The 224,956-nt window shown below is 72.1% G+C and carries 231 protein-coding genes, 8 tRNA genes, 1 other RNA gene and 1 pseudogene (2 of these 241 cut by a window edge); 130 read left to right on the top strand and 111 right to left on the bottom strand.

What is annotated here, in order from left to right:
* Positions 1–525, top strand: the 3' portion of a protein-coding gene (gene proC, locus EDF18_RS05540) for a pyrroline-5-carboxylate reductase (protein ID WP_123546733.1). It extends 327 nt beyond the left edge of the window; only the last 525 of its 852 coding nucleotides appear in the window; its start codon lies off the left edge, out of view; the stop codon is at positions 523–525.
* A 33-nt stretch (positions 526–558) separates the two neighbouring features.
* On the opposite strand, the gene EDF18_RS05535 is transcribed toward proC, so the two are convergent.
* Positions 559–1,230, bottom strand: a complete 672-nt coding sequence (locus EDF18_RS05535; RefSeq protein WP_123546732.1) for a TrkA family potassium uptake protein — start codon at positions 1,228–1,230, stop codon at positions 559–561.
* Positions 1,223–2,680 carry a TrkH family potassium uptake protein gene (locus tag EDF18_RS05530; protein ID WP_123546731.1) on the bottom strand — a complete coding sequence of 486 codons (1,458 nt, stop codon included), beginning with the start codon at positions 2,678–2,680 and terminating at the stop codon, positions 1,223–1,225. Before EDF18_RS05530 ends, EDF18_RS05535 begins: the two co-directional genes overlap by 8 nt.
* A gap of 34 nt (positions 2,681–2,714) precedes the next feature.
* Between EDF18_RS05530 and EDF18_RS05525 the strand changes: the two genes are divergently transcribed.
* The 5 genes from EDF18_RS05525 to EDF18_RS05505 all read left to right on the top strand — a co-directional run bounded on the left by EDF18_RS05525 (position 2,715) and on the right by EDF18_RS05505 (position 4,473).
* On the top strand, positions 2,715–3,233 hold the full coding sequence (locus tag EDF18_RS05525; protein WP_123546730.1) for a helix-turn-helix transcriptional regulator: 519 nt from the start codon (positions 2,715–2,717) through the stop codon (positions 3,231–3,233).
* A 184-nt stretch (positions 3,234–3,417) separates the two neighbouring features.
* A complete protein-coding gene (locus tag EDF18_RS05520) occupies positions 3,418–3,612 on the top strand; it encodes a helix-turn-helix domain-containing protein (RefSeq protein WP_123546729.1) in 195 nt (64 codons plus the stop codon).
* Between the two features lie 106 nt (positions 3,613–3,718).
* On the top strand, positions 3,719–3,817 hold the full coding sequence (locus EDF18_RS05515; protein WP_003792170.1) for a 30S ribosomal protein bS22: 99 nt from the start codon (positions 3,719–3,721) through the stop codon (positions 3,815–3,817).
* A 90-nt stretch (positions 3,818–3,907) separates the two neighbouring features.
* Positions 3,908–4,174, top strand: coding sequence for a glutaredoxin family protein (locus tag EDF18_RS05510; protein WP_233568987.1), 267 nt, complete (start codon positions 3,908–3,910; stop codon positions 4,172–4,174).
* Entirely contained in the window at positions 4,171–4,473 is a 303-nt protein-coding gene (locus tag EDF18_RS05505) for a Dabb family protein (RefSeq protein ID WP_123546727.1), read from the top strand. Before EDF18_RS05510 ends, EDF18_RS05505 begins: the two co-directional genes overlap by 4 nt.
* Before the next feature lie 81 nt (positions 4,474–4,554).
* Here the strand turns inward: EDF18_RS05505 and aspS are convergent, their stop codons facing one another.
* Complete coding sequence (aspS, locus tag EDF18_RS05500; protein WP_123546726.1) at positions 4,555–5,889, bottom strand: aspartate--tRNA(Asn) ligase; 1,335 nt, start codon at positions 5,887–5,889, stop codon at positions 4,555–4,557.
* Between the two features lie 82 nt (positions 5,890–5,971).
* Between aspS and EDF18_RS05495 the strand changes: the two genes are divergently transcribed.
* Genes EDF18_RS05495 through ccsB form a run of 5 tightly spaced genes read left to right on the top strand, consistent with a single transcriptional unit; the run spans position 5,972 to position 10,964 of the window.
* Positions 5,972–6,619, top strand: a complete 648-nt coding sequence (locus tag EDF18_RS05495; RefSeq protein WP_123546725.1) for a histidine phosphatase family protein — start codon at positions 5,972–5,974, stop codon at positions 6,617–6,619.
* On the top strand, positions 6,619–7,227 hold the full coding sequence (locus EDF18_RS05490) for a TlpA disulfide reductase family protein (RefSeq protein ID WP_123546724.1): 609 nt from the start codon (positions 6,619–6,621) through the stop codon (positions 7,225–7,227). The genes EDF18_RS05495 and EDF18_RS05490 overlap by 1 nt, the downstream gene beginning before the upstream one ends.
* A gap of 2 nt (positions 7,228–7,229) precedes the next feature.
* On the top strand, positions 7,230–8,021 hold the full coding sequence (locus tag EDF18_RS05485; protein ID WP_123546723.1) for a cytochrome c biogenesis CcdA family protein: 792 nt from the start codon (positions 7,230–7,232) through the stop codon (positions 8,019–8,021).
* The gene (locus EDF18_RS05480; RefSeq protein WP_123546722.1) at positions 8,005–9,888 is read left to right on the top strand and encodes a cytochrome c biogenesis protein ResB; all 1,884 of its coding nucleotides are present in this window, start codon (positions 8,005–8,007) and stop codon (positions 9,886–9,888) included. Before EDF18_RS05485 ends, EDF18_RS05480 begins: the two co-directional genes overlap by 17 nt.
* Positions 9,885–10,964, top strand: a complete 1,080-nt coding sequence (ccsB, locus tag EDF18_RS05475) for a c-type cytochrome biogenesis protein CcsB (protein WP_233568986.1) — start codon at positions 9,885–9,887, stop codon at positions 10,962–10,964. The genes EDF18_RS05480 and ccsB overlap by 4 nt, the downstream gene beginning before the upstream one ends.
* 139 nt (positions 10,965–11,103) lie before the next feature.
* Here ccsB and EDF18_RS05470 read toward each other — a convergent pair whose 3' ends face one another.
* Complete coding sequence (locus EDF18_RS05470) at positions 11,104–12,138, bottom strand: o-succinylbenzoate synthase (RefSeq protein WP_233568985.1); 1,035 nt, start codon at positions 12,136–12,138, stop codon at positions 11,104–11,106.
* A gap of 39 nt (positions 12,139–12,177) precedes the next feature.
* Between EDF18_RS05470 and EDF18_RS05465 the strand changes: the two genes are divergently transcribed.
* From EDF18_RS05465 to EDF18_RS05450, 4 genes are all read left to right on the top strand, one after another.
* Positions 12,178–12,651 carry a hypothetical protein gene (locus EDF18_RS05465; protein ID WP_123546721.1) on the top strand — a complete coding sequence of 158 codons (474 nt, stop codon included), beginning with the start codon at positions 12,178–12,180 and terminating at the stop codon, positions 12,649–12,651.
* A 205-nt stretch (positions 12,652–12,856) separates the two neighbouring features.
* The gene (locus tag EDF18_RS05460; RefSeq protein ID WP_123547316.1) at positions 12,857–13,765 is read left to right on the top strand and encodes a 1,4-dihydroxy-2-naphthoyl-CoA synthase; all 909 of its coding nucleotides are present in this window, start codon (positions 12,857–12,859) and stop codon (positions 13,763–13,765) included.
* 58 nt (positions 13,766–13,823) lie between these two features.
* Positions 13,824–15,011 (top strand): AMP-binding protein, encoded by a 1,188-nt coding sequence (locus EDF18_RS05455; protein ID WP_199732330.1) that lies wholly within the window; start codon positions 13,824–13,826, stop codon positions 15,009–15,011.
* Between the two features lie 10 nt (positions 15,012–15,021).
* The gene (locus EDF18_RS05450) at positions 15,022–15,969 is read left to right on the top strand and encodes a 1,4-dihydroxy-2-naphthoate polyprenyltransferase (protein ID WP_233568984.1); all 948 of its coding nucleotides are present in this window, start codon (positions 15,022–15,024) and stop codon (positions 15,967–15,969) included.
* A 1-nt stretch (position 15,970) separates the two neighbouring features.
* Here EDF18_RS05450 and EDF18_RS05445 read toward each other — a convergent pair whose 3' ends face one another.
* A complete protein-coding gene (locus tag EDF18_RS05445) occupies positions 15,971–16,276 on the bottom strand; it encodes a DUF4229 domain-containing protein (RefSeq protein ID WP_123546720.1) in 306 nt (101 codons plus the stop codon).
* A gap of 99 nt (positions 16,277–16,375) precedes the next feature.
* On the opposite strand from EDF18_RS05445, the gene EDF18_RS05440 reads away from it, so the two are divergent.
* The 3 genes from EDF18_RS05440 to EDF18_RS05430 are packed head-to-tail and all read left to right on the top strand — an operon-like array spanning position 16,376 to position 19,492.
* Complete coding sequence (locus EDF18_RS05440) at positions 16,376–16,741, top strand: PLD nuclease N-terminal domain-containing protein (protein WP_123546719.1); 366 nt, start codon at positions 16,376–16,378, stop codon at positions 16,739–16,741.
* 10 nt (positions 16,742–16,751) lie between these two features.
* Positions 16,752–18,602, top strand: coding sequence for a 2-succinyl-5-enolpyruvyl-6-hydroxy-3-cyclohexene-1-carboxylic-acid synthase (gene menD / locus EDF18_RS05435; protein WP_369878147.1), 1,851 nt, complete (start codon positions 16,752–16,754; stop codon positions 18,600–18,602).
* A gap of 38 nt (positions 18,603–18,640) precedes the next feature.
* Entirely contained in the window at positions 18,641–19,492 is an 852-nt protein-coding gene (locus EDF18_RS05430; protein WP_123546718.1) for a PPK2 family polyphosphate kinase, read from the top strand.
* Here EDF18_RS05430 and EDF18_RS05425 read toward each other — a convergent pair.
* Together EDF18_RS05425 and EDF18_RS05420 are read right to left on the bottom strand one after the other, a co-directional pair.
* Positions 19,489–20,925, bottom strand: coding sequence for an MFS transporter (locus EDF18_RS05425; protein ID WP_233568983.1), 1,437 nt, complete (start codon positions 20,923–20,925; stop codon positions 19,489–19,491). The two genes, EDF18_RS05430 and EDF18_RS05425, sit on opposite strands and share 4 nt — an antisense overlap.
* Positions 20,922–22,154, bottom strand: a complete 1,233-nt coding sequence (locus tag EDF18_RS05420) for an isochorismate synthase MenF (protein ID WP_123546717.1) — start codon at positions 22,152–22,154, stop codon at positions 20,922–20,924. The genes EDF18_RS05425 and EDF18_RS05420 overlap by 4 nt, the downstream gene beginning before the upstream one ends.
* 52 nt (positions 22,155–22,206) lie before the next feature.
* Between EDF18_RS05420 and EDF18_RS05415 the strand changes: the two genes are divergently transcribed.
* The 4 genes from EDF18_RS05415 to EDF18_RS05400 all read left to right on the top strand — a co-directional run bounded on the left by EDF18_RS05415 (position 22,207) and on the right by EDF18_RS05400 (position 26,260).
* Positions 22,207–22,938, top strand: a complete 732-nt coding sequence (locus tag EDF18_RS05415; RefSeq protein WP_199732328.1) for a demethylmenaquinone methyltransferase — start codon at positions 22,207–22,209, stop codon at positions 22,936–22,938.
* 45 nt (positions 22,939–22,983) lie between these two features.
* Entirely contained in the window at positions 22,984–24,075 is a 1,092-nt protein-coding gene (locus EDF18_RS05410; RefSeq protein WP_123546715.1) for a polyprenyl synthetase family protein, read from the top strand.
* 119 nt (positions 24,076–24,194) lie between these two features.
* Positions 24,195–25,628 (top strand): FAD-dependent oxidoreductase, encoded by a 1,434-nt coding sequence (locus EDF18_RS05405; RefSeq protein ID WP_233568982.1) that lies wholly within the window; start codon positions 24,195–24,197, stop codon positions 25,626–25,628.
* A 143-nt stretch (positions 25,629–25,771) separates the two neighbouring features.
* On the top strand, positions 25,772–26,260 hold the full coding sequence (locus tag EDF18_RS05400; RefSeq protein ID WP_123546714.1) for a YajQ family cyclic di-GMP-binding protein: 489 nt from the start codon (positions 25,772–25,774) through the stop codon (positions 26,258–26,260).
* Between the two features lie 179 nt (positions 26,261–26,439).
* Here EDF18_RS05400 and EDF18_RS05395 read toward each other — a convergent pair whose 3' ends face one another.
* Positions 26,440–27,351, bottom strand: coding sequence for a type IV toxin-antitoxin system AbiEi family antitoxin domain-containing protein (locus EDF18_RS05395; RefSeq protein ID WP_123546713.1), 912 nt, complete (start codon positions 27,349–27,351; stop codon positions 26,440–26,442).
* A 320-nt stretch (positions 27,352–27,671) separates the two neighbouring features.
* Between EDF18_RS05395 and EDF18_RS05390 the strand changes: the two genes are divergently transcribed.
* The 3 genes from EDF18_RS05390 to EDF18_RS05380 all read left to right on the top strand — a co-directional run bounded on the left by EDF18_RS05390 (position 27,672) and on the right by EDF18_RS05380 (position 30,126).
* A tRNA-Tyr gene (locus tag EDF18_RS05390) sits at positions 27,672–27,753 on the top strand.
* 105 nt (positions 27,754–27,858) lie between these two features.
* Positions 27,859–28,731 (top strand): inositol monophosphatase family protein, encoded by an 873-nt coding sequence (locus EDF18_RS05385; RefSeq protein WP_123546712.1) that lies wholly within the window; start codon positions 27,859–27,861, stop codon positions 28,729–28,731.
* A gap of 216 nt (positions 28,732–28,947) precedes the next feature.
* Positions 28,948–30,126, top strand: coding sequence for a M23 family metallopeptidase (locus EDF18_RS05380; RefSeq protein WP_123546711.1), 1,179 nt, complete (start codon positions 28,948–28,950; stop codon positions 30,124–30,126).
* A 156-nt stretch (positions 30,127–30,282) separates the two neighbouring features.
* On the opposite strand, the gene EDF18_RS05375 is transcribed toward EDF18_RS05380, so the two are convergent.
* Positions 30,283–32,040 carry a glycoside hydrolase family 13 protein gene (locus tag EDF18_RS05375; protein WP_123546710.1) on the bottom strand — a complete coding sequence of 586 codons (1,758 nt, stop codon included), beginning with the start codon at positions 32,038–32,040 and terminating at the stop codon, positions 30,283–30,285.
* Between the two features lie 63 nt (positions 32,041–32,103).
* Between EDF18_RS05375 and EDF18_RS05370 the strand changes: the two genes are divergently transcribed.
* Complete coding sequence (locus EDF18_RS05370) at positions 32,104–33,084, top strand: aldo/keto reductase (RefSeq protein ID WP_123546709.1); 981 nt, start codon at positions 32,104–32,106, stop codon at positions 33,082–33,084.
* A gap of 48 nt (positions 33,085–33,132) precedes the next feature.
* On the opposite strand, the gene EDF18_RS05365 is transcribed toward EDF18_RS05370, so the two are convergent.
* Positions 33,133–33,699 (bottom strand): 2'-5' RNA ligase family protein, encoded by a 567-nt coding sequence (locus tag EDF18_RS05365; protein WP_123546708.1) that lies wholly within the window; start codon positions 33,697–33,699, stop codon positions 33,133–33,135.
* Between the two features lie 120 nt (positions 33,700–33,819).
* Between EDF18_RS05365 and EDF18_RS05360 the strand changes: the two genes are divergently transcribed.
* The 5 genes from EDF18_RS05360 (at position 33,820) to EDF18_RS05340 (ending at position 37,318) form a co-directional block, all read left to right on the top strand.
* Positions 33,820–33,891, top strand: a tRNA-Thr gene (locus EDF18_RS05360).
* Positions 33,892–33,927: 36 nt separating this feature from the next.
* Positions 33,928–34,001 (top strand) — tRNA-Met (locus EDF18_RS05355).
* Positions 34,002–34,161: 160 nt separating this feature from the next.
* A complete protein-coding gene (locus EDF18_RS05350; RefSeq protein WP_123546707.1) occupies positions 34,162–35,331 on the top strand; it encodes a type III polyketide synthase in 1,170 nt (389 codons plus the stop codon).
* A gap of 2 nt (positions 35,332–35,333) precedes the next feature.
* The gene (locus EDF18_RS05345; protein WP_255416174.1) at positions 35,334–36,137 is read left to right on the top strand and encodes a class I SAM-dependent methyltransferase; all 804 of its coding nucleotides are present in this window, start codon (positions 35,334–35,336) and stop codon (positions 36,135–36,137) included.
* Positions 36,134–37,318, top strand: coding sequence for an NAD(P)/FAD-dependent oxidoreductase (locus EDF18_RS05340; protein WP_233568981.1), 1,185 nt, complete (start codon positions 36,134–36,136; stop codon positions 37,316–37,318). The genes EDF18_RS05345 and EDF18_RS05340 overlap by 4 nt, the downstream gene beginning before the upstream one ends.
* 42 nt (positions 37,319–37,360) lie before the next feature.
* Here the strand turns inward: EDF18_RS05340 and EDF18_RS05335 are convergent, their stop codons facing one another.
* Both EDF18_RS05335 and EDF18_RS16580 read right to left on the bottom strand, forming a co-directional pair.
* Positions 37,361–38,314, bottom strand: coding sequence for a UbiA family prenyltransferase (locus EDF18_RS05335; RefSeq protein ID WP_123546706.1), 954 nt, complete (start codon positions 38,312–38,314; stop codon positions 37,361–37,363).
* 204 nt (positions 38,315–38,518) lie between these two features.
* Positions 38,519–38,728 carry a DUF3072 domain-containing protein gene (locus EDF18_RS16580; RefSeq protein WP_223269422.1) on the bottom strand — a complete coding sequence of 70 codons (210 nt, stop codon included), beginning with the start codon at positions 38,726–38,728 and terminating at the stop codon, positions 38,519–38,521.
* 172 nt (positions 38,729–38,900) lie between these two features.
* On the opposite strand from EDF18_RS16580, the gene EDF18_RS05325 reads away from it, so the two are divergent.
* From EDF18_RS05325 to EDF18_RS05315, 3 genes are read left to right on the top strand one after another with little or no spacing between them, the layout of a single operon-like run.
* Positions 38,901–39,350: a MaoC family dehydratase N-terminal domain-containing protein gene (locus EDF18_RS05325; protein WP_123546704.1), complete on the top strand. Its 450-nt coding sequence runs from the start codon at positions 38,901–38,903 to the stop codon at positions 39,348–39,350.
* On the top strand, positions 39,347–39,778 hold the full coding sequence (locus EDF18_RS05320; protein ID WP_123546703.1) for a MaoC/PaaZ C-terminal domain-containing protein: 432 nt from the start codon (positions 39,347–39,349) through the stop codon (positions 39,776–39,778). The genes EDF18_RS05325 and EDF18_RS05320 overlap by 4 nt, the downstream gene beginning before the upstream one ends.
* Positions 39,775–40,866, top strand: a complete 1,092-nt coding sequence (locus tag EDF18_RS05315; RefSeq protein ID WP_255416173.1) for a UDP-N-acetylmuramate dehydrogenase — start codon at positions 39,775–39,777, stop codon at positions 40,864–40,866. Before EDF18_RS05320 ends, EDF18_RS05315 begins: the two co-directional genes overlap by 4 nt.
* A gap of 7 nt (positions 40,867–40,873) precedes the next feature.
* Here EDF18_RS05315 and EDF18_RS05310 read toward each other — a convergent pair whose 3' ends face one another.
* The 5 genes from EDF18_RS05310 to EDF18_RS05290 form a co-directional block, all read right to left on the bottom strand.
* Positions 40,874–41,545 carry a response regulator transcription factor gene (locus tag EDF18_RS05310; RefSeq protein WP_123547308.1) on the bottom strand — a complete coding sequence of 224 codons (672 nt, stop codon included), beginning with the start codon at positions 41,543–41,545 and terminating at the stop codon, positions 40,874–40,876.
* A gap of 35 nt (positions 41,546–41,580) precedes the next feature.
* A complete protein-coding gene (locus EDF18_RS05305) occupies positions 41,581–42,867 on the bottom strand; it encodes a sensor histidine kinase (RefSeq protein WP_148050048.1) in 1,287 nt (428 codons plus the stop codon).
* Positions 42,868–42,899: 32 nt separating this feature from the next.
* Positions 42,900–43,703 (bottom strand): ABC transporter permease, encoded by an 804-nt coding sequence (locus tag EDF18_RS05300; protein WP_123547307.1) that lies wholly within the window; start codon positions 43,701–43,703, stop codon positions 42,900–42,902.
* A gap of 89 nt (positions 43,704–43,792) precedes the next feature.
* On the bottom strand, positions 43,793–44,644 hold the full coding sequence (locus tag EDF18_RS05295) for an ABC transporter ATP-binding protein (protein WP_123546701.1): 852 nt from the start codon (positions 44,642–44,644) through the stop codon (positions 43,793–43,795).
* 151 nt (positions 44,645–44,795) lie between these two features.
* A complete protein-coding gene (locus tag EDF18_RS05290) occupies positions 44,796–45,998 on the bottom strand; it encodes a pyridoxal phosphate-dependent aminotransferase (protein ID WP_123547306.1) in 1,203 nt (400 codons plus the stop codon).
* A gap of 173 nt (positions 45,999–46,171) precedes the next feature.
* On the opposite strand from EDF18_RS05290, the gene EDF18_RS05285 reads away from it, so the two are divergent.
* From EDF18_RS05285 to EDF18_RS05260, 6 genes are all read left to right on the top strand, one after another.
* Positions 46,172–46,244, top strand: a tRNA-Trp gene (locus EDF18_RS05285).
* A 100-nt stretch (positions 46,245–46,344) separates the two neighbouring features.
* Positions 46,345–46,626, top strand: coding sequence for a preprotein translocase subunit SecE (gene secE, locus EDF18_RS05280; protein ID WP_123546700.1), 282 nt, complete (start codon positions 46,345–46,347; stop codon positions 46,624–46,626).
* A 130-nt stretch (positions 46,627–46,756) separates the two neighbouring features.
* Positions 46,757–47,875, top strand: coding sequence for a transcription termination/antitermination protein NusG (nusG, locus tag EDF18_RS05275; protein WP_123546699.1), 1,119 nt, complete (start codon positions 46,757–46,759; stop codon positions 47,873–47,875).
* A gap of 114 nt (positions 47,876–47,989) precedes the next feature.
* Positions 47,990–48,421: a 50S ribosomal protein L11 gene (gene rplK / locus EDF18_RS05270; RefSeq protein ID WP_123546698.1), complete on the top strand. Its 432-nt coding sequence runs from the start codon at positions 47,990–47,992 to the stop codon at positions 48,419–48,421.
* 99 nt (positions 48,422–48,520) lie between these two features.
* Positions 48,521–49,210 carry a 50S ribosomal protein L1 gene (gene rplA / locus EDF18_RS05265; RefSeq protein ID WP_123546697.1) on the top strand — a complete coding sequence of 230 codons (690 nt, stop codon included), beginning with the start codon at positions 48,521–48,523 and terminating at the stop codon, positions 49,208–49,210.
* A 140-nt stretch (positions 49,211–49,350) separates the two neighbouring features.
* On the top strand, positions 49,351–49,911 hold the full coding sequence (locus EDF18_RS05260; RefSeq protein ID WP_123546696.1) for a GNAT family N-acetyltransferase: 561 nt from the start codon (positions 49,351–49,353) through the stop codon (positions 49,909–49,911).
* A gap of 34 nt (positions 49,912–49,945) precedes the next feature.
* Here the strand turns inward: EDF18_RS05260 and EDF18_RS05255 are convergent, their stop codons facing one another.
* Positions 49,946–50,911: an NADP-dependent oxidoreductase gene (locus tag EDF18_RS05255; RefSeq protein WP_233568980.1), complete on the bottom strand. Its 966-nt coding sequence runs from the start codon at positions 50,909–50,911 to the stop codon at positions 49,946–49,948.
* Between the two features lie 122 nt (positions 50,912–51,033).
* On the opposite strand from EDF18_RS05255, the gene EDF18_RS05250 reads away from it, so the two are divergent.
* On the top strand, positions 51,034–51,711 hold the full coding sequence (locus EDF18_RS05250) for a Pr6Pr family membrane protein (RefSeq protein ID WP_199732326.1): 678 nt from the start codon (positions 51,034–51,036) through the stop codon (positions 51,709–51,711).
* On the opposite strand, the gene EDF18_RS05245 is transcribed toward EDF18_RS05250, so the two are convergent.
* A complete protein-coding gene (locus EDF18_RS05245; protein ID WP_233568979.1) occupies positions 51,693–52,406 on the bottom strand; it encodes a YqaJ viral recombinase family protein in 714 nt (237 codons plus the stop codon). The genes EDF18_RS05250 and EDF18_RS05245 overlap by 19 nt on opposite strands.
* Positions 52,407–52,519: 113 nt before the next feature.
* Positions 52,520–53,710 carry an ROK family transcriptional regulator gene (locus EDF18_RS05240; protein WP_123546695.1) on the bottom strand — a complete coding sequence of 397 codons (1,191 nt, stop codon included), beginning with the start codon at positions 53,708–53,710 and terminating at the stop codon, positions 52,520–52,522.
* A gap of 175 nt (positions 53,711–53,885) precedes the next feature.
* Between EDF18_RS05240 and EDF18_RS05235 the strand changes: the two genes are divergently transcribed.
* The 8 genes from EDF18_RS05235 (at position 53,886) to EDF18_RS05200 (ending at position 62,456) form a co-directional block, all read left to right on the top strand.
* Positions 53,886–54,623: a sugar phosphate isomerase/epimerase gene (locus EDF18_RS05235; protein WP_123546694.1), complete on the top strand. Its 738-nt coding sequence runs from the start codon at positions 53,886–53,888 to the stop codon at positions 54,621–54,623.
* The gene (locus EDF18_RS05230; RefSeq protein ID WP_123546693.1) at positions 54,620–55,768 is read left to right on the top strand and encodes a Gfo/Idh/MocA family protein; all 1,149 of its coding nucleotides are present in this window, start codon (positions 54,620–54,622) and stop codon (positions 55,766–55,768) included. The genes EDF18_RS05235 and EDF18_RS05230 overlap by 4 nt, the downstream gene beginning before the upstream one ends.
* A 180-nt stretch (positions 55,769–55,948) precedes the next feature.
* A complete protein-coding gene (locus tag EDF18_RS05225; RefSeq protein WP_123546692.1) occupies positions 55,949–57,277 on the top strand; it encodes a sugar ABC transporter substrate-binding protein in 1,329 nt (442 codons plus the stop codon).
* A gap of 89 nt (positions 57,278–57,366) precedes the next feature.
* Entirely contained in the window at positions 57,367–58,365 is a 999-nt protein-coding gene (locus EDF18_RS05220) for a carbohydrate ABC transporter permease (RefSeq protein ID WP_123546691.1), read from the top strand.
* Positions 58,358–59,197 carry a carbohydrate ABC transporter permease gene (locus tag EDF18_RS05215; RefSeq protein WP_123546690.1) on the top strand — a complete coding sequence of 280 codons (840 nt, stop codon included), beginning with the start codon at positions 58,358–58,360 and terminating at the stop codon, positions 59,195–59,197. The genes EDF18_RS05220 and EDF18_RS05215 overlap by 8 nt, the downstream gene beginning before the upstream one ends.
* Before the next feature lie 33 nt (positions 59,198–59,230).
* A complete protein-coding gene (locus tag EDF18_RS05210) occupies positions 59,231–60,379 on the top strand; it encodes a Gfo/Idh/MocA family protein (RefSeq protein ID WP_369878140.1) in 1,149 nt (382 codons plus the stop codon).
* 68 nt (positions 60,380–60,447) lie between these two features.
* Positions 60,448–61,461 carry a sugar phosphate isomerase/epimerase gene (locus EDF18_RS05205; protein ID WP_123546689.1) on the top strand — a complete coding sequence of 338 codons (1,014 nt, stop codon included), beginning with the start codon at positions 60,448–60,450 and terminating at the stop codon, positions 61,459–61,461.
* A gap of 29 nt (positions 61,462–61,490) precedes the next feature.
* A complete protein-coding gene (locus tag EDF18_RS05200; RefSeq protein ID WP_123546688.1) occupies positions 61,491–62,456 on the top strand; it encodes a PD40 domain-containing protein in 966 nt (321 codons plus the stop codon).
* Positions 62,457–62,525: 69 nt separating this feature from the next.
* On the opposite strand, the gene EDF18_RS05195 is transcribed toward EDF18_RS05200, so the two are convergent.
* Positions 62,526–63,206 (bottom strand): ABC transporter ATP-binding protein, encoded by a 681-nt coding sequence (locus EDF18_RS05195; protein WP_123547302.1) that lies wholly within the window; start codon positions 63,204–63,206, stop codon positions 62,526–62,528.
* Positions 63,207–63,310: 104 nt separating this feature from the next.
* Positions 63,311–64,885 (bottom strand): ABC transporter permease, encoded by a 1,575-nt coding sequence (locus EDF18_RS05190; RefSeq protein ID WP_123546687.1) that lies wholly within the window; start codon positions 64,883–64,885, stop codon positions 63,311–63,313.
* Between the two features lie 172 nt (positions 64,886–65,057).
* On the opposite strand from EDF18_RS05190, the gene EDF18_RS05185 reads away from it, so the two are divergent.
* The 4 genes from EDF18_RS05185 (at position 65,058) to rplL (ending at position 68,621) form a co-directional block, all read left to right on the top strand.
* A complete protein-coding gene (locus EDF18_RS05185) occupies positions 65,058–65,804 on the top strand; it encodes a response regulator transcription factor (protein WP_123546686.1) in 747 nt (248 codons plus the stop codon).
* 47 nt (positions 65,805–65,851) lie between these two features.
* Positions 65,852–67,363: a HAMP domain-containing sensor histidine kinase gene (locus EDF18_RS05180; RefSeq protein ID WP_123547301.1), complete on the top strand. Its 1,512-nt coding sequence runs from the start codon at positions 65,852–65,854 to the stop codon at positions 67,361–67,363.
* Positions 67,364–67,670: 307 nt separating this feature from the next.
* Positions 67,671–68,186 (top strand): 50S ribosomal protein L10, encoded by a 516-nt coding sequence (gene rplJ, locus EDF18_RS05175; RefSeq protein ID WP_123546685.1) that lies wholly within the window; start codon positions 67,671–67,673, stop codon positions 68,184–68,186.
* 51 nt (positions 68,187–68,237) lie between these two features.
* Positions 68,238–68,621 carry a 50S ribosomal protein L7/L12 gene (rplL, locus tag EDF18_RS05170; RefSeq protein WP_123546684.1) on the top strand — a complete coding sequence of 128 codons (384 nt, stop codon included), beginning with the start codon at positions 68,238–68,240 and terminating at the stop codon, positions 68,619–68,621.
* A gap of 224 nt (positions 68,622–68,845) precedes the next feature.
* Here rplL and EDF18_RS05165 read toward each other — a convergent pair whose 3' ends face one another.
* Positions 68,846–70,315 carry an APC family permease gene (locus EDF18_RS05165; RefSeq protein WP_233568978.1) on the bottom strand — a complete coding sequence of 490 codons (1,470 nt, stop codon included), beginning with the start codon at positions 70,313–70,315 and terminating at the stop codon, positions 68,846–68,848.
* Positions 70,316–70,337: 22 nt separating this feature from the next.
* Positions 70,338–71,936, bottom strand: a complete 1,599-nt coding sequence (locus EDF18_RS05160) for a LuxR C-terminal-related transcriptional regulator (RefSeq protein WP_123546683.1) — start codon at positions 71,934–71,936, stop codon at positions 70,338–70,340.
* Positions 71,937–72,109: 173 nt separating this feature from the next.
* Between EDF18_RS05160 and EDF18_RS05155 the strand changes: the two genes are divergently transcribed.
* The 3 genes from EDF18_RS05155 to EDF18_RS05145 all read left to right on the top strand — a co-directional run bounded on the left by EDF18_RS05155 (position 72,110) and on the right by EDF18_RS05145 (position 77,877).
* A complete protein-coding gene (locus EDF18_RS05155) occupies positions 72,110–74,068 on the top strand; it encodes an ABC transporter ATP-binding protein (RefSeq protein WP_369878137.1) in 1,959 nt (652 codons plus the stop codon).
* Positions 74,069–74,242: 174 nt separating this feature from the next.
* Positions 74,243–76,438: an adenylate/guanylate cyclase domain-containing protein gene (locus tag EDF18_RS05150; protein WP_123546681.1), complete on the top strand. Its 2,196-nt coding sequence runs from the start codon at positions 74,243–74,245 to the stop codon at positions 76,436–76,438.
* Positions 76,438–77,877 carry a mechanosensitive ion channel domain-containing protein gene (locus EDF18_RS05145; protein WP_123546680.1) on the top strand — a complete coding sequence of 480 codons (1,440 nt, stop codon included), beginning with the start codon at positions 76,438–76,440 and terminating at the stop codon, positions 77,875–77,877. Before EDF18_RS05150 ends, EDF18_RS05145 begins: the two co-directional genes overlap by 1 nt.
* A 114-nt stretch (positions 77,878–77,991) precedes the next feature.
* Here the strand turns inward: EDF18_RS05145 and EDF18_RS05140 are convergent, their stop codons facing one another.
* Together EDF18_RS05140 and EDF18_RS05135 are read right to left on the bottom strand one after the other, a co-directional pair.
* Positions 77,992–78,747 (bottom strand): DUF305 domain-containing protein, encoded by a 756-nt coding sequence (locus tag EDF18_RS05140; protein ID WP_233568977.1) that lies wholly within the window; start codon positions 78,745–78,747, stop codon positions 77,992–77,994.
* The gene (locus tag EDF18_RS05135) at positions 78,744–79,433 is read right to left on the bottom strand and encodes a DUF3105 domain-containing protein (RefSeq protein WP_197980398.1); all 690 of its coding nucleotides are present in this window, start codon (positions 79,431–79,433) and stop codon (positions 78,744–78,746) included. Before EDF18_RS05135 ends, EDF18_RS05140 begins: the two co-directional genes overlap by 4 nt.
* Before the next feature lie 320 nt (positions 79,434–79,753).
* On the opposite strand from EDF18_RS05135, the gene EDF18_RS05130 reads away from it, so the two are divergent.
* The 8 genes from EDF18_RS05130 (at position 79,754) to EDF18_RS05095 (ending at position 90,044) form a co-directional block, all read left to right on the top strand.
* Entirely contained in the window at positions 79,754–81,118 is a 1,365-nt protein-coding gene (locus EDF18_RS05130) for a cystathionine beta-synthase (RefSeq protein ID WP_123546679.1), read from the top strand.
* A gap of 89 nt (positions 81,119–81,207) precedes the next feature.
* The gene (locus EDF18_RS05125; RefSeq protein WP_123546678.1) at positions 81,208–82,371 is read left to right on the top strand and encodes a cystathionine gamma-synthase; all 1,164 of its coding nucleotides are present in this window, start codon (positions 81,208–81,210) and stop codon (positions 82,369–82,371) included.
* Between the two features lie 72 nt (positions 82,372–82,443).
* Positions 82,444–83,826 carry an MFS transporter gene (locus EDF18_RS05120; protein ID WP_123546677.1) on the top strand — a complete coding sequence of 461 codons (1,383 nt, stop codon included), beginning with the start codon at positions 82,444–82,446 and terminating at the stop codon, positions 83,824–83,826.
* 104 nt (positions 83,827–83,930) lie between these two features.
* On the top strand, positions 83,931–84,950 hold the full coding sequence (locus tag EDF18_RS05115; protein ID WP_123547297.1) for a LacI family DNA-binding transcriptional regulator: 1,020 nt from the start codon (positions 83,931–83,933) through the stop codon (positions 84,948–84,950).
* A gap of 330 nt (positions 84,951–85,280) precedes the next feature.
* Complete coding sequence (mmsA, locus tag EDF18_RS05110; RefSeq protein WP_123547296.1) at positions 85,281–86,801, top strand: multiple monosaccharide ABC transporter ATP-binding protein; 1,521 nt, start codon at positions 85,281–85,283, stop codon at positions 86,799–86,801.
* Between the two features lie 5 nt (positions 86,802–86,806).
* Positions 86,807–88,180: a multiple monosaccharide ABC transporter permease gene (gene mmsB, locus EDF18_RS05105; protein ID WP_199732383.1), complete on the top strand. Its 1,374-nt coding sequence runs from the start codon at positions 86,807–86,809 to the stop codon at positions 88,178–88,180.
* Positions 88,181–88,281: 101 nt separating this feature from the next.
* Entirely contained in the window at positions 88,282–89,379 is a 1,098-nt protein-coding gene (locus EDF18_RS05100) for a sugar-binding protein (protein WP_123546675.1), read from the top strand.
* Between the two features lie 92 nt (positions 89,380–89,471).
* Positions 89,472–90,044 carry an MOSC domain-containing protein gene (locus tag EDF18_RS05095; RefSeq protein ID WP_199732324.1) on the top strand — a complete coding sequence of 191 codons (573 nt, stop codon included), beginning with the start codon at positions 89,472–89,474 and terminating at the stop codon, positions 90,042–90,044.
* A gap of 19 nt (positions 90,045–90,063) precedes the next feature.
* On the opposite strand, the gene EDF18_RS05090 is transcribed toward EDF18_RS05095, so the two are convergent.
* Positions 90,064–90,633 (bottom strand): TetR/AcrR family transcriptional regulator, encoded by a 570-nt coding sequence (locus EDF18_RS05090; RefSeq protein ID WP_123546674.1) that lies wholly within the window; start codon positions 90,631–90,633, stop codon positions 90,064–90,066.
* Positions 90,634–90,945: 312 nt separating this feature from the next.
* Between EDF18_RS05090 and EDF18_RS05085 the strand changes: the two genes are divergently transcribed.
* From EDF18_RS05085 to EDF18_RS05075, 3 genes are all read left to right on the top strand, one after another.
* On the top strand, positions 90,946–92,175 hold the full coding sequence (locus EDF18_RS05085; protein WP_123546673.1) for a multidrug effflux MFS transporter: 1,230 nt from the start codon (positions 90,946–90,948) through the stop codon (positions 92,173–92,175).
* A gap of 88 nt (positions 92,176–92,263) precedes the next feature.
* Positions 92,264–92,983: a phosphatase PAP2 family protein gene (locus EDF18_RS05080; RefSeq protein ID WP_123546672.1), complete on the top strand. Its 720-nt coding sequence runs from the start codon at positions 92,264–92,266 to the stop codon at positions 92,981–92,983.
* A gap of 9 nt (positions 92,984–92,992) precedes the next feature.
* On the top strand, positions 92,993–94,975 hold the full coding sequence (locus EDF18_RS05075; protein ID WP_123546671.1) for a helicase HerA-like domain-containing protein: 1,983 nt from the start codon (positions 92,993–92,995) through the stop codon (positions 94,973–94,975).
* A gap of 66 nt (positions 94,976–95,041) precedes the next feature.
* On the opposite strand, the gene EDF18_RS05070 is transcribed toward EDF18_RS05075, so the two are convergent.
* On the bottom strand, positions 95,042–95,665 hold the full coding sequence (locus tag EDF18_RS05070) for a hypothetical protein (RefSeq protein WP_123546670.1): 624 nt from the start codon (positions 95,663–95,665) through the stop codon (positions 95,042–95,044).
* 180 nt (positions 95,666–95,845) lie between these two features.
* A complete protein-coding gene (locus EDF18_RS05065) occupies positions 95,846–96,217 on the bottom strand; it encodes an RNA-binding S4 domain-containing protein (RefSeq protein ID WP_123546669.1) in 372 nt (123 codons plus the stop codon).
* 127 nt (positions 96,218–96,344) lie between these two features.
* Here EDF18_RS05065 and EDF18_RS05060 point away from each other — a divergent pair.
* A tRNA-Ser gene (locus EDF18_RS05060) sits at positions 96,345–96,429 on the top strand.
* 135 nt (positions 96,430–96,564) lie between these two features.
* On the opposite strand, the gene EDF18_RS05055 is transcribed toward EDF18_RS05060, so the two are convergent.
* Positions 96,565–97,071 carry a GNAT family N-acetyltransferase gene (locus EDF18_RS05055; RefSeq protein ID WP_123546668.1) on the bottom strand — a complete coding sequence of 169 codons (507 nt, stop codon included), beginning with the start codon at positions 97,069–97,071 and terminating at the stop codon, positions 96,565–96,567.
* Between the two features lie 115 nt (positions 97,072–97,186).
* Here EDF18_RS05055 and EDF18_RS05050 point away from each other — a divergent pair, with 115 nt between their 5' ends.
* The 4 genes from EDF18_RS05050 (at position 97,187) to EDF18_RS05035 (ending at position 102,353) form a co-directional block, all read left to right on the top strand.
* Positions 97,187–97,405, top strand: a complete 219-nt coding sequence (locus EDF18_RS05050; RefSeq protein WP_123546667.1) for a hypothetical protein — start codon at positions 97,187–97,189, stop codon at positions 97,403–97,405.
* Positions 97,406–97,532: 127 nt separating this feature from the next.
* Positions 97,533–98,972, top strand: a complete 1,440-nt coding sequence (locus EDF18_RS05045; protein ID WP_123546666.1) for an amino acid permease — start codon at positions 97,533–97,535, stop codon at positions 98,970–98,972.
* A 43-nt stretch (positions 98,973–99,015) separates the two neighbouring features.
* Positions 99,016–101,163 (top strand): phosphate acetyltransferase, encoded by a 2,148-nt coding sequence (pta, locus tag EDF18_RS05040; RefSeq protein ID WP_123546665.1) that lies wholly within the window; start codon positions 99,016–99,018, stop codon positions 101,161–101,163.
* The gene (locus tag EDF18_RS05035; RefSeq protein ID WP_123546664.1) at positions 101,160–102,353 is read left to right on the top strand and encodes an acetate/propionate family kinase; all 1,194 of its coding nucleotides are present in this window, start codon (positions 101,160–101,162) and stop codon (positions 102,351–102,353) included. The genes pta and EDF18_RS05035 overlap by 4 nt, the downstream gene beginning before the upstream one ends.
* 105 nt (positions 102,354–102,458) lie before the next feature.
* On the opposite strand, the gene EDF18_RS05030 is transcribed toward EDF18_RS05035, so the two are convergent.
* Positions 102,459–103,139 carry an SDR family oxidoreductase gene (locus tag EDF18_RS05030; RefSeq protein ID WP_123546663.1) on the bottom strand — a complete coding sequence of 227 codons (681 nt, stop codon included), beginning with the start codon at positions 103,137–103,139 and terminating at the stop codon, positions 102,459–102,461.
* A gap of 54 nt (positions 103,140–103,193) precedes the next feature.
* Between EDF18_RS05030 and ffs the strand changes: the two genes are divergently transcribed.
* Positions 103,194–103,290: signal recognition particle sRNA small type (ffs, locus tag EDF18_RS05025), an RNA gene on the top strand.
* A 69-nt stretch (positions 103,291–103,359) separates the two neighbouring features.
* On the opposite strand, the gene EDF18_RS05020 is transcribed toward ffs, so the two are convergent.
* Together EDF18_RS05020 and EDF18_RS05015 are read right to left on the bottom strand one after the other, a co-directional pair.
* Positions 103,360–104,475 (bottom strand): signal peptidase I, encoded by a 1,116-nt coding sequence (locus EDF18_RS05020; RefSeq protein ID WP_123546662.1) that lies wholly within the window; start codon positions 104,473–104,475, stop codon positions 103,360–103,362.
* Positions 104,476–104,647: 172 nt separating this feature from the next.
* A complete protein-coding gene (locus EDF18_RS05015) occupies positions 104,648–105,268 on the bottom strand; it encodes a TasA family protein (protein ID WP_123546661.1) in 621 nt (206 codons plus the stop codon).
* Between the two features lie 226 nt (positions 105,269–105,494).
* On the opposite strand from EDF18_RS05015, the gene EDF18_RS05010 reads away from it, so the two are divergent.
* Together EDF18_RS05010 and recR are read left to right on the top strand one after the other, a co-directional pair.
* Positions 105,495–107,966, top strand: a complete 2,472-nt coding sequence (locus EDF18_RS05010; RefSeq protein WP_123546660.1) for a DNA polymerase III subunit gamma and tau — start codon at positions 105,495–105,497, stop codon at positions 107,964–107,966.
* A gap of 3 nt (positions 107,967–107,969) precedes the next feature.
* Positions 107,970–108,569, top strand: coding sequence for a recombination mediator RecR (gene recR, locus EDF18_RS05005; protein WP_123546659.1), 600 nt, complete (start codon positions 107,970–107,972; stop codon positions 108,567–108,569).
* Positions 108,570–108,638: 69 nt separating this feature from the next.
* On the opposite strand, the gene EDF18_RS05000 is transcribed toward recR, so the two are convergent.
* Complete coding sequence (locus EDF18_RS05000; RefSeq protein WP_123546658.1) at positions 108,639–109,448, bottom strand: DUF1206 domain-containing protein; 810 nt, start codon at positions 109,446–109,448, stop codon at positions 108,639–108,641.
* 185 nt (positions 109,449–109,633) lie between these two features.
* On the opposite strand from EDF18_RS05000, the gene EDF18_RS04995 reads away from it, so the two are divergent.
* The 9 genes from EDF18_RS04995 (at position 109,634) to EDF18_RS04955 (ending at position 119,485) form a co-directional block, all read left to right on the top strand.
* Positions 109,634–110,899, top strand: a complete 1,266-nt coding sequence (locus EDF18_RS04995) for an aspartate kinase (RefSeq protein ID WP_123546657.1) — start codon at positions 109,634–109,636, stop codon at positions 110,897–110,899.
* Between the two features lie 67 nt (positions 110,900–110,966).
* Complete coding sequence (locus EDF18_RS04990) at positions 110,967–112,022, top strand: aspartate-semialdehyde dehydrogenase (RefSeq protein ID WP_123546656.1); 1,056 nt, start codon at positions 110,967–110,969, stop codon at positions 112,020–112,022.
* Positions 112,023–112,066: 44 nt separating this feature from the next.
* Positions 112,067–112,747, top strand: coding sequence for an SGNH/GDSL hydrolase family protein (locus EDF18_RS04985; protein WP_123546655.1), 681 nt, complete (start codon positions 112,067–112,069; stop codon positions 112,745–112,747).
* Between the two features lie 88 nt (positions 112,748–112,835).
* A complete protein-coding gene (locus EDF18_RS04980) occupies positions 112,836–114,326 on the top strand; it encodes a malate:quinone oxidoreductase (RefSeq protein ID WP_123546654.1) in 1,491 nt (496 codons plus the stop codon).
* A 95-nt stretch (positions 114,327–114,421) separates the two neighbouring features.
* Positions 114,422–115,534 carry an Rv2578c family radical SAM protein gene (locus tag EDF18_RS04975; protein WP_123546653.1) on the top strand — a complete coding sequence of 371 codons (1,113 nt, stop codon included), beginning with the start codon at positions 114,422–114,424 and terminating at the stop codon, positions 115,532–115,534.
* 160 nt (positions 115,535–115,694) lie between these two features.
* The gene (locus EDF18_RS04970) at positions 115,695–116,999 is read left to right on the top strand and encodes a sensor histidine kinase (RefSeq protein ID WP_123546652.1); all 1,305 of its coding nucleotides are present in this window, start codon (positions 115,695–115,697) and stop codon (positions 116,997–116,999) included.
* Positions 116,996–118,144 carry a hypothetical protein gene (locus tag EDF18_RS04965; RefSeq protein WP_148050047.1) on the top strand — a complete coding sequence of 383 codons (1,149 nt, stop codon included), beginning with the start codon at positions 116,996–116,998 and terminating at the stop codon, positions 118,142–118,144. The genes EDF18_RS04970 and EDF18_RS04965 overlap by 4 nt, the downstream gene beginning before the upstream one ends.
* Positions 118,131–118,880: a response regulator gene (locus EDF18_RS04960; protein ID WP_123546650.1), complete on the top strand. Its 750-nt coding sequence runs from the start codon at positions 118,131–118,133 to the stop codon at positions 118,878–118,880. The genes EDF18_RS04965 and EDF18_RS04960 overlap by 14 nt, the downstream gene beginning before the upstream one ends.
* On the top strand, positions 118,880–119,485 hold the full coding sequence (locus EDF18_RS04955) for a thymidine kinase (protein ID WP_123546649.1): 606 nt from the start codon (positions 118,880–118,882) through the stop codon (positions 119,483–119,485). The genes EDF18_RS04960 and EDF18_RS04955 overlap by 1 nt, the downstream gene beginning before the upstream one ends.
* Before the next feature lie 320 nt (positions 119,486–119,805).
* On the opposite strand, the gene EDF18_RS04950 is transcribed toward EDF18_RS04955, so the two are convergent.
* From EDF18_RS04950 to EDF18_RS04940, 3 genes are all read right to left on the bottom strand, one after another.
* Positions 119,806–119,879, bottom strand: a tRNA-Pro gene (locus EDF18_RS04950).
* A gap of 93 nt (positions 119,880–119,972) precedes the next feature.
* The gene (locus EDF18_RS04945; protein WP_123546648.1) at positions 119,973–120,923 is read right to left on the bottom strand and encodes a metallophosphoesterase; all 951 of its coding nucleotides are present in this window, start codon (positions 120,921–120,923) and stop codon (positions 119,973–119,975) included.
* Positions 120,920–123,472, bottom strand: coding sequence for a transglycosylase domain-containing protein (locus EDF18_RS04940; protein ID WP_123546647.1), 2,553 nt, complete (start codon positions 123,470–123,472; stop codon positions 120,920–120,922). The genes EDF18_RS04945 and EDF18_RS04940 overlap by 4 nt, the downstream gene beginning before the upstream one ends.
* Before the next feature lie 50 nt (positions 123,473–123,522).
* Between EDF18_RS04940 and EDF18_RS16455 the strand changes: the two genes are divergently transcribed.
* Positions 123,523–123,681, top strand: coding sequence for a hypothetical protein (locus tag EDF18_RS16455; protein WP_166644750.1), 159 nt, complete (start codon positions 123,523–123,525; stop codon positions 123,679–123,681).
* Positions 123,681–124,160, top strand: coding sequence for a RidA family protein (locus EDF18_RS04935; RefSeq protein ID WP_123546646.1), 480 nt, complete (start codon positions 123,681–123,683; stop codon positions 124,158–124,160). The genes EDF18_RS16455 and EDF18_RS04935 overlap by 1 nt, the downstream gene beginning before the upstream one ends.
* A 65-nt stretch (positions 124,161–124,225) precedes the next feature.
* On the opposite strand, the gene acs is transcribed toward EDF18_RS04935, so the two are convergent.
* Positions 124,226–126,211 carry an acetate--CoA ligase gene (gene acs / locus EDF18_RS04930; RefSeq protein ID WP_123546645.1) on the bottom strand — a complete coding sequence of 662 codons (1,986 nt, stop codon included), beginning with the start codon at positions 126,209–126,211 and terminating at the stop codon, positions 124,226–124,228.
* Positions 126,212–126,598: 387 nt separating this feature from the next.
* Between acs and EDF18_RS04925 the strand changes: the two genes are divergently transcribed.
* From EDF18_RS04925 to EDF18_RS04880, 10 genes are all read left to right on the top strand, one after another.
* A complete protein-coding gene (locus EDF18_RS04925) occupies positions 126,599–127,714 on the top strand; it encodes a TadA family conjugal transfer-associated ATPase (RefSeq protein WP_123546644.1) in 1,116 nt (371 codons plus the stop codon).
* The gene (locus EDF18_RS04920) at positions 127,711–128,673 is read left to right on the top strand and encodes a type II secretion system F family protein (protein ID WP_123546643.1); all 963 of its coding nucleotides are present in this window, start codon (positions 127,711–127,713) and stop codon (positions 128,671–128,673) included. Before EDF18_RS04925 ends, EDF18_RS04920 begins: the two co-directional genes overlap by 4 nt.
* Positions 128,674–128,909: 236 nt before the next feature.
* Positions 128,910–129,059 carry a DUF4244 domain-containing protein gene (locus EDF18_RS16775; RefSeq protein ID WP_228506558.1) on the top strand — a complete coding sequence of 50 codons (150 nt, stop codon included), beginning with the start codon at positions 128,910–128,912 and terminating at the stop codon, positions 129,057–129,059.
* Between the two features lie 6 nt (positions 129,060–129,065).
* Positions 129,066–129,407 carry a TadE family type IV pilus minor pilin gene (locus EDF18_RS04910; protein WP_123546642.1) on the top strand — a complete coding sequence of 114 codons (342 nt, stop codon included), beginning with the start codon at positions 129,066–129,068 and terminating at the stop codon, positions 129,405–129,407.
* 38 nt (positions 129,408–129,445) lie between these two features.
* Positions 129,446–129,835: an Rv3654c family TadE-like protein gene (locus EDF18_RS04905; RefSeq protein ID WP_233568976.1), complete on the top strand. Its 390-nt coding sequence runs from the start codon at positions 129,446–129,448 to the stop codon at positions 129,833–129,835.
* 152 nt (positions 129,836–129,987) lie between these two features.
* Positions 129,988–132,948 (top strand): type I DNA topoisomerase, encoded by a 2,961-nt coding sequence (gene topA, locus EDF18_RS04900; RefSeq protein ID WP_123546640.1) that lies wholly within the window; start codon positions 129,988–129,990, stop codon positions 132,946–132,948.
* Entirely contained in the window at positions 132,948–133,574 is a 627-nt protein-coding gene (gene tmk, locus EDF18_RS04895) for a dTMP kinase (RefSeq protein ID WP_123546639.1), read from the top strand. Before topA ends, tmk begins: the two co-directional genes overlap by 1 nt.
* A 10-nt stretch (positions 133,575–133,584) precedes the next feature.
* A complete protein-coding gene (locus EDF18_RS04890; RefSeq protein ID WP_123546638.1) occupies positions 133,585–134,730 on the top strand; it encodes a DNA polymerase III subunit delta' in 1,146 nt (381 codons plus the stop codon).
* 14 nt (positions 134,731–134,744) lie between these two features.
* Positions 134,745–135,404, top strand: a complete 660-nt coding sequence (locus tag EDF18_RS04885) for a TetR/AcrR family transcriptional regulator (protein WP_123546637.1) — start codon at positions 134,745–134,747, stop codon at positions 135,402–135,404.
* A gap of 60 nt (positions 135,405–135,464) precedes the next feature.
* Positions 135,465–135,537 (top strand) — tRNA-Thr (locus EDF18_RS04880).
* An 86-nt stretch (positions 135,538–135,623) separates the two neighbouring features.
* On the opposite strand, the gene EDF18_RS04875 is transcribed toward EDF18_RS04880, so the two are convergent.
* Entirely contained in the window at positions 135,624–135,857 is a 234-nt protein-coding gene (locus EDF18_RS04875; protein WP_123546636.1) for a DUF3263 domain-containing protein, read from the bottom strand.
* An 87-nt stretch (positions 135,858–135,944) separates the two neighbouring features.
* Here EDF18_RS04875 and EDF18_RS04870 point away from each other — a divergent pair, with 87 nt between their 5' ends.
* On the top strand, positions 135,945–136,622 hold the full coding sequence (locus tag EDF18_RS04870; protein WP_123546635.1) for a DUF2510 domain-containing protein: 678 nt from the start codon (positions 135,945–135,947) through the stop codon (positions 136,620–136,622).
* A gap of 102 nt (positions 136,623–136,724) precedes the next feature.
* On the top strand, positions 136,725–137,015 hold the full coding sequence (locus tag EDF18_RS04865) for a hypothetical protein (RefSeq protein ID WP_148050046.1): 291 nt from the start codon (positions 136,725–136,727) through the stop codon (positions 137,013–137,015).
* Positions 137,016–137,147: 132 nt separating this feature from the next.
* On the opposite strand, the gene EDF18_RS04860 is transcribed toward EDF18_RS04865, so the two are convergent.
* The 28 genes from EDF18_RS04860 to EDF18_RS04735 all read right to left on the bottom strand — a co-directional run bounded on the left by EDF18_RS04860 (position 137,148) and on the right by EDF18_RS04735 (position 157,682).
* Positions 137,148–137,489: a hypothetical protein gene (locus EDF18_RS04860; protein WP_123546633.1), complete on the bottom strand. Its 342-nt coding sequence runs from the start codon at positions 137,487–137,489 to the stop codon at positions 137,148–137,150.
* A 10-nt stretch (positions 137,490–137,499) separates the two neighbouring features.
* Complete coding sequence (locus EDF18_RS04855) at positions 137,500–137,808, bottom strand: hypothetical protein (RefSeq protein ID WP_123546632.1); 309 nt, start codon at positions 137,806–137,808, stop codon at positions 137,500–137,502.
* Between the two features lie 8 nt (positions 137,809–137,816).
* On the bottom strand, positions 137,817–138,305 hold the full coding sequence (locus tag EDF18_RS04850; RefSeq protein ID WP_123546631.1) for a hypothetical protein: 489 nt from the start codon (positions 138,303–138,305) through the stop codon (positions 137,817–137,819).
* Positions 138,306–138,309: 4 nt separating this feature from the next.
* A complete protein-coding gene (locus tag EDF18_RS04845) occupies positions 138,310–138,963 on the bottom strand; it encodes a hypothetical protein (RefSeq protein WP_123546630.1) in 654 nt (217 codons plus the stop codon).
* A gap of 3 nt (positions 138,964–138,966) precedes the next feature.
* Entirely contained in the window at positions 138,967–139,125 is a 159-nt protein-coding gene (locus tag EDF18_RS16260) for a hypothetical protein (RefSeq protein WP_158614618.1), read from the bottom strand.
* A gap of 16 nt (positions 139,126–139,141) precedes the next feature.
* A complete protein-coding gene (locus EDF18_RS04840) occupies positions 139,142–139,978 on the bottom strand; it encodes a tail fiber domain-containing protein (protein WP_123546629.1) in 837 nt (278 codons plus the stop codon).
* On the bottom strand, positions 139,971–141,098 hold the full coding sequence (locus EDF18_RS04835) for a hypothetical protein (protein WP_123546628.1): 1,128 nt from the start codon (positions 141,096–141,098) through the stop codon (positions 139,971–139,973). The genes EDF18_RS04840 and EDF18_RS04835 overlap by 8 nt, the downstream gene beginning before the upstream one ends.
* Positions 141,099–141,109: 11 nt before the next feature.
* Positions 141,110–142,168: a hypothetical protein gene (locus EDF18_RS04830; protein WP_123546627.1), complete on the bottom strand. Its 1,059-nt coding sequence runs from the start codon at positions 142,166–142,168 to the stop codon at positions 141,110–141,112.
* A 9-nt stretch (positions 142,169–142,177) separates the two neighbouring features.
* Positions 142,178–143,062 (bottom strand): hypothetical protein, encoded by an 885-nt coding sequence (locus EDF18_RS04825; protein WP_123546626.1) that lies wholly within the window; start codon positions 143,060–143,062, stop codon positions 142,178–142,180.
* Positions 143,059–145,458 (bottom strand): hypothetical protein, encoded by a 2,400-nt coding sequence (locus EDF18_RS04820; RefSeq protein ID WP_123546625.1) that lies wholly within the window; start codon positions 145,456–145,458, stop codon positions 143,059–143,061. Before EDF18_RS04820 ends, EDF18_RS04825 begins: the two co-directional genes overlap by 4 nt.
* Before the next feature lie 15 nt (positions 145,459–145,473).
* Positions 145,474–145,731, bottom strand: coding sequence for a hypothetical protein (locus EDF18_RS04815; protein WP_123546624.1), 258 nt, complete (start codon positions 145,729–145,731; stop codon positions 145,474–145,476).
* A 101-nt stretch (positions 145,732–145,832) separates the two neighbouring features.
* Positions 145,833–146,135 carry a hypothetical protein gene (locus tag EDF18_RS04810; protein ID WP_123546623.1) on the bottom strand — a complete coding sequence of 101 codons (303 nt, stop codon included), beginning with the start codon at positions 146,133–146,135 and terminating at the stop codon, positions 145,833–145,835.
* Positions 146,136–146,230: 95 nt separating this feature from the next.
* Positions 146,231–146,815 carry a hypothetical protein gene (locus tag EDF18_RS04805; protein ID WP_123546622.1) on the bottom strand — a complete coding sequence of 195 codons (585 nt, stop codon included), beginning with the start codon at positions 146,813–146,815 and terminating at the stop codon, positions 146,231–146,233.
* Positions 146,816–146,878: 63 nt separating this feature from the next.
* The gene (locus EDF18_RS04800; RefSeq protein ID WP_148050045.1) at positions 146,879–147,298 is read right to left on the bottom strand and encodes a hypothetical protein; all 420 of its coding nucleotides are present in this window, start codon (positions 147,296–147,298) and stop codon (positions 146,879–146,881) included.
* Positions 147,291–147,551 (bottom strand): hypothetical protein, encoded by a 261-nt coding sequence (locus EDF18_RS04795; protein WP_123546620.1) that lies wholly within the window; start codon positions 147,549–147,551, stop codon positions 147,291–147,293. Before EDF18_RS04795 ends, EDF18_RS04800 begins: the two co-directional genes overlap by 8 nt.
* Positions 147,551–147,889 carry a hypothetical protein gene (locus EDF18_RS04790; RefSeq protein ID WP_148050044.1) on the bottom strand — a complete coding sequence of 113 codons (339 nt, stop codon included), beginning with the start codon at positions 147,887–147,889 and terminating at the stop codon, positions 147,551–147,553. The genes EDF18_RS04795 and EDF18_RS04790 overlap by 1 nt, the downstream gene beginning before the upstream one ends.
* A complete protein-coding gene (locus EDF18_RS04785; RefSeq protein ID WP_123546618.1) occupies positions 147,886–148,440 on the bottom strand; it encodes a hypothetical protein in 555 nt (184 codons plus the stop codon). Before EDF18_RS04785 ends, EDF18_RS04790 begins: the two co-directional genes overlap by 4 nt.
* Before the next feature lie 9 nt (positions 148,441–148,449).
* Positions 148,450–148,743: a hypothetical protein gene (locus EDF18_RS04780; protein ID WP_123546617.1), complete on the bottom strand. Its 294-nt coding sequence runs from the start codon at positions 148,741–148,743 to the stop codon at positions 148,450–148,452.
* Positions 148,744–148,805: 62 nt separating this feature from the next.
* Positions 148,806–150,014, bottom strand: coding sequence for a phage major capsid protein (locus tag EDF18_RS04775; protein WP_123546616.1), 1,209 nt, complete (start codon positions 150,012–150,014; stop codon positions 148,806–148,808).
* 13 nt (positions 150,015–150,027) lie between these two features.
* Positions 150,028–150,804: an HK97 family phage prohead protease gene (locus EDF18_RS04770; RefSeq protein WP_123546615.1), complete on the bottom strand. Its 777-nt coding sequence runs from the start codon at positions 150,802–150,804 to the stop codon at positions 150,028–150,030.
* A gap of 9 nt (positions 150,805–150,813) precedes the next feature.
* The gene (locus tag EDF18_RS04765; protein WP_199732322.1) at positions 150,814–152,769 is read right to left on the bottom strand and encodes a phage portal protein; all 1,956 of its coding nucleotides are present in this window, start codon (positions 152,767–152,769) and stop codon (positions 150,814–150,816) included.
* A gap of 16 nt (positions 152,770–152,785) precedes the next feature.
* Positions 152,786–154,297 (bottom strand): terminase, encoded by a 1,512-nt coding sequence (locus EDF18_RS04760; RefSeq protein ID WP_148050043.1) that lies wholly within the window; start codon positions 154,295–154,297, stop codon positions 152,786–152,788.
* Positions 154,298–154,397: 100 nt separating this feature from the next.
* Positions 154,398–154,862 (bottom strand): hypothetical protein, encoded by a 465-nt coding sequence (locus tag EDF18_RS04755; RefSeq protein WP_123546613.1) that lies wholly within the window; start codon positions 154,860–154,862, stop codon positions 154,398–154,400.
* Between the two features lie 117 nt (positions 154,863–154,979).
* The gene (locus EDF18_RS16255; protein WP_158614617.1) at positions 154,980–155,309 is read right to left on the bottom strand and encodes a DUF4145 domain-containing protein; all 330 of its coding nucleotides are present in this window, start codon (positions 155,307–155,309) and stop codon (positions 154,980–154,982) included.
* A gap of 341 nt (positions 155,310–155,650) precedes the next feature.
* Positions 155,651–155,938 (bottom strand): HNH endonuclease, encoded by a 288-nt coding sequence (locus EDF18_RS04745; RefSeq protein WP_148050041.1) that lies wholly within the window; start codon positions 155,936–155,938, stop codon positions 155,651–155,653.
* A 148-nt stretch (positions 155,939–156,086) separates the two neighbouring features.
* Positions 156,087–156,156, bottom strand: a tRNA-OTHER gene (locus EDF18_RS16250).
* Between the two features lie 21 nt (positions 156,157–156,177).
* Positions 156,178–156,912: a M23 family metallopeptidase gene (locus EDF18_RS16245; protein WP_158614616.1), complete on the bottom strand. Its 735-nt coding sequence runs from the start codon at positions 156,910–156,912 to the stop codon at positions 156,178–156,180.
* A 131-nt stretch (positions 156,913–157,043) separates the two neighbouring features.
* Positions 157,044–157,682: a D-alanyl-D-alanine carboxypeptidase family protein gene (locus EDF18_RS04735; RefSeq protein ID WP_158614615.1), complete on the bottom strand. Its 639-nt coding sequence runs from the start codon at positions 157,680–157,682 to the stop codon at positions 157,044–157,046.
* Positions 157,683–157,873: 191 nt separating this feature from the next.
* Between EDF18_RS04735 and EDF18_RS04730 the strand changes: the two genes are divergently transcribed.
* Positions 157,874–158,287, top strand: a complete 414-nt coding sequence (locus tag EDF18_RS04730) for a hypothetical protein (RefSeq protein WP_148050040.1) — start codon at positions 157,874–157,876, stop codon at positions 158,285–158,287.
* Between the two features lie 236 nt (positions 158,288–158,523).
* Here EDF18_RS04730 and EDF18_RS04725 read toward each other — a convergent pair whose 3' ends face one another.
* The 11 genes from EDF18_RS04725 to EDF18_RS16695 are packed head-to-tail and all read right to left on the bottom strand — an operon-like array spanning position 158,524 to position 165,503.
* Positions 158,524–159,429, bottom strand: coding sequence for a helix-turn-helix domain-containing protein (locus EDF18_RS04725; protein WP_123546607.1), 906 nt, complete (start codon positions 159,427–159,429; stop codon positions 158,524–158,526).
* Positions 159,426–159,662 carry a hypothetical protein gene (locus EDF18_RS04720; RefSeq protein ID WP_123546606.1) on the bottom strand — a complete coding sequence of 79 codons (237 nt, stop codon included), beginning with the start codon at positions 159,660–159,662 and terminating at the stop codon, positions 159,426–159,428. The genes EDF18_RS04725 and EDF18_RS04720 overlap by 4 nt, the downstream gene beginning before the upstream one ends.
* Positions 159,662–160,144 carry a single-stranded DNA-binding protein gene (locus EDF18_RS04715; protein ID WP_123546605.1) on the bottom strand — a complete coding sequence of 161 codons (483 nt, stop codon included), beginning with the start codon at positions 160,142–160,144 and terminating at the stop codon, positions 159,662–159,664. The genes EDF18_RS04720 and EDF18_RS04715 overlap by 1 nt, the downstream gene beginning before the upstream one ends.
* 18 nt (positions 160,145–160,162) lie before the next feature.
* Positions 160,163–160,378: a hypothetical protein gene (locus tag EDF18_RS16120; RefSeq protein WP_148050039.1), complete on the bottom strand. Its 216-nt coding sequence runs from the start codon at positions 160,376–160,378 to the stop codon at positions 160,163–160,165.
* A gap of 10 nt (positions 160,379–160,388) precedes the next feature.
* Positions 160,389–161,705: a replicative DNA helicase gene (locus EDF18_RS04710; RefSeq protein WP_123546604.1), complete on the bottom strand. Its 1,317-nt coding sequence runs from the start codon at positions 161,703–161,705 to the stop codon at positions 160,389–160,391.
* Positions 161,698–162,048, bottom strand: coding sequence for a hypothetical protein (locus EDF18_RS04705; protein WP_123546603.1), 351 nt, complete (start codon positions 162,046–162,048; stop codon positions 161,698–161,700). The genes EDF18_RS04710 and EDF18_RS04705 overlap by 8 nt, the downstream gene beginning before the upstream one ends.
* Positions 161,999–162,853 (bottom strand): helix-turn-helix domain-containing protein, encoded by an 855-nt coding sequence (locus EDF18_RS04700; RefSeq protein WP_158614614.1) that lies wholly within the window; start codon positions 162,851–162,853, stop codon positions 161,999–162,001. The genes EDF18_RS04705 and EDF18_RS04700 overlap by 50 nt, the downstream gene beginning before the upstream one ends.
* Complete coding sequence (locus EDF18_RS16240; RefSeq protein WP_158614613.1) at positions 162,844–163,200, bottom strand: hypothetical protein; 357 nt, start codon at positions 163,198–163,200, stop codon at positions 162,844–162,846. The genes EDF18_RS04700 and EDF18_RS16240 overlap by 10 nt, the downstream gene beginning before the upstream one ends.
* Positions 163,197–164,570, bottom strand: a complete 1,374-nt coding sequence (locus EDF18_RS04695; RefSeq protein WP_123546601.1) for a ParB/RepB/Spo0J family partition protein — start codon at positions 164,568–164,570, stop codon at positions 163,197–163,199. The genes EDF18_RS16240 and EDF18_RS04695 overlap by 4 nt, the downstream gene beginning before the upstream one ends.
* On the bottom strand, positions 164,563–165,375 hold the full coding sequence (locus tag EDF18_RS04690; RefSeq protein ID WP_148050038.1) for a hypothetical protein: 813 nt from the start codon (positions 165,373–165,375) through the stop codon (positions 164,563–164,565). The genes EDF18_RS04695 and EDF18_RS04690 overlap by 8 nt, the downstream gene beginning before the upstream one ends.
* The gene (locus EDF18_RS16695; protein WP_255416171.1) at positions 165,372–165,503 is read right to left on the bottom strand and encodes a hypothetical protein; all 132 of its coding nucleotides are present in this window, start codon (positions 165,501–165,503) and stop codon (positions 165,372–165,374) included. The genes EDF18_RS04690 and EDF18_RS16695 overlap by 4 nt, the downstream gene beginning before the upstream one ends.
* A gap of 27 nt (positions 165,504–165,530) precedes the next feature.
* On the opposite strand from EDF18_RS16695, the gene EDF18_RS04685 reads away from it, so the two are divergent.
* Positions 165,531–166,154 (top strand): hypothetical protein, encoded by a 624-nt coding sequence (locus tag EDF18_RS04685; RefSeq protein WP_148050037.1) that lies wholly within the window; start codon positions 165,531–165,533, stop codon positions 166,152–166,154.
* Positions 166,155–166,175: 21 nt separating this feature from the next.
* Here EDF18_RS04685 and EDF18_RS04680 read toward each other — a convergent pair whose 3' ends face one another.
* The 12 genes from EDF18_RS04680 to EDF18_RS16220 all read right to left on the bottom strand — a co-directional run bounded on the left by EDF18_RS04680 (position 166,176) and on the right by EDF18_RS16220 (position 171,250).
* Entirely contained in the window at positions 166,176–166,691 is a 516-nt protein-coding gene (locus tag EDF18_RS04680) for a hypothetical protein (RefSeq protein WP_123546598.1), read from the bottom strand.
* A complete protein-coding gene (locus EDF18_RS04675; protein WP_123547292.1) occupies positions 166,688–167,068 on the bottom strand; it encodes a hypothetical protein in 381 nt (126 codons plus the stop codon). The genes EDF18_RS04680 and EDF18_RS04675 overlap by 4 nt, the downstream gene beginning before the upstream one ends.
* Positions 167,061–168,026 carry a phage recombination protein Bet gene (bet, locus tag EDF18_RS04670; RefSeq protein WP_123546597.1) on the bottom strand — a complete coding sequence of 322 codons (966 nt, stop codon included), beginning with the start codon at positions 168,024–168,026 and terminating at the stop codon, positions 167,061–167,063. The genes EDF18_RS04675 and bet overlap by 8 nt, the downstream gene beginning before the upstream one ends.
* Positions 168,023–169,126 (bottom strand): YqaJ viral recombinase family protein, encoded by a 1,104-nt coding sequence (locus EDF18_RS04665; protein ID WP_123546596.1) that lies wholly within the window; start codon positions 169,124–169,126, stop codon positions 168,023–168,025. The genes bet and EDF18_RS04665 overlap by 4 nt, the downstream gene beginning before the upstream one ends.
* Positions 169,123–169,440: a hypothetical protein gene (locus EDF18_RS04660; RefSeq protein WP_123546595.1), complete on the bottom strand. Its 318-nt coding sequence runs from the start codon at positions 169,438–169,440 to the stop codon at positions 169,123–169,125. Before EDF18_RS04660 ends, EDF18_RS04665 begins: the two co-directional genes overlap by 4 nt.
* Entirely contained in the window at positions 169,437–169,976 is a 540-nt protein-coding gene (locus EDF18_RS04655; RefSeq protein ID WP_123546594.1) for a hypothetical protein, read from the bottom strand. Before EDF18_RS04655 ends, EDF18_RS04660 begins: the two co-directional genes overlap by 4 nt.
* Positions 169,973–170,254, bottom strand: a complete 282-nt coding sequence (locus EDF18_RS04650) for a hypothetical protein (protein ID WP_123546593.1) — start codon at positions 170,252–170,254, stop codon at positions 169,973–169,975. The genes EDF18_RS04655 and EDF18_RS04650 overlap by 4 nt, the downstream gene beginning before the upstream one ends.
* Positions 170,251–170,397 (bottom strand): hypothetical protein, encoded by a 147-nt coding sequence (locus EDF18_RS16235; RefSeq protein WP_158614611.1) that lies wholly within the window; start codon positions 170,395–170,397, stop codon positions 170,251–170,253. The genes EDF18_RS04650 and EDF18_RS16235 overlap by 4 nt, the downstream gene beginning before the upstream one ends.
* Positions 170,394–170,585 (bottom strand): hypothetical protein, encoded by a 192-nt coding sequence (locus EDF18_RS04645; RefSeq protein WP_123546592.1) that lies wholly within the window; start codon positions 170,583–170,585, stop codon positions 170,394–170,396. Before EDF18_RS04645 ends, EDF18_RS16235 begins: the two co-directional genes overlap by 4 nt.
* The gene (locus tag EDF18_RS16230; RefSeq protein ID WP_158614610.1) at positions 170,582–170,731 is read right to left on the bottom strand and encodes a hypothetical protein; all 150 of its coding nucleotides are present in this window, start codon (positions 170,729–170,731) and stop codon (positions 170,582–170,584) included. Before EDF18_RS16230 ends, EDF18_RS04645 begins: the two co-directional genes overlap by 4 nt.
* 79 nt (positions 170,732–170,810) lie before the next feature.
* Entirely contained in the window at positions 170,811–171,038 is a 228-nt protein-coding gene (locus EDF18_RS16225) for a helix-turn-helix domain-containing protein (protein WP_158614609.1), read from the bottom strand.
* Positions 171,035–171,250, bottom strand: coding sequence for a transcriptional regulator (locus tag EDF18_RS16220; RefSeq protein WP_158614608.1), 216 nt, complete (start codon positions 171,248–171,250; stop codon positions 171,035–171,037). The genes EDF18_RS16225 and EDF18_RS16220 overlap by 4 nt, the downstream gene beginning before the upstream one ends.
* Positions 171,251–171,454: 204 nt before the next feature.
* Between EDF18_RS16220 and EDF18_RS04635 the strand changes: the two genes are divergently transcribed.
* The 8 genes from EDF18_RS04635 to EDF18_RS04600 all read left to right on the top strand — a co-directional run bounded on the left by EDF18_RS04635 (position 171,455) and on the right by EDF18_RS04600 (position 179,502).
* Positions 171,455–171,907 (top strand): helix-turn-helix transcriptional regulator, encoded by a 453-nt coding sequence (locus EDF18_RS04635; RefSeq protein ID WP_148050036.1) that lies wholly within the window; start codon positions 171,455–171,457, stop codon positions 171,905–171,907.
* On the top strand, positions 171,904–172,302 hold the full coding sequence (locus EDF18_RS04630; protein ID WP_123546589.1) for an ImmA/IrrE family metallo-endopeptidase: 399 nt from the start codon (positions 171,904–171,906) through the stop codon (positions 172,300–172,302). The genes EDF18_RS04635 and EDF18_RS04630 overlap by 4 nt, the downstream gene beginning before the upstream one ends.
* Positions 172,302–173,441 carry a site-specific integrase gene (locus tag EDF18_RS04625; protein WP_123546588.1) on the top strand — a complete coding sequence of 380 codons (1,140 nt, stop codon included), beginning with the start codon at positions 172,302–172,304 and terminating at the stop codon, positions 173,439–173,441. Before EDF18_RS04630 ends, EDF18_RS04625 begins: the two co-directional genes overlap by 1 nt.
* Before the next feature lie 225 nt (positions 173,442–173,666).
* Positions 173,667–174,647, top strand: coding sequence for a Gfo/Idh/MocA family protein (locus tag EDF18_RS04620; RefSeq protein WP_123546587.1), 981 nt, complete (start codon positions 173,667–173,669; stop codon positions 174,645–174,647).
* A 105-nt stretch (positions 174,648–174,752) separates the two neighbouring features.
* The gene (dacB, locus tag EDF18_RS04615) at positions 174,753–176,342 is read left to right on the top strand and encodes a D-alanyl-D-alanine carboxypeptidase/D-alanyl-D-alanine-endopeptidase (protein ID WP_123547291.1); all 1,590 of its coding nucleotides are present in this window, start codon (positions 174,753–174,755) and stop codon (positions 176,340–176,342) included.
* Positions 176,343–176,384: 42 nt separating this feature from the next.
* Positions 176,385–176,957, top strand: coding sequence for an isochorismatase family protein (locus EDF18_RS04610; RefSeq protein ID WP_123546586.1), 573 nt, complete (start codon positions 176,385–176,387; stop codon positions 176,955–176,957).
* Positions 176,954–178,429: an NAD-dependent succinate-semialdehyde dehydrogenase gene (locus tag EDF18_RS04605; protein WP_123546585.1), complete on the top strand. Its 1,476-nt coding sequence runs from the start codon at positions 176,954–176,956 to the stop codon at positions 178,427–178,429. The genes EDF18_RS04610 and EDF18_RS04605 overlap by 4 nt, the downstream gene beginning before the upstream one ends.
* Positions 178,426–179,502: a Gfo/Idh/MocA family oxidoreductase gene (locus EDF18_RS04600; protein WP_123546584.1), complete on the top strand. Its 1,077-nt coding sequence runs from the start codon at positions 178,426–178,428 to the stop codon at positions 179,500–179,502. The genes EDF18_RS04605 and EDF18_RS04600 overlap by 4 nt, the downstream gene beginning before the upstream one ends.
* Positions 179,503–179,562: 60 nt before the next feature.
* Here EDF18_RS04600 and EDF18_RS04595 read toward each other — a convergent pair whose 3' ends face one another.
* The 9 genes and pseudogenes from EDF18_RS04595 to EDF18_RS04555 form a co-directional block, all read right to left on the bottom strand.
* Positions 179,563–180,612 (bottom strand): 3-hydroxyisobutyryl-CoA hydrolase, encoded by a 1,050-nt coding sequence (locus EDF18_RS04595; protein ID WP_123546583.1) that lies wholly within the window; start codon positions 180,610–180,612, stop codon positions 179,563–179,565.
* A gap of 118 nt (positions 180,613–180,730) precedes the next feature.
* The gene (locus EDF18_RS04590; protein WP_123546582.1) at positions 180,731–182,644 is read right to left on the bottom strand and encodes an ABC transporter ATP-binding protein; all 1,914 of its coding nucleotides are present in this window, start codon (positions 182,642–182,644) and stop codon (positions 180,731–180,733) included.
* Positions 182,645–182,768: 124 nt separating this feature from the next.
* Positions 182,769–184,115 (bottom strand): MFS transporter, encoded by a 1,347-nt coding sequence (locus EDF18_RS04585; RefSeq protein WP_123546581.1) that lies wholly within the window; start codon positions 184,113–184,115, stop codon positions 182,769–182,771.
* A gap of 256 nt (positions 184,116–184,371) precedes the next feature.
* Positions 184,372–184,998, bottom strand: a pseudogene (gene ribA / locus EDF18_RS04580) (GTP cyclohydrolase II); the annotation flags it as partial.
* A gap of 23 nt (positions 184,999–185,021) precedes the next feature.
* Positions 185,022–186,023 carry a bifunctional diaminohydroxyphosphoribosylaminopyrimidine deaminase/5-amino-6-(5-phosphoribosylamino)uracil reductase RibD gene (ribD, locus tag EDF18_RS04575; protein WP_123547290.1) on the bottom strand — a complete coding sequence of 334 codons (1,002 nt, stop codon included), beginning with the start codon at positions 186,021–186,023 and terminating at the stop codon, positions 185,022–185,024.
* A 41-nt stretch (positions 186,024–186,064) separates the two neighbouring features.
* Positions 186,065–186,724 (bottom strand): GNAT family N-acetyltransferase, encoded by a 660-nt coding sequence (locus EDF18_RS04570; RefSeq protein WP_158614607.1) that lies wholly within the window; start codon positions 186,722–186,724, stop codon positions 186,065–186,067.
* Between the two features lie 2 nt (positions 186,725–186,726).
* A complete protein-coding gene (trpS, locus tag EDF18_RS04565) occupies positions 186,727–187,755 on the bottom strand; it encodes a tryptophan--tRNA ligase (protein WP_123546578.1) in 1,029 nt (342 codons plus the stop codon).
* Positions 187,756–187,808: 53 nt separating this feature from the next.
* A complete protein-coding gene (locus EDF18_RS04560; RefSeq protein ID WP_123546577.1) occupies positions 187,809–188,654 on the bottom strand; it encodes an exodeoxyribonuclease III in 846 nt (281 codons plus the stop codon).
* 10 nt (positions 188,655–188,664) lie between these two features.
* Entirely contained in the window at positions 188,665–189,852 is a 1,188-nt protein-coding gene (locus tag EDF18_RS04555) for a YihY/virulence factor BrkB family protein (protein ID WP_123546576.1), read from the bottom strand.
* Positions 189,853–189,974: 122 nt separating this feature from the next.
* On the opposite strand from EDF18_RS04555, the gene ptsP reads away from it, so the two are divergent.
* On the top strand, positions 189,975–191,627 hold the full coding sequence (gene ptsP / locus EDF18_RS04550; protein WP_123546575.1) for a phosphoenolpyruvate--protein phosphotransferase: 1,653 nt from the start codon (positions 189,975–189,977) through the stop codon (positions 191,625–191,627).
* Between the two features lie 85 nt (positions 191,628–191,712).
* Here the strand turns inward: ptsP and EDF18_RS04545 are convergent, their stop codons facing one another.
* Complete coding sequence (locus tag EDF18_RS04545) at positions 191,713–192,633, bottom strand: hypothetical protein (protein WP_123546574.1); 921 nt, start codon at positions 192,631–192,633, stop codon at positions 191,713–191,715.
* A gap of 163 nt (positions 192,634–192,796) precedes the next feature.
* Between EDF18_RS04545 and EDF18_RS04540 the strand changes: the two genes are divergently transcribed.
* Positions 192,797–193,972, top strand: coding sequence for a DUF6177 family protein (locus EDF18_RS04540; protein WP_148050035.1), 1,176 nt, complete (start codon positions 192,797–192,799; stop codon positions 193,970–193,972).
* Entirely contained in the window at positions 193,962–194,309 is a 348-nt protein-coding gene (locus EDF18_RS04535; RefSeq protein ID WP_123546572.1) for a hypothetical protein, read from the top strand. The genes EDF18_RS04540 and EDF18_RS04535 overlap by 11 nt, the downstream gene beginning before the upstream one ends.
* A gap of 109 nt (positions 194,310–194,418) precedes the next feature.
* On the opposite strand, the gene EDF18_RS04530 is transcribed toward EDF18_RS04535, so the two are convergent.
* The 5 genes from EDF18_RS04530 to EDF18_RS04510 form a co-directional block, all read right to left on the bottom strand.
* A complete protein-coding gene (locus tag EDF18_RS04530) occupies positions 194,419–195,186 on the bottom strand; it encodes a succinate dehydrogenase iron-sulfur subunit (RefSeq protein ID WP_123546571.1) in 768 nt (255 codons plus the stop codon).
* A 2-nt stretch (positions 195,187–195,188) separates the two neighbouring features.
* Positions 195,189–197,006, bottom strand: a complete 1,818-nt coding sequence (gene sdhA, locus EDF18_RS04525; protein ID WP_123546570.1) for a succinate dehydrogenase flavoprotein subunit — start codon at positions 197,004–197,006, stop codon at positions 195,189–195,191.
* Positions 197,007–197,078: 72 nt separating this feature from the next.
* Positions 197,079–197,525 (bottom strand): succinate dehydrogenase, hydrophobic membrane anchor protein, encoded by a 447-nt coding sequence (sdhD, locus tag EDF18_RS04520; RefSeq protein ID WP_123546569.1) that lies wholly within the window; start codon positions 197,523–197,525, stop codon positions 197,079–197,081.
* Between the two features lie 4 nt (positions 197,526–197,529).
* On the bottom strand, positions 197,530–197,988 hold the full coding sequence (gene sdhC / locus EDF18_RS04515; protein WP_123546568.1) for a succinate dehydrogenase, cytochrome b556 subunit: 459 nt from the start codon (positions 197,986–197,988) through the stop codon (positions 197,530–197,532).
* A gap of 142 nt (positions 197,989–198,130) precedes the next feature.
* A complete protein-coding gene (locus EDF18_RS04510; RefSeq protein ID WP_123546567.1) occupies positions 198,131–199,306 on the bottom strand; it encodes a glycosyltransferase family 1 protein in 1,176 nt (391 codons plus the stop codon).
* Between the two features lie 137 nt (positions 199,307–199,443).
* Between EDF18_RS04510 and EDF18_RS04505 the strand changes: the two genes are divergently transcribed.
* From EDF18_RS04505 to EDF18_RS04460, 10 genes are all read left to right on the top strand, one after another.
* Complete coding sequence (locus EDF18_RS04505; protein WP_123547289.1) at positions 199,444–200,562, top strand: mannose-1-phosphate guanylyltransferase; 1,119 nt, start codon at positions 199,444–199,446, stop codon at positions 200,560–200,562.
* A gap of 155 nt (positions 200,563–200,717) precedes the next feature.
* Positions 200,718–201,806 carry a BMP family protein gene (locus tag EDF18_RS04500; RefSeq protein ID WP_123546566.1) on the top strand — a complete coding sequence of 363 codons (1,089 nt, stop codon included), beginning with the start codon at positions 200,718–200,720 and terminating at the stop codon, positions 201,804–201,806.
* 118 nt (positions 201,807–201,924) lie between these two features.
* Positions 201,925–203,445: an ABC transporter ATP-binding protein gene (locus tag EDF18_RS04495; RefSeq protein WP_123546565.1), complete on the top strand. Its 1,521-nt coding sequence runs from the start codon at positions 201,925–201,927 to the stop codon at positions 203,443–203,445.
* Positions 203,442–204,719 (top strand): ABC transporter permease, encoded by a 1,278-nt coding sequence (locus tag EDF18_RS04490; protein WP_123546564.1) that lies wholly within the window; start codon positions 203,442–203,444, stop codon positions 204,717–204,719. The genes EDF18_RS04495 and EDF18_RS04490 overlap by 4 nt, the downstream gene beginning before the upstream one ends.
* Entirely contained in the window at positions 204,716–206,005 is a 1,290-nt protein-coding gene (locus EDF18_RS04485; protein WP_123546563.1) for an ABC transporter permease, read from the top strand. The genes EDF18_RS04490 and EDF18_RS04485 overlap by 4 nt, the downstream gene beginning before the upstream one ends.
* A complete protein-coding gene (locus EDF18_RS04480; RefSeq protein WP_123546562.1) occupies positions 206,002–206,421 on the top strand; it encodes a cytidine deaminase in 420 nt (139 codons plus the stop codon). The genes EDF18_RS04485 and EDF18_RS04480 overlap by 4 nt, the downstream gene beginning before the upstream one ends.
* 14 nt (positions 206,422–206,435) lie before the next feature.
* On the top strand, positions 206,436–207,758 hold the full coding sequence (locus EDF18_RS04475; RefSeq protein ID WP_123546561.1) for a thymidine phosphorylase: 1,323 nt from the start codon (positions 206,436–206,438) through the stop codon (positions 207,756–207,758).
* A 54-nt stretch (positions 207,759–207,812) separates the two neighbouring features.
* On the top strand, positions 207,813–208,937 hold the full coding sequence (locus EDF18_RS04470; RefSeq protein WP_123546560.1) for an adenosine deaminase: 1,125 nt from the start codon (positions 207,813–207,815) through the stop codon (positions 208,935–208,937).
* A 2-nt stretch (positions 208,938–208,939) separates the two neighbouring features.
* Complete coding sequence (locus tag EDF18_RS04465) at positions 208,940–209,386, top strand: PTS sugar transporter subunit IIA (RefSeq protein ID WP_123546559.1); 447 nt, start codon at positions 208,940–208,942, stop codon at positions 209,384–209,386.
* On the top strand, positions 209,383–209,655 hold the full coding sequence (locus EDF18_RS04460) for a PTS sugar transporter subunit IIB (protein ID WP_123546558.1): 273 nt from the start codon (positions 209,383–209,385) through the stop codon (positions 209,653–209,655). Before EDF18_RS04465 ends, EDF18_RS04460 begins: the two co-directional genes overlap by 4 nt.
* A gap of 102 nt (positions 209,656–209,757) precedes the next feature.
* On the opposite strand, the gene EDF18_RS04455 is transcribed toward EDF18_RS04460, so the two are convergent.
* From EDF18_RS04455 to EDF18_RS04440, 4 genes are all read right to left on the bottom strand, one after another.
* Entirely contained in the window at positions 209,758–211,446 is a 1,689-nt protein-coding gene (locus EDF18_RS04455; protein WP_123546557.1) for a phospho-sugar mutase, read from the bottom strand.
* Positions 211,443–212,273, bottom strand: a complete 831-nt coding sequence (locus tag EDF18_RS04450) for a purine-nucleoside phosphorylase (protein ID WP_123546556.1) — start codon at positions 212,271–212,273, stop codon at positions 211,443–211,445. The genes EDF18_RS04455 and EDF18_RS04450 overlap by 4 nt, the downstream gene beginning before the upstream one ends.
* Positions 212,274–212,351: 78 nt before the next feature.
* Positions 212,352–214,109: a biotin carboxylase N-terminal domain-containing protein gene (locus EDF18_RS04445; RefSeq protein WP_123546555.1), complete on the bottom strand. Its 1,758-nt coding sequence runs from the start codon at positions 214,107–214,109 to the stop codon at positions 212,352–212,354.
* 79 nt (positions 214,110–214,188) lie between these two features.
* Positions 214,189–214,878 carry a nucleoside triphosphate pyrophosphatase gene (locus EDF18_RS04440; RefSeq protein ID WP_123546554.1) on the bottom strand — a complete coding sequence of 230 codons (690 nt, stop codon included), beginning with the start codon at positions 214,876–214,878 and terminating at the stop codon, positions 214,189–214,191.
* A gap of 26 nt (positions 214,879–214,904) precedes the next feature.
* Here EDF18_RS04440 and EDF18_RS04435 point away from each other — a divergent pair, with 26 nt between their 5' ends.
* The 4 genes from EDF18_RS04435 to EDF18_RS04420 all read left to right on the top strand — a co-directional run bounded on the left by EDF18_RS04435 (position 214,905) and on the right by EDF18_RS04420 (position 219,279).
* Positions 214,905–216,146, top strand: coding sequence for a class I SAM-dependent RNA methyltransferase (locus EDF18_RS04435; RefSeq protein ID WP_123546553.1), 1,242 nt, complete (start codon positions 214,905–214,907; stop codon positions 216,144–216,146).
* A 76-nt stretch (positions 216,147–216,222) separates the two neighbouring features.
* Positions 216,223–216,921, top strand: a complete 699-nt coding sequence (locus EDF18_RS04430; RefSeq protein ID WP_223269329.1) for a response regulator transcription factor — start codon at positions 216,223–216,225, stop codon at positions 216,919–216,921.
* Positions 216,911–218,164 carry a sensor histidine kinase gene (locus tag EDF18_RS04425; protein ID WP_123546552.1) on the top strand — a complete coding sequence of 418 codons (1,254 nt, stop codon included), beginning with the start codon at positions 216,911–216,913 and terminating at the stop codon, positions 218,162–218,164. Before EDF18_RS04430 ends, EDF18_RS04425 begins: the two co-directional genes overlap by 11 nt.
* Positions 218,161–219,279 carry a hypothetical protein gene (locus EDF18_RS04420; RefSeq protein WP_123546551.1) on the top strand — a complete coding sequence of 373 codons (1,119 nt, stop codon included), beginning with the start codon at positions 218,161–218,163 and terminating at the stop codon, positions 219,277–219,279. Before EDF18_RS04425 ends, EDF18_RS04420 begins: the two co-directional genes overlap by 4 nt.
* 414 nt (positions 219,280–219,693) lie before the next feature.
* Here EDF18_RS04420 and EDF18_RS04415 read toward each other — a convergent pair whose 3' ends face one another.
* Together EDF18_RS04415 and EDF18_RS04410 are read right to left on the bottom strand one after the other, a co-directional pair.
* Complete coding sequence (locus EDF18_RS04415; protein ID WP_123546550.1) at positions 219,694–219,960, bottom strand: acyl-CoA carboxylase subunit epsilon; 267 nt, start codon at positions 219,958–219,960, stop codon at positions 219,694–219,696.
* Positions 219,957–221,573: an acyl-CoA carboxylase subunit beta gene (locus EDF18_RS04410; protein ID WP_123546549.1), complete on the bottom strand. Its 1,617-nt coding sequence runs from the start codon at positions 221,571–221,573 to the stop codon at positions 219,957–219,959. The genes EDF18_RS04415 and EDF18_RS04410 overlap by 4 nt, the downstream gene beginning before the upstream one ends.
* Before the next feature lie 100 nt (positions 221,574–221,673).
* Between EDF18_RS04410 and EDF18_RS04405 the strand changes: the two genes are divergently transcribed.
* From EDF18_RS04405 to EDF18_RS04385, 5 genes are all read left to right on the top strand, one after another.
* Positions 221,674–222,468 (top strand): biotin--[acetyl-CoA-carboxylase] ligase, encoded by a 795-nt coding sequence (locus EDF18_RS04405; RefSeq protein WP_199732321.1) that lies wholly within the window; start codon positions 221,674–221,676, stop codon positions 222,466–222,468.
* Positions 222,469–222,472: 4 nt separating this feature from the next.
* The gene (locus EDF18_RS04400; protein WP_233568974.1) at positions 222,473–223,006 is read left to right on the top strand and encodes a PH domain-containing protein; all 534 of its coding nucleotides are present in this window, start codon (positions 222,473–222,475) and stop codon (positions 223,004–223,006) included.
* Between the two features lie 14 nt (positions 223,007–223,020).
* A complete protein-coding gene (locus tag EDF18_RS04395) occupies positions 223,021–224,328 on the top strand; it encodes a UDP-glucose/GDP-mannose dehydrogenase family protein (RefSeq protein WP_123546547.1) in 1,308 nt (435 codons plus the stop codon).
* A gap of 94 nt (positions 224,329–224,422) precedes the next feature.
* Positions 224,423–224,884, top strand: a complete 462-nt coding sequence (locus tag EDF18_RS04390; protein WP_123546546.1) for a hypothetical protein — start codon at positions 224,423–224,425, stop codon at positions 224,882–224,884.
* A 25-nt stretch (positions 224,885–224,909) separates the two neighbouring features.
* Positions 224,910–224,956 carry the beginning of a 5-(carboxyamino)imidazole ribonucleotide synthase gene (locus tag EDF18_RS04385; protein WP_123546545.1) on the top strand. The gene runs 1,090 nt beyond the window's last position, so the window shows 47 of its 1,137 coding nt (coding positions 1–47); its start codon is at positions 224,910–224,912; the stop codon falls past the right edge of the window.

Raw genomic sequence — 224,956 nt, 5'->3', positions numbered from 1 at the left:
ACGGCCACGATGGAGGCGGCGCTGCCCGCGTCCGTCGCCGTCGTCCGCTCCATGCCCAACACCCCGTCGCACGTCGGCCTCGGCGTCACGGGCCTGAGCGCCGGCTCGCGCTCGTCCGACGACGACCTCGCGCTCGCGAGGCGGCTCTTCGAGGTGGTCGGCGACGTCGTCGTCGTGCCCGAGTCGCAGATCGACGCCCTGAGCACGATCTCGGGCTCCGGTCCCGCCTACGTCTACCTGCTGGTCGAGGCCCTGCAGGAGGCGGCGGTCGGCCTGGGCTTCACGCCCGCCCAGGCCGCGACGATGGTCCAGGGCACCTTCCGGGGAGCGAGCGAGCTGCTCGCCGCGAGCGACCTGACACCCGCCGAGGAGGCACCCGCAGAGCTCCGCAGGCGAGTCACCAGCCCCGGCGGCACCACCGAGCGCGCCGTCGCCGTGCTCGAGCAGGGCGGACTCGCCGACCTCTTCGGCCGAGCCGCGCAGGCCGCGCTCGCCCGCAACCGCGAGATCGCCGAGGGCCGCTGAGGCCGCCCGACCGCGTCGCCCCCCCTGAGGGCGTCAGCCCTCGAGCGCCGCGAACTTCTCGATGGTGCGGCTGTCGCCCGACACGATGATGAGGTCGTGGTTGCTGATGACCGTCTCGGGCGTCGCCTCCTTGAAGGCGCCTCCCGGGCTCTTCACCCCGACGACCGTGACGCCGTACTTCGTGCGGATGTTCGAGGCGGCCAGGGAGGCGCCCCGCACCGGCTTCGGCGGGTACATCTTGACGATCGCGAAGGCGTCGTCGAACTCGATGTAGTCGAGCATGCGTCCCGAGACGAGGTGCGCGACGCGCTCGCCGGCCTCGCGCTCCGGGTAGATGACGTGGTTCGCGCCGATCCGGGCGAGGATCTTGCCGTGCGACTGGCTGATCGCCTTCGCCCAGATCTGAGGCACCTTGAGGTCGACGAGGTTGGCCGTGATGAGCACGCTGGCCTCGATGGACGAGCCCACCGCGACGACCGCGATGGAGAAGTCCTGCGCGCCGATCTGCTTGAGCGCGTCGATGCTGCGGGCGTCGGCCTGGACGGCGTGCGTGACCCGGTCGGCCCACTTCTGCACGAGCCCGGCGTCGGTGTCGACGGCGAGAACGTCGCGGTCCTGCCGCTCGAGCTGGCCTGCGGTCGCGGCGCCGAAGCGGCCGAGGCCGATGACGAGCACCGGCGCGTCGTGCTTGATCCTGTCAACCAACGATCGGTCGCTCCTCGGCTCTCGTGAACAGCTGGCGTCGCTGGCTGGCGGCCAGGGCGACGGAGAGCGTCACTGTACCAACGCGCCCCATCCACATGGTGACCGCGAGGATGTACTTCGCGGAGTCGGGCAGCCGGTCCGTGAGCCCCGTGCTGAGGCCGGAGGTCGCGAAGGCGGAGATGCACTCGAAGAGCACGTGGTCGAGCGGCTCCTTCGTGATGTGCATGATGAGGATGCTCGAGACGGCCACGATCGTCGCGCCCCAGAGCACGACGCTGACCGCGAGGCGCAGCACGTCGCTGGGGATGCGACGGCCGAACGCCTCCATCGAGCGCTGGCCGCGGGCCTCGGCGAAGGCGGCGAGGAACAGCACGGCCAGGGTCGTGACCTTGATGCCGCCGGCCGTCGACGCCGAGCCTCCGCCGATGAACATGAGCATGTCCGTCACGAGCAGCGACGAGCCGTTGAGGTCCGAGATCTGGATCGTCGAGAAGCCGCCCGACCTCGTCATCATGCTGAGGAACAGGGACTGGAACACGGTCGGACCGGCCTCGATGCCGCCGAACGTCTTCGGGTTGTCGAACTCGAGCACGATGTAGAGCACCATGCCGAAGACGATCAGGACGGCCGTCGTCAGCAGGGTCAGCTTGACGTGCACCGACCAGCGGCGGGGGTTCCGCGGGTTGCGGGCCAGGGCGTAGATCACGGGGAACCCGATGCTGCCGAGGAACACCCCGACCATGATCAGGCTGAGGAACCAGTAGTCGTTCTCGAAGGCGGCCAGGCCCTCGGCGTTGGGCGTGAAGCCGGTGTTCGTGAAGGCCATCGCCGAGTAGTAGAAGCTGTCGAGCACGGCGTCGCCGAGGGCGATCCCGTCGATGACCATCCGGGGGATCATCAGCAGCGCGATCACGAGCTGGATCACGAACGAGCTGAGGGCGACGGTCGTCAGCAGGCCGCCGATCTCGCCGAGGCGGACCGCCTGGCCCTCCGGCACCGGGCCCGCGTGGGCGCGGAGCGGGTTGCTGTCCCCGGCGGCCATCAGCCGCGCCCGGAGGCCGAGCTTCCGCGAGACGACGAGGCCCATGATCGAGGCGAGGGTCAGCACCCCGATGGCGCCGATCTGCACGCCGACGAAGATCACGACGTGGCCGAAGAGCGACCAGTGGGTCGCCATGTCGACGGTGGCCAGGCCCGTCACGCAGATCACGGACACCGCGGTGAAGAGCGAGTCGGCCAGCGGGGTCACCGTGCGGTCCGCGGACGAGACGGGCAGCGAGAAGACGACCGTGAAGACGAGGATCAGCCCGGTGAAGATGAGGATCGCGAAGCGCGCGGGCGACTTGCGGCCGATGTCGTCGACCCAGTCGGACAGGCGGTGGAACACGCCCCGGGGGCCGGGGGAGGGTCCGCGCCGCGGCGCGACGGAGGCGCGCGTCACAGCCGTCATGGTACATCCGGCCCGTCGTCGTTACTGTGGCTGCATGCCCGACATCTTCGCCGTGATCGCCGACGGCACGCGCCGGGACATCCTCACGGTCCTGCTCGACGCCCACGTCTCCGCCGACTCGCGCACCGGCGACGTCAGCGTCGGCGAGATGGTGACGGCGCTCGGGCTGAGCCAGCCGACCGTCTCCAAGCACCTCCGGGTCCTCCGCGACGCGGGGCTCGTGCACGTGCGCGAGGACGGGCAGCACCGCTACTACGGCATCGAGACCGGGCCGCTCGAGGCGGTCGACGACTGGCTCGTGCCGTTCCTCGGGGCGGACCTCGCCGGTGGCCTCGACGCCGCGTCGGGGGCCTTCGCCGCCTGGGCCGGCGCGAGCGTGCCGGCACCGATCCGGCGGGCCGCCGAGTCGCTGCCGGACGCGACCGACGTCGCGAGCGGGCTGGGACGGGCCGTGGCCGATGCGCAGCACCGCGCCTCCTCGGCGCTGCACGACGCCCAGAGCGCCCTGGACGAGCGCGTGATCGACCCGGTCCGCAAGCGCCTCGGGCGCTGAGCCCCGCGCCCCGACCCGTCCCGGCGGGAGGCCTGCCGCCGCGTCGTCCCCCGGCGGTGCCCGCGACCGTTGCACCCGCGGCACACGCGCCCCTAGAGTGACCACGAGTCACAGGAACACCTCCTGTCGCTCCTGCACCGGCGTCGTCGTCGGGCTCTGCCGACCACCAGCCCCAGGAGGCGACGTGACCCACGATCTCTCGGACGTGAGGTTCCTCACCGTCGCCGAGGTGGCCGGCATGATGCGCGTCTCGAAGATGACCGTCTACCGGATGGTGCACTCGGGCGAGCTCCCCGCGATCCGCTTCGGCCGGTCGTTCCGCGTGCCCGAGTCGGCCGTCGCGGCGGTCCTGCAGAACGGCGTCGCCGACGTCGGCTGACGCGCTTTCGACAATCACGGGTCGCCCTAGTACACTGACCCGAGGCATTTTTCCGCGGTTCTGTTTCGGACCCGGTCGTCCGATCCATGAATCAGTGAGGTCCTCTATGGGTTCTGTCATCAAGAAGCGTCGCAAGCGCATGGCGAAGAAGAAGCACCGCAAGCTGCTTCGCAAGACTCGTCACCAGCGTCGCAACAAGAAGTAGACGATGCGCGAAGTGTGCCCTCGACCGTTCGGTCGGGGGCCACTTCTCGTTGAGGGCAGGTCGTCGAGGCCAGCCGCTAGGGTCGAGGGCGTGCCCGTTCCCCGCATCTCCCTGCTGACGAAGCCCGGCTGCCACCTCTGCGACGAGGCGCGCGCCGCCCTCGACGCCGTGCTGGCCGAGCCCGAGTTCGCGGCGGCCGAGCTCGGCTACGCCGAGACCGACATCCTCGGCGACGAGGCCCTGCGCGCCGAGTACGCAGAAGAGATCCCGGTCGTCCTGCTCGACGACCGCGTGCACACCATCTGGCGCGTCGAGCCCGAGCGCCTCCGAACCGCCCTCCGGAAGGCCCTCGCATGACCGTCAAGCACGTCGTCATCTGGAACCTCGTCGCCACCGACGACGCGTCGCGCGAGCACGCCGCCGCGCGCATCGACGAGCTGCTCACCGGCCTGGTCGGCACGGTCGAGTCGATCCGCTCGCTCGAGGTCGTCCGCAACGTCGCCTACCCCGACACGAACGGCGACGTCGCGGTCGTCGCCGAGTTCGACGACGCAGCGGGTCTGGACGCGTACGTCGTCCACCCGGCACACCAGGAGGCGGCGGCCGAGATCCGCACGCTCGTCACCGGACGCGGCGCCATCGACTACGAGGCCTGACCAGGCAGGACGAAGGAGGCGCGGTGCAGGTCATCCCTGCACCGCGCCTCCTTCGACGTCGGGCCCTCGGGCCCTCGTTCCCTACGGCGTGAGGCGGGTCGGTCCGCGGAACAGGAACGTCACCTCGCGGAGGTTCGGCTGGTGCAGCATGAGCATCAGCACGCGGGCCAGGCCCATGCCGAAGCCGCCGTGCGAGGGGGCCCCGTAGCGGAAGAAGTCGAGGTAGCCGCCGAGCTCCTCGGGCTTCATGCCCTTCTCGCGGATCTGGGCCTCGAGCACGTCGACGCGGTGCTCGCGCTGGGCGCCCGTGGTGATCTCGGTGCCGTTGTAGATGAGGTCGTAGCTCTTCGTGAGCTGGGGGTCGTCCTCGTGGCGCATGTGGTAGAACGGCCGGATCGACGCGTCGTAGTCCGTGAGGAACACGAAGTCGTGGTCGAACGTCTCCTTGACGTAGGCCGCGATCTGGCGCTCGCCCTCGGGGTCCATGTCGGCGTCCGCGCGGGGCACGACGTAGCCGCGGTCGGCGACGATCTGCTTCGCCTCGGCGAGGGGGATGCGGGGGAACGGGGTCGTCGGCACCGCCAGGTCGACGTCGAACAGCTCCTTGATCGCCGCACCGTGCTTCTCGACGACGGCGGTGAACGCGGCGACGAGCAGCTCCTCCTGCATCTGCATGACGTCTTCGTGGCTGTCCACGTAGCTGATCTCGGCGTCGACGCTCGTGTACTCCGTCGCGTGGCGCGAGGTGAACGAGGGGTCGGCACGGAAGACCGGGGCGATCTCGAAGATCTTGCCGAAGCCGGCCGACTGGGCCATCTGCTTGAAGAACTGCGGGCTCTGCGCGAGGAACGCGCTGCCCTCGAAGTACTCGACCTTGAACAGCTCGGCGTTCGACTCGCTCGCCGACGCCATGATCTTGGGGGTGTGCACCTCGACGTAGCCGCGCTCGACCCAGTAGGTGCGCATCGCGTGCTCGAAGGTGGTCTGGACACGGAAGATCAGGGCGTTGCGAGGGACGCGCAGGTCGAGGAACCGCCAGTCCATCCGCTTGTCGATCCCGCTGTCGGCGGCGATCGGCGTCTCGGGGTCGGCGAGGCTGTCGACGACGAGGCCGTCGATCTTCACCTCGATGCCGCCGAGCTTGACGCGCTCGTCGTGCTTGAGCTGGCCCGTGACCGTCACGAAGCTGCCCTGCGAGAGGCCCGAGATCGCGTCGGCGATCTCGTCGGTCTCGCCTGCCTCGGCGAGCACGTCGGCGGCCGTGCGGGGACGGACGAGCTGGACGGCGCCGGACTCGTCGCGGAGGACGACGAACTGCACCTTCTTCTGGTCACGGACCGTGTCGACCCAACCGGACACCGTCACGGGGCCGTCGGGGAGGGGCGAGAGGTCGCTGATGAGGGTGCGTTCGATCACGGGGCCAGAGTTTACCGCGACGTCGAGCTTTCGGCCTCCCGTGAGGGAGGTGGGAGTGCAGGCCCGATCTAGACTGGTGGCCATGCCCGCCCAGCAGATCCACCTCGTGCGCCACGGCGAGGTGCACAATCCCGACCACGTGCTCTACGGCCGACTCCAGGGCTTCGGGCTCAGCGAGCTCGGCCACCGGATGGCCGCCTCCTCGGCCGCGATGCTGCAGGCGCAGGGCGCCCCCGTCGCCGCCGTCGTCGCGAGCCCGCTGCAGCGCACCCGCGAGAGCGCCGCGCCCTGGGCTGCCGCGTTCGACCTCGACGTGCAGGTCGACGAGCGCCTGATCGAGCCGACGAACAAGTACGAGGGCCGCCGTTCCGACTTCACCGTCGCGAAGCAGCTCGCCGTGCCAGCCGAGTGGCCGTGGATCGTCAACCCGCTCAAGCCCAGCTGGGGCGAGGCCTACGTCAGCATCGCGGCGCGCATGCTCGCGGCCGTCGACGAGGCCTGGTCGAGCGTCGACTCGGGCGACGTCGTGCTGGTCAGCCACCAGCTGCCGATCTGGATGGTGCACCGCAGCGTGACGGGCGCCCGCCTCTTCCACGACCCTCGTCGTCGTCGCTGCTCCCTCTCGAGCATCACGACGCTCGAGCGGCACGGCGGGCGGTTCGTCGAGGTCGGCTACCAGGACCCCGCGGCGGACCTGCTCGAGCGTGCCGTCGACCTCGGGGCCGTCTGATGCGCCGCCCCTCCTTCGCCGTGGGCGTCGTCGCGGCGGCCTCGGCCCTCGCCCTCGTGCTCACCGGCTGCACCTCGCAGTCGGACCCCCTGGCCGAGCAGTACCGTGCGGGCGGCACCGAGAACTACATCAGCGGCGCCGGCACGGTCACCGAGGTGCCCGAGGCCGACCGTGACGACCCGGTCGAGTTCACCGGCACGACCGACGAGGGCGACGACTTCTCGCGGGCCGACCACGACGGCGAGGTCGTCGTCCTCAATTTCTGGTACGCCAGCTGCCCGCCCTGCCGCAAGGAGGCGCCCGACCTGCAGCAGCTCAGCACCGACTTCGCCGACGACGGGGTCCAGTTCGTCGGCGTCAACGTGCGCGACCAGGCCGACACCGCCCGCGCCTTCGCCGAGAAGTTCGACATCACCTACCCGTCGATCGTCGACACGAACGACGGCGCGGTCCAGCTCGCCCTCGCCGGGACCATCGCGCCCAACGCGGTGCCGACGACGATCGTCCTCGACAAGCAGGGCCGCATCGCGGCGCGCGTGCTCGGCGGCCTCGACGGCCCCAGCACGCTGAAGACCCTGATCAGCGACGCCGTCGCCGAGCAGGCCTAGAGGTGTACCAGGGCAACCCCTTCTTCGAGGCGGTCGCGGGCGGCCAGCTCGCGGTCGCCCTGCCGGTGGCGTTGCTCGCGGGCCTGATCTCGTTCCTCTCGCCCTGCGTCCTGCCGCTCGTGCCGGGCTACCTCGGCTACGTCGGGGGCCTCGCCGGAGGCGGTCGTCGCGCCGCCGGGACGCCCACGACCACCGCCTCCTCGACCGCCTCCCGCGACCGTCGACGGATGGTGATCGGCGTCCTCCTCTTCATCGGCGGCTTCTCGCTCGTCTTCGTCGGCGGCAGCCTCGCGTTCTCGGCCGCGGGCTTCTGGCTGATCCAGTGGCGCGACCTGATCGTCCGCCTGATGGGCCTCGTCGTGATCGCGCTCGGCCTCGTCTTCGTCGGCCAGTTCACGTTCCTGCAGCGCACGATCAAGCCCGGGTTCGCCCCGGCGACCGGCTTGGCCGGCGCCCCCTTGCTCGGCATCGTGTTCGGCATCGGGTGGACGCCGTGCATCGGCCCCACCCTCACCGCGATCTACGCCCTGTCGTTCACGAGCGGCTCGGCCACGTCGAGCGTGCTGCTCGGGCTCGCCTACTGCGTCGGCCTGGGCGTTCCCTTCCTGCTCGTCGCCCTCGGCTTCGGCTGGGCGACGCGCTCCGTCTCGTTCGTCAAGCGCCACATGCGCGCCGTCAACATCGTCGGAGGCTCGATCCTGATCGCCATCGGTCTGCTCATGGTCACCGGGCTCTGGTCCTCCCTCATGTCGCACCTCGGGGCGGTGATCGCGAGCTATGGCACGATCGTCTGACCCCGAGCGCCGCACGTCGGTCGACCAGGGGGACGGGCCCGACCAGGCCGACGTGACCGACGTCTCGTCCGACCCGCTCCGCCCGAGCGACCACTACGACTCCGCTCCCGCCCGCACGCCGGGCGACCAGGGCGCGGGCTCCGCCGACATCGTCCAGCCGCGCCTGGGGCTCGTCGGCTACCTGCGCTTCTTCTGGCGGCAGCTGACGAGCATGAAGACGGCGCTGTTCCTCCTCATGCTGCTCGCCGTCGCGGCGATCCCCGGCTCGCTCGTGCCGCAGCGCACCTCCGACCCCAACGGCGTCGTCCAGTACCGCGCTGAGCACCCCGACCTGTTCCCGGTGCTCGACAAGCTCGGCGTCTTCGACACCTACTCGTCGCCGTGGTTCTCCGCCGTCTACCTGCTGCTCTTCATCTCGCTGATCGGCTGCATCGTGCCGCGCACGAAGCACCACTTCGAGGCCCTGCGCTCGAAGCCGCCGAAGACGCCCGCGAGGCTCTCGCGGCTGGCTGGCTACCGCTCCGTGACGCTGCAGACCGCAGGAGGCGCGGCGGACGCGGCGCTCGCCCCCGCCTCCGTCGTCGAGCAGGCCCGCGCGCAGCTGAGGCGCGCGGGGTACCGCGCGCAGGTCTTCGGCGACTCGGTCAGCGCCGAGCGCGGCTACCTGCGCGAGACCGGCAACCTCGTCTTCCACACGGCGCTCGTCGGCGTGCTGCTCACGGTCGGGATCGGCGGCGGCTTCGGCTACACCGGTCAGCGCGTGGTCGTCGAGGGCCAGACCTTCACGAACGCCCTCGTCTCGTACGACTCGTTCAACCCCGGCCGCTGGTTCAGCGACTCCCAGCTCTCGCCGTACAACATCACGCTCGACAAGTTCACGACGACCTACGAGGAGTCGAACGCGGACGCTCTCGGACAGCCGCTCGACTACACGGCCGACGTGACCACGACGACCCAGTCGGGCGAGACGAGCGAGCACGAGATCAAGGTCAACAGCCCGCTCTCGATCGGCGGCTCGAACGTCTACCTGCTCGGCAACGGCTACGCGGTCGACGTCACGGTGAAGGCGCCGGACGGCTCGGTCGCCTTCCGCGACACCATCCCGTTCCTCCCGCAGGACGCGAACCTCACCTCGCAGGGCGTCGTCAAGGTGCCGGACGGATTGTCGGACCAGATCGGCATGATCGGCTTCTTCTACCCTTCGGCCGTCGAGACCGGCGACGGGTCGGGCATCCTCGCCTCGAGCTACCCCGACCTGCTGAACCCGGTGCTGAGCCTCAACGTCTACCAGGGCGACCTCGGCCTCGACGCGGGCGTGCCGCAGTCGGTCTACTCCCTCGACACCGACGGCATGACCGAGATCGCGGGCGCCGCCGCCGACCAGTCGGCGCTGCAGCTCTCGCCCGGCACCACGGCCGACCTGCCCGACGGCCTCGGAACGGTGACCCTCTCCGACGTCAAGCGCTTCGCCTCGCTCGACGTGCACCACGACCCGTCGCAGCTCTGGGTGCTGCTCTTCGCCGGGCTCGTCTTCGCCGGCCTGCTCACGGCGCTGTTCGTGCCGCGCCGCCGTGTCTGGGTCAAGGCCACCACGACCGACGGGGGAGTCCTGCTCGAGTACGCCGGCCTCGCCCGCGGCGAGGACCCGACGCTCGCCCGCGCCGTCCGGGACATCGCTCGGACGCACCTCGCCGGTCTCGGCGTGCCCGCCGACGCGGCGCGTGCCGCGACGAGCGACGACGACCGCAGCGACGACCAGAGCGACGACCCGAGCGCGGCCGCTGCGTCTCCGTCCGGCTCGACCTCGAACGACCCTGCCCGCTCGACCGAGGCGCCCAGCCGCGCCGGACGTAGGATGCGACCGTGACCGAAGACCTCGCCAACTTCTCGCTCGTCGCCGTGTACTCGGCGATGGCGATCTACACGATCTCGTTCGTGGCCTTCGCCCTCGACCTCGCCAAGCGCTCGGGCGAAGACCAGCAGGCGCCCGCCTCGAGCGCCGCCGCGACCGCGGGGCCCGGCGCGGGCTCGGCCCGCGGGGCAGGTCGCGGCTCGGCCCGCGCCGCCGTGTCGGGCGGCAGCACGATCGTGCTCGACCGCGAGGCCGCGACCGCCGTGTCGACGGGCGACGGCCGGGGCGACGGCCCTGGCGGCCCCGACGGCACCTCCGGTCCCGGCTCGACCCGACGCCGTCGCGGCTCCAGCTTCGAGCGCGTCGCCACGGCGATGATGGTGCTCGGGCTGCTCGTGCACGTCTCGAGCGTCGTGACCCGAGGCCTCGCCGCGGACCGCGTGCCGTGGGCCAACATGTTCGAGTTCTCGCTCACGGGCACGGCGATCATCGTCGCGGTCTACCTGGTCGCCGGTCGCTTCGTCGACCTGTCGTTCCTCGGTGCCTACGTGATGGGCCTGAACCTGGTGCTGCTCGCGATCGGCAGCGTCAACTACTACGTCGAGGTCGTCCCGCTCCAGCCGGCGCTCCAGTCGGCCTGGCTCGTGATCCACGTGCTCGTGGCGATCCTCGGCACCGGCTTCTTCGCGATCGCGGCCGGCCTCTCGATCGCCCAGCTGATCCAGACGAAGCGCGAGCAGGCGCGGCTCTCCGGCCTCCGCTTCATGGACACCCTGCCCGCCGCGGACCGCCTCGAGGACCTCGCCTACCGCGTCGCCCTCGTCGGCTTCGTGCTGTGGACCTTCACGCTCATCGCAGGCGCCGTCTGGGCCGAGCGCGCCTGGGGCCGCTACTGGGGCTGGGACACCAAGGAGGTCTGGACGTTCATCATCTGGGTCCTCTACGCCGGCTACATCCACGCCCGTGCGACCCGCGGCTGGCGCGGCGCCCGGTCGTCGTGGCTGTCGATCATCGGCTTCGCCGCGGTGCTGTTCAACTTCGGCGTCGTCAACGTCTTCTTCAAGGGCCTGCACGCCTACTCGGGCCTCTGACCTGCCTCCTCATTCAGGAAGATCTGTCCTGATCCCCGCACCGGGGTGACCATTCGTCCTGATCCGTGCACGAATCAGGAAGTCTGCGGCCGCAGCTCCTGAGTTGTGGTTCGGGAGCGGCAGGCGCTCCGCTCGGGCCTCAGCGCGCGAGCAGCCCGTAGGAGGCGCGCACCCGTCCCAGCCACCACTCCCGTCGGGCGTCGGGCGCGGCGTGCTCCCGCAGCAGGTCCACGTCGACGTCGATCCGCCGTACGTCGACGGAGCCGTCCACGGGCACGAGCGGCTCGCCCGTGACGTCGGCGGCCAGCAGGGCCGCGGTGCCGAGGCCGCAGTCGTAGGGCAGGTCGGGCAGCGCGGCGGCCAGGTACGCCCCCATGCTCAGGCCGACCGAGGTGTCGAGGGCGCTCGAGACGACCACGGGCAGCCCGGCCTCCGACACGATCCGGAGGGCCGCGCGGATCCCGCCGAGCGGCTGTGCCTTGACGACGAGGAGGTCGGCCGCACCGGCGCGGGCGACGGCCAGCGGGTCGGCGGCCTTTCGGACGCTCTCGTCCGCGGCGACGGGCACCCCGAGGTCGGCCGTGCGGCGTCGCAGCTCCGCGAGCTCGGGCACCGAGGCGCAGGGCTGCTCCGCGTACTCGAGACCGAGCGGGGCCAGGGCTCGCAGCGCCTCCTCGGCCTGATCGACGGTCCAGCCGCCGTTGGCGTCGACGCGCACGCGACCCTCGGGCCCGACGTGCTCGCGCGCCGCCGCGACCCGGGCGACGTCGTCGGCCAGGGCCTGGCCGCGCTCGGCGACCTTGACCTTGACGGTGCGGCAGCCGGGGAACCGGGCCAGCACGCCCGCGACCTCGTCGGGCCCGACCGCGGGCAGCGTTGCGTTGACGGCCACGCGGGAGGTGCGGGGCGAGGGGGCAGGACCCCAGCCGAACTCGACGGCCGCCGCCAGCCAGGCCGCCGCCTCCTCGGGCCCGTACTCGACGAAGGGGCTGAACTCGGTCCAGCCGCGGGGCCCCTGGACGAGGAGCGCCTCGCGCACCTCGATGCCGCGGAACCTCGTTCGGAGCGGCAGCTGCACCACGTGCGCACCGGACAGCAGGTCGTCGAGCGGCGGCAGCTCGGTGCGGGGGAGGAGGGCTGCGGTCGGCGGGGCTGGCTCGGCGGGCGTCGTCACCTCGCCAGTCTCGCACCGCGCCCGCTAGGGTCGATCACCATGGCCGCGCCCGATCTGACCCCGTCCGACGACGCCGTGTCGCCCGCCGCCGGGCGCGCCGAGCGTATCGAGCGCGCCGAGCGTGCCGACGCTGCCTGGCCTGCCGCCGAGCGGGCCGAGCGCACCGAGCCCGACTCCGAGGGGCTGGCGATCTTCGACGACCAGACGCACGACGACGACTCCGCCGCCCCGGCCCGCAGCTCGCGGCTGGGCGTCGTCCTGCTCGTGCTCGCCGTGGTCCTGCTCGCCCTCGACGGGCTCGCGATCGCCCTGCTCGCGGGCGACGCCGTGACAGCTGCGGCGTCGATCGCCCTCGTCACGATGCTCGCCTCGATCGGGGTGGGCGTCGTCGCGCTCGTCGCGGTCGCCACGCGGCGGGGTCGCTGGCCGGCGGTCGCCGCGGTGCTGCTCAGCGTCCTCGCGAACCCGTTCGTGTTCGTCTGGCTGCTGGGCGCCCTCGTCCCCTCGCTCTGACGCGCCGCCTCCTCGGCCCGCCGGCCCGCCGGCCCGCCAGCCCGTCTGCCGCGGCCGAGCTACACCCCGGATGCCGCAATACACCCCGGGAAAAGAGGGTGTGGCGCCGATTCCGAGGTGTAGCTCGAGCCCAGCCTTGCCCGGCCCGGCCGAACGCGGCCAGGCCCGGCCCGGCCGAGCGCGGCCCGGTCGTAGGCTGGTGGGCATGTCCGCAGCCGTCTCCGACCTGTTCGATCCCGCTGAGTGGCGAGAGGTGCCGGGCTTCGACGGCCTGACCGACGTCTCGTACCACCTCGACGTCGAGGGCCGGGTGGCCCGCGTCGCGATCGACCGGCCCGAGGTCCGCAACGCGTTCCGGCCGCGCACCGTCGACGAGCTGTACCGCGTGCTCGACCACGCGCGGCAGCAGAGCCGCGTGGGCGTCGTCCTGCTCACCGGCAACGGCCCCAGCCCCAAGGACGGCGGCTGGGCCTTCTGCAGCGGCGGCGACCAGCGCATCCGCGGCCGTGACGGCTACAAGGCCGAGGGCGCCGAGGCGAACGTGGCCGACCCTGCCTCGGCGGGTCGCCTCCACATCCTCGAGGTGCAGCGGCTGATCCGGTTCATGCCCAAGGTCGTCATCGCGGTCGTGCCGGGCTGGGCGGCGGGCGGCGGCCATTCGCTGCACGTCGTCTGCGACCTCACGATCGCCAGCCGTGAGCACGGCAAGTTCAAGCAGACGGACGCCGACGTGGGCTCGTTCGACGCCGGCTACGGCAGCGCCTACTTCGCGAAGCAGATCGGCCAGAAGCTCGCCCGCGAGGTGTTCTTCCTCGCCGAGGAGTACAGCGCCGACCGCGCCCACGAGATGGGCGCCGTCAACCGCGTCGTCGCGCACGCCGACCTCGAGCAGGAGGCGCTGGCCATGGCCCGCGTCGTCCTCACCAAGTCGCCCACCGCGATCCGCATGCTCAAGTTCGCGTTCAACGCCACCGACGACGGCATCGTGGGCCAGCAGGTCTTCGCGGGCGAGGCGACCCGCCTCGCCTACGGCACCGACGAGGCCGTCGAGGGGCGCGACTCGTTCCTCGAGAAGCGCGAGCCCGACTGGTCGCCGTTCCCGTGGCAGTACTGACGCCGACGCCGACGCCGACGGCGCAGGCGGCAGGAGACGACACGAGGAGGCGCGGCGCGTGACCCGCCCCCTCCTCCCCGTCGACGCGCGTCGCCCGCTCGACGTGCTCGAGGCGCTCCGCGAGGCCCTCGCAGGCGGTCCGGCCGTCGCCCCGCGGACCGACGACCACGTCCCCGCCGACCTTCCCGCCACCGTGCCGCAGCCCGTGGCGCTCGTCGTCGAGACGAGCGGGTCGAGCGGCGTGCCCAAGCGCGTGATGCTGCCCGCCGACGCCGTGCTCGCCGGCGCGGCCGCCGCCGACGGCGCGCTGAGCGGCCCCGGGCAGTGGGTGCTGGCGCTGCCGGCGCACTACGTCGCGGGCACCAACGTCCTCGTCCGGAGCATCGCCGCCGGCACCGAGCCCGAGGTCCTCGCGCCGGGGCACTTCGACCCGGTCGCGTTCGCCGAGGCAGCGAGTCGCCTCGAGCACCCCGTGCGCTACGCGTCGCTGGTGCCTGCCCAGCTCGCCGCGGTGCTCGACGCCGCCGAGCACGACGCCGACGTGGCCGACGCGGCGCGGAGCTTCGCCGCGGTGCTGGTGGGCGGGCAGGCGACGCCCGCGTCCCTCGTCGACCGGGCCCGCGCCTCAGGCGTGGCGGTCGTCCGCACCTACGGCTCGAGCGAGACGAGCGGGGGCTGCGTCTACGACGGGGTGCCCGTCGGCCGCACCCGGGTGGCCGTCGTCGACGGGCAGGTGGAGCTCGCCGGTCCGTCGCTCGCCCTCGGCTACCTGGGCGACGACGACCGCACCGAGGCGGCCTTCGTCGTCCGCGACGGAGAGCGCTGGTACCGCACCGGCGACGCCGGCAGCGTGTCCGACGACGGCGTGCTCACCGTGAGCGGGCGTCTCGACGACGTCGTGGTCTCGGGCGGCGAGAAGGTGTCGCTCGGGCTGGTCGAGCGGCTCATCCGCGAGCAGCCCGGTCTCGCCGGCGCCGTGGTCGTGCGGGCGCCGCATGAGCGGTGGGGCGAGGTGCCGGTCGTGGTCGTGGGTGAGGGGGGAAGCCCTGCGCCGCACCTGCTGCACGCGACGCCCCGCCTCCCGGAGCTGCCCGAGCTGCGTGCGGTCGTCAGCGCAGCCCTCGGCCGCGCCGCGGCGCCCGACCGGCTCGTCCTGCTCCCCGAGCTGCCCCTCCTCGCGAGCGGCAAGCCCGACCGCCGCGCCCTGGAGGCCCTCGTCGCAGGCGAGGACCCCGCCCGGAACTAGGATCGGTCCCGTGGCACGAGCGACGACATCCCAGAAGAAGAAGCGCGGCGGCCGACCGGGAGGCCGGCCGGGCGCCCAGCGCGCCCGCCGCGTCACGCCCGGCGACTGGATCGGCGGCGCCCGCCTCCGCACCCTGCCGCTCGGCGTCGCGCCCGTCGCACTCGGCACGGGAGTCGCGCGGGCGAACGGCAGCTGGGACCTCCCGCTGGCCCTGCTCTGCCTCGCGATCGCCGTGTTCCTCCAGATCGGCGTCAACTACGCGAACGACTACTCGGACGGCATCCGCGGCACCGACGCGCACCGGGTCGGCCCGGCACGTCTGACGGGTTCGGGCAGCGTCCGGCCCAGGACCGTCCTGCGCGTCGCCCTCGTCTTCTTCGGCCTCGCCGCGCTCGCCGGCCTCGTCGTCGTCGTGACGACCGGTTACTGGTGGATGCTCGCGGTCGGGGCCGCCGCCGTCGTCGCCGCCTGGTACTACACGGGCGGCAAGCGCCCCTACGGCTACAACGCCCTCGGCGAGGTCTTCGTCTTCGTGTTCTTCGGGCTGGTCGCCACCGTCGGCACCGCCTTCGTGCAGGTGCACAGGTTCCCCGCCGACGCGTGGGTCGCCGGCATCGCCGCCGGGCTGTTCGCCTGCGCCGTGCTGATGGTGAACAACATCCGCGACATCCCGCAGGACGCGGCGGCGGGCAAGCGCACCCTCGCGGTCGTCGTCGGCGACACCGTGGCACGGGCGCTCTACGCCCTGTTCCTGCTGCTGCCGTTCCTGCTGCTCGTCTACTTCGGCTTCCTGTACTTCAACGCGCCGTACGTCTACTTCGTGCTCATCACGGCGGTGCCGGCAGCGGTCATCGGCGTGACCGGCAAGACGCCGCGCGAGCTGATCCTCGCCCTGCAGCTGTCGTCGTTGACGGCGCTGCTGTTCGGCCTCGGCCTCGGGGCCGCGCTCTTCTTCTAGATCAGGAGGCGCGTCCCGCGTTGCGCTCGTCGCGTGCGGCCTCATCGTCGCGGGCGTCGCGCTCGGCCAGCTCGGCGTCCTCGGCGAGGCTGTCGCCGTCGAGCGGCTCCGGCTTCGAGCGGCGCTCCGCGAGCTCCAACGCGACCTGGCGACGCAGCGGCGCGAAGAACAGGTACGAGACGCAGAACGCCACGACTGCAGCGATGAGCGTCGCGAGGTACGGGTTCGGCAGCAGGAGCACGAGCACGACCAGCGCGACGAGGAACACGCCGAGGCGGACGATCGTGTACTTGACCCAGGGTTTCACGCGGCGAGTCTACGCGCGCCACCTGCGCCTCCTCGTCCCTGAGCGCACCTCCCTGCCCACCATCAGGCGACGCCCTGCCGGCCCGCCTATGCTCGGTCCATGGTGAAGTTCTTGGTCGTGGCGATCGTCGCAGCGTCAGCGTTCATCATCTATGCCCTGATCGACTGCCTCTTCGCCGAGTCGTCGAGGTTCCGGGCCCTCAACAAGCCTCTCTGGGCTCTCGTGATCGTGGTGCTGCCGGTCATCGGCGCCGTCCTCTGGTTCTTGATCGGCCGTGCGCGCAAGTCCGGCCAGTCCGAGACGCGACGCTTCGTCGCCCCCGACGACGACCCCGAGTTCTCGGGTCGTTCGAGCTCGACGGTCAGCGACCTCGACCGCGAGACGACCGACGAGCGCATCCGCCGCCTCGAAGAAGAACTGGCCGAGCTCGACGGTGACGACAAGAACGACAAGAACAACGCCTGAGGCCGACTCCGTGACACGTCTCGAGGACGACCGGCCCGACGTCGCTGAGTCGGAACTGCCGGGGAGCACCGGTCAGACAGGTGCGGACCAGGTCGGTGCCGGCCGAGCTGACGCCTCGCCGTCGACCTCGGGCAGCGTCGCCACCGACTACGCCGTGGCCCTGCTCGCCGGCCTCGTCGACGCCGGGGTCCGCGAGCTGGTCCTCAGCCCCGGTTCCCGATCGCAGGCGATCGCCCTCGCCGCCGCCGAGTTCGAACGTGCTGGCCGACTGCGACTGCGGGTGCGGATCGACGAGCGCTCGGCGGGCTTCCTCGCGCTCGGCCTCGCCGTCGAGTCCGGCGTCCCGGCCGTCGTGGTGACCACCTCCGGCACGGCGGTCGCCAACCTGCACCCGGCGGTGCTCGAGGCCCACCACTCCGGGGTCCCGATGATCGTGTTGACGGCCGACCGTCCCGTCGAGCTCCGGGGCATCGGCACCAACCAGACCACGCAGCAGCCCGGCATGTTCGGCGTCGCCACCCGCGCCGGACACGACCTCGAGGCTCCCCGGTCGGGCCCGGTCGACCCGGCGGCCGTGCGCTCGGTCGCGCGTGCCGCCGTCGCGACGGCCCTCGGCGCCCCCGACGCCGACCGGGCCGTGGGAGCCCCGGCCGTCCCGGGTCCCGTGCACCTCGACGTCGCGTTCCGAGAGCCGCTGTCGGCGGCGCTCGACTCCCTCCCCGCGGCCCGTCCCGAGCCGGTCGACGCCGCCTCCTGGTCCGACGCCGCCCGTGTCGCCGCCGTGCGCGTCGACGTCGACGTCGAGCCGGGCACGGTGGTCGTCGCCGGCGACGGGGCCGGTCCCGAGGCGGAGTCGCTCGCCCGTGCCCTCGGCGCACCGCTCGTGGCCGAGGTCTCGAGCGGAGCCCACTTCGGCCCGAACCTCGCCCTCGGCTTCCGCACGCTGCTCGGCGACGCCGAGCTCGGCGGCGCCGTGCGTCGGGTCGTCGTGCTCGGACACCCGACCCTGACCCGCCAGGTCCCTGCCCTCCTCACGCGCGCGGGCGTCGAGGTCGTCGTCGTGCGCGGGGCGACCGCCGACGCGTACGACCCGGGCCGATCGGCCACGGTCGTCGACGCCGTCGACGTGGTCGAGACCGCAGGAGGCGCGCCCGACGACCGTGCCCACCGCGCCTGGGTGGGTCGCTGGGTGCACTCCGGTCGCCGCGTCGTCGGCGACGACGAGGCCGCGCCCGACCTCGAGGCCGCGACGAGCGACGACGGCTCGGCACGGGCCGAGTTCCTCCGGGGTGAGGTCGCCCTGCTGCGGCGTCCCGTGACCCGGCGCGCCCTGGCCCAGACCCTCTGGCGCGTGACGTGGCCGCACGACCGGCTCGTCCTCGGCGCCTCCCGCCTCATCCGCGAGGTCGACGAGGTCGTGCCCGGCAAGAAGATCCGCGTCCACGCCAACCGCGGTCTCGCCGGCATCGACGGCACGGTGGCGACGGCCACCGGCATCGCCCTCGCCAGCCAGGCCGACGACCGGGCACGCGGCGTCACCCGCGTGCTGCTGGGCGACCTGACCCTGCTGCACGACGTCGGCTCGCTCCTGTTCGGCGACGGCGAGGTGCGGCCCCGGCTGCAGGTCGTGGTCGGCAACGACGGAGGCGGGACGATCTTCGACGGCCTCGAGGTCGCGGCCACGGCCCCGGCCGACGCGATGCGCCGCGTGCAGTTCACGCCGCACTCCGTCCGGCTCGCGGGGCTGGCCGCCGCGTACGGCTGGCACCACGTGCTCGCCTCGACCCGGGCCGAGCTCGACCAGGCGCTCGCGAGGGCCTGGGACGGCCCCGTGCTGATCGAGGTGCCGCTCGCACGCTGACCGAGCGGCGATCAGGACCCGGCCGTAGGCTCGGGCCCATGGCCAAGACCTGGACGACCCAGCCCACCGAGATCCTCCGTGCCGGCCCCGAGCTGAGACTCGCCGAGATCGATCCTGCCTCGACCCCCGGCTTCTCCGGCGACAAGCGCTACGCCGCCCAGGTGCTCGAGTCGGGCCGCGACACGCTCGGCGAGCTGCAGGAGAAGCTCTTCGCCGGCAGCCGCACCGGGGGGTCGCAGGGGAACGTCCTGCTCGTGCTCCAGGGCACGGACACCGCGGGCAAGGGCGGGATCGTGCGCCACGTCGTCGGCGCCGTCGACCCGCAGGGCGTCGCGCACCACGCCTTCAAGGCCCCCACCGAGGAGGAGCTGGCCCACGACTTCCTCTGGCGCGTGCGTCGCGAGCTGCCCGGGCCCGGCATGATCGGGGTCTTCGACCGGTCGCACTACGAGGACGTCCTGATCGGCAAGGTCCGACGGCTGGCCCCGCCGGAGGAGATCGAGCGCCGCTACGACGAGATCGTCGAGTTCGAGCGCGAGCTCGTCGACGCCGGCACGACGATCGTGAAGGTGATGTTGCACCTGTCGCGCGACGAGCAGAAGGAGCGTCTCACCGAGCGGCTCGACCGCCCGGACAAGCACTGGAAGTTCAACCCCGGGGACATCGAGGAGCGCCTGGTGTGGGACGACTACCAGGACGCGTACGAGACCGCCCTGCGTCGGACGTCGACGGACGCGGCGCCGTGGTTCGTCGTGCCCGCGGACCGCAAGTGGTACGCCCGCGTGGCCGTGCAGCGCCTCCTCGTCGACGCCCTCGAGGCCCGGGGGCTTTGCTGGCCGCCCGCCGGCTTCGACGTCGAGCTCGAGCGGACCCGGCTCGCCTCGACCTAGTCCCGGCTCCGCAGGGAGTCGCCCGCGCCCCTCGGCAGCCGCAGCCCCTCCGGCAGGCTCAGCAGGGCCAGCGCGGCGAGCACGACGAGCGCGACCTGGTAGCCGGTGGCGGCGCCTCCGACGCCCTCGGCCGTGGCGACCGTGTCGGCCACCCGGACCGTGAGGGCGGTCAGCGCGACTCCGAGCCCGACGGCGAGCTGTCCCGTGATCGACGCGATGGCGTTCGCCGGGGCGATCTGGGCGGCGGGCACGTCGGCGAACTGGAGGGTGTTGTAGGCCGTGAACCCCACCGAGCGGAAGACGCCGCTGACGAGCAGGATCGCCGCGACGAGCACGGGCGACGTGTCCGGCCCGACGAGCGCCGCGGCGACGAAGGTCGCGGCCAGGCCCACGGTGGCGACGACGATGATCGGCACGATCCGGAACCGGTGCATCAGGGGAGTGGTGAAGGGCTTGACGCCGAGGTTGCCGACGAAGACCCACATCAGCATCAGGCCGGCCTCGACGGGCGACCAGCCGAAGCCGTCCTGCAGCAGCAGCGGGACGACGAAGGGCACCCCGTTGACGACGGCCCGGTAGAGCGAGCCGCTGAGGTTCGTGACCCGGAACGTCGCGACGCGGAACGGCTCGAGATCGAGGAGGGGGTGCCTGGCTCGACGGAACCACCGGCCGGCCGCGAGCCCGAGGCCCACCGCCAGGACAGCGAGCACGACGCCCGCCAGCACGGTCGCCTGGTCGCCGAGCAGCTCGAACGCGACCACCAGGGCCACGATCGCGCCGACGACGAGCAGCAGCCCCGGCCAGTCGAGCGGGTGCCGGTCGCCGACCTCGGGCGACGGCACGACCCGCCAGGCCGCGACGAGCAACAGGGCGCCGATCGGCACGTTGACGAGGAACACCCACTCCCAGCCGAGGTGCTCGGTGAGGAGGCCGCCGATCAGGGGCGCCACGACGGGCGCCGCGAGGGCCGGCCAGGTCAGGTAGGCGATCGCCTTGATCAGCTCGGACTTCTCGGTGCTGCGCAGCACGATGAGACGCCCGATCGGCACCATCATCGCGCCCGCTGCGCCCTGCACGACCCGAGCCGTCGTCAGCGCGACGAGGTCGGGGCTGAGGGCGCACGCGAGCGACGCCAGCGTGAACAGCACCACGGCGGCGAGGAAGACCCGCCGAGCGCCCCACCTCTCAGCGAGCCAGGCGCCCAGCGGGATGAACGCGGCCACGGCGACCAGGTAGCCGGTGACCGCGATCCCCAGCTGAGCGGGCTGCACCCCGAAGTCGCGAGCCACGGAGGCGGTGGCCGTCGACAGGATCGTGGCGTCGAGGTTCTCCATGAAGAAGGCCGCCGCGACCACCAGCGCCACCGGTCGCGACCAGCGCGGCGCGGCCGCCGCCTCCTCGGCTCCGGGCCCCGGCGCGGGGGTCGACGTCACAGCGAGAACGCCCCGACGACGGGCTGGAACTTCATCGTCGTCTCGGCGACCTCGCGCTCGGAGACGGACTCGGCGACGACGCCGGCACCGGCGAACGCCCGGACGGTGCCGTCGGGGTGCACCTGCGCGCAGCGGAGCGCGATCGCCCACTCGCCGTCGCCGTCGGCGCCCACCCAGCCGACGGGCCCGGCGTAGCGGCCGCGGTCGAACGGCTCGAGGCGGCGGATCAGGTCCAGCGCCCGCGGCGTCGGGGTGCCCGCGACGGCGGCGGTCGGGTGCAGCGCGGCGATCAGGTCGAGCGACGACGACCCGTCGGTGAGCCGCCCGCGCACGTCGCTGGCGAGGTGCCACAGGTTCGGGAGCTTCAGCGTGAACGGCTGCTCGCCGGTCACGACGTCGTCCGCGTGCGGGCCGAGCGAGAGGAGCAGGCTGCGCAGGGCGAACGCGTGCTCGTCGAGGTCCTTGGTCGAGGTGGCGAGGGCGTGGGCGGCCTGCTCGTCGGTGACGGCGTCGACGCCTCGCGCGCTGCTGCCCGCGAGGACGCGCGCGCTGACCTCGCCGCGCTCGGTGCGGACGAGGGTCTCGGGACTGGCCCCGATCAGGCCGTCCACGGCGAACGCGTAGCAGTCGGGATAGGCCGTGAGCAGGGTGGCGGCGACGAGCCGCAGGTCGGCCTCGGCGGGCAGCCTGCCCACGAGGTCGCGCGCGAGCACGACCTTGCTCACCTCGCCGTGCCGGATCGCCTGCACGGCCTGCGCGACGGCCGCGCCGTAGCCGGGCCCGGACAGCTCGCCGTCGACCAGCCGGAGCTTCGCGGCCGCGCCCACGGGCGACGCCGGGGGCAGCTCGGCCCCGTCGAGCCTCGTGATCCAGGCGACCCCGTCACGTCGCCCGAGCACGATGCGCGGCACGATCAGGACGCTCGTGTCGGCCGACTCGTCGTCGAACGCGAACGAGCCGAACGCCATCAGGCCCGTCCCCGGCACGCCGACCTCGTCGACGACGGAGGCGCGGCTCGCGACCGCGCGCCAGGCGTCGGCGGCGTCGCGCATCCGGTCGGGCCCGGTGAACTCGAGCCGCAGCGCCTCGCCGATGCCGGCCATGCCCGCGCCGCCGCGGACGAAGACGAGCGGGCTGCGCGGGTCGACGACGTCGAGGAGGGGGCTGATGTGGTCGATCTGCGTGGTGCGGACGGACAAGGAGGGGACGTGCAGCGACGAAGGGACCACGTCTCGACCCTACTCGGGCCACGCACGGGGCATGCCGGTAGGATCGACCATCGTGACCAAGGCCGATATGAACAAGCAACCCGACGAGGTCGCGTCCATGTTCGACGGCGTCGCCCGCCACTACGACCGCACGAACGACGTGCTCTCCGCGGGCAACGCCGTCCTGTGGCGCGTCGCGACCGTCAAGGCGATCGGCGCGGGCCCGGCAGACCGGGTCCTCGACATCGCCGCGGGCACCGGCACCAGCTCGGCGGCCATCGCCGCGCGGGGCGCCGAGGTCGTCGCGCTCGACTTCTCGCACGGCATGGTCGAGGTCGGCCGCGAGCGCCACCCCGAGATCGAGTTCGTCGAGGGCGACGCCGAGCAGCTCCCGTTCGACGACGCGACGTTCGACGCCGTCACCATCTCGTTCGGCCTGCGCAACGTCAACCGGCCGAAGCAGGCGCTCGCCGAGATGTACCGGGTGCTCAAGCCCGGCGGCCGTCTCGTCGTCTGCGAGTTCTCGACGCCGCCGTTCGGCCCCCTCCGCGCCGCCTACGGCACCTATCTTCGGCACGTCATGCCGGTCGTGGCCCGGGCCGTGAGCAGCAACACGCCCGCCTACTCGTACCTCGCCGACTCGATCGACGCGTGGCCCGAGCAGCAGGTGCTGAGCCAGTGGCTGCGCGGCGCGGGGTTCACCCGGGTGGCGCACCGCAACCTGACGCTGGGCATCGTCGCCCTGCACCGGGGCCGCAAGCCGGCCGACCCGTCGACCCGCGCCTCCGCGGCGAAGAAGAAGTAGCCGCCGCCCCCGGGCGGTCGACCAGACCAGACGAAGGTGACCCCTGTGAACCCGAGTGTGCCGCTCACCCGCCGCAGCAGCTCCCTGAGCTCGTCGCTCGGCCTGGGCGAGAAGCTCTTCGCCTCGCCCGCCGACCGGCGCTTCGTGCAGTCGGTCGACGACGGCCTCGAGCTCGTCGAGCAGGGCCTGCTCCGCGAGATCGCGTTCGCCGACGAGATCGCCGACGCGACGACGCGCTACCTGCTCGCCGCCGGCGGCAAGCGCGTGCGCCCGACCCTGACCCTCCTCATCGCGCAGCTCGGCGACGGCGCCACCCCGGGCATCGTCGCGTCCGCGCAGGCGACCGAGATCACGCACCTCGCGTCGCTGTACCACGACGACGTCATGGACGAGGCGCAGATGCGTCGAGGGGTGCCCAGCGCCCAGACCGTGTGGGGCAACAACGTCGCGATCCTCGCCGGCGACCTCCTCTTCGCCCGGGCGAGCACCATCGTGTCCGGCCTCGGACAGGAGGCGATCCTGCTGCAGGCCGAGACCTTCGAGCGGCTCTGCCTCGGCCAGCTGCACGAGACCGTCGGGCCGCGCGAGGGCGACGACCCCATCGCGCACTACATCGACGTGCTCGGCGACAAGACGGGCTCGCTCATCTCGACCGCGGCCCGTGCCGGCGTCATGTTCTCGGGGGCGCCCCGCGAGTACCTCGCCCCCGTCGCCGAGTTCGGCGAGAAGATCGGCATCGCGTTCCAGCTGATCGACGACGTGATCGACCTCTCCGACCAGGCCGAGGAGACGGGCAAGCGCGCCGGCACCGACCTGCGCGCAGGCGTCGTCACCCTCCCGCTGCTCTACCTCCGTCAGGAGGCGCAGACCGACATGGAGACGGCGGCCCTGCTGGGCGTCATCGACCAGGTCGTCGACGCCACCCGTGCGGCGGAAGACGGCGCAGACCCGGTCGACGAGGCCGAGTTCGCCGAGATCGTCCGTCGGCTCCGCGAGCACGAGGTCACCGACCGCACGCGCCGCGAGGCGCACCGGTGGGCGTCGGAGGCGCTGGCCGCCCTCGAGGCACTGCCGGCGGGCCCCGTCAAGAAGGCCCTCACCCGGTTCGCCGACCGCGTCGTCGAGCGGTCCGCCTGACCGGCGACGCACCTCCTCGGAACCGACTGCACCGCTGCACCGCACCTGATCACCACAGACACCGCACCGTCCGCACGGCCGGCACCGCCGAGCCGTACACCAGCAGAGAGAGACAACTCGTGACCACCCTTCGACTGGCCATCGTCGGAGCCGGCCCCGCCGGCATCTACGCCGCCGACATCCTGCTCAAGGCCGAGAAGGCCTTCGACGTGTCGATCGACCTGTTCGAGCAGCTGCCTGCCCCCTACGGCCTGGTCCGCTACGGCGTCGCCCCCGACCACCCGCGCATCAAGGGCATCGTCAACGCCCTGCGCGACGTGCTCGACAGCGGCGACATCCGGGTCTTCGGCAACGTCCGCTACGGCGAGGACATCACCCTCGACGACCTCAAGCAGCACTACAACGCGGTCATCTTCTCGACCGGCGCCATCAAGGACGCCGACCTCGACGTCCCCGGCATCGAGCTCGAGGGCAGCTACGGCGCCGCCGACTTCGTCAGCTGGTTCGACGGCCACCCCGACTTCCCGCGGACCTGGCCGCTCGACGCGCAGTCCGTGGCCGTGGTCGGCGTCGGCAACGTCGCCCTCGACGTCTCGCGCATCCTCGCGAAGCACGCCGACGACCTGCTGCCGACCGAGATCCCGGACAACGTCTACGCCGGGCTCAAGCAGTCGTCGATCACCGACGTGCACGTCTTCGGCCGTCGCGGACCTGCCCAGGTCAAGTTCACGCCGCTCGAGCTGCGCGAGCTCGGCGAGGTGCGCGACGTCGACATGGTCGTCCACGACGAGGACTTCGACCACGACGAGGCCTCGAAGACCGCGATCGCGACGAACAAGCAGGTCTTCGTGATCGACAAGGTGCTGAACCAGTGGCGTCAGCGCGAGGTCGGCACGGCGTCGCGTCGGCTGCACCTTCACTTCTACGCGAAGCCGCTCGAGGTCGTCGGCGACGACGACGGCCGTGTCGCGGCGTTCCGGTACGAGCGCACCCGGCCCGACGGCCAGGGCGGCGTCGAGGGCACCGGCGAGGTCCGCGAGGTCCCGGTGCAGGCGATCTACCGCGCCGTCGGCTACTTCGGCTCGCCCCTCGACGGCATCCCCTTCGACGAGCGTCGCGGCGTGATCCCGAACCACGAGGGCCAGGTCATGGACGACGACAACCAGATCATGCCCGGCGTCTACGCCACCGGCTGGATCAAGCGAGGGCCCGTCGGCCTGATCGGCCACACGAAGTCCGACGCCATGGAGACCGTCAAGCACGTCATCAACGACCAGGCGAGCTGGTGGCAGCCCGCCGACACGTCCGAGGAGGCGATCCCCGCCCTGCTCGAGCAGCGCGGCGTCGAGTACACCGACCTCGAGGGCTGGCACCGCCTCGACGAGCACGAGCAGTCGCTCGGCGCCCAGCACGAGCACGAGCGCGTGCGCGTCAAGGTCGTGCCCCGCGACGAGATGGTCCGTGTGTCGCGGTCCGGCTCCGGCTCCGGCTCCGGCTCCGGTGCAGGCCCGGACACGGGCTCCGACTCCGACGCGGCGGTCGTCTCCGTCTGACCTGCCGTCGCCTCCTCTCGGAGGCGACCCGCGCCTCCTGCGCCCTGCCCTCGGGCGGACCGCAGGAGGCGCGTCGTCGTCTCCGGGGCGCGCTCCCGGCGCTGGCGTCACCGGCCCCGGCGCTCGTGGCTAAGCTGGTCGACATGGCAGACAGCTCTTTCGACGTGGTCAGCAAGGTCGACAAGATGGAGGCGGACAACGCCCTCCACCAGGCGCAGAAGGAGATCGAGCAGCGCTACGACTTCAAGGGCGTGGGCGCGTCGGTCGACTGGAGCGGCGAGAAGCTGCTCCTCAAGGCGTCGACGGAGGAGCGGGTCAAGGCCGTCCTCGACGTCCTGGAGTCGAAGTTCATCAAGCGCAGCATCAGCCTCAAGCACCTCGACGCGGGAGAGCCCTTCGCCAGCGGCAAGGAGTACCGCATCGAGGCCGCCCTCAAGGAGGGCATCGAGCAGGACGCGGCGAAGAAGATCGGCAAGATCATCCGCGACGAGGGCCCCAAGAGCGTCAAGAGCCAGATCCAGGGCGACGAGCTGCGCGTGCAGTCGAAGAGCCGTGACGACCTGCAGGCCACCATGGCCCTGCTCAAGAAGGCCGACCTCGACGTCGACCTCCAGTTCGTCAACTTCCGCTGACAGCCGGCCCGGCCCGGCCCGGCCCGCACGCACCCGCCGCCTCTGCCCGGCCCGGCCCGCACGCACCGGCCGCCTCTGCCCGCGCCGGCCGCCTCTGCCCGTGGGCCGCTGCCGCCTGGTGTGGCACCGTCGGCCCGAAATTTGAGAGGTATCCGAGCGCGAGTCGCTGTTGGTGCCGTTCATCTCAGTGCGCGGAGGCGAGGAATGTCTCCCTTTGAGATGCCCAGCGTCCACATTCCCGCTTCGACCGTGGCGAGGACACCTGGCCAGGCGAACATGACGTCCGGGTAAGGGCACTCGAGCACCGTGTAGCCGAGGACGACCATCTCGGAGATGCGTCGTCGGTCGGAGTTGTACGACGCGGCCGAGGAGTGGTGGTCGACGCTGACGCACTCGACGATGAGCCGGTCGCCGATGAGCAGATCCGGCCGGATCGACTCGGTGAGTTCCGGTTGCACGAGTGTCTTGATCCCCGCGTCCGCGAGTCGAACGCGCGCGATCGACTCCGTCCCCGACTCCGCCCGGGGGTCTGCGAGATCGACCGCGGCGCGCAGGCGAGCAGGCAGCCGTCGGCGGACCAGCTCGACGTCGACGGGATCGACGACGTGTCCCGCTCGTTGGACCGAGTCGAGCACGGCCACCGCCTCCCACACGGGGAGGTGCAGCAGGGACTGGGCCACTGCAGGGACGGGCGAGACGACCAGCCTGTCGGCCAGCGGGTCGAGGTGGTGCGCGTCGCGGAGGACGACGACCGACTCGTCTCGTCGGGTGAGGCGGCGGCCCGCGTCGTCGGGGTGACGGAGTCGGTGGTCGTTCGAGCGGACGCTGACGAACAACGGCGCACCGTGCGGTTGCCATCCGCCGATGAGCGCCGTCGAAGACGGGCCGGCCAGCGCGCCGCCTACGCGGGCGGACCGGATGATCTCCGGCGCGAGATCCGGCGCCGCGTAGAGGCCGTGGCGGACGCGGAGCAGGTGACCAGCGCGCCACGCTCGGTCCAGCATCTCCTGCGAGGCGCCGTCCTCCAGGAGCTGACGGCGTGAAGCGAGGCCACCGTGACGAGCCAGCGGCTCGGAGAGAAGAGCGTCCATCAGCTGAGGGTGCTGAATCGGCTGCGGTCTCTCCCGCCGCGCAGAGCGTGCTGTGGACAAGACGAGGTGTCCAGGGGCCGGGGGAGGGCTCGACCGTGTCGATCAAGTCGAACATGCAAACGGAGACAGATTTGCGCTCTGGCGACGGCAGCGCGTGATGATCGGCGGCAGGAGGGCGCGGATCGCTCTCAAATTACGGAAGAAGAGGCGGAAGGGCGGAAGGGAGGGAGGGGGTGGGGCGGGGTGGTCAGCGGGAGGCCCCGGAGGCTGTATATTTGTCTGGCGCCTCCGGTCGGTGATTACATGGGCCGGGCGTGCATGGCAAGTTACCCAAGCGGCCAAAGGGATCTGACTGTAAATCAGCTGGCGTAGCCTTCGGGGGTTCGAATCCCTCACTTGCCACAGTTCCATCGCTCCTCTCGGAGCGGGCGACACCACGACGGACTCGAGAGATCGGGTCCGTTCGTCGTTTCCGCGGTCGATCGAGCACGACCGCCAGGAGACCTCATGGACGACACCAGCACCGGCCCCAGCACCAGTACCGGCCCCAGCACCAGCCCCAGTGCCGACAGCAGCCCCCGGGGCATCGCCGCGCTCCTCGCCGTCGCCGTCGACGTCACCACGGCCGCAGCCCGGCTGGCGGCCGCGCGGCGCGCCGAGGGGGTCGAGGTCGCCGAGACGAAGAGCAGCCTCGTGGACGTGGTCACGCACGCCGACCGCGAGGTGGAGTCGTTCCTCCGTGCCCGTCTCGCCGAGCTGCGTCCCGGCGACGGCTTCCTCGGCGAGGAGGGCGACCCCGACGACTCCTCCACGGGCCTCACGTGGGTCGTCGACCCGATCGACGGCACCGTCAACTTCCTCTACGGGATCCCGCAGTGGGCGGTGAGCGTCGCCGTCGTCGAGGGCGGCCCCGATCCGCTCACCTGGTCGGCCCTCGCCGCCTGCGTCGTGAACCCGCTCTCGGGCGAGGTGTTCACGGCGAGCCGAGGAGGCGGCGCCTGGCTGGGCGAGGACCGTCTCGTCCCGTCCGCCCCCGCCTCGCTCGCGGAGTCGCTCTTCGCGACGGGGTTCTCGTACGAGGCCGGCCGGCGGGTCGAGCAGGCCGCCGTGGTCGGCCGCCTGATCGGGCAGGTGCGCGATCTTCGTCGCCTGGGAGCCGCCTCCCTCGACCTCTGCGCCGTCGCGGCCGGTCGTCTCGACGTGTACGCCGAACGTGGCCTCAAGCCGTGGGACCACGCCGCCGGCGTGCTCGTCGCGCAGGAGGCGGGCGCGGTGGTGCGCGGCGAGAACGGCCAGGCGCCGAGCGGCAGGCTCGTGGTCGCGTCGGCACCGAGCGTCGCCCGGGCGGCCGATGCTCTCCTCGAGGATGCAGGGTTCTGACCTGCGTCTCGCGAAAAGGTCTCTGATCAGGCCTTCCTGCGAGAAGTCCGGCGTCTGCACCACCGTGACACCCGAAGGCGGGTAGCCATCTGGTGAACGAGCGGCTACCCTTGACGAGTTCGTTACTTCTCCGTGACCTTCGTCCGGAGTCGTCTCGTCCTCGACCTCGAGAGCCGATGAGCCCTCTCCCGCCCGAACCCCGAGGATCCATCACCCGTGTCGAAGTCCCACCCCATCGCCGAGCCCGAAGGCGACCAGCAGTCGCGTCGTGCACCCGTCGATCAGCGGGATGACGCGACCGGAGCCCCGGTGCAGCAGGTCTTCACGACCCGCCGCGAGGCCCGTGAGGCCGAGCGTCGCGCCGCAGCTTCCGTGTCCGTCCCCGTCGCGTCCCCTGCTCCCGACGTGTCCGGTCCCGTCGCTCCCGTGCCTGCTCCCGCCGTGACCGCTCCTGTCGCGTCGACCGCCGCCGAGACCGCCCCGGCCCACGCCACGAGGGCCGAGCGCCGCGCCGCCGAGGCCGAGGCTGCTCGCCGTCGAGGCCGTCGCCCGGCCGTCGCCGAGGCTGTGTCCGCCCCTGAGACGAACCGCGCGACCGCGCGTGCCGCGCAGCGCCCCGTGGCCCCGCGAGCTGCCGCCGCCCCGCGAGCCGCTGCCGCCACGACGGCTCGGGCTGCGGCCCCCCGTCAGCGCAGCGCGTTCCGCAGCGCGGGCAAGCGCGTCACGGTCGTCGGCGCCATGGTCTTCGCCGGCGCGATGCTCGTCTCCACCTCCGTCCCCGCAAACGCCTTCTTCGTCGACACCGCCGAGCGGACCGTGGCCAAGAAGGCCACCGCGAGCCAGACCTTCGTGGCCGGCGCCGCCGCCGACGACGCCGCGTCCCGCGACGGCTACTCCGTCACCGAGATGAAGGTCGCGCCCGTCAGCGAGTACGCCTCGACGAGCTCGAGCACCTTCTCCAACGACGTGGCCGGCACCGTCCAGTGGCCCTTCGCCACAGGGGTGCCGATCAGCAGCGGCTTCGGCGCTCGTCACGTCTCGAACTGCGGTTTCTGCAGCACCTTCCACAACGGCCTGGACTTCGTGCCGGGTGCGGGCTCGCCCATCCAGGCGATCGCCGACGGCACCGTCAGCGCGGTCACCGGTCCGGGCGGCGCCTTCGGCAACCACGTCGAGATCGAGCACGTCATCGACGGCCAGAAGGTCACGTCCACGTACTCGCACATGCAGACCGGCTCCGTCCAGGTCTCCGTCGGCGAGAAGGTCACCGTGGGGCAGCTCGTCGGCAAGGTCGGCAGCACCGGCAACAGCACCGGCGCCCACCTGCACTTCGAGATCCACCTCGGCGGCGTGCCCGTCGACCCGTACCCCTGGCTCACCGCCAACACGAACTGACCCGTCGGAGGTGCCCACGGGCCCGAGCGGGTCGGTGACCGGCCCGGTGCGGCCAGTGACCAGCCCGCGCACGAGCTGCGGGGCTCGCCCCCGACACGACGAAGCCCCCGACCTCGGTCGGGGGCTTCGTCGTGCGGGACGGCAGGGGCGCGGCGCTCAGCCCACGTCGTCGACCGAGGCGAGCCACACGGCGGCGTTGGGCGGCAGCGCCGGCCCGTCGAGCGCCATCGTCGACAGCAGCACGTCGCCGACCGGCAGCTCCACCGCCACTTCGCCCGTGTTGGCCACCACAGTGACGCCGCCGCTGCGGAAGGCCACGACGCTCGCGTCGTAGCCCTCGACCCAGGTGAGGTGGGCGGCTCCGAGCTCGTGCTCCGCGCGCAGGGCGAGGGCCGAGCGGTAGAGCTCCAGCGTCGACCCGGCGACGCCCTGCTGCTCGTCACGGGCGTAGGTCGACCAGTCCTCGGGCTGCGGAAGCCAGGAGGCGCCGGTCGCGCTGAAGCCGAAGGCCGGCGCACCCGACTCCCACGGGATGGGCACGCGGCAGCCGTCGCGCCCGTAGCGCTCGCCCTCGGTGCGGAACCACGTCGGGTCCTGGCGGCTCTCGTCGGGCAGGTCGACCGCCTCCGGCAGTCCGAGCTCCTCGCCCTGGTAGAGGTAGGCGCTGCCGGGCAGCGCGAGCATGACGGCGGAGGCCGCCCGGGCACGGGCCAGGCCGAGCTCGGCGATCGGCAGGCCGGCGCTCTTCGGGCCGATGCCGTGGCCCTGCGGGTTCTCGGCCGTGAGGGCCAGGCGGCTGGCGTGGCGCACGACGTCGTGGTTGCTCAGGACCCAGGTGCTCGGGGCGCCGACGCTCGAGAACGTCTCGATCGACTGGTCGACGACCCGGCGGATCGCCGTGGCGGACCAGCCCGTCTCGAGGTAGGCGAAGTTGAAGGCCTGCTGCATCTCGTCGGGACGCACCCACTTCGCGAGCTTCGACAGGGGCTCGACCCACGCCTCCGCGACCATGACCCGGTCGCCGGGGTACTCGGCCAGCACCTGGTGCCACTCGCGGTAGATCTCGTGCACGCCGTCCTGCGCCCAGTAGGGCGGGGTGGCGTCGGCGGTCTCGCCGCCGCCCATGCTGCCGGCGTCGGCGGGCGGCGTGTAGTCCGGCAGGCCGTCGGCCTTGATCATGCCGTGGGCGACGTCGACGCGGAACCCGTCGACGCCCCGGTCGAGCCAGAACCGCAGCACGTCGACGAAGTCGGAGCGCACGAGCGGGTTCGTCCAGTCGAGGTCGGGCTGGGAGGTGTCGAAGAGGTGCAGGTACCACTGCCCCGGTCGGCCGTCGGGCTCGACGAGGCGCGTCCAGGCCGGTCCGCCGAAGACGGACTGCCAGTTGTTCGGCGGCAGGTCGCCGTCGGGCCCCGTGCCGTCGCGGAACATGTAGCGCGCACGCTCGGCCGAGCCGGGGGCCGCGGCCACGGCGGCGCGGAACCACGCGTGCTCGGAGGACGTGTGGTTGGGCACGAGGTCGACGATCAGCCGGAGGCCGAGCTCGGTCGCCCGGGCGCGCAGGGCGTCGAAGTCGTCGAGCGTGCCGAAGAGCGGGTCGACGTCGACGTAGTCGGCGACGTCGTAGCCCGCGTCGTGCTGGGGCGACGTGTAGAACGGCGAGAGCCAGACCGCGTCGACGCCGAGGTCGGCGAGGGCGTCGAGCCGCGAGGTGATGCCCGGCAGGTCGCCGACGCCGTCGCCGTCCGCGTCGGCGAACGAGCGCGGGTACACCTGGTAGATGACGGCCGTGCGCCACCACTCGCCGCCGCGCTCGGCGCCGGACGACGGGGTCGACTCGATGTCGGGGGCGGTCGTGGTGTCGGTCTCGGCGGGGGAGTCGAGCGTGTCGCCCGTGGTCTCGTGTGAGGACATCCCGCCACGATACGGCAGCGGCAGGGCGGCTCCGCCCGGTAGCGTGGGGCTCCCACGACACGGATGGGCGGACCTCTGGACTCCTTCATCGACCTCGCGAACGGCGACTGGTCCGACGACCCCCGCCCGTTCCCCCTGGCCCTCGGCACGAACGTCTTCGGCTGGACGGTCGGTGCCCCGACGGCGCTCGAGCTGCTCGACCTGTTCGTCGGCGACGGGGGCCGCGTCGTCGACACGGCCGACGTGTACTCGGCATGGCTGCCCGGCAACTCGGGCGGCGAGTCCGAGGCGATCATCGGCCGCTGGCTGGCCCGCCCGGGCAACCGCGACCGCGTGCTCGTGAGCACGAAGTGCGGCCAGCACCCCGCCGCGCCCGGCCTGTCGCGGGCGAGCATCCGCAGCGCCGTCGAGGCCTCGCTGACCCGACTCCGGACCGACCGCATCGACCTGTACTCGGCGCACTTCGACGACGACGAGACGCCGCTCCGCGAGACGGTGACCGCGCTGAGCGAGCTCGTCGACGAGGGGAAGATCCGCTTCGCCGGGGCCTCCAACTACTCCGCCGGGCGGCTGCGCCAGGCCCTGGCCATCGCCGACAGCGACGGCCTGCACCCGTTCGTCGCCGTGCAGCACCCCTACAACTTGGTGAGGAGGGGCGAGTACGAGACCGAGACCGCCCCGGTCGTCGACCACTTCGGCCTCGCCGTCCTCCCGCACTCGTCGCTCGCCAGCGGCCTCCTGACCGGCAAGTACCGGGGCGGCGACGCTCCCCGGTCGTCGCCGCGCGAGGGCCGTGCGGCGAGCTACGCGACCCCGCAGGCCCTCGGGGTCGTCGAGGTCGTGGCCGAGGTCGCGGAACGGCACGGGGTCGCGCCTGCCGCCGTCGCCGTCGCCTGGCTCGCGTCGAGGCCCGGCGTCGTGGGCGCACTGGCCAGCGCCCGCACCGTCGAGCAGCTGGACGACCTGTTGGGCTCGGCGTCGGTCGAGCTCGACGACCGCGACCTGGCGGCCCTCGACGCGGCGTCCGCACCGCCGGCCTCGTAGGAGGAAGAGGCGCCTCGCTGGCGGCGTCGATTCCCGGCAGGCGCCCCGTCAGCGCCCGAGGACGACGATCGTGCGGACGCTCGGGTCCCACCGCCGACCCTCGACGAGGCTCGGGGTCGTGGCGGGCGCCGGGGCGCCGGCGCCCTCAGGGGCCTCGCGCGCCTCCTCGTCCTCGAACGCCTCGACCGCGGCGAGGGCCCGGCCGACCGCCTCGGCGTCGAGCCGGCTCGCCAGCGTGACGTGCGGCACCCAGAGACCGGGGGAGGAGTGGGTCACGTCGTCCTCGCCGCCCACGATCGCGTGCACCTCGGCCTGGAGCTCGAGCAGGGCACGCGTCGCGACGATGGAGCGCACGAGCACGTGCCCCCGGCCGTGCCCGAAGACCAGGGGCGCGCCGAGCACGACCGGCAGCGGGAGCAGGCGGTCGAGCAGCTCGGTCAGCGCCGGGTCGGCCGCGCCGTCGATGCCCCGCCGCGCCAGCAACGTCACGTGCGGGGAGTTGGAGCTGCTCGCGTGGTCGGCCTGCGAGGGCAGACCGGCGTCGGAGAGCGCAGCCCACTGGGCACGGATCCGGGCGTCGGCGGGCCCGTCGAGCAGGAGTTCGATGCTGTGCACCCGTCGATGATGGCCTCGAGGAGGAGGCGCGCGCCCGGTGTCCTCAGAGGGCTCGCGGCTCTGCTACCCTTGTCTGGTGCCGATCGGCAGTCGCCCTCCTGGGCGACTGAGCGAGGTCACGCCCCGATAGCTCAGTGGTAGAGCACTTCCATGGTAAGGAAGGGGTCGTCAGTTCAAACCTGACTCGGGGCTCCGGCTGGTCACGGTCACACCGTGCAGACAGCTTGCGGCGGGGTAGCTCAGTTGGTTAGAGCACACGGCTCATAATCGTGGTGTCGCGGGTTCGAGTCCCGCCCTCGCTACCGCAAGGCCCTGAACGTGCATCCGCACGAGCGGGGCCTTTCTCCTTCTTCGGGCTGTTCGTGTTCGGGCTGTGCCTCCTGAGGTTGTGCATCCTCGGGCTGTCCCCCTCCGGCCTCCGTTCCTGATCACCGTGCGCCGCCGGTCGCCTACGCTCGAGGGATGTCCCCGAGCATCCACAGCATCGGCACGGCCGTTCCCTCGACGATCATCGGGCAGGACCACATCCGTGACGTGTTCCGCAGCCAGCCGGGGCTCGGCCGCCTCGCACCGCGGCTGATCGGGGCCGTCTTCGACGGTGCCCAGATCGACACCCGCCACACGGTGATCGACGAGCTCGGCGCCGAGCAGCCCGGCCAGCCCGAGCAGCCCGGCCAGCCCGACGCCGCCCCTGTCTTCTTCGACCGTGCCGAGGGCCGCATCCTGCGCCCCGGCACCGGAGCCCGCAACGACGTCTACGTCGAGCGGAGCCCCGACCTCTTCGTCCGGGCAGCCGAGGAGGCGCTGGCCGGCGTCCCGGGGATGACGGCCGCCGACGTCACCCACGTCGTCACCGTCTCGTGCACCGGCTTCTTCGCGCCGGGCCCCGACTACCTCCTGGTGCGCCGGCTCGGCCTCGCGCCCTCGACCCGTCGGCTGCACATCGGGTTCATGGGCTGCTACGGCGCCTTCCCCGCTCTGCGGGCGGCCCGCGACACGTGCCTCGCGGAGCCGGACGCCGTCGTGCTCGTGGTGTGCGTCGAGCTCTGCACCCTGCACCTGCGCAGCTCGGACGACACCGACGCGATCGTCGCCTCCTCGGTCTTCGCGGACGGCGCCGCGGCGGCCGTCGTGTCGTCCCGGCCTGCGGCGGCCGGTGCGCCGGTGCTCGACCTCGACGTGCTCGAGACCGTGCTCACGCCCGTCGGCGAGGACGACATGGCGTGGAGCATCGGCGACCAGGGCTTCGACATGGTGCTGAGCAGCTACGTGCCGCACATCGTCGAGGAGCACGTCGACTCCGCGCTCGCCCCGCTGCTCGAGGCCGGCGGCGTGGCCGTCGACGAGATCGACGGCTGGGCCGTGCACCCCGGCGGCCGCAGCATCCTCGACCGCGTCGAGTCGCAGGTCGGCCTCAGCGAGGCGCAGATGGCGCCGTCGCGCCGGGTGCTGCGCGACTACGGCAACATGTCGAGCGCGACGGTCCTGTTCATCCTCCGTGAGCACCTCGAGGGCCGTGGAGGCGCGGACGACTCACCGGCACCTCCCGCCGTCCGCAGGGTGTGCGCCATGGCCTTCGGGCCCGGCCTCACCGTCGAGAGCGCCTTGCTCACCCGCCGGGTCGGCGGCTGACCGTGGTCGTCTCCGAGACGAGGAGGTCGCGGGATCCCCGCGGCCCCCTCGTCGACGTGGGGCAGCGCGACACCGGGCTCCGTGAGCTGATGGACGACCCTGCCTGCGACCTGGGCCAGCTGATGCGGACCTACGCCGTCTTCCCGCTCGTCAACGGGCTGGTGGCCGGCTGGCGACGCGCGTACCGGGAGCGGATCCGGCCGCTCCTGTCGGCCGACCGGGCGACCACCCTGCTCGACCTCGGATCGGGCGGTGGCGACCTCGCGCGCTCGCTCGCCCAGTGGGCCCGCCGCGACGGGCTGCGCCTGGCGGTGACGGCCGTCGATCCCGACCGGCGTGCCCACGACTTCGCGAGCGCCCGTCCGGCCGACGGCGTCGTCCACCGGTGCGCGTCGAGCAGCGACCTCGTCGACGCCGGCGAGCAGTTCGACGTCGTGGTCTCCAACCACGTGCTGCACCACCTCGACGACTCGTCCCGGGCCGCCGTCCTGGCCGACAGCCGGGCACTCGCACGCCGGCTCGTGCTGCACAGCGACATCCGGCGGTCGCGCGCTGCCTACGCCGGGTACTGGGTGGGGACCCTGCCTCTCGCTCGCACCTCCTTCGTCCGGGTGGACGGGCTGCGCTCGATCCGCCGCAGCTGGACCGAAATTGAGCTGGCCCGCGAACTGCCTGCCGGCTGGAGGGCCGTCCGCCGACCGCCCTTCCGCGTCTGGGCCGTGCTCGACCTCGCCGCCGCCGACGCCGCTCCGGGCTCAGGCGAGGCGCGACGCGCAGACGACGTCGAGCCCGGGCCGCGCTCGTGATCACGCACGACGTCGTCGTCGTCGGCGGGGGACCGGTCGGCGTGCTGGCCGCGGCCCTGCTGTCGGTGCGCGGCCTCGACGTCGCGGTCTGGGAGCGCCGTGCCGAGGCGCCGACGCTCTCGCGTGCCATCGGGGTCCACCCGCCGTCCCTCGACGTGCTCGACCGGGTGGGCGCGGCCGAGCCGCTCGTCGCCGACGCGGTGCCCGTGCGTCGCGGGGTCGCCCGCAGCGGCGGGCGCACCCTCGGCACGGTCAGCTTCGACCGGGCGCACCCCCGGTGGCCGTTCGTCGCCGCCCTGCCGCAGCACCGCACGGAGCAGCTGCTGCGCGACAGGCTGGCGTCGCTCGCGCCCGGCTCGCTCCGGCGCGGTCTCTCGCTCGACGGGCTCGAACAGGAGCCGGACCGGGTGCTGCTCCGCGGCACGGCCGACGACGGACCGGTGGAGGCGGCCGCCCGCTTCGTCCTCGCGGCCGACGGTGCCCGCAGCCCGTTGCGAGACGCCCTCGGCATCGACGCGCCCCTGCGCCGCTACCCCGACCGCTACGTGATGTGCGACGTGGCCGACAGCACCGGTCTCGGCGCCGACGCGGTCGTGCACCTCGAGCGTCGGGGCGTCGTCGAGTCGTTCCCGTTGCCGGGCGGGGTGCGGCGCTTCGTGGTGCTGCTCGATCCTCACGCCGCCGACACCGGGACCGCGGCCGAGGCAGGCGCCGCGCCCGACGCCGAGCTGGTCGCGGGCCTCGTCGCCGAGCGCACCGGCCTCGACATCGACCCCGGCACGGCGACCATGACGAGCGCCTTCGGGGTGCAGCGCCGGCTGGCGCGGCGCACCGTCGCCGGGCGGGTCGTCCTGATCGGCGACGCCGCCCACGAGATCAGCCCGATCGGCGGCCAGGGGATGAACCTCGGCTGGCTCGACGCGGACGCCGTCGCCCCCGTCCTCGCGCGGGCCCTGCGCTCGGCGGGCGGGCGCCGCCTCGACCCGGCCCTGTTCCGGGCGTACGAGGAGGCGCGTCGCCGGTCGGTCGCCCGCTCGGCCCGGCAGGCGGAGGTCAACATGGCCCTCGGCCGTCCCGTCGGGCCCGTGGTCGGCGCGCTCCGGCAGGTCGGCCTGTCGGCGGCGCTGCACCTTCCGACCCGACGGCTCCTCGGGTCGCTGTACTCGATGCGCTTCGTCTGACCCGGAGCTGCGCGCCGGGGCGGAGGGGACGTCTCGTGCCGGTCAGGCGACGAGGGCCGTGCCCGCCAGCGCGAGGGAGGCGACCAGCACGAGAGCCGCCGCGATGACCAGCCTGAACAGCCCCCGAGTCGCGCCGCCCCGACGGACGAGCCTCGCCCCGACCACGGACAGCACGAACGCGGCGACGGACCCGACGAGGCCCGCGCCGGTGCGGACCGGCGTCAGGGAGCCGTCGAGGAGGAGCCCCCCAGCCGTCACGACCGCCGCCGTCCCCAGGGCGGCGAACGCCACGAGCCCCGCCCGCAGGCGTCCGAGCCGGTGGGGCAGCCCGACGACGCCGGTCCGGGCGTCGTCGTCGAGGTCGGGCAGCACGTTGGTGAAGTGGATCGCGACGCCGAAGGCAGCGCCCACGACCAGGGCCCAGGCCGCCGGTGCGGCCGGAGGCGCAGCAGCGAGGGTGACCACGGCGGGCAGGGCCCCGAAGCCGACGACGAAGGGAACGGCCGACCACGCCGTGCGCTTGAGCCCCAGGTTGTAGGCCCAGCCGGAGGCGAGGAAGACGAGGTGGGCGACGCCGGCGGCCCAGCCGAGGACGAACGTGAGGCCGACGGCGAGGACGGTCACGACGGTGACGGCGGCCACCGCGGTGCTCGTCGAGACGAGTCCGAGCGCCAGGGGCTTGTCGCGCCGACCGACCTGGCGGTCGCGCGCGGCGTCGACGAGGTCGTTCGAGAGCCCGATCGAGAGCTGGCCAGCCAGTACGGCGGCACCGAGCAGCAGGGTGCGGCCGACGCCGAGGCCGACCGCCGCCGCGAGGACGACCGAGAGCACGGTCACGGCCACGGTCGGACCGGGGTGTGTGGAACGCGCGAGGGCGACGACGCTCGAGCCGTTCGATCCCGTCACGGTCGCGGCCTGGCCCGACGAGGACGCGCCCGAGCGCTGGTCCGAGGCGAAGCCCTGGAGCAGATGCGGGCTGAGTCGACGCGGGACCATCCACGGAGGTGAGATCGAGTGAGCACGCCCGGGCCGGGGGAGACCCGGACGTGCTCGTCAGCCGCTCGCAACCTTCGGTGGGACACGTGGATCAGGACCTGTCCCTGGCTGTCGATCGAGGGCTCGCGTCGAGTTACCATCCCAGACGTGGGGGAAGTGTACGACGCGAGCCCTCGCAGCGGTAGAGCCATCGAGCAGACTCGGCTACTGGCCGCGACCGGTCTTCTCCTGCAGGCGGTCGATGTGCTCGCTCGCCTTGGCCTTGCTGAGGTCGGCGGGCAGCTCTTCGCCTGCCTCGCGGGCGAGCGTGTCGAGGTAGCTCTTCTGCGGGCCGGTCATCGGCTCGTCGCCGGTCACCCAGTCCTCAGGGTCCTTCGAGGCGGTGGTGGAGGGGTCGGGACGTTCGCCGCCCAGGGTCTCGCCGCTGCCTTCGTCGGCGCTGCCCGCGTCGGCGCCGGAGGCAGGTGCCCCGCCGCCCTCGGGTGCTGCGGGGTCGACGGGCGTGATGTCAGGGTCGATGTTCGAGTCGCTCATGGGGAGAACGTACGCCGCGCCCCCGACATCGGCCCCGGTTAGACTCGACGCCGTGCCTGTGAACCCCGATCTGCAAGGGCGGGTCCTCCCGCCGGCCCCCGCCTACCTCGTCGGCCGGGAGAAGGTGCGCGAGTTCGCCCGTGCCACCGGCTCGACCAGCGCCCTGTCGCTCGACCCCGAGGCCGCGCGCGCCGCCGGCCACGCCGACGTCGTCGCCCCGCCGACCTTCCCCGTCGTGGTGCAGGAGGCGACCCTCGCGCAGCTCCTCGCCGAGACCGACGCGGGCATCGACTTCTCCCGGGTGGTGCACGGCGAGCAGCGCTTCCGCTACAGCCGCCCCGTGGTGGCGGGAGACGAGCTCACGGCCACGCTCACGGTGACCAGCGTCAAGTCCCTCGGCGGCAACTCCATGGTGACCGCCTCCTCCGACATGGTCGACCAGGCCGGGGCGCACGTCGTCACCGCCGTGTCCACCCTCGTCGTGCGGGGGGACGACGCGTGAGCGCCCTCGAGGTCGGCCAGGTCGTGGCCCACAAGACCTACCCGCTGACGCGCGACTCGCTCGTCCGCTACGCCGGCGCGTCCGGCGACTTCAACCCGATCCACTACCGCGACGACGTCGCCGAGTCCGTCGGCCTGCCGGGCGTGCTCGCCCACGGCATGCTGACCATGGGCACGGCGGTGCAGCCCGTCGTCGAGTGGCTCGACGGGTCGGGCGACGACGCCGGCGTGATCGGCTGGGTCTCCGACTACCAGGTCCGCTTCACGCGTCCGGTGGTCGTGCACCCGGCCGACGGCGCCGAGCTGTCCATCACCGCGAAGGTCGCGGCGCTCGACGACGAGGCCGGCACGGCGCGGGTCGACCTCACCGTGACGGTCGACGAGAAGACCGTGCTGGGCAAGGCCCAGGTCGTGGTGACCCTGGCGTGACCTCCTTCTCCGAGCTGACGACGATGCGGGTCGGAGGCGAGCCCGCGCGGTTCGTCACGGCCGACGCCACGGACGAGCTGATCGACGCCGTCCGCGCGGTCTGGGCCGACGACGAGCCCTGGTTCGTCCTCGGCGGCGGCTCGAACACGGTCGCCTCCGACGAGTCGTTCGACGGCACCGTCGTCCACGTCCGCACGCGCGGCGTCGAGCGGCTCGACGACGTCGACGGCCGGGTCCGCCTGCGGGTCGCCGCGGGCGAGCCCTGGGACGACCTCGTGGCACGCACGGTCGACGAGGGCTGGTCCGGCCTCGAGGCGCTGAGCGGCATCCCCGGCTCGACGGGCGCCTCCCCGATCCAGAACATCGGCGCGTACGGACAAGAGGTGTCCTCGACGGTCGTCTCGGTCGACTTCCTCGACGCCGACACCGGGGAGTTCGTCCGCGTGCCCGCCGCCAACCTCGGCCTCGGCTACCGCACGAGCGTGTTCAAGCAGGGCCGGGCGGGCGTGGTGACCGCGGTCGAGTTCGCGCTCCGCGACGCAGGAGGCGCGAGCGAGCAGGTCTCGTACCCGCAGCTCGCCGGGGCCCTCGGCGTCGACCTCGGGGCCCGGGTCTCGGTCGCCGACGTGCGGTCGAGCGTGCTGGCCCTCCGCGCCTCCAAGGGCATGGTGCTCGACGCCGACGACCGCGACACGTGGTCGAGCGGCTCGTTCTTCACGAATCCCGTGGTGTCCCGTCAGGGGGCCTCGGAGCTGCCCTCGGACGCCCCGCGCTGGCCCATCGACCCGGAGCCCGAAGATCAGGTGGTGCCGCTCGGCGAGGCTCCGGCACCGCCGCCTCCGCCGACGAGCGGAGCCGTCAAGCTCAGCGCTGCCTGGCTGATCGAGCACGCGGGCGTCGCGCGCGGCTTCCGTCTGCCGGGCTCGGGGGCCGCGATCTCGACGAAGCACACGCTGGCCCTCACCAACCGGGGCAGCGCCTCAGCCGACGACGTGGTCGAGCTCGCCCGCTTCGTGCAGCAGCGGGTGCTGGCCGAGTTCGGCGTCCTGCTCCGCCCCGAGCCGGTGCTGCTCGGCCTCGACCTCTGACCTGACGTCAGGCGCGTGTCGAGGGCAGCCAGCCCCGCTCCATCGCGAGGGTGACCGCGCGCGTGCGGTCGCCCACGCCGAGCTTCTCGAAGACGTGCTGTAGGTGGGTCTTCACCGTGGCCTCGCCGACGAAGAGGCGCAGTCCGATCTCGCGGTTCGAGCAGCCCTCGGCGACCAGCACGAGCACCTGGGTCTCGCGGGGGCTCAGCGGCGTCGGCGTCGAGCCCGAGGAGCCGTCCGCGGCAGCAGCAGCTCCGCCTGCGCCCTCTGATCCCGAGGCGTCCGCCTGCGACGCCGTCCGGCGAGCACGCCCCACGAGCAGCGCGGCCATCGACGGCGCGAGCGCGACCTGCCCGGCGACGACCGAGCGGAGCCCCGCGAGCAGCTCCTCCTCGGGCGCCGCCTTGAGGAGGTACCCGCTGGCCCCCGCCTCGACGGCGCCGAGGATGGCGTCGTCCGACTCGTAGGTGGTCAGCACGACGACGCGGGCGGTCGGCACGTCCCGCAGCACCGCCTCCGTCGCGGCGACGCCGTCGAGCCTCGGCATGCGCAGGTCCATGAGCACGAGGTCCGGTCGCAGCTCGGTCGCGAGCTCCACCGCCTCGACGCCGTCGGAGGCCTGGCCGACCACCTCGAAGTCGGGCGTCGCCGTGAGCATCGCGGTCAGCCCCTGCCGCATGATCGGGTGGTCGTCGACGACCAGGGTGCGCACGCTCACGACTGCTCGCCGCCGGGCAGGTGCGCCGTCACGGTCGTGCCGCCGGGCGCGCCCGCGTCGCAGGTGCAGCTCACGATCTCGAGCCGGCCGCCGGCCAGCCGCAGCCGCTCGTCGAGGCCGTCGAGCCCGAAGCCGTCGCGGGACGCAGCAGGATCGAAACCGCGGCCCTCGTCTCGCACCGAGAGGACGACGTCCTCGGCGATACCGGCCCCGCGGGCGAGCGCGACGTGCGCCGAGCGCGACCCGCTGTGCTTGCGGACGTTGGCCAGCGCCTCCTGCGCCGCCCGGATCACCACGACCTGGTGGTCGCGCGGCAGGACGAGCCCCGGCTCGACGTCGACGCTCACGGCCACGCCGCTCTCGCGCGAGAACCGCCCGGCGAGTCGGCGCAGGGCGTCGGCGAGGTCGCCGCTGTCGAGCCCCGAGGAGGCGGTGGCCGCGACGAGCGTGCGGGCGTCGGTCAGTGCGTCCCTGGCCGACGACTCGATGAGCTCGAGCTGGGCGAGGCCGGCGGCGGCGTCCCCGGCGGCGACCGACGACCGGGCCTGCTGGCTGAGCATCACGAGCCCGGTGAGGCTCTGCGCGACCGTGTCGTGGATCTCGCGGGCGAGGCGCTCCCGCTCGGCCACGGTTCCGGCCTCGCGGTGTCGGACGGCCAGCTCGTCCTGGGCGGCGCGCAGCTCGTCGAGCAGCCGACCGCGCTCGACGCCGGTGTGGGCGATCGACGTGATCCAGAAGCCGAGGGCGATGCTGAAGAGCAACGAGAGCCCCTCGCTCGTGGCGGCGGTCGCGAGCGTGTCCGCCGACCAGCCGAGGCTGACGACGAAGCCGGCCGAGATCGCGAGGCACAGGGCGACATTGGCGACGATCGCCGAGCGGGGCGTCGGCAGCACGGTCCAGAGCAGGGGCATCAGGAACGCCTGCACCACCGCGAGCTGCGGGGCGCCCGCGACGGCGAGCCCGCCGACGACCACCACCGCCGCGACCACCACGACCTCTGCCGCGCCCATCTGGTCGTCGTCCCTCCGCACCACGGGCCGCGCGAGCAGCAGCCAGGTCAGGACGAACAGCCCGGACGCGGCCAGGGCGAGTGGGCGGCTGCCGACGGCGCTGCCGCCGTCGCCGCCGGACTCGCCCGCGAGGGCGAGCACGACGAGCACCACGGCGGTCGCCCCGGCCCCGACGTCCCACCAGCGCATCGCGCCGCGGCTCGTGCCGCGGCTCACGCCAGGCCCCGCGCCGCGGTCGGCGGTGCGGGCGCCCTCGGCTGCCGTGGCGGTCATGTCCGTCACCGTACCGTCCCGCGCGCTCGCGGTCAGGCGTCCCTCCTGCCCCAGCGGAACGTCAGCCGGGCAGCGACCGCACCGGCCACGAGCCAGACGGCCAGCCAGAGGGCCACGCCCGCCAGGTCCCAGGTGCCGCCGACCTCGGCCGCCGCCGACGACTCGGGCAGGAACACGCTCCGCATGCCCTGGGCGAGCCACTTCAGCGGGAACGCCGAGGCGACCTGCTGCAGCCACGTCGGCAGCTGCGCGAACGGCAGGTAGACACCGGACACGAACTGCAGCACGAGCGTGATCGGCACGATGACGGCGGAGGCGCTGCGCCCGGTGCGAGGGACCCGGGACAGGCCGATCCCGATCAGCGCCGAGCCGGCGAGGCCGAGCAGCCACACCCAGCCGAACGTCGCCCACGACGACGCCTCGGTCGGCAGCGGCACCCCGAACAGCACCCGGGCCACGGCGAGGAGGAGCGCCACCTGCAGCAGGTTCGTCACGACCACCTGCCCCAGCTTCCCGACGAACCACGAGGCGACGGGCAACGGCGTGCCCGCGAGCCGCTTGAGGGTGCCGTCCGAGCGCTCGACGGCGATGTCGATCCCGAGGGCCTGGACGCCCGAGAGCAGGATGCCGGCGGCCATCATCCCCGGCAGGTAGTACGCGGCGGCGTCGACGACCGAGCCGTCGGGCCTCACCCCGAACGAGCCGGACGCGCTGAAGGCCGTCGAGAAGATCGCCAGCATCACGACTGGGAAGAGGAACGTGAAGAACACCGTGTCGCCGGCGCGGAAGTAGGTCCGCACCTCGTGGCGCACCTGGACGCCGGCGAGGGCGAGCACGCGGCGGAGGCCGGCCGTCGAGGAGGCGCCGGTCCGGTCCGAGGGACCACGGGACGAGCGCGTCGCGGTCGCGGTCCGCGGAGCCCCGGTCACGACGCCGCCGCCTCGGCGACGAGCTCGAGGTAGACGTCCTCGAGCGACGGGCGCACGACCTCGAGGTCGCGCAGCTCTGCTCCCGCGCCGTGCAGGCGCGCGACGAGGCCGCCGGGGTCGGCGGTCCGCTCTTCGTGACTGCCCGCGGCGTCCGACCACCGCACCAGCGGGGTCCGGGCCGCGACGCTGCCGATCTCGTCGGGGCGTCCCTCGGCGACGACCCGCCCCTCCGTGATGACCGCGACCCGGTCGCTCAGCTGGGCGGCCTCGTCGAGGTAGTGGGTGGTGAGCAGGATGCTCGTGCCGTCGTCGGACAGCGACCGGATCAGCCCCCAGAACTGCCGCCGCGCCTCCGGGTCGAAGCCCGTCGTCGGCTCGTCGAGGAACAGCAGCTCGGGGTCGCCGACGATGCCGAGAGCGACGTCGACGCGGCGCCGTTGGCCGCCCGAGAGCGCCCGGACGCGGCTGCCCGCCTGCGCCTCGAGCCCGACGGCGGCGACGACCTCGTCCACGTCGCGCGACCGCGGGTAGAGAGCGGCCATGTGGGCGACTTGCTCGCGCACGGTCGAGGTGCCCTGCTCGGCCGAGGTCTGCAGCACGATGCCGATGCGCGCCTTCCAGTCGAGCCCGCCGTGTCGCGGGTCGGTGCCGAGCACGAGGGCCTCGCCGCCGGTGCGGTCGCGGTGCCCCTCGAGGATCTCGATCGTCGTCGACTTGCCGGCGCCGTTCGGGCCGAGCAGGCCGAGCGTCTCGCCGGCCCGGAGGTCGAACGAGACGCCGTGCAGGGCGGTGGCGTGCCCGTAGGTCTTGGTGAGGTCGCGCACTCGCACGACGGGCTGTGGGGTCATGCTCCGAGCCTCGGGGAGGAGGCGCGGGCGCGGCACCCCGGACCGGGCTACCCGCATCCCCCGACCGGTGGATGCAGCCGGGGGACCGCCTCGCCGGAAGGCGCTGGAGGCCGCGACGGCGAGCCGGTCCGGCCGACCCGGCCCGCGCCTCCTACGAGAAGAGGCGCTGGAGGCGCTGCACGCCCTCGAGCAGCTGGTCGTCGCCGAGGGCGTACGACAGGCGCAGGTAGCCGCTCGGCCCGAAGGCCTCGCCGGGCACCGTCGCGACGTCGGCCTGGTCGAGGACCACGTCGGCGAGCTCGAGGGAGGTGGTGGGCGTGACGCCGCCCCACTCGCGGCCCAGCAGGCCGCTGACGTCGGGGTAGACGTAGAACGCGCCCTCGGGGGTCGGGGCGACGACGCCGTCGATGGCGTTCAGCTCGTCGACGATGCGGCGACGACGGACGTCGAAGGCCCGTCGCATCGACTCGACCTCGTCCTGCGGGCCGGTGAGGGCCGCGAGAGCGGCGCGTTGCGAGACGTTCGACACGTTCGACGTGAGGTGCGACTGCAGGTTGGAGGCGCCGGCGATCACGTCGGCCGGGCCCACCATCCAGCCCACGCGCCAGCCGGTCATCGCGTAGGTCTTGGCGACGCCGTTGACGAGGATCGTCTGCTCGGCGAGCTCGGGCACGGCCTCGGTGATCGAGACGGCGCGCACGCCGTCGTAGACGAGGCTCTGGTAGATCTCGTCGCTGATCACCCAGGTGCCGGTCTCGAGCGCCCAGCGGCCGATGGCCTCGACCTCGGCGGGGGAGTAGACGGCGCCCGTCGGGTTGGAGGGCGAGCAGAACAGCAGCACCTTCGTGCGGGGGGTGCGAGCGGCCTCGAGCTGCTCGACGGTGACCTTGTAGCCCTGGTCGGCGCCGGCGAAGACCTCGACCGAGACGCCGCCGGCGAGCGAGATCGCCTCGGGGTAGGTGGTCCAGTACGGCGCCGGCAGCAGGACCTCGTCGCCCTCGTCGATCAGCGCCTGGAACGCCTGGTAGACCGCCTGCTTGCCGCCGTTGGTCACGACCACCTGCGTCGACCGCACCGTGGTGCCGCTGTCGCGCAGGGTCTTCTCGGCGATCGCCTCGCGCAGCTCGGGCAGGCCCGCGCCGGCCGAGTAGCGGTGGTTACGCGGGTCGCGGGCCGCCGCGACAGCCGCCTCGACGATGTGGTCGGGCGTGGGGAAGTCGGGCTCGCCCGGGCCGTAGCTGATGATCGGCCGGCCCTCGGCCAGGAGCGACTTGGCCTTGGCGTCCACCTTGAGGGTGGCCGACTCGGCGATGGAGGCGATGCGGGACGAGAGGCGGCGTGTCGGCTGGGTCACGACGGCCACCCTATCCGGCGGTCCGCGGCCCCGACAGGGCGCTCCGGCGCGCCCCGGCTTTGCAACACCGCAGGCCCTCGCCTACACTTGACGAGGCGGTCGGACACCGCGGAGTCGGCGCGCGCCTCAGGGCGAGCACGAGTCGCAGTCCGGCCCGGGGGCTCCGGCCCCATAGGGCGGTGGCTCAATTGGTAGAGCAGCGGTCTCCAAAACCGCAGGTTGCAGGTTCGAGTCCTGTCCGCCCTGCAGCCCGGCCGGGTCGCCCCGACTGGTCCACCAGAGACCAGCGGTGCGGCCCGGATCACGGACCAGGCCCTCGGGTCGACCCTCGGAAGGTAGTACGACAGTGGCGAGAAAAGACCTCGACGTCCCCAGTGAGGACGTCGTCGACAAGGCGAAGTCGGACAGCGCAGCGCGTCGCAGCCCCTTCGCCCGCATCGCCTTGTTCATCCGCCAGGTGATCGCCGAGCTCAAGAAGGTCGTCACCCCGACCCGCAAAGAGCTGCTGAGCTACACCGGCGTCGTGCTGGTCTTCGTCGTCATCATGATGGCGCTGGTCACCGGCCTCGACTCCCTCTTCGGCCTCGTCGTCGGCTACGTCTTCGGCAACGGCCCCACCGGCAGCTGACGCTGCCCGCCGGCTGACGGGCCACCTGGTCCGCGCCGTGCCCCTCGACCCCGTGGGATCGGCGAGGGCGACCCGGTCCGCCGGCTCCCTCTCCACACGGCCCCACTCTTCAAACGGAAGTTGAAATCCAGTGCCTGACAACGAGCGCGACGACATCGATCTCGCCCCCGCCGCCGAGCAGTCCTCCGAGGTCGCCGAGACGCAGGAGGGCGACGTCGCCGACGTCGACTCTGACGGCGACCAGGGCTCGGCCGAGGAGTCCGCGATCACCGTCGTCGACGAGGGCGACGAGGGCACCACCGACACGGACGACCTCGACGGCCTGCTCGACACGCTCGCCGAGGCCAGCGACCCCGAGGCCGACGCCGTCGTCGACGACGCGCTCGACATCGACGACGCCGCCGAGGCAGAGGCCGCCGTCGAGGCGACCGACGACGAGGCCGACACCGAGGCCGAAGAGCTCGCGAACGAGGGCGACGCCGTCGGCGCGAACGCCGTCATCGCCGAGGCCGAGCAGTCCGTGCAGGACGCCGACGCGCAGGTCGCCCAGAACGACGTCGACCTCGACGTCGTCAGCGAGCAGGCCGACGCGGTCGCGACCGACGCCGAGGACGAGGCCGAGGCCGAGGTCGACCCCTACGAGGCCTTCCGCTACGACCTCCGCGGCAAGCCCGGCAAGTGGTACGTCATCCACAGCTACGCGGGCTTCGAGCGACGCGTCAAGCAGAACATCGAGAACCGCATGGTCTCCCTGACCATGGAGGACTACATCTACCAGGTCGAGGTCCCCATGGAGGACGTCGTCGAGATCAAGAACGGGCAGCGCAAGCTGGTCACCCGCGTGCGGATCCCCGGCTACGTGCTCGTCCGCATGGACCTCAACGAAGACTCCTGGTCGGTCGTCCGCCACACCCCCGGCGTCACCGGCTTCGTGGGCAACGCCCACAACCCGACTCCCCTCCGCTTCGAGGAGGCCTTCCAGATGCTGAAGAGCCTCGTCCAGGTGCAGGAGGCGGCACCCGCCGCCAAGGGCTCGGCCAAGGGCGGCAAGCAGGCCCAGCGGGTCATCCCCGCCGAGGTCGACTTCGAGATCGGCGAGACGATCACCATCAAGGAGGGCTCGTTCGCCGGTCTTCCCGGTACGATCAACGAGATCAAGCCCGAGAGCGGCAAGCTCACGGTGCTGGTCTCCCTGTTCGAGCGCGAGACTCCCGTCGAGCTCAGCTTCGACCAGGTCACCAAGCTCTAGTCCTCAGGACGACAGCCCCACAGCTCCCCTAGATCACCGGAGTCCGCACCGCGGACCACCGGGAGAGCGGACCGCGACCGCGGCCAGCTCGAACCCCACGAGAAGGAAAAGAACATGGCACCGAAAAAGAAGGTCACGGGTCTGATCAAGCTTCAGATCAACGCCGGCGCCGCGAACCCGGCCCCGCCCATCGGCCCGGCCCTGGGTCAGCACGGCGTGAACATCATGGAGTTCTGCAAGGCGTACAACGCCGCGACCGAGTCGCAGCGCGGCAACGTCGTCCCCGTCGAGATCACCGTCTACGAGGACCGCTCGTTCACGTTCGTGCTCAAGACCCCGCCCGCCGCGGAGCTCATCAAGAAGGCCGCCGGCGTCGCCAAGGGCTCGTCGACCCCGCACACCGACAAGGTCGGCAAGCTCACGATGGACCAGGTCCGTGAGATCGCCACCACCAAGCAGGCCGACCTCAACGCCAACGACATCGACGCCGCGGCGAAGATCATCGCCGGCACCGCCCGTTCCATGGGCATCACGGTCGACGCCTAGCCACACCCCCTCGTGCAGGCGACCCGCCTGCACGCACCAGACACCAGTGGGAGAGCCGGCCAGGCTCGCTACCACGTCCCCAGTACGAAGAGGTCCAACATGGCTCAGAAGTCCAAGGCGTACCGCGCCGCCGCCGAGAAGATCGAAGCCGGCAAGTTCTACAGCACCAGCGAGGCCGTCGCCGTCGCTCGTGAGACCGGCTCCAAGAAGTTCGACTCCACCGTCGAGGTCGCGCTGAAGCTCGGCGTCGACCCCCGCAAGGCGGACCAGATGGTGCGCGGCACCGTCATCCTCCCGCACGGCACGGGCAAGACCGCCCGCGTCATCGTCTTCGCCACGGGCGCTGCGGCCGAGGCCGCCATCGCCGCCGGTGCCGACGAGGTCGGCGGCGACGAGCTCATCGAGAAGGTCGCGGGCGGCTACACGTCGTTCGACTCGGCCGTCTCGACGCCCGAGCTCATGGGCAAGGTCGGCCGCCTCGGAAAGGTCCTCGGACCCCGCGGCCTCATGCCCAACCCCAAGACGGGCACCGTGACCCCCAACGTCGCGCAGGCCGTCAACGACATCAAGGGCGGAAAGATCGAGTTCCGTGTCGACAAGCACGCCAACGTGCACTTCGTCATCGGCAAGGCCGGCTTCTCGGAAGAGCAGCTGAACACCAACCTCGATGCCGCCCTCGACGAGGTCGTCCGTCTGAAGCCGTCCTCCTCCAAGGGCCGCTACATCACCAAGGGCACGCTGTCTACGACCTTCGGTCCCGGCATCCCCCTCGACATCAACGTCTTCTAGGCCGCAGCTGCTCAGGCAGCGCACCTCGATCACCTGATCGTCACGACAGGCCGTCCCGCTCTCGAGCGGGGCGGCCTTCGTCGTCCCCGGCACACGGGCGCGGCGAGCACGAGGAGGTGCGGGTGCGGCACCATGGAGGCGTGACCGTCACCGCCCGCCCCGCCACCGCCTCCGACGCCCCTGCCCTCGCCTCCGTGGCGGCCCTCACGTTCCCCCTGGCCTGCCCGCCCGGCACCGCCCTGGCCGACATGGCTCGCTTCGTCACCACGGTGCTGAGCGAGCAGCGCTTCGACGAGTACCTCGCCGACCCGACTCGGCACGTGCTCGCCCTGCAGGACGACGCGGCCGCCCCGGGCACCCCGCTGCTCGGGGCCCCGCTCCTCGGGTACGCGATGCTCGTCACGGGCGACCCCGCCGACGCCGACGTGGCCGCCGTGGTCGAGGCGCGACCTGCCGTCGAGCTGAGCAAGCTCTACGTGGCGCCCGACGCCCACGGGCAGGGCGCGGCGCGGGTGCTCATGGAGGCGGCGCTGGCGACGGCCACGGCGACCGGCGCCTCCTCGATCTGGCTGGGCGTCAACCAGCAGAACGCCCGCGCCCAGGCCTTCTACGCCAAGCACGGGTTCGAGCGGGCCGGCACGAAGCAGTTCACGGTGGGCACGGAGACGCACGACGACTTCGTCCTCGTGCGCGCGCTCTAGGCCGCGACCCGGACCCGACGCCAGCGCGGCGACGTCACTCGTCGGCGACCCTCAGGACGAGCTTGCCCCGCGTGTGGCTCTGCTCGAGCCTGCTGTGCGCGTCGGCGGCGTCGGCGAGGTCGTAGATGTCGTCGACGTGCACGCGGAGGTCGCCGGAGTCGATCAGGCGCGAGAGGACCGCGAGGGTCGACGCGTCGGGGCAGACGGCGAACCCGGTCGAGCGGATGCCCCTCGCCTCGGCCTTCTCGGTGAAAGCGCGCCACGAGCGGAGCGGGGCGTGGACCGCGAGGCCGCCCGGGCGCAGCACGGCCAGCGACTGCTCGGCGACGTCGTCGTCGTCGACCAGCCCGATGACGACGTCGACGTCGCGAACGCTCCGGGCCAGCTCGGCCGAGCCGTAGTCGACGACCTCGTCCGCGCCGAGGTCGCGGAGCCAGCCGCTGTTGCGTTGCGACCCGGTGGCGACGACGTGCGCGCCGAAGTACGACGCGAGCTGCACGGCGAAGTGCCCGACGCCTCCTGCACCGGCCTGGACGAGCACACGCTGGCCCTCGTGCGCCTTGGCGACCTCGACGACCATGCCCCAGGCAGTGAGCGCGGCGAGCGGGACGCCCGCGGCCTCGACGTGCGAGAGCGTCGCGGGCTTCCGGGCGAGGGAGGTGGCGGGCACGCTGATGTACTCGGCGTACGTCCCGCTCGTGTGCGGGAACGCGGCCATGCCGAAGACCTCGTCGCCGGGGCGGAGCGGGTGTGCGGCGTAGGGGGCCTCGACGACGACGCCGCTGAAGTCGTGGCCGAGCACCGCGGGCCAGGCACGGACGCCTCCGCTGTCGGCGCGGCCGGCGCGGGCCTCGGCGTCGACCCGGTTCACGCCCGCGGCGTGCACCTTGACCAGCACGTCGGAGCCGACGCGGCACGGCCACGGCACGTCCGCGGCGATCAGCTCCTCGGGTCCGCCGGTCTTCTCGATCACCATGGCACGCATCGTCGTGTGCGTCATCGGGCTCCCCTGTCCGTCCGCGGCACCCGACAGGGGCGCCCGTCACCCCAGTGTCGACAGCAGATGAGTCGGTCGTGTTTCGCGGGTGTCACCGTCTGGCGAAACCTCGCTACGGTGACGGGATGAGACCGTCGACGACCACCGTGCCCGCCGTCGTGCCCGCCGCGCTCCGCCTTCTCGCGGCCCTGGCCGTCGTCGCGGCGGTCGTCGGTCAGTGGGTGCGCAGCGTCGAGAGCCCCGTGTACCAGTTCGCCAACTTCTTCGGCTACTTCACGATCCAGTCGAACCTGATCGCGGCCGTGGCGTTCGTCGTCGGGGCGGTGTTCCTGCTGCGCCGCCGGGCCGTGCCGGAGTGGAGCGTCGTGCTGCGCGGCGCCGCCGCGACCTACATGGTCACGACCGGCATCGTCTACAACGTGCTGCTGACGAACGTCGCCCTCGACAACTCGTTCAACGTGCAGTGGTCGAACGACGTCCTGCACAAGTGGATCCCGTTGTTCGCGCTGCTCGACTGGGTGCTGGTGGGCGACCGGGGGCGCATCGCCTGGCGGCGGCTCGGGGTGTTCCTGGTCTACCCGCTGGTCTGGCTCGTCGTGGTGCTGCTGCGCGGGCAGTCGTTCGTGCCGTACCCGTTCCTCGACGTGGAGCGCCTCGGCGCGGGCGGGGTCGCGGTCTGGTGCCTGGTCATCGCCGTGGTCATCGCCGGGCTGAGCGCGGTCGTGATCGGGCTGAGCCGGGTGCGGGTCCTCGGGGTCGACCACGAGGCAGCGCGCCGCGGGGCTCAGCGCAGCGGATCGTAGGGCGGCGGTTCGTAGGCCCGGACGCCGGGGGCGAACGGGTCGACGGGAGCCTGGCGGGCCAGCGTGTCGAGCACGGTGTCGGCGAGGCCCACGAGGCGGTGGATCTCGTCGTCGTCGCGGTCGACCCACCGGCACTGCGGCACGGAGTCGACGGGGACGAAGTCGAGGTGCTGCTCCCACACGACCAGGGTGCGCTCGGCCCCGAGCACGTACTGCTGCCAGAACACCTGCCGCAGGTACGACCGCGGGATGCTCGTCCAGGCCTTCTTCGTGGTCTTGATCTCGCAGAGCTCGACGGTGCCGTCGTCGCGCACGGCCACGCCGTCGGGCGTGGCGAGGTGGCGCTGCTGCTCGTGGGCGTGGAACAGCTTCGAGCTCGGCGCGATGCGGTGCTCGGACAGCACCCAGCGGGCGATCTCGGGCTCGCGGGCGCGCCCGTGGTCGGTGTAGGCGTTGCCGCCGAAGCCGTTGCCGTACAGCTTGTCGAGCACGACGGCCTGCACGGCCCGCGGGCTCGAGAGGCGCGCCACGTCGGTGGCGGTGATGCCCCGGCTGCGGGCCCGCAGCCACGCGATGCGGTCGGTCGAGTCGGCGAGCACCCGGAGCTCGTGCGCCGGACGGCGCGGAGCCGGGGGAGGCGCGGCGAGGGTCTGGTCGTCGTCCCAGAGCGAGAGCATGGGCTGGACGACGGACATGCCTCCATTGTCGCTCGTGACCGGGGCAGGTCGCGACAGGGCGCCTCCTCGTGTCGGCCGCAGCGGAGGCGAGACGGAGGCGAGAGGGAGCCGCGGTCGGCGGCGGCCGGGCGTCAGACGGCGGCGGCGAGCTCGTCGATGGCCGCGGGGGAGAGGGCGTGGTGGATCGCGAGCATGCTCGCGCCGATCACGGCCGCCTTCTCGCCCGACCGCGACTGGACGATGCTGAGGTGCTCGGTGGCGAGCGGCATCGAGCGGGAGTAGACGACCTCCCGCACCCCGGCGATGAGGTGCTCGCCGGCCTGGGCCATCGAGCCGCCGATCGCGATCGTCGACGGGTTGATCATGTTCACGCAGGCCGTGAGCACCTCGCCGATGTCGCGTCCGGCCTGGCGGACGGCCTGGATGGCGTCGATGTCGCCGGCGCGCACCAGGTCGATCACCTCGGCGCCGCCGGCGACGTCGTGGCCCTCGCGGCGCAGGGCGGCCGCGATCGCCGGGCCGGAGGCGACGGCCTCGAGGCAGCCGACGTTGCCGCAGTGGCAGGCGATGCCGGCGCCGCGCGGCACCTGCACGTGGCCGATGTCGCCCGCGATGCCCTGGGCGCCGCGCTGCAGCCGGCCGCCCGAGATGATGCCGGAGCCGATGCCGGTGGCCACCTTGACGAACAGGAAGTGGTCGACGCCCGGCCAGGCGAAGCTCCGCTCGCCGAGGGCCATGATGTTGACGTCGTTGTCGACGAGGACCGGCACGTCGAGGTGCCCGCGCACCCAGCTGGGCACGTCGAAGCCGTCCCAGCCGGGCATGATCGGCGGGTTCACGGGCCGACCGGTGCTGAACTGCACGGGGCCGGGGAGCCCGATGCCGACCCCGATCAGGTCGCGGCGGGTACGCCCCAGCTCGGCGAGCAGGGCGTCGGCCTCGGCGACCATCGTCGCGAGCACGCGCTCGGGACCGTCGGCGATGTCGAGCAGCGAGCGTCGCCCGATGAGGGTCTCGCCGACGAGGTCGGTGAGCACGAGGTTGAGGTGGCCGGCGCCGAAGTCGGCCCCGAGCACGACCCGGGCCGACGGCACGAGGGCGACGCGGGAGGGCGGGCGACCGCCCGTCGAGACGGCGTCGGCGAAGGGCCCGACGAGCCCGAGCTCGACGAGGGCGTCGAGCCGCAGCCCGACGGTCGACCGGGCGAGGCCGGTCATCGCGGCGAGCTCGGCACGGGTGCGCGGGCGACCGTCGCGGAGCAGCTGGAAGAGCTCGCTGGCACCGGTGCTGCCGAGCGCGGACGACCGCGTCGTGTCGGACATGCTGAGCAGTAAAGCACAGGGCGAGGCGACTGCCGAGACAAGGGCGCCGATCGATGACGACTTTTGCTTGCGCTCCGACAGAAGTGGTCCTATGGTCGGTCTCGATCAGCGGTGATCGACTCCCCACGAGGGGCAGCGGCGCCGTACTCGCCCCACTCGAAGAGGAGTCCCCCTGGTGACATCACCGATCTCGGTCCAGCTCTACACGGTCAGGGACGCCATCGCGGCCGACCTGCCCGGCACCCTCCAGCGCCTCGCCGACATCGGCTACACGCAGGTCGAGCCGTGGGGCTTCGTCGAGCGCGTCGAGGAGTACGCCGAGGCGCTGCCCGCCGCCGGCCTCACCGCGCCGAGCGCCCACTCCAAGCTCGTCGGCCAGGACCTCGAGCCGATCTTCGCCGCGGCCGTCCGGCTCGGCGTCGGCACCGTCATCGACCCGCACATCGACGAGACGCGCTGGGTCACCCGCGAGGACGTCGAGGCGATCGCCGCCGAGTTCGTCGCGATCTCCGACGCCGCAGCGGCCCACGGCCTCTCGGTCGGCTACCACAACCACGAGTTCGAGCTCGAGTCCGTCATCGACGGCACGCCCGCCCTCGAGATCTTCGCCGCGGCCCTGCCGGCCGGCGTCGTGCTCGAGGTGGACACCTACTGGGTCGAGGTCGGCGGCGTCGACGCGGCCGAGCTGCTGGCCCGTCTCGGCGACCAGGTGCAGTTCCTGCACGTCAAGGACGGCCCGAAGAGCAAGGACGACTCCGAGCAGGTCGCCGTCGGCAAGGGCGTCATGCCCGTCCGCGACATCCTCCGGGCCGCCCCGCAGGCCCTCGCCGTCGTCGAGCTCGACGACACCCGCGGCGACGTGTTCACCGCCCTGACCGACAGCTACGAGTTCCTGCAGGGAGTCCGCGCATGACCGACACCGCCACGACCGCCGACACCGTCGCCGCCCGCGACGCCCGCACCGGCCCCGTCGGGGTCGGCGTGATCGGCGCCGGAGTGATCAGCGACCAGTACCTCGGCAACCTGACGAAGTTCCCCGACCTCGAGGTGCTCTTCGTCGCCGACATCGACGAGCCCCGCGCCGCGGCCCAGGCCGAGAAGTGGGGCGTGCCCGGGAGCGGCTCGGTCGACGAGCTGCTCGCCCACGACGGCGTCGAGATCGTCGTCAACCTCACGATCCCCGCCGCCCACGTCGAGGTCGCGCTCAAGGCCGTCGCGGCCGGCAAGCACGTCTGGGGCGAGAAGCCCTACGCCCTCGACCGCGAGAGCGGCGCCCGTCTGCTGCAGGCCGCGAAGGAGGCGGGGGTGCGGGTCGCCGTCGCTCCCGACACGTTCCTCGGGTCGGGCATCCAGACCGGGCTCCGCGTCGTCCGCCGCGGCGACATCGGCACGCCCCTCACCGGCCTGACGCTGTTCCAGGTGCCCGGCCCCGAGTCGTGGCACCCGAGCCCCGAGTTCCTGTTCGCCTACGGTGCGGGCCCCATGTTCGACGTCGGCCCGTACTACCTCACGACCCTCGTGCAGGTCTTCGGCCCGGTCGCGAAGGTCACCGCCACCTCTTCGAAGGCCCGCGAGACGCGCGTCATCGGCTCCGGCCCCAAGGCGGGCACCGAGTTCCCCGTCGAGGTGCCCACGCACATCAGCGCCCTGCTGCAGTTCGAGAACGGCGCGAGCGCGCAGGCCGTCTTCAGCTTCGACTCGAAGCTGGCCCGAGCCGGGTTCGTCGAGATCGCGGGCACCGAGGGCACGGCCGTGTTCCCCGACCCGAACGAGTTCGAGGGCGACACCGTCGTGCACACCGGCGGCGAGGAGCCGACCGTCGTGCCCGCGTCCGGCTCGACGTTCACCCGCGGCACCGGCGTGGCCGAGCTCGCCCAGGCGATCCGCGAGGGCCGTCGCGAGCGCGTCCCCGGCGAGCTGGCGTTCCACGTGCTCGACGTCATGGTCTCGCTGGCCGAGTCGGCCGAGCGCGGCGAGGGCGTCGTCGTCGAGTCGTCGCTCGAGCCCACGCCCGAGCTGCCCGAGGACTGGGACCCGTCGGTCCCGACGCTCGGCTGAGCCGTCGGCGGGCCGGCCTCGACGACGAGGCCGGCCCGCCACCGGGACACCGTCCCCCCTCCACTTCCCCTCCCACAGCACCACAGCACCACAGCGTCGAAGCACCACCGCACCACAGCCACACAGCACTTCCCCCGCTCGATGAAGAGACCTCTCGAAGATGAGAAACCAGGAGAAGACATGAACACGAAGAAGTTCCGCTGGGTCGCCGCCCTCGCCGTCGGCGTCGTCGCGGCAGGCTCGATGACCGCCTGCTCCGCCTCCGGCGGCAGCGGCGACAGCGACACGATCACCTACTGGGCCAGCAACCAGGCCCCGACGGTCGAGCGCGACGCCGAGATCCTGCAGGAGTCGATCGACCGGTACACCGAGGAGACCGGGGTGGAAGTCGACCTCGAGGTCATCCCGTGGTCCGACCTCTACAACCGCATCCTCACCGCCGTCTCGAGCGGCGAGGGCCCCGACGTGCTCAACATCGGCAACACCTGGGCGGTGTCGCTGCAGTCGAGCGGCGCGTTCGTGCCCTGGGAGGGCGAGGCCCTCGACGAGATCGGCGGCCAGGACCGCTTCGTCCAGTCGAGCTTCGCCACCGGCGGCGCCGAGGGCCAGGCCCCGACCTCCGTGCCGATCTACGGCCTGTCGTACTCGCTGTACTACAACACGGCCATGTTCGAGGCGGCCGGCATCACCACGCCGCCCGCCACGTGGGACGAGTTCGTCGAGGACGCCAAGAAGCTGACGATCGACACCGACGGGGACGGCCAGATCGACCAGTGGGGCGTCACGATGGCCGGCTCGAGCATCACGAACAACGCCCATCAGGCGTTCGTCCGCGGCCTGCAGAACGGCGGCTCGCTCTACGACGACGACGGCAACCCCGACTTCGGCAACGACGGCGTCGTGACCGGCGTCAAGGAGTGGGTCGACCTGATGGCCGTCGACAAGGTCGTCTCGCCGTCCGACGCCGAGAGCGTCAACGGCTCCGACATGGCCGCCACCTTCGCCGACGGCCAGGCCGCGATGTTCTTCGACCAGGCCCCCGGCGACAACCTGAAGTCGCGTGACTTCACCGACTACGCCGCGGCCCCCGTGCCGATGGAGACCGCCGACGCCACCGGCCTCGAGGGCACCCAGAGCCACGTCGCCGGCATCAACGTCAGCGTCTTCGAGAACTCGGGCAACAAGGAGGCGGCGATCGACTTCGTCAAGCACCTCACGAGCGACGACGAGCAGAAGTACCTCAACGAGTCGTTCGGCTCGCTGCCCGTGGTCACCACCGCGTACGACGACCCGGCGTTCCAGACGGACGTCATCAAGCTGAAGCAGACGATCCTCGCGGACCACGCCCAGCCCATGCCCCTCTACCCCTCCGAGGGACAGATGGAGACCCTGGTCGGCACCGCGATCAAGGACCTCCTCGCCACCGCGGCCCAGGGCGGCTCCGTCAGCGAGGCCGACGTCAAGTCGGCCCTCGAGGACGCGAACAGCCAGATGACCACGGGTCAGTAGCCCCGTCCCACCGTGCGGGGACCCGTCCGGTCGGCAGCGCCACCGCTGCCGGCCGGGCGGGCCCCCCTGCCCCGCCCGAGAGGACCGTCATGACCGTCAACGTTCTGCCCCCCGCCACCGCCGAGGAAGAGTCGGCCCCCGATCCGCACCAGCTGGCTCCGATCGAGCCCGCGAAGCGCAAGAAGCACCGCTCGCCGCTCGCCTACTTCCTGGTCGCCCCCGCGGCCCTGGCCGAGCTCCTCGTCCACATCGTCCCCATGGTGCTGGGCATCTGGATCGCGTTCATCACGCTGAACCAGCTCAGCATCGCCAACTGGGTCAACGCGCCCTTCGTCGGCCTGCAGAACTTCGTCACGGCCCTCGACCCCAGCTCGCCGATCGCCGGCCAGCTCTACGGGGCCCTCGGCCGCACCCTGCTCTTCACCGTGATCGTCGTCGCGATCGCGTGGAGCATGGGCATGCTCGGCGCCGTGCTGCTGACCAGCTCGTTCAAGGGACGGGGCCTGCTCCGCACCCTGTTCCTCGTGCCCTACGCGCTGCCCTCGTACGTCGGCACCATCGCCTGGGCCTTCATGTTCAACCAGCGCGACGGGGCCATCAACCGGTTCCTGGTCGACGACCTCGGGATCCTGCAGGACCGGCCCTTCTGGCTCCTCGGCGGGAACTCGTTCTGGGCGATCGTCATCGTGACCGCGTGGCAGTTCTGGCCCTTCGCGTTCCTGATGCTGCTCGCGGCGCTGCAGAACATCCCCGGCGACGTCTACGAGGCCGCCAGCCTCGACGGCGCCAGCCTGTGGAAGCAGTTCACGAACATCACGCTGCCGATGGTCAAGCCGGCCAACGCCGTGCTGCTGCTCATCATGAGCCTCTGGATCTTCAACCAGTTCAACGTGCCCTACGTGCTCTTCGGCCCGGCCTCGCCCGAGCAGGCGACGCTCATCTCGCCGCTGATCTACCAGCAGAGCTTCAACAACTGGAACTTCGGCCTCGGTGGTGCCATGAGCGTCATGCTCCTGGTCGTGCTGCTGATCGCGTCGGCGTTCTACATCCGGATGGTCCTCCCGAAGGGGCAGAACGACAATGATTGAGACCCGCGGCTTCAAGATCTTCCGTTTCTTCGGGCTGGCGTTCCTGTCGCTGGTCGTGATCATCCCGCTCTACGTGGTGCTCACGACCTCGATCAAGCCGCTGGCCGACGTCCAGGGCCTCTTCACCTGGATCCCCTCGCGCGTCACCCTCGAGCCGTACGTGCAGATCTGGCAGACGGTGCCCCTGGCGTCGTACTTCAAGAACAGCCTGATCGTGACCATCTCGGCGACGATCCTGTCGGTGGCGATGGCCGTGCTGGCCGCCTACGCGCTGGCTCGCCTGCGCTTCCGCGGCCAGCGCAGCTTCAGCCTCGTGGTGCTGTCGACGCAGATGTTCCCCGGCATCCTGTTCCTCCTGCCCCTGTTCCTGATCTTCGTGCAGATCCAGCGCACGGTCGGCGTGCAGCTGACGGGCAGCTACCTCGGCCTGATCATCACCTACATGACGTTCAGCCTGCCGTTCTCTATCTGGATGCTGACGGGCTACTTCGCCTCCATCCCGAAGGAGCTCGAGGAGGCCTCGATGATCGACGGCACGGGTCGCCTCGGCGCCCTGTTCCGCGTCATCATCCCCGTCGCGAAGCCCGGCATCATCGCCGTCGCGGTCTACGCCTTCATCACGGCCTGGGGCGAGGTGCTCTTCGCCTCGGTGCTCACGAGCAAGGACACCCGCACCCTGTCGATCGGCCTGCGGGCGTACGCCTCGCAGCAGGACGTCTACTGGAACCAGCTGATGGCGGCCTCGGTCGTCGTCTCGCTGCCCGTGCTGATCGGCTTCATGCTCGTGCAGAAGCACCTCATCACCGGTCTGTCCTCCGGTGCCGTCAAGTGACGCCGACCGGCCGGGCCTGACGGGGGCGGAGCGGTGACCGACGTGGGGGAGGCGGCGCCTCCACTCGCGGACGTCGCCCCGACCCGGCGGGCCGCGGCCTCGGTCGCGCCCCTCCGGGTCGGGGTCGTGGGCGGCGGGTTCATGGGGCGGGTGCACACGGCCGCCGCCAGGGCGGCCGGCGCGCAGGTGGTCGCGGTCGCGTCCTCGAGCCCGGCCAGCGCCTCCTTCGCGGCCGCCGCCCTGGGCGTCCCGACCGCCCACGACAGCGTGCAGGACCTCCTCGACGACCCCGGCGTCGACGTCGTCCACCTCTGCACGCCGAACGCCCTGCACGCAGGGCTCGCCCTCGCCGCGCTCTCGGCCGGCAAGCACGTGGTCTGCGAGAAGCCCCTCGCGACCTCGACGGCGGAGGCCGACGAGCTCGTGCGGGCGGCCCGGGCGGCCGGCAGGACCGCCGCGGTCCCGTTCGTCTACCGGTACCACCCGATGGTGCGGGAGGCACGGGCCAGGGTGGCCTCCGGCGTCACGGGACGCGTGCTCAGCGTCCGCGGGAGCTACCTGCAGGACTGGCTGCTCGACCGCGACGACGTCGACTGGCGGGTCGAGTCGGCCTCGGGCGGCCCCTCGCGCGCCTTCGCCGACATCGGCAGCCACCTCGTCGACCTGGTCGAGTTCGTCCTCGGCGACCGCGTCGCAGCCCTCTCGGCCGTCCTCGACCGGGCCCACGCCGAGCGCGGCGGCCGCCCGGTCGACACCGAGGACGAGGCAGCGCTCGTCTTCGAGACGGCCGCCGGGGTCATCGGCACCCTCTTCGTGTCACAGGTGGCGCCGGGGCGGAAGAACCGCCTCCTCGTCGACGTCGCCGGCACGGCGGAGAGCCTGGAGTTCTCGCAGGAGGAGCCCGACCGGCTCTGGATCGGGCGTCGCGCCGCGTCCGAGGTCGTGTCGCGCGACGCGGCCCGGCTCGTGCCGGACGCGGCCCGCCTCTCGACGCTCCCGGCCGGGCACCCGATGGGCTACCACGACGCCTTCGCCGCGTTCGTCCGCGACGTGCACGACGCCGTGCGCGGCGGGCGGCCGGAGGGACTGCCGACCTTCGAGGACGGCCGCCGCGCCGTCGTCGTCACCGAGAGCGTCCTGCTCGCCGCCGCCGAGCGGCGCTGGGTGGACGTCCCCTCGTGAACCATCGCCCCGTGGACCAGGATGGAGCTGCGCCGGGCGCCGACGCACCGACGACGAGAGAGGCCGACATGGGCGAGAGCTCGCACCCCGTCACGCTGTTCACCGGCCAGTGGGCCGACCTGCCGCTCGAGGAGGTGGCGGCCCTCGCCGCGGGCTGGGGCTACGACGGCCTCGAGATCGCCGCGTCGGGCGACCACCTCGACCTCGAGCGCGCCGACGAGGACGACGCCTACCTCCGCGGCCGGCTCGACGTGCTCGAGCGGCACGGCCTCGGCGTCTGGGCCATCTCGAACCACCTCACGGGGCAGGCCGTCTGCGACGACCCGATCGACTTCCGGCACCAGGCGATCGTGCGGCCGAGCACGTGGGGCGACGGCGAGCCCGAGGGCGTCCGCCAGCGCGCGGCCGAGGACATGAAGCGGGCGGCCAGGGTCGCCCGGCGGATGGGTGTCGACACGGTCGTCGGGTTCACCGGCTCGTCGATCTGGCAGTACGTCGCGATGTTCCCGCCCGTGCCCGAGAGCGTCATCGACGCCGGCTACGAGGACTTCGCCGCCCGCTGGAACCCCATCCTCGACGTCTTCGACGGCGAGGGCGTGCGGTTCGCCCACGAGGTGCACCCGTCCGAGATCGCCTACGACCACTGGACGAGCGTCCGCGCCCTCGACGCGATCGAGCACCGCGATGCCTTCGGCTTCAACTGGGACCCGTCGCACATGCTCTGGCAGGGCGTCGACACGATCGGGTTCATCGTCGACTTCGCCGACCGGATCTACCACGTCGACTGCAAGGACACGCGCGTCCGGCCGAGCAGCGGCCGCGCCGGGGTGCTCGGCTCGCACCTGCCCTGGGGCGACCCTCGTCGCGGCTGGGACTTCGTCTCGACCGGGCACGGCGACGTCGACTGGGAGTCGGCCTTCCGCACCCTCGACGCCGTCGGCTACGCCGGGCCGATCTCGATCGAGTGGGAGGACGCCGGCATGGACCGGCTGCACGGGGCGCCCGAGGCGCTGGCCCACGTGCGCTCGCTGCTCTGGCCGCGGCCCACCGCCTCCTTCGACGCGGCCTTCTCGAACCAGTAGCCGCTCCGCCCACGAACAGGGAGAACCCCGTGCCCCGCACCCTCCAGCCCGGACAGTCGAGCCGCGTGCTCGTCGTCGACCCCGCGACCGGCGAGGTCGAGGTCGCCCTCGAGAGCTCGAGCGTCCTCGTCGAGGCGCCCAACTGGAGCCCCGACGGCCGCTGGCTCGTCGTCAACGCCGACGGGCTGCTCTGGCGGCTGCCCGCTGAGGCGCGCGGCGCCGACGAGACGGCCCTGGTGCCCGTGCCCATGGGCGACGTGCCCGAGATCAACAACGACCACGTGATCGCGCCCGACCAGGGCAGCGTGTTCGTCAGCTCGCGCGACGGCCACCTGTACGAGGTCCCGTGGGACGGCGTCGCGCCCGGCGGCGAGGCACGCCGCGTCACGCGCGAGCACCCTGCCGGCCGCAACCACAAGAACTACCTGCACGGCGTCTCGCCGGACGGCGCGACGCTCAGCGTGATCGTCGGCGCCCTGCCCGAGGCCGCGGCCGACCCGGACGACGAGGAGGCGCGGGCCGGGTGGCAGACCAACGTCGTGCTGGTCTCGGTGGCCGACGGCGCCCCGACCTCCGTCACCGCGGACGGCCACCCCGACGACGGTGCGGAGTTCTCGCCGGACGGTCGGCACGTCTGGTTCAACTCGGAGCGGGCGTCGGGCGGCGTGGCGGGCCACGCGCAGCTGTTCCGCGCCCGGCCCGACGGCGGCGAGCTCGTGCAGGTCACCGACGACGAGCTCGTGAACTGGTTCCCGCACGTCTCGCCCGACGGGTCGACCCTGCTCTGGCTCGGCTACCCGACGGGCACCCTCGGCCACCCCGAGGACCGCGACGTCGTGCTCCGCACCCTGCCGCTCGGCACGGACGGGCTGCCGACGCCGGGGGAGCAGCCGCACGACGTGCTGCGGCTGCTCGGAGGCCAGGGCACGGTCAACGTGCCGTGCTGGGCACCCGACTCGGCTCGCTTCGCCTGCGTGGACTACCCGCGCGGCTGAGCACCCACGACGTCAGACGCTGAGGGCGGGACCCGGCGCCGAGCCGGGGCCCGCCCTCGGGCTCGGACGTCAGGCCGTCGGCAGCAGCTCGGCGACCTTGCCGCCGGCGATGCGCAGGCGCCGCTCGGCCCGCCGGGCCACGGCCGAGTCGTGCGTCACGATGACGAGGGTCAGCCCGCGGTCGCGCCAGACGCCCTCGAGCAGGTCCATGATCTCGTCCCGGGTGACCTCGTCGAGCGACCCCGTCGGCTCGTCCGCCAGCAGCACGGTCGGCTCCTTGACCAGGGCGCGCGCGATGGCGACCCTCTGCTGCTGGCCGCCGCTGAGCTCGCCCGGCAGGTGGTCGGCCCGCTCCGCGAGCCCGACCGAGGCCAGCGCCTCCTTCGCCCTCGTCCGTCGCTCGGGGCGAGGCACCGAGTCGTCCGCGAACGCCGTCTCGACGTTCTCCGCGGCCGTCAGCGTCGGGATCAGGTTGAAGCCCTGGAACACGAAGCCGACGTCGCGGGCCCGCACCGCCGCCAGCGAGCGGTCGCCCGCCGCCGAGAGGTCGGAGTCGCCGAGCCTCACCGTGCCGCTCGTCGGCCGGTCGAGCGCGCCGAGCATCTGCAGCAGGGTCGACTTGCCGCCTCCGGTCGGGCCCTGGATCGCGACCATCTGGCCCGCGGGGATCTCGAGGTCGACCCCGTCGAGGGCCGTGACGCTCTTCTTCCCCTGCGAGTAGGTCTTGGTGACGGCGGTGAGCGTGTACATGGGCGTGGTGCCTCCGGAGGCGGTGGTCGGGTCGGTGAGTCCGGCGGGTGCCGGCAGGGCGGTGGCGCGGACGTCGGTGCCGGTCGGCTCCGGGGCCGCCCCGGTCACGCGACGCTCCTCAGCGCCTCGGCCGGGCGCAGCCGCGACGCGCGCCACCCGCCCACGGCGCCGGCGAGCAGCCCGCCGACGACGGCCAGGCCGACCGCGAGCAGCACGACCGAGATCGTGACCGGGGCGTGCAGGACGACGTCCGTCGTCGCCGTGGCCAGCTGCTGGCCGAAGCCGCCGCCGCCTGCTGCGGCCGCGCCTCCTGCGTCGGCTGCCGCTCCGGGCCCGCCGGCAGCCCCGCCGGGACCTGCCGCGGTGGTCGTGGCCGCAGCCGACAGGGTCGGGGCGACGAGGTTCACCACGAGCAGCCCGACGAGACCCGCCGCGACGCCGACGACGCCGCCGACGAGGCCCTGCACGAGCGACTCGCCCGCGACCTGGCGGGTGATGCGCGCGTTGCTCCAGCCGATCGCCTTGAGGGTGCCGAACTCGCGGGTGCGCCGGCTGACGCCCGCGACGGTGAAGAGGATCGCGATGAGGAACGCCGCGGCCAGCACGATGACCGAGAGCCAGGTGCCGAGCTTGCCGATCAGGTCGGAGGCGGTCGTCAGCGAGCCGGAGACGCTCGACGCGAGGTCCGACTGCGTGCTCACGGTCGCGTCGGGCAGGGCGGCCTGCAGGTCGGTCTTCAGCGCGTCGACGCCGCTGGCGCTCGCCGCGGTCACGTACACGTCGCTGATCTGGTCGGTCAGCCCGCTGAGCGCCTGCGCGGTGTCGAGGGGGACGTAGGCGTCGGAGGCGGTGGCCGCGTCGGACGACGTGGACGCGACGATCCCGACCACGGTGAAGTCGGTGCCGCCGATCGCCAGGGTGTCGCCGACCGCGAGCTCCGCGCTCGTGGCGTACGTCTGGTCGAGCACGACGACGTCGGCGCCCGCGTCGTCGGCGGCGAGGGTCCGGCCGTCGACCAGCGACGCGCTGGTCAGGGGGCCGACCGCGGCCGCGCTCGGGTCGAGGCCCGTGACCGAGAACTGGTCGACGTCGAAGGCGCTGCCGCCGGCGCCGTCCGCCCCGCCCGTGGGAGGTGCGGGCTGGCTGCCCGAGTCGGTCCCGTCCGTGCCGTCGGTGCCGGTGCCGGTGCCGGTGCCGGTACCGTCTCCGGTCGTGCCGTCGGTGCCGGCGCCTCCTGCGCCCTGGGAGAAGTCGGGCAGCGTGCCCGAGAAGCTGGAGTTCTCGAGGCTCAACGTGGCCGTCGCGGCGGACACGCCGTCGACGCCCTCGACGGTCGCCAGGGCCGACGAGGCGAAGGTCGCCGTGCCGCGGGCGGCCGAGAGGGTGCTCTGCGCGACCTCGGTGCTGCCGTCGTCGGTGGTCGTGCCGTCGCCCGAGCCGAATGCGAACTGCTGGCCGGGACCGCCGCCGTCGGCGCCCGGCTCGGCGGTCTGCGTGATCGTGACGTCGGTGCCGACGCCGTAGACGGCCTCGAGCACGGACGACTGGGCGTTCTTCACGCCGGCCGCCACGCCGCTGACGACGATGACGAGCGCGATGGCGAGCGCCATGCCGGCCGCGATGATCACGGTCTGCTTGCGTCTGTTGCTCAGCTCTCTGAGCAGGTAGGTCAGGAACATCGGGGTCTCCTCGGTGCAGGGGGGGATCCGCGGGGGATCAGGTCGGAGGCGACGCTAGGGAGGCGGTCTCGCAGCACCCGATGGGCCGTCCATGAGCTTCCTATGAGGGACGCGCAGGCAACGCATCGGAGCAGCACAGTCCGTTCATAGGAACCGGCTCGAAGCTGAGTGCGTGACCACGACGACCCCCACCCCCGCGCAGGCCCCCCGACTCACCCGGGCCGACGGCTCGCCCCTCCGAGTCCTCGTCGTCGACGACGAGAACAGCCTCACCGACCTCCTCTCGATGGCCCTCCGCTACGAGGGGTGGGACGTCAAGGCCGCCGCCGACGGGCAGGGCGCCCTCGCGCTGGCCCGCGAGTTCCAGCCCGACGCGATCGTGCTCGACTGGATGCTGCCCGACATCGACGGCATCCAGGTGCTCGGCCGCCTGCGTGCCGGGGGCGACGACACCCCGATCCTGTTCCTCACCGCGAAGGACTCCGTCGAGGACCGCGTCTCCGGGCTGACGGCGGGCGGCGACGACTACGTCACCAAGCCGTTCTCCCTCGAGGAGGTGGTGGCCAGGCTCCGCGGCCTCATCCGTCGGTCCGCGTCGGCCGTGAGCGAGGCCGGCGACAGCCGCATCGTCGTCGGCGACCTGGTGCTCGACGAGGAGAGCTACGAGGTGCACCGCGGCGACCGCGAGGTCGAGCTGACCGCCACCGAGTTCGAGCTGCTGCGCTTCCTGATGCGGAACCCGCGCAGGGTGCTCAGCAAGGCGCAGATCCTCGACCGCGTCTGGAGCTACGACTTCGGCGGCAAGTCGAGCGTCGTCGAGATCTACATCTCGTACCTCCGCAAGAAGATCGACGCGGGCGAAGAGGCGATGATCCACACCGTGCGCGGCGTGGGCTACGTCATCAAGCCCACGTCGTGAGCGCGGCCGCACCCGGAGGGTCCCGTCTCGGCGGGCTCCTCGGGCGCGTGCCCCGCGCCTCCGCCCCCCTCACGCTCCGCAACCGCCTGATCCTCAGCATCGTCGCGATCGTGGTGCTCCTGACCGTGGTCATCGGCAGCGTGAGCGTGGTCGCGCTCCGCGGCTCGCTGATGCGCCAGCTCGACGACGACCTCACGAGCGCCACCGGCCGTGCCGTGGCCGCCGCCTCCGTCGGGGGATCGTCCGGCCGCCCGAGCCTGAGCCCGGACAGCGACGCGCTCGGGGCACCGCGCCAGGCGCCGGGCACCTTCACCGCCGTGCTCGTCGGCGACGTCGTGCAGCAGGCCTTCACCGTCACCGAGGCGGGCGAGCTCGAGGATCCCCTCACCGACGAGATCACCTCTGCGCTCGCGACCGTGCCCGACGCGGGCGGCCCGGTCACCGTGTCGCTCGGCTCGGACCTCGGCGGCTACCGGGTCGAGGCGGTCCCCGTGACCCTCACGTCGCGGGGCGGCGGCACCGTGTCGTCGGGCTACCTCGTCGTGGGCCTGCCCACCGACAGCGTGACCCAGACCGTCGCCGGGATGATCGCCTCCATCGCCTTCGTCACCCTGCTCGGCCTCGTCGTCGCGATCCTCATCGCGTACGCCGTCGTGCGGCGGGCGCTCCGCCCCCTCGAGCGGCTCTCGGACACCGCGCTGCGCGTGGCCGAGCTGCCCCTCGACCGCGGCGAGGTGGCCCTCGCCGAGCGGGTGGACGAACAGGACACCGACACGCGCACCGAGGTCGGCCGGGTGGGAGCCTCGCTCAACCACATGCTCGGCCACGTCGCGGCGGCGCTGGAGGCGCGGCAGCAGAGCGAGAACAAGGTGCGGCAGTTCGTCGCCGACGCCTCGCACGAGCTGCGCACCCCCCTGGCGTCGGTGCGCGGTTACGCCGAGCTGACCCGGCGGATGGGCGCGGGCCTGCCCGACGACGTCGTGTACGCGATGGGCCGCATCGAGTCGGAGTCGCTGCGCATGACCTCGCTCGTCGAGGACCTGCTGCTCCTCGCCCGCCTCGACGAGGGCCGCGACATCGTCGTGGCCGACGTCGACCTCACCCGCGTGGTGCTCGACGCCGTCAACGACGCAGGGGTGGCCGACCCGGCCCACGACGTCGACGTCGTGCTGCCCGACGAGCCGGTCGTCGTGCCCGGGGACGCGATGCGCCTGCACCAGATCGTCGCGAACCTGCTCACCAACTCGCGGACCCACACGCCGGAGGGCACGCCCGTGCACGTCGCCCTGGGCGTCGACGAGTCGGCGCGCCGTGCCGTCGTCACGGTGTCCGACGAGGGCCCGGGCATCGACCCTGCGGTGCTGCCCGTGCTGTTCGAGCGCTTCGCCCGGGCCGACAGCTCGCGCTCGCGCAAGGCCGGCTCGACCGGCCTCGGGCTCGCCATCGTCGAGGCCGTCGCGCACGCCCACGGCGGCGACGTCTCGGTCGCCAGCAGTGCCGACGGCGCCGTCCTCACGGTGCGGCTGCCGCTCGCCGCGCCGCCCGCCTCGGCCGTCTGACGCTCGCCGTCTCGGGTCGGGACCGGCCGCGGCCACGACCCGACCGCAGGAGGCGCGACTTGCGTGGACGCGCCTCCTGCGTCTACTGTGTACCCAGCCCAAGACCGCCGGTTGTCCCTGTCTGCTCGCAGACGGAGACCGAAGGTTCTCGAGAGAGAGCGACCAGCGCAGGTGTGTGAAGTCGTTCCTCGCTTCTGCGAGATCCAGCTCCGTGCGCCAGCGCCGGAGCTTTTTCCATGCCCCGTCCTCGGACGAGACGTGAGCGAGTGCCCGGGGGCTGCCGGCACACCCACGTTTTAGGAGAGCCATGGCGAACAAGGAAGCATCGGTCGCCGAGCTCACGGAGAACTTCCGTAGCTCGACCGCCGTTCTGCTCACCGAGTACCGCGGTCTCACTGTGGCAGAGCTCAAGGAGCTCCGCACCGCCATCAGTGCAGACGCGACGTACGCCGTGGTGAAGAACACGCTCAGCAAGATCGCGGCGAACAACGCCGGCATCAGCTCGTTCGACGACGAGCTCGTCGGCCCGTCTGCGATCGCCTTCGTGCACGGAGACCCTGTCGCCGTCGCCAAGAGCATGCGTGACTTCGCCAAGGCACACCCCGCGCTGATCGTGAAGGGCGGTTACTTCGACGGTAACGCCCTGACCGCAGCCGAGGTCACCAAGCTCGCCGACCTCGAGTCGCGGGAGGTGCTGCTGGGCAAGCTGGCCGGCGCCTTCAAGGCCTCGCTGTTCGGCGCTGCTTACCTGTTCAACGCTCCGCTGTCGCAGGCCGTCCGCACGGTCGAGGCGCTGCGCGCGAAGCAGGAAGCCGACAGCTAACAGCTGTCGCAGCAACCACCACCACTTACAGAACACAACAAGGAGAACACCATGGCGAAGCTCACGCAGGACGAACTGATCGAGGCCTTCAAGGAGCTCACGCTCATCGAGCTCAGCGACTTCGTGAAGAAGTTCGAAGAGGTCTTCGAGGTCACCGCTGCTGCCCCCGTGGCCGCTGCCGGTGCCGCCGGCCCCGCCGCCCCCGCCGAGGAGGTCGAGGAGAAGGACAGCTTCGACGTCGTCCTCGAGGCTGCCGGCGACAAGAAGATCCAGGTCATCAAGGAGGTCCGCGCGCTCACGAGCCTCGGCCTCGGCGAGGCGAAGGCCGTCGTCGACGGTGCCCCCAACACCGTCATCGAGGGTGCGAACAAGGAGACGGCCGAGAAGGCCAAGGCTCAGCTCGAGGCTGCCGGCGCCACCGTCACCCTCAAGTAGTCAGGGGGGCCGCACGGCCCCTCGCGACCTCGGTCGCACAGCACTGCCTGCTCTCACGAGCACAGGAGGCGCCGCTCCCCACGGGGAGCGGCGCCTTCGTCGTTCCCGGGTGCGGTCCACGGCAGCGGGTTCGGCGGGTCCCCGTCACCCACGGCGGGTCAGCGCGGACCCGCAGTGGGCGACGCGGACCCGCCGGATGCCGCTCCGACCCGCCGCGCGCAGCCTCAGCCGCGGGCGACGACCGAGTGGCGGCGGCCGTAGAGCGCGTACACCGCGACCCCGACGCCCATCCACACGGCGAACGCGGCCCAGGTGATGCCGCCGAGCGTCACCATGAGCAGCACGCACGTCGCGAAGCCGAGCAGCGGGACGACCGGGTACAGCGGCACGCGGAACGTGCGCTCGAGCTCGGGCCGGTTGCGGCGCAGCCAGATGACCGACAGGTTGACGAGCGCGAACGCGAAGAGCGTGCCGATGCTCGTCGCGTCGGCGAGGGCCCCGAGGGGGATGAACGCCGCGGTGACCGCGACCGCGCCGCCGACGATCAGGGTGCCGGCGACGGGCGTGCGCGTCCGCGGCGAGATCCGGCCGAGGACGGACGGCACGAGCCCGTCCCGGGCCATCGACAGGAAGATGCGCGTCTGCCCGTAGAGCACGGTCAGGACGACGGAGGCGATGGCCGCGACCGCGGTCACCGCGAAGAGGAAGGCCACCCAGGGCTGGCCCGTGATGTCGGCGACGATCGTCACGAGGGTCGCCTCGCCGTCGGTGAAGTCCTGCCAGGGGCGGGCGCCGACCGCGGCCACGGCGACGAGGATGTACAGCACCGTGATGACGACGATGGAGGCGACGATCGCCCGCGGCAGGTCCCGCTTCGCGTCCCGCGCCTCCTCGCCGGCCGTGGACGCCGCGTCGAAGCCGATGTACGAGAAGAACAGGCGGGAGGCGGCGGCCGAGACCCCGGCCGCCCCCATCGGCGCGAGGGGCTCGAAGTTGCCTGCGCTGAAGGCCGTGAACGCGACGGCGACGAAGAAGACGAGCAGGCCGACCTTGGCCACGACCAGGACGGTGTTGACCCAGGCGCTCTCGCGGGCCCCGGGCACGAGCACGAGGGTGGCCAGCAGGACGAGCGCGGCGGCGGGGAGGTTCAGCAGGCCTCCCTCGGCGGGCGGGCCCGCGACGACGTCGGGCAGCGAGAGGCCGAAGACGCGCAGGGCCTCGTCGACGTACTGGCCGGCGCCCACCGCGACGGCCGCGACCGACACGGCGTACTCGAGCACGAGGCACCAGCCGCAGACCCAGGCGACGCCCTCGCCGAGGGTCGCGTAGGCGTAGCTGTAGCTCGAGCCGGAGACGGGCACGCTGCCCGCCATCTCGGCGTACGACAGTGCCGAGAGCAGGGCGGCGACGCCGGCGAGGACGAACGCGAGGAACACCGCGGGCCCGGCGAGGGGCACGGCGGTGCCCAGCACCACCAGGATGCCCGTGCCGAGCGTGGCCCCGATGCTGATGGCGGTCAGGTGCCAGACGCCGAGGGTGCGCCGGAGGCCTCGGGCGTCGGACGCCTCGGCCTCGCGCGCGAACGCCTCGAGGGGCTTGCGACGCAGCAGCTGCTCGCCGAGCCGCGGGCGAGCAGGAGCAAGGGCAGGGGCAGAGGCAGAGGCAGAGGAGGCGGGGGTCAGGTCGTCGGGCACCGCGAGAGGCTACCGCCTCGGGTCAGTCCTCGTCGACGTGCAGCCCCAGCTGTCGCACCCGGGCGATGGCCTCGCGGCGCGACGTCGCCTGCAGCTTGCGGTAGATGCTCCGGACGTGGCTCTTGACCGTGTTCACCGAGATGAACAGCTGGCTGCCGATCTGGCCGAGGGTCTGGCCGGTGGCCAGGTGGCGCACGATGACGAGCTCGCGGTCGCTCAGCGGCTCGGCGAGGGGCGCCACGTCGGGGCCCTCGGCCGAGTGCAGGCGGGCGAGCACCCCGAGGGTGGCCTGCGGCTGGTCGCGCTGCACGGCGCGGGCGACGAGGTGGTCGAGGAGGGGCTCCGGCAGGGTGCCGAAGATCCAGCCTGCGCCCGAGTGGCCGGCCTCGAGCAGGGCACGGTCGAAGGCGATGTCGGCCTGGGCGGTGTCGCCCTGGGCCAGGTGGGCGGCCGCGGCGACGGCGTGCACGTGCCCGATGGTCCGCTCCGAGTGCAGGTCGCCGAGCACGAGGCACGCCTCGAGGTCGTCGAGCGCCGCCTGCGGCTCGCCGGTCGAGAGGTGGATCAGGGCGAGCACGCGCGCGGGGCACTCGATGTGGCGGTCGCCGGGCGAGAGGGGCTGGGCCAGGCGTCGCGCCTCCTGCGCCTGTCCGAGCTGGAGCATCGTCTCGGCGCGGAGGGCCGTGGCCGACCGGCCGAGCACGACGGCGCCCGTGAACCCCTGCACGAGGCGCGAGATGCGGCCGAGGTGGTCGAGCACCTCGATCGACCGGCCCTGGGCGAGCAGCACGCTGGCCTCGGCGAACCAGCCGAGCGCCTCCCAGTCGCTGCCGCGCGCCGCCAGGTGCACGCGCGCGACGAGGTCGTCGTGTCCGCCGGGGGACTCGTCGCGCTCGAGGGCGAGGTGCAGCCGCGCGATCTGGGCGAGGGCGCCGAACGAGCTGGCGAGCAGGTCGGTGCCGTCGGCGAGCTCGGCGGCGTTCTCGAGGTGCTCGTCGGCGAGCGCGAACTCGCCGAGCAGCACGGCGACGTAGGCGAGGGCGGACAGGCACTCGACGCGCTCGGCGATGCTGAGGTGCTCCTCGCCGAGGCCCGAGGCGAGCCCCAGCGCGAACTGGGCCTGGTCGTACTCGCCGTAGTGCAGCCGGATGAGGCCGAGCTGCAGCGAGAAGGAGGCGCTGAGGCTGATGCGCGCCGTGATCGACTCGGAGAGGTCGCTCTCGATCATCGTGCGCGCGACCTCGAGGTGCTCGTGGGCGACGACGAGGTTGCCGAGGGTCCGCAGTGCAGCGCCGAGGTGCACGTGGTAACCGGCCCGCACCTCGAGGGGCAGCCCGGGGTCGGCGTCGATGGCCTTGGCCACGCCGCGGAACCACGGGAGCGCCGCGCTTCGCGAGCGGGAGCCGACCGAGCGGTAGCTGGCGGCGAGGGCGAGCAGGATGAGCGGCCTGCCGCTCCACTCGGCCTCGGGAGCCGACCGGACGGCCTCGCGCAGGCGGGCTCCCTGCAGGGGGGCTATCTGCGTCCAGGCCTGCTCGATGGCGTCGAGTGAGGCCCGCGCGTCGGCGGGCTGGAGCTCGACCCCGGTCGGGTCGGGTGATGCATCGTCAAGGGTGCGCACGGGTCCTACCTCTGCCGCATCGGGTAGTTCCCCGTCGGGTAGGGGAATGCGGCGTCAGGGCGTGGTCAGGAACCCTGAGCTCCTAGCATAAATGAGCGATGTTCCCGTCCGCGCGCATCGCGGCCAGATTGCCCCAGGAGTGGGGGGACGCGCCGCGGGCGTAGCCTCGCTCCATGAGCAGGATGGACTCCGTCGCCGCGGGCGGCGGCATGCGCGGTGCCGGCGGCACGGGCGGCGGCGGAGGCGGTGGCGCAGCCGGCGGGGCGGGCGGCGGCCGGCCGGGCGGAGGCGGTGGCGGCGGCGGCCGTGGCGGCCGCGTCTCGAGCGGCGACGCGGCGGCCCAGAAGGCGGCCAACGCCGCCGCGCCCAAGATCCCCGACCTGTTCCGACGGATCCGCGGCCTCTTCTCTCCCCACCGGAGGGCCCTCGTCGTCACCGTCGTGCTGGTGCTCGTCGGCGCGGCGATCAGCGTCGCGCCTCCGCTGCTGACGAAGCAGGCCTTCGACCGCGGGCTCTTCCCCGCGGGCGGCCCCGACGTCCCGGTGCTGATGGAGCTCGTCGGCCTGATGATCGGGCTGTGGGTGCTGTCGGCCGGCATCGGCGTCTGGCAGACCTGGCTCACCGCCACGGTCGGGAACAGCGTGATGGGCGCCCTCCGCATCCGGCTGTTCGGGCACCTCCAGCGCATGGAGCTCGCGTTCTTCACCCGGACGAAGACGGGCGTCATCCAGTCCCGCCTGCAGAACGACGTCGGCGGCGTCGCGAACGTGCTGAGCAACACGATCTCGAGTGTGCTCGGCAACACCGTCACGGTGATCGCCGCGTTCATCTCGATGCTCGTGCTCAGCTGGCAGATGACCGTCGTCACCGTCATCCTGCTGCCGCTGCTCGTCGTGGCGCAGCGCCGCGTCGGCCAGGTGCGCGCACGCATCGCGACCAAGACGCAGGAGTCGCTGTCGGACATGACGGCGATCACGCAGGAGGCGCTGAGCGTCAGCGGCATCCTGCTCGCGAAGAGCTTCAACCAGCAGCGCAGCGAGGTCGAGCGCTACTCGGCCGAGAACCGGACGCAGATCGGCCTGCAGGTGCGCCAGCAGATGAGCGGCCAGTGGTTCTTCGCCGTCGTCCAGATCTTCCTGTCCGTGATCCCGGCGCTGATCTACCTGGTGGCCGCGTGGCTGATCCTCCGCGACGTCCCCGTCACCGCCGGCACGATCGTCGCCTTCACCACGGTGCAGGCGCGGCTGACCTTCCCGCTGATGGGGCTCCTCCGGGTGGCGCTCGACCTGCAGACCTCGGGCGCGCTGTTCGCCCGCATCTTCGAGTACCTCGACCTGCGGCCCGCCATCACCGACGGCGGGGCCTCGGCGACGGTCGACGAGGCGCAGCTCGGCCGCGTCGAGTTCGACGACGTCGAGTTCGCGTACCCCGACGCCGAGCCGGGGCAGCGGACCCTCCGCGGCGTCTCGTTCGACATCGAGCCGGGCCAGTTCGCGGCGTTCGTCGGCCCGAGCGGCGCCGGCAAGACCACGGTGTCGTACCTGATCCCGCGGTTCTACGAGGCGACGGGCGGCAGCGTGCGCTTCGCCGGCACCGACGTCCGCGACCTGCGGCAGGAGTCGCTGGTCGAGAACATCGGCATCGTCAGCCAGGAGACCTACCTCTTCCACGCGACGATCGGCGACAACCTGCGCTACGCACGTCCGGACGCCACCGACGAGCAGCTCATCGACGCCGCCCGGCAGGCGAACATCCACGCGACGATCGCGTCGTTCCCCGACGGCTACGACACCGTGGTGGGCGAGCGCGGCTACCGCCTCTCCGGCGGCGAGAAGCAGCGCATCGCGATCGCCCGCGTGCTGCTCAAGGACCCGGCCGTGCTGGTGCTCGACGAGGCGACGAGCGCGCTCGACACCGTGTCAGAGCGGGTCGTGCAGGAGGCGCTGGACACGGCCACGAGAGGGCGCACGACGATCGCGATCGCCCACCGCCTCTCGACCGTCCGCCACGCGGACGTCGTCTTCGTCGTCGACGGCGGCCGGATCGTCGAGCGCGGCACCCACGACGAGCTCGTCGCGCTCGGCGGCGTGTACGCCGACCTGTACGGGCAGCAGGTGGCGTCGACGACGTGACCGGCGCCTCCTCGACGGGTGTCGGAGAACGCGGACGGGGTACACGCCACGTCGACAGTGTGCAACAGCTCTGGCGCTGAGGCTCCGATCAGTGGTACTTCTGGGGGACGGATCAGATGAGGCTGCGTCATGTCGAGCGAGGCTCGGCCGACGCACCTGGGGAAGAGGCCACGCGTGTCCAGCTCCACCACCTCCACCACCACCAGCATCGACGAGGCGACCACGACGCCGACCCGGCGGCGCTCGCCGCTGCGGGCCCTGTTCGGGCGCGGCTCGCTCGACATCCAGTCGACCCTGCTCGTCATGCTGCTCGCCGTCAGCTTCCTGGCGGCGATCGTCATCGGCAGCGTCGGCTACGTCAACGGGCGGGACTCGCTCCGTGCGGCGGCGTTCGAGCAGGTCACGAGCATCCGCGAGTCGCGGGCCCGCGACGTCGAGCGCACCCTCGCGGGCGTCCAGCAGGCCGTCGTGCTCGACAGCCGCAACGACAGCGCGCGACAGGCGTCGCTCGACTTCAACGCCGGCTTCGCCGCGCTCGACGAGCAGCCCGTCGACCCCGCGCGCCAGCAGGCGGTCACCGCGTACTACGAGGACACGTTCGTGCCCCGGCTCGACGAGGCGACCGGCTCGACGACCGACCCGTCGCTGATCGAGCCGACCTCGCCGGCCCAGGCGTACCTGCAGTCGCTCTACACGGTGCCCTTCGACGACGACTTCGACGCCTCGCTCGCGCTCGACGTCGCCGACGACGGCAGCGCGTGGTCTCAGGCCCGGGCCGACCACCACGACTACTTCCGCGAGATGGTCGACCAGCTCGGCTACGAGGACGTCCTGCTGCTCGACCTCGACGGCGACGTCGTCTACTCGGCCTTCTCCGGCGTCGACCTCGGCACGAACGTCGAGGACGGCCCGTACTCGCGGACGGCGCTCGCCGACGTCTGGGCGGCGGCGCTGGAGTCGAACACGGTCGACTCGTCGTTCACGACCGACTTCCAGCCGTACGCCCCGTCGCTCGGCGTCCCGACAGCGTGGATCGCCTCGCCGGTGGGCTCGGGCGCGGACGTCACCGGCGTGCTCGCCGTGCAGGTGCCGACCGACACGATCGACTCGGTCATGACGGGCGACCAGGGCTGGGCAGACCAGGGCCTCGGCCGGACGGGCGAGGCCTACCTCGCCGGGCCGGACCAGACGATGCGCTCGACCTCGCGCGAGCTGATCGAGCACCCCGACACGTTCGTCGACGACGTCGTCGACCACGGCACCCCGACCGGCGTCGCCGAGCGCCAGGTGGCGACCGGCAGCTCGGTGCTGCTGCAGCCGGTCGCGACCACCGCCGTGGACGCGGCCCTGCAGGGGCGCACCGCCACGACGGTCAACACGGACTACCTCGGCCACGAGGTCCTGGCGGCCTACGCGCCGATCGACGTCGACGGCCTGAACTGGGTGATCGTCGCGAAGGTCGACACGTCCGAGGCGTTCGCGCCCGTCGACGTCTTCACCCGGAACCTGCTGCTCTCGACGGCGGCGATCATCGTCGTGGTGTCGCTGCTCTCGCTGCTGCTGGCGCAGGTGTTCGTCCGGCCGGTGCGGCGCCTCCAGCACGCCGTCAACCGCGTCAGCGGGGGCGAGATCGGCGTCGAGGTGCCCGTCAAGGGCCACGACGAGTTCAGCGAGCTGGGCGGCGCCTTCAACGACATGAGCCGCAGCCTCCGGGTCAAGCAGGACCTGATCGACGAGCAGCGGCGCGAGAACGACCGCCTGCTGCTGACCCTCATGCCGGAGGCGATGGCCAAGCGCTACAAGGAGGGCGAGGAGACGATCGCCGAGGACCACACCGACGTCGCGGTCGTCTACGCCGACGTCGCCGGGTTCGACGACTTCAGTCGGGGGATGCGCTCGGGCGAGCGGCTCGCCCTGCTCAACGGGCTGTGGCGGTCGTTCGACGAGGCGGCGGAGCGGCTCGGCGTCGAGAAGGTGCGGAGCAGCCAGCAGGGCTACCTCGCCAGCTGCGGGCTCACTGTGCCCCGCATCGACAACGCCCGCCGGGTGGTCGACTTCACCCTCGAGCTGCAGGGCATCATCGAGCGCTTCAACGCGACCAACTCGTCCCGCGTCGCGCTGCGTGCGGGCATCGACACCGGCCAGGTGACCAGCGGCCTCGTCGGCCGGACGAGCATGGTCTACGACATGTGGGGCGACGCCGTCACGCTGGCCCACCGGGTGCAGGACGTCTCGTCGCAGGCGGGCATCTACGCGACCGAGCGGGTCGTGCAGAAGATCGGCGACGGGGTGCCGGCGGTCGACTCGGGCACGGTCACGACCCAGTCGGGCGAGCAGCGCGTCTTCCGCCTCGAGCGGTCGGCCGCCTGATGACCTCGCTCTGGCAGCAGCCGTGGTTCTGGCCGGTGCTCGCCGTGGTGGTCGGGCTGCCGGTGCTGCTCATCGTGCTCACCGAGATCGCGAGCACCCTGCAGCGTCGCGGCAACCCCGGCGCACGGGTCGTGCGGCTGCTCCGCACCTACGTGGTGCCCACCGCCGCCGTGTCGATCCTGGTGGCCCAGGTGACGATCGCCGTCGACTCGGAGGACTTCACCTGGACGCGCGTCGCCGCGACCGTCTTCGGGTTCCTCGTGATCGTCGCCGTGCTGAACGCCGTCAACCTCGCCCTGTTCACGAACGCCGAGAAGGGCAGCTGGCGCGACCGCCTCCCCTCGATCTTCGTCGACATCGGCCGCATCGTGCTCATCGCCATCGGGCTCGCCGTGCTGTTCAGCACGGTCTGGGGCACGGACGTCGCGGGGCTGTTCACGGCGCTCGGCGTCACCTCGATCGTCCTCGGCCTCGCGCTGCAGGGCGCGATCGGCAGCGTCGTCTCCGGGCTGCTGCTGCTGTTCGAGCAGCCGTTCCGCCTCGGCGACTGGCTCGACGCCGGCGGCGTGCGCGGCCGTGTGGTGCAGGTCAACTGGCGCGCGGTGCACATCGACACGGGCAACGGCATCCAGATCACCCCGAACGCGTCGCTCGCCGGCTCGTCGTTCACCAACCTCAGCCGCGGTGACGGCAGCTACACCGTGACCGCCCCCGTGGCCTTCACCACCGACGACCCGCCCGCCGAGGTCGTCGCGCTGCTGCAGAGGGTCGCGGGCGGCCTGCCCGAGCTGTGGCCCGGCACGACGCCGGTCGCCGTCCCGCTCGGCGGCGCGGCCTACGAGGTCTCGTACGAGGTGCGCGGGCCCGCCCACGAGGGCTCGTCGCTCGCGACGCTGCGCAGCTGGCTCTGGTATGCCTCGCGCCGTGCGGGGCTCGGGCTCGACGGCGACACCACCGACGCGTTCGTGACGCCCGAGCGGATCGAGCAGGCCGTCGCGGCCGTCGCCCCGACCCTGCAGGTGACGGCGGACGACGTGCCTGCCCTCGTGCCGTCGGTGCGCCTCGAGCGGTACGCCGCCGGCGAGGTCGTGCTGCCGCTCGGCGTCGTGCCGGAGGCCCTGCGCTTCGTGCTCAGCGGCGCGGTGGCCCTCGGGGTCCCGACGCCGGGCGACGCGGTCCTGCCCGTGTCGCGCGTCGAGCGGGGCGACTTCGTGGGGCAGACGGTGCTCACGCGCCAGCCGACCACGACCCGGGCCGTCGCGGTCTCCGAGGTCGCGGTGCTCGTCGTCCCGGGCGACACGCTCGACGCGCTCGTGCGGGTGAGGCCTCGCCTCGCGCGGGAGCTGGGCGAGGTCATCGACCGGCGCAGCGCCGCGGCGCGCGAGGTCGTGGAGGCGTCGGGCGAGGGCGGGGGGACCCAGGGGCAGCTGGCGTCCTGACGGGCCGGCGCCGCGCCTCCTCGGCTCGGGCGGTCGGCTCGTGCAGCCGGCCGGTGCAGGCGGCTCGGACCGTCGGCCGGGCGGCCGCACTCGGCCGAGAAGGGCGAGCGTCGCTCAGTCGCGGAGGGCGAGCATCGCCCGCATCGCGTCGACGTCGCTCTGCTGCGTCATGATCATGCCGCTCGCGAAAGCGTCGACCTGGGGGTCGTCGCTGCGGGCGAGGACGGCCTGGGCCATCTCGATGCCGCCCAGGTGGTGGTCGATCATCAGGGTGAGGAACAGCCGCTCGGCCTCGACGCCGTCGGCGGCCCGCAGCTCGGCCATCTGCTCGGGCGTCGCCAGGCCGGGCATCGGCTCGCCGGGGACGTGGCTCGGCGCGGGGGAGCCGGACGCGGCGCCGCCGTGCTCGTGCCCGGAGAGCTGCCCGTCGAGCGTCGGCTGCGTCATCCAGGTCATCACCGGCTGGGAGGGAGCCTGCGGCACGCCCCACACCTCGAGCCAGGCGTACATCTGGCCGGCCTGCTGCGACTGGGTCGCGGCGATGTCGTAGGCGATGGTGCGCACGTCGTCCGAGGTCGAACGGTCGCGGATGGCGAACGACATCTCGACGGCCTGCTCGTGGTGCACCTGCATGTCGCGGGCGAACCCGGCCTCGACGCTGTTCGTGCCGGGCACGACGGGGGCCGACGAGGTGAGGCGCCCCACGGCGACGCCCGTCCCGAGCGCGAGCAGCAGCGCGACCGCGGCGGCGATCACGAGCCGCAGGCGACGACCCGAGGAGGCGCCGGCAGCGCCCGCCTCGGTCGTCACGTCGTCGAGGTCGTCGCCCGGCTCGTCGCGGTCGTGGGCCCTGCGGAGGTCGTCGGTCACGACACCTTGCCGGGGCCGTCGACGCCGCCCGTGCAGGGCGCGCCGGGCTCGGGGGCGTCCGCCGACTTCCAGTACTTGGTGACGAAGTCGGAGACGGCGTCGGCCTCGGGGTCGTCGAAGGCGAGCTGGGCGCCCCAGGCGCTGACGGCCATGGGGCTGTCCATGCCCTCGTAGGGCGAGACGACCGAGTAGGTGGAGGGCGCGAGGTCGGTGATCTGCTCGATCTGCTCGTCGGTGACCTGGGCCGGGTCGTAGGTGAACCAGATCGCGCCGTGCTCGAGGTCGTGCACGGCGTTCTCGTTCGGCACCTGCTCGGTGTAGACGCCGCAGTTCATCCAGACCGCGGCGTGGTCGCCGCCGGCCGGGGGAGTCATCTCGTAGTCGACGGCCCCCGTGACGTGGTTCGCGGTCAGGTCGTCCCAGGTCTGCACGCCGGCGACGTCGATCTCGCTGCGGTCGGCCCGGGGCGTGCCGCTCGTCACGACGACGGTGACGATCAGGGCGACCGCGGCGGCGCCCGCGACGGAGGCGGTCACGATGCCGATTGTCCGGTTGCGCTTCGACCTGGCCTGCTCGCGCTTGAGCGCGGCGACCTTCTCCTGCCGGCGCGCGTCCCGCTGCTGCTTCACGCTCATCGAGCTCGGGTCGGGCGTCGCGCCCGGGTTCTTCTTGTCGCTGCTGGCCACGGATGGGGTCCTCTGGTGTCGGGGATCTCGGGGTCTGTCGGTGCCCGCCCAGTCTGCCCCGGCGGGTCGTCCCCGGCGACAGCGCGCGCCGTGCGGCGGCAGGACGTCGGGGATGTGTCACCGATTTGTCCCACACCTGTCTGGGAAGACCGTCACAGCCGACCCGACTCGCCCCGTCATCTGCCGGGGGCCGCCGGTAGAGTCGTGGGGCCGGGGCGACACGTCCCTGCCCCACCCGCCACCGCCTCCTGGTGCCGCACGACGGCTCACGAGGTGCGGAGCAACCGCGAGGGAGCGATCCCGACCGTGAAGGAGCACCCGTGAAGTACGCCGAGACCGTCCTCGACCTGGTGGGCGACACCCCCCTGGTGAAGCTCAACAAGGTCACCGAGGGCATCACGGCCACGGTGCTCGTCAAGGTCGAGTACCTCAACCCCGGCGGCTCGTCGAAGGACCGGATCGCGACCCGCATCATCGACGCGGCAGAGCGTGACGGCCTCCTCCTGCCCGGCGGCACCATCGTCGAGCCGACGAGCGGCAACACCGGCGTGGGCCTCGCGCTCGTCGCCCAGCAGCGCGGCTACCGCTGCGTCTTCGTGCTGCCCGACAAGGTCGGCGACGACAAGCGGAACGTGCTCAAGGCCTACGGCGCCGAGATCGTCGTCACCCCGACCGCCGTCGAGCCGTCCAGCCCCGAGTCGTACTACAGCGTGAGCGACCGGCTCGTCCGCGAGATCCCCGGGGCCTTCAAGCCGAACCAGTACGCGAACCCCGCCGGCCCGCAGAGCCACTACGAGACGACCGGTCCGGAGATCTGGCGCGACACCGAGGGCCAGGTGACCCACTTCGTGGCCGGCGTCGGCACCGGCGGCACGATCAGCGGGACGGGCCGCTACCTGAAGGAGGTGTCCGGAGGATCGGTCCAGATCATCGGCGCCGACCCCGAGGGCAGCGTCTACAGCGGCGGCACCGGCCGCCCCTACCTCGTCGAGGGCGTCGGCGAGGACTTCTGGCCCTCCGCCTACGACCCCACCGTCGTCGACCGCATCATCGCGGCGTCCGACGCCCGGTCGTTCGAGCTGACCCGCCGTCTCGCCCGCGAGGAGGGCCTGCTGGTCGGCGGGTCGTCCGGCCTCGCCGTCGCCGCCGCGCTCGACGTGGCCCGCGACCTCGGTCCGGACGACGTCGTCGTGGTGCTGCTGCCCGACGGCGGACGCGGCTACCTCGGCAAGATCTTCAACGACGCCTGGATGCGCTCGTACGGCTTCTCCGACAGCGTCGACGGGCGCACGGTGCGCGACCTGCTCGCCTCCAAGACCGGCTCGCTGCCCGCCCTGGTGCACGCCCACCCGTCCGACACCCTGCACGACGTGATCGGCATCATGACGACCTACGGCGTCTCGCAGATGCCGGTGCTCTCGGCCGAGCCTCCCGTCGTGATCGGCGAGGTCGTCGGCGCGGTCGAGGAGAAGACGCTGCTCGAGGCGGTCTTCGCCGGGGGAGCGAGCATGGGCGACGCCCTGTCGACCGTGGTCGGCGCCCCGCTGCCCCTGATCGGCGTCAACGAGTCGGTCGAGAGCGCGCGCGCCGCGCTCGAGACCACCGACGCGCTGCTCGTCACCGACGACGGCAAGCCCGCCGGGGTCGTCACGCGGCACGACGTCCTGGCCTTCCTCTCTTCCTGACGGCCCTCCGGCCGCGCCTGGCTCCTCTCGCAGGGATCCTCGGGCCGGACTCCTCCCGCCAGATCCCCCAGACACTGAAGGGCACCTCCATGAGCACCTCCGACCACGGCTTCTCGACCAGGGCCATCCACGCCGGCCAGGAGCCCGACTCGCGCACGGGCGCCGTCGTGCCGCCGATCTACCAGTCGTCCACCTTCGTGCAGGACGGCATCGGCGGCTTCCGCGACGGCTACGAGTACGCGCGGTCGGCGAACCCCACCCGGGACTCGCTGCAGGAGCTGCTGGCCTCGCTCGAGGGCGGCTCCGCGGCCTTCAGCTTCGCCTCCGGCCTCGCGGCCGAGGACGCGCTGCTGCGGTCCGTCCTCCGCCCCGGTTCCCGCGTCGTGATGGGCAACGACGTCTACGGCGGCACGCACCGGCTGGTGAACCGGGTCTGGACGCCGTGGGGCGTCACCCTCGAGACCGTCGAGATGACCGACCTCGACGCCGTCCGCGCGGCGGTGCGTCCCGGCGAGACCGACGTGCTCTGGGTCGAGACCCCGAGCAACCCGCTGATGAAGGTCAGCGACGTCACGGCGCTCGCCGAGATCGGGCACGCCGCGGGCGCACTCGTCGTCGTCGACAACACCTTCGCGTCGCCGGCCCTGCAGCAGCCGCTCGGCCTCGGCGCCGACGTCGTCGTGCACTCGACGACCAAGTACATCGGCGGGCACTCCGACGTCGTCGGCGGCGCCGTCGTCGTGCGCGACGACGAGCTCGCCGAGAAGATCGGCTTCGTGCAGTTCGGCGCCGGCGCCGTCTCGGCCCCGATGGAGGCGTGGCTCACGATGCGCGGCATCAAGACGCTCGCGGTGCGCGTCGAGCGGCACTCGTCGAACGCCCTCGTGATCGCGCGGGAGCTCGAGGGGCACCCCGCGATCGAGCGCGTCTTCTACCCGGGCCTCGAGTCGCACCCGGGGCACGAGCTGGCCGCCCGCCAGATGAGCGCGTTCGGCGGGATGCTCTCCGTCTCGCTGACGGCGGGGGCCGCCGTGGCCCGCCGCTTCGCCGAGTCGACCGAGCTCTTCCAGCTGGCGGAGTCGCTCGGCGGCGTCGAGTCGCTGATCGGCTACCCGACCGAGATGACGCACGCGTCCGTCCGCGGCACCGAGCTCGAGGTGCCCGACACCGTCGTCCGCCTGTCGGTCGGCATCGAGGACGTCGCCGACCTGCTCGCCGACGTGCGCCAGGCGCTCGACCGCGCGCAGGCCTGATCCCCGGGGGTGCCTCCTGGTGGGGTACCTCCGGGAAGACCGGGCGTCGGAGGCGGCACCTAGGGTGAGAGCATGACGACCGCCCCCGAGAGCACCCTGCCCGCGGGCGGCGTGCTCTCGCCGGCGTACCGGCTGGCCACGCTCGGCATGGTGGCGCTGATCGGCATCGCGGCGTTCGAGTCGCTGGCGATCACGACGGTGATGCCGATCATCGCGCGCGACCTCGACGGCGAGGCGCTCTACTCGGTCGCCTTCGCCGCCCCGCTCGCATCGGGGGTCGTCGGCATGGTGGTGGCCGGCAACTGGGCCGACCGCAGCGGTCCCCGGGTCGTGGTCACCGCCTCCATGGTCCTCTTCGCGATCGGCCTCGCGATCGTCGGCACAGCGCCCGACATGGTCGTGCTGCTGCTCGGCCGTCTCGTGCAGGGGCTCGGCAGCGGCGCCGTCATCGTCGGCCTCTACGTCATGGTGTCGAAGCTCTACCCGCCGGCGCTGCACCCGTCGGTCTTCGCCGGGTTCGCGGCGGCCTGGGTGGTGCCCGGCCTCGTCGGCCCCGTGGTCGCCGGCACGGTCGCCGAGGTGGCCAGCTGGCACTGGGTGTTCCTCGGCGCGGTCGTCATCGCCCTGCCCGCCTTCGCGATGATCCTCCCGAGCCTCCGGCGCGTCCCGCCGACGCTGCCGGGCGTCGACGGCGACCGCGTGCCGTGGAGCATCGGGCGCATCGCGTGGTCGGTCGCCGCAGCCCTCGCCGTCATGGCCCTGAACCTCCTCTCCGAGCTGCCGCTCGCGGCCGCTGCGGCCGTGCTCGCCGCCTCCGTCGTGGTGCTCGTCGTGGCGCTCAGGCCCCTGCTGCCCCGTGGCGCCCTCGTCGCGGCCGCGGGCGTGCCGGCCCTCGTGCTGCTGCGCGGTCTCGTGGGCGCGGCCTTCCTCGGCAGCGACGTCTACCTGCCGTACATGCTGTCGGCGCAGTACGGCTTCGCGCCTGCCGCTTCCGGCATCACCCTGACGCTGGGCGCCGTCGCCTGGGCCGCCGCGAGCTGGGCGCAGGGGCGGCTCGGCGACCGGGTCGCCCAGCGGACCGGCATCCGCATCGGCATCGTGCTGGTGCTCGTGGGCGTCCTCTCCGCCGGTGCGTCGGCCCTGGGGCACCTGCACCCGGCCGTCGTCATCACCGGCTGGGCCCTCGCCGGCGCGGGGATGGGCTTCATGTACCCGCGCTTCTCCGTCCTCGTGCTGCGCTGGTCGCGCGACGACGAGAAGGGCTTCAACAGCTCGGCCCTGACGATCGCCGACTCGTCGGGCTCGGCGATCGCGCTCGCCGTGACCGGGGCCGCGTTCCTCCAGCTCGGCGGTGCCGACGAGCCCGCCGCCTTCGTCGCGTGCTTCGCCGTCGCCGCGGTCGTGGCGCTCACCGCGCTGCTGGTGAGCGGTCGCGGGGCGCCGCGCGGTCGTTGAGCGCGGCTCCTCGCCCCTCGGTCGAGGGGTGCCCGTCGAAGTCTGCATAATGGTCTGCAGCGCGCGATGTGTACGGTCACATCGCCGATCAGCGATGGAGCGACGTGAAGCACGAGGTCGAGAAGGTGCGCGCGCCGAACATCCGCGACGTCGCGGCCCTCGCGGGCGTCTCGTACCAGACGGTGTCGCGGGTCCTCAACGACAGCCCGAGCATCCGCCCCGCGACGCGGCAGCGCGTGCTCGACGTCATCGACCAGATCGGCTACCGCCCGAACCAGGCCGCCCGGGCGCTGTCGACGAGCCGGTCGAAGGCGATCGGCGTCCTCACCCTGCAGAACGTCCACTTCGGGCCGCAGACCATGGTCAACGCCATCGAGGTCGAGGCGAGGGCGGCCGGGTACCGGCTCAGCATCGCCAGCACGTCGCGCGCCGACGACGACGTGCGGGCGAGCGTCGACCTGCTGAGCAACCAGGCGGTGGAGGCGATCATCGTCATCGCGCCCCAGCGCAAGTTCTTCGCCGTGCTCGACGAGCTCGAGCTGAGGGTGCCGATCGTCGCGCTCGACTCGTCGCCGCGCACCAACGCGCACAGCCTCGCCGTCGACCAGCACGCCGGTGCCCGCCTGGCGACGCGGCACCTGATCGACCTCGGCCACAAGCACATCGTCCACGTCGCAGGCCCGCAGGACTGGATCGAGGCCGACGAGCGGATGCAGGGCTTCCTCTACGAGATGGCCGAGGCCGACCTCTCGGTCGAGCCGCCGATCCTCGGCGACCTGACGGCCGACTTCGGCTACCTCGCCGGCCGCGAGCTGCTGAGGCGACGAGACTTCACCGCCGTCTTCTCGGCGAACGACCTCATGGCGGTCGGGCTGCTGCACGCGTTCCGCGAGGCCGGTGTCGACGTGCCGCGCGAGGTCAGCGTCGTCGGGTTCGACGACTCGCCGACCGCACCCCACCTCTGGCCCCCGCTCACGACCGTGCGCCAGGACTTCGCGCTGATCGGTCGGCGCGCCGTCGAGCTCGTCGTCGCCGAGCTCGACGGCAAGCCCGTCGAGGGGCGCACCCTGATCGCGCCCGAGCTCGTGATCCGGGGCTCGACCGATCGTCCGTGGTTCCTCTAGGGGGTGGCCCCGTGCTCGTGCCGGGCGGCGGCCGGGCATCCTCCCGAGGGCCCGGCGACACGCGGTGGACGGAGGCATTTGACAGGGACCCCCGCCGGGATTAGCTTTGCTCCAGTCGCGGTGTGAACGGTCACATCCCGAGTCTCACAGGCCTTCCCGAAGGGCCTGGACCGGGGCGACGAGAGAAGACGATGGTTCCCGCCGGCCCTGGCCGACGGTGACGACGACGAAGTCGATACATGGAGGTCAGCGTGCGCGCAGCACAGATCACGATGAGCGGGAGCCGCGGGGGTGCCGGCCGTGGCCGTTGACTCTCCCGTCATCCTCGAGATGCGCTCCATCACGAAGGAGTTCCCGGGCGTCAAGGCGCTCGACGACGTGTCGATGCAGGTGCGCGCCGGCGAGGTCCACGCGATCTGCGGCGAGAACGGCGCCGGCAAGTCGACGCTGATGAAGGTCCTCTCGGGGGTCTACCCCTTCGGCACCTACGCCGGCGACATCGTCTACCAGGGCGACGTGATGAAGTTCCGCGACATCAAGTCCAGCGAGTCGTCCGGCATCGTGATCATCCACCAGGAGCTCGCGCTGATCCCCGAGCTGTCGATCACCGAGAACATCTTCCTCGGCAACGAGCCGACCCGCTTCGGCGCCATCGACTGGCCTGCCGCGAAGACCCGCGCCGTCGACCTGCTCGCGCGCGTCGGCCTGAAGGACGACCCCGACACGGCGATCAAGAACCTCGGCGTCGGCAAGCAGCAGCTCGTCGAGATCGCCAAGGCGCTGAACAAGAACGTCAAGCTGCTCATCCTCGACGAGCCCACCGCGGCCCTCAACGAGGCCGACTCGCAGCACCTGCTCGACCTCATCCGCGGCCTCAAGGGCCGCGGCATCGCGTCGATCATGATCAGCCACAAGCTCAACGAGATCGAGGCCATCGCCGACTCGATCACGATCATCCGCGACGGCAAGACGATCGAGACCCTCGACGTCCAGGCCGACGGCGTCAACGAGGACCGCATCATCCGCGGCATGGTCGGGCGCAACCTCGCGAGCCGCTTCCCGGACCGCACCCCCTCGATCGGCGAGGTGTTCTTCGAGGTCAAGGACTGGTGGGTCCGTCACCCGCAGACCGCCGAGCGCTTCGTCTGCAAGGGCTCGTCGATCACCGTCCGCAAGGGCGAGATCGTCGGCCTCGCCGGGCTCATGGGCGCCGGCCGCACCGAGCTGGCCATGAGCATCTTCGGCCGATCGTACGGACAGTTCGTCTCCGGCGAGATCGTCAAGGACGGCGAGCGCATCGAGATCAAGAACGTCCGCGACGCGATCGACCACGGGCTCGCCTACGTCTCCGAGGACAGGAAGGTGCTCGGCCTCAACCTGCTCGACGACATCAAGCGCTCGACCGTGGCGGCCAAGCTCAGCAAGATCTCGCGCGCCTCCGTCGTGAACACCTACGAGGAGCACTCGATCGCCGAGGAGTACCGCAAGAGCCTCCGCGTCAAGACGCCCACCGTCGACGAGGGGGTCGCGAAGCTCTCCGGCGGCAACCAGCAGAAGGTCGTGCTGGCGAAGTGGATGTTCACCGACCCCGACCTGCTCATCCTGGACGAGCCGACCCGCGGCATCGACGTGGGCGCGAAGTTCGAGATCTACAACATCATCAACCAGCTCGCAGCCCAGGGGAAAGGCGTGATCGTCATCTCGTCCGAGCTCCCCGAGCTGCTGGGGCTCTCCGACCGGATCTACACGATCTTCGAGGGCACCGTCACCAACGAGATCGACGCGGCGGACGCCGACGCCGAGACGCTCATGCGCACCATGACGTCGAAGAAGAAGGAGCAGGCCGCATGAGCGGAATCAAGGACCTGAAGAAGGTCTTCGGCGGCAACACGTCGAACGCCCGTCAGTTCGGCATGATCGCGACCCTCGTGGTGGCCATCGTCATCTTCCAGTTCCTGACGGGCGGGCTCACCCTCGAGCCGACGAACCTCATCGCCCTGGTCAGCCAGTACTCGTACATCCTGATCCTCGCCATCGGCATGGTGATGGTCATCGTCGCCGGCCACATCGACCTCTCGGTCGGCTCGGTCGCGGCGTTCGTCGGCATCATGGTGGCGACGTCCATGACCACCTGGAACTTCCCGTGGCCCGTCGCCATCGTCTTCGGCCTCGTCGTCGGCGCGGCGATCGGTGCCTGGCAGGGCTTCTGGGTCGCCTACGTCGGCGTCCCCGCCTTCATCGTCACGCTGGCGGGCATGCTGCTCTTCCGCGGCGCCAACCAGTTCGTCGGCAACGCGACCACGCTGCCCGTTCCCGAGGCCTACACGGTCATCGGCGCCGGCTACCTGCCCGAGTTCGGGCCGAACACCGGCTACAACAACGCGACCCTGCTGCTCGGCCTGGTCCTCGCCGCCGTCGTCGTCTGGCGCGAGTTCCGCCTCCGTCGGGTGCAGCGCACCATGGGCAGCGAGATGGCCCCGCTGTGGGTCAGCTTCGTCAAGCTCGCCGTGCTCGTCGCGATCATCCTGTACGCCGCCACGCTCTTCGGCGGCGGCCGGGTCGGCACCTCGTTCCCCGTGTCGGGCATCATCCTCGGCGTGCTCGTGCTGGTCTACGGGTTCATCACGCAGAACACGATCTTCGGCCGGCACATCTACGCGGTCGGTGGCAACTCGCACGCCGCCGAGCTCTCGGGCGTCAACGCGAAGCGCATCAACTTCTTCGTGATGATGAACATGTCCGTGCTCGCCGCCCTCGCCGGCATGATCTACGTCGCCCGGGCCGGGGCCTCCGGTCCCCAGGACGGCCTGAACTGGGAGCTCGACGCCATCGCGTCGGTCTTCATCGGCGGCGCGGCCGTCGCCGGCGGCATCGGCACCGTGACCGGCTCGATCGTCGGTGGTTTCGTCATCGCCGTGCTGAACAACGGCCTGCAGCTCATGGGCGTCGGCTCGGACAAGGTGCAGATGATCAAGGGCCTCGTGCTGCTGATCGCCGTGGCCGTCGACGTCTACAACAAGAGCCAGGGCCGACCGTCCATCACGGGCTTCCTGACACGCGGCCTCCGTCGCGACAAGGACGGCATCGCCGCACCTGCCGCGTCGATCGAGACCTCGACCGCCGGCCGCCAGTCCGGCGTCGGCTCGACGACCGATGCCCCCGCCGGCGCGGTCCAGCCGAACGGCGACCTGACCGACGTGCAGCGACCCAAGTCGACCACGCCCAACTAGACCCGCACCGCCGCGTGCCCGTCCACCGACGGCCGGGCTCGCATTCCCCGGGAGCACCAGTTCCCACACCTGCAACCCCCCTACAAGAAAGTAGACACAGCATGCGCAAAATCGCGCTGGCGACCATGGCGGTCGCCGCAGCAACGACGCTGATCCTGAGCGGCTGCTCGAACTCGGCTCGCACCGACGCCGGCTCGGGCGACGCGGCCTCCGGCTTCGAGCAGGGCTCGACCATCGGCGTGGCCCTGCCCGCGAAGACCAGCGAGAACTGGGTCCTCGCCGGCGACCTGTTCACCGACGGCCTCACCGAGGCGGGCTTCAAGCCCGACGTGCAGTACGCGGCCGCCTCCGGCACCGTCGCGAACCAGCAGGAAGAGATCCAGTCGATGGTGACCAAGGGCGCGAAGGTGATCATCATCGGCGCGGCCGACGGTGCTCAGCTCGGCACCCAGGTCAAGGCCGCGCACGACGCCGGCGCCGTCGTCATCGCCTACGACCGCCTCATCCTCAACACCGAGGACGTCGACTACTACGTCGCCTACGACAACTTCAAGGTCGGCGAGCTCCAGGGCCAGGCCCTGCTCGACGGCATGAAGGCCAAGAAGGCCGAGGGCCCGTACAACATCGAGCTCTTCTCCGGCTCGTCCGACGACGCCAACTCGGCAGTCTTCTTCGACGGCGCGATGAGCGTCCTGCAGCCGGCCATCGACGACGGCTCCGTCGTCGTCGCCTCCGGCCAGACCGACATCAAGCAGACCGCGACCGACGGCTGGAAGGCCGAGAACGCCCAGCGCCGCATGGACTCGCTGCTCACCAGCACCTACAGCTCGTCCGAGCTCGACGGCGTCCTGAGCCCCAACGACACGCTGGCCCGCGCCATCATCACGTCGGTGCAGTCCGCCGGCAAGGACGTCCCGGTCGTCACCGGTCAGGACTCCGAGGTCGAGTCGGTCAAGTCGATCATGGAGGGCGTGCAGTACTCCACGATCAACAAGGACACCCGCAACCTGGTCGCGCAGGCCATCGACATGGTGACCTCGCTGTCCGAGGGCGACAAGGCCGAGACGAACGACGACGAGTCGTACGACAACGGCTCGAAGATCGTGCCCGCGTTCCTGCTGCCCCCGCAGATCGTCACCAAGGAGAACGCCGCTGAGGCGTACGCCAACGACCCCACCCTGGGTCCGCTGACGAAGTAGCACCACCCCGCACCACCCGCACCACCACGAGAGCCGATCGCCCTGCACCGGGGCGGTCGGCTCTCGCCGTTCCCGACCACTACGGTGGTGCCGTGACGGCAGGGGACGAGGAGGCGACGGTCGCGAGCCCGCACCCGGTCACGATCGAGCTGTTGCTCGCGTCGCCCCGCTCCCGCTACGTCGGCCGCCCCGCCGACGGGCCCGAGCCGCCTCCGGCCGGGCCCGAGGTTCACGACAGCATCGAGCTCCGCGCCGGCCTCGGGATCGTCGGCGACCGCTACTTCGCGAAGCCCGCGCACCGGGGCGCGTCGGTGACGCTGTTCGCGGCCGAGTCCCTCGAGACGGTCGCGCGCCTCCTCGGCCTCGACGAGCCGCTCGACGTGGTCGCGACCCGGCGCAACGTCGTCACGCGCGGCCTCGACGTCGACGCCCTGCGCGGACGCACCATCAGCCTCGACACGGGCGACGGCCCGGTCCTGCTGCGCGTGAACAGGCCGGCGAACCCGTGCGCCTGGATGGACCACGTGCTCGCTCCCGGGGCGTTCCGGGTCATGCGGGGGCTGGGCGGGATGCGCTGCGAGCCGCTGACAGACGGCGTCTTGCGGCTCGGCCCCGCGAGGGTCGAGCTCGACCCGGCCGACCCGGCCGACGCGCACCCGGCCTAGGGGCGCGAGGAGGTGGCGGTCACTGCCACCAGGACGGCGTCATGGCGGCCATGGTGTCGAGCAGCGCCTTGCGGCTGGTGCGCTTGCCCCGCAGCCAGGCCTCGATGGCCCCGACGAGGGCGTGGGCGAACCAGCCGGCGGCGATGTGGACCGACAGCCCCTCGGGCAGCGAGCCCTCGGGCAGCCGCTCGATGTGCTGCAGGGACGAGGTCTCGAAGTGGCCGGCGAGCGCCTGGTGGATCGACGCGTCCAGCGCGTCCGGCAGCGCGAGCCGGTACATGTCGCGGTAGCGGACGACGTGGTCGACGACGCGCTCGATGGCCCGGCTGGTGAACTCCGCGCCGTCGGCACCGGTCGAGGCCGCGCGGGCGGCCTGGTCGTCGAGGCGGATCTGGTCGAGCTCCGGCGTGATCACGTCGGTCAGAAGGCCGCCCGGCGACGTCGCGTGGCTGTAGAACGTCGCACGGTTGATCCCCGCGGCGCGCGTGACGTCGGCCACCGTGATGGTCGACACGGGCTGCTTCGACGCGAGCTCGACGATGGCGCCGTGCAGCGCCTTGGTCGTCTGGACGATGCGGGCGTCGACCATGGAGGCCTCCTGGATGTCGTGCCGTGGCCGCGGCGGGGGCCCCGGCTGAGCCGATCCTAGTGGTGCTCGACAGCCGTCGGCCTCGGCGACGCTGTGTCGCGAAGTCGGACTCCGTCGTGCGGCGGAGGCCGAGACTGAGGCCGAGACTGAGGCACTGTCGGCGGGGCCGAGGCGGGGCTACGATCGATGTCGACCACGCCCGTCGTCCGTGCGCAGCGTCACCCCTCCCACCCACCACCACGTCCAGGTCGCACGGTGTCGGATCGAACCGATTCGAGTGCGCCTGGCCGGCCCTGTCGTGAGGACACCCCCGTGAGCATCGTCGTCCACCCCGGTGACGCCCTGACCCGCCGCCAGAGGCTCGTCTACGTGATCGTCCTGGGCGCGCTGACCGCGCTCGGCCCGCTCACGATCGACCTCTACCTGCCGGCGTTCCCCTCGCTCGAGGACGACCTGCGCGTCACCGCGGGCCTCGTGCAGCTCACCCTCACGGCGACGACGATCGGCTTCGGTGTCGGGCAGCTGCTCGTCGGGCCCTGGAGCGACAAGGTCGGCCGCCGACTGCCCCTCATCGTGGCCACCGCCGTCCACATCGGCGCCAGCATCGGTGCCGCCGCCGCGCCCGACATCACGTGGCTCGCGGTCTTCCGCGTCCTGCAGGGCATGGGCGCCGCCGCCGGCGGCGTCGTCGCCATGGCCACCGTGCGCGACCTGTTCGGCGGCCTGCCGCTGGTGCGCATGCTGTCCCGCCTCGCGCTCGTCACCGGCCTCGCGCCCGTGCTCGCCCCGGTCGTCGGCTCGCAGCTGCTCCGGTTCACCGACTGGCGCGGCATCTTCTGGTTCCTCGTCGCCTACGGCGTGCTCATCCTGCTCGCGGCGATCTTCCTGATCGTCGAGACCCTGCCCGAGTCGGACCGACACGGCGCCGGCCACACGACCCTCCGGCAGCGCTACAAGGCGCTCTTCAGCGACCGCGTCTTCGTCGGCGTCGCGCTGATCGGCGCCATGGTCTTCTCCGGCCTCTTCACGTACCTGTCGGCCTCGTCCTTCCTCTTCCAGGACGTCTACGGCCTCGACGCCCAGCAGTACGGCTACCTCTTCGCGGTCAACTCGCTCGGCATCGTCGTCGGCGTCCAGGTCAGCTCGCGACTCGCCCGTCGGGTGCCCCCGGCCTACATCCTCGCGGGGTCGACGACCGTGCTGATCGTCAGCGCCGGCCTGATCGTGCTGCTCGACTCGCTGCACGTGGGGCTGCTCGGCATCCTCGTGCCGCTGTGGTTCTTCATCGCGGCGTGCGGCTTCACGTTCCCGCAGGTGCAGGTGCTCGGCCTCGCGAACCACGGCGCGGAGGCCGGCACGGCGGCGTCCCTGCTCGGGGCCCTCAACTTCGGCCTCGCCGGAATCATCTCGCCGGTCGTCGGGTTCCTGGGGATCGACACCGCCGTGCCGATGGGCAGCGTGATGATGGTCACCTCGGCGGTGGCGATCCTCAGCCTGTGGCTGCTGGTCCGGCCGCGCAGCGTCCCGGCGCTCGCCCACTAGGGCGGGCCGCGGAGGCGCGGAGCAGCCCCCAGGAGGCGCCGGCCGGCCCGGGCGGGCCGCGCCGCACCTCCGTCGGTACTGTCGGCGGATGGACACCTCCCCCCTCGCCCCGAAGTCGGCCACCCCGCGGGAGGCGACCGTCGCGCGTCGCGTGCAGCGCCGGTGGTGGGTCTTCAGCGCGCTCGGCGCGATCGGGGTCGTGCTGCTGATCGGCGTGGTCGTGACGGCGAGGGCGGGGCGGCTCGGCATCGACGAACGGGTCATGAACGAGCTCGTCGAGCACCGCAGCGACTTCTGGATCGCCCCGGCCCTCCTCTTCGACACGGTCGGGGCAGGGCTGATCGGCGTCTTCGTCGTGCCGATCGGCGTCGCCGTGGTCTTCCTGTTGCGGCGGCGCCCGTGGGCGGCTCTCTACTGGATCTGCGCGTGCGCCCTGAGCGCCGGCGTCGTCCAGGTGATCAAGCACACCTTCGGGCGGGCGCGGCCGACCGAGATCCTCGTGGTGAGCGACTACGGCTCGTTCCCGTCGGGCCACACCGCCAACGCGGCGACCCTCGCCGTCGTGCTCGGGGTCGTGCTCCGCCGCGTCTGGGTCTGGGCGGCCGGCGTCGTCTGGACCGTGCTGATGCTGCTCAGCCGCACCTACCTCGGGGCGCACTGGCTGACCGACACGATCGGCGGGCTGCTGATCGGCGCCGGCGTCGCGGTCGTCCTCTGGGCCCCGGTCGCCCACCGGCTGCTCGACGAGCAGGAGCGGGTCCGGGGCCGCGGCTGGGCGTGGCAGACGCGCGTCGGCACGGGTGCCTAGGCTGACCCCATGACCGACCCCCTCGACCAGGCCAGGGCGGAGGCCGCGGCGGCGGTCGCCGCCGCCGAGCAGGCGAAGCGCGACGCGGAGTCGGCGTTGGCGCGGGCCGAGCAGCTCGCGGCCGAGGCCGAGGCGGCGGCGCAGGAGGCGGGCGACGCCGAGCGGGACGCACGGGCGGCAGCGGGAGCGGCGGCAGCGCAGGACGCAGGCGCGTCCGACCCGGTCGCCGCCGCCGGTCCTGCCGAGGCGACGACCGCCTCCTCGGGTCCGCTCTCGTCCGGTGCCGTCGACGCGGTGCGCGCCGGCTACGCCCCCGAGGGCCCGGCCCTCGAGATCGGCTCGCTCGTCAACGGCGACGCGCTCGCCGACGTCCCCGTGCGGATCCCGCTCGGGATGCTGAACCGGCACGGCCTGATCGCGGGCGCGACGGGCACGGGCAAGACGAAGACGCTGCAGGTGCTCGCCGAGCAGCTGTCCGCGGCGGGCGTGCCCGTCTTCGCGGCCGACGTGAAGGGCGACCTCTCCGGCCTCGCCGCCCCGGGCGAGTCGAGCGAGAAGCTGCTCGCGCGCACCCGCGGCATCGGCCAGGACTGGACGCCCCTGGCGGCGCCGGCCGAGTTCTTCTCGCTCGGCGACGGCGGCCCTGGCGTCCCGGTGCGGGCGACGGTGAGCGGCTTCGGGCCGATCCTGCTCAGCAAGGTGCTCGGCCTGAACGACACGCAGGAGTCGAGCCTCGGCCTCGTCTTCCACTACGCCGAGCAGGCGGGGCTGCCGCTGCTCGACCTCGCCGACCTCCGCAGCGTGCTCACCTACCTGACGAGCGACGACGGCAAGGCCGAGCTCGCCGAGCTCGGCGGGCTCAGCAAGGCGACCGTCGGGGTGGTGCTGCGCGAGCTGATCACCTTCGCCGACCAGGGCGCCGACGCGTTCTTCGGCGAGCCCGAGATCGACACGGCCGTGTTCCTCCGCACCGCGGCCGACGGTCGCGGCATCGTCAGCCTGCTCGAGCTGCCCGGCGTCCACGACCGGCCGGCGTTGTTCTCGACGTTCCTGATGTGGCTCTTGGCCGACCTGTACAACGACCTCCCCGAGGTGGGCGACCTCGACCGACCTAAGCTCGTGTTCTTCTTCGACGAGGCCCACCTGCTCTTCGCGGGCGCCTCGGACGCGTTCCTCGACCAGGTGACGCGCACCGTGCGGCTGATCCGGTCGAAGGGCGTCGGCATCGTCTTCGTCACGCAGACCCCGAAGGACGTGCCCGGCGACGTGCTCGCCCAGCTCGGCTCACGGATCCAGCACCAGCTGCGGGCCTTCACGCCCGACGACGCCAAGGCGCTGCGGGCGACCGTCTCGACCTACCCCACGAGCGACTACGACCTCGGGGCCGTGCTGACCAGCCTGGGCACGGGGGAGGCGGTCGTCACCGTGATGAACGAGAAGGGCGCGCCCAGCCCGGTCGCGTGGACGCGGGTCCGGGCGCCCCAGGGCTCGATGTCGCCCCTGCCCGCCGACGAGATGGCCGCCCAGGTGGCTGCCTCGCCGCTCTGGCCGGTCTACGGCACTCCGGTCGACCGCGACTCCGCGCGCGAGATGCTGGCCCGCAAGCTCGAGGCCGCCGCGCTGCGCCGTCGCGAGCTCGACGAGGCGACCGCGCGCGACGAGGCCCTCGTGCTCGAGGCGAAGGAGGCGGCGGCCCGGGAGAAGCACGACGCCGCGGCCCTGAAGGCGGCCGAGAAGGAGCGGAAGGCCGCCCAGGCCGAGTACGAGCGACAGCAGCGAGAGTTCGAGAAGGCCGAGCGGGCCGCCGCGTCGACGAGGGCGCGTCGGGCGGGCGGCTCGACCCGCTCCTCCTCTGGTTCGTCGTCGGGGCGCGGGCGTGCGGGCGGCAGCGGTGCGGGCGGCGTGCTCGGCGACGTGCTCGGCTCGAGCGCCGGCAAGACGATCGTGCGCGAGGTCGTCAAGGGGATCTTCGGGACGCTGCGCCGGCGCTGAGCCCGGCGGGGCCCGGGGCCCACGGTCTCGGGCTCGCCCGGGGTGCTCCGCGCGACTCGGGAGGGCTCAGCCCGTGAAGGCCTGCCAGACGAGGGCCAGCAGGCCCGTCGTGACGGCGAAGGCCAGCACGACCAGCGTGGTGCTGAGCCACCGTCGGCCCTCGTACCACGACCGGCTCTCGGGCCAGGTGCGGTAGAACTCAGGCCCCGACATCGGCCGCGAGACGGTCGTCACGGCACTGCCGAGCGCATCGGTGACGGCGGTGATCGCCTCGTCGGGCCAGTAGCCGCCCCGCATGCGGAAGAGCACCTCGCCGTCGTGGCCGAGGGCGATGAGCTGCGGCACGGTCTCGGTCGAGGCGCCGCGGTAGGTGCGCGCGACGAGGACGGTCGCGACGGCGTCTCGGGGGAGCCGTACGCTGCCCGGGAGCCAGCCGCGCTTGAAGAACTCGGTCGAGCTGACGCCGGCGTAGGAGACCCGGAAGCGCCAGTACATGAGGAGCCCCACGACGACGGCGACATCGGCGACCCACAGCACGGCCGGCCAGCGACCGGTCGGCCAGGTCAGCCACAGCAGGGCCGCGAGCACGGGCACGAGGCTGAAGACGGCGGTGAGCACGGCGGTCCGGGCGATCGTGCGCCGAGGCACGGCGATCACCTCGAAGTCGTCGCGCGCGACGCCAGTCACCATGTCAGCCCCCTCGGCCCTCGGCTGCCTCCCCCCTCAGAGAGGACGGCCGTCTCCCGACGGCCTGCCGTGGCACCGATCATAAGGGAGGCGTCCCCCGGGCCGGACCGCTCTGTCCGGTCCGCGAAAGCCCGGCGCGGCGTCCTCCCGGCGTCGGTGGCCGGTGTGTGCCCGACAGCCGCGTCAGCGGTCGCGGAGCTTCTCGAGGTCGCGCCGTTCGCGCTTCGTCGGCCGACCGGCCCCCCTGTCCCGGACCGCCACCACGGCAGTCTCCTCGCGCGGGGGAGGAGGCGGTGTCAGGTCGGTCATCGCCTCGGCGGCGACGGAGGCGCCGACCCGCTTCACGAGGCACGTGCGGACCACGAGGATCCGGTCGAACCCGGCCACGCGGACCCGGACCTCGTCGCCGGGCCGGACCGACTGCGACGCCTTGACCCGCTCGCCGTTCACCCGGACGTGCCCGGCGCGGCAGCCCGTCGTCGCCGCCGAGCGCGTCTTGTAGACACGGACCGCCCACAGCCAGCTGTCGACGCGGGCGGAGGCGGGGGAGTCCATCCGACGATGCTACGTCGGGCCGGCCGCGCGCCGCGTGCCCGCCGCCCGCCGCAGGTGCGTCCGCAGCACCTCGCGCCGTCCGCTACCATGGACGAGGTCGTGCGCCAGTGATGCTGTCGCTCGCCCTGGAGGATTCGCCTAGTGGCCTATGGCGCACGCTTGGAAAGCGTGTTGGGTGCAAGCCCTCAGGGGTTCGAATCCCCTATCCTCCGCGTCGCGATGGCCCTCCCCTTCGGGAGGGCCATCGCTCGTCCTTCTCTGGTTCGCCCTGCGGGCGACACGAGAAAGGCCCTCCCCTTCGGGAGGGCCTTTCTCGTTCTCCTTGCGGGCGACACCGGGCGGCGGGCCTAGGAGGCGGCGGTGCCGTCGAGCATCAGCGTCATGTACCGAAGGTCGAGCCAGCGGCCGAACTTGACGCCGACCTCGCGCAGCAGCCCCGCGTCCTCGAAGCCGAGCGACCGGTGCAGGCGCACCGAGCCCTCGTTGCCGGCCTCGACGAGGGCGACCATGACGTGGTGGCCGGCCTCCGCGGCCCCGGCGACCAGCGCCTCCAGCAGGCTGCGGCCGATGCCGGCCCCCTGGTGCCCCTCGCGCACGTAGACGCTGTTCTCGACCGTGTGGCGGTAGCCGTCCTTGGCGTGGAACGGGCCGAAGCTCGCGTACCCGACGACGAGGTCGCCCTCGACGGCGACGACGGCGGCCGTGCCCGGGCGGCTGTGGGCGGCGAGCCAGTCGCGGCGCCCCTGCAGGTCGGGCTCCACGTCGGTCCAGATGGCGGTCGAGCGGGCGACGGCGTCGGCGTGGATCTCGAGGACCCCCGGCAGGTCGGATTCGGCGGCAGCGCGGATGATCACGGCACGATCATAGGAGGGGCCGACCCCGGCGAGGACACCGACGTGCGAGCCGCCCGACCCTGGGAACCGTCGGAGGCGCCGGTCAGACCCGAGGGCGCCCGCGTAGGTTCTGGTCATGACTGACGACACCTACACCGCGTCCTTCCTCGGCGACGACGGCCAGGAGGCCCGCACCGAGCAGCTCGAGTCGATCGGCGGCCAGGCGCAGAAGAGCCTCGTCCGGCCCGCGGCCGACGGCGGCGACGACGTCAACTGGGAGCTCGACCCCGACGCCTCGACCGAGGGCAACGCGGTGTACCGCTCCCTCGGAGTCGCGCAGCACGACTACTCCTGAGCCGTCGAGCCGCGGTGACCGGATGACCGGGACCCACCGAGAGCTGTCGCGGGGGTAACATATCGCCACGGCGCACCCGCGCCCCTCGGCCAGACCGCGCACGACGGCGTGCGCACAGGAGGCGCTCGTGACCACACGACGTGACGGATCCCGCTCGGTGCTGCGCAAGAAGCCCGTGCAGCAGATCGAGGACGAGACCGGGGGCACCGGCCTCTTCAAGAGCCTCGGCCTGTGGCAGCTGACGGCCATCGGCGTCGGCGGCATCATCGGCGTCGGCATCTTCTCGCTGGCGGGGCTCGTCGCCCACGGCGACGACGCGAACCCGGGCGTCGGGCCGGCCGTCCTGTTCTCCTTCTTGATCGCCGGTCTCGCGAGTGCCGCGGCGGCGCTCTCGTACGCCGAGTTCGCGGGCATGATCCCGCGGGCCGGCTCCGCCTACACCTACGGCTACGTCGCCCTCGGCGAGATCATCGGCTGGTTCATCGGCTGGGACCTGCTGCTCGAGTACGTGGCCATCGTGGCCGTCGTCGCGATCGGCATCTCGGGCTACTTCGACGCGTTCCTCTCGGGGCTCGGGCTGCACCTCCCCGACGCGATCGCCTCGACGCCCGACGCGGGGCAGGGCGGCGTGGTCAACCTGCCCGCGATCGTCGTCTGCCTGGTCGTGACCTTCATCCTGAGCCGGGGATCGAAGGCGTTCGGCCGCTTCGAGATCGTCGCCGTCGGCATCAAGGTGCTGCTGGTGCTGTTCATCATCGGCATCGGCCTGTTCCACCTGAGCGCCGAGAACTTCTCGCCCTTCGTGCCCAACGGCTTCGGGCCGGTCTTCACCGGGGCCGCCACCGTCTTCTTCGCCGTCTTCGGCTACGACGCGATGAGCACCGCGGCGGAGGAGAGCGTCGACGGCAAGAAGCACATGCCGAAGGCGATCATCCTGTCGTTGATCATCGCGATGATCCTCTACGTCGCCGCCACCCTGGTGCTCACCGGCATGCAGGACTACCGCGAGATCGACCCGGCCGCCGGCTTCGCCTCGGCGTTCAGCAGCGTCGGCCTGCCGGTGGTGGCCACGATCATCTCGGTGTTCGCCGTCATCTCGATCCTCACCGTCATGCTGACGTTCCTGCTCGGCGTCACGCGGGTCTGGTTCTCGATGAGCCGCGACGGCCTGCTGCCCGGCTGGTTCGCGCGGACCGATCGCAAGGGCGTCCCGCAGCGCGTCACGTGGATCGCGGGCATCGCCTCCGCGCTGCTCGCCGGGGTGTTCCCCATCCGCGCCGTCGCCGACCTGACGAACATCGGCATCCTCGCCGCGTTCGTGGTGGTCTGCGTCGCGGTCATCGTGTTCCGCTACCGCAAGCCCGACGAGCCGCGCACGTTCCGCCTCCCGTTCATGCCCTTCGTCCCGGCCTTCGGGGTGCTGGCGAGCGGGTTCCTCATCTCGCAGTTGCACTGGGAGACCTGGCTGCGCTTCGGCATCTGGCTGGTCGTCGGCCTCGTGCTCTACTTCGGCTACGGCCGCAGGCACTCGCTGCTGAACCCGGACAGCCCGCGCCTGCCGCGCTGAGCTCCCCGGCGCCTCCGAGCCCGCCGGACGTAGGCTGGGCGACGTGTCCACCCGCATCTACATCACGTCCGCAGAAGGCCACACCGGCAAGTCGACGATCGCCCTCGGCGTCCTCGACACGCTGAGCCACGAGGTCGGCCGGGTGGGGGTGTTCCGTCCCGTGGCGCGGTCGACGCGCGAGCGCGACTACGTCCTCGAGCTGCTGCTCGCCCACGACAGCGTCGACCTCGACTACGAGGAGTGCGTCGGCGTCACCTACGACGACGTGCACCGCGATCCCGACGCGGCGCTGGCCGCCATCGTCAGCCGGTTCTCCGCCGTCGAGCGGCAGTGCGACGCCGTCGTGGTGATCGGCTCCGACTACACCGACGTCGGCAGCCCCACTGAGCTGTCGTTCAACGCCCGGGTGGCCGCCAACCTCGGCGCCCCCGTGCTGCTCGTGCTCGGCGGCCGCAGCGCCGCCGACGGCACGACTCCCCGCACCGGCGCGGACATGCGCCAGGTGGCCGAGGTCACGACGGCCGAGCTCCGCAACGAGCACGCCGGCCTGCTCGCCGTCGTCGCGAACCGGGTCGACCCCGAGCACCTCGACGACGTCGTCGAGGGCGTGGGCCAGGCGCTCGCCGGGAGCCCCTCGGGCACCGTGCCCGTCTGGGCGCTGCCGGAGGACCGCCTCCTCGTCGCGCCCACCGTCCGCGCCGTGCTCGAGGCGACCGGCTCGACGTTCCTGCGTGGCGACGAGGCCCTGCTCGACCGTGAGGTCGAGGGGGTCGTCGTCGCCGCCATGTCGATGGAGAACGTCCTGCCGCGGCTGATCGAGGGGGCCGTGGTGGTCGTGCCCGGCGACCGGTCCGACGTGCTCGTCGCGACGGTGCTCGCCCACGCGTCCGAGACGTTCCCGTCGCTCGCCGCGGTCGTGCTCAACGGCGGCTTCGCGCTCGCCCCCCAGGTCGACCGGCTAATCGAGGGCCTCGGCAGCACGCTGCCGATCGCCCGCAGCGAGCTCGGCACCTACGACGCCGCGCTGGCCATCACCCAGACCCGGGGTCGCCTCGCCGCCGACTCGCCCCGCAAGTACGACCTCGCGCTGTCGCTCTTCGAGACGCACGTCGACGGCGCCGAGCTGCTGCGCCTGCTCGAGGTGAGCCCCTCCGGCGTCGTCACGCCGCTGATGTTCGAGCACCAGCTGCTCGAGCGCGCCCGCAGCGTCAAGAAGCACATCGTGCTGCCCGAGGGCGACGACGACCGCATCCTGCGCGCCGCGTCGACGCTGCTGCAGCGCGGCGTGGCCGACCTGACGCTGCTGGGCGACGAGGGCGTCATCCGCGCACGCGGCGCCGAGCTCGGCCTCGACCTGGCCGACGCCCGCGTGCTCGACCCCTTCGACGCCAGCCTGCAGGTGCAGTTCGCCGCCGAGTACGCGAAGCTGCGGGCGCACAAGGGCATCTCCGCGAGCATGGCGATGGACACGGTCACCGACGTCTCGTACTTCGGCACGATGATGGTCAAGCTCGGCCTCGCCGACGGCATGGTCTCCGGGGCGGCGCACACGACGGCCCACACCATCCGTCCCGCGTTCGAGGTGATCAAGACGGTGCCGGGCGTCGGCGTCGTCTCGAGCGTGTTCCTCATGGCGCTCGCCGACCGGGTGCTGGTCTACGGCGACTGCGCCGTCATCCCCGACCCGACCGCCGAGCAGCTCGCCGACATCGCGATCTCGTCGGCCGAGACCGCGGTGCAGTTCGGCATCGAGCCCCGCGTGGCCATGCTCAGCTACAGCACCGGCGACAGCGGCTCGGGCGCCGACGTCGAGAAGGTCCGCGCCGCGACGGCGCTGGTGCGCGAGCGCCGCCCCGACCTGCTCGTCGAGGGACCGATCCAGTACGACGCCGCGGCCGACCCGGTCGTGGCCGCCGCCAAGATGCCCGACTCCGAGGTCGCGGGCCGCGCGACCGTGTTCATCTTCCCCGACCTGAACACCGGCAACAACACGTACAAGGCCGTGCAGCGGAGTGCGGGGGCGGTCGCGATCGGGCCCATCCTGCAGGGCCTCCGCAAGCCGATCAACGACCTCTCCCGCGGCGCGCTCGTCGGCGACATCGTCAACACGGTGGCCATCACCGCCATCCAGGCCGGCACCGAGGCGGCCGCCGCCGAGACCACCACCACCACCGAAGGGAACACCCCGTGAGCGCAGTGCTCGTCGTCAACTCCGGCTCGTCGTCGTTCAAGTACCAGCTGATCGAGCTGGACGACGAGACGACGCTCGCGTCGGGTCTGGTCGAGCGCATCGGGGAGGCGGTGGGCCAGACCCGGCACCGCAACCACCTGACGGGTGCCGAGAGCAGCAACGACTCGCAGCCGATCGCCGACCACGCGGCCGGGTTCGAGGCGATGATGGCCGCCTTCGCCGCACAAGGCCCCTCCTTCGACGAGCACCCGCCCACGGCCGTCGGCCACCGTGTCGTGCACGGGGGAGTGGACTTCGACCGGGCCACGCTCGTCACCGACGAGGTGGAGAAGACGATCGACCGCCTCTCCGCGTTGGCGCCGCTGCACAACCCCGCGAACCTGCAGGGCATCAGGGCCGCGAAGGAGGCGTTCGCCGACGTGCCCCACGTGGCGGTGTTCGACACGGCGTTCCACCAGACGCTGGCGCCCGCTGCGTACACCTACGCGATCGACGCGGAGCTGGCCGAGAAGCACCACGTGCGCCGGTTCGGGTTCCACGGCACCTCGCACAAGTACGTGTCCGAGAAGACCGCCGAGTTCCTCGGCCGTCCGCTGGCCGAGCTCAAGATCATCGTCCTGCACCTCGGCAACGGCGCCTCCGCCGCAGCGATCGACGGCGGCCGCTCGATCGAGACGAGCATGGGCATGACGCCCCTCGAGGGGCTCGTGATGGGCACGCGGTCCGGCGACATCGACCCGGCAGCCGTCTTCCACCTGCACCGCGAGGCGGGCCTCGACTTCGATGAGCTCGAGACGCTGCTCAACAAGGGCAGCGGCCTGCTCGGCCTGACGGGCAGCGGCGACATGCGCGACGTGCAGGACAGCGCCTCGCGCGGCGACGTCGTGTCCGAGTCGGCGCTGGCCGTCTACCGCCACCGCATCCGCCACTACGTCGGCGCCTACGTCGCGCAGCTCGGCGGACTCGACGCGGTCGTCTTCACCGCGGGCGTCGGCGAGAACAACGCCCTGCTGCGCCGCCGCACGCTGGCCGGGCTCGACTTCTTCGGCATCCGGATCGACGACGACCGGAACGAGCTGGCCTCGCGCGACGCTCGCCGGATCTCGCCCGAGGGAGCGTCCGTCGACGTCCTCGTCGTCCCCACGAACGAGGAGCTCGAGATCGCCCGGCAGGCCGCCGCGCTCCGCTAGGACGTGCCAGGCCGGCCGCGTGCCGGACGACAAAGGCCCCGGAGGCGCACGTCGCGCCTCCTGGGCCTCTCTCGTCGACGGCAGGGGCAGCCCCCTGCGTCGACCTCAGTACTTGATCGTGGCGAGCGCGTCCGAGACGGGAGTCTCGCCCGAGACGAGCTCGAACTGGGTCTTCACCGCGGTGCCCTCGATGATCGCGGTGGCGATCACCTCCGCCACGTCGGCGCGGGAGACCGTGCCCCGCTCGACGGTCTGGCCCACCGTGACCTGGCCGGTGCCGGGGTCGTCGGTGAGGCCGCCGGGGCGCACCACGGTCCAGTCCAGGCCGTCGCGGGCGCGCAGGTCGGCGTCGGCCTCGCTCTTCGCGCGCATGTACACCTGGTAGACGGCGTCGTCGTCCTCGGCGGGCAGCTGGGCCTTCTCGGCGTCGAAGTCGTCCGTGCCGATGGCCGAGACCATCACGTAGCGGCCGACGCCCGCCTTCTCCGCCGCGTCGGCGAGCAGGACGGCTCCGTCGCGGTCGATCGTGAGCTTGCGCTCCGCGCCGCTGCCGCCCCCGCCGCCGGCCGCGAAGACCACGGCGTCGGCACCGTCGAGGTGGCCCGCGAGGGTCTCGACGTCGGCCTGCTCCAGGTCGAGGACGAGCGCGCGAGCACCCGCCGCCTCGAGGTCGGACGTGTGGTCGGGGTTGCGGACGATGCCCACCGGGTCGTGCCCGGCGTCGGCGAGTCGGCGTTCGAGGAGCTGGGCGATCTTGCCGTGTCCTCCGGCGATGACGATTCTCATGCACCCAGGGAACACCCCGTGTCGCGCAGACCACCCAGGAGCCGCTAAACTTCTGGAGGCTCCTCACGTGGCGCCATCCAGGCCAACTCCCCCAGGGCGGAAACGCAGCAAGGGCAACCGGGCTCTGGCGGGTGCGTGAGGGGTCTCTACTTTTTAACGCGCCGCCGCCCCTGCGGCGCTTCGGCGCGGCGTCCTGCCTGGTGCAGACGGGACCAGCCGGTCAGGTCGCTGTGCTGCAGGTGACTCCCAGCAGGCCGAAATTGACCGTTCGAGTCCCCGAGACGGGCGACGACCACGGCGCGGTACCGGCCGTGCCCTGCACGCGGTAGGTCGCGGCGCTGACGCCGAGGATCTCCGCTGGCACCTGGTAGCTCTTCACCGTCACGGTGGCGACCGGCAGCGTCACGCCGTTCCGGTACACGTTCCACGACGGCGGCTCGACTCCGCCCGCGGGGAGCGGCGTCGGGACGTCCCACGACAGCACAGGGGCCCCGAGGAGACCGCCGCCGGTGCACCCGATCGTCGAGGCGCCCACGAGGGTCCCCGTGGTCGCCGTCCCGGTCGCGCGGGTCGTGTCGGCGAAGGCGGCGAGGGTGGACTCGGGGGGCACCGCAGCCAGGCTGGCCGCGAGGGCGAGCGCGACGACGGTCGACACGGCGGCGGTGCCGGCAGTGCCGGAGGTGCGGTGCCGGCCGGCCGCGTGGCGCGGCCCGTCATCGTGGCGGGCACGCACCTCCTCGGCTCGGCCTCCGTCGGCAGGTGCCGGCTCGTGGGCGGTCGCGGCGAGGTCCTCGGCGCGCGGGCGGCGGAAGCCGATCATGGCGAGCATGCCGAAGAGCGTGCCGATCACGAACACCCAGCCGGGGGCGAGCGCCTGGTCGACCCACTCGCCGAGGCGGGGCGTCGACCAGAAGACACGGTCGGCCTCCGCGACGACGATCGGGTCCGGGTCGGTCACCGGGTTCGCGTCGCCCTTGAGGACGAGGGACCGGGAGGCGCCGCCCGCGTCGTCCGTCTCGACCACGCGGTGGGTGACGCGGACGCCGTCCGCGCGGGGGACGCTCACGACGTCGCCGACGGCCACGTCGGCCGCCGGCACCGTCCGCGCCAGCGCGAGCGCGCCCGTGGGGATGTCGGGGGACATCGAGCCGGACCGGAAGATGAGGGGGGTGACGCCCGCGAAGACGGCGAGGGCAGCAGCCGTCAGGCAGACCACGCCGGTAAGGGCGCCGGCCCAGAGGACGACCTCGCGCGCGAAGAAGCGCGCCCGGGCGTTGCGGCGGGCGTGGTCGACCGGTGGCCGGTCGTGCCGCGCGCGTCCGGGGGAGGACGCCATGCGTGGCTCCCCTCGTCGCGCGTCGGGCAGGTGGATCGTGAGGGGAACGGCGGAGTCGGGCACCCGACGCCGGACTCCGCCGTTCCCGTGTCCGGGCCGCGTCCGCCACGGGTGGCGGGGGCCTCGGGACGCCCGCCCTGGGAGGCGGGGGCTGGGAGGAGCTGCGGGGCAGCTACTGCTGGGTGGCGGTCACCGTCATGGTCGCCGTCACGGTCTTGCCCTGCACCGTGTTGGTCGCGTCGGCAGGGACCTCGGCGCGGACGCAGAGGTACTCGACCTGGGTGGCCGCCAGGGGCCGGGCGGCAGCCGTGGCCGGGCCTGCGCTGAGCTTCGTCGTGCTGGGCGTGACCACCGTGGCGGGGGTCGTGCCGAACGTGGCGGAGCTGCAGGTCGGGGGCGTGCCGACGTTGTAGGTGCCCGTGCCGAGGCTCGCGACGCCGAAGTTCAGCACAGGGCCGAGGACAGCCGCGTCGGCGCCGCCGGCGACCGTCGTGTACGTGTAGTTGAAGGGCAGGCTGCCGCCGTTGCGCACCGTGAGGAGCGCGTACGTCGAGTCGCCGGGCTTCGCCGCGGTCATCGTCAGGCCGGTGAGGGCCGTCGTGACGTCCTGGTCGTTCAGCTTGAGGTCGAGCGTGCCCGTGCTGAAGCTGCCGGTCGCGGTCACGGTGTCGGTGAACGCCGCGAGAGTCGCGACGGTGCCGAGCCCGAGCACGGTGCCGAGCGCGAGGACCGCCCTGACCTTGCCCGAGACGGAGAGGCGGTGGGCGCGTGAGGACGCCGTGGCTGCAGACATGCGGGTGTCTCCTGATCCTGATCCTGACCGGTCTGCCGCGAGGGTGGGTCGCGGCCGGTGCGTCACCGCTGGTGAGACGGTTCGGCACGAGCTGGTGAGGCTCGTCCGGTGGGTCGAAGATACCAAGGAGGCGCGGGTTGCGCCAGAGGTCGCACCCACCCCCGATGAGGGGTCGCGTCGCCCCCTGCCCGGCGCGGACGTCGGTGGCCCCGACTACTCTTGTCCCGTGGTCACAGCCCTGTATCGCCGTTACCGGCCAGAGAACTTCGCCGAGCTGATCGGACAGTCGCAGGTGACCGATCCGCTCCGCACGGCGCTGCGCGCCGACCGCGTCAACCACGCCTATCTGTTCAGCGGCCCCCGGGGCTGCGGCAAGACGACGTCGGCCCGCATCCTGGCGCGCTGCCTCAACTGCGCCCAGGGCCCCACCGACACGCCGTGCGGCGTCTGCGACTCGTGCGTCGAGCTCGCGCGCGACGGGGGCGGCTCGCTCGACGTCATCGAGATCGACGCCGCCAGCCACAACGGCGTCGACGACGCGCGCGACATCCGCGACCGCGCCGTGTTCGCCCCAGCGCGCGACCGGTTCAAGATCTTCATCCTCGACGAGGCCCACATGGTCACGCCGCAGGGCTTCAACGCGCTGCTGAAGGTCGTCGAAGAGCCGCCGGAGCACGTCAAGTTCATCTTCGCGACGACCGAGCCCGACAAGGTGATCGGCACGATCCGGTCGCGTACCCACCACTACCCGTTCCGGCTGGTCCCGCCCGCGCAGATGCTCGAGTACGTGCAGCAGCTCGCCGAGAGCGAGGGCGTCGCAGCCGCCCCCGGCGTCCTGCCCCTCGTGGTCCGGGCCGGCGGCGGGTCGGTGCGCGACACCCTGTCGCTGCTCGACCAGCTCATGGCCGGCAGCGAGAGCGGCGGCATCGAGTACGAGCGCGCCGTCGCCCTGCTCGGCTACACGCACGCAGCCCTCCTCGACGACGTCGTGGTCGCCCTCGGTCAGCGCGACGGCGCGGCCGCCTTCGCGGCCGTCGACCGGGTCGTCCAGACGGGCCAGGACCCGAGGCGCTTCGTCGAGGACCTGCTCGAACGGCTCCGGGACCTCATCGTGGTCGGCGCGACCGTCGAGGGCGCCTCCGCCGTCCTGCGCGGCGTCACGCCGGAAGAGCTCGACCGGCTCGTGCAGCAGTCGCACGCGTTCGGAGCCGCCGAGCTCTCGCGCTCGGCCGACGTCGTCAACCGGGCCCTCACCGACATGACGGGCGCCACGTCGCCGCGCCTCCACCTCGAGCTGATGATCGCCCGGGTGCTCGTGCCCGAGGCCGACGAGACGACGCGGGGCGCGCTGGCCCGCGTCGAGCGGCTCGAGCGCCGCGTCGGCGTCGACGGCGCCGCAGGCGACGCCGCCCACCCTGCACGTCCCGTGCAGGCGGCCGTGGCCGCGTCGGCTGTCCCGGCCCGAGGAGCAGGTGCCGCCGGTCAGCAGGCCGGCGGCCCGTCGTCCGTCTCGCAGACGGCGGCCGCCGGCCCGGCGGCGACGTCGTCGGACCCCGCCGCGGCCTCGGCGGCCTGGGGCGCCGTCGCCCCCGACATGCCGAGCACGCCCGCGGCTCCTGGCCCTGACGTGTCCCCGGCCGCCTCCGACGGTCCCGCCGCTTCCGATGGTCCGGCTGCCGCCGAGTCGGCCGCGACCGAGCCGGCGACGCCCACGGCTGCGCACTCGGCCGCCTGGACGCAGACGCCTGCGGTCGAGGGGGCCGTCCCGCCCGGTGCCGGTGCGGGTCCCGACGGCTCCGCCTCTCCTGTCGGCCCGGTGTCGCTGCAGCAGATGCGTGACGCCTGGCCCGAGATCGTCGAGGCCGTCGAGAAGGCGCGTCGCACCGCGTGGATGGTCGTCGTCACCGCGAGCGTGCAGGGCTATGCCGACGAGGTGCTGACCCTGGCGTTCCCCAGCTCGCACGACGTCGACGAGTTCAAGAAGCCCCAGGGCTCCGGCGAGGGCGTCAGCGAGTACCTCCGCCGCGCGATCCAGCAGGTGCTCGGCGTCCGGGTCAAGTACATCGCCCGAGTGGAGGGCCCGGCCGACGGCCCGACCCCGGCGGCCGCCGCCGCCGTGGCTCCGACCGAGCCGGCCACGGCGCGCGACGAGCCGGCGCCGGTCGTCCCGGACGAGAGGGCGGCCTCGTCTTCTCCTGCTCCCGAGTCGCAGGCAGCGTCGGCACCCGCCTCGGCTCCGGCACCTGCCTCGGCCTCCACCGCGGCTGCCTCGGCCCCCCGGGAGTCGCGCCCGGCATCGCGGCCTGCGCAGCCCGAGGCGCGGCCGACGTCCGGCCCCGTCACCGGCTGGGACGTCGCGACGATCCCGCAGACGCCCCCGCCCGAGCCCGACGAACCCGAGTTCATCACGGAGGAGCCGCCCGGCGGTGCCCCCACGGTCGACGCGACGCCACCGCCCTCCGACGCGGCCCCGGCCGCACCGGCGACGCCGTCGACCGCTGCCGCAGCACCTGCCTCGGCACCCTCACCGGCGCAGGGCCCGAGTGCGAGCCAGCGCCGCGCCGCCGCGGGCGACCCCCGGCGGGGCATCCCGGCCGGGTCGCGCTACGGCGAGGCCGTCGTCCGCGAGATCCTCGGCGCCCAGTTCATCGAAGAAGAGACGATCGCTCCCCGCGTCACGCCTCAGAGAAGCGAGTAGTCCGTGTACGAGGGCATCGTCCAAGAGCTGATCGACGAGTTCGGCCGCCTCCCGGGCATCGGGCCGAAGTCGGCGCAGCGGATCGCGTTCCACATCCTGCAGACCGAGACGTACGACACGACGCGGCTGTCGGAGCTGCTGGTGGACGTCCGCACCAGGGTGCGGTTCTGCGAGGTCTGCGGCAACGTCACCGAGCAGGAGCGCTGCTCCATCTGCCGCGACCCGCGGCGCTCGCCGGCCACCATCTGCGTGGTCGAGGAGGCGAAGGACGTCCAGGCGATCGAACGGACCCGCGAGTTCCGCGGGCTCTACCACGTGCTCGGCGGGGCCATCAGCCCCATCGACGGCGTGGGGCCGGACGACCTGCGCATCCGGCAGCTCGTCCAGCGCCTCGCCGACGACACGGTGCAGGAGGTCATCATCGCGACCGACCCCAACCTCGAGGGCGAGGCCACGGCGACCTACCTGTCCCGGATGCTCGCGCCGTTCGGGCTGCGCGTCACGCGTCTCGCCTCCGGGCTGCCGGTCGGCGGCGACCTCGAGTACGCCGACGAGGTCACCCTCGGGCGCGCGTTCGAGGGGCGGCGGCTCGTCTCCGAGTAGACCAGTGACTCAGGGTCGAGCGGCTCAGGGTCGAGCGGCTCAGGGCCGGACCGCTCCAGGGCGGGCGGCTCAGAGCCGCGCGCGACGGGCACGGACGACGCTGTAGAGGCCGAAGGCGATCAGTCCGATCGCCACGACCGACAGCACCACGACGCCAGCTGGCAGGCCCGCGAGAGCCTTGAGGGCGCCGTCCAGCCCGCTGGCCTCCTCGGGGTCGGCTGTGAGGGCCGCGACCGCGAAGAGCACGCCGACGACGGCGATCGCGACGCCCTTGGCGACGTAGCCGACGACGCCGAGCGCGACGGTCACGCGACCGGCGGTCCCCGACGGCACGACCAGGTCCTCACGGAACTCCTGCCGGAGGCCCTTGGCGACGAAGTAGACGCCGATCGCGACGACGGCCAGCCCGAGGACGACGAGCAGCACGACTCCGCCGGGCGTCGCGATGAGGCGCGAGCTGAGGCTCTGCGTCTGGTCCGAGCTGTCCGACGACCCGCCCCGGGCGAAGGTGAACGCGGTGGCGCCGACGGCGAGGTAGGCGACGCCCTTGCCGCCCTCCTTCGCCCGCTCGGCCCACGCCTCCTTGTCCGTGCCCCGCACGAGAGCCGCCTCGAGCACCTGGAACAGGCCGAGGGCCCACAGGCCCACGACGACGACCCACAGCACGGCGGCGCCGCCGGGCCGCGAGGCGAGCTGGCCGAGCGCGCCGCCCTGGTCGGCCTCGCCGCCGCCGCCCGCCGCGACGCCGAGGGCGATGCCGCCGATCAGGACGTGGAGCAGCCCGTTCACGGCGAACCCCACCCGCGCGAGGGTGCGGAGGGCACGGCTGTCCTGGAGGCGGCTGGCGGATCCGCGGGCATCCGCGACGGCGTCGGTCATGCCCCCACGCTAGAGGTCGCGAGAGCAGTCGGCCCGGCCGGCCAGGGGCGAGGAGGCGGCCGTCCACAGGGCCGTCGCGACCGGTCGTCACACGGGCCGGGCACCTCCTAGAATCATCGGACGCAGGCGCCGCCAGCCCGACCGCGCCCGCCTCCTCCTGCCACCCACCTCCTGGAGCCGCCACCGTGAGCTTGATCGTGCAGAAATTCGGCGGGTCCTCCGTCGCCGACGCCGAGAGCATCAAGCGCGTCGCGAAGCGCATCGTCGAGACGCGCAAGGCCGGGAACGACGTCGTCGTCGCGGTCAGCGCCATGGGCGACACGACCGACGAGCTGCTCGACCTCGCCGCCGAGGTGACGCCGATGCCCGGCGGCCGCGAGCTCGACATGCTCCTCACCGCGGGCGAGCGCATCAGCATGGCGCTGCTCGCCATGGCGATCCGCAGCCAGGGCGTCGAGGCCCGGTCGTACACGGGCAGCCAGGCGGGCATGATCACGGACGCCCAGCACGGCAAGGCGCGCATCGTCGACGTCACGCCGGGGCGCATCCGGGAGGCGCTGGACGCCGGGTCGGTCGCCATCGTCGCGGGGTTCCAGGGCTTCAACCGCAGCACGGGAGACATCACGACGCTCGGGCGGGGCGGCTCCGACACCACGGCCGTGGCGCTCGCCGCCGCGCTCGACGCCGACGTCTGCGAGATCTACACCGACGTCGACGGCATCTTCACGGCCGACCCCCGCGTCGTGCCCCGCGCCCGCAAGCTCGACCGCATCACGAGCGAGGAGATGCTCGAGCTCGCCGCCGCGGGCTCGAAGGTGCTCTACATCCGCGCCGTCGAGTACGCCCGACGCCACGGCGTCACCCTGCACGTCCGCTCGTCGTTCCACAACGGCGAGGGCACCTTGGTCGTCAACCCGAAAGAGGGAGAGAACGTGGAAGAGCCCATCATCAGCGGTGTCGCGGGCGACCTGAGCGAGGCGAAGGTCACCGTCGTCGGCGTCCCCGACGTCCCCGGCAAGGCCGCACAGATCTTCCGCACGGTCGCCAAGACGAGCGCGAACATCGACATGATCGTGCAGAACGTCTCGGCCGCGTCGACCAGCCGCACCGACATCTCGTTCACGCTGCCGAAGTCCGAGGGCTCGGTCGTGCTGAACGCGCTCGAGTCCGACCGGGCCGAGATCGGCTTCGAGTCGCTGCAGTACGACGACCAGATAGGCAAGCTCGCCCTCGTCGGCGCCGGCATGCGCACCAACGCCGGCGTCTCGGCGCGCCTCTTCACGGCCCTGTTCGAGGCCGGCATCAACATCGAGATGATCTCGACGAGCGAGATCCGCATCTCGGTCGTGACGCGCGCCGACACGCTCGCCGAGGCCCTCCGCGTCGTGCACACGGCCTTCGAGCTCGACGCCGACGTCGAGGCCGTCGTCTGGGGCGGCACCGGTCGCTGACCGGACCGCCCGCGACGATCCTCCCCGGTCACCATCCCCCCACCCTCACCACCCCCAGGAGCACGAGATGTCTGAAGGTCTGCGCGTCGGCGTGGTCGGAGCCACCGGCCAGGTCGGCAAGGTCATGCGGAAGCTGCTCGCCGAGCGCGAGTTCCCGATCGCCGAGATCCGCTTCTTCGCCACGGCGCGCTCGGCAGGGACGACCCTGCCGTTCCGCGGCGTCGACGTCGTCGTCGAGGACGTCGAGACGGCCGACCCGAGAGGGCTCGACATCGCGCTCTTCTCGGCCGGCGCCACCGGCAGCCGGGCGCACGCCCCCCGCTTCGCCGAGGCCGGCGTGCTCGTCATCGACAACTCGAGCGCCTGGCGGATGGACCCTGAGGTGCCTCTCGTCGTCAGCGAGGTCAACCCCCACGCGATCGACCAGGCCGTCAAGGGCATCGTCGCCAACCCGAACTGCACCACCATGGCCGCGATGCCGGTGCTCAAGGTCCTCGACGCCGAGGCGACGCTCGAGCGACTGATCGTCAGCACGTACCAGGCCGTCAGCGGCAGTGGCCTCGCGGGCGCCGACGAGCTGCTCGGCCAGGCACGTGCGGCCCTCGAGGGCGACGCCGCGGGCCTCGTCCACGACGGAGGCGCGGTGCAGATGCCTCAGCCGGCGGTCTACGTGCGCCCCATCGCCTTCGACGTCATCCCGCTCGCCGGCTCGATCGTCGACGACGGCCTCGACGAGACCGACGAGGAGAAGAAGCTCCGCAACGAGAGCCGCAAGATCCTCGAGCGTCCCGACCTGCTCGTCAGCGGCACCTGCGTGCGCGTGCCGGTCTTCACCGGGCACTCCCTGTCGATCAACGCCGAGTTCGCGACCGAGCTCACCGCCGCTCGCGCCCGTGAGCTCCTCGCGGACGCGCCGGGGGTCGTCCTCACCGACGTGCCCACGCCCCTCGAGGCCGCCGGCAAGGACCCGTCGTTCGTCGGTCGCGTCCGTCAGGACGAGGGCGTGCCCGGCAACCGCGGCATCGCCCTCTTCATCAGCAACGACAACCTCCGCAAGGGCGCGGCCCTGAACGCCGTGCAGATCGCCGAGATCGTCGCGGCGCGCCGTCTCGCGACGGCGTAGGTCCCGCCACCGAACCCGCACCTCCGTCGCTCCGAAGACCGGGCATGACCCGTCTCGTGCCCGGCCTCGTCGCCCTGCTCGCCGCTGCCGCCGCAGTCCTGACGGGCTGCGCCGGGGCCGTCACCGACGGCCCGGCCGCCTCGTCGGCGATCCCGGAGGGCGACGGCCCGGTCGTGGCCTTCTACGGCGACTCGTACACCCTCGGCACGGGGGCGTCCGATGCGTCGCACCGCTGGTCGACGATCGTCAGCGAGGAGCGCGGCTGGCGCGAGTACAACCCCAGCGTCAACGGGCTCGGCTTCGTCAACCACCGCACGTCGTTCGAGGGCGGCGACCTGCCCGGCCTCGTCATCGACGTCGACCCGGACATCGTGTTCGTCACGATGGGGCTGAACGACAATTTCTCGTACGACGCCCGCGCCGACGAGATCCGCGCCCAGATCGGCGACGACCTCGACCGCATCGCGTCCGCCCTGCCCGATGCGCGCCTCGTCGTCGTCGAGCCGTTCTGGTACACCGACGATCGACCGGCGAGCGTCGACGTCATCACGGGGTGGGTCCACGACGCGGCCGACGAGGTCGGCGCGGACTGGGTGCCGGGCGCCTCCCGGTGGCTCGAGGGGCACCCCGAGTGGATGGCCGCGGACGGTCTGCACCCGAACGACGAAGGCTACGCGGAGATGGCCCGGCGGATGGACGCCGAGCTGACGACACTCGGGCTCTGAGCCGGGGCTGCCCGTCGGCCCCCTCCGTGAGCTCGTCGTCGAGCCGGGGGCCGGTCCGTACCCAGACGCCGCGCCTAGACTGCACCTCGTGACCGAAGCATCGAAGGCAACGAAGCCCGTCGACGTCGCCCTCATCGGGGCCGGCGTCATGAGCGCCACGTTGGGCGCCATGATCAAGCAGCTCGAGCCCACCTGGACGATCCAGGTCTACGAGGCGCTCGGCGACGTCGCCCAGGAGTCGAGCAACCCCTGGAACAACGCGGGCACCGGCCACTCCGCCCTCTGCGAGCTCAACTACACGCCCGAGCGCGCCGACGGCACGATCGACACGAGCAGCGCCGTCAAGGTCAACGAGCAGTTCCAGGTCTCACGTCAGTTCTGGTCGTTCCTCGTCGCCGAGGGCGCCCTCCCCGAGCCGTCCGCCTTCATCAACTCGACGCCGCACATGAGCTTCGTCTGGGGCGAGGCCAACGTCGAGTACCTGCGCAAGCGGCACGAGGCGCTGCAGGGCCACCCGCTGTTCGCCGGCATGGAGTTCAGCACCGATGCCTCCGTCATCCGCTCGTGGGCCCCGTCCCTCATCCTGGGCCGTGCCAAGGACCAGCCGATCGCCGCGACCCGCATCGAGGCCGGCACCGACGTCGACTTCGGCAGCCTCACGCGCCTCCTGCTGACTTACCTCGAGGAGAACGAGGCGCGCATCGAGCTCGACCACCGCGTCACCGGTCTGACGAAGCTCGCCGACGGCACGTGGCGCGTCGCCATGCGCCGTCAGGTCGGCGGCACGCCCACGAGCGTCGACGCCCGGTTCGTCTTCGTCGGCGCCGGGGGAGGCGCGCTGCACCTGCTGCAGAAGTCGGGCATCGACGAGATCAAGGGCTTCGGCGGCTTCCCGGTCAGCGGCGAGTTCCTCCGGACCGACGACCCGGCCGTCGTGGCGAAGCACGCCGCCAAGGTCTACGGCAAGGCCGCCGTCGGGTCGCCCCCGATGTCGGTCCCGCACCTCGACACCCGTGTCGTGGACGGCCAGGCGAGCCTGATGTTCGGGCCCTACGCCGGCTTCAGCCCGAAGTTCCTCAAGAACGGCTCGTGGTTCGACCTCTTCGCCTCGATCCGTCCGCACAACCTGTACCCGATGATCCGGGCCGGGCTGGCGAACCTCTCGCTCGTCAAGTACCTGGTCGGCCAGCTGATGGCGAGCAGCGACAGCAAGTTCGAGTCGCTGCGGGAGTTCATGCCCGACGCCGACCCGGCCGACTGGTACCGCATCACGGCGGGCCAGCGCGTGCAGGTCATCAAGAAGGACGCGAAGAAGGGCGGCGTGCTGCAGTTCGGCACCGAGGTGGTCTCGGCGGCGGACGGCACGATCGCGGGCCTCCTCGGGGCCTCGCCGGGCGCCTCCACCGCCGTCCCGATCATGCTGTCGGTGCTCGAGCGCTGCTTCCCCGACCGGATCGCCGGGTGGACCCCGACGCTCCGCCGCATGGTGCCGACCTACGGCGACCAGCTCGCCGACGACGAGGCGCGCGCCGCCGCGACGCTCGGGGCGACCGCCGAGGCCCTGCGCATCCACGCGTAGCGGCTCGATCCGCCCCGCGGCCTGCCGAGCCGACCTGAGGAGGCGCGGACCGCTCCCGGCTTGACGTCCGATCGAACGTGTGTTCGACTCTCGTCATGAGATGGAGCGAACAGGCGACGACGGCGACCGACTCGTCGGCCCTGCCCGGGCTGGCGAAGCTGTCGAACCTGGTCGCCTCGGTCACGACGCCCGAGTTCGCGGGGGTGACGTTCCACGAGATCCTCGCGAAGAGCGCCCTGAACCGCGTGCCGGGCAGCGACTCCGCCCTGCCCTTCGGCTGGACGATCAACCCCTACCGCGGCTGCAGCCACGCCTGCGTCTACTGCTTCGCGCGGCCGACGCACGAGTACCTCGACCTCGACGGCGGCGACGACTTCGACCGGCAGATCGTCGTCAAGGTGAACGTCGCGGAGGTGCTGTCCCGAGAGCTACGTCGCCCGACGTGGCAGCGCTACCCCGTCGCGCTCGGCACGAACACCGACCCGTACCAGCGCGCCGAGGGCAAGTACCGGCTCATGCCGGGCATCATCGCGGCCCTGGCCGACTCGGGCACCCCGTTCAGCATCCTGACCAAGGGCACCCTGCTGAGGCGCGACCTGCCGCTCCTCGTCGAGGCGGCCCAGCACGTGCCGGTCGACATCGCGATGTCGATCGCGATCCACGACGACGACCTCCAGCAGTCGGTCGAGCCGGGCACGCCGACCACGGCCGCGCGTCTCGCGACCGTCCGCGCGGCGACCGACGCGGGGCTCCGCTGCTCCGTCTTCATGATGCCCGTCCTGCCGTGGCTGACCGACGACCTCGACCACCTGCACCGGGCCCTGGCAGCCGTGCGCGCCTCCGGGGCGACGAGCCTGCTGTACTCGGCCCTCCACCTCAAGCCCGGCGTCAAGGAATGGTGGTCCGCCTGGCTCGAGCGTGAGCACCCGGAGCTCGTCACGCGGTACCGCGACATGTACGCGACGAGCACCTACGCGCCCCTCGGCTACCGCAAGTGGCTCGCGGCCCGCATGCGACCCCTCCTGGCCGAGCACGGGCTCGAGCACGGCACGGCCGACCCGGCGACGGGCTCCACCCGTTCGAGTGCGCTCGACGACGCCGCGGCGGCCAGGGGCACGCTGGGCTTCGGCGCGGACGGACGGCCCCGGTCGCTCATCGCCCACGAGCTGCCGGGCTGTGCACGGTCGTCTCAGCCACGTCTCTTCTGACCGCGGCAGCGCTCGTCGTCCCTCCGTCCCCGAGGTCGGGGCACAGCCGTCCCGGTGGCTCGGCCCGTCCCGCGAGGTGACCCTAGATAACGGGGTACAGCACGAGTCCTCGTTCTGGCATGATCGTCCTGCCCGACACGTCGACCAGGAGGGGGCCGCCATGCTGCTCGGCCTCCCTGCACACCTCGTCCCGCAGACCGTGGGCCGGGCGCTGTCCCGTGCCTGCCACGTCATCGCGAGCGTCGTCCTCGCGAGTGCCGGCCTGTTGCTGATCGTGAACCAGGTCGCCGAGCCGTCGTACCTGCTCTGGCCTGCCCTCGTGGCGTTGTTGCCGATGCTCGGCATGCTCTTCGTCGTCGAGCGGTTCCGCAGCACGACCGCCGTGCTCGCGTACCTCGCCATCGGCTCGGCGTGCCTCTACTGGTACGCCGTGACCCTGTTCGCTCAGATCCCGGCGGTCCAGGCGTCGGACGCCTTCTCGCTCTCCCTGCCGAAGATCGCCCTCGTCATGGTCGGCGGCAGCGGGCTGCGTTCCCGGGGCAGCCTGCTCTGGGCCACCGCGGGCTTCGCCCTGGGAGAGCTGGTCACGCAGCTGGCGACGTGGCAGACCGGCGCGACGCCGCGTCTCGACGTCGCGGTCCTCTTCGCGTGGCTCCTCGTGTCCGTGACGGCGACGTCGTCCCTGCTCGCACGGGGACGGGTCGGCCGTGCCCAGCCGAGCCTGCACCGGGCGGCCTTCGACCAGCAGAAGCAGGCCATCCGCCACGACGTGGAACAGCAGGCGTCCGCGCTGCTGCACGACACGGTGCTGAACCACCTCGCCTCCATCACGGCCGGCGGGCCCGGCCCGCTCGACCCGGCGACCGCGGCGTCGATGGCGACCGACCTCGAGGTGCTCGTCGGCCAGGAGTGGCTCGTGGACGAGACCACGGCCCCGGCCCCGGCCTCCCCGACGACCGGGCCGGGCGACTGGACGACGTCCGAGCTGGGCCTCGCCGTCGCACGGGCGCGCGAGGGCGGGCTGGAGGTCGGCGTCACGGGAGACCTCGGCTCCGTGACGCGGCTCGCGCCCGCGGTGTGCCGCGCCCTGGGCCTCGCCGTGGCCCAGTGCCTCACCAACGTCGCCGTGCACAGCGGCACCGATCGTGCCGAGGTCGTCGTGTACGGCGACGGCGTCGACCTGACGGTGATGGTCATCGACGACGGGGTCGGCTTCGACGCCGCGGCCACGGCGCCCGACAGGCTCGGCCTCAAGAACTCGGTCGAGGCCAGGACGAGGCGCGTGGGGGGCTCGGCGCAGATCTGGTCCTCGCCCGGCAGCGGCACGTCGGTCATGCTCCGCGTCCCGGTCGCGCCGGCCGAGTCGGTCGTCCCGCCTGGTGCGGCGACGGAGGCCGGCCCGATCGCCGCCGGTCCCGGCCCCGTCGACCTGGCGTCCCGCACAGCCGGCGGGGGAGCACCGTGACCCGCCGCAGCCCGCAGCAGGTCGATCCGCTCGGCGCCCTCAGCTCCCGCCCCGTCACGGCGCTCGCCGCGGTCGCGGCGGTCGTCTACGCGACGGCGTCGACCGTCCTCACGCGCGACGAGATCGTGATGCCCGCTGCTGCCGTCGGGGCCCTCGCGGCGCTCGTGGCGGCCGGGGTCGTCCTGGTGCTCGCGTCGAGTCCGCTCCGGGCACCGCTCACCCGGTGGTCGGTCGCGGGCGTGGTCGCGCTCGGTGCCCTCGCCGCCGTCCTCGCCGCCGTCGCCTCCGCGGGCCACAATTCCATGGTCCGCGACGACTGGGCCTCCCTCGCCGTCGGGCTGCTCCTCGTGGGCCTCGCACCGTACCGGCCCGCGCTCGACCTCGTGGCGGCGGGGCTGGCGTCGGCCGTGGTCCTCACGGCGATCGTGCTCGTCGAGAGGGAGGCGTTCCTCACCGACGTCCCCGTCCTGGTGTTCGTCGTGGTCGCCGTGACCCCGGTGCTGGCGCTCTCGCTCGCCGGGGCGTCGTTCTCGGCCGCCTTCACGACGCTGGTGGAGCGATGGATCGCGGGCGCCTCCTCGGCTCGTCAGGCTAGCGCGGACGAGTTCCGCTCGAGCGTCGCCCGGAGCGTGCAGCAGGACAGGGTGACCATCCTCAACCGCGACGTCGCGCCGTTCTTCGGCGAGGTCGTCGCCGCGGGCGTCGTCACGGAGGCGGATGTCGAGCGGGCCCGCCGCATCAGCGCCGACCTCCGCAGCACCATGGTCGCCGAGGCGGACCGCAGCTGGCTCGAGCAGGTGCTGGCCGACCCCGCCACCCGCGTGTCCGGGGTCGTCGTCGACGTCGGCCGGGCAGCTGGCCGGATGACGGCCGCGCACCGCACGTCGCTGCGGGCCCTGCTCGTCGCCTTCGGCGAGAGCGACGCCGTGCTGCCCGACACCGTCCGCATCGAGCTCGAGCAGGGGCTGGACGCCGAGGAGGAGCGGGTCGAGGCCCGCATCAGCGTCGCCACCGCCTCGTCCGAGTCCGCCGTCCGCCACCGTTTCGCGCCCTACCTCGCCGTCGTGCGGATCGTCTTCGACGACCTGCAGGTCGATCCCGCCCCGCCCCTCCTGACACTAAGGTTTTCTTATGACCAGCACTGAGCCGAGCGGCCGCTCGTCCCTCCGTCCGGGCTTCGGCCGGCCAGCCGCTGCCCCGTCGTGGAGCACCGTCGGGCCCGGTTCCGAGGGGCCCGCGACCCGTCGCGTCCGCCTCGCCATCCTCGACGACCACGAGGTCCTGCTCGACAGCCTGTCGAGCTGGATCAACGTCAACGCCTACGACTTCGACCTGGTCCTCACGGCGCACACCTGGCTGCAGCTCGTGCACAGCGACAACTTCCCGACCGACCTCGTCTTCCTCGACTTCCAGCTGAAGGAGCCGGTCTCCATCGAGGCCCGGGTCCGCACGTGCCGCGCCGCCGGCGCCAAGGTGATCGTGCTGTCGAGCCTCGACACGCGCGAGTCGCGTGAGCGCGCGCTCGACGCGGGTGCGTCGGCGTTCCTCTCGAAGGCGCTGCCGATGCGCGAGGTGATGGACGCGGCCCGCCAGGTCATGGGCGTGGCTCGTGACGCGTCGCCTCAGCGCGACTGGCGCCCGCTGCCGGTGGGGGCCGCGAACCAGAGCCGCCCGAAGCTCAGCGCGGGCGAGTCGGAGGCGTTCCGTCTCTACGTGTCCGGCTTCAGCACCAACGAGGTCGCCGCCCAGATGAACGTGCAGTACGAGACGGCGAAGACCTACCTCCGTCGGGTCCGCGAGAAGTACGCGAAGGCCAACAGGCCCGCGAGCAAGAAGTCCGAGCTGATCCGTCGCGCGGCGGAGGACGGCTACCTGCAGTAGTGGCGAAGCTGTACTTCCGCTACGGCGCGATGAACAGCGGCAAGAGCACGGCGTTGCTCCAGGCCGCGTACAACTACGAGGAACGCGGTCAGCGCGTCCTGCTGGCCAAGCCGCGGGTCGACACCAAGGGCGACGACGCGATCGTCTCCCGGCTGGGCGTCACCCGGCCCGTGGACGTGACGTTCGCTCCCGACGACGACGTGCGGGAGGTGTTCTGCCGTTCGCGGGAGCGCGTCCGGGCTGAGACGGGGACCGACCTGTCGTGCCTGCTCGTCGACGAGGTGCAGTTCCTCACTCCGGTCCAGGTGGACGACCTGCTGCGCATCGCAGTGCTCGAGGGCGTCCCCGTCCTCGCGTACGGCATCAGGACCGACTTCCGGACGATCGCGTTCCCGGGCAGTCGCCGACTCCTGGAGGTGGCGCACTCGCTCGAGGAGCTCAAGACCATCTGTCGGTGCGGCCGCAAGGCGGTCTTCAACGCGCGCAAGGTCGGCGACCGCTTCGTCTTCGACGGTGACCAGGTCGCCATCGACGGCCGAGAGGTCACGTACGAGTCGCTCTGCGGCGCCTGCTACCTCGCCGAGAGCGACGGCCGCCTCGCCTGACCCGAGGGCCCAGGTGCCGTCCTGAGGCGGGCCAGGACCGCCCCACCGACACGCGCACGAGAAAAAGCCAGGCCCGGAAGGTCTGGCGTTTTCGTTCGGTGTGGGGCGGGCGGGGACCGCCCCACCAGCAGGCACATGAGAAAAGGCCAGACCCGAAGGGTCTGGCCTTCGTGGGGCGGGCGGGGACCGCCCCACCAGCAGGCACATGAGAAAAGGCCAGACCCGAAGGGTCTGGCCTTCGTGTGGCGGGCGGGGACCGCCCCACCAGCAGGCACATGAGAAAAGGCCAGACCCGAAGGGTCTGGCCTTTTCACATCTCGTCGGGGTAGCGGGATTCGAACCCACGACCTCCTCGTCCCGAACGAGGCGCGCTACCAAGCTGCGCCACACCCCGAGGTGTCGCTCGGCCCGGGGGCCGAGTGGAGCAACCTGACAAGGATAGCGGATCTTTGGACCCGCTCGCACCACCCGACCCCGTCAGCCCTGGTCAGGCCGTGAGCGTCATGACGACCGCCTCGGGACGGCAGTCGAAGCGGACCGGTGCGTAGATCGACGTCCCGAGGCCGGCGGAGATCTCGAGATGGGCGGTCTTGCGCGCGTGGCTCCAGGTGCTGAGCCCGCTGACCTTGCCCCGGGGCACGTCACAGTTCGTGACGAGCGCGCCGTAGCCGGGCACGCGGACCTGGCCGCCGTGCGTGTGCCCTCCGAAGATGACGTCGGCCCCGTTGTTGACGAAAGAGTTGAGCACGCGCTGGTATGGCGCGTGGGTCACTCCGATGCTGATGGGGTCAGGTCCCCGACGGTCGTCGTGCCAACGGACGTTCTCCCGCAGGTCGTCGAGCGCTCCGGGGAGGCGGTCGAGACGATCCCAGCCACGGTGTGCGTCGTTCACGCCGAACAGCTCGAGGCGAGACCCCCTGATCTCGATCGCCCGGGCGGCGTTGTTGAGGTCGAGCCACCCGAGGTCGGCGAAGAACGACTCCATCCGGCCGATGTCGAGGGGCGTGGGGGTTCGGGTGACGCCGCTGGGGCCGCCGAAGTAGGCGAACGGGTTCTTGGGGACCGGCCCGTAGTAGTCGTTCGAGCCGTTGACGAAGACGCCGGCCACCCCGCGGAACGGCTCGAGGGTGTGCTCCAGGGCTGCGTGGGCGTCGACGTGACCGATGTTGTCACCCGTGTTGACGACGAGGTCCGGTTCGTAGACGGCCAGCCCACGCACCCATTCCTGCTTCTCGGTCTGCCACGGGGCCAGGTGCAGATCGCTCAGGTGCAGGATGGTCAGCGGACGGGAGCCGGCCTCGAGGACGTTCAGCACCTCGTGTCGGACGGTGAACCGGTTGCGCTCGACGAGGCTGCCCCAGGCGAGGGCACCCAGGCCGACGGCCGCGCCCGCCAGTGCGGTCGCGGCCGTCGCCCTGCCGAGGGGGAGAGGCGTCACTTGCAGCCACCCGGATCGGCGCCCTGCGGGTTGCCGTACAGGGTCAGCCCGATGGCGGAGTCCTTCGCGACGGAGGTCCCCGCGGCGGGGTCCGTCGCCGTCACGCGACACTGGTTCTTCCCGTCGCCTGCGGCGAACCCGGTCACGGCGACCTTGTCGGCTGAGAAGCCGGCCGCGGCGATCGCCGTCTTGGAGTTGGCGATGCTCTGCCCGGTCACGTCAGGGACCGCCGCGGCGCCGGAGCCGTCACTGGTGAAGACCCTGACGGTGGCGCCCTTCGAGAGGACGGTGCCGGCGACCGGATCGCTGGCCACGACCTGGCCTGCTGGGAGCGCGGACGGCTGGGTGCCGCCGTCCGCGTAGACCAGCTTGAGGCCCTTCAGCATCGTCTGGGCGGCGCTGACGCTGCTGCCGGACAGCTCGGGGATCGACACGCCAGAGCCTCGCACGATCCGGGAGTTGGCCTCGGGGAAGTCCGTGCCAGGGTACTTCGTGTTGTTCACGGTCTGCACTGCCTTGAACAGCTGGGCCCGTGTCGCGGCGTAGTTGCCGCCCTTGATCGGCGAACCGATCTGACGCAGGTTGACCTTCGGGCCGGTCCAGTTGCCCTGCCAGACAGCGGTCGCGAGCTTCGTCGTCGCGCCGATGATCCAGATGGACTCCTTCTTGTCGGTCGTTCCGGTCTTGCCGATCTCCTCGAAGCCGTCGCCGGGGAGCGCGCCTCGACCGGTGCCGTTCGACCACAGGCCGGACATGGCCTTCGCGGCGGCCGCGGCCACCTCGGGCTCGACGGCCTGCGAGCACTCCTGCGGCTGGCCGCCCAGGGCCACGCCGTCGTCGTTCACGATGTTGTCGACCACGATCGGCGCGCAGTACTTGCCGCCGGCGGCGATGGCCGCGTATGCGGTCGCCATCGTCAACGGGGCGATCTCGTCGGCCGTGCCGAGGATGGACGAGGAGAAGTTGCTCAGCTCGCCGCCGTCGGCACGGTGCACGCCGAGGCGCTGAGCGACACCCCGGATGTCGTTGAGGTCGAGCTTCGACGCCATCGCGGCGTAGGCGGTGTTGACGGACTGGGCGGTCGCGGTGGTGACGGCCATCTGGCCCGGCTTCTCACCTGCATCGTTCTTCGGGGCCCAGCCGCCCTGCCTCTCACCGCCCGCCTTCAGGTAGAAGGTGCGCGGCGTCGCGTCGACGGACTCGGTGATGCCGTGCCCCTGCTCGATCCAGTCGATCAGGGTGAAGGGCTTGAACGTCGAGCCGGGCTGGAAGCCGGTCGACCCGCCGTAGTCTCGATCGGTGCTGAAGTTGACCGACGTCTGCGTCCGGTCACCGGTGTCGAGCTCGGAGAAGGTCGTGTTCTGCGTCATGACGATGATGCGGCCGGTCCCGGCCTCGACCGAGTTCACCACGCTGCCCAGACGGACCCTGGTCTCGCTGGCGGGGGCCCACTGGTCGAGCTGGCCCTTGGCGTTCGCCGTCAGGTCGAGGTCGAGCGTCGTGTAGACGTTCAGCCCGCCCGTGTTCCAGTTCGCGAGCCGCTCCTCCTCGGTGGAGCCGAGGACTGCGAGGTTCTTGATGTTCTTCTTGACGTAGTCGCAGAAGTACTGGGCGCCGGGGGCCGTGACCGCCGCGCATCCCTGCGTCGGAGCCGTGAGCACGACGTAGCTGGCGATGTCGGACGCGAGCGACGCCTCCTCCGTGGGCTTGTCGATGAATCCCTCGGCGTACATCGACTTGAGGATGACGTCGCGACGAGCCTTGTTGCCCTCGTACTTCTCCGGGGTCGACAGGTTGCGCGTGTCCGGGTACTGGACGATCGCGATGAGGCTCGCCGCCTCTTGCGTGTTCAGGTCGCTGGCGTTCTTGTTGAAGTAGTGCTGGGAGGCGGCCTGGACGCCGTAGGTCTGGTCTCCGAAGTAGGCGATGTTGAGGTACGCGAGGAGGATCTCGTCCTTCGTGTATTTCTTCTCGAGCCCGATCGCGAACTTCATCTCCTCGAGCTTGCGGTCGATGGTGGTCTTGATCGCGTCCTTGTAGGCCGCCTCTTTCTCGTCCGGGTCGGCGATGAGCTGGGACTGCGCGATCCGGATGTTGCGGACCAGCTGCATCGTCAGCGTCGAGCCGCCGCCGCTCGCCCCGAGCTCTCCGCCGCCCAGCGAGCCGACGCCAGCGCGGACGAGAGAGGTGACGTCGACGCCGCCGTGCTCGTAGAACCGGCGGTCCTCGCCGGCGACGACCGCGTCCTTGAGGGACTGCGAGACCTGGTCCCACTTGAGCTCGACGCGGTTCTCGCTGTAGAGCGTCGCGAAGGGGACGGGCTGCCCGCCCTGGTTGGCGTACAGCGTGTTGCGCTGCTGCAGCTTGCCGATCTCGATGTACTCGGGGATCGACTCGAAGACCCCGATCGTGCTCGAGGCCGTCATGCCGGCGACCGCGATGGCAGGGGTCACCCCGATGGTCACGAGGAGGCCGGCCAGGACGCTGAAGCCGACGAACCCGAAGAGCGCCCCGATGACGGACGTGGGCTTCGATTTTTGGGCAGACATAAGATCAGGGTAAGTGACACCGCTGACATCCGAGCTGACAGGAACCACAAATGGTCCTTTGGGAGTACATGACCACGCCGCTCATGGTGCACAACAGCACCGCGATCCTGAACAACTGGGGGAGCGACGGCTGGGAACTGGTCCAGGTGACCCAGGGCCCTGAGGGCGGCCCCGTCGCCTGGCTGAAGCGCCAGAAGCAGGAGGCGTAGTGGCCGGCGTCGACGACCGCCTCGCCGAGCTGGGCCTCGCCCTCCCCACGGTGGCGGCCCCCGCGGGCATCTACGTGCCGGCCGTCCGGGTCGGGACGTCGGTGTACACGGCGGGGCAGCTGCCCTTCGTCGACGGCGCGCTGCCCGCGGTCGGCAAGGTGGGCGACGGTCCGGGGCTCGTCGCCCCCGCGCTCGCCCGCGAGCTCGCCGCGACCTGCGTCCTCAACGCACTCGCCGCCGCCGCCTCCGTGCTCGGCTCGCTCGACGACGTGGTGCGGGTCGTGAAGGTCACCGGGTTCGTCTCGTCCGACCCGGCGTTCTCCGGTCAGCCGGGCGTGCTCAACGGGGCGTCCGAGCTGCTGGGCGAGATCTTCGGCGAGGTCGGCGTCCACGCGCGGAGCGCCGTCGGCGTCGCCGTCCTGCCCCTCGACTCCCCGGTCGAGGTGGAGCTCCTGCTCGAGGTCGTGCCGACCGCCTGATCGACGCCGGGCCCGAGGCCCCGGGACGAGCGCGGGGCCGGCGTCGCGTCTCGGGGCCTCGTCCGTCAGCGCATCTCCGCCGAGATCACCGTCATGACGGCCGAGTCGGCCAGGGTGGTCGTGTCGCCGACCTCGCGTCCCTCGGCGACGTCGCGGAGGAGGCGCCGCATGATCTTGCCGGAGCGCGTCTTGGGCAGCTCGTCCACGAGCACGATCGAGCGGGGCCGGGCTATCGCGCCGATCTGCTGCGCGACGTGCGCCTTCAGGGCGACCGCCGCCTCCTCGGGGGTGAGGCTCTTCTTCTTCTTGTTGCGCAGCACGACGAAGGCCACGACGGCCTGGCCGGTGGTCTCGTCCGCCGCGCCCACGACGGCCGACTCGGCGACGATGGGGTGCGAGACGAGCGCCGACTCGATCTCCGCCGTCGAGAGCCTGTGGCCGGACACGTTCATGACGTCGTCCACGCGGCCGAGCAGCCAGATGTCGCCGTCCTCGTCGCGGCGTGCGCCGTCGCCGGCGAAGTAGCGGTCGCCGAAGCGGCTCCAGTACGTCTCCGCGTAGCGCTCAGGGTCGCCCCAGATGCCCCGGAGCATCGACGGCCAGGGCTCGGCGACGACGAGCAGGCCGCTCTCCCCGTCGGCCACGGAGGTGCCGTGGTCGTCGACGACGTCCACCGTGATCCCCGGCAGCGGCGTCTGCGCCGCACCCGGCTTGGTCGACGTGAGCCCGGGCAGGGGGGAGATCATGATCGCCCCCGTCTCCGTCTGCCACCAGGTGTCGACGATCGGCGTCCTGCCCGCGCCGATGACCTCCCGGTACCAGAGCCACGCCTCCGGGTTGATCGGCTCCCCCACCGACCCGAGCAGGCGCAGGGACGACAGGTCACGTGCCTGGGGGATCTCGCGGCCGGCCTTCATGAAGCCGCGGATCGCGGTGGGGGCCGTGTAGAAGAGCGAGACGCCGTACTTCTCGACGATGTCCCACCACCGGCCCGGCGCGGGGGAGTCGGGCGTGCCCTCGTAGAGCACCTGGGTGGCGCCGTTCGCGAGCGGCCCGTAGACGACGTAGCTGTGGCCCGTGATCCAGCCCACGTCCGCGGTGCACCACCACACGTCGGTCTCCGGACGGAGGTCGAAGACCGTCGCGTGGGTGGTCGCGACCTGCGTCAGGTAGCCGCCGGAGGTGTGGAGGATGCCCTTGGGCTTTCCGGTGGTCCCGCTCGTGTACAGGATGAACAGGGGGTGCTCCGCCTCGAAGGACTCAGGCTCGTGATGGTCGGAGACGCCCTCGAGTGCCTCGTGCCACCACCGGTCACGCCCGTCGACCCACCCGACGTCGTTCCCGCCGCGGCGGACGACGAGCACGTCCCGGACGCTGGACTCGCCCCCGACGGCGAGCGCGGCGTCGACGGCGGGCTTGAGGGGGGCCACGGAGCCCTTCCGCCACCCGCCGTCCGCGGTGATGACGAGCACGGCCTGCGCGTCGTCGATGCGGGCTCGGAGGCTCTCGGCGCTGAAGCCGCCGAAGACCACGCTGTGGACGGCGCCGAGCCGGGCCACGGCGAGCATGGCGACCACCGCCTCCGGGACCTGGGGCAGGTAGATGACGACGCGGTCGCCGGCCGCGACGCCCATCGAGGCGAGGACGTTCGCGGCCCTGCTCACCTCGGAGGTGAGCTCGGCGTAGGTGACCGACCTGCTGTCGCCCGGCTCGCCCTCCCAGTGGAGCGCGACGCGGTCGCCGTGCCCGGCCTCGACGTGCCGGTCGAGGCAGTTGTACGCGACGTTGAGGCGACCGTCGGCGAACCAGCGGGCCACGGGCGCTCCCGACCAGTCGAGGGTCTCCGTCGGCTCGACGTCCCAGGACAGTCGCCGACGCGCCTGGTCGCCCCAGAAGAGCAGCCTGTCGGCGGCGGCCGACTCGACGAGCTCGGCTCCGGCCACGGCCCGCGCGGCGAAGTCGGGCGACGGGGGGAAGGCGGCCGCGGACGGGGACTGCAGCACCTCCTCGTCCGTGGCGGGGCTGGTGGGGGAGTCCTGGCGGTCGACCATCGTCGTCCTCTCGCGTCGTTGCGGATGCGGGCGCCTCGCGCCCCGAGCGAGACTACTCCGGGCCGCGCCGCCGCCCGGGCCAGGGGCCTGGCCGGAGAGCGAAGCGCCCGGACCGGACACGGGCGCGATGCTGGCACCCGTCCGCCTCCGTGGGGTACAGTGGATTCGTCCGGATTCAACCCCGGTGTGCAGCGCGAGCGATTCCCCCCGATCCAGCGCTGCCGTGGCGGCACCAGTTCCCCCCAACTGGTGCCGCCCCTCTTTTTTCCCGGTGGATCGTCCGACGATCACCCGGGTGATTCCTCCCCAGCGCGTGCCGCCTGGTCTTCTTCCCCAGGATGCACAGCCCTGTCTGTCTTGATCGTGCCGGGCAGCTAGCGTCCGGACATGACCGGAGCGCCTCCCGCCCCCACCCCGGGCCTCACCCCCGACCACCCGTTCGTCGCCCTCGCCTCGGAGCCCGGGCGCTTCGTCGCGGCGGCCCCGCCGGGTGCCGCCGCGAGATGGGGTACACAAGTCGCGAACGGGGTACACAGCCCTCGGGTCGACAGGTCGTGGCTGGGAGCGCTCGCTCCCCTCCTGGACGACCCCGGCGTGACGGACGTCTTCGTCACGGGCGGGGCGGGCACGTGGGTCGACCGGGGAGGCGGCGCACGCCCCGAGCCGCGCGTCCACCTCTCCGAGGCGGCCGTGCGCGACCTCGCCGTGCGGCTCGTCGCCCGGGGAGGGCGCCACGTCGACGAAGCGAGCCCGTGCGTCGACGTACGGCTCCCGGGCGGCGTGCGCGTGCACGTCGTCCTGCCGCCGATCTCGACATCCGGCACGGCGTTGTCCATCCGCTTCCCCCGGGCCGTGCCCCCGACGCTCGACGACCTGAGCCGGGCCGGCTTCTTCGCCGACGCCGACGAGGGCGTCGTCCGGTCGTGCGTGGACCGACGAGCCAACGTGCTCGTGACGGGCGCGGGAGGCACCGGCAAGACCACGTTCCTGGCGGCCATGCTGTCGGCGGCGTCGCCGGGCGACCGCATCGTCACCGTCGAGGACGTGGCCGAGCTCCGCGTCGTCCATCCCCACGTGGTCTCGCTCGAGGCCCGCCAGCCGAACCTCGAGGGGGTGGGCGGCGTCGACCTCGCGCGGCTGCTGCGGGAAGCGCTCCGCATGCGTCCCGACCGCCTCGTCGTGGGGGAGGTCCGTGGAGTCGAGGTCCGCGACCTCCTGTCGGCGCTGAACACCGGACACGACGGCGGGGCCGGGACCCTGCACGCGAACGGCCTCGCAGACGTCCCCGCACGTCTCGAGGCGCTCGGGGCGGTCGCCGGTCTCGCGCCGACGGCCCTGGCACGCCAGGCCGTCAGCGCTCTCGACGCCGTCTTCCACCTCGACCGGGCAGGCGGACGGAGGCGGCTGGCCGTCATCGGCAGCCTCGGCACGTCGGCGTCGGGCGAGCTCACGGCCCGGGAGGGCCTCGTCGGCGCCGACGCCGGCGGCCGACGGGGCCGGTGACCGGGCGGGGGCGTCGTCGACCTCCGCCCACCCCCGCGGCGACCGTCGTCGATCGACTCGCCGTCCTCCTCTCGGCCGGCGTCACGCCAGCGTCCGCCTGGAGGCACGTGGGCGAGGCCGAGCCTGACGGGCCCGTCCGTGCCGTGGCGTCCCACGTCGGCCGTTGCGCGGACGAGGGCATCCTCGTGTCGGCGTCCCTGCGGCAGGCCCTCGAGCACCGGCCCTTCGGCACGGCCCGGGACGGGGAGCGGCACGCGGTCGAGTGGGCCCAGGTCGCCTGCGCCTGGCACGTGGCCGAGCGGAGCGGGGCTCCGCTGGCCGAGTGCCTGGGCAGCTTCGTGGCCGCCCTCCGCCAGGCCGACGCCGCTCGACGCGAGGTGGAGGTGGCGCTGAGCGGCCCGCGCTCGACCGGGCGGATCGTCCTCGCCCTCCCCCCGGTGGGTCTCCTCTTCTCCCTGGGGCTCGGCTTCGACACCGCCTCGGTGCTCTTCGGCAGCCCGGTGGGCTGGGGCTGTCTCGTGACGGGAGGGGCTCTCGTCCTCGCCGCCCGTGCCTGGAACGGTCGGCTGGTGCGCTCGGCCGTCCCGAGCGCCTCCGTGCCGGGCCTCCGCCTCGAGCTCCTCGCCGTGGCCGTCTCGGGGGGCGGGTCCTGGCAGGGCGGGCTCGACCTCGTCGACGAGGCCTGTCGGGACAGCCCGGCAGCCGGCGCCGAGGACGACGGGGGCGGAGAGACGGTCCTGGAGCTCTCGCGGCGAGCGGGAGCCCCGGCGGGCGCGCTGCTGCGCGCGGCGGCCGCGGAGCGCCGTCTCGACGCGACGACGGCGGCGCGCTCAGCGGCGTCCAGGCTGGGATCGACCCTGATGCTGCCCCTGGGTGCCTGCGTGCTGCCGGCGTTCCTCGTGGTGGGGGTCGTCCCGCTCGTCGTCGCGCTCCTCTCCTCCACAGCCGACGTCCTCTGACCGTCCGTGCCCAGGAGGCGCGGCGCGGTCGGCGGCAGCATGCCCCGTCGTCGGAGACTCGCTCCCGACCACGACACGTGGTCGCCACCGACGAGAGAGAGCAGCACATGAGCACGAGCCCCACGACCACGACCACCGCCGACGACCGTACCTTCCCGCGCGTTCCCGTCCCCGTACCCGTACCCGTCCACGCTGCCGGGCGGGCCGACCGCGCCTCCCGGGCCAGGAGGCGGTGGCTGTCGGAGGACGGGGCCGCCACGGCGGAGTACGCGATCGTGATCATGGCCGCCGTGGGCTTCGCGGGGCTCCTGGTCGTGATCATGCGGTCGGACGAGGTGCGCGGGGTCCTGAGCGACCTCGTGCGCTCGGCCTTGTCGGTCGGCTGAGACACGGTGAGCAGGGTCCTCCGCGACACCGGGAGCGTCACGGCCGAGTTCGCGGTCGTCCTTCCCGCCGTCCTCGCGGTCGTCGCGCTGGCCGTCGGGGCGGTCGGGGCCTCAGCACAGTCCGTCCGGCTTGCCGACGCCGCCGCGGTGGCCGCCCGGCAGACGGCGAGGGGAGACGTCGACTCCGTCTCGGCGACGCTGGCCGCGCTGGCGCCGGGTGCCGAGAGCAGCGCGTCCATCGAGGGCACGATCGTCTGCCTCACGGTGGCCAGGGCAGTCTCCCTCGGGCCCCTGTCCGGCGTCGTCACCCTGCGGGCCCGCAGCTGCGCGCCGGCCGCCGGCGGATGAGGCGGCGAGGAGAGACGAGGGGGAGAGAGGGGACGGCCGTGGCCGGCCGGACCGATGACGACGACGCGGGCAGCGCCTCCGTCTTCTCGGTCTCGGCCGTCGTCGTGGTCGCGGTCCTGGCCGCGGCGGCCCTCGCGGGGACGCAGGCGCTCGCTGAGCGCAGCAGGGTGGCGGGCGCCGCGGACGCCTCCGCCCTGGCCGCCGCGGACGCCGCCGCCGGGCTGGTCACGGGCGGCGGCGGGCCGTGTTCCGTGGCAGCGTCGCTGGCTCGGGCGAACACGGTCGAGCTCTCCTCCTGCGACGTCGACGGGCTCGTCGTGACGGTCGTCGTGACAGGGTCGGCGCCCCTGCTCGGGGTCGCCGTGCGCGCCTCGGCGACGGCGGGACCGCCGCCCTCCGCAGGGCGCCGGACGGGCCCCGGGCCGTGAGCCGGTGCGCCGGAGGGTGTGTGTATGGTGTGCCTGTCGGCAGCGCACGATCCGTCGGTCCCGTGTCAGGGACGGCGGGAGGACCGCCCGCCTCCGACCACTTGACCGGTCCTCGAGATCGGGTACAGACGTTCCCCGAAGCAAGGAGTCCCGTGCCAGGCACGAAGAAACTGGTCATCGTCGAGTCGCCCGCGAAGGCCAAGACGATCGGGCAGTACCTCGGCAGCGGCTACGAGGTGCTCGCCTCCGTCGGGCACATCCGTGACCTCGTCGAGCCCAAGAACCTGCCCCCCGAGCTCAAGAAGGGGTCGCTCGGCAAGTTCAGCGTCGACGTCGAGAACGGCTTCGAGCCCTACTACGTCGTCTCCGACGCGAAGAAGAAGACGGTCTCCGAGCTCAAGCGTGCGCTCAAGGGCGCGGACGAGCTCTACCTCGCGACTGATGAGGACCGCGAGGGCGAGGCCATCGCGTGGCACCTGCTGCAGGAGCTGAAGCCGAAGGTCCCCGTCAAGAGGATGGTCTTCCACGAGATCACGAAGGACGCGATCCAGAAGGCCCAGGAGAACACCCGCGAGCTCGACACGGCTCTCGTGGACGCCCAGGAGACCCGCCGCATCCTCGACCGCCTCTACGGCTACGAGGTCTCGCCGGTCCTCTGGCGCAAGGTGGGTCCGGGCCTCTCGGCCGGTCGCGTGCAGTCGGCGGCGACCCGCCTCGTCGTCGACCGCGAGCGCGAGCGGCTCGCGTTCGTCTCCGCCTCCTACTGGGACCTCACCGCCACCTTCGAGCCTGCCGCCGACGCGCTGCCCTTCTCCTCCCGCCTCGTGCGGGTCGACGGCACCAGGGTCGCGAGCGGTCGGGACTTCGACGACCGCGGCCAGCCCAAGGGGCAGGCCGTCGCGCTCGACGAGGCCTCGGCCGGGGCGCTCTCCCGTGCGCTCCAGGCGTCGGGCGTCGACATCGTCGTCTCGTCGGTCGAGTCGAAGCCCTACACGCGCCGTCCCGCCGCCCCGTTCACGACGTCGACCCTGCAGCAGGAGGCCGCCCGCAAGCTGCGGTTCTCCGCCCGCCAGACGATGAGCGTCGCCCAGTCGCTGTACGAGAACGGGCACATCACCTACATGCGCACCGACTCGCCGTCGCTCTCGCAGCAGGCGACGAACGCCGCCCGGTCCCAGGCCGCCTCCCTGTACGGTGCCGACACGGTGCCCGAGAAGCCCCGCGTCTACACGGGCAAGAGCAAGAACGCCCAGGAGGCGCACGAGGCGATCCGCCCCTCCGGCGACACGTTCCGCACGCCGAGCGACATGCAGTCGACCCTGAGGGGCAACGACTGGAAGCTCTACGACCTCATCTGGAAGCGCACCGTCGCCTCGCAGATGGCCGACGCCAAGGGCTCGACGGCCTCCGTCGTCGTGACGGCGACGACGCAGACCGCCGTCGCGGGCGTGTCCGCCGAGGGGGCCGCCCGCACGGCGGCCGAGTTCGTCGCCACCGGCACCGTCATCACCTTCCGCGGCTTCCTGAACGCGTACGAGGAGGGTCGCGACGAAGACCGACACGGCGCGGCCGACAGCGCCGAGGCCAAGCTCCCGCCGCTGACGGAGGGCCAGCAGCTCACCCTCGACGAGATCGAGGCGAAGGGGCACGACACGAGCGCGCCGCCGCGCTACACCGAGGCGAGCCTCGTCAAGACGCTCGAAGAGCTGGGGATCGGGCGGCCGTCGACGTACGCCGCCATCATGTCGACCATCGTCGACCGCGGCTACGTCACGCCCCGGGGCACGGCCCTCGTGCCGAACTGGATCGCGTTCTCCGTCGTCCGGCTGCTCGAGGAGTACTTCGGCGACCTGGTCCAGTACGACTTCACGGCCAGCATGGAGGACGACCTCGACCTCATCGCCGGCGGCGACGCCGACCGGGTCGACTGGCTCAACGGCTTCTACTTCGGCAACGACACGCACCGCGGGCTCCGCAAGGTGATCGACAACCTGGGTGAGATCGACGCGAGGGACATCAACTCCATCCCGCTCGGCGAAGGGCTCACCTTGCGCATCGGGCGCTACGGCCCCTACCTCGAGGCTCCGGGCGACGACCCCGAGACCCCCCGCCGGGTCAACGTCCCCGAGGACATGGCGCCGGACGAGCTGACGCCGGCCCGCGCCCGTGAGCTCATCGACGCTCCCGTCATCGGCGACCGCGTCGTCGGCGTCAACCCCGAGTCCGGCAAGGAGGTGCTCGCGAAGGACGGCCGTTTCGGTCCGTACGTGACCGAGCGCACCCCGGAGGAGATCGCTGCGGACCCCGCCACCGGCGAGGTCGTCGAGGCGGCGACCGCCACCGCCGCACCTGCCGCCACGGACGGCACCGCGACGAAGAAGGCGCCCGCCAAGAAAGCCCCGGCGAAGAAGGCCGCCCCCAAGGAGCGGACGGCGTCCCTGTTCAAGAGCATGAGCGTCGACACCATCGACCTCGAGACCGCTCTCGCGCTGCTCGACCTGCCGCGGACGGTCGGAGTCGACCCGGAGACGGGCGACGAGATCCAGGCCCAGAACGGCCGCTACGGTCCGTACCTCAAGAAGGGCACGGACACCCGGTCGCTCACCAGCGAGGACCAGATCTTCGAGATCGACCTGCCCGGCGCCCTCGAGCTCTACGCCCAGCCCAAGTACGGGGCGAAGCGGGCCAGCAGCGCCCTCGCCGAGTTCGAGGCCGACCCGGTCAGCGGCAAGCCGATCAAGATCAAGGACGGCCGCTTCGGGGCCTACGTGACGGACGGCGAGACGAACGCCACCATCCCCCGCGGGGAGACAGTCGAGGAGGTCGACTTCGAGCGCGCGATCCAGCTGCTCGCCGACAAGCGCGCCAAGGGCCCGGCCAAGAAGCCGGCTGCGAAGAAGCCCGCTGCCAAGAAGCCGGCTGCGAAGAAGCCCGCGGCCGCCAAGAAGCCCGCGGCCGCGAAGAAGCCCTCCGCCGCGAAGCCGGCTGCTGCCGGGGCCGCTGCCGCGAAGCCGGCGGCCGTCAAGAAGCCGGATGCCGCGAGGAAGCCCGCCGCCGCGAAGGCCGCTGCCACGGCGGCGGCCACGGACGGCGACGCGCCGGAGGCCTCGTAGTGGCCGGTCTGTTCATCACCCTCGAGGGCGGCGACGGATCGGGCAAGACCACGCAGGCGGCCCTCCTCGAGGCGTGGCTCGGTGAGCAGGGTCGCCGTGTCGTCCGCACCCGGGAGCCCGGAGGCACCGACCTGGGCCTCGAGCTCCGGCAGATCGTCCTGCACCGCCGGGGACACATCGCGGCCCGGGCTGAGGCCCTGCTCTACGCGGCCGACCGAGCCCACCACGTCGAGACTCTCGTGCGCCCGGCCCTCGACCGCGACGAGGTCGTCCTGCAGGACAGGTACGTCGACTCGTCCGTCGCCTACCAGGGCGCGGGCCGCGTGCTGGGCGGAGACGAGGTGCGCGAGCTGTCGGTGTGGGCGACCGGCGGACTGACGCCTGACCTCACCGTGCTGCTCGACCTCGACCCGCAGGTCGGCAGGTCGCGCCTCGACGCTGCCGAGAAGTCCTGGGACCGGCTCGAGTCGGAGGCCGCGGCGTTCCACGGCCGGGTCCGGGACTCGTACCTCGCGATCGCCCGTGCCGAGCCCGCCCGGTTCCTCGTGGTCGACGCGACGCTGCCGGTCGCCGAGGTCGCGGCGGCCGTGCGGGCGAGGGTCGCCGACCTCCTCACCGAGCAGTGAGCAGCGAGCGATGAGCGGCTGGGACGGCCTGACCGGCCAGGCCGACGCCGTCGAGCTCCTCAAGGCGGCTGCCTCCGCCGATCCGTCCCGCTCGGCGATGACGCACTCGTGGCTGATCACCGGCCCGCCCGGTTCCGGCCGTTCGAACCTCGCCTACGCCTTCGCGACCGCGTTGCTGTCCCGGGGCCACGACGACGAGGCGACGAGCCGCCAGGTCGACGCCCGGTCGCACCCCGACCTGGCCGTGCTCAGCACGGAGCGGATCATCATCACCATCGACGAGGTGCGGTCGCTGGTCGCGTCGTCCCAGTTCTCTCCCTCGGTCGGCCGCTACCGCGTCGTCGTCATCGAGGACGCCGACCGGATGACCGAGCGCACCAGCAACCTGCTGCTGAAGGCCCTCGAGGAGCCGCCGCCCCGCACTGTGTGGATCCTCTGCGCCCCGAGCGAGGCCGACCTCATCCCGACGATCCGGTCCCGCGTCCGCAGCATCCGCCTCCGGACGCCGACCGTGGCCGACGTGGCCGCCCTGCTCGAGCGTCGCGACGGCATCGACCACGAGACGGCCGTCACGGCGGCCCGTGAGGCGCAGAGCCACATCGGCATGGCGCTCCGTCTCGCGACGGACGAGGAGGCGCGCGAGCGCCGCCGACGGACGCTCGAGACCGCGCTGGCCATCCGCAGCGTGTCCGACGCGGTGAACGCGGCGACCACGATGCTCGCCGTCGCCGGGGACGACGCCAAGGCCATCACCGAGCAGCGTGACGCCCAAGAACGCGCGAGCGCCCTCCGGTCGCTCGGCGTCGAGCCGGGCGGGACCGTGCCCCCTGCCCTCCGCAGCCAGCTCCGCGCGCTGGAGGACGACCAGAAGCGTCGGGCGACCCGGAGCCTCCGCGACGGCATCGACCGCATCCTCGTCGACCTGCTCTCGCTGTACCGCGACGTCCTCCTGCTGCACCTCGGGGTGGCGGAGGAGCCCATCAACCAGGCGGTCCGTGGCCGGCTCGACGAGGCGACCGCGGCCTCGACGCCGGCGAGCACTCTCGCAGTCATGGACGCGATCGCCGTCGCACGTCGACGGATCGAGTCGAACGTGGCCCCGGCGCTGGCGCTCGAGGCCATGCTGGTGGCCGTCAGCCGACACGCGGTCAGGTGAGGCAAGATGGCGGCATGACCGACCCGACTGCCGCCCCGGGCCTGCGTGAGCGCAAGCGCCTGGCCACCCGACGGGCCATCCAGCTCTCCGTCCTCGACCTGATCGGCGAGGAGGGACTCGAGGCCGTCACCGTCGACATGATCAGCCGCCGCGCCGACGTGTCGCCCCGCACGTTCTTCAACTACTTCACGTCGAAAGAAGAGGCCGTCGTCGGCGACCTGCCCGACCTGCCCGAGGGCGAGTCCCTCGACCGGTTCCTCGGGGCGCACGACGAGCCGATCATCGACGGCCTCATCCGCCTCCTCGACGAGGCCGTCGTGACCGCGACGTTCGACCGCGACCTGGTGCAGCGTCGACGCATGGTGCTGCGCAGCCACCCCGACCTGCTCGCCCGCCGGATCGCCTCCACTCGCGTGCTCGAGGAGCGCCTCACGGGCATCGTCGCCCGTCGTCTGGCCACGGCCCCCGGCCGTGCCGACGACGCCACTGAGGAGTCCGACCTCAGCAGCGCCCACCTCCTCACCCTCGTGGCCATCGCCGCCCTCCGCCACGCCTGGGGCGAGTGGATCGACGACGACGACGCCGACCACGCGACCGACCACCGCTACGGCCTGCGCGCGCGCATGGAGGCGTCGTTCGCCGAGCTCGGCCGAGTCGTGACGCGACAGGTCTGAGAATCCGCTACAGTTGGTGATCGTGCCGCGAGGCACGGGTTCTCGATCTGATCGAGATCCGCCGCTTTAGCTCAGTCGGCAGAGCGTCTCACTCGTAATGAGAAGGTCTGGGGTTCGATTCCCCAAAGCGGCTCATCCAGAGGCCCGGATCTACAAGGATCCGGGCCTCTTCCCGTTCCGGGCCCGTCCGAGCAGATTGCATCCAGATAGCAGTGGGCCTCACGCCGTCCGTAGCCGGCGCCGCTCGGCCGCGCGGGCCTGCTGCCGCTCGAGGCGGTGCGCCAACATCGGGAACGCGGCCACGCCCTCTGGGGTGCGGACCAGCCGCAGGAGCCGCTGCGTGTACCGGACAGGGGTCAGCTCGAACTGCCGGCGCACGGCGAGCTCCTTCGCGCCGTCCCAGCGCGGGTGATCGTCCTCGAAGCGGAGCAGGTCACGGTCGTCATCAGTCATGTGCGACGAGTGTCGCTCCGACCACCGACAGTCGTCGCCCAGATAGGGGCTGCCTATCGATGTGGAGGGTCACCTACGATCGAGCGCATGAGTGATCAGACGACGGCGGCTGGCTGGTACGACGACGCGCAGGGCGCGGTCCGGTGGTGGGACGGCCAGCAGTGGACGGAACACACGCAGCCAGCCACAGGTGCCCAGAAGACCCCTTCGAGGACCGGCGCCATCGCGCAAAGAGTCGTCACGACAATGGCCCCCGTTGAAGACGGTGTCCTCTGGTCTGCCACCGGCAAGCCGTTGAAGGGCTTCGGCGGCGGACGCTACCGACTCACCGACGAATACCTCTTCTTCGAGTCCGGCACCCTCTCGCTCAAGGCCGAGCAGATCCGGACCCACGAGATCCACGACGTCGACGCCAGCCAGACGATGACGCAGAAGGCTCGCGGCGTCGGCAGTATCACCCTCATCGCGCACCGTGCCTCAGGCCGGGAGCGCGTCCTCCTCGAAGACATCGCCGAGTTCCGCGAAGGCGTGGCTCGCATCAACCAGACAGCGCACGACGCCCGTGAGCGGCTCCGCCTACGCGAGCACACGCAGCACGTGAACTACAGCGGCACACCTGTGCACGCCGCGCCCGCGCCCGCCGCCGCAGCCCCCGCTCCGGTCGACATGAACGCGGAACTGGGGAAGCTGGCAGCGTTCCACCAGCAGGGCATCCTCACGGACGAGGAGTTCGCAGCCGGCAAGCGCAAGCTGCTCGGCCTGTAGGCCCGCTGAGACGACGAACGAGCCCCGCCCGACCACGTAGGTCAGGCGGGGCTCAGTCGTGCGGGAGGCGCGGTGTCGGCGGCGGGACGTAGGGTGCCCGCCATGGCAGTGCAACCAGACAAGCGGGCGTGGGCGGCGCAGGTCGCCGAGTGGGGCGGGAACCTAACCGAGCGGTTCCGGCTCGGCGAGTGGATGCTGCAGGCGCGGGAGCGCGACACGAACCCGTCGAGCTACTTCCTGCGCTGCGACCGGCCCGGCTTCCCGAACGGCACCGGAGTCTCGCGGAACCCGCACGACGGGTGGACGATCTACGACGGCGACGCGAAGTACTCGAGTCACCGCGGCCCCGAGGACTGCCTCCGCTGGTGGGTTGACCGCCGGGGCCAGAAGTAGCCCGGACGCACGAACGACCCCCTGCACGCTCCGGAGAGCATGCAGGGGGTCACGTGTGTCAGTCGACGGCGTCGAGGGTGGGGCTGTAGACGAGGATCAGGACCACGATCACGATCAGCCAGAGCACGGGCGTCACCGACGCCGCAGCGCGGCGAGCCATGGCACGTACCGGGTCAGGGCCTGGTCGACCGCCGGGGTCGCCATCAGGCGGGTCACGAGGCCGATGACGAACGACGTCACCGCGACCGCGCCGTTCAGGACCAGGAACGCCCACGCGGGCACGACGAGGTCGGTCTGCGTGTTCAGGTAGTCGATCAGCACGCCGGCGGCGATGTTGACCAGGGGGATGAGGACGACGAGCGCCTGCACGACGGTGCGGACGGTCGCGCGGACGGGGTTCGCGATCTGCGTGCCGAGCTCGGCCAGCGCGGGTCGCTCGTCGATCACAGCCAGGTGTCGGGGGGTGTCGGTCATGGGTGCCTCCTCAGGCTCTGGTGGTGGCGACGTCGGGCTCATCGCCCGGCGTCAGCCCGTTCTCGATGAGCTGGCGTCGCAGGCGCGACGCGTACTCCTGATAGGCGCGACGCTTGGTCGCCTCGTCGTCTGCGCGGCCGTCGGCGAGGCGGGCCTTCTCGAGCGCCTCGTCGCGCTGCTGCACGATGTCGGTCTTCCGCTTGCCCTCCTTCGCGCTCACGCCGGAGCGGATGGTGGCGAAGACGGCCACGAACTCGCGCAGCATGAGCGCAACGCCGGCGCCGCCCCCGAGGGCAACGAGCAGGGTGGTGTCGACCACTGGGCCCCCTAGTAGTGCTGGCGGCGGACGACGTACTCCGTGCGGCGGCGGAGCAGCGACCGCACCTTCTCGGTGAACGTGGTGAGCCCCGGCTCGCTGGTGAAGATCTGCAGCTCGCAGTACCGGCGGAACATGCCGATGAACGCGAGGACGACCATGCCGAGGATTACGAGCGAGGAGCCGCCCGCGACGGCGGAGAAGATGATGATCGCGTAGCAGACGGCCCCCGACCAGGCGGAGACGTTGAACAGGACCTCGACGGCCCACACGCCCGTGAGACGCCCGAAGAACCCTCCGGCGCCGCCCGCCAGCATGAGCACGCCCCACAAGATGATGACGGCCGGCAAACGGATCTCCTCCTGCACGAACGGCGACGTGAACCACAGCGCCGAGCCGCCGTTCACGGCCATGACGGCGTAGGCCACGAGGTCGAGGATCCAGATCGTGCGCTCCCACCGGAGCCTGCGCTGGTTCAGCTTCGGATCGGTCGCGATCATCGGCTCAGCCCCACGCGTGCGCGAAGAGGCGCTCGTAGAGGGAGACGGGGACCTTGACGATCTTGGCCCCGCCGAGGCCGAGTGCGTTGACCTCGGCGGCGTCCTTGAGGCGGATCGCCTGACCGCCGACCATGCCGATCTGGCCCTTGTCGCTGTCGAAGATGAACATGTGCTGCCCTTCCGGGTTGTTGATGATCGCCACGGCCACGGCGGCCGGGGTGAGTGTTGCGCTGACGACCGAGAACGCATGGCCGCCGAGGTCACCGGTCCACCCGAGGTACGGGCGCTGCGTCTGCTTCTCGCGCGCGGCGATCGTCATGATCCCGACGCGCGCGCCGGTGACGTCGGTCGCGATCTGCAGGCCGCCACCGATCGACACAGTGACGTCGCCGGCGTTCCGGTTGCGGTCGGTGCGGGTCGGCGAGGGCCCGTAGTGCAGCGCGACGCCGGCGGGCGGGTGACGGTCGCCGGGGTGCTTGTCGTCGGCAGCCAGCCACGAGTTGTAGGCGGTGTCGAGACGACCGACGGCGTTGCCGATGGACGAGAGCCCGCCGGCCATCCGCCAGACAAAGTTCAGGCACATGCCCTGCGGGATGATGCTCGTGCCGATGGCTGCCCGAGCGCGGGCGAGGAAGGCTGCGGAGTCGATGGTGGTCACGCGTCACACCCCCTCGGTGTCGAGGGCGGTCGAGGCGTCCTCGCCGTCGATGAGGGGTTCGGCGAACGCGGCCGGGACCTCGTCGACGTCGTCGGCGACGATGACGGGGGTGTCGCCGACGAGGATCTCGAGGACGCTCGCGGCGGGTTGGGTGGTGTCCATGGTTCCTCCGTGGGGGCTAGGCGATGCCGAGCTTCGAATTGATGGCGGCGACGTCGGCGCGGAGCTCGACGATCTCCTTCTGCTGCGCCTGCGCGACGGGGATCAGGGCGAGGGCGAGCAGCTCGTACCGGACGCCGAAGCACACCGGGTCGCCGTCGTCGTCGACCTTCAGCGAGCCGTCGGCCTCGCGCTCGTAGATCACGAACTGCCAAAGGCCCGCCTCGTGCAGCCGCTCGGCGATGACACCGACCTCCGTCGCGACCCGGTACGACGGGTCCTCCTCGCGCTGCTCGAGCTCGGCGATGTACTGGTAGTAGACGACCTGCAAGCGCAGCACCGCGGCGGGGTCGAGCTTCGCGGGCCGGATGTTCGTCTTGAACCGCTCCGACGACGACGCAGTGCCGAGGAGCCCGTCCGAGGACTGCAGCCACGCGGCCACGCGGGTGCCGGTGATGTTCGTCGACGGGGCTGTCGTTGCGCGGACGCTCTGCCCCTGGACGGCTCCGGTGGCGGTCATCGCGCCGGTGACGCCGAGCGCTCCGCCGACGGTGAAGCCGGTCCCGGTGGTTCCTCCGCTGGTGAGGTCGGACGCGGCGTGCTGGTGCGTCTTCGGGGCCGCGGCGTCGGCCACGGCCTGATCGCGATCGATGATGTCCTGCCGCTTCATCGACTGAGCGTCGATCGCGGCGGCCACTTCCCCGGGGATCTGCGCGAGCCGGTTCGTAACCGTCTCGAGGAGGCGGGCCAGCATCGTGCCGGACGGCTGCTCGACGCTGCGAAGTCGCTTCCTCTGGTCCTTGGTCAGCCGCGCCATCTGGCCGGCGCCGTCGCCGTCTGGTCTGGGGTCAGGCATCGAGCGAGTACACCTCCCCGGTAGTGACCTTGATCCAGCGGCCCTGCTCGTCGCCGCTCATCGCGACGATGCGGCGCAGGTAGCCGTCGGTGACGTTGTCGGGCACGTACGGGTCGCCCTTGATCTTCGTGCGGGAGTAGTCCCCGACCTGGTACGTGCCGACCCTGGGCGTCGCGGTTGCGTCGACCTCGAACGACCAGAACTCGATCGGCTTGTAGCCGGTGCGGGCGGCCTCGGCGGCGTAGCCGTCGAGGGTGCTCTGCACGGACACGGAGGAGTGCGAGGAATCGACCGCCTCGAGCAGCGGGTAGCCGGCCGCCGTCAGTGTCGGGTTCTCGTACCGAGCCGTCATCACGACGTCGTCGGTGCGGCCTCCAGTGGCCCACGCGCGGCCGACCATCCGCTCTGCGGTGCGCTTTACCTGCAGGCCTCGGACGGACGGCTCGGGGACGGCGAGGTCCCACACGTGCGTGCGGGTCGACGACAGTTGCGGCTGGGCTGCCGTCCCGACCCGCATGACCCACTCGATGCCGAGCCGGTCCGCCGTGAAGCGGGGAGCGAAGTCGATGTCGGGGCCGCCGATGACGTTCGTGATGTCCTCAAGGCGGTCGCCGACGAGAGCGAGGTCGGCGCCGAGATACTTCCGCTCAGACGTCCCCGCCTCGTCGGCCTGGAAGACCACTGGGACGTTCCCGCCCGTGTGGGCTCGGGCCTGCTGGACGATGCGCTTCGCGATGGTCCCCAGCCACAGCCCGGACAGGTTCGTGTCAGCGCCCACCGGGGACTGTCCTGCTGCGAGGACTGGGATGAGGACGCGGTGGTCGAAGTACGACCAGAGGCCCGCAGCGGTCAGCTTCAAGGTTCCTGCGTCACGGTCGTAATCGTGCGTCCAGATGGGGCCGGCCTCCATGACGACGTCGTTCTCGACGACGGCGAGGAACGACTTCCCTGGGGTGGCGACGTTCCGCAGTCCGAGGCGCACCAGGTCGGGGTCGCGCAGTGTCACGGTGATGCTGATGGTTCCCGCGGCGTTGAGCTGCTTGGCCCAAGTGGCCGACAGCACGCTCACGTCCTGCAGCTTGCGCCCCGTGCGGAGGTCGCCGATCAGGATGCGCGTCACGGCGACCCCCTTCAGTACTGGATGGCGTAGTTGAACGTCACGTCCCAGTGCTCGATGGCCGCGGTGCCGCCGTCGACCGCGATGCGGAGGGCGACGCCGTGGCTGCCGGGGGGGAGCGGGACGGTCATGTCGGCCTCGAAGACGGCCTGACCGGATGCGCCGTGGGTGTGGATGCGGCCGCGCTGCCCGTCGGCGGCGTACTGGACGCCGTCGATGAAGAACAGGATCGAGCCGACGATGCCGTTCGCGGCCCCTCGGGTCCAGATGGTGACGTGCGCGTGCAGGTCGCCGTTCGTGAGGACGTCGAAGGTGCGGGACCCGTAGACGGCGGAGAGGCCGCCCGAGGGGGCGATCGCGCCGCCGGTGGCCTCCATGCCGTAGCCGATGACGTTCCGGCCGAGGCGGGCCCAGGTCTTGACCGGGGTCGCGGCCGAGGTCTTGCCGAGCCGGTAGCGGGCCATCGTGTCGAGGGTGACCGCGTCCGTGCCGATGAGCAGCTGGGAGGCGTCTGCGTTCATGTCCGCGATCGACCGGTACTGGATCGGGGATCCGGCGGGGGCGGCGAACGGGGCGATCTGCCCGATCGTCATGCCGTTCGTCGTCGTCGCGCCGGCGGGCACGAGGACCGAGGCCAGGGGCAGGGCCCCGCGGGGGATGACGGCGAGCGTGTTCGCGAGGTTCGGTGTCGCGGACGCGTTGCCGGGGGTGACGCCGAACACGGCCTGGTTGTCGGCGTCCGGTGCCTGCGCGGTCACCGAGTCCCGCTGCCGCACCCACACGACGTCGTAGCGCGAGTTCGCGGCGGGTGCCGAGGCGATCTCGACCTGCACGGTGCCGTCGTTCGCGATGAACGAGACACCGTCCGCAGCGCCGCGCGACAGCGCCGCGGTGAAGCCCGCGACGTCGACGTACTTGTCGGCACGGGAGGTGACCAGCGTCGGCGCCCCCGAGACTATGCCGGGGCGGGCGCCGCCTGCCGCCGTCTGCACAAGCGTGCCAGCGAAGGCGAGGCGGGCGTCCACGGCGGTCGTGCCGGCGAGGTGAGGCCCGAAGGCGGGGTGCAGAGCCACGGGGGCCTCCTAGATGAACGCGGGCGCGGTGCGCGCCGTGAGGGTGGGGGTGCCCGTCACGACGCCCTTGGATGCGAACTGGATGCTGCCGACGTCGCCGGCGGCGACCGGCCACCAGTCCGAGATGGTGAGGAACCCCGTCACATCGGACTGCCCGTCGATCACGGCCAGTCCCCGGCGCGGGTCGAGGGTGATGGTCGATCCAGGCGGGACCTCCCGGTCGAAGCTGATGAGCTGCCCCGTGGGGACGTACGTCAGCAGGAACCCGAGGGACATGCCGCCGGTGACCTCGAGCACCGTGTACGTCTCGGCGGTGCCGTCGTTCGGGGTGTCGACCCGGCCGAGGTCACCGACGGTGCCCCAGTTGAGCCACGTTCCGCCGGTCCCGAGGGGCCACACCAGGCCGGAGCCCGCCACGGGCAGCCCCGTCGAGTCCACGACTGCGGGGCCGTACCGGAGAGGGTCCGGGGCGAGCATGTCGATCGCGTACTCGAAGGACAAGCGCCCGCGATCGTCGGCGATGTCGACGAACCGGATCGACACGTCGCGCGACGTCGGGCCGTCCTCGTCGGTGACCGTGACGCGCTTCCGCCAGCCGGTCACCGGTGAGAACCCGACCCGCCGCAGGGACGCGAGGTCGCGCTTCGCGGCCTGCAGGTCGGCCCGCGACGAGGCGTCGTAGCGAGCCTTGATGGACGGGGTCGCGGAGTCCGACCAGTCGGGGCCCGGGTCGAAGGACCCGTGCCCCTGCGGCCGTGACTCCGGCGACGCCTTCGACGGGGGAACGCTGTACCAGTCGATCAGGCCCCCCTCCTGCAGGAAGTGACCGACCGGCCCCCAGCCGCTGCTGATCGTCACGCCACCGATCTCGATGCTGATCGGACCGTCACTCATGGCATCCCCGCGATCTGGTTCTCGAACTCCCGGCCGAACTTCCTGGCGATGACGGTGGAGTCCTCGTCGGCGGCGTAGAAGGTGTTGTTCTGGACGTATGACCCCGACCGAGCAGCCGTGCCGTAGTCGCTCTCGAGCCCCAAGCTGGCCGAACCAATTGCCCCTGCTCTCCGGATCTGCGGCGCGAACGACGACGGATCGGGGATCGGGATGATGTCCTGCATTGCATCAGCGACGAGTCCTCCATCGCGGAGGATGCCGCCTGCGATACCGGCAGGGATCTCGACACCGACCTCGTCGCGCATGACGCGCGACGGAGAGTGGATGTCGAGAGCGTTCTTCGCCGCGTCAACCGCCGATCGAGCGACACGGGCAGCCGCGTTCGCTACCCGCTCGATTCCGCCGAGCATCCCGCCGACGAACCCGTCGACAAGGTCTGCGCCGGCACCACGGAGAGCACCTCCGACGTTGCCGAGGGCGCCAGTCGCGCGACCCGGGAGCGAGGCTATGAACCCCACGGCCTTGTCGATGCCCCCAGCGATCGCCGGACCGATCTGAGCCGCCGCGTTCCGCACGGGCGCGGGGACCATGCCCCAGACCTGTTCGCCGACGGCCTGCACCTGACCCAGCTTCTGCGAGACGTTCGACTGGATCCCTCGGAAGGTTTCCCCGACCATCGTGCCGAAGCTGATTACCTTGGGCGTGATGTACGCCAGCGCTGACCCGTACTTGCCGCCGATGGCGTCGCTGGCCAGATCCGTTGCGGACCGGCTCCCGTCCATCACGTCACGCAGTCCCTGAAGGAGGGGGATCGGGCCAGGCAGCAAGCCGATCAGGAAGACCAGCACCCCCACGAGCCCCGACACGGCGCCGGTGAAGCCGTCCGTGCTGCCCTTCGCGTTATCGGTCGGCGTCACCAAGAACGTGAGCAGATCGATCACCGGGGGCAGCACGGCCAGGGCCAGCTGGACCAGCGGGGGGATCAGCGGCAGCAGCGCCCCAACCAGATCGATCAGCCCCGGGATGAGCTCCGGCAGCACCTCCGTGCCCACGTCGAGCAGCTTGTCGCCGAGGTCTTCGATCTCTGGCTGACTGTCCTGGACCGCTCGCAGCAGCTCATCAGACATCAGACCAGCGGTCTCCCCAAGGGCAGGCAGCAGGTCATCGGACAGGGCGGGCCCGAGCTTGTCGCCCACCGCCGTGCCGATATCCGCTAGCCCAGTCGCGAGAGAAGGCAGGTACGGGGCGAGGGCGCTGACGATCAGGCCGAGAGGCGAGAACGCCTCCCACAGCTCCACGACCTGCGGCACGACCGGCCCCAGCTTGTCGCCGAAGTTCTCGATGACGGGGGTGAAGGTGTCGCCGAGGAACGCCTTCGCCTCGACGCCCTTGTCCAAGAGCCGGCCGAGACCATCCCGGAGGTCGAGCACGAAGTCGACAGGTCGGCTGTCCTCGGTCCACCCGAAGGAGTCCTGCAGCAGGCCTGAGTAGTCACCGTCGACAAGCAGGTTGCGGATGCCGGTGAGACCGTCGATGAAGCCCGCGATGAACGGCGTGACCTGGTTGTTGAGAGTGTCCGCGAGGCCCTTCGCGATCGACCCAAGAGCGGGAGTCGCCTTCTCGAAGATCGTCTCGCCGAAGGTGCCCCACGCGTGGCCCAGCAGCTCGACCTTGCCGGCGTACGTCTCGGCGTATGCTGCCGCCGAGCCGCCGAACTGGCTGTTGAGCTCAGCCAGGATGATCTTCTGGGCCTCCATCACCTTCCCTGACTCAGTCAGGGTGGTGATGAGCTCCTTCTGGTCATCCGTGAAGGTGATGCCCACGCGGGACAGCGCCGCGATGCCCTTCACCGGGTCGTTCAACGCCTTGCCGAGCTGGATCGCCCCGCCCTTGGCGTCGGTACCCATCGCCCGCGCCATGTCGACCATCGCGACCGTGGTCTGGTCGAAGATGTCGTTGCCTTCGCCGGCCTCGTTGCGGATGTTCTTGAACGTCAGGAGGAGGTTCGCGCCCTCCTGGACGGACTCGGCCTCCGTGGCCGTCGTGTTCTCAAGGGCGCTCGCGAGGTCCTCGACGTGCTCCGCCGTGACCCCGGCGGCGCCACCCGTCGACTTGATGACGTTCGTCGTCTGGGTGTTAATCGTCTCGATCCGGGCGAGAGCAGCCAGCTGCTCCTTGCCCCAGTCGTAGACAGCTTTCGCCCCGAACACGCCAGCCGTGATCGCAGCGACAGGGCCGAGCGCACCCTTCAGGCCGCTCACGAGCCCGCCGCCAAGAGCTTTGCCTCCGACGCCACCAGCAGCGCCGAGGCCGCCCAGCTCGGACGCGATGGCCCCCTGAGCGCCCTTCAGCGACGGAACGAGGGACAGGTAGGCGGTCGCCAGTTCAACAGCCACAGCGACCGCCTTCCGTCATCGCGACCGCGGCGAGTAGCCGAGGAACGCGTCCATCTCGTCAAGCGGCATCGACGTCGTCGTGCCGATGCCCTTCTTCAGCCACGGCCGCGGGAACGGCTTCGGCTTCGGGGCGTTCTTCTTGCCCGCGCGCTGCCAGTTGCCGGACTGCAGCAGGTCGATGACCTGAGCGGTGAGCTGCGCCTGCAGATCCCAGTCGGCTAGCTCGCCGTGGACCGCCCGGAAGTACGCGGACGTGCGCGGGGCGTGACGCACGAAGGCCCGCAGGTCGACCCACGAGAACCCCGGCGTACCGAGGTCATCAAGGGATCGCCCTGCGAGCCAGAGGTCGTGGTGAATGGACTCCCCGTGCTCCTCTAGGAGTCGGTGGAGTCCACAGATTCCCCCACAGTGATGCCCGATTCCTCGGTCCACTGGTCGTACCAGGCGAGGACCTGCTCCTGGTCCTCGAACTCCGCGAAGAGGCCGGGGTGGTAGTGCTCGATGATGATCTCGACGGCCTCGAGCTTCGTGATGCCCGTCAGCTTCTTGACGACGACCGGGGCTGCGAACTTGAGCAGGGGCACGCTGAGGTTCTTCTTCCGGTTGCCCGGGAGGTTGAACTGGAATCGGTTCTGGTTGATGGACGCCTTAGACGCCGGCACCTGGAACACGGTCATGGGGAACTCCTTCTGTGTGCGGTGGGTGGGAACTCTTCAGGGGTGTGGCAGCGGGCGGGAGCGAGTTCCCGTTCTCTCCCGCCCGCTGGTTCAGGTCAGGCCGTGACGGCCTTCACGCCGTCGTCGGTCAGCTCCCACGCGAAGACGCCGTCGGCGTTGGGGATGAGCGACAGCGTCACGTCGCGCAGGGCGGCGTCTGCCGACGACCACGTGGTGTCACCGATCTCTGCCACCTGGCCGTCGGGGATGAGGAACTTCGTCCGCGAGGCCCCGTCGGCCATGTCGAGGATCCACGTCAGGTGCGGCGACTCCTGCCCGCGGTACGCGATGCGCATCTGCTCGCCGTGGTCCGCGGTGGCGGGCGTCACGGTGACGTTGTCGGCGCCGTAGATCGTCTTCGCGGCCTCTGCGTTCAGGTACTCGAGGAACGCGAACGCGACCGTCAGCTCGTACCCGGTCTGGGTGCGCTTGATGGTGAGGCCGCCCCAGTCCTTCGTCGTCGCGGAGTCGCGGGACTCGGACTTCGTGACGCCGTCCTCCGAGACGTACCCACCGGCACGGAATCCGGTGGGGATGGCGGCGATCGCGGTTGCGGGGAACGCGGTCCCGAGGGGTGCGAAGAGCACGCCACCCGAGGCGTTCGGCTTGCCGTTGACCACCTTCGATGCGGTGTTGACCATGATGTAGCCCCTTTCCCGGGCAGCAGTGAGACCGCCCGGGGGCGGTCAGGTGTTGTGGTGGTGCTACGCGCGGGAACCGCGGAGCGAGACGGCGTAGGTCGCCGTGTACCGGGTCTGCTCGGTGAGCGGATCCGGCAGGTTCTGGGGTCGGCCGACGACATCGACGGACCGGCATGGGGTGCCAGCGAGGTACCCAGCCCGGCCGCCCTGCTCGAGCAACGCCCGGCAGATGGCGGCGAGCCGCGACGCGGTCGTGTCGAGGGACGCGTACGCCTCGACGACGAGGGTCGGCACGTCGCTGATGAGGTCGGTCTGTGTGCCGCCGACGACCCTGACACGCACGAAGCGAGTCGGCCGGGGTGACGGGATCCGCCCGGAGACAGGGACCCCTACGAACTCCGGAAGAGCGGCGAGGGCCGATCCGAGGTGGTCGACGAGGACCTGTTCCGGGTCCGCGAACACGATCAGTTCGGCGTCAGGCACGGCCACCGTCCAGGGCTCGCGTGAGGGTGCGGTCCTCGGCCTCGGCGCGCTTCGCGGCTGTGCTGCGGGTGACGACGTAGACGCCGACCCGGTTCCGACCAACGGCCGTGAGGATCGTGTAGTCGTCGGCATCGCCACCCGTGGCAGCGACGACGCCCGCAGCTCTCCGCTGCAGCTCCGCCGTGATGTCGGCGCCCTTGAGCAGTTCTCGGACGGCGTTCTGGTTCAGCTCGAAACGCACTTCGCCTGCCATCAGCCCTCCCAGACTCTCAGGGCCAGCCGCGTCGACCGCAGCGCACCAGTGGGGGACGGAACCTTGAGGGGCTGCCCGTCGACGTCGAAGAGGACTCCGCCGTACCGGACGCGGTCAGCGGCCGTAATGTCGGCCTCCCAGGGGGCGTCGACCGTGTAGCCGGTGAGGACCGCGGTGCGCCCGTCCCCGACCTCCTGCGACCCCGTGGGTTCGAGCCAGCACCGGTCGATCGGGTCCTCGGCCGGCGGAGAGTCGTAGTCGACCCTCGGTGTTCCGTGGTCGTCGACGAGTGGGTAGCGGAGCCGTGTGATGGTCTCTCGCGCGAACGACGGCCTCACGAGGTCCACCCCAGCGTGTACGCCGCGAGGCTGTCCTTCTCGTGCGCCAGGAGCACGGTCCCGCCGGCGACACCAGCAGCGGTCGCGGTCCATGTGATGGACGACGCGAGGGACTGCTCCCGGGTGACGCCGAGCGGCGACCCAAGCGCCCGAGCCGCGACCTGCAGCGTCAGGTCGACGACGTCGGCCGGGATCGTGTCGAGCCCGTGCCGGTACGTGATGACGAGACCCCGGCGTCGCGCCGACCAGCGAGGGCCGAACACCTGCCCCGTGTCCTCGTCGAAGTCGAGCGCCCCCGCGTCGAGCACGGTGCCGTCGTTGACGACGAACACGAGCTCGGTGATCCTCCGGCTGGGGAGGAACACCGTGTCGCGTCCACCGGCGTACTGCACCTGCTCGACGACGGGGGCGATGTGCCAGCCGCAGTGGTTGCGGATGGCGAGGGAGGCCGCGGCGAGAGCCTCGTCGAGGAACGGGCGCGTCGTGGGGATGAGCCCCTCGGTGCGCGACTCCATGTCCTCGGGCTTCGCGAACGAATCGAGCTCTGCCACGGTGGCCTCCTACTTGTTGGCGGGCTTCGGAGCGGCCTTGTTCGCCCGCTCCTGGTTGGCCTTCACCGACGCTGCGGCCTCGTCGGCGGCGGCCTGCTCCTTGGCCGCACGGTCGGCGTCAGCCTGGGCCGCCTCCGTCGCCAGACGGTTCGCCTCGTCGATCGCCGCCTGCTCAGCAGCAGCCTCGGCGGCGGCGGCCTTGCGCTCGGCGCGTTCCTGCTCGAGGTCGACGGCGCCCTCCGGCACCTCGCCGTCCTCGAACTGGAACGTCGAGCCCTGGAACCTGTAGTCCTTCAGTGCCATGTTGCTTCCCCTTCCGAGGGATCAGGGGCGGGGCCGCCAGTCGACGGCCCCGCCGGGGTGGATCAGGCCGGCGCGGCCGACGAGAGGGTGACCTTCGCGAAGCCCGCGGGACGACGCACGGCGAGCGCGAGACGCTCCTCCGCCCGGACCGTGACGCGGTTGTACTCGAAGTCGTCGACGTCCGAGTTCGTCGTCTCGACGCGCACGCCGCCCTTGCGGATGACCGACGCGGCCTGGCCGTAGGCGCCGACCAGGGCGGTGCCCTGAGCGATCGCCGGGGTCACGACGGTGCGGAGGCCCCAGACGGGCGGCTGCTGGACGATGCCGCCCTGGCCGTACTCGCCGGCGAAGAACCCGCCGCCGAAGTACTGGCCGTTGCCGTCCTTCGAGAGGCGCAGCGTCTGGTAGTCGGCCGGGTTGATGACCAGGCCGTCCGCCTCGATGCCGCCGTTCAGGCCGACCGCGGTGATGGCGCGGAACAGGGCGTCCGCGTTGTCGGTGCGGTTGGCGGCCGTGATGACCTGCAGGCCGGAGCGGTTGAGCAGGCCGCGGATGTTGCCGCCCGTGCCCGTGCCCGAGAGGAGCTGGTTCTCCTCGACGAGGCCGAGCTGGTACAGCAGCCGGTTGTTGATCGCCGAGACGAGCCACGGTACGTCCTCGAGGATCTCGTCGGACTCCTTGAGGAAGCCGGCGATCTTCGCGAGGGCCTCGGTGACCGGGGTCGGGTCGCCGAAGTGCAGCTGCGGCTTCTTGCCGAGCTCGGCGACCGTGGCGAAGTCGCCCTCGAGCGCGCCCTCGACGAAGTACGTCAGCGCGTTGCCGCTGATCGTCTCCGAGCCGAGGAGGTCCGCGACGGTGAGGCGACGACGGACACCGGTGACGATGTTCGTGTCGATCGTGGTCAGCGCCGGGGCGACGACCGTCGGGATGGACTGCGCGTCCGTGGCGGCCTTGAACTCCGGTGCGGACACCGAGAAGCCCTTCTTGCCGCGTGCGATGCGCAGGGTGTCGCCGACGGCCTTCGCGAAGTGCTCACCCAGGCTGCGGGCGGGCGCCTCGTTCTGCGGCGTCTCGTCGACCGCCCCGAGGCCCTCGAAGCCCTTCAGGGCGTCCTGGCGCTCGACACGCGACTCGAGTGCCTTCACGAGGTCCGACTTCGTGCGCGCCTCGGCGAGCTCCTCGTCGGTGACCTCGTGGCCGTCGGCCTTGAGCCTGGCGATGAACTCGCCGGCGTCCTTGCGGGCCGCGGCGAGCTGTTCCTTGAGACCCATGCGGGGCTCCTTTCTAGATGAGGGACAGTTCGATTCGTCGCAGCTCGGCGGACGCACGACTGGGCTCCTCGGACTTGGCCCCGGAGGGCTCCTCGTCCTTGGCCGGATCTGCGCTGGCTTCGCCTGCGGGTGTTCCCTCCCCGTCGTCGCCCCCGTCGGGGTCGAGCTCGGAGAGGAGCTTCAGGACTCCGTCACGGGCGCCGTCGATCGACGTCAGCACCGCACGGAGTTCGTCTTCGTTCTTGGCCGAGAAGACCCGGCCTGCCTTGGCCGCGTGAGCGAAGGTGTCGACCGCGGCCTTCACCGCAACGACCGACGTGTCCTGGTTCGCGCCGATCGGCACGAACGAGAACTCGTAGACCTTCAGCCGGCGCAGCTCGTTCGCCTTCACGCCGTCGTCGAGCTCGACCAGGCCCTCGTCGAGGACATCGAACGCGAAGGACAACTGCGTGAGCCGGCGGCCCTTCACCAGGCGGTAGACCTGCGCGCCCTTCGGGGACTCGAGGTCGAACACGCCCTTGACCCACCAGCCGTGCTCGTCCTCGCCCATCTCGAGCGCCGACGCGACGTAGAAGTCCGGGTCGTCGAAGCGGTGCCCGTACAGGCCGGGCAGGGTGTGGCCCGACGCCTTCCACTCCTCGATCGTGTCGAGGAAGGCGCCGGGCGCGACGACGTCGCCGTACGAGTCCGGCGTCTTCGTGAACGTCGACGGGTAGACGAGGAATTCCCCGTCAGCGAGCCCGTCCTCCGGGCCCGCCTTCACCTTCAGAGGTGCGGTCTTCGTGATCATGCGTTCCTCCTACGGGAAGGTGAGCTCGACGTCGCACGTGCACCCGGCGACCTCGTCGACGTCGAGCGCCGAGGAGTCACCAGGCCAGTTCGCGCCGTTCGAGAACGGTTCGTTGATGGGGACGGTCTCGCCCGCCATGGCGGCGTGCGAGCTGCGCGGGTTCCGCGACGTGACGACCCATGTCTTCGTCGTGTCGTCGCCACCGACCTGCTTCACGGCCTCGACGGTCGCGAACATGGCGACGCCGGTCGTGAGTGTCTGCCCCGCCTGCGACGACCGGCTGTCCGCCGAGACCTCGAAGACGTTGTCGATCGCGGCCGAAGGGTCGTCATCGAGGAGCGCCGCGTCGAGCTGCGCCTTCGTCGCCGAGTTGACTCGGCCCGCAGTGTTCGCGGCCACCGCTCGCAGGTACGCGATCGTGCGGCCCTCGTCGTACTCATCAGGGTCCAGGCCCGACTGCGCGAGCGCCTTCACGGCGACCGCCGTCGATAGCGGCACCGCAGCAGCGGCGAGGTCGTCAGTGAGCTCCTTCACCCACCGCTCCTCGTCCCACCAGCCCGCAGCCTTCGCGAACAGCTGGGACTTCACGACCCGCGCCTGCCGCTCGAAGAACGACGAGAACACCTTCGCGAGCTCGTCGACCTGTTCCTCGTCGGCACGCGCCTTCAGCCGTGACCCTCGCTGAGCAGGAGACGGTGCCCGACGGCTCACCAGGGACGCGAGCGCCGCCAGGGTGCCGATGGGGTCGCCGCCGTCCTGCGGTGATGCCTGTCCGCCGACCAGGACGTTCAGCGGCACGATCAGCTCGTCCCCGCCCTCGATCGCCGGCAGGTTGTTCCGGCCGCGGGCCTCGTTGCGAGACATCCACGGACCACCCACCGACGTCGACAGGACTGCCGCCTGCTCCTCGAACGAGCCCTGCAGCTTCTCGCCGATGTTGAACTCGACGTAGACGCCGTCCTCGTCCGTCAGCTGCGGCACGAGGAACGCGTTCAGCCGGTCCTCGATCTGCGCGATCAGCGGGCCGAGCGTCTCCGTGTAGAGCATCCGGCGGAACTCGCGGACGTTCGCGAAGTTCGCGTTGTCGAGCTGCCCGATCATGGTCGGGTTCACGTGGTAGACCGAGGCGACCGTCGAGATGGCGAGCTTCGCCGACTCGATGTACTCCTCTTCGCGGGCCGTGAAGCCGACCCGCTTCATCTCGATGCCGTCCTCGAGCAACGGTGTCCCGCCTGCCTTCGACCCGCTGTTCGTGTACTCCTTGAACGAGTCGCGGAACCGGTCCCGCGCGACCTTGTCCCACTTCGGCGCGGTCGCGGGCCGGGTCAGGTACGTGCCGACGCGGCCGCCGCGCTTCCACATCTGCAGGCGGAACTCCTGCGCGCTGATCTGCTCCGCGAGGGTCTGCTTCAGGGCATCGATCGGGGGCGTGCCCGACGTGCTCGAGAGCGGCGACCAGCCGGTGAAGGCGATGATCGCCGACGCCGGCACCCGGAACTGAGCCTCCCCGGGAGGAGCGATGATCCACTCGGCAGGGCCCCAGAAGTCACCGCCCGCCTTGCCGACCACCCAGGGCGCCGGCACGGACCGGATCGACCATCCCGACGGCGCGCTGTCGTCCGGGCTCACGGCCCAGAACGCCCGGTCGTAGAGGTCGAGCATCGCGACGAGGTCGTAGACCAGCTCGTACGTCGTCTGGTGGTCGTTCGGCCGGCGGAGCAGCTGCGCCACCGGGTTGTCCCGTACACGCTCCCGGCTCTCACCGTCACGCTGGAACGTGTGCAGGCCGAGCTGCGCGACGTTCCGGGCACGGAACGACACGACCGAACGAAGCGCCGGCTGCGTGCGCCACATGTCCTCAGGCGTGCGGTTCAGGACCGAGCTCGTCAGGTGGTTGATGTACTCGACGGGCACGTTCGGGCGGATCTCGTTGCTCACGCCGCGGATGAAGTCCAGCAGTCCCACGGCGCCTCCCAGCGTTCTAGAACACGAGCACGCCCGCGTCCTCGTCGTCGTATGCAGAGCCGGTCGGCTCCGGGTTGGTGTTCAGCAGCCACAGCGCGCCCATGACCGCGAGCAGCGGGGCGGCGTCCTGGGGCGACTTCTGCCGGTCGATGGTCCAGCCGTCCGACAGCGGCTTCATGACCGCCGTCGTCGCCGCGAGGTCCAGCACCGGCTGGTTGCCGTGGGTGATGACGACCTCGGGGGCGTCCTCGTCGACCGCGCGGCGCACGGCGTCGAAGATGACACCCGACGCCCGGGACAGGTCCGGGCCGCCCCACTCGACGAGTTCGATGCCCGCGTTCTCGAAGTCAGGCACGAGGGATGAGACCGGCGCGCCTCGCGTCTGCAGGGTCACGAACTCGGGCTCGATCTTCCGCTCCGGGGACAGCAGCCACGGGATGACCCACTCCGTGCCCGCCCGGGACGCCGCGATCTCTACTCGGCGTCGCCCGTCGGTGTCCCAGAACGCGAGCGCCACGTGGGTCATCTGCCGGTTCCACGACGTGTCGACGCAGTACGTCGCCGGCCGGTCCGTGTCGCGTGTGACCTTCTCGGCGCGGGTCGCTTCCCACGACCTGTTCGGGAACGGGCCCGAGGCGGCAGTGTTCACGAACCGGCACATGACCTCGGTCAGGAACACGTGCTCGGGGTCCGTGGCCAGCGCGGCCGCGATCGCCGCCTCCGGGATCGTGTGACCCATCGACGGGTTCGCCTGCGCCCACGCGTCACGGTCGTCCATCGGGGCGTCGGGCGCCGCCGAGTACTCGAAGATCCCGAGAGCCGACTCGTCGATGTCGACCTCGAGCTCTTCGCCGTCCTCGTCGACCAGGTCGTCGACGTCGCCCGCGGGTGTGTCGTGCATCTCGTCGATGCCGAGCGCCGCCAGGGCCACACCCCGCAGGTGCCGGAGCACGACCGAGAGCGAGTCGCCAGCGTTCGAGACGCCCCACACCTGCGCACGCTTCCGCGCGAGGGTCGTCTTCGACACCGACGCCCAGGAGTCCCAGGACTGGTGCTCGCGGAGCTCGTCGAGGACCACGTGGTCACCGGAGAGGCCGCGGCCGCCGCGACGGTTGGCCGCCGCGATCTTGTACCGCTGGTTCGTGTCGAGGATGATCGCCTGCCGGCCGTTCGCCGTGCGGATCTTCTTCACGTCGTTAGACAGTTCGGGGATGGCCTCGGCTACCTGCCGCACGGCGTCCCACGCCTCTTCGGCGATGTCGAGCGACTGAGCGGTCCCCACGATGGTCCGCGCGCCGTCCTGGAAGAGGCGCCACAGCAGCAGGTAGATGAGGATCACGGTCTTGCCGTTCTGGCGCGAGACCAGCAGCAAAATGGTCCGGAACCGGAAGATCAGGTCCGGGCCGTCGAGCAGCTCGAGCGCGTGGATCAGCACCCACCGCTGCCACTCGAGGAGCCGCGGCACGATCTCGAGCACATCCGCCTGCTCCGGGTCCGCAGCGGCGATCTGCTCAAGGCGATCACGCACCCAGTCCGCGAACTCGATGCAGTCGAAGCCGAGCGACGTCTCCGGCGTCAGCGTCCGCAGCGGCGGCGTCCAGATGCGCGGAACGACCGACCCGTACCGCTTAGGCCGGTCGGCGCGCCCTCGGCCTCGGGAGGGCCGTGACGTTGTCGGGCTGCTCGGAGTCGTCGTCATCAGCGTCGCCCTCCTCGTCCGTCTTGCCCGCCGCACGTAGCGACCGGAGCTCGTGCTGCATCCGCATCGTCGGCGTCCCCGCGAGAGAGCCGAGCGTCGCCGCGAGCCGCCCATGAGCCGACAGCAGCTTCGTCGTCGCACCCGCAGCCGTTAGCAGGTCCACCTGCTCCGCGAGCATCCGCGCCTGCGCAACCGCGCCAGCATCCGACGGCGTCAGCCACTTCATCGCAGCCAGCGACGCCTCCACCGCATCACGCATCACACGCGGCACGGACGCGTCCGCCGCGTCCACCGTCCGAGACGGCACCGCAGGACGCTCAGCACGCAGCTCAGCCCGCCTCAGACGCTTCCGCTCAGCGTCCTTTGCCTTCCGCTCCTCCGGCGTCATCCCCACGACGACCTCCTCATGCTGCGGACGCGGACACGACGTCCGCGGACATCCGACCCCGGATGGGGAAGATCACTACCGGCGAATGGTCCTGGGGTCGGGTAGGTGGCGATGTGGCCGCCCCTACCCCTGCTTGCGTCGGGCGAGGATCTCCTCCGCGAGGTTCGTCGCTTGGAAGACCTCGTTGAGGATGAGGTCCATCAGTTGTAGGGCGTCGCTGGCATCTTCAGCGCTGGGTGCATCTTCGACGTCTCCGTGCGCCATGTCGTTGCCGAGATGGCGAATGGCGTGGGCCACGGATAGGGCTGAGGCCCGGATGACGCCTGTGTTGCTGAGCTCCTCGATCTTCGCGTAGAGGTTTCCCTTGACGATGCCCTTGCTCTTGGCCGTTGCTTCGATGGTGGTCCGGGCCATGAGGATGCTGGCCGCCTCGGCTCCGATGCTGTGACTCATGTGCGCTTCCTGGGCGCACCGTGCGACGTGTGCGGGCACACGCGGATAGTCCGGCGCTGCGGCCGCGAGTGGTGACCACACAAGCTCGTCCGCACCGTCCAACTGTTGCCGCACTTCGTGCGGCGACATCTGCGCCCAGTTGGACTCAGTTCCGAGTTCGACAACAGTGGTGACGTTGCGACAGTTCGAGCACACGCACGCAGCGCGCCCCGTGTACCTCACGGTGTACCCGTGCTGAAACGTGACCTCGCTGCCCGACCACACGGGCGCCATGTCGGAGATGGACTTGCAGTAGGGGCACAGGCGTGAGGGCATGTCAGGAACTATGCCAGGCTCCACCGTCACCACGTCTCCGAGGTGGTCCCGATGGTGGGGAGGATCTGCCCGGCGCCCTTGCCTCGGTTGCAGCGGTGGTGGCTGGGCTTCCGGTTCGTGGGCTCGAACTCGAGCTCGGGGTGCGTCTTCACCGGCAGCGGGTGCTCGAGCTCGAACGCGTCGGGCTCATTCGCTTGTGCGTCCCAGTCGATCGTCGCCATGCCGCAGATGCAGCAGGGGCGGTTCTCCTCGGACCAGCGGGCCTTCTCGTCGGCGCGCATCTCACGGTGCCGGCGGCCAGCGACGCGGGGCATTAGGCCTCCCGAGCGTGGTCAGAGTGGGATCGGTGCACGCTCACCCCAGCAGCGAGGTGTGCAGCGCTCGCAGCCACGGGACCAGGGGTCAGCCGGTGAGGTGGGGACGCGCCGCCGATAGGCGTGTGTGTGGGCGGGGTGCACCGAAGTGACCTCCCCGGATTCGAACCGGGGTCTCTGCCGTGGGGCAGCGTCCTAGACCGCTGGACGAGAGGTCGACCTCACAGGGTGAGGGTGGATCAGCGGGCGTAGTCCGCGTTGTCGCTGATGGCCGCTCGCGGGATCGAGAGGCCGTTGATCACGTTGTAGAACTGGTCCCGCGTGAGCTGCTTGAGCTCGAGGCCCGCCGTGCGCAGCGCGTCGAGCTGCTCGATGGTGGTCACGTGGCGCAGTGTGCGGACACCGACGACGGCGACGTAGCCAGCTGCGGCGCCGTCGAGGTTCTGGGTGGAGCTGATGAGGAGCATGTTCTTGGGTGCTTTCTTGGTAGGGGTGGTGGGCGTGGAGCCTGGGCCCACGTACTGCTGGAAGAAGACGTGCGGGTCGGTGGTGGCACCGTTGAGACGCACGTCGATGTGTAGGTGGTTGACGCTGGACGAGCCCGTCGAGCCGACGTAGCCGATGACGTCACCGGCCGAGACCCTGGCTCCGAGAGGAACCGAAGGCGGACGGATCATGTGCAGGTAGCGGCTCGAGAACCCCCCGTGATCGATGCCGACACAGTTGCCCGCGGCGCCGTTGAGGGTCCTGGACTCGGTGACGGTGCCGTCAGCGATCGCGCGGATCGGCGTGTTCGGGTCTACGACGTAGTCGCAGCCCGTGTGGCTGCCGTAGCTGCGTGGTGCGCCGTACTGCTGCCCGTACCTGGAGTCCGGTGCTGGGTGGGGGTCGACTGGCCAGACGACCGTTCCGTATGGACCTGAGATGGGTATCTCCGTTCTTTCTTGCGTGAGACCGCACGGTTGCGCGATCACCCTCCGGCCAGGGAGGTGGTTGCTCGGATTAGACGTGACGAGCGTGCACGGGACATCGCCAGCGGGCGCGGAAGAGTGCCTCGGCCCGGCTTGAACGGGCAGCACGCCATGCGTGGCGAGGCGGGGTGTTGCTACGCGCCGAGCTTGGCGCGGATGGCGTTCACCGCGGCACGGATGCCACCGCCGTTGTCGACGGCGACGATCGCCTCGACGTTCTTGCTGCGCGAGGCCGCCTGGTAGGCGTTCGTCTGCACGTCGGCGAGCACGGCACGCATCCCGCCGCCGTTGTCGACGGCCAGGATGGCCTCGAGGTTCTTCAGTCGCTGGTCCTGCTCGGGGGTCAAATCGTCGTCTCCTTGGTCGTTGTAGCTGCGTGTGTAATCGAAGTGCCAGGGCTCGCTGGGCACTGTCGGGTTGTAACCGAACGCGGGTGCGTTGGCGTCCATCCAGTTGTTCTCGGCGCTTCCGCCGACGTTGACGCCGGCGCCGAAGTCACAGGCGGTGCCCCACCCGTGGTTCGACTCGCCAGGGACTGCGGCGACACTTGCTTCCGGACGCTTCGTCCAGCGCTGTCCGGCGTAGTAGATACCGCCGCCCGCATCGACGACGTAGCGCTCGCGGAAAAGCGCGTCCTGCCGAGCGAATGGGCGGTAGCCCTCGGTGATGCGCAGGGCCTTGCCGAACCTGGTCTGAAACGCGCTGTTCAGGGCGTCGTACTGCGTCTTCGCGTCTGGGCGCAGGTAGCCCGAACCGGCGACGTCAGCCGCCACCGGTGTCATCGCTGAGGTAGGTATCTGGCCATTGGTTTGGCCTCCCCATGCTGGAATATGAATCTCCTTCGTTGTTGCTCACGAGGTCGCGGGCGCGACATCGTCCCCCCGGCCAGGGAGGTGGTTGCTCGGATTCGCGTGGCGAGCGTGCACGTGCGCGTCGAAAGATGAGGCTGCTGTACGGTCGCGCCATGTCGACAGCAGAAGTGATCAAGTCCGTCGGGCTGACGGTGTTGGTGCTTGCCGCGTTCGTCATCGGCTTGCTCGCAGGCCTCAGCGCGTTGCGCAAGTGGCGTGCGGCGGAGACGGCGCAGACGGCGGCGGCGAGGGAATCCCTCATTCGGCAGGAAGTCAAAGCGGAGTACGAACAACGTGTGGCTGCAGCGTTCGCGAGGAAGGCCGATGACACGACTGTCTTCCCGAGGGAAGGTCGCTGGCTTGAGGACCGTCTCCGTCAATACGGCTACTCACCTACGCCAAAAGCTAACGACGGCGCAAGCCCAGCTAGCGGTGCCGCAGCACGGCAGACGCCCGCCGAAGCGTGGTGGGGCATCATCGCGCTCGGCTGCGCCACCGCCGCGGGTATCTGGGACGCCTGGGGGTGACACGGCCGTGCACCACCCGAAGGTGCACGGCCGTGCAGGACCCGGTCGCTTCCGACAGCCGGTGGGTCAGCCCGCTCCCCGCGCAAAGGCGACGGAAGGAGGAGTGGGGGAACGACGAAGCCCCCTCACGGTGGAGGGGGCTTCGTGTGTACGTCGAGATGACCTCGGCGGAGTTGTTCGCTGGCGCCAGGCTAGTGCACGGCGACCCACCCTTGCAACAGCGCGGGTGCGGCGTGTCAGATCTCCCGGTGAGGGGCAGCCACGCCCCTGCTCGCGGCGCGCTTCGTGCGCCACAGGGTGAGCAGGTCCTCGGTGCTCACGTAGACCGTGCCATCGACCGTATAGGTCTGCAGGTCCCCGTCGGCGATGTACCGGTTCAGGGTCGTCTTCCCGATGTCGAGCTCCATCTGCGCCTGCCGCTTCGTCCACCACTCGGACCGCGGGTCGGCGTGCTCCTCGCGCAGCTCGTGAAGCAGCTCCCGGACCCGGCCGTCGCGGATGAACGCGGCAGCCGCCTCGGAGTGCCCACAGAACGAGCAGACGAGCTCGAACTCCTCGACGGCCGCCTGGCCCGGCCACGTCGCCCCGAACGTGAAGCGGTCGCAGACAGGGCAGGGCCGCTCGAGGACGCCACGCTCAGGGCGGGGCGCACGCGGGTACTTCGACCGGAGCTTCCAGACGATGTCGGCGACGTCGTCGAGGTACTCCTGCGCGGCGGGCTGGCCGAGGATCTGGTCCTGCCTGGTGAGAAGCCACGTGGTGAGCATCTTCACGAGCAGCCCGGCGCCGGCGGGGGTGGTGCCGGCACGGAACCCGGCGGGCTCGTCCTTCGCCGCCCACTTCACCTGCAGGGCGACGGGCGGCTCGGTGGTGAGCTGCCCTGCCCAGTACGACACCCACTCGATGAGGCGGGCGTATGTGTCGTCGGTGTCGTCGACGGCGTCCGCGCGGAGCGGCAGCGGGGGTGTCTTCGAGGCGGCGCGGGGCATGCCGTCGGAGGCTCCGCCGAGGGGCGGGACGACGAGGGTGCGGATGTAGGCAACCAGGCCGTCGGCTTCGAGGAGGCGGCGGCGGGCGCGGGCGGCGGCGAGGTGGAGCAGGTCCTCGTCGGTGGGGGTGGTCAGGGTGTCGAGCTCGCTCATCGGCGGGCCTCCTCTGTGTCGAAGTCGCCGCGCTCGATCCGGGTCACCATGCCCTCGTAGATCGAGCCCGTCAGCGGGTTGCGAAGGCCCTTCTTCGACCGCAGCCACGTCAGCAGCTTCACGCGGTCGACCGGGGCCGGAGTGGTGTCGAGCGGGACCGAGCCGGGCAGCTTGTCGTGCACGATGTCGAACGGTTCCGAGCCGTGCAGGGCGGCCTCGAGCTTGTCGCCCATCAGAACGGCGTCTCGTCGTTGTACGTGCCGCCGGCAGCGGGTGCAGCCCCGGGGCTCGCTGTGGCCCATGCGTCCTGAGCGGGCGGGGTGGACGCCCACGGCTCCTGCGGGGCCGCCACGCCCTGCTGTGCCCCGCCGCCGGCCGCCTGGCCCGCCTTGAGCACGAGGGCGACCTTCGGGAACTCGATGACCAGCTTCGTGCGGTCCTCGCCCTCCCGGGTCCGGTAGGCCTGCGTCGCGAGCTGCCCGGTCACGATGACCTCGGAGCCCTTCGAGAGGGACGCCATGACCGCGTCCGCGTCGCCCTCCCAGAACGTCGCCGTGAGCCACGACGTGCCGCCGACGTTCTCCCACCGGCCGTCGTCGGTGCGCCTCGACCGCTGCTGCGGCACCGTGATCTCGGCGACGCTCTTTCCGTTCGCCGTGCGGCCCTCGGGGTCCTTCGACAAGCGGCCGTTGATGGTGATGTTCGGGTTTCCCATGATGATCTGCTTCCTGGCTCAAAGAGCCGGTTCGTGTGTGTGGTCTGTGCTGGTGGTGCGGAGGCTGACGGTGTCGAGCACCTCCGTGATGACGGTGTCGAGGAGGTCGCGGAACTCCTGCGCCTCGACCACCGACATGTCCTGCGGGCCTTCCGGCAGCTCGACGTGCACGGCACCCTCGTTGTTGCCCCACGCGTCTGCGATGGGGACGTGTTTTGCTCTCGTAATCGGCATGGCGTCCTCCTCAGATGTCCAGCTGGGTCGACCCGAACGGGTCCCAGGTCTTGTCACGCAGCCGTGCGAACTGGCCCTGCCAGTCGAGGACGACCGTCCCCATCTCGCCGTGCCGGTTCTTCGCCACCACGACCTCGAGGTCGCCCGGCTTCTTCGCTCGGTCGTACGACAGGAGAAGCACCACGTCGGCGTCCTGCTCGATCGCGCCCGACTCCCGCAGGTCCGTCAGCAGCGGCGTTCGCGACGTCCGGCCCTGCGGCGGCCGCGACAGCTGCGAGAGGGCGATGACCGGCACCTGCAGCTGCTTCGCCATCTTCTTGAGGCCGCGGCTGAACTCGGCCACGTCCTGTTGCCGGTTCTCCTTCCCGCCGCCCTCGATCAGCTGCAGGTAGTCGATGACGACGCCGGCGAGCTTCCCCTTCCGCGCCACCGACCGGACGAACGAGCGGATCTGCGTCAGCGTCGAGATGTCGTCGCCGATGTAGATCGGGGCCTCCTGGAATCGCTGCCGGGCGATCGCCACACGGCCCCACTGCTCCTTGTTCAGGTTCCGGTTCCGCAGAGACTTCATGTGGACCTCGCCGTACTGCGCGATCAGGCGGATCTGCAGCTCGTCCTCGCCCATCTCGAGGCTGATGAACGCCACCAGCCCCTCGTGAGCGAGCCGTGTCGCACACTGCAGACCGACGATCGTCTTCCCCTCGCCGGGGCGGGCGCCGACGATGACGAGGTTTCCCGCCGCGAGGCCGCCGATCAGCTTGTCGAGGGACGGCCACGGCGTCGGGACGTAGTCCGGCTTCTCGTCGAGCCGGTTGATGAGCTGGTCGATGGTCGAGCCGACGGCGTGCACGTCGACGCGGGCGCCGGCGGCGACACCGTCCATCTCGGCCCGGGCGAGGTCGGCGAGCTCGAACGCGTCGCCCTCGGCCGACTGGCCCATCTGCGCGACCCGCATGCCGGCCTCCTGCAGCCGTCGGCGCAGCGCCCGGTCCTTCACGATGTCGACGTAGTAGCCGACGTTCGTCGCCGTCGACGGGGCCCCGTTCAGCACGTGGAGGTACTCGACCCCGCCGGCCTTCTCGAGCTCGCCGGACCGGCCGAGCTCGTCCATGAGCGTGATGACGTCGATCGGCTGGTTCTGGTGCGCCATGCGCGCCGCGGCGGTCACGATGACCTCGTGCTTCGGCAGCCAGAAGTCGGACGGCACAAGGCTGTCCAACACTTCCCAGATGGCCTTGGCCGAGAGCATGAGCGAGCCGACGACGTACTGCTCAGCGCCGACGTCGTGCTGCGGGGTCCGGCTGAGGTCCGCGATCGCGTCAGCCACGCTGCACCGCCCGGATCCACTCGTGGTCGTCCTCGTGCTCGTCGAACTCCTCGACGGTGATGCCGTGGTCGGCGCACCAGTCCGCCTTCTGCTCTGCGAGCAGCTCGTCGGTCGCGTTCGGCAGCTGGCCGAGGTTGCGGTCGACGCCGAGCCGCTCGATGACGTCGGCCGGGTAGATGTTCCTGGCGTGCTCGAGGTAGTGCTCCCGGACCGCACCGGCCACGGCTGCGCCGTCGTAGCCGCCGACGAGTTCGTGCCACGCCTCGACGGTCATCTCGTTCACCAGGCGCCCGTCAACGGACGAGACCCAGGCGAGGACGAGTGCCAGCTCCGACTTCTTCATGCTCCTGCTCCTCTCGCTCCTGGTAGCCGCGCACAAGCGCGACCGCTGCCTGCTGCTTCTCCTGCGCCCGACCGCCGGCACGCGGCGGCAGGGGCTCGTCGTCCCACCGGCCCGCGTTCAGCCACGAGGCCGGATGCGGCACGTACTGCCGCTCGGGCAGGTTCGGGTCCGCGGCGAACCGCCGGGCCCCCTCGATGACGTCGCCCGCGGTCACGCCCTTCTGCGCGATCGCCTTCCGGAACGCCTTCTCGGCTGCCTGCTTCGCGACGTGCCGCGGGTAGACCTCGTAGAACTCGCGGAACAGATCCTCGACACCGGTCACCTTCGTGACATCCCGGTTCACCCCCGCAGGGGGTAGGGGGGTCTTCTTCTCGGGTTCTTCTTCACTGGGTTCTTCTTCCTCGGCACGTGGTGCCGTTACCTGACGGCATGTGGTGCCGTTACCGACGTCTCCCCGTGCCGTTGGGCCCTGCTGGGTAACGGCACCGTGTGCCGATACCTCCATGCCGTTCGGGTGCAACGTGTAGCTGTTGCTCGTCCGGCCGCCTCGACCGTTCCTGCGCATCGAAACGACGACTCCGAGAGCCCGCAGCTCGTCCAGGGCGTCCTGCACCTTGCGGGCGCTGCACCTCGCCTCGGCGGCGATCGTTTCGTGTGACGGGTGGATGCCCCCGCGGCCGCTGTGGGACGCCAGAGCCGCGTAGACGGCGATCGCGTAGGTGCTGATCGTGGTGTCGCGGATCATCCAGTTCGGGACGGCCGCGAAGCCCGGGGTGTCTGGCGTGCCGCTGTCGGTCATCGCCATGGTGTTGCCTCCTCTGGTGCTGGGTGCCACCGGCCTGCGTCGTCCAGGAGGACGAGGCCGTGCACGGCGTGCTCGATCGGTGTCGTGCTCGGGTCGCCGAAGCCCGAGATCTTGATGCCCCGCCGCAGCGCCTCGGCCTGCAGATCCGGCTCGGCCTCGATGCGGCCGTTCAGGATGCTGTCGAGCCAGACGACGTTCGACGGGCGGTGCTTGTCGCGGCGTCCGCCGGCGCCGCCTTGACGGTGCTGCGGGACGAGCCGGTCGGACTCCTGGCCGGTCCAGGCGCAGCGGTGGCCGTCGCGCTGGTCGAGCACGGCCAGAAGCCCTCGCGGTGTCGGGCTGCTCACGCGGCCGCGGCCTCCTCGACGCCAGCGATGCGCGCCTCGACATCGCTGAGCTCGTAGCCCCAGCCCTGCAGCGTGAGCAGGTACCGGCGGATTCGGTCGGCGGCGTCGTAGGCCTGCCACCCCTTGCGGTCGAAGTCCTGGCGGCCCTCGATGGCGGCGAAGGCGACCGCAACGGCGACGTGCGGCGCCCGCGCCGGGTGCTGCTCGAGCCACGTTCCGACGTCGTCGCGCCGCGAGTAGGAGCTGGTGGCGTCGGGCAGCTGCAGGATCGCGGCGACGGCGCCCCACTGGTTCGGCGAGAAGTTGGTCGACGCCGTGCTGACGACGTGCCGGCTGACCTCGAGCTCCCACCCCTTCGGCAGGGCCTTGCGCTGGACGAGCTCGGCGAGCCATGCCAGGCGGACGGTCGTAGCCGAGGCCCAGTCCTTCGTGGTCTGCCGGTCCAGGCGCCGCTGCTGCTTCTGGGTTTCGACCTCCTCCGGGGTGGTCGGCGTGGTCGAGCCGTGCTCGTAGCCGAACAGCCCGCGGTCCTTCCAGCCCTTCACCGCGTACTGCGGCCCGAGCAGCCGCTCGCCGCCCACCCATGTGGTGCCGGCGTACGCGCACAGCCCGTCGCCGGCCAGCTCCACGAGGCGCTCGTGGGCGACGTCGGCCAGGGACTGCGTCTTGGCCTCGTCGAGGTAGAGGCTGAGGACGGGCTTAGGGTCGGCCTGGTCGTAAGACGGCACCTTGATGAGCGTGACGCCCTCCGTGGCCTCGATCTCCGCCTCGAGCGCCTCGCGGGCCCGCTGGTCGCGCCACTGCTGCGCGTAGTGCGTCAGGCCGTAGCCCTTCGTGGCGTACTCGACGAGCGCGCTCTGCGCCTCTGCGTCGTCTTCGAACTCGGCGATGACCGCCGCTACCTCGAACGACACCTGGTGCTCGCGCATCGCCGTCGACGCCGCCTCGCTCGAACCGACTGAGATCGCGGTGTTCACGACGTCGCGCTTGAAGCCGGTTCTCTTGGCGATCACGGCGGCGGTCATGCCGAACAGCTCGAGCTGCTTGACCGCGGCCGCCGTCTCGGCACCCCCGAGGCTCTCGCGCTGGTCGTTCACGATGAGCTGGTCGACGATGCGGACCTTTTCGTCCGACAGTGGCTCGACGACGAACACGGGCACGTCGGCCACGCCAGCGTCGACGGCGGCGAGAGTGCGCCGCTGCCCGTCGATGACCGCAAGGCCCTCGTCGACGCGCTGCACCGTGATCGGCACCTTCACGCCGTGCTGCTTGATGCTCGCGACGAACTCCTTCGAGATCTTCGTCTCGGTGCGGACGTTCGCGGCGATGATGAGCGTCGACGGATCGACACGCTCGATGGACTCAGACATGGTGTTCTCCTTCGGTGACCTGGTCGCGGCTGTCGCGGCCCAGGGCGGTGCTCAGCTGGTGGAAAGCGAACGAGAACGCTTCGAGTGCGTTCGCGATCGCGTGGAAGTCGAGGCCCGCCTGCGGTGGCGTCAACGTGACGGGGATCTCGTCGGCATCGGCCGGCGGCTCCTCGTGCTCGAGCGCCGGGGCTGCTTCGACGGGCTCGGCTGGTGGCTGCTCCTCGACGACGGGCGGGGCGGCAGGTGCAGGCGCGCCCTGAGCGGCGCGAACTGCCTTCCGCTCACGCTGGTAGTCCGAGATCGCTTCGCGGCACGTGCGCCCGTCAGGGCCTCCGGGGCAGTGGTCGCGGCAGCCCTTCCGGTAGCCCTGCGGCGTGCCGTGCATGCTGGGCGCGACCTCGGCCGGAGCCTCGGGCACTACTTCGGGCACCTCCTCGGCGGCCGGCGCTGACGGCACGAGCTCGGGAACGGGCTGCGGTTCCGCGACGACGACGGGCGCCGACGGCTTCGGCTTCGGCTTGTGCTGCCCGAGCGGTGCCATCAGCAGATCGGCGCCGCGACGTGCCCTCGGCTTCACCTTCGGGGCCGGGGCCGAGGCGACCTCGGGCTGCGCCAGCGCTTCGACCGACGCACCGGACTGCACCAGGCGGCGGTAGCCGTAGTCGCTGCTCGCCCGCACGTTGGCCTCACGGCAGGACTGCCCCGTCTCGACCTTCGCCGGGCACGCGCCACCGCGGCACCCCTGCTCGTAGCCCGCTGGCGTCCCGTGAGGGAACCCGTCGACGAAAAGATCCGCGCCGCTCACGAGAGCACCCCGAGCTCGCGCCGAGCGGCGTCCTTGGCCTGGTCCTGCGACAGCCAAGGTTGGTCGTCGAGAATCTCCTGGGACCGTTCGAAAATGGCTGCGGCGTCAACGTTCGTCGGCCGGGTCACGATTGTTCCTCAGATACGCTGGCGGGCATGATTGCGCCACCTGCTGCTCCCACGGCGTTCGAATGGTGGGCTGAGATATGGATTCCCGCCGTATCCGGTGTCGCCACACTGGCTGTGGCTGTCGCCGCGAGCCTGATCGCGTTCCGCTCGTACCAATTGCAGCGAGAGCTACGTCTCGCTGAGGATGAGCGCGTACAGCGCGCGACGCGGGTGGACATTGCACGCCTGGTCGATGTGTATTGCGGTGAGGCATACATGGCGTACAACGGGTTCGCCAAGTTCAGCAAGGGCCCCCCGTGGGCTCCAACGGAACAGAAGGCACTCATGGAGCGAGCCAAACTCTCGGGAATGGCTGACGCCGTAGATGTCGCCTGGTTCGCCCGCTTGCGCTTCGAGTCCCGTATCCGCACGGGTGATCGGCGGGACAAAGTGTTCGCCACGGTCGAGGCGGCCCGGATCATGGGTCGAGTGCACGCCTGGGTCGAAGATCCCAAGTTCGACGTGCCCCACACCCCCTGGGGTGGCGAGCAAGCCCACGACGTCATGCTCGCCCGACAGATGGACGACTGGGACGACGAGAAGGGTGAATTCCTCCACGCGGATCTCTTCTGGTTTACGAAGGGGGCCCCGGGGGAGCCTCCCCGCATATAGCGCGCCTTGTACATGCGCCGCCTACCTCTCCTCGGGCACGTGGCCCGAAGCTCCGAATCGTGAGGCCGCGCGGTCATCCGCGCGGTCCGTGCGGTGGTTGTCCATCGCCGCAGCGAAGGTGTCGAGCAGCTTCCGCAGCCACTGCTCCCGCTTCTCCTGCACCAGCTCGTTCAGCCGGGCAGAGTCGTACGCGTCGCTGGCCTCGGCCATCTGCTGCGCCAGGGCCCGCGTGACCTTGTCCGGGCCCGCGACGAGCCGCACCGTCTCCCGGGCGAGGATCCGCTCCGTCTGGTGCTTCGCCTTCGCGTAGTCCTCCCCGGCCTGCCGAAGGGCCTGCGCGACCTCGAACCGCATCGCGACGAGCTGCGCCCCGTACGACCCGCCGAGGGTCCGCCAGATGGCGTCGACGAGAGCCACGTGCAGGGCGTCGTCCTTCGACGGGTGGTGGATGCCGACCGTGCGCAGCACGTGAGCGACGCGGGGGTCGAGGCCGCCCTCCTCGACGACCTCGCCCGTGGCCTCGTCGACGCCGTTCACGAGGCTGCGCCCCGACGGTCGATCGCCTGCACCCACTGCTGGGCGACGGCTGCGACCTGGATCAACTCGGCGCGCAGCTTGACGGGGTCCGCCTCAGCGATCGCCTCGAAGACCTCCTCGGCAAGGATGTGCCGCCAGGTGACCTGTCCGCCCGTCGCTGCGGCGTCCGTCTCGCCTGTGAAGATCCGCGCGACGAGGAGGGCGAAGTCGTTCCCGGTGAAGCGACTCCCGCTGTGCGGGAAGATGAACGGCTGGACGTACTTGCCAGTGCCGTCGGGGTGGTTCTGCTCACCCCACTTCGCGTCCTGGCGGTCCCGCTCCGTGAGGACTTCATTCGCAACGGCGATCGCAGCCGCCGCGGGTGCGAGCTCAGCCACGGTCGTCACCACCCGTCAGCGGTGCCTCAGGCTCCATGCCCTCGAGCGGCGGCGTCTCCTCCTCACCCGGACGCACCTGGTCGTCCTTTGGGATCTCCGCCGTCACCCATTCCGCACCGGCCGGCTCGCCCTGCGGCGCCCACGGCTTCTCCGGCTCCGGCGACGGCGGCTCGGCCGCAGCCTCCTGCGCCAGCGCCACCCCGACGGCCCGCAGGTCCGCGAGGAGCTTCTGCGACCGCTCGTGCTCGGGCACCTCCGCCCACAGCGCGTTGATCTCCGCCGTCGACACCTTCGTGCGCGCCTCGGCCAGCCAGTTGCGTCCCGACGGCTCAGCAGCGGGTGCCTCGACGAGAGCAGGCTGAGCCGCGACCTGGGCGGCCTGCTTCGGCTGTCCAGCCTGGTCCATCTCCTCCGTCGAGTACAGACCCGACAGATCCTGCGGGAACGCCTTCCGCAGCGCCAGCATCTCGGCGCACTTCCCGAGCATCAGCGCCGGCATCTTCGTCCACATCGGACCGCCCGCGTTGTAGGCGTCCATCGTCGCCACGGCGACCAGCGGCTCGACGAAGCCCTCGCGGTAGACGCCGACCCGAGCAGCCTTCGGCGGCTTCGAGTCCAGCCACACGTCGACCCAGGTCACGCCGTCGGTCGTCCACTGCGTCGGGGTCTGCCCGCGGTACTCCTTCGTGCGCTCCGCGACGAGGCGGGCGCCGTCGATCGACACCTGCGTGCCCCAGCGGCCCTTGCGCTCGATGCAGTAGATCTGCCGGGCGATCGGGTCGAGGCCCGTGCGGCGGGCGTGGAGCAGGAACGCCTCCACAACCGGACGCGGGGCGAGCCGGCGATCGTTCGGCGGTCCTGTGACGAGGCCGGCGGCCTCGACGAGGGCGGATTCGCTCGCGGTCCAGTTCGAGCTGTCGCCCGACGCCGGGAGCGCCACCACGGTGGTTCCGGTCATGCCTTCATCTCCTTCGTCTTCACCGACGTGACGGTGAGGGACTCCTTCGTGGACACCTGGCGCGTCTCGCCCGGCGTCGTGGTCGTGTACTTCTCCGCCAGCTCGCGGTACGCGCCCTCGGCGGTGTGGGCACGGTTCAGGGCGGCCTCGACGGCGGCGTTCGCGTCGTCGTACTCGCGGGCGACGTCGGGGTGGTCGGCCCGCAGCGACGCCTCGTCGACCTCGACCAGCGGCTCGCCGACGACATCAGCCGTTCCCGCCGCCCGCCACGTGATTCGTGCCAACGGCGACTCCTGCGACAGCTCGTCGTGCTGCGCCCGCAGCGACTCCTGCAGCTGCTTCCACGCCTGCTCCTTCGCCTTCTTGGCGGAGGACTCCTCCTCGCGGAACCGCAGGATGTTGACCGCGAGCGTGTCCAGGTCGTCGTCGTACGCCACGACCTCGCCGTGCGCCGCCGCGTCCATCGCCACCAGGAACCCCGTCGCGATGACGTCGAGCTCACGCACCAGCGCCTCCTCGAACTCGACCCACTCCATGACGGGCACGAGGCCCATCGGGGCCGGCTCCGGATACGCGCCGCCGCGGTCCTGCCAGTCGCTGTCGTGCTGCTCCGACACATACAGCGAGCGGCGGGCGCCGGTGACCCGCATGACCCACTGCTGCTGGATCCCGTAGCCCTTCGACACGTACGCCGGGGTGCCGACGCGGATGTCGTCCTTCCCCGTCTTGATCTCCGAGACGACGAGCACCCCGCAGACGACGCCGACACCGTCGGGCGACGCCAGGCGGCGCGAGTCGTCGGCCGCGTGGAAGACGCGGGACTCCGGGCGCAGCTCCGGGTAAATGGACTGCACGACGTCGGCGAGCACCGGCTCGCGGGTGTTGCCCCACGCCGTGTACTGGTTCCCGCCGAAGGAGTCGACGCGGCGGCCGAGCTTCAGGTCTACGAGCTGCTGCACGGTCGTCTTCCGCAGGAACAGGTCGCGGATCTCGGTCGCGGTGACGCCGCCCATGCGCTCGAGGAGCCACAGCTCGCGGTCCTTGTCGGATGCGCCGGCTCGCGCCTCGAGGTCGTTCACGAGGTCGATCGCCGCGGTCACGCGTCGGCCGCCTCGTCGTCGACCGACGGCAGGTCCAGAGCCGTCTCGCCGGTGCGGACCTGGTAGGCCGACACCTGCAGCTCCTTCGCCGCCACCAGCGCCTCCGGCGACGTGATCGGCTCGATGTGCGTCGGACGCACCACCGGGTACGTCTCACCCTTCTTCCGGTCCCGGACGTCCTTCGTCACCTCGTACGTGACGATCGCCGTCACCCGGTCCGTGTCGCCGAACGCCAGCAGCTCCTGCTGCATGTCGACGAGGCCGTTGTACTGGTCCTCGATCTTCCCGTTGTTGAACTGGATGCTCACGGTCATGCTCCTTCGGTCTTGGGCCAGCGCAGGGTGCGCATGACCTCGGTCTGTTGCTTGCTCGGGACGCCGTCGATCGGCCTCCCGAGATGGCGGGCCCCCATCGCCGCGAGGGCGAGAGAGTCGGCCACGTTGTCGTCGGCGATCACCAGGCCCGGGTGCCGGGCCCTCATCGCCGCCAGCACCCGCTTCTTGTCAGCGGTGCCGTCGTCGGCCGCGTACTTCGCGCGGGTCTTCGGGGACGCCTTCAGCACCCGGCAGCCGCGGCCCGCGAGGGTGCCGGCGATCAGCCACCGGTGCGCGTTCCGCTCGTCCGGCTGCCCGAACTTCGACGCGTACGACGCCCACTCGACGACCACCACGGCGTCCGCCGGCACGAGCCGCACGACGCGGATCGCCGAGTACCGGATCCGCTCCCACACGGCCAGGACGCTGCTGTCCTCGGGGGCCGGCGAGCGGACCTGGTGCAGCGCGATCTCGCCGTCACGGACGATGGTCACCCCGCTGTTCGTGAGGGACAGGTCGAGCCCCACGACGATCACGAGGCACCGTTCAGGCGGACGAAGCGGACGAGGTCGATGCCGAGGCCCGTGACGCCGCACTTCTTGCACCTGAGCTCGTACGGTGCGGCGAGGAGCCAGAGACGGTGTGCATCGCAGCATGCGCTCGACGCGCCGCACTCCTCCTTGCAGACACCGAGCCACTCGGCGGACGCGCCGCACTTGCCCTCGCGCGCCTTGTCGTCGAACGAGCAGGGCTCCTGCTCGGCCCAGTCGAGGTGCTCGATCGCGCTCAGGTCGGTGTCGGCCACGGCGGTCACAGCCCGGCCTCGCCGTGACGGTGCCCGGCGTCGTAGGCCTGCCGCAGCAGCGCCACCAGCGACCGCCGGTAGTAGGCGTTCAGCGTCCGGTAGAGGCTCGACCGCTGCACGATGCCGGCGATCGCCTCGTTCCGGCGGCTCATCGGTCCCGCTCCTCGCGGTGCGCGTCGGCCAGGGCGTCACGCCAGAGGCACAGCACCGCGGCGAGGCCGAGGAGGAACACGAGGGCCAGGAGGCCGTCGCCCTTCGTCAGGTCGACGATGGCGCGGACGAGGCCTGCGGCGATTGCTGCGAGGCCGAGGACCAGGGCCGCGACCTGCCAGCGGGTCACGAGTCGGCCCCGTTCCGGAGGCCGTCGCGGCGGTCGTGCGCCGAGTACTCGGGCGCCGGGTCGGTCGCGATGATGAAGCGGCGGACGAACCGCTGCCAGGCGCTAAGCCCGGTTTTCGAGCGCGCTCTGCTCTTGATGTTGTGCATGTGGGTGCCCTTGGGGAAGAAGGTCAGCCGCGGAGTCGGAGCCGCGGGGACCGGGTGAAGTGGTGCGGGTGGGGGAGAGCTAGACCGTCGCGGCGAAGCGCTGGTGCGCCTCGCGGGCCGGGTCCGGCGTGCCGTCGAGCCAGTGGTCGACAGAGTCGGGGCGGATGGACCAGCGGCCGCCCTTGATCCGCTGCGTGGCGAACAGCTCGCCCGACTCGCACGCCTTGCGGACGGTGTCGGGGTGCTTGCCGAACTCGGCCGCGACCTGCTTCACGGTCATGCGGGCGGGCAGCGTCTCGGCGCTCATGCGACGAGGCCCGTCGGCAGCTGAGCGGTGAACAGGGCGTCCAGGGAGGCGGACGGGAAGGCGACCTTCACCTGCGCCACGAACGTGCCCGAGGGGCTGACGCGGCCGGTGGTGATCCGGTACAGCGTCGTGGGGTCGACGCCGATCGTGCGGGCGAGCTCGGCATCGGTGGTGATGTCGTGAGCCCGGCCGAGCTCCCGCAGCTTCGACACGTTCAATGCGAGCGTGCAAGGCGGGTTCCGTGTGGGGGAGGCGGTGTGCATGGAGTGATAGTAGGCACGACCTATCCCCCCATGCAAGGCACATACGCGGGTGGTTTGCGGCGTGTCGGGGTGAGGCCGGGTCTTTTCGGGTCTGATTTCCTGAAAAGTCCTTGCACGCGTGCATAGTGCGCTGGTACTTTCCTGCCTGTGCAGATGAAGATGACCTGGTCCGAGTACCTCGCCGACCTCGGACAGAACCAGGCCCAGATCGCCCGTTCCTCTGGCGTCTCGCAGGCGACCGTGAGCCGTTGGCTCAGCGGAGACGTGATCCCCGACGCCGAGAAGGTTGTCGGGGTCGCGCGCGCCTTCGAAGAGAGCCCGCTCGTGGCACTCGTTGCCGCCGGCTACCTCGAAGCGAACGAGATCCACGCGGCCGTGCAGATGCCCCGCCGGTACCTGCTGCGCAGCTTCACCGAGCTCGAGCTGGCCCAGGAGATGCTCCGCCGCGTCGCCGACGCCAAGGGGGATCTGCTCGAGCGGCCCATGGACGTCGACCACCCCGCGTGGTCTGGTGTCGGTGGTGCCGCGCAGGATGATGTCGAGGCCCTGCCGCACGCAGCGAAGGGCGACGCCGAGGAAGTCGAGGAGGACGACCACACACCGTGAGCAGCCTGTACGTACCGCGAGACCACGCGGCGGAACTGGGGGTTCCGATCATCGACTACCCGCTCCGCGCGGACTTCGGTCGGTACGTCCCTCAGCTCGGCGCCATCCTCATCAAGCCACGCATGCGAGCCGCCCTCGAGCGGTCCGTCATCGCCCACGAGCTCGTGCACGCCGAGCGCCACGAGAGCCAGACCGGCGTCCCGCTCCTCGACCTCCGCATGGAGCGCCGGGCCGACCGCGTCGCCTCGCTGCGACTCATCGACGAGGACGAGCTCCTCGACCTGATGCAGTGGACACCCGACCCCGGGCGGTGGGCCGTCGAGCTGAGCGTCACCGCCGACATCCTCCGCGCCCGCGTCGCGCAGCTGCCCGGCGCCGACCGGGCGGCGAGCTGATGGCCTGGGCGCTGAAGCGGCCCTCCGGCAACTGGCAGGGCCTCTACCGAGACCCCAGCGGCAAGATCAAGTCGGCCGGCACGTTCAGCCACAAGCCGAAGGCTATGCGCGCGGCCTCCGTCGCCGAGGACGAGTCCCGGAAGATCGGCTGGCGCGACCCCTCAGCGTCGCTCGAGACGTGGGGCACCTGGTGCACGACCTGGTGGCCGACGCGCACGGTCGCCGCCGGCACACTCGCCCGCGACCTCTCTCCGCTGAAGGTCCACATCCGACCCCGCTGGGACACCGTGCCCCTCGCCGACATCACCCGGCACGACGTCAACGCCTGGGTGGCCGACCTACTCCGCACCGAGTCCGGCCGTACCGCCAAGACGCCCACCGGCGTGACGAAGCTCACCCTGTCCGGCGCGTCCGTCCGCCGCATCGTCGCCCTGTTCAGCGCCTCCCTCACCGCCGCCGTCGACGCCGAGATCCTCAAGGCGAACCCGGCCGCCGGCGTGCGCCTCCCGAGCGCGGCACCCGGTGGCGATCGCTTCCTCACCCGTGACGAGTATGCCGCCGTCGCCGCGAAGCTCGAGCCAGAGGACCGGGCGATCGCCGACTTCCTCGTCGGCACAGGCGCCCGATGGGGCGAGATGGCCGGCCTCCATGCGCACCGCGTCGACGACGGCCGCGGCATCGTCGCGTTCGTCGAGACGTGGGACTCGAAGATGGAGGCCGTGAAGCCGTACCCGAAGGGCAAGGAGCGCCGCGAGGTGCCGCTGCCCGACTGGGTGCTGATCCCGTCGACGATGTCGCGCATGGCCCTCGTGTTCTCGCAGCCGGGGAAGATGCTCGACATCGACGGGTGGCGGAAGAACGTCTGGAACCCTGCCGTTGCGCGCGCAGCGGTCGGTCACGTCCGCATCCACGACCTGCGCCACACCTACGCGTCGTGGCTGCTGCAGGCCGGCATCAGCCTGGCCGACGTCGGCAAGCTGCTGGGGCACAAGTCGTGGACGACGACCATGCGCTACGCCCACCTGGCCGAGACGCCTCAGGACCACGTCCTGTCGGCGCTCACCCGCCCCGGCGGATTGCAATCGGATAGCAGCGGCACCGCTCGCCGCACCCCACTGCGCCTCGTCCCGGGCGGCTGATCCCCGGAACTACAGCACCAGACCCCATCGCACCATGCCGCGCCGTGCAGGGGGGTCGCTCTCGTAATGAGAAGGTCTGGGGTTCGATTCCCCAAAGCGGCTCCCACGAAGGCCCGGTCCGTCAGGATCGGGCCTTCTGCCGTCCTGAGCGTCCCCGGAGACCCCTCCTCCGCAGCCCCGCCGACCAGCGGCCCCGCCGACCAGCCTGACTGGTAGACAGGTCGCATGAGCATCCGATGGGGAATCCTCGGCGCCGGCGGCATCGCCGACACCTTCGTGAACGACCTGGCCGCCGCAGGCATCGCCGTCGCGGCCGTCGGGTCGCGTGACGCCGACAAGGCGAGGCGCTTCGCCGACGACCACGGCATCACGACCGCGCACGGCAGCTACGACGACCTCGTGGCGGATCCGGAGGTCGACGCGGTGTACGTCGCGACGCCGCACGTGTTCCACGAACAGAACGCCCTCCTCGCGATCCGGGCGGGCAAGCACGTCCTCGTCGAGAAGCCGTTCACCGTCAGCGCCGACGAGGCGGGGCGCGTGCTGGCCGCTGCTCGTGAGGCCGGCGTCGTGGCCCTCGAGGCGATGTGGACCCGGTACCTGCCGCAGCAGGCGCGCCTCCGTGAGGTGGTCCGCAGCGGCGCTATCGGCGAGCCGCGCCTCCTCACGGCCGCCCACATGCAGTCGTTGCCGACCGACCCGCAGCACCGTCTCAACGACCCGGCCCTCGGCGGCGGCGCCCTGCTCGACCTCGGCGTCTACCCGGTCTCGTTCGCCCACGACCTGCTCGGGCCGGTCGCGGCCGTCGCGGCCACGGCCGTGCTCAGCGACCAGGGCGTCGACAGGCGCACCGGGATCACTCTGCGCCACGCGAACGGAGCGACGTCGAACCTGTTCTGCGCGCTCGACACCGCGGGCCGCAACGACGCCGTCCTGCACGGCAGCGCGGGCCGCATCGAGATCGACCACACCTTCTACGCTCCCGGCGGCTTCACCGTCCTCGACGCGGACGGCGAGGTCCTCGAGCGGTTCGACTCCGACGAGGGCGACCTCCGCGGGATGCACCACCAGGCGCTCGAGCTGGCCCGCCTGGCCGATGCCGGCGAGCTCGAGAGCCCGGCGCTCACCTCCGACGGGATCGTCGCCGTGATGGCCACCATGGACGAGGTCCGCCGCCAGGTCGGCGTGCAGTACCCCGAGCGCTGAGCCTGCCCACTGGATGGGCCCGCTGAGTCGGCCCGCTGAGGTCCGGAGCCGGGGAGGCGCGGACGCGGCCCCCGGAGGAGGCACGCGTTTCGTAGGATGTCCTCGATGAGCGAGCAGGACGCGACCCCCGACGACCGCCCCTCCGACGACGGCGCCCCCGAGGTACGCGCGGAGGCGCCCGAGACGCGGGCCGAGGACACGGACGTGACCGCAGGGCGAGGCCGGACGCGAGACGTGCGCGCGTCTGCCGCGCGCCTCCTGCGGGAGCACCCCCGCACCGCTCTCGTGACCGCCGGCGTCCTCGCGTTCGCCCTGCTCGGCGGCGGTGCGGTCGCCGCCGGAGCCGCGACCGCTCCCGATGCCCCCGTCGCGTCGAGTGCCCTGTCCGGAGCGGACGGCGACGGCAGCGCCGGACCGGCCGACGTCGTCACCGTCACGCCCGACCCCACCGAGGCGCCCGACCCCCAGCGGGTCGCGCCTGCGGTCGTGCCCCCCGCGACCAAGCTGCGCACCTGCTCGGTCGCCGCTGCCGCCTCCGACCCGCGTCTCGCCCAGTTCGAGGGATCGGTCGTCAACGCCACGACGGGCGAGGTCCTGTTCGACCGGAACGGGTCGACCCCGGCCCGGACCGGCAGCGTGCTCAAGACGCTGACGAGCGCCGTCGCCCTCGCGGTCCTGGGCGGCGACCACCGTCTGACGACCACGGTCACGGGCGACCCGGGCAGCGGGACGATCGCCCTCGTGGGCGGCGGTGACGCGACCCTCAGCGCGACGGGCCGCAGCGTGTACTCCGGCGCGCCGACGCTCAGCGACCTCGCGGGGCAGGTCGCCGCCTCCCTCGGCGGTCAGCCGGTCTCGCAGATCACGCTCGACGCCACCTGGTGGAGCCAGGCCGACAAGTGGGACCCGTCGTGGAAGCGCACCGAGCAGACCATCGGCTACCACAGCGAGGTCACCGCGTTGATGGTCGACGGCGACCGGGCCGACCCCTCCGCGGTCACGAGCCCCCGCAGCACCGACCCGGTCGGCCGGGCCGGCGAGGCCTTCCGGTCCGCGCTCGTCGCCGCGGGCGTCTCGGGGGCGGCGTCGGCGTCGATCTCGCAGGGCACGGCGAGCAGCGCGACGGTGCTGGGCTCGGTGCAGTCGCAGCCGGTCTCGACCCTCATCGGCCAGATGCTGCCGAACTCGGACAACACGCTGGCCGAGATGCTCGCGCGGGCCTCGTCGCGGGAGTCGGGTGCGGACGGGTCCGCCGCCTCCTTGACGGCCCTGTACCGGTCGGCGCTGAGCGGCACCTACGGGCTGGACGCGTCCGTCGTGACGATCGTCGACGGCTCGGGGCTCAGTGAGGACAACGCGGTGCCGTCGACCTTCGTGGCCCGCCTGATGATCCAGGTGCGTGACCGCGCCCACGGTCTCGGGGCCGTCTACGACGCCCTGCCGATCTCGGGCCAGACCGGGACGCTCGCGTCGCGCTTCACCGGCTCGAACGCCGCCGCGCGCGGTGCCGTCCACGCCAAGACCGGCTGGATCGACACCGCGTACACGCTCGCCGGCTCGATCGACTCGGCCGACGGGACGCCGCTGACCTTCGCCTTCTACGCCATCGGCCCGGTGCAGGACAACGCCCGAAGTGCCCTCGACACCCTCACGGCGTCGGTGTGGCGCTGCGGGAACTCGCTCGCGAACAGCTGACCGGCGCAGGCAGCACAGGCTCGATAGAGGGAGGATGGGAGCATGACCACCGCGCTCTTCGTCATCGACGTCCAGAACGACTTCACCGAGGGAGGCGCCCTCGCCGTCACCGGGGGCGCAGGCGTCGCCGCCCGGGTGACGGAGCGCCTCCGGGCCGACCGGGCCCGCTGGGACGTCGTCGTCGCCAGCCGCGACTGGCACGACGACCAGGGCGACAACGGCGGCCACTTCTCGGCCGAGCCGGACTACGTGGACACCTGGCCGCCGCACTGCGTCCGCGGCACGGCGGGCGCCTGGTACCACCCCGAGCTCGACGTCTCGCTCGTCGACGAGCACGTGCGGAAGGGGACGGGCAGCCCGGCCTACTCGATCTTCGAGGCCGCCACCGAGCACGGAGAGTCGCTCGTCGAGCTCGTGGCCCGGCACGGCGTCACCGACGTCGACGTCGTGGGCCTGGCCACCGACCACTGCGTCCGCGCCTCCGCGCTCGACGCGGCGAAGGCCGGGCTCCGCGTCCGGGTCCTCACCGACCTCGTCGCCGGCGTCGCAGAGGGGCCGAGCGTGGCCGCCCTCGACGAGCTGCGCGCGGCCGGCGTCGAGACGGTGAGCTCGTGAGCGCCGCCGACGAGGCCCGCGTCCTCGCCGCCGTGCCCACCGGCCTCCACATCGACGGGGCCTGGGCCCCGGCGACCGCGGGCCGCACCTTCGACGTACGCGACCCGTCGACCGGCGACGTGATCGCGACGGTCGCCGACGGCGACGCGTCCGACGGGCTCCGCGCCCTCGACGCCGCCGTCGCTGCGCAGGCGGCCTGGGCGGCGACGCCTCCCCGCACCCGCTCCGACGTCCTGCGGCGGGCCTTCGACCTGCTGCGCGAGCGCGCCGACGACCTCGCGCTGCTCATGACGCTCGAGATGGGCAAGCCGCTCGCCGAGTCGCGCGGCGAGGTGGCGTACGGCTCGGAGTTCGTCCGCTGGGCCAGCGAGGAGGCGGTGCGCGTCTCGGGCCGCTACGGCACGAACCCGGAGGGGACCGGCCGGACCGTGGTGCTGAAGCGCCCCGTGGGCCCGTGCCTGCTGATCACCCCCTGGAACTTCCCCCTCGCGATGGCGACGCGCAAGATCGCGCCCGCCCTCGCGGCCGGCTGCACCGTGGTCGTGAAGCCCGCCGACCTCACGCCGCTCACGACGCTCGCCCTCGTCGGGATCCTCGCCGAGGCCGGCGTGCCCCGCGGCGTGGTGAACGTGGTGACGACGACCTCGGCCGGCGACGTCTGCGAGCCCCTCATCCGTGACCCGCGCCTCCGCAAGCTCAGCTTCACGGGGTCGACGCCGGTCGGCTCGACCCTGCTCGCCCAGGCGTCCGAGCGCGTGCTCCGCACGTCGATGGAGCTCGGCGGCAACGCGCCGTTCCTCGTCTTCGACGACGCGGACCTCGACGCGGCCGTCGAGGGCGCCCTGCTGGCCAAGTTCCGCAACGTCGGACAGGCCTGCACCGCCGCCAACCGGTTCCTCGTGCACGAGGCGGTCGCGGACGAGTTCGTCCGCCGCGTGACCGAGCGCGTCGCGGCGATGACGCTCGGCCGCGGCACCGACGACGGGGTCGACGTCGGCCCCCTGATCGACGACCGAGCCGTCGAGAAGGCCGAGCGCCTCGTCGGGGACGCCGTCGCCCGCGGCGCCGTCGTGCGGACCGGCGGCGCGCGCGTCGACGGCCTGGGCACGTTCTACGAGGCGACCGTCCTCGACGGGGTGCGGCCGGGCAGCGAGCTGCTCACGACGGAGATCTTCGGCCCCGTGCTGGCCGTCTCGACCTTCGCCGACGAGGAGGAGGCGGTGCGGCTGGCGAACGACACCGAGTTCGGTCTCGTGGCCTACGCGTTCACCCGTGACCTCGCCCGCGGGCAGCGACTGGCCGAGACGCTCGAGACCGGGATGCTCGGCCTCAACGTCGGCGTCGTCTCGAACGCCTCCGCCCCGTTCGGCGGCGTCAAGGCGTCCGGCCTCGGCCGCGAGGGCGGCCTGGAGGGCATCCAGGAGTACCTCGAGACCGTGTACCTGATGACCCCCGACCCCTTCGCCGCATGAGCGCCCCGGCCCCGCAGCAGTCCGAGCGAGCCACGGAGTCGCAGCAGTCCCGCCTCCGGGTCGGCATCGTCGGCTACGGCCTCGCAGGCCGGGTGTTCCACGCGCCGCTCGTGGCCGCCGACGACTCGTACGACCTCGTCGCCGTCGTCACGCGAGACTCGGACCGCGCCGACCAGGCCAGGACGTCCCACCCCGGGGTCGAGATCGTCCCGCGCGCGGGCGACCTGGACGCGCTCGGCCTCGACCTGGTGGTCGTCGCGACGCCGAACGCGACGCACGCCGACGTGGCCGCGGACGCCCTGCGGGCCGGGTCCGCGGTCGTCGTCGACAAGCCCGTCGCGACCACCGCCTCCTCGGCTCGTCAGCTGATCGAGCTCGCCGAGTCGCTCGGCCGGTCGCTGACGGTGTACCAGAACCGTCGCTGGGACGGCGACTACCTCACGGCCTCGCGCCTGGTGCGGGACGGCGCGCTCGGCGACGTCCACACCTTCGAGTCGCGCTTCGAGCCGTGGAAGACCGCGAACCGCGGGGGCTGGAAGTCGGAGGCGACGGCTGCCGAGGGCGGCGGGATCCTGTTCGACCTCGGTCCGCACCTCGTCGACCAGGCCCTGCACCTCTTCGGTCCGGTCGTCGACGTGCACGCGGAGATCGCGCGGCGACGCCCGTCGGGAGCCGCCGACGACGACGTGTTCGTGTCCCTCCGGCACCAGGGCGGTGTCCGGTCGCGGCTCTGGATGAGCCACGTCGCGGCGCAGCCCGGCCCGCGCCTCCGGGTGCTCGGCACGGCCGGTGCGTACGTCGTCGACGGGCTCGACCCGCAGGAGGCGCAGCTCGCGTCGGGCACGTCGCCCCGTGACCCCGGGTACGGTCGCGGCCCCGACGAGCGACACGGCCTCGTCGGGATCGGAGCGGAGGCCCGGCCCGAGCCGACCGACCGGGGCCGGTACCCGCTGTTCTACGAGCAGCTCGCCCGTGCCCTCCGCGGGGCGGGCCCGCTGCCGGTCGACCCGCGCGACGCCCTCGCGGCGCTCGAGGTCATCGAGGCGGCACGGGAGTCGGCCGGCGCGGCCTGACATGCGGCGCGGCCTGACACCAGGCACCGCGGCATCGACCCGCGGCCGGTCCGTGGTGGGTCAGATCCGTGTGTCCCAGTCGACGCGGGCGAGCACCTCGGCGACGTCGACGTCGGCCAGGCCGGCGGGCGACCAGCGCGGCGACCTGTCCTTGTCGACCACCCGGGCGCGGATCCCCTCGACGAGGTCGGGGGAGTCGGCCAGAGCGGTGACGAGCCCCAGCTCCTGGCCGAGCACGGCCTCGAGGTCGGGCAGGCCGCGTGCCCGGCGCTGGGCGGCCAGGGTGAGCACGACGGAGGTGGGCGAGGCGGCCTCGAGGTCGTCCGCCGCCCTGCCGGCCGCGTCGACCCCGTCCCGCGCGAGCCCGCGCAGTCGGCCGAGCACGCGGACCGCGTCGTCGCCCCTGTACGCGTCGTCGATCCAGCTGCGCTCGGCGGCGAGCGGTGGCGGGGGAGGCTCGATCGCCAGGGCCCGGACCGCGTCGGGGCCACCGGTGGCGAGCGCGTCGAGCACGAGTTCGCTGCCGGCCTCGCCCTCCTCGGCGACGAGGACGTCGGCGAACCCCGTGAGCAGCGCGTCGGAGGCGGTCATCGCGGCCCCGGTCAGCGCCAGGTGGGTGCCCAGCTCGCCGGGAGCCCTCGAGAGCAGGTAGCTGCCGCCCGCGTCGGGCGTCAGGCCGATCAGCGTCTCCGGCATGCCGACGCGGCTGCGCGGCGTCACGACCCGCAGGGACACGTGGCCGCCGAGCCCGACGCCGGCGCCCATGGCGATGCCGTCGAGGTACGAGACGACCGGACGGTCCCACCGGGCCAGCCGCAGCGCGCCCCGGTACTCCCGACGCCACATCGCCACGCTGCGGGCAGGGTCCGCCGTCGCGTCGCGGTGGATCGCGGTGATGTCGCCGCCGGCACAGAAGCCCCGGGGGCCGGCTCCGCGCAGCAGCAGGGCCTCGACCGCGTCGTCGTCCTGCCAGGCGTCGAGGGCGCGCTCGACCATCCCGAGCATGCCCTCGGTCACCGCGTTGATCTTGCCGGGCCGGTTCAGCGTGACGACCCCCACGCCCCGGTCGACGTGGAACAGGACCTCGGGCTCGCGGGCGTCGTCGCTCATCGGGCCAGGCTAGGCGACCCGGCCTCCCGGCGGGCCCACGGTGCCACGGCTCCGCGACCCCTCCCGACCCACGACCCCGCGCCCAACGACCCCACGCCTACGACTCCGCAGGCAGGGATCAGACGAGCAGCTGGTGCTTCGCGAGGTCCTTGTACAACGGCGTGCTCTCGACCAGCTCGGAGTGTGTGCCGACGCCGACGACCCGTCCGTCGTCGACGACGACGATCTGGTCGCTGTCCACGACCGTCGAGAGCCGGTGCGCGATCACGATCAGGGTGCGCCCCTCGGCGACGGCGTCGATGGCCTCGCGGAGGCGCTGCTCGTTGAGCCCGTCGAGGCTCGACGTCGACTCGTCGAGCAGCAGCAGCGGGGGAGCCGAGAGCAGCGTGCGCGCGATGGCGAGGCGCTGGCGCTCGCCGCCCGAGAGCAGCACGCCGTCCTCGCCGACCTGGGCGTCGAGGCCGAGCTCGCCGCGCTCGAGCACGGCGGTGAGGTTGACCGCCTCGAGCACCCGGCGGCAGTCGTCGTCGGTGGCCTCGGGCGAGCCGAGGGTGAGGTTGTCGCGCAGGGTGCCCGCCAGGACCGCGGCGTCCTGCTCGACGTAGCCGATCTGCGCGCGCAGGTCGACGCGGTCGAGCGCGCGGACGTCCACGCCGCCCAGACGGACGACGCCGGAGGTGGGGTCGTAGAAGCGCTCGATGAGGGCGAGGATGGTGCTCTTGCCGGCTCCGGACGGGCCGACCAGGGCGGTGCGCTTGCCCACGGGAGCCGAGAACGAGACGCCGCGGAGCACGGTGAGGTCGTCGTCCGAGGCCGCGCGCGCCTCCTTCGCGGCTGCCGTGCCGTCGACGGCCGGGGGAGAGTCGGGGTAGCGGAAGTGCACGTCGTCGAAGCGGATCGCGGCGTCGGTCTCGACCCTGGCGTCGCTGCCGAGGCCCGCGGTGACGACGTCGTCGCCCTCCGTCTCGCGCGGCAGGTCGAGGATCTCCTGGATGCGGCCGAGCGCCCCGAGCGCCTGGTTGACGCTGAGGACGGCGCCCATGGCCTGGCCGAGCGGCATGATCATCAGGAAGAGGAACAGGATGAACGACACGAGCGAGGCGATGTCGATCGTGCCGTTCGCGACGCGGAAGCCGCCGACGCCCAGCACGACGAGGAACGACGCCTGCAGCGCGACGGAGGCGATGGGCACGACGAGCGCCGAGATGCGCGCGACCTCGAGGCCCCGCCGGTAGGCGCCCTCGGCGTCGGCCTGGACGCCGGTGATCTCCCGTTCCGTCGCGCCGCTCGCGCGGATCGTCCGCACCGAGCCGATCGACCGCTCGACGGCGGCGGTCAGGTCGCCGACCTTCTCCTGTGCGCGCCGGCTGGCGACGCGGATCCGGCCCGAGAGCAGCACGACGACCGTCACCGAGACGGCGACCACGAGCACGGTGAGGCCGAGCAGGACGGGGTCGATCAGGAACATGCCGACGAGGGCGCCGACGAAGGTCAGGGAGCCGCCGATCGCCTCGACGAGGCCCTGGGTCAGCACGGCCCGCAGCAGGGTCGTGTCGCTGCCGACGCGCGATACGAGGTCGCCCGTGCGCCGACGGTCGAACTCGCTGACCGGCAGGTGCAGCAGGCTCGCCACGAGCCGGCGGCGGCTCGAGAGCACGACGCCCTCGCCGGTGCGCTGCAGCAGGTAGTGCTGGAACCCGCTCAGCAGGCCGGCGACGACGACCAGGGCGACGAGCGCCCAGACGAGCCGGCCGAGCGTCTCGCCCTGCTGGACGAGCGTGATGACCTGGCTGACGAGGAGGGGCTGGCCGAGCGAGGCGGCGGCGCCCAGCACGCTGAGCACGATGATGACGACCATCACCTTCTTGTGCTCGAAGAGGTACGGCAGCAGCTGGCGGAACGTCGCGCGGGGCCCGTCCGCCTCTCGGCGGCCCGTCCGACCTGCCCGTCCTCGTCGAGCGGGTGCGGGGGCAGGTGCGGGGGACGACGCGGATCGAGTGCTCGGGTCGGAGCGGCTCGTGTCGGAGCTCATGGTGCCTCTCGGGGAAGGTCGCGGCGGATCGCCGGGACCACGGTACTTCGTCCCGTCCCGAGCCACCTGCGCCTCCGCTGGGACGGCGCGCGGTCGCGGCGGCCTGCGCCGGGACCGCTGCCGCTCAGCCCGCGGCGTCGTACTCCACGTGCTTCGTCTCGCGGCTGAGCAGCAGCGCGACGAGCGTGAGCACGGCCATCGACGAGAGGTACAGGCCCACGAGCCAGGTGCTGCCGCCGGCTGCCTGCCAGAGGGCGACCGCGATGAACGGGGCGACGGCCGCGCCGAGGATGCTGGCGACGTTGTAGCTGATGGCCGAGCCGGTGTAGCGCACGCTCGTCGGGAACAGCTCGGGCAGCACCGCGCCCATCGGGCCGAAGGTGAGCCCCATCAGCGTGAACCCGACGATCAGCAGGCCCTGGGCCCCGACCGCGCCGGCGGAGAAGAAGGGTGCGAACAAGAACCCGAACACGAGGATCGCGCTCGTCACGACGATGAGCAGGGCACGTCGGCCGAACCGCTCGGCCAGCGGGCCCGACACCAGGGTGAAGATGCCGAAGAAGACACAGCCGAAGATGAGCATCAGCAGGAACTGCGTGCGGTCGATCCCGAGCCCCGGGGCCTCGCCCGACGCCTCCGCGGTGCCGTACGTCAGCGTGAACGTCGTCATCAGGTAGAAGAGCGTGTACGTCGCCAGCATGATGAACGTGCCGAGGACCAGCGGGCGCCAACTCGTCGTGAAGACGCGGGCGAGCGGCAGCTTCGCGACGTTGCCCGAGTCGACCACGGCCTGGAACGCCGGGGTCTCGATGAGCTTGAAGCGCACGTAGAGACCGATGATCACGAGCAGCGCGCTCGCGAGGAACGGCACGCGCCAGCCCCAGCTGAGGAACTGCTCGTCGGTCAGGTTCGCGTTGAGGACGATGAACACGAGGTTGGCGATGATGAAGCCGATCGGGGCGCCCAGCTGCGGGAACGTGCCCCAGATCGCCCGACGGCCCGCCGGGGCGTTCTCGGTCGCGAGCAGCGCGGCGCCGCTCCACTCGCCGCCGAGCCCGAGGCCCTGGCAGAAGCGCAGCACGACCAGGCACGCCGGCCCGGCGACGGCCCAGCCGGGCGTCGTGCCGGCGGGGATGCAGCCGATCAGCACGGTCGCGATGCCCATGGTCAGCAGCGAGGCGACGAGGGTGCCCTTGCGGCCGATGCGGTCGCCGAAGTGGCCGAACACGATCGAGCCGACGGGGCGCGCGATGAACGCGACCCCGAAGACCGCGAACGAGGCGAGCCTCGCGACGGCCGGGTCGTCGTTCGCGAAGAAGATCGTGGGGAACACGAGCACGGCGGCGGTCGCGTAGACGTAGAAGTCGTAGAACTCGATGGAGGTGCCCACGAGGCTCGCGAGGACCACGCGCGAGCGCTTGTTGACGGGTGGGGAGGCGGGCGTCGACGGTGCGACGGCGTTGCGGGACATGGGGACTCCGGGGCAGCAGGAGGGGGACGAGGGGAGGCGGCCTCGACGACGTCCGGTGCCAGATGGGCTCGACGGGGTCGGAGGCGGTGAAGTGGCCCCGGGTGGTGGACGAGGCGCGCGGTGCCGTGGTGCGGAGGTGCAGGGGCCGCTCGTGACAGCCGTCGTCCATCCTACGTGCCGTCGGTGCCGTCGGTGCCGTCGGTGCCGTCGGTGCCGCCTGTCGCCCCGGCGCCGCCCGAGGTGCTGCCGCGGTGCGTCAGGCGTCGCCGTGCAGCTGCCCGGGCAGCTCGTGGCCCATGCGGTCGCGCTTGGTGTCGAGGTAGCCCTCGTTGAAGGCCCCCACGCCGACGACGAGGGGCACGGACTCGAGCACCTCGATGCCGTGCTGCACGAGCTGGCGGCGCTTCTCGGGGTTGTTGCTGAGCAGCCGGACCGACGTGACGCCGAGGTCGCGCAGCATGTCGGCCGCGGCGCCGTACTGACGGGAGTCGGCGGGCAGGCCGAGCGCCAGGTTGGCGTCGAGGGTGTCGAGGCCGTCCTCCTGCAGCCGGTAGGCGCGCAGCTTGTTGATGAGCCCGATGCCTCGGCCCTCGTGGCCGCGCAGGTAGACGACGACGCCGCCGTGGTCGCGGATGGTGTCGAGGGCGGCGTCGAGCTGGGGGCCGCACTCGCACTTGAGCGAGCCGAAGGCCTCACCCGTCAGGCACTCGGAGTGGACCCGCACGAGCGCACCGTCGGAGGGGGCGGCGCCGTCGGGCCCGGAGGCGACGATCGCGATGTGGTCGGCACCGGTCTGGACGTCGGTGTACGCGCGCATCCGGAACGTGCCGTGCGAGGTGGGGACGGTGGTCTCGACCTCGAAGGTCACGTGCGAGACGCGGGGGGAGTCCGGGGAGTGGGCGTCGGTCATGGGGTGCTCCGGGTGTCGTCGCGGGCCACGACCAGCAGGTCGGTGCCGAGCAGGGTGACGTCGGCGACGCGGAGGCGTCGCTGGTCGTCGATCGTGGCGACGCCGAGGTCGTCGAGCGCGGTGAGCGCGCCGCCGATCAGCGTCGGGGCGAGGTAGACGAGGTAGTCGTCGACGAGGCCGTCGCGGACGAAGGCGCTGGCCACGGTCGGGCCGCCCTCGACGAGCACGCTGCGGACGCCGAGCCGCCAGAGGGCGTCGAGCGCGGCCTCGGGGTCGTGGCCCCCGAGCTGCACGAGCTCTCGAGGGTGGCTCCGGAGGCGGGCCCCGGCAGGGACGGGGCGGTCGCCCACGACCACCGGCACGGGCTGGTCGGCGAGCAGCTCGCCGCCGTCGCCCCGCGCCGTGAGGCTCGGGTCGTCCGCCAGCACGGTGCCGGTGCCCACGAGGATCGCGTCGTGGCCGGCACGCACCTCGTGCACGTGCTGCCGCGCGGCGGCGCCGGTGATCCAGCGGCTCGTACCGTCCGCGGCCGCGGCGCGACCGTCGAGGCTCGAGGCCCACTTCACGGTGACGAACGGCCGGTGGCGGCGAGCCGGGACCAGCCAGCGGCGCACCAGCTCCGTCGCCTCGTCGACGAGGAGTCCTCGCTCGACCGCGACGCCTGCCTCGAGGAGGCGGGCGCCGCCTCCCGAGGACTGCTCGCCCGGGTCGTCGACCGCGTACACGACGCGCGCCACGCCCGCGGCGATCAGGGCGGTGCTGCACGGTCCGGTGCGGCCGGTGTGGTCGCAGGGCTCGAGGGTGACGACCGCGGTCAGGCCGGTGGCGTCGCCCTCGCCGAGCTGCGCCAGGGCGTCGATCTCGGCGTGCGGGGTGCCCGCGCCGCGGTGCCAGCCCTCGGCGGCCGTGCTGCCGTCGGGCCGGAGGAGGACGCAGCCCACCTGCGGGTTGTCGCCCCTGGCCGGGCCCCTGGCCGCCAGCTCGAGCGCGCGACGCATGGCCGTCTCGAGGACGACGGCGTCGGGGGCGAGGTGGTCGGTCACGAGTCCTCCGGGAGGCGCGGGGCGCCCTGCGTCTGCCGGGCACTGTCGTCAACGTCCTCGGCGCGCCGCCATTCCCGCGGGGGCTCGCCGGCTCCGCTCGTCAGGTCGGGCCAGCCCTGCTTCGGGAAGCGCTCGTCATCGGGGCGCAGCCGCGCCTTCCAGCAGAGGGGACGTCCGCCGTCGCGGCCGGGGTGCATCCCCGGGCCGACGCCCGTGTAGGTGAAGCCGCAGCGTCGAGCGACCGCCGCGGAGGCGTCGTTCCCGACGTAGCCCTCCCAGTGCAGCTGGTCGAGGCCGGCCTCGCCGAGCGCCCAGTCCGCGACGAGCCGGACCGCGGCGGTCATCAGGCCGCGTCCTCGTGCGGCCGGCGTGGTCCAGAAGCCGATGTCGCGGGTGCCGAGCCGGACGCTCACGACCCCGAGCAGCAGCGACGAGCCCGGGCCGCGCAGACCCCAGGTCGCCTCGCGTCCCGTCGCCCAGCCGTGGTCGACGATGCGGTCGAGGAAGAACTGCGCGTCCGACCGCCCGTAGGGCGCCGGCACGGTCGTGAAGCGCTGCAGCACCGGGTCCTGGCACGCCTCGACGATCGCCTCGACGTCTGCCGGGCCCGGCACCTCGAGACGGACGGCCGGCGACTCGAGCACGAACGGCTGCACGGTCAGGCCCTGCGGACGAACCCGATGCGGTCGTACACGGTGTCGAGCGTCGCCTGGGCGACGGCGTCGGCGCGCTCGGCGTTGCCGGCGAGCACGCGGTCGAGCTCGGCCGGGTCGTCGAGCAGCTCGAGCGTCCGGGCGCGGATCGGGGTGAAGGTCTCGACGACGACCTCGGCCACGTCCTTCTTCAGGTCGCCGTAGCCGCGCCCCTCGTACTGCTGCTCGAGCGCGCCGACGCTCGTGCCGGAGAACGCGGACAGGATCGTCAGGAGGTTGGACACGCCGGCCTTGGCCCCGCGGTCGAAACGGATCTCGCGCTCCGTGTCGGTGACGGCCGACTTGATCTTCTTCGCCGTGCGGGACGGCTCGTCCAGCATCCAGACGATGCCGGAGTCGGTCGCGGCCGACTTGCTCATCTTCGACTCGGGCGTCTGCAGGTCGTAGATGCGCGCGGTCTCCTTGAGGATGGCCGCCTCGGGCACGACGAAGGTCTGGCCGTACCGGGAGTTGAAGCGCCCCGCCAGGTCGCGGGTGAGCTCGACGTGCTGGCGCTGGTCGTCGCCGACCGGCACGGACTCGGCCTGGTAGAGCAGGATGTCGGCCGCCATGAGCGTCGGGTAGGCGAAGAGGCCGAGGGTGGCCGCGTCGGCGCCCTGCTTGGCCGACTTGTCCTTGAACTGGGTCATCCGGCTGGCCTCGCCGAAGCCCGTCAGCGTGTTCAGCACCCAGGCCAGCTGCGCGTGCGCGGGTACGTGCGACTGGATGAAGAGCGTCGACTTCTCGGGGTCGATGCCCGCGGCGATGTACTGGGCGGCGGTGCGGCGGGTCTGCTCGCGGAGCGTCGCAGGATCTTGCGGGACGGTGATGGCGTGCATGTCGACCACGCAGAACAGGGCGTCGTGGCTGGACTGCAGCTCACGCCACTGCAGCAGCGCGCCGACGTAGTTGCCGACGTGCAGGGAGTCGGAGGTCGGCTGCATGCCGGAGAAGAGGCGGGGCCGGGCGGCGGCCGGGGCGGTGGTGCTGGTCATGGCGTCCTAGGGGGAGAGAGCCGGGGAGGGAGCCCGGCGTCGGCGGTGCGGGGTCAGATGTCGTAGTCGACGACGACGGGCGCGTGGTCGGACCAGCGCTTGTCGTAGGAGGCGGCCCGGTCGACGACGAGGCCGGAGGCGCGCTCCGCGAGGGCGGGCGTCGCCACGTGGTAGTCGATGCGCCAGCCGGTGTCGTTGTCGAAGGCCTGGCCGCGCCACGACCACCACGAGTATGGCCCCTCGACCTCGCCGGCCAGGCGGCGGCCGACGTCGACCCAGCCGAGGCCCGTGCCGCCCTCGCCGTCAGCGGTCTCGACGGGCTCGCCCTCGGGCCCGAAGAACCGGTCGAAGTAGGCACGCTCACGGGGCAGGAAGCCGGCGCGCTTCACGTTGCCCTTCCAGTTCTTGATGTCGAGCTCGCGGTGGCCGACGTTGAGGTCGCCGGTGACCACGGCGAGCTCGGAGTGCGCGGCGAGCTGGGGCAGCCGCTCGGCCATCGCGTCGAGGAACTTCCACTTTTCGACCTGCTTCTCGGTGCCGACCTCGCCCGAGTGGACGTAGGTGCTCACGACCGTGACGATCGTGCCGTCGACGTCGTAGTCGGCCTCGATCCAGCGACCGGCGCTGTCGAAGTCGTCGGCGCCGAGCTCGACGCGGTGGATCTGGGCGGCGCCCCGGGAGGCGATGGCCACGCCGGCGCGCCCCTTGGCGGTGGCGGGGTGGTGCAGCACGTTCCACTCGGGGCCGAGCAGGCCCTCGAGGTCCTCCGTCGTGGCCCGCACCTCCTGCAGGGTGAGGACGTCGACGTCACGGTCGGCGAGCCACTCGCCCATGCCCTTGCGGTACGCGGCACGGATGCCGTTGACGTTGACCGAGGCGAGACGCAGACGAGAACCCATGCCAGAGAGACTAGCGGCGGCCGCCGACGCCCGAGCCGCCCCCGGCCTCGCCGTCGTCGCCCCCGGGGTCGCGGCCGGCCGGGCCGCGGCCCGGGCTCCGGAGGCCCCGCGGCAGCCGCGAGGCGAGGGCGCGGAGCCGCTCGCCCGCGCGCGCCCTGCGCGAGCCGAGCTGCGCCTCCTCGGCCAGCCGCGCCTCCTCGAGCAGCCGCAGCCGCTCGGCCTCGGCGTGCGGGTCCGCGAGCACGCCGATGTCGTCCATGCCGACCGCGATCCAGCCCGCCGCGAGCAGCAGCACCTGGCAGAGCAGGTTGATGACGAGCAGCAGCCCGACGATCGCGGCGAACGACGCGAGCAGCGGGTTCGAGCCGGCGGCGCGCAACAGCGTGCCGCCGACGAAGGTGATGAGCACGAACCCGGCGCCGCCGATCGCCGAGCCCGCGAGGAGGCGGCGGGCCGGGATGTGCAGACCGGCCAGCACCCGGAACAGCACGGCGAGCACGGCCGTGTCGAAGACGAAGACGAGCACCAGGCCGACGAGCCGGAGCAGCGCCGCCGACGCGTCGGAGTCGGGGGAGAGCCCGACGAGGCGCAGCCCCCAGGTCACGGCGGTGGTGCTCAGCAGCGAGATCGACGCCGACACCAGCACCGTCGCGCCGAAGACCAGCGCGAGCACGAGGTCCCGGGCGATCAGCCGGAGGAGCGGCGTCGCGGGCTGCGGCGCCCGGAACACGGTGCGCACGGAGTCGCGCATGCTGCCGAAGAGCCGGATCGACGAGAAGAGCAGCCCGACGAGGGCCACGGTGCCCGTCCAGCCGAAGACGGACGCGTTCATGAGGGCGCCCGGCTCGACGACGCCGGCGCCCGTGTCGTCCTTGATGACGCCGGGGACGGCCGACTGGATGAAGGCGATCAGCTCGTCGCGCACGACGTCGTTGCCGGCCACGACGAAGCCCGCCACGCTGAAGCCCACCCAGAGTGCCGAGAAGAGGGCGAAGAGCGCCTGGTACGTGAGGCCGGCGGCCAGCAGGGGGCCCTTCTGCACGACGTGCCGGCCGAGGACGCGCACGGCCCGCGACGAGGCGACGCGCGACCCCGCTGCGGCGGCCCCGCCGACGGCCCGGCGGGAGACGGCCTGCCGGTCGGTGCGGGCCACGGGGACGGTGTCGTCCTGCTCGGTGTCGTCGGGGCGGCGGCGCATGCACCCAGGGTACGGGCGCGTGCACGAGGCGCCCGCCACCGCTCGCGTACGATGTCGCTGACCCCGCGGCGCCGCCGATCAGCGTGCCCGCCGCAGACACCGCGAGCACGAAGAGGTACACAGTGGCACTACAGGGCGTTGGCGTCGGACGTGGAGTGGCCGTCGGCCCCGTCCTGAGGATGCCCGAGCCGCTTCCCGAGCCCGGCACCGAGGGGCGCACCGCGGACGCCGCCGCCGAGTCGGCCGCCGTGGCGACGGCGCTCGCCGCCGTCGCCTCCGACCTGACCGCACGGGGCGAGAAGGCCGGAGGCGAGGCCAAGGACGTCCTGGACGCCCAGGCCCTCATGGCCCAGGACCCGACCCTCGTCGAGGACGTCGACCAGCGCATCGCCGACGGCTCCACGGGCGAGCGCGCGGTCTTCGAGGCCTTCGCCGCCTTCCAGGAGATGCTCGTCGGCATGGGCGGCTACATGGCCGAGCGCGCGACCGACCTCGGCGACGTCGCCCAGCGCGTCATCGCCTCCCTGCGGGGCGTCGCCGCCCCCGGCGTGCCCGAGAGCGACACCCCCTTCGTGCTGGTCGCCCCCGACCTGGCGCCGGCCGACACCGCCCTGCTCGACCTCGAGAAGGTCCTCGCCCTGATCACGCGCGACGGCGGCCCGACCTCGCACACCGCGATCCTCGCCCGCTCGAAGTCGATCCCCGCGATCGTCGGCGTCACCGGCGCGCTCGACCTCTCCGACGGCACCGTCGTCGTCGCCGACGCCGCGACCGGCGTCGTCACCGTCGACCCGTCCGCCGACGAGGTCGCCGACGCCGAGCAGCGCATCGCCGACCGCGCCGCCGCGGCCGCCGCGCCCCTCACCGACGGCGCCCTCGCCGACGGGCACGCGGTGCCGCTGCTCGCGAACCTCGGCTCGCCCGACGAGGCCGCGGGCGCCGTCGAGCTCGGCGCCGAGGGCGTCGGCCTGTTCCGCACCGAGTTCCTGTTCCTCGGCAACAGCACCGCCCCGACCGTCGAGAGCCAGACCGCGAGCTACACGGCGCTGCTCGAGGCGTTCCCCGGCCGCAAGGTCGTCGTGCGCGCTCTCGACGCCGGGGCGGACAAGCCCCTCAGCTTCCTCAACGACGCCCACGAGGAGAACCCGGCCCTCGGGCTCCGCGGGCTCCGCGCGCTCCGCGTCAAGGAGCAGATCCTCCGCGATCAGCTCAGCGCGCTCGCCGCCGCCCAGGCCGCGACGACGGCCGACCTCTGGGTCATGGCGCCCATGGTCAGCGACGCCGAGGAGACCGAGTACTTCGTGGCCCTCGGCCGCGAGCTCGGCCTCAAGACCGTCGGCGTGATGGCCGAGGTGCCGTCGCTCGCCGTGCTGGCCGACCAGATCTTCTCCTCGGCCGACTTCGTCAGCGTCGGCACCAACGACCTGACGCAGTACACGCTCGCCGCCGACCGCATGCTCGGATCCGTCGCCAGCTACCAGGACCCGTGGCACCCTGCCGTGCTGCGTCTCGTCAAGGCCCTGGGCGACGCGGGAGCGGCTGCGGGCAAGCCCGTCGGCATCTGCGGCGAGGCCGCGGCCGACCCGCTGCTCGCCGTCGTGCTCGTCGGCCTCGGCGCGACCACGTTGTCGATGACGCCCGCGGCCCTCGCCGACGTCCGCCTCGAGCTGGGCAACCACACGCTCGAGCAGGCGCGCGCCCTGGCGACCGCGGCGATCGCGGCGACCACCGCCTCCGGCGCCCGCCAGGCGGCCGAGGCCGTCACCGCCGGCTGACCCCCGGCCTGCCCTCACGACGCGAGCCCGCCGCCTCCTCTCGGAGCGGCGGGCTCGCGTCGTGTCCGGGGCAGGAGCGCTCGGGTCAGGCGACGACGGCCTGCAGGTGCTCGGCGACGATCGCGTCGACGACGCTCGCGACGGCCGCCTCGACGGCCGGGACGACCTCGGGGGAGGCGACGCGCGCCTCCTCGAGTCCCCGCTCAGGGTCGACGGACTCGACCGCGTCCACCGCGGGGAGCACGCCGGCGGCGACGGCCTCGGCGTGCAGCCGGAGGAGCGTCGCGACCCGGTGCGGCGCGATGACGTCGAGCACGACGGCGTCCCGCACGCGCAGCGCGAGCTGGCCGAGCGAGAGCTCGGGCGCGTCGGACTCGTCGGTCGGCGTGGCCTCCGGCGAGGACGCCACGGGGGAGGCCGCGGTCTGCTGTGCGACGCTCGCGAGCACCCCGGGCCAGCCCCAGCGGCCGTCGAGCGAGAAGAGCGAGGCGGGGAGGGCCGCGGCGGGCGGGGTGGACGACGGCGCCGTCGTCGACCCTTCCGCAGCGGAGCTCGCAGTCGCGGCGTCGCCCGGCAGCCACTCGGGCCGGTATTTGTCCGCGCGAGGGAAGCGGGCGAGGTCGGCGGCGTAGTCCGCGTCGGTCGGGACGACCTCGTCGCCGATGGCCTCGAACGGCGACGCGGCGTCGTCGAACACGCGGCGTTCTCCGTTGAAGCGCGCGGTGAACGAGCCGTCGGACGACAGGGTCAGCACCAGTGAGAACCAGGTGCCTCGCTCCGGATCGGCCATGGCCTCGCGGAGCCGCGTGCCCAGCGCCTCGACGTCAGGCGTGGGGAGGTCCTGCTTCGTGCTGCCGGCCGCGTCGAGGGCGTCGAGCCAGGTCCGGCTGACCTCGCCGACCTGGAGGAGGAACAGCGTCGCCTCCGCCCAGTCGACGTCGACCAGCGACTCGGCGACTCGGGCCGCGATCTGGTTCTGCAGGTCCTGCTGTCGGGCGACGTCCATGTCGGAGCCTCTCGGTCGTGATCGGGGATCGGGAGCGGTGTTGACGTCGCGGGCGTCGCGGACGGCACTCACAGACTATTCGCACGGCCCGCCTCCCGCCCTCTTCCGGGGAGCGAGGTCGCGGACCGGTCACCGTCCAGGGGGCGGGAGCAGACTTGTCGTCGTGGGCACCCCTATCCGACACCCGTTGATCGACGCCGTGAGCGCGCGCGTCGTCCGGGTCGACAGCTGGTCCCGCGTCGTGCGGCTGAGCGCGCCGCTCGCCGACCTCCTGGCCCGCCGCCGGGGTCGTCGCCGGATCGTGCTCGTGACGGGGGAGTCCTCCCGACTGACCGTGGGCACCCGGGCCGCTCTCGTGCACGCCGGCGCCGCCTGGGCCGTGCGTGACGAGCACGGCGACCTCCGCGACGGGCTGACGGGCTCCCCGTACGCCGACCTCGACTCCGCGGGCTGGCCGCCGAGCCCCCCGGAAGACCTGAGCCGGCAGGAGGTCGCCCCCGAGCCGATCGTCGTCCAGGAGGCGGTCGACACCATCGCGCAGCTCTCCGTCGACCTCACGGTGCTGCACCGCCCCGACCACGACACGACCCTGGGCGGGGCCGTCGAGGTGCTCTCCCGCGCCGTGGCCGGTGCGACGCCCGACAGATGGGGCGAGACCGAGCCGCTGCGGCGGCCCTGGGACCGTTGGGTGCTCACGCAGAGCGCACGTCATGCCGCACCCGAGCTGGTCCGCGTGGTCGTCGAGGGCCCCGGCCTGTCCGGCACCCTCACGGCCCGCGTGACCGAGAACGGCATCGAGGAGACGACCGCCCTCACGATCACGGTGCCCGCCGTCACTCCCGCAGGCGGGGGCGAGACCGACCCCGTCGACGCGGCGGTCGGCCGCCTCACGGAGGCGCTCTCCGAGATCGCCCGCACCTCCGTCCCGACGTTCGCCCTCGTGGTGGCTCGGGAGGGCGAGCCCGACCGCAGCGTCCGGGCGGTCACGTACCCGCCGCCCAACCCCGTCGTGCTGCTGATCGGCGCGCCGTCGGTCCAGCGGCTGGGCCTGACGGTCTCGACGATCCCCGTGCCCAGGCCGGTCACGGTCGTGGGTCGCCCGCGCCTCCCGGCCTACGTCGTGCCCCTCGGCGACGCGGCCACCTCCGGCTGGGACGCCCTGCACGACACCCTCGACGCCGTCGGGCCGGAACGCCTGGCCGAGATGGTCTCTCCTCCGCTGCTCGAGGCCTGGGAGGACGATCTCGACGAGCACGACCTCCTGCACGAGCACTGGCGTGCCGACACCGACGCGTCCGCGTCCGACACCGACGAGGAGGCGCCCCCCGGTGCCCCGTGACATCACGATCCTGAGTCCGCACGTCGTCGACGCCCTCGACCTCGCGACCGCCGCCAGGGCGGTCGACGACTCCCTGGGCGTCCGCGAGATCGACGGCGGAGCGGCCCTCCAGGTCTTCGGGGGAGGGGGCGACGCCGTGCTCACCGTGTTCAGCTCGGACGAGGTCACGGTCGCGGGCGAGATCGAGCGGCTCCTGCCGGACCCGCCGGCCGTCCGCCTCCCCGTGCACTGGGTCGACGCCGTCGCGCCCCACGGCCCCGAGGGCGAGCGGGGAGTCTCGGTCGCCCTCCGGCTCGCGCTCGGCCTCGAGGCGACCTGCATCGTCGAGGACGACTGACGACTTACGACTGACGACTGACGACTGACGACTGACGGGACGGCGAAGGGCCCGGCTCCACCGAGGTGGTGCCGGGCCCTCCTGCGTCTCGCCGGGTCAGCTCGCCGGGTCAGCTCACGGGGGCGACGCTGCCGCGCAGCACTGCGTTCTTGACCTCCGCGATGGCCTTGGTCACCTGGATGCCGCGGGGGCAGGCCTCGGTGCAGTTGAAGGTCGTGCGGCAGCGCCACACGCCCTCCTTGTCGTTGAGGATGTCCAGGCGGACCTGGGCGCCCTCGTCACGCGAGTCGAAGATGAAGCGGTGGGCGTTGACGATGGCGGCCGGGCCGAAGTACTGGCCGTCTGTCCAGAACACGGGGCAGCTGGACGTGCACGCGGCGCACAGGATGCACTTGGTCGTGTCGTCGAAGCGCTCGCGCTGCGTGGCGCTCTGGATGCGCTCCTTCTCGGGCTTCGAGGAGGCCATCAGGAACGGCTGGATCTCTCGGTACGACTGGAAGAACGGCTCCATGTCGACGACGAGGTCCTTCTCGAGGGGCAGCCCCTTGATGGCCTCGACGTAGATCGGCTGCGAGAGGTCGAGGTCCTTGATCAGGGTCTTGCAGGCGAGCCGGTTGCGGCCGTTGATGCGCATCGCGTCCGAGCCGCAGACACCGTGGGCGCACGAGCGGCGGAACGTCAGCGAGCCGTCCTGCTCCCACTTGATCTGGTGCAGGGCGTCGAGCACGCGGTCGGTGGGCAGCACCTGCACGTCGAAGTCCTGCCAGCGCGGCTCGTCGTCGACCTCGGGGTCGAACCGGCGGATGATCAGCGTCGCCGTGAAGGTGGGGACGGCGTCGGAGGCGGTGGGGGCGTTCTCGAGGACTGCGGAGCTCATGCTCAGTACTTCCGTTCCATCGGCTGGTAGTTCGTGATCACGACGGGCTTCGTGTCGAGTCGGATGTGGTCGCCGGCGAGCGACGAGTGCGGGTCGCCCGTCAGGTAGGCCATCGTGTGGACCAGCCAGTTCTCGTCGTCGCGCGTCGGGTAGTCCTCGCGGAAGTGGCCGCCGCGGCTCTCTTGGCGCGAGCGCGCCGAGTACACGACGACCTCGGCCAGGTCGAGCAGGAACCCGAGCTCGATGGCCTCGAGCAGGTCCGTGTTGAAGCGCTTGCCCTTGTCCTGGACCGAGATGTTCTTGAACCGGTCGCGCAGGTCGGCGATCACGTGGGTCACCTCGTCGAGGGTCTCCTCGGTGCGGAACACCTGGGCGTTGCGGTCCATGCTGTCCTGCAGCTCCTTGCGGAGCGTCGCGATGCGCTCCGTGCCGGTGGCGTTGCGGACGTCGGCGACGAGCCCGCGCACGAAGCCGGCGGGGTCCTCGGGCAGCGGCACGAACTCGGCGGTCCTGGCGAACTCGACGGCGTTGTTGCCGGCGCGCTTGCCGAAGACGTTGATGTCGAGCAGCGAGTTGGTGCCGAGCCGGTTCGAGCCGTGCACGCTGACGCACGCGCACTCGCCGGCGGCGTAGAGCCCGGGCACCACCGTGGTGTTGTCGCTCAGCACCTCGGCGTGGACGTTCGTGGGGATGCCGCCCATGGCGTAGTGGGCGGTCGGCAGCACCGGCACCGGCTCCGTGTACGGCTCGACGCCGAGGTAGGTGCGGGCGAACTCGGTGATGTCGGGCAGCTTGGCGTCGATGACGGCAGGGTCGAGGTGCGTGATGTCGAGATAGACGTATTCCTTGTGGGGTCCGCCGCCGCGCCCCTCGCGGATCTCGGTCGCCATGCAGCGGGCCACGATGTCGCGGGGCGCCAGGTCCTTGATGGTGGGGGCGTAGCGCTCCATGAAGCGTTCGCCCTCGCTGTTCCGCAGGATGGCTCCCTCGCCGCGCGCGGCCTCGGAGAGGAGGATGCCGAGCCCCGCGAGGCCGGTCGGGTGGAACTGGAAGAACTCCATGTCCTCGAGGGGCAGGCCCTTGCGCCAGATGATGCCGACCCCGTCGCCCGTGAGGGTGTGCGCGTTCGACGTCGTCTTGTAGATCTTGCCGAAGCCGCCCGTGGCGAAGACCACGGACTTGCCCTGGAACACGTGCAGCTCGCCGGTCGCGAGCTCGAGCGCCACGACGCCGGCCGGACGGGCCACGCCGTCGACCTCGCCCATGATCAGGTCGAGCACGTAGAACTCGTTGTAGAAGTCGATGCCGAGCTTGACGCAGTTCTGGTACAGCGTCTGGAGGATCATGTGCCCGGTGCGGTCGGCGGCGTAGCAGGCCCGACGGACCGGGGCCTTGCCGTGCTCGGCCGTGTGGCCGCCGAAGCGGCGCTGGTCGATCTTGCCCTCGGGGGTGCGGTTGAAGGGCAGCCCCATGTTCTCGAGGTCCAGGACGGCGTCGATCGCCTCCTTCGCCAGGATCTCGGCGGCGTCCTGGTCGACGAGGTAGTCGCCGCCCTTGACCGTGTCGAAGGTGTGCCACTCCCAGTTGTCGTCCTCGACGTTGGCCAGGGCGGCGGCCATGCCGCCCTGGGCCGCGCCGGTGTGCGACCGGGTCGGGTAGAGCTTCGAGATGACGGCCGTGCGCGCGTTCGGCCCGGCCTCGATCGCGGCACGCATCCCCGCGCCCCCGGCGCCGACGATCACGACGTCGTGCTGGTGGTAGTGGATGCCGTCGACGACGGAGTCCTGGTCGGACGAGGCGGGAGCGGAGGGAGTGGTCACAGTTCTTTCCGGGGGACGGTGGTGCCGGCGGCGGGACAGGTCGAGGAGGCGGTGGTCGTCACGCCGAGGAGGTCAGGCCGAGCAGATGGACGGGAGCATGTCGGCCGGCGCGTTGGCCGGGCACGGGTCGAACGTCCAGACCACGAGGGTGCCGAGGAGGAGCAGGACGGCCGCCGAGACGACGAGCGTCCCCAGCAGCACACGGCGGACGGCGGGGCGGCCGACGTAGTCGTTGACGATGGTGCGCATGCCGTTCGAGCCGTGGATCAGGGCGAGCCACAGGAGCAACGTGTCGTAGACCTGCCAGAAGGGGTTGGCCCACTTGCCCGCGACGAAGCCCCAGTCGATCGCCTTGACCCCGCCCTCGCCCGCGAGCAGGTTGACGAAGAGGTGGCCGAAGATCAGCACGACCAGCACGGCGCCGCTGACGCGCATGTAGATCCAGCCCCACTTCTCCCAGTTGGTGCTGCGGCGGGCGGTGCGCGCGCTGCGCGGGGCCTCGACGGTCTCAGTGGTCATCGCGTTACTCCGAGAAGACGTTCATCAGGTGGCGGGGGGCGAAGCCGGCGAACAGCACCACGGCGACGCCGATCACGATCCAGAAGAGGAGTCGCTGGTGCTTGGTGGCCGGGGCCCAGAAGTCGATGAGGATGATGCGCAGGCCGTTGAGGGCGTGGAAGAGGATGGCGGCCACGAGGCCGGTCTCGCCGAGGCCCATGATCGGGTTCTTGTACGTGCCGATGACCGCGTCGTACGCCTCAGGGCTGATCCGCACGAGGGCCGTGTCGAGGATGTGCACGAGGAGGAAGAAGTAGATGCTCACGCCGGTGATGCGGTGCAGCACCCACGACCACATGCCCTCACGGCCTCGGTACAGCGTGCCGGCGAAACGGCCGCCCTTGCGAGGCTCGGGCACGCGCGACGACGAGCCGCCCGACCTGCCTGCCGGTGACGCCAGTGTTCCCGTCGACTGCTCAGCCATGAGCGGCCCTCCTCGCGGACGAGGCGGTCGGCTGCGATCCGGGGGAGGACAGCCGCGTCCGCCGTGTGCGTTCATAGAACTGTCCCAGCATACGAGCGGGGCACGTGGTCCCGCCGCTTAGGCGGGCCTAAGAACGATCGATCTACTTCGATGTCGAGAGAAGGTCGACCCCCGCGGCCCCGTGGGCGACCGCGGCACGCCGGACGCCGTCACGTGCGGCCTCGTAGTGGTCCAGCAGGTCGTCGCCCACGCTCTCCCACGTGCGGCCCACGACGGCTCGTCGGCCGGCCTCGCCGAAGCGGGCCCTGAGCGCCCCGTCCGCCACGAGGCTGCCGACCGACCGCCTGAGCGAGTGGTCGTGGCGGGGATCGAACAGGTACCCGTCGACGCCGTGGCGCACGAGGTCGAGGGGGCCGCCGGCCGCGGGCGCGACCACCGGGACGCCCGCGGCGTGCGCCTCCTGCACCGTCTGTCCGAACGTCTCCGTCGTGCCCGTGTGGACGAAGACGTCGAGGGCGGCGTAGGCGTCGGCGAGCTCGTCCCCGTGCAGCGGGCCGGTGAAGAGCGGGTCGAGGTGCCGCAGCCGACGGCGGAGGGAGGGCAGCGAGGGCCCGCCCCCGACGACGACGAGACGGACGCCGTCCTGGCGGCGCAGGGCCGCGAGGCGCTCGACCTGCTTCTCGGCCGCGAGCCTGCCCACGTAGCCGACGAGCACGTCGTCCGGGCCCGCGCCGGCCCGGGAACGGAGCAGCGACGCGCCCGCGCGCCCACGGCGGTTCGGGTGGTACCGACGGGCGTCGACGCCGCGGCCCCACGTCGCCAGGCGCTGCACCCCGGCCCGCTCGAGATCCCGCAGGGAGGCGGTCGACGGCACGAGCGTGACGGTCGCCTGGTCGTGGATGCGGCGCACCAGCCGCCACGCCACGGCCTCGGTGACCGTACCGAGCCCGCTCGCCGCCGCGTAGCGGGCGACGTCCGTCTGGAAGACCGCGACGCTCGGCAGGCCGAGCCTGGCCGCTGCCGAGATCGCCTGGGCGCCGAGCAGGAACGGCGAGGCGACGTGCACGACGTCCGGGGCGAACGCCGCGATCGCCCCGGCGACCTGGGGGCCGGGCAGCCCGACGGGGAACTGGCGGTACGCGACCGACGGGACGCGGTGGACGCGGGCGCCCGCGTAGGAATCGTGCCCGCGGCCCGCCGGGGCGATGACGAGAGCCTCGTGGCCACGCCGCTCCAGGTGGTCGAGCACCCGCAGCACGCTGGTGGTCACGCCGTTCACGGTGGGCAGGAAACTCTCGGTCACGATGGCGACCCGCATGGGCACTCCTCGACTCGGCGTGCCACCAGGCTGCCGCGCGGTCGTGGCCGGTCGGAGCCGGTGCCGTGACGGGCGGGTGTCGGGGTGGTGAACGAGTGCCCCGTGGCTCGCAGCGCGGCATCGCTAAGGTGGCCGACATGACCCCCCAGGACGCCGCCGACCGCTTCTACAGCATCATCCCCGCCGGGGGCATCGGCTCCCGCCTGTGGCCACTCAGCCGTGCGGACGCGCCGAAGTTCCTGCACGACCTCACCGGCAGCGGGTCGACCCTGCTCCGCGGCACCTGGGACCGCCTCGCGCCCCTCGCGGGCGAGCAGCGGATCATGGTCGTCACCGGTCGTGCCCACCGAGCCGCCGTCGAGGCGCAGCTCCCCGCCCTCGCGGACCACAACGTCGTCCTCGAGAGCGAGCCGAAGGACTCGACGGCCGCCATCGGCCTCGCCGCGGCCATCCTGCGTCGGCGCGAGCCGGACGTGATCATCGGCTCGTTCGCGGCCGACCACGTGATCGCCGACGTCCGGGGCTTCGGACGCGCCGTGCGCGAGGCCATCGCCCTCGCCGACGCGGGCTGGATCGCGACGATCGGCATCACCCCGACCGAGCCCGCGATCGGCTTCGGCTACATCCACGTGGGGGAGGGCCTCGACGTCGAGGGCGCCCCGAGCGCCCGCAGGGTCGAGTCGTTCGTCGAGAAGCCCGATCTCCCCACCGCCGAGGGCTACGTCGCCGGGGGCGACCACCTCTGGAACGGGGGCATGTTCATCTCGCGTGCCGACCGCCTCCTCGAGCAGCTCGGCGAGACGCGGCCCGAGCTGCTGGCGGGCCTCGAGGAGCTCGCCGAGGCGTGGGACACGTCGAGGCGCGGCGCCGTCGTCGACGCCGTCTGGCCGGGCCTCGAGAAGATCGCGATCGACTACACGGTGGCCGAGCCCGCCGCGGCCGCCGGGCGCCTCGCCGTCGTGCCCGGCGACTTCGACTGGGACGACGTCGGCGACTTCGCGTCGATCGCCAAGCTGCACTCGGGCGGTCGCAAGAGCGACCTCGCCATCCTCGGCGAGAACGCCCGCGTGCTGTCCGACGCCTCGAGCGGCATCGTCGTGGGTCACAGCGGCCGGCTCATCTCGCTGATCGGCGTGAACGACATCATCGTGGTCGACACCCCGGACGCGCTGCTCGTCACGACGACGGCCAACGCGCAGCGGGTGAAGAGCGTCGTCGACGCCCTCAAGCTCAGCGGCCGCAGCGACGTCCTCTGAGCCGCGGCGGTGTTTCGGCGCCGTTACGTCCCGGTCGCGCTTGTGTAACGCCTCCGCATCACTCCGTCCGGACGGTCGGGACCGGCCGTCGCAGTAGGTAACCTGTCGCCATACGTGCCCGGCTTCTGGTGCCGGGCTGCATCTTGGAGGACAACTTGACTACAACTGCGCGTAGGGCCGTCTTCAGCGGCCTCGCACTGGCCAGCAGCGTCGCCATCCTGGCCGGCTGTGCCTCGGCCCCCGAGGGCGACGGCGACGCGGCCGGCGGCTCGGGCAGCAGCGACTTCGTGCCCTGCATGGTCTCCGACGCGGGCGGGTTCGACGACAAGTCGTTCAACCAGCTCGGCTACGAGGGCCTCACCGAGGCGGCTGAGGCCGAGGGCGCCGAGGCCAACACGGTCGAGTCGGCCGACGAGACGGTCTACGACGCGAACTTGTCGAACCTCGCCGACCAGGGCTGCAACCTGATCGTGACGGTGGGCTTCGCGCTCGCCGACGCGACCAAGACCGCCGCCGAGACGAACCCGAACATCGACTACGCCACCATCGACGACGCGTCCATCACGGCCGACAACGTCAAGCCCATCACCTTCAACACGTCCGAGGCGGCGTTCCTCGCGGGCTACGCGGCGGCGAGCTACTCGAAGACGGGCACCGTCGGCACCTTCGGCGGCATGCAGTTCCCGACCGTCACCATCTTCATGGACGGCTTCGTCGACGGCGTCGAGTACTACAACGAGCAGAAGAGCGGCGACGTCGAGGTCGTCGGCTGGGACGTCGCGTCGCAGACCGGCACCTTCACGGGCGGCTTCGAGGCCGGGACTACGGCCAAGCAGAGCGCGCAGACGCTGATCGACCAGGGAGCCGACGTGATCCTGCCGGTCGGCGGCCCGATCTACCAGAGCGCCGCCGAGGCGATCCGCGACTCCGGCTCGGAGATCGTCCTCGTCGGCGCCGACTCCGACACCTACGAGACGGACAGCGCCAACAGCGACCTGTTCCTCACCTCGGTGCTCAAGGGCATCAAGCAGGCGACGGACGACGTCACCACGCAGGCCTCCTCGGGCGACTTCTCGAACGAGCCCTACGTCGGCACGCTCGAGAACGACGGCGTCGGCATCGCTCCGTTCCACGACTACGAGGACAAGGTCGACGCCGGCCTCTCGGACGAGCTGGACACCATCAAGGCGGGCATCATCGACGGCTCCATCACCGTCGAGTCGCCCTCCTCGCTGACGAACTGACACCAGTCCGCAGCACGTCAGGCATCGATTAGCATGGCCTGATCGAGGGCCCGGGCAGGACGGTCTCCACCGTTCGTCCCGGGCCCTTCCCACGCCTACACCGAGGTAGATTGACGAGATGAAGCTCGAGCTCAAGGGCATCACCAAGCGATTCGGCGCACTGACCGCCAACGACCACATCAGCCTCACCGTCGAGCCAGGAGAGATCCACGCTCTCCTGGGCGAGAACGGTGCCGGCAAGTCGACCCTGATGAACGTCCTCTACGGCCTGTACCAGGCCGACGAGGGCGAGATCCTGCTGGACGACGTCGTCCAACAGTTCGCAGGCCCCGGCGACGCCATGGCTGCCGGCATCGGCATGGTGCACCAGCACTTCATGCTCGTGCCCGTCTTCACCGTCGCCGAGAACGTCATGCTCGGCCACGAGGAGACGAAGGGCGGCGGTCGCCTCGACCTGGCCGCCGCGCGCGCCAAGGTGCGGGACATCTCCCGTCGCTTCGGCTTCGACATCGATCCTGACGCCGTCGTCGAGGAGCTCCCGGTCGGCGTCCAGCAGCGCGTCGAGATCGTCAAGGCGCTGTCGCGCGACGCGAAGGTGCTCGTCTTCGACGAGCCCACCGCCGTGCTGACCCCGCAGGAGACGGACGAGCTGATGGGCATCATGCGCCAGCTCCGCGACGCGGGCACCGGCATCGTGTTCATCACCCACAAGCTGCGCGAGGTGCGCGAGGTCGCGTCGCGGATCACGGTCATCCGCCTCGGCAAGGTCGTCGGCGAGGCCGAGCCCACCGCCAGCAACGCCGAGCTCGCCTCCCTCATGGTCGGCCGTGCCGTCGAGCTCACGGTCCAGAAGGGCCCCGCCGATCCCGGCGAGGCCGCCCTCGTCGTCGAGTCGCTCCGGGTGGTCGACCCGATCGGCCAGGTCGTCGTCGACGACGTCTCGTTCGAGGTGCGTCGCGGCGAGGTCCTCGCGATCGCGGGCGTCCAGGGCAACGGCCAGACCGAGCTGACGGAGGCGATCCTCGGGCTGCAGCCCCGGGTCCAGGGCCGCGTCTCCCTCGACGGCCGCGACATCACCGGCCACAGCGTCCGTCGCGTGCTCGACGCGGGCGTCGGCTTCGTCCCGGAGGACCGCAACGAGGACGGCCTCGTCGGCGAGTTCACGGTCGCCGAGAACCTCATGCTCGACCGGTCGCAGTCCGGCCCCTTCGTGCGGCGCGGGTCGCTGCGGCTCGCCGAGCTCGCCGCGTTCGCCGTCGAGAAGGTCCGCGAGTTCGACATCCGCACCCAGGGCATCTCCACGCCGGCTGGCCGCCTCTCCGGCGGCAACCAGCAGAAGGTCGTCCTCGCCCGCGAGCTGAGCCGTGACCTGCGGCTCTTCGTCGCGGCTCAGCCGACGCGCGGCATCGACGTGGGGTCGATCGAGTTCGTCCACAAGCGCATCGTCGCGACGCGCGACTCGGGAGTGCCCGTCATCGTCGTCTCCACCGAGCTCGACGAGGTCGTCGCGTTGGCCGACCGCATCGCGGTCATGTACCGCGGCACGATCATCGGCATCGTCCCGGCCGACACCCCGCGCGACGTGCTCGGGCTCATGATGGCCGGCGAGGCCCCCCAGGCGAAGGAGACCGCGGCGTGAGCGACGCGACCACCACGACCACCCCGGCGCCCCAGGGCGCACCGACGGGCGGCGGCCAGGAGGCAGGCGACTCGCGCGGCTCGCGCCTGCTGCGCGAGATCACCACCGGCAACGCGGCGATCTCCGTGCTCGCCGTCGTGCTGGCCCTCGTCGTCTCGGGCCTCCTGATCGGCTTCACCGATCCCGACGTCCAGTCGACGACCGGCTACTTCTTCTCCCGCCCCTCCGATTTCTTCCAGGCCTTCTGGGCGTCGGTCGGCGGCTCCTACTCGTCCCTGTTCCAGGGAGCCGTCTACAACTTCCGGGTCGACGGCTTCGCGGCGGGCATCAGGCCCCTGACCGAGACGCTCAACTACTCGGTGCCGCTGATCGCCGCCGGTCTCGGCGTGGCGCTCGCGTTCCGCGTGGGCCTCTTCAACATCGGCGCGCGCGGCCAGATGCTCATCGCGGCCGGCGCGGCGGGCTGGGTCGGCTTCTCGTTCGACCTGCCCCTCGCCGTGCACCTGCCGCTGGCCCTGCTCGCGGGGATCGCGGGCGGTGCGGTCTGGGGCGGCATCGTCGGTCTCCTCAAGGCCCGCACCGGCGCCCACGAGGTGATCCTCACGATCATGCTCAACTACGTCGCCTTCTACCTGATCGCGTACGCCCTGCGCACCCCCGGTCTGCTGCAGGCGCCGGGCAGCCCGAACCCCAAGTCGCCGGCCACGCTCCCGAGCGCGATCCTCCCCGACCTGTTCGGCGCGCGGTACAACCTCAACTGGGGCTTCCTGCTGGTCATCGTGATCACGGCCGTCGTCTGGTGGCTCATCAACCGGTCGACACTGGGCTTCCGCTTCCGAGCGGTCGGCGAGAACCCCCACGCCGCGCGCACCGCCGGCATGAACGTCAAGAACATCTACCTCTACGCGATGCTCATCTCTGGTGCCCTCGCCGGCGTGGCCGGGTCGACCCAGGTGCTCGGCACGCTCACCACCGGCTTCACGTCGGGCATCGACGCGGGCATCGGCTTCGACGCCATCACCGTCGCGCTCCTCGGCCGGTCACGCCCCTGGGGCGTCTTCGGCGCGGGCATCCTCTTCGGCGCCCTCAAGGCCGGCGGCTACTCCATGCAGGCGGCGAACGGCGTCCCCATCGACATCGTCCTCGTCGTCCAGTCCCTGATCGTGCTGTTCGTGGCGGCCCCGCCGCTCGTCCGCAGCATCTTCCGTCTGCCCGCGCCGGGAGCCCCTCGGGCTCCCCGCGGCTCGAAGAAGGAGGCGGTGGTCACCAAGTGAGCACCCTCACCCCCGACACGGCGGTCCCCGCCGCGCCGACCCCCGGCCTCAGCCGCACCGCCACGCGCAGCTACAAGGCGCCGATCGCCTTCGCGGTCTTCACCGTCGTCGCAGTCGTCCTGTTCGTCGTGAACCCGCGGGAGGGGTCGAGCACGTTCCGCCTCGCCACCTCGACCGACTTCTTCGCGCTGCCCGACGCCGTGCTGCCCTCGGCGGCCACGGGCGTCGCGCTCACGGTCGTGCTCGCGGTCGTGACCGCGCTGGCGTTCCTGCTCGCACGGCGTGCGCAGCGCGTGCCGATCTGGCTCGTCGCCGTCTTCGGCGTGCTCTTCCTCGTCGCCTTCCTGACCTGGACGAGCGCCGACGCCACGATCCCCGTCCCCGGCCTCCTCCTCGGGGCCCTCGCGCTCAGCACGCCGCTGATCTTCGGCGCCCTCGGCGGCGTCATCAGCGAGCGGGTCGGCGTGGTCAACGTCGCCATCGAGGGCCAGCTGCTCGCCGGCGCCTTCGTCTCGGCCGTCGTCGGGTCGGCGACCGGGTCCGCCTACGTGGGCCTCGCCTCCGCCATGGTGGCCGGTGTGCTCGTGTCGATGGTCCTGGCCGTCTTCAGCATCCGCTACATCGTCGACCAGGTGATCGTGGGCGTCGTGCTCAACGTGCTCGTCACGGGCCTGACGAGCTTCCTGTACTCGCAGGTCCTCACGAAGTCGGACGCCCTCAACCAGGGCGTCCGGTTCCCGCAGCTGCCGATCCCGGGGCTCAGCCAGATCCCGATCGTCGGGCCGGTGTTCTTCCGGCAGACGATCATCGTGTACCTGATGTACATCGCCATCGCCGTGGTGTTCTACGGGCTGTTCCGCACCCGCTGGGGCCTCCGCCTCCGAGCCGTCGGCGAGCACCCGCAGGCTGCGGACACCGTGGGCATCAAGGTCAACGCGACCCGCTTCTGGAACGTCTCGCTCGCGGGCGCCATCGCCGGTCTCGGCGGGGCCTACTTCACGCTCGGCTCGCTCGGCAACTTCCAGAAGGAGATGACGGCGGGCGCCGGCTTCATCGCCCTCGCGGCGGTCATCTTCGGCCGGTGGGACCCGATCAGGGCGACGCTCGCCGCGCTGCTGTTCGGCTTCGCCTCGAACCTGCAGAACGTGCTCGGCGCCATCGGGTCACCCGTCCCGAGCGAGTTCATGCTCATGCTGCCGTACGTCGTCACGATCTTCGCCGTCGCCGGCCTCGTCGGCCAGTCCCGGGGCCCGGCCGCGTCCGGCAAGCCCTACGTGAAGTCGTGAGCGTCGCCGAGACGACCGACTGGGAGGCGCTCCGTCAGGCCGCCCGGGAGGCGATGGCCAAGGCGTACGTGCCGTACTCGGGGTTCCCGGTGGGGGCCGCCGCGCTCACCGCCGACGGCCGTCTCGTCACCGGCTGCAACATCGAGAACGCCTCGTACGGCATCACCCTCTGCGCCGAGTGCTCGCTCGTCACCGACCTCGTCATGGGAGGCGGCGGCCAACTCGTCGCGTTCGCCTGCGTCGACGGCCACGGCGGCGTGCTCATGCCCTGCGGCCGGTGCCGCCAGCTGCTCTACGAGCACTCCCACGAGACGATGGTGCTCGACACCGTCTCCGGCCTCAAGACCATCGACGAGGTGATCCCGGACGCGTTCGGGCCCCGTCAACTCGAGCAGTACCGCGACTCGCAGTCGTAGCTAGGAGCACCACCATGACCACCAGCGACACCTCGTCCACCGCATCCTCGGCGGCCGTCGAGCCCTTCGACACCGTCGACCTCATCCGCGTGAAGCGCCGCGGCGACGCCCTCGAGACCCCTCACATCGACTGGCTGATCGACGCGTACACGCGCGGGTACGTCGCCGACGAGCAGATGGCCGCGCTCACGATGGCGATCTTCCTCAACGGCATGGAACGCCGCGAGATCCGCGACATGACGCTGGCGATGATCCGCAGCGGCGAGACCATGGACTTCACGGGCCTCGGCAAGACGACGGTCGACAAGCACTCGACCGGGGGAGTGGGCGACAAGATCACCCTCCCCCTCGCGCCCCTGGTCGCCTCCTTCGGGGTCGCCGTCCCCCAGCTCTCGGGCCGTGGCCTCGGGCACACGGGCGGCACGCTCGACAAGCTCGAGTCGATCCCCGGCTGGCAGGCGTCGATCTCGAACGAGCGCATGCGCGAGATCATGGCCGACTCGGGCGCGGTCGTCTGCGCCGCCGGCTCGGGCCTCGCCCCCGCCGACGGCAAGCTCTACGCGCTCCGCGACATCACCGGGACGGTCGAGGCGATCCCGCTGATCGCGTCGTCGATCATGAGCAAGAAGATCGCGGAGGGCACGGCCGCGCTCGTGCTCGACGTGAAGTTCGGCTCGGGCGCCTTCATCCAGGACATCGAGCAGTCGCGCCTGCTGGCGCAGACCATGGTCGACCTCGGCAAGGACGCGGGCGTCGCGACGACCGCCCTGCTCACCGACATGAACGTCCCCCTCGGCCTCACGATCGGCAACGCGCTCGAGGTGCGCGAGTCGGTGGAGACCCTCGCCGGAGGCGGTCCGTCCGACATCCGGGAGCTCACGGTCGCGCTCGCCCGCGAGATGCTCACGCTGGCGGGTCAGCCCGACGCCGACGTCGAGGCCGCCCTCGACGACGGCCGGGCGATGGACGCCTGGAAGACCATGATCCGGGCCCAGGGCGGCGACCCCGACGCGGCTCTGCCCACCGCCCGCGAGACGCACGTGGTCACCGCGGCGCGCAGCGGCTTCGTCACCGACCAGCAGGCGCTGCCCTTCGGCATCGGTGCCTGGCGCCTCGGTGCCGGCCGGGCGCGCAAGCAGGACCCGGTGCAGGCCGCTGCCGGCATCGAGCTGCACGCCAAGCTCGGCGACGCCGTCGCCGAGGGGCAGCCGCTCTTCACCCTGCACGCCGACGAGCCCGCCCGCTTCGAGCGTGCGCTCGAGGCCGTCGAGGGCGCTTGGACCATCGGCGACGAGCGCGTCGAGCGCGGCCCCCTGGTCGCCGGACGCGTCTCCTGACCGACGGGCGGCGACCCCCAGCGGCGTGACGGTCGGCGGCGGTAGCCTTGTCCCATGAGCGCACCGGACAAGGACTACCGCCTGCCTGACGGCGGACCCCGCATCGCCCCCCTGCCGAAGGTGTCGTTGCACGACCACCTCGACGGCGGGCTGCGGCCCCAGACCATCGTCGAGCTGGCCGACGAGATCGGCTACGAGCTGCCCGTCACGGGCGGGGCCGACGAGCTGGGGCGCTGGTTCGTCGGCAGCGCCGACTCGGGCAACCTGCCCGACTACCTGAAGACCTTCGACGTCACGACCGCGGTCATGCAGACCGAGGCCGGCCTCGAGCGGGTCGCCCGCGAGTTCGTGCTCGACCTGGCTGCCGACGGCGTCGTCCACGGCGAGGTCCGCTGGGCTCCCGAGCAGCACCTGCAGGGCGGGCTGAGCCTCGACCAGACCGTCGAGGCGGTCCAGCGCGGCATCGAGCAGGCGATCGACCAGCTCGACGGCGAGGGCCACGTCATCTCCGTCGGCCAGCTGGTCACCGCGATGCGGCACGCCGACCGCGGCCTCGAGATCGCGCAGCTCGCGATCAAGCACCGCGAGGCAGGCGTGATCGGGTTCGACATCGCCGGGGCCGAGGCGGGCTTCCCCGCGTCGAACCAGCGGCCGGCCTTCGACCTGTTGGCCCGCGAGTTCATGCCCGTCACCGTGCACGCCGGCGAGGCCGACGGCCTCGAGAGCATCCGCAGCGCGCTCCTCGACGGCCGGGCCCTCCGACTGGGGCACGGCGTCCGCCTCGCCGAGGACATCCGGGTCGTCGCGTCCGCGGGCGACCAGACGACCGTCGAGCTCGGCCCGATCGCCGCCTGGGTCCGCGACCGTGAGATCGCGCTCGAGCTCTCGCCGCAGTCGAACCTCCAGACCGGCGCCATCGCCGCCTGGGGCCGCGACCTCGACGACCACCCCTTCGACCTGCTCTACCAGCTCGGCTACTGCGTCACGGTCAACACCGACAACCGTCTGATGAGCGACACGAGCCTGACGAAGGAGCTGGCGCTGCTCGCCCAGGCGTTCGACTACGGCCTGTCCGACCTCGAGACGTTCCAGCTCAACGCCGCGGCGTCGAGCTTCCTGCCCCTCGAGGACCGCGAGGCGCTGGCCGACCGCATCACGGCGGGCTTCGGGGAGGTCTGACCGTGGCGCTCCCGTCCCTGCCGGACTCGGCCGTCGTCATCGCCGCCGACGCCCCCGACTGGCGTGCCGCCGTCCTTCGGGCGGGCGACGCGCTCGTCGCCTCGGGCTCGACGCGCGACGGCTACGGCGACGAGATGGTCCGCATGATCGAGGAGCACGGCCCGTATGTCGTCATCGCGCCCGGCCTCGTGCTGGCCCACGCCCGCCCCGACGAGAGCGTCCTGCAGGACGGCCTGGCGGTGGTGACCCTCGCCGAGCCGGTGCCCTTCGGCCACCCGCACAACGACCCCGTGAGCGTCGTCCTCGGCCTCGCGGTGGAGTCCGTGGGCGGCCACCTCGAGTCCATCGCCGACCTGGCGAACGTCTTCAACGACTCCACGGTGATCCCGGCGCTGGCGGCCGCCACGAGCGCCGACGAGGTCCGTCGGCTGATGGGGATGACCGCATGAAGATCGTGACCATCTGCGGGGCTGGCATCGGCAGCAGCGGCATCCTCAAGGTCAACGCCGAGCGCGTCCTGGCACGGCTCGACATCGAGGCCGACGTGGTCGCGGCCGACGTCGCCTCCATCGGCACCGTCGCGGACGACGCGCAGGTGATCCTCACGTCGCAGGAGTTCGTCGAGGCGATCGGGGCGACCTTCGCGGACGTCATCGTCATCCAGAACCACTTCGACCAGGCCGAGCTCACCGAGAAGCTGCAGCGCTCGCTCGGCTGATCGGGTGCGCCCACCTGGGCACGGGACGAGAAGGGGCCAGGACGCACGACGTGCGACCTGGCCCTTCCTGCGGTCGACAGGCCTGCCGACCGGCGACCTCGGCTAGCTCAGCAGCTCGCGCATCCCCGCGTCGAGGTCGGCGACGGCCTCCTCGGCCGCGACGCGGCGGCCGCGGGCGTCGCCCTCGGTGCTCGACGCATCGATGTAGACCTTGAGCTTGGGCTCGGTGCCGCTGGGGCGCACGATGACCCGTGACCCGTCGGTGAACCAGTAGCGCAGCACGTCGCCGGCGGGGAACCCGCCGAAGCCGTCGCGGAAGTCGTCGACGCGATCGACGCGGTGCGAGCCCACGGTCGCGGGAGGCGCCTCCCGCAGGCGGCTCGTCAGCCGGCCGATCTCGGCGAGGTCGTCGACCCGCAGCGAGATCTGCGACGACGCGTACGCCCCGAAGCGCTCGTCGAAGGCGACCAGGTGCTCGGCGACGGTCGAGTCGGCGGCGGTGAGCTCGGTCGCCAGCGCGAGGAAGTCGACGGCCGCGGAGATGCCGTCCTTGTCGCGGACCTTCTCGGGGTCGACGAGGTAGCCGAGGGCCTCCTCGTAGCCGTACAGCAGCCCGCCTACGCGGGAGACCCACTTGAAGCCGGTGAGGGTGTCGACGTAGTCCAGGTCGTAGCGGCGAGCGACCTCCCGAAGGGCCGGCGACGAGACGATGCTCGCGGCGAGGGTGCCGTCGACGTCGTCCCGCCGGGCGCGCTCGGCGGCCCGCCAGCCGAGCAGCGCGCCGACCTCGTTGCCCGAGAGGCGGCGCCAGCCGTCGGCCGTCGGCACGGCGACGGCGAGCCGGTCGGCGTCGGGGTCGTTGGCGATCACCAGGTCGGCCGAGACGCGGTCGGCGGTGGCGAAGGCGAGGTCGAGCGCGCCCGGCTCCTCGGGGTTGGGGAACGCCACGGTCGGGAAGTCGGGGTCCGGCGCGGACTGCTCGGCGACGGGGATCGGCTCGACGAAGCCCGCCTGGGCGAAGACCCGACGGGCGACCTCCCACCCGACGCCGTGCATCGCCGTGTAGACGACGCGGGGCTGCGTGCCGGAGGCGGCGGTGCCGGCGAGCGCGGCCGTGCGGCGGACGTACTCGCCGACGAGGTCGTCGCCGGCCTCGGACCAGTCGTCCGACCGGGGCAGCTCGCTCACGGGGCGGGTGGCCGCGTCGTCGATGTGGGCCGCGATCTCGGCGTCGACCGGCGCGACGATCTGCGACCCCGCGTCGACCCCGCCGAGGTAGACCTTGTAGCCGTTGTCCCGTGCGGGGTTGTGGCTCGCGGTCACCATGACCCCGGCGCTGACGTCGAGGTGGCGAACGGCGAAGGCCAGCACGGGCGTGGGCAGGGCGCGGGGGAGGATCGTCGTGCGGACGCCGGCCGCGGCCATGATCTCGGCCGTGTCCCGGGCGAAGACGGCACTGTTCTTGCGCCCGTCGTAGCCGATCACGATCGAGGGAGCGCTCTCGCGACCGGTGAGGAACGCCGCGAACCCGGCCGCGGCCTGGGCGACGAGCACGCGGTTCATCCGTGCTGAGCCGGCTCCGAGGGCACCACGGAGCCCGGCGGTGCCGAAGGCGAGACGCGAGTCGAAGCGGTCGTGCAGGTCGGCCAGGGCGGCGGCGTCGCCGGACTCGACCGCCGCGAGGACGGCGTCGAGCTCGTCGCGCGTCTCGGCGTCGGGGTCCTGGTCACGCCACGAGCGGGCGGCGGCGACCAGCGCCGCCTGGTCGCCCCGTGCCGCGTGGTCGGTCACAGGGCCGCCACGATGCGAGCCAGCAGCTGGCTGATGGCGGCCTCGGCGTCCTTGCCTGCCTGCAGCACCTCCTGGTGGCTCAGCGGCGTCTTCTGGATGCCGGCGGCGAGGTTCGTGATGAGCGACATGCCGAGCACCTCCATGCCGGCCTCGCGGGCGGCGATGGCCTCGAGAGCGGTCGACATGCCCACGATGTGGCCGCCCATGGCCTTCGCCATCTGGACCTCGGCGGGCGTCTCGTAGTGCGGCCCGCGGAACTGCGTGTAGACGCCCTCGTCGAGGGTCGGGTCGATGCCCTTGGCGAGCTCGCGCAGACGCGCCGAGTAGAGGTCGGTGAGGTCGATGAACGTGGCGCCCTCGAGGGGGCTGTCGGCCGTGAGGTTGATGTGGTCGCTGATCAGGACGGGGCTGCCGGGCGTCCACGTCTCCTTGATGCCGCCGGCGCCGTTCGTGAGGATCATCGTGCGGGCGCCCGTGGCGGCGGCGGTGCGGACGCTGTGCACGACGCGGCGGACGCCGTGGCCCTCGTAGTAGTGCGTGCGGGCACCGATGACGAGGGCGTTCTTCCCGCTCGGCAGCGCGATGCTGCGGATCGAGCCCGTGTGGCCGACGACCGCCGACGCGCTGAAGCCCGTGATCTCGGTCGCCGGGATCTCGGCGGTGGTCTCGCCGATCAGGTCGGCGGCCTTCGCCCAGCCGCTGCCCAGGGTGAGGGCGACGTCGTGGTGGGCTACGCCGGTCGCCTCGGCGATCTGGGCGGCGGCGGTGCGGGCGACCTCGAAGGGGTCGGCGGCACCGTCGAGGGGGTGCGTGGGTGTCTCGGACATGCCGTCCACTCTAGGTCCCGTGCCCCGGTTCGCTCGGCTCCGACGTGCACGCCCGGCTGGGCGACCTGCGCGCGCGGGCTAGTCGATGCTGAGGAGGACGTGGCCCGACGAGACCGTCTCGCCCACGGCGGCCGAGATGCCCGAGACGACCCCGTCGCGGTGGGCCGCGACCGGCTGCTCCATCTTCATGGCCTCGAGCACGAGCACGAGGTCGCCCTTGACGACCTGCTGGCCCTCCTCGACCGCGAGCTTGACGACGGTCGCCTGCATGGGCGACTTCACCTCGGCACCCGTGGCGGTGACCACGGCGCCGCGACCTGAGCCGCGGCGGCGGGGTGCAGCCGCAGGAGGCGCGGTGCGCGCACCGAGACCGGCGGGCAGCGAGACCTCGACGCGCTTGCCGCCCACCTCGACCACGACGGTGGTGCGCTGGTCGTCGGGGCGAGGAGCCTCGGCCTCGCCGCTCCACGCGGGGATGTCGTTGACGAAGTCGGTCTCGATCCAGCGGGTGTAGATCGAGAACGGCTCGTCGCCGGCGGGCGCGAAGGCAGGGTCGCGCACGATCGCGCGGTGGAACGGCAGCACGGTCGGCAGGCCCGCCACCTCGAACTCGTCGAGGGCGCGGCGGGAGCGCTCGAGCGCGTCCTCGCGGGAGGAACCGGTGACGATCAGCTTGGCGAGCAGCGAGTCGAACGAGCCGCTGATCTCGTCGCCGGCCTGGACGCCGCTGTCGACGCGGACGCCGGGGCCTCCCGGCGCCTTGAAGACGTGCACGGGGCCGGGGGCGGGCATGAAGCCGCGGCCCGCGTCCTCGCCGTTGATGCGGAACTCGAACGAGTGGCCGCGGGGCTCGGGGTCGCCGTACTCGAGAACGCCGCCCTCGGCCAGGCGGAACTGCTCGCGGACGAGGTCGATGCCGGTGACCTCCTCCGAGACGGGGTGCTCGACCTGGAGGCGGGTGTTGACCTCGAGGAACGACACCGTGCCGTCCTTGCCGATCAGGAACTCGCAGGTGCCCGCGCCGACGTAGCCGACCTCGCGGAGGATCGCCTTGGACGACTCGTAGAGCGCGGTGGTCTGCGCCTCCGTCAGGAACGGGGCGGGCGCCTCCTCGACGAGCTTCTGGTGACGGCGCTGCAGCGAGCAGTCGCGCGTCGACACGACGACGACGTTGCCGTGCGCGTCGGCGAGGCACTGCGTCTCGACGTGGCGAGGCTGGTCGAGGTACTTCTCGACGAAGCACTCGCCGCGGCCGAAGGCGGCGACGGCCTCGCGGACGGCCGAGTCGAACATCTCGGGCACCTCGTCGCGGGTGCGGGCCACCTTGAGGCCGCGTCCGCCGCCGCCGAAGGCCGCCTTGATGGCGACGGGCAGGCCGTGCTGGTCGACGAAGTCGAGCACCTCGTCGGCGCCCGAGACGGGGTTGAGGGTGCCGGGTGCGAGCGGCGCGCCGACCCGCTCGGCGATGTGCCGGGCGCTGACCTTGTCGCCGAGCTGCTCGATCGCCTCGGGGGAGGGGCCGATCCAGACGAGCCCCGCGGCGGTCACGGCGCGGGCGAAGTCGGCGTTCTCGGCGAGGAACCCGTAGCCGGGGTGCACGGCGTCGGCCCCCGAGCGGCGGGCGACCGAGAGGATCTTGTCGATTACGAGGTAGGTCTCGGCGCTCGTGGTGCCGCCGAGCGCGTAGGCCTCGTCGGCGAGGCGGGCATGCTGCGCGTCCCTGTCCTGGTCGGCGTAGACGGCGACGCTGCCGATCCCGCTGTCGCGCGCTGCGCGGACGACCCGGACCGCGATCTCTCCACGGTTGGCGATGAGGACCTTGCTGATGGACGGCATAGTTCCCCACCCTATTGCGCCGCCCGCAGCCTCCTTTGGCTGACGTGCACGAAAACACGCAGGAGGCGCGTGAGGATTGCTACAAAGCGCCGGAGGTCGGCGTCGTCCACAGCTCGGGCCACGACACCCCGAAGCCGCGCACCAGCGAGCGCAGCACCGGCACCGACAGGCCGACGACGGCGCTCGGGGTGCCCTCGATGTGGGTGATGAACGCGGAAGCGCGGCCGTCGATGGTGAAGGCGCCCGCGACCTCGAGCGGCTCGCCGGTCTCGACGTAGGCGGCGAGCTCTTCCGGCTCCAGGTCGTCGGCGAAGACCAGGTCGGCGCTGGCGACGGCGCCCGCTCCCCCCGACGGGAACGAGGCGTCGGCGCGGGGCGAGCCGCCGCGGTGGTCGATCAGCCAGTGCCCCGACCAGAGGGTGCCCCGGCCGACCTCGGCCATGCGTCGCCAGCGATCGAGGGCGAGGGCCGGCTCGTGCGGCTTGCCGTGCACCTCGCCGTCGAACTCGAACGCGCTGTCGCCGCCGAGGACGAGGCCGTCGAGCGGTCGCCCGTCGACGGTCACGTCGAGGACGGCCTCCGCCTTCGCCCTGGCCAGGAGCGAGACGGTCTCGGAGGCGGTGAGGACTCGGCCCGCCGCCTCCTCGGCCCGCGCGACCGCCGCCTCCTCGTCGACGCCCGGGCTGATCAGCACCGGCTCGACGCCCGCGGCCCGCAGCAGCGCGAGGCGTGCGGGGGAGGTGCTGGCCAAGTAGAGGGGAACGGTCATGTCCGCCAGCCTGGCAGACTCGGAGCATGGGAGACATGCTGGGCCGCGAGGTCGAACTGGACGTGACCGGGATCGCACACGGGGGCATCTCGGTGGCGCGCCTCGACGGGCGGGTCGTGTTCGTGTCGGACACGCTGCCGGGCGAGAAGGTGCTCGCGCGCGTGACCGACGACCGCAAGAAGTCGTTCTGGCGGGCGGAGACCGTCTCGGTCGTCGAGGCCAGCCCGCACCGACGCGAGCACGTCTGGTCGGCGGCGGCCGTCGACCGCGCTCCCGAGGACCGGGCGGGCGGCGCCGAGTTCGGGCACATCGAGCTGGGCCACCAGCGCGAGCTCAAGTCGCAGGTGGTCCGCGACGCCCTCACGAGGACGGGCGGGCTGCCCGACGAGCAGGCGACCGTCAGGGTCGAGGCCCTGCCCGGCGACGACGAGCGCGGAGGGACCGGCTGGCGCACCCGGGTGCGCCTGCACCTCGACGCCGAGGGGCGCCCCGGGCAGTACGCCGCCCGGTCGCACCGCGTCGTGCGGGTCGCCGACCTGCCCCTCGCGACCCCCGAGGTCGCCGAGGCCGCACCGCTCGCGGACGCGTTCCCCGGCGAGGAGCACGTCGACGTGCTGGCGCCGAGCACGGGAGGCGCCCGCCTGATCATCGGCGGCCAGGCGCCCAGCACGGTCACCGAGGTGGTCGGCGACCGCACGTTCCAGCTCGACGACGGCGGCTTCTGGCAGGTGCACCGCCACGCCGCCGCGACGCTGACCGCCGCCGTCCAGCAGATGGTCGACGCCGAGCGCTTCGAGCCCGGCGCGGCCAACCTCGACCTCTACGGCGGCGTGGGGCTCCTCGCGGCCGCCGTGGGCGACGCGTTCGGCAGCCGCGTTCGCATCACCAGCGTCGAGAGCGACGAGCGCGCGACCGAGCACGCGTCCGAGAACCTGGCCGACTGGCTCGGCGCCTCGGCCGTCACCGGCCGGGTCGACCGGTGGGTGCGCCAGGCCGCCGCCCAGGCGACCTCGGCCGAGCGCGACCGCTTCCGCTCCGCCACGGTCGTCCTCGACCCGCCGCGCTCGGGGGCCGGTCGACCCGTGGTCGACGGCATCGCGGAGCTCGCCCCGGCGCAGGTCGTCTACGTCGCCTGCGACCCCGTCGCCCTCGCCCGTGACCTCGCGCTGTTCCGCGACCACGGGTACGACGTCGACGCGATCCGGGCCTTCGACCTGTTCCCCAGCACGCACCACGTCGAGACGGTGGTCCGGCTGCTCCGTCGGTGACGCCCCGTCACGTTACGATGACGACGTTGACGACCCGGGATTCAGGGACCGGGTCGCACGCGAACGAAGGACCATCGTGACCGACACCTCCACGGACGCTCCGGCGTCGACGACCCCCGCCCCCGTCCGCGTCGCCATCGTGGACGACCACGAGTCGGTGCGGCTCGGCATCCAGGCGGCCTGCCAGGCCGAGGGCTTCGACGTCGTGCTGACCGCGGCCGGCGTGCAGGAGCTGGTGGAGTCGCTGGCGGGACGTGAGGTCGACGTCGTCGTCCTCGACCTCTCGCTCGGCGACGGCTCGACGGTCACCGAGAACGTGAAGCGCGTCCAGGCGACCGGCTCCGCCGTGCTCGTGCACAGCATCGCCGACCGGGTGGCGAGCGTCCGCGAGGCGCTCGCGGCGGGCGCCGCCGGCGTCATCCCCAAGTCCTCCGCCACGAAGACGGTGATGGCCGCCGTCGCGACGGTCGCCCGGGGAGACGTGCTCAACAACCTCGAGTGGGCCAGCGCGATCGACGCCGACCGCGACTTCGCCAAGGCCCAGCTCGGCCGGCGTGAGCGCGAGATCCTGCACCTCTACGCCTCGGGCCTGCCCCTCAAGCTGGCCGCCCAGCAGCTCGGCATCGGCTACTCGACCGCTCGGGAGTACCTCGACCGCATCCGCGTCAAGTACGTCGAGGTGGGGCGTCCGGCGCCCACGAAGGTCGACCTGCTCCGCCGCGCCGTCGAGGACGGCATCCTGCCGGGACTCGACGCGGACGGCGATGGCCGCTGAGCCCCTCCCGGCGCTGACGCCGCCGACGACGCGCTCGGCGCGGAACCCGATCAGCCGTGCCCTGTTCGACAAGGTGCTCGGCCGGGTCATCGCCCTCGCCGGGCTCATCTTCGGGCTGCAGGCGCTGCCGACGACGATGGCCCAGATCGAGGTCATGCAAGTGGCGTGGGCCTGGCTCATCGGGCTGGGGATGCTCGGCGCCGTCGTGGCCGTCGGCGTCGCGAGCGTCGTCGTGCGCGGGGTCGAGACGACCTGTGCGATCCTCGCGGTGTCCTACCTCGTGGCGATCGTCACGTGGCCCCTGGCCGTCGTCGACCCCGACCAGGTCCTCGTCGGCGTGCCGTGGCTCTGGTACCTCTGCACCGTCGCCACCGCGGCGGCGGCCTACGCCTTCTCCGCGTGGATCGCGATCGGCTACTCGGTCGTGGTCCCGCTCGTCTACGGCGCGATCCGGCTGACCCCGTCGGGAGGCGGCGAGTCGCTGACGCGCGCCGCCCTCGACTCGACCTACGCGATCCTGCTCGGCGGTGCCGTGCTCGTGCTCGTGCTCATCCTGCGCCAGGCGAGCGCGGCCGTCGACGCCGCCCAGGCCACGGCGGTCGCCCGGTACTCGGGGGCGATCCGCGAGCACGCGACCGAGCTCGAGCGCGTGCAGGTCGACGCCATCGTGCACGACAGCGTGCTGACCACCTTCATCCAGGCCGCTCGGGCGTACACGCCGGCGGAGCAGGTACTCGCCACGACCATGGCCCGCAACGCGATGGCCCACCTCACCTCGGCCGCCGCGACGACGCCCTTCGACGAGTCGACGACGACCCTCGGCGTCCTCCGCCGGCGCCTGTCCGACGCGGTGGACGCGACCGGCGTCGCCGTCGAGCTGCGCGTCGACGACGCGGACGACCGGGTGCTGCCGACCACCGCCGTGGAGGCCATCGTCAGCGCCGCGGCCCAGGCGCTCGTCAACAGCTCTCAACACGCGGGCCCCGGCCCCGTCCGGCGGTGGGTCGCCCTCGAGCGCACCGGCGACGCCGGCGTGCTCGTCGAGGTCGGCGACGACGGGGCGGGCTTCGACCCGGGTGCCGTACCCGTGGAGCGCCTCGGGGTCCGGGTGTCCATCATCGAACGCGTCGCCAACGCGGGCGGCAGGGCCTGCATCGATTCCCGGCCGGGTGCGGGCACGGTCGTCCGCGTGATGTGGCCCGCGGGCCTCGTCGTCGGTCCGTCGAGGGGAGACGCGTCGTGAGGATCACCGTCCCCCGCTGGCTCATCGTCTCGCTGGCGGCGGTCTTCTCCGGCTACCACCTGGTGCTCGGGGCGGTCTCGCTCGGGCAGGTCGCCGACCCCGTCCCCGTCGTCGCCTGCATGCTCGCGTACGCGGTCGTCACGGCCGTCGTGCTCTGGCCCAGCCGCCAGCCGGTGCTGCCCGTGTGGGCGGCGGCCTTCGCCCTGGCCGTGAGCATCGTGGTGCCGCTCGTCGTGACGAGCGTCCTCGACCCCGAGGCCGAGAACGGCTACGCGACCTGGTACGTCGCCGCCGTGGGCACGCTCATGGTGATCGTCTCGACGCGTCGTCGCCAGGGCTTCGCGTGGCTCGGCGTGGGCTTCATGGCCGTGCAGGGGGTCGCGTGGGCCGGGGTGTCCCAGATCGCCGACCTCGGCATCGTCGGCAGCGTCAGCTGGGTCGCCTTCTCGCACGCCATCTCGTCCACGCTGACCCGGGCCGGTCGCGAGACGCGGGAGTTCATCCTGGCCGAGCACGAGGCCGCGGACTGGCAGGCAGCCCAGGAGGCGCACGTCAACGAGCGTCAGTACCGCCTCCTGCAGACGGGCCGCACCGCCCGGCCCATGCTGCAGGCGATCGTGTCCCAGTCGGGCGACCTGTCGCCCGAGCAGCGACAGGAGAGCCTCCATCTCGAGGGCGCCATCCGGGACGAGATCCGCGGGAGGCGCCTCCTCGACGACCAGGTCCGTCGCGAGGTCATGGCGGCGCGACGCCGGGGGGCCGAGGTCAGCCTGCTCGACGAGGGCGGCATCGACGACGTCCCCGACGACGAGCTGCGGCGCATCCACGAGGCACTCGCCGCGGCGCTGCACGGCTCGCGCGCGGACAAGCTGATCATCCGGACGGTCGCGGGTGGCGACCACGCCGTCAGCGTCGTCGGCCTCGGATCGCCGGACCTCAGCTCGAGCGCTCTCGGGCGGGGGGTCTCCGCCGAGGCCGACGAGGACGACGACGACGACGAGGTCCTCCTCTGGCTGCAGATACCGCGCCGGGCCGGGGACTCGGCCGACCAGGGACGCGTCGACGACCTCGACGACCTCGAGGACCAAGACGAGGACCGCCGCGTCGTCCGCTAGGGACGAGGGCCGACCACAGGGGCGTGGTCGCCGCGACGACGAGGGCCGGTGGCGGGGGACCGGGCCGGAACGGGTAACGGGCCGACGACGGGAAAGAGGGCCAGACACCCGTCTGGCCCTCATGGGAGATATCCCGGTCCAGAGCGACAACCCGAATGTCGCCCTGATCCGCCCCCGACCGAGAACTCGCTTACCCTAGTCAGCTCCCGATCGGTGGTGCGACTCAAGGAGAGGCACCTAGCAACAACGAGTATGTCGCCCCCCGCCACGAGCGCAAAGTCGTCATTTAGGGGGACAGCTCGGGGGTGAGTGACCCGTCTACCCCCGTTCGGGTGCCGTATCCGTGGGCATCGGGACGCGCCGGTCCCGATGGCGGGGTACGAGGTCGGGGTACGCGCGCGGGTGCGGCCGGGCTCAGGCCGAGAAGCTGCGCCAGCGACCGGGGCCGCGGTCGACGGGGCGCCGGAGACGAGCCGCCCGGGAGGACCAGCCGGAGGGCGACGCGGAGAGGTCCCGAGGGGCCTCCCTCGCCGACTCGGCCGCCTCCGCCTCGAGGGCCGTCAGGACAGCCGTGACGGCGGCGAGCTCCTCCGGCGTCGGCGAGCCTCCGACGACGCGCAGGAGCGGCGCCCCGGCCTCCTGCGCGTCGGTCGTGTCGTCGGCGGCGTGGCGGCCGCTCACAGGGGGATGTTCCCGTGCTTCTTGGGCGGCAGGTCGGCACGCTTCGTGCGGAGGGCGCGGAGCGCCTTGACGACGGCGACGCGGGTCGCCGCCGGCTCGATCACACCGTCGAGCTCGCCGCGCTCGGCGGCCAGGAAGGGGCTGGCGACGTTGTAGGTGTACTCGCTGGCGAGCCTCGCCCGGACCGCGGCGACGTCCTCGCCGGCGGCCTCCGCGGCCTTGATCTCGTTGCGGTACAGGATGTTGACCGCGCCCTGGCCGCCCATGACGGCGATCTCGGCGGTCGGCCAGGCCAGGTTGATGTCGGCGCCCAGCTGCTTGGACCCCATCACGATGTAGGCGCCGCCGTAGGCCTTGCGGGTGATGACGGTCACGAGGGGCACGGTCGCCTCGGCGTAGGCGTAGAGCAGCTTCGCGCCGCGGCGGATGACGCCCGTCCACTCCTGGTCGGTGCCCGGCAGGTACCCCGGCACGTCGACCAGGGTCAGGATGGGGATGCCGAACGCGTCGCAGAAGCGCACGAACCGACTCGCCTTCTCTCCCGCCTCGATGTTCAGGGTGCCGGCCATGGCCGACGGCTGGTTGGCGACGACGCCCACCGAGCGGCCCTCGACCCGGCCGAACCCGATGACGATGTTCGGCGCGAACAGCGGCTGCACCTCGAGGAACTCCCCGTCGTCGACGACGTGCTCGATGACGGTCATCACGTCGTAGGGCTGGTTGGGGCTGTCCGGGATCAGCGTGTTGAGCTGGCGGTCGTCGTCCGTCGTCTCGAGCTCGACGGCCGTGTCGAAGACGTGCGGCTCGGACAGGTTGTTGTCGGGCAGGTACGAGAGCAGCGACCGCGCGTAGTCGAGCGCGTCGTCCTCGTCGCTCGCGAGGTAGTGCGAGACGCCGCTGACCTTGTTGTGGGTGAGGGCGCCGCCGAGCTCCTCGAAGCCGACGTCCTCGCCGGTGACGGTCTTGATGACGTCCGGGCCCGTCACGAACATGTGGCTCGTCTTGTCGACCATGATGACGAAGTCGGTGAGCGCGGGGGAGTACACCGCGCCTCCCGCCGCCGGGCCCATGATGAGCGAGATCTGCGGGACGACGCCGGAGGCGCGGGTGTTCAGCCGGAAGATCTCGCCGTACTTGCCGAGCGCGACCACCCCCTCCTGGATCCGGGCCCCGCCGGAGTCGAGGATGCCGATGATCGGCACGCCCGTCTTGAGGGCGAGCTCCATGACCTTGATGATCTTCTCGCCGGCGACCTCGCCGAGCGAGCCGCCGAAGATGGTGAAGTCCTGCGAGTAGACGGCGACCTGGCGGCCGTGCACCGTGCCCGTCCCCGTGACGACCGCGTCGCCGTAGGGGCGCTTCGACTCCATGCCGAAGGCGTGGGTGCGGTGGCGCACGAACTCGTCGAGCTCGACGAACGAGCCCGGGTCGAGGAGGCCGTCGATGCGCTCACGGGCGGTCATCTTGCCCTTGGCGTGCTGCTTCGCGATCGCGGCCTCGCCGCTGGCCGTCACGGCCTCGTGGTAGCGGGCCTTGAGGTCGGCGAGCTTGCCCGCCGTCGTGCGGAGATCGGGCTGCGAGGCGTCGTCGCGGGGCGCGGAGTCGGAAGTCACACCGGTCACTCTACCGAGGGCGTCCGCGGCCGCCGTTGGAGGTTCCCTCGCGTGCGAAGTGCCTCGGATGGTGGAAGTCGTCAACGCCTAGGCTGGCGGCGTGACCGACCCCACGAGCGCCTCCTTCCCCCTGAGCTCGGCCCACAGCCCGCGACTCGTGCACGTGGCCGAGACCGGGTCGACGAACGCCGACCTGCTCGCCGACGCGACGGCCCCGCACCTGGCGGTCCTCGCCACGACGTCCCAGACGGCCGGGCGCGGGCGTCTCGGCCGCACCTGGACCGCGCCTCCGGGCCGCACGCTCGCCGTGAGCGTCCTCGTCGAACGCCGCGGGCTGCCCGTCGAGTCCCTGGGCTGGGTGCCCCTCGCCGCGGGCGTCGCGATGCGCGCCTCCCTCGCGGCCGTCGTCCGGACGGGCGAGGTCGGCCTGAAGTGGCCCAACGACGTCCAGGTGGACGGCCTCAAGGTGTGCGGGATCCTCGCCCAGGCGCGCGACGACGCGTCGGCCGTGGTGGTCGGCGCAGGCGTCAACCTCTCGCTGACCCGGGACGAGCTGCCGACGACGGTGTCCACCTCGTTGTCGCTGCACGGGGCCGAGGGGACGACGCAGGCGCTGGCCGACCAGGTCCTGTCGGCGTGGCTCGCCGACGTCGTCGCGCTCGTCGACGCGCTCGTGTCCGCGGGGGGCGACGCCGAGGCGAGCGGGCTGCGTGCCCGTGTGCTCGCCGACTGCACCACGCTCGGCCGCCCGGTGCGCGTCGAGCTGCCCTCGGGCGAGGTCCTGACCGGCACGGCGTCGTCGATCGACCACGAGGGTCGTCTCGTCGTCGAGCCGCCGACCGGGGGCGCCGTCGCCGTGTCCTCCGGCGACGTCACCCACCTGCGGTATGAATGACCCCGTGAGCACGGCCGAGCAGCAGCCCCGGGAAGAGGTCGTCGCGCGCCTGCACCCGCACTCCCGGGTGCTGTTCTGGCCGTCGGTGGCCCTCGTCGCGGTGTGCGCGGCGGGCGGCTACTTCGGCAGCTGGTTCGAGCTCGAGTGGCAGAACTGGATCGTCCGCGGGGCCGCGGTGCTGCTGGCGCTGCTGCTCTGGCTCGTCCCCTTGCTGGTCTGGCTCGGTCGCCGCTACGTCATCACCACGCGGCGCATCGTCCTGCGGCGGGGTTTCTTCGTGCGGTCGCGGCAAGAGCTGCTGCACAGCCGCGGCTACGACCTCACGGTGCGGAAGAACGCCGTGCAGAGCCTGTTCCGCAGCGGGGACGTGCTCGTGAACACGGGGCTCGACCGCCCCGTCGTGCTCTGGGACGTCCCGGGGGCAGACCTGGTCCAGGCGACCCTGCACGACCTCATGGAGGCGGACGCGACCCTCGTCGCCCAGCGCCGCCGATTCGACCAGTCGACCCCGGGCGCACGGCCGGGCGCGGCAGACTAGGATACGATATTTCGATGAAGATCTCCGTCATCGGTTGTGGATACCTCGGTGCCGTGCACGCGGCGTGCATGGCCGAGCTCGGGCACGAGGTGGTCGGCGTCGACGTCGACGCGCGCAAGGTGGCCGAGCTCTCCGCAGGGCGAGCACCGTTCTTCGAGCCCGGCCTGCCTGAGGTGCTGGCGCGTGCCACCGCGAGCGGACGGCTCCGCTTCACCACCGACATGTCGGAGGCGGCGGGTGCCCAGGTGCACTTCGTCGCCGTGGGCACGCCCCAGACCGCAGGCAGCCACGCGGCGGACATGACCTACGTGGACGCGGCGGTGACCGCACTGCTGCCGCACCTCGCGGAGGGCGACCTCGTCGTGGGGAAGTCGACCGTCCCGGTCGGCACCGCGACTCGTCTCGCGGAGCGGGTGCGCGCCTCCTCGTCCGGCGCCGACCTCGCCTGGAACCCGGAGTTCCTCAGGGAGGGCTTCGCCGTGAAGGACACGGTCTCGCCCGACCGTTTCGTCTACGGTGTCCCGGCCGGCGCCGGAGGAGAGCGCGCAACGGCGCTGCTCGACGAGGTGTACGCGACGGCGCTCGCGACGGGCACGCCGCGACTCGTCATGGACTACGCGACCGCGGAGCTCGTCAAGGTGTCGGCGAACGCGTTCCTCGCGACCAAGATCTCGTTCATCAACGCCATGGCCGAGATCGCGGAGGCGACGGGTGCGGACGTCACGCAGCTCGCCGACGCGATCGGCCACGACGCCCGCATCGGCCGCAAGTTCCTCAACGCCGGCCTGGGCTTCGGCGGGGGCTGCCTGCCGAAGGACATCCGGGCGTTCCAGGCACGGGCCGACGAGCTCGGCCTCGAGTCGCTGGCGTTCCTCGCGGACGTGGACGCGGTCAACCTGCGGAGGCGCGCGAAGGTCGTCGACCTCGCGGCAGAGCTCGTCGGGGACGTCAGCGGCGCCCGCGTCGCGGTGCTCGGCGTCGCGTTCAAGCCCGACAGCGACGACGTGCGCGACTCGCCCGCGCTCGACGTCGCGCGAGCGCTGCACGCCAGGGGAGCGTCCGTGCGCGTCTACGACCCCGAGGCCAACGGGACGGCCGCGCGCCTGGCGCCCGAGCTCGAGTACGCCGCGGGCGCGGACGACGCCCTCCGAGGTGCCGACGTCGTCCTCGTGCTCACGGAGTGGGCTGAGTTCCGCCAGCTCGACCCGTCCCACGTGGGCGACCTCGTGGCCGCTCGGCGCATCGTCGACGCGCGCAACGTCCTCGACCTCGCGGCATGGCGCGCCGAGGGGTTCGAGGCGCGCGGGCTCGGTCGCCCCTGAGCCGGTCCCCGGCCCCGGACCGGTCCCGTCCGGACGCCCGGGGGCGGCGTGGCGGGGGCCCCGACCGGGTGGTGGACGCCGATAGCATCGTCCCATGGCATCCACGAAGCAGACCGCCGTCCTCGCCGTGGCGGCGGGTCTCGTCCTCGTCCTGAGCGGCTGCACGGGGTCGGGCGGGCCGACCGCGAGCCCGACGCCGACCAGCTCCGCGAGCGTCACGGGCAGCCCGTCGCCGTCGTCCTCGCCGTCCCCCGGCGAGACGGAGCCGGCCGACGAGCCGTCGAGCGCGGCCCCCGTGCCCACGGCCGGTGCGGACGCGTGGACCGACCAGACCGCCTACGACGCCTGCGTCGAGGCCGCCGGCGCCGAGCTCGAGGCCGGCTACACGTGGGGGGACCGCTCGACGCAGACGCTCGTGGCGGCCGACGGCGGGGTCTCGATCGACATCACCGGCATCTTCACGGGCGGCGACGTGGGCGTGGCCAACGTCACGTTCCGCTGCCTTCTGACCGGCGACCGGTCGTCGCCGCAGGTGACCGGTGAGATCGTCAGCTGACCGACGCCCACCACCAGGAGACGACATGACCTACCGCATCGGCGTCATCGGAGGCGGCCAGCTCGCCCGCAT

It is taken from the genome of Frigoribacterium sp. PhB107, from assembly GCF_003751515.1.
Classification (GTDB): Bacteria; Actinomycetota; Actinomycetes; order Actinomycetales; family Microbacteriaceae; genus Frigoribacterium.
Note: the sequence above shows the minus strand (reverse complement) of the source record. Positions and strands in the feature narration are given on the sequence as shown.

Excerpts from the sequence above, each read along its gene's own strand:
- EDF18_RS05000 (WP_123546658.1), bottom strand. The coding sequence starts at position 109,448 with ATGACCGACGCCGTCGCGGATGCCCGCGGATCCGCCAGCCGCCTCCAG.
- EDF18_RS04440 (WP_123546554.1), bottom strand. The coding sequence starts at position 214,878 with ATGACCGTTCCCCTCTACTTGGCCAGCACCTCCCCCGCACGCCTCGCG.
- EDF18_RS04505 (WP_123547289.1), top strand. The coding sequence starts at position 199,444 with ATGACCCCCCAGGACGCCGCCGACCGCTTCTACAGCATCATCCCCGCC.
- EDF18_RS05525 (WP_123546730.1), top strand. The coding sequence starts at position 2,715 with ATGCCCGACATCTTCGCCGTGATCGCCGACGGCACGCGCCGGGACATC.
- EDF18_RS05065 (WP_123546669.1), bottom strand. The coding sequence starts at position 96,217 with ATGGACTCCCCCGCCTCCGCCCGCGTCGACAGCTGGCTGTGGGCGGTC.
- EDF18_RS05190 (WP_123546687.1), bottom strand. The coding sequence starts at position 64,885 with ATGTTCCTGACCTACCTGCTCAGAGAGCTGAGCAACAGACGCAAGCAG.
- EDF18_RS05350 (WP_123546707.1), top strand. The coding sequence starts at position 34,162 with ATGTCCCCGAGCATCCACAGCATCGGCACGGCCGTTCCCTCGACGATC.
- EDF18_RS16455 (WP_166644750.1), top strand. The coding sequence starts at position 123,523 with ATGGTCCTTTGGGAGTACATGACCACGCCGCTCATGGTGCACAACAGC.
- bet (WP_123546597.1), bottom strand. The coding sequence starts at position 168,026 with ATGACCGGAACCACCGTGGTGGCGCTCCCGGCGTCGGGCGACAGCTCG.
- EDF18_RS05305 (WP_148050048.1), bottom strand. The coding sequence starts at position 42,867 with ATGACCGCCACGGCAGCCGAGGGCGCCCGCACCGCCGACCGCGGCGCG.
- EDF18_RS16230 (WP_158614610.1), bottom strand. The coding sequence starts at position 170,731 with ATGCACAACATCAAGAGCAGAGCGCGCTCGAAAACCGGGCTTAGCGCC.
- EDF18_RS04625 (WP_123546588.1), top strand. The coding sequence starts at position 172,302 with ATGGCCTGGGCGCTGAAGCGGCCCTCCGGCAACTGGCAGGGCCTCTAC.
- EDF18_RS05515 (WP_003792170.1), top strand. The coding sequence starts at position 3,719 with ATGGGTTCTGTCATCAAGAAGCGTCGCAAGCGCATGGCGAAGAAGAAG.
- EDF18_RS04460 (WP_123546558.1), top strand. The coding sequence starts at position 209,383 with ATGAAGATCGTGACCATCTGCGGGGCTGGCATCGGCAGCAGCGGCATC.
- EDF18_RS05030 (WP_123546663.1), bottom strand. The coding sequence starts at position 103,139 with ATGAGAATCGTCATCGCCGGAGGACACGGCAAGATCGCCCAGCTCCTC.
- rplK (WP_123546698.1), top strand. The coding sequence starts at position 47,990 with ATGGCACCGAAAAAGAAGGTCACGGGTCTGATCAAGCTTCAGATCAAC.
- EDF18_RS04530 (WP_123546571.1), bottom strand. The coding sequence starts at position 195,186 with ATGAGCTCCGCAGTCCTCGAGAACGCCCCCACCGCCTCCGACGCCGTC.
- acs (WP_123546645.1), bottom strand. The coding sequence starts at position 126,211 with ATGGTCGACCGCCAGGACTCCCCCACCAGCCCCGCCACGGACGAGGAG.
- EDF18_RS04975 (WP_123546653.1), top strand. The coding sequence starts at position 114,422 with ATGAGATGGAGCGAACAGGCGACGACGGCGACCGACTCGTCGGCCCTG.
- EDF18_RS05460 (WP_123547316.1), top strand. The coding sequence starts at position 12,857 with ATGTCCGCAGCCGTCTCCGACCTGTTCGATCCCGCTGAGTGGCGAGAG.
- EDF18_RS04660 (WP_123546595.1), bottom strand. The coding sequence starts at position 169,440 with ATGACCGTGAGCATCCAGTTCAACAACGGGAAGATCGAGGACCAGTAC.
- EDF18_RS04435 (WP_123546553.1), top strand. The coding sequence starts at position 214,905 with ATGGGAGACATGCTGGGCCGCGAGGTCGAACTGGACGTGACCGGGATC.
- EDF18_RS04890 (WP_123546638.1), top strand. The coding sequence starts at position 133,585 with ATGAGCGGCTGGGACGGCCTGACCGGCCAGGCCGACGCCGTCGAGCTC.
- EDF18_RS04725 (WP_123546607.1), bottom strand. The coding sequence starts at position 159,429 with ATGAGCGAGCTCGACACCCTGACCACCCCCACCGACGAGGACCTGCTC.
- EDF18_RS04940 (WP_123546647.1), bottom strand. The coding sequence starts at position 123,472 with ATGTCTGCCCAAAAATCGAAGCCCACGTCCGTCATCGGGGCGCTCTTC.
- rplA (WP_123546697.1), top strand. The coding sequence starts at position 48,521 with ATGGCTCAGAAGTCCAAGGCGTACCGCGCCGCCGCCGAGAAGATCGAA.
- EDF18_RS04860 (WP_123546633.1), bottom strand. The coding sequence starts at position 137,489 with ATGACCGACACCCCCCGACACCTGGCTGTGATCGACGAGCGACCCGCG.
- EDF18_RS04795 (WP_123546620.1), bottom strand. The coding sequence starts at position 147,551 with ATGGCAGGCGAAGTGCGTTTCGAGCTGAACCAGAACGCCGTCCGAGAA.
- EDF18_RS05070 (WP_123546670.1), bottom strand. The coding sequence starts at position 95,665 with ATGGTGACTGGCGTCGCGCGCGACGACTTCGAGGTGATCGCCGTGCCT.
- EDF18_RS04985 (WP_123546655.1), top strand. The coding sequence starts at position 112,067 with ATGACCCGTCTCGTGCCCGGCCTCGTCGCCCTGCTCGCCGCTGCCGCC.
- EDF18_RS16255 (WP_158614617.1), bottom strand. The coding sequence starts at position 155,309 with ATGAGTCACAGCATCGGAGCCGAGGCGGCCAGCATCCTCATGGCCCGG.
- EDF18_RS05015 (WP_123546661.1), bottom strand. The coding sequence starts at position 105,268 with ATGTCTGCAGCCACGGCGTCCTCACGCGCCCACCGCCTCTCCGTCTCG.
- EDF18_RS05400 (WP_123546714.1), top strand. The coding sequence starts at position 25,772 with ATGGCAGACAGCTCTTTCGACGTGGTCAGCAAGGTCGACAAGATGGAG.
- EDF18_RS04510 (WP_123546567.1), bottom strand. The coding sequence starts at position 199,306 with ATGCGGGTCGCCATCGTGACCGAGAGTTTCCTGCCCACCGTGAACGGC.
- EDF18_RS04870 (WP_123546635.1), top strand. The coding sequence starts at position 135,945 with ATGAGTGATCAGACGACGGCGGCTGGCTGGTACGACGACGCGCAGGGC.
- EDF18_RS16235 (WP_158614611.1), bottom strand. The coding sequence starts at position 170,397 with ATGAGCCGCCGGAACGAGGCGATCGCCGGCATCGTGCAGCGGTCGAGC.
- rplL (WP_123546684.1), top strand. The coding sequence starts at position 68,238 with ATGGCGAAGCTCACGCAGGACGAACTGATCGAGGCCTTCAAGGAGCTC.
- EDF18_RS05430 (WP_123546718.1), top strand. The coding sequence starts at position 18,641 with ATGGCCAAGACCTGGACGACCCAGCCCACCGAGATCCTCCGTGCCGGC.
- EDF18_RS05100 (WP_123546675.1), top strand. The coding sequence starts at position 88,282 with ATGCGCAAAATCGCGCTGGCGACCATGGCGGTCGCCGCAGCAACGACG.
- trpS (WP_123546578.1), bottom strand. The coding sequence starts at position 187,755 with ATGACCAGCACCACCGCCCCGGCCGCCGCCCGGCCCCGCCTCTTCTCC.
- EDF18_RS04780 (WP_123546617.1), bottom strand. The coding sequence starts at position 148,743 with ATGGCACTGAAGGACTACAGGTTCCAGGGCTCGACGTTCCAGTTCGAG.
- EDF18_RS04470 (WP_123546560.1), top strand. The coding sequence starts at position 207,813 with ATGAGCGCACCGGACAAGGACTACCGCCTGCCTGACGGCGGACCCCGC.
- EDF18_RS04850 (WP_123546631.1), bottom strand. The coding sequence starts at position 138,305 with ATGATCGCGACCGATCCGAAGCTGAACCAGCGCAGGCTCCGGTGGGAG.
- EDF18_RS04495 (WP_123546565.1), top strand. The coding sequence starts at position 201,925 with ATGAAGCTCGAGCTCAAGGGCATCACCAAGCGATTCGGCGCACTGACC.
- EDF18_RS04925 (WP_123546644.1), top strand. The coding sequence starts at position 126,599 with ATGACCGGAGCGCCTCCCGCCCCCACCCCGGGCCTCACCCCCGACCAC.
- EDF18_RS04720 (WP_123546606.1), bottom strand. The coding sequence starts at position 159,662 with ATGGGCGACAAGCTCGAGGCCGCCCTGCACGGCTCGGAACCGTTCGAC.
- EDF18_RS04770 (WP_123546615.1), bottom strand. The coding sequence starts at position 150,804 with ATGATCACGAAGACCGCACCTCTGAAGGTGAAGGCGGGCCCGGAGGAC.
- EDF18_RS04620 (WP_123546587.1), top strand. The coding sequence starts at position 173,667 with ATGAGCATCCGATGGGGAATCCTCGGCGCCGGCGGCATCGCCGACACC.
- EDF18_RS05335 (WP_123546706.1), bottom strand. The coding sequence starts at position 38,314 with ATGGTCCCGCGTCGACTCAGCCCGCATCTGCTCCAGGGCTTCGCCTCG.
- EDF18_RS05375 (WP_123546710.1), bottom strand. The coding sequence starts at position 32,040 with ATGTCCTCACACGAGACCACGGGCGACACGCTCGACTCCCCCGCCGAG.
- EDF18_RS04610 (WP_123546586.1), top strand. The coding sequence starts at position 176,385 with ATGACCACCGCGCTCTTCGTCATCGACGTCCAGAACGACTTCACCGAG.
- EDF18_RS05230 (WP_123546693.1), top strand. The coding sequence starts at position 54,620 with ATGACCGACACCGCCACGACCGCCGACACCGTCGCCGCCCGCGACGCC.
- EDF18_RS04685 (WP_148050037.1), top strand. The coding sequence starts at position 165,531 with ATGATTGCGCCACCTGCTGCTCCCACGGCGTTCGAATGGTGGGCTGAG.
- EDF18_RS05215 (WP_123546690.1), top strand. The coding sequence starts at position 58,358 with ATGATTGAGACCCGCGGCTTCAAGATCTTCCGTTTCTTCGGGCTGGCG.
- EDF18_RS04585 (WP_123546581.1), bottom strand. The coding sequence starts at position 184,115 with ATGTCCCGCAACGCCGTCGCACCGTCGACGCCCGCCTCCCCACCCGTC.
- EDF18_RS05370 (WP_123546709.1), top strand. The coding sequence starts at position 32,104 with ATGGGCGGACCTCTGGACTCCTTCATCGACCTCGCGAACGGCGACTGG.
- EDF18_RS04595 (WP_123546583.1), bottom strand. The coding sequence starts at position 180,612 with ATGAGCGACGACGCCCGCGAGCCCGAGGTCCTGTTCCACGTCGACCGG.
- EDF18_RS04545 (WP_123546574.1), bottom strand. The coding sequence starts at position 192,633 with ATGGACGTCGCCCGACAGCAGGACCTGCAGAACCAGATCGCGGCCCGA.
- EDF18_RS05195 (WP_123547302.1), bottom strand. The coding sequence starts at position 63,206 with ATGTACACGCTCACCGCCGTCACCAAGACCTACTCGCAGGGGAAGAAG.
- EDF18_RS05440 (WP_123546719.1), top strand. The coding sequence starts at position 16,376 with ATGGTGAAGTTCTTGGTCGTGGCGATCGTCGCAGCGTCAGCGTTCATC.
- EDF18_RS04715 (WP_123546605.1), bottom strand. The coding sequence starts at position 160,144 with ATGGGAAACCCGAACATCACCATCAACGGCCGCTTGTCGAAGGACCCC.
- EDF18_RS04885 (WP_123546637.1), top strand. The coding sequence starts at position 134,745 with ATGACCGACCCGACTGCCGCCCCGGGCCTGCGTGAGCGCAAGCGCCTG.
- EDF18_RS05480 (WP_123546722.1), top strand. The coding sequence starts at position 8,005 with ATGGCACGATCGTCTGACCCCGAGCGCCGCACGTCGGTCGACCAGGGG.
- EDF18_RS05155 (WP_369878137.1), top strand. The coding sequence starts at position 72,110 with ATGAGCAGGATGGACTCCGTCGCCGCGGGCGGCGGCATGCGCGGTGCC.
- EDF18_RS05490 (WP_123546724.1), top strand. The coding sequence starts at position 6,619 with ATGCGCCGCCCCTCCTTCGCCGTGGGCGTCGTCGCGGCGGCCTCGGCC.
- EDF18_RS04875 (WP_123546636.1), bottom strand. The coding sequence starts at position 135,857 with ATGACTGATGACGACCGTGACCTGCTCCGCTTCGAGGACGATCACCCG.
- EDF18_RS04475 (WP_123546561.1), top strand. The coding sequence starts at position 206,436 with ATGACCACCAGCGACACCTCGTCCACCGCATCCTCGGCGGCCGTCGAG.
- EDF18_RS04555 (WP_123546576.1), bottom strand. The coding sequence starts at position 189,852 with ATGCGCCGCCGCCCCGACGACACCGAGCAGGACGACACCGTCCCCGTG.
- EDF18_RS05310 (WP_123547308.1), bottom strand. The coding sequence starts at position 41,545 with ATGCGGCAGGGGCTGACCGCGATGCTCACGGCGACGCCCGACTTCGAG.
- EDF18_RS05205 (WP_123546689.1), top strand. The coding sequence starts at position 60,448 with ATGGGCGAGAGCTCGCACCCCGTCACGCTGTTCACCGGCCAGTGGGCC.
- EDF18_RS05395 (WP_123546713.1), bottom strand. The coding sequence starts at position 27,351 with ATGGACGCTCTTCTCTCCGAGCCGCTGGCTCGTCACGGTGGCCTCGCT.
- EDF18_RS05075 (WP_123546671.1), top strand. The coding sequence starts at position 92,993 with ATGACCGACCCCCTCGACCAGGCCAGGGCGGAGGCCGCGGCGGCGGTC.
- EDF18_RS16225 (WP_158614609.1), bottom strand. The coding sequence starts at position 171,038 with ATGAGCGCCGAGACGCTGCCCGCCCGCATGACCGTGAAGCAGGTCGCG.
- dacB (WP_123547291.1), top strand. The coding sequence starts at position 174,753 with ATGAGCGAGCAGGACGCGACCCCCGACGACCGCCCCTCCGACGACGGC.
- EDF18_RS04395 (WP_123546547.1), top strand. The coding sequence starts at position 223,021 with ATGAAGATCTCCGTCATCGGTTGTGGATACCTCGGTGCCGTGCACGCG.
- mmsA (WP_123547296.1), top strand. The coding sequence starts at position 85,281 with ATGCGCTCCATCACGAAGGAGTTCCCGGGCGTCAAGGCGCTCGACGAC.
- EDF18_RS05530 (WP_123546731.1), bottom strand. The coding sequence starts at position 2,680 with ATGACGGCTGTGACGCGCGCCTCCGTCGCGCCGCGGCGCGGACCCTCC.
- EDF18_RS04745 (WP_148050041.1), bottom strand. The coding sequence starts at position 155,938 with ATGCCCCGCGTCGCTGGCCGCCGGCACCGTGAGATGCGCGCCGACGAG.
- EDF18_RS04450 (WP_123546556.1), bottom strand. The coding sequence starts at position 212,273 with ATGTCCGAGACACCCACGCACCCCCTCGACGGTGCCGCCGACCCCTTC.
- EDF18_RS04600 (WP_123546584.1), top strand. The coding sequence starts at position 178,426 with ATGAGCGCCCCGGCCCCGCAGCAGTCCGAGCGAGCCACGGAGTCGCAG.
- EDF18_RS05465 (WP_123546721.1), top strand. The coding sequence starts at position 12,178 with ATGGCCGCGCCCGATCTGACCCCGTCCGACGACGCCGTGTCGCCCGCC.
- EDF18_RS05255 (WP_233568980.1), bottom strand. The coding sequence starts at position 50,911 with ATGACGCACACGACGATGCGTGCCATGGTGATCGAGAAGACCGGCGGA.
- EDF18_RS04990 (WP_123546656.1), top strand. The coding sequence starts at position 110,967 with ATGTCTGAAGGTCTGCGCGTCGGCGTGGTCGGAGCCACCGGCCAGGTC.
- EDF18_RS05145 (WP_123546680.1), top strand. The coding sequence starts at position 76,438 with ATGACCTCGCTCTGGCAGCAGCCGTGGTTCTGGCCGGTGCTCGCCGTG.
- EDF18_RS04635 (WP_148050036.1), top strand. The coding sequence starts at position 171,455 with ATGAAGATGACCTGGTCCGAGTACCTCGCCGACCTCGGACAGAACCAG.
- EDF18_RS04840 (WP_123546629.1), bottom strand. The coding sequence starts at position 139,978 with ATGCCTGACCCCAGACCAGACGGCGACGGCGCCGGCCAGATGGCGCGG.
- EDF18_RS05090 (WP_123546674.1), bottom strand. The coding sequence starts at position 90,633 with ATGGTCGACGCCCGCATCGTCCAGACGACCAAGGCGCTGCACGGCGCC.
- EDF18_RS16120 (WP_148050039.1), bottom strand. The coding sequence starts at position 160,378 with ATGCCGATTACGAGAGCAAAACACGTCCCCATCGCAGACGCGTGGGGC.
- EDF18_RS05295 (WP_123546701.1), bottom strand. The coding sequence starts at position 44,644 with ATGACCCCACAGCCCGTCGTGCGAGTGCGCGACCTCACCAAGACCTAC.
- EDF18_RS04865 (WP_148050046.1), top strand. The coding sequence starts at position 136,725 with ATGGCAGTGCAACCAGACAAGCGGGCGTGGGCGGCGCAGGTCGCCGAG.
- EDF18_RS04960 (WP_123546650.1), top strand. The coding sequence starts at position 118,131 with ATGACCAGCACTGAGCCGAGCGGCCGCTCGTCCCTCCGTCCGGGCTTC.
- EDF18_RS04805 (WP_123546622.1), bottom strand. The coding sequence starts at position 146,815 with ATGGTCAACACCGCATCGAAGGTGGTCAACGGCAAGCCGAACGCCTCG.
- EDF18_RS04970 (WP_123546652.1), top strand. The coding sequence starts at position 115,695 with ATGCTGCTCGGCCTCCCTGCACACCTCGTCCCGCAGACCGTGGGCCGG.
- EDF18_RS04590 (WP_123546582.1), bottom strand. The coding sequence starts at position 182,644 with ATGAGCTCCGACACGAGCCGCTCCGACCCGAGCACTCGATCCGCGTCG.
- EDF18_RS05120 (WP_123546677.1), top strand. The coding sequence starts at position 82,444 with ATGACGACCGCCCCCGAGAGCACCCTGCCCGCGGGCGGCGTGCTCTCG.
- EDF18_RS04390 (WP_123546546.1), top strand. The coding sequence starts at position 224,423 with ATGGCATCCACGAAGCAGACCGCCGTCCTCGCCGTGGCGGCGGGTCTC.
- EDF18_RS04775 (WP_123546616.1), bottom strand. The coding sequence starts at position 150,014 with ATGGGTCTCAAGGAACAGCTCGCCGCGGCCCGCAAGGACGCCGGCGAG.
- EDF18_RS04445 (WP_123546555.1), bottom strand. The coding sequence starts at position 214,109 with ATGCCGTCCATCAGCAAGGTCCTCATCGCCAACCGTGGAGAGATCGCG.
- sdhD (WP_123546569.1), bottom strand. The coding sequence starts at position 197,525 with ATGACCACTGAGACCGTCGAGGCCCCGCGCAGCGCGCGCACCGCCCGC.
- EDF18_RS04730 (WP_148050040.1), top strand. The coding sequence starts at position 157,874 with ATGTCGACAGCAGAAGTGATCAAGTCCGTCGGGCTGACGGTGTTGGTG.
- EDF18_RS05505 (WP_123546727.1), top strand. The coding sequence starts at position 4,171 with ATGACCGTCAAGCACGTCGTCATCTGGAACCTCGTCGCCACCGACGAC.
- EDF18_RS04705 (WP_123546603.1), bottom strand. The coding sequence starts at position 162,048 with ATGAAGAAGTCGGAGCTGGCACTCGTCCTCGCCTGGGTCTCGTCCGTT.
- EDF18_RS04560 (WP_123546577.1), bottom strand. The coding sequence starts at position 188,654 with ATGGGTTCTCGTCTGCGTCTCGCCTCGGTCAACGTCAACGGCATCCGT.
- ribD (WP_123547290.1), bottom strand. The coding sequence starts at position 186,023 with ATGCGTCGCGCGCTCGAGCTGGCGGCCAGGGGCCCGGCCAGGGGCGAC.
- EDF18_RS05080 (WP_123546672.1), top strand. The coding sequence starts at position 92,264 with ATGGACACCTCCCCCCTCGCCCCGAAGTCGGCCACCCCGCGGGAGGCG.
- EDF18_RS04700 (WP_158614614.1), bottom strand. The coding sequence starts at position 162,853 with ATGGCGATGACCGACAGCGGCACGCCAGACACCCCGGGCTTCGCGGCC.
- EDF18_RS05495 (WP_123546725.1), top strand. The coding sequence starts at position 5,972 with ATGCCCGCCCAGCAGATCCACCTCGTGCGCCACGGCGAGGTGCACAAT.
- EDF18_RS05220 (WP_123546691.1), top strand. The coding sequence starts at position 57,367 with ATGACCGTCAACGTTCTGCCCCCCGCCACCGCCGAGGAAGAGTCGGCC.
- EDF18_RS04425 (WP_123546552.1), top strand. The coding sequence starts at position 216,911 with ATGGCCGCTGAGCCCCTCCCGGCGCTGACGCCGCCGACGACGCGCTCG.
- EDF18_RS04825 (WP_123546626.1), bottom strand. The coding sequence starts at position 143,062 with ATGAGTGACGGTCCGATCAGCATCGAGATCGGTGGCGTGACGATCAGC.
- EDF18_RS05245 (WP_233568979.1), bottom strand. The coding sequence starts at position 52,406 with ATGTCCGTCGTCCAGCCCATGCTCTCGCTCTGGGACGACGACCAGACC.
- EDF18_RS05225 (WP_123546692.1), top strand. The coding sequence starts at position 55,949 with ATGAACACGAAGAAGTTCCGCTGGGTCGCCGCCCTCGCCGTCGGCGTC.
- sdhC (WP_123546568.1), bottom strand. The coding sequence starts at position 197,988 with ATGGCTGAGCAGTCGACGGGAACACTGGCGTCACCGGCAGGCAGGTCG.
- EDF18_RS05385 (WP_123546712.1), top strand. The coding sequence starts at position 27,859 with ATGGACGACACCAGCACCGGCCCCAGCACCAGTACCGGCCCCAGCACC.
- EDF18_RS05250 (WP_199732326.1), top strand. The coding sequence starts at position 51,034 with ATGAGACCGTCGACGACCACCGTGCCCGCCGTCGTGCCCGCCGCGCTC.
- EDF18_RS05240 (WP_123546695.1), bottom strand. The coding sequence starts at position 53,710 with ATGTCCGACACGACGCGGTCGTCCGCGCTCGGCAGCACCGGTGCCAGC.
- EDF18_RS05050 (WP_123546667.1), top strand. The coding sequence starts at position 97,187 with ATGACTGACGACACCTACACCGCGTCCTTCCTCGGCGACGACGGCCAG.
- EDF18_RS05020 (WP_123546662.1), bottom strand. The coding sequence starts at position 104,475 with ATGGCGTCCTCCCCCGGACGCGCGCGGCACGACCGGCCACCGGTCGAC.
- EDF18_RS16260 (WP_158614618.1), bottom strand. The coding sequence starts at position 139,125 with ATGGACACCACCCAACCCGCCGCGAGCGTCCTCGAGATCCTCGTCGGC.
- EDF18_RS04810 (WP_123546623.1), bottom strand. The coding sequence starts at position 146,135 with ATGACCGTGTTCCAGGTGCCGGCGTCTAAGGCGTCCATCAACCAGAAC.
- rplJ (WP_123546685.1), top strand. The coding sequence starts at position 67,671 with ATGGCGAACAAGGAAGCATCGGTCGCCGAGCTCACGGAGAACTTCCGT.
- EDF18_RS05125 (WP_123546678.1), top strand. The coding sequence starts at position 81,208 with ATGAGCACCTCCGACCACGGCTTCTCGACCAGGGCCATCCACGCCGGC.
- EDF18_RS04695 (WP_123546601.1), bottom strand. The coding sequence starts at position 164,570 with ATGTCTGAGTCCATCGAGCGTGTCGATCCGTCGACGCTCATCATCGCC.